203 protein-coding genes, 37 pseudogenes and 1 other annotated feature (1 of these 241 cut by a window edge) are annotated in these 228,551 nt (G+C 61.1%); of the genes and pseudogenes, 121 read left to right on the forward strand and 119 right to left on the reverse strand.

Annotation, left to right across the window (positions count from 1 at the left end; translation table 11 throughout):
- A protein-coding gene (locus KZO24_RS28240; RefSeq protein WP_486488354.1) for a PRC-barrel domain-containing protein crosses the window boundary here: on the reverse strand, positions 1-198 show its 5' portion. It extends 354 nt beyond the left edge of the window; 198 of the gene's 552 nt are visible here — the first part of the coding sequence; the start codon lies at positions 196-198; its stop codon lies beyond the left edge, outside the window.
- Here KZO24_RS28240 and KZO24_RS28245 point away from each other — a divergent pair.
- The 4 genes from KZO24_RS28245 to KZO24_RS28260 all read left to right on the forward strand — a co-directional run bounded on the left by KZO24_RS28245 (position 185) and on the right by KZO24_RS28260 (position 3,316).
- Entirely contained in the window at positions 185-325 is a 141-nt protein-coding gene (locus tag KZO24_RS28245) for a hypothetical protein (protein ID WP_486488463.1), read from the forward strand. The two genes, KZO24_RS28240 and KZO24_RS28245, sit on opposite strands and share 14 nt — an antisense overlap.
- A 644-nt stretch (positions 326-969) precedes the next feature.
- Positions 970-1,278, forward strand: a complete 309-nt coding sequence (locus tag KZO24_RS28250) for a hypothetical protein (protein ID WP_486488355.1) — start codon at positions 970-972, stop codon at positions 1,276-1,278.
- A gap of 71 nt (positions 1,279-1,349) precedes the next feature.
- On the forward strand, positions 1,350-1,817 hold the full coding sequence (locus tag KZO24_RS28255) for a hypothetical protein (RefSeq protein WP_486488356.1): 468 nt from the start codon (positions 1,350-1,352) through the stop codon (positions 1,815-1,817).
- A 1,319-nt stretch (positions 1,818-3,136) separates the two neighbouring features.
- Positions 3,137-3,316: a hypothetical protein gene (locus KZO24_RS28260; protein WP_486488357.1), complete on the forward strand. Its 180-nt coding sequence runs from the start codon at positions 3,137-3,139 to the stop codon at positions 3,314-3,316.
- 86 nt (positions 3,317-3,402) lie between these two features.
- Here KZO24_RS28260 and KZO24_RS28265 read toward each other — a convergent pair whose 3' ends face one another.
- Together KZO24_RS28265 and KZO24_RS28270 are read right to left on the reverse strand one after the other, a co-directional pair.
- Complete coding sequence (locus tag KZO24_RS28265; protein ID WP_486488358.1) at positions 3,403-3,684, reverse strand: hypothetical protein; 282 nt, start codon at positions 3,682-3,684, stop codon at positions 3,403-3,405.
- Between the two features lie 121 nt (positions 3,685-3,805).
- A complete protein-coding gene (locus tag KZO24_RS28270; protein ID WP_486488359.1) occupies positions 3,806-4,144 on the reverse strand; it encodes a hypothetical protein in 339 nt (112 codons plus the stop codon).
- Positions 4,145-4,718: 574 nt separating this feature from the next.
- Between KZO24_RS28270 and tnpA (KZO24_RS28275) the strand changes: the two genes are divergently transcribed.
- Together tnpA (KZO24_RS28275) and KZO24_RS28280 are read left to right on the forward strand one after the other, a co-directional pair.
- The gene (tnpA, locus tag KZO24_RS28275) at positions 4,719-5,138 is read left to right on the forward strand and encodes an IS200/IS605 family transposase (RefSeq protein WP_486488360.1); all 420 of its coding nucleotides are present in this window, start codon (positions 4,719-4,721) and stop codon (positions 5,136-5,138) included.
- Between the two features lie 125 nt (positions 5,139-5,263).
- Positions 5,264-6,280 (forward strand): IS110 family RNA-guided transposase, encoded by a 1,017-nt coding sequence (locus KZO24_RS28280; protein ID WP_486488436.1) that lies wholly within the window; start codon positions 5,264-5,266, stop codon positions 6,278-6,280.
- Between the two features lie 370 nt (positions 6,281-6,650).
- Here KZO24_RS28280 and KZO24_RS28285 read toward each other — a convergent pair whose 3' ends face one another.
- The 3 genes from KZO24_RS28285 to KZO24_RS28295 all read right to left on the reverse strand — a co-directional run bounded on the left by KZO24_RS28285 (position 6,651) and on the right by KZO24_RS28295 (position 7,809).
- Positions 6,651-6,881 (reverse strand): BrnA antitoxin family protein, encoded by a 231-nt coding sequence (locus tag KZO24_RS28285; RefSeq protein ID WP_486488361.1) that lies wholly within the window; start codon positions 6,879-6,881, stop codon positions 6,651-6,653.
- Entirely contained in the window at positions 6,868-7,143 is a 276-nt protein-coding gene (locus KZO24_RS28290) for a BrnT family toxin (protein WP_486488362.1), read from the reverse strand. The genes KZO24_RS28285 and KZO24_RS28290 overlap by 14 nt, the downstream gene beginning before the upstream one ends.
- Positions 7,144-7,221: 78 nt before the next feature.
- The gene (locus KZO24_RS28295) at positions 7,222-7,809 is read right to left on the reverse strand and encodes a recombinase family protein (protein WP_486488363.1); all 588 of its coding nucleotides are present in this window, start codon (positions 7,807-7,809) and stop codon (positions 7,222-7,224) included.
- Between the two features lie 440 nt (positions 7,810-8,249).
- On the opposite strand from KZO24_RS28295, the gene KZO24_RS28300 reads away from it, so the two are divergent.
- From KZO24_RS28300 to KZO24_RS28315, 4 genes are all read left to right on the forward strand, one after another.
- Positions 8,250-9,620, forward strand: a complete 1,371-nt coding sequence (locus tag KZO24_RS28300; RefSeq protein ID WP_330705790.1) for an IS1380 family transposase — start codon at positions 8,250-8,252, stop codon at positions 9,618-9,620.
- Between the two features lie 223 nt (positions 9,621-9,843).
- Positions 9,844-10,083 carry a DUF6894 family protein gene (locus KZO24_RS28305; RefSeq protein WP_486488140.1) on the forward strand — a complete coding sequence of 80 codons (240 nt, stop codon included), beginning with the start codon at positions 9,844-9,846 and terminating at the stop codon, positions 10,081-10,083.
- Positions 10,084-10,231: 148 nt separating this feature from the next.
- Positions 10,232-10,975, forward strand: coding sequence for a Crp/Fnr family transcriptional regulator (locus tag KZO24_RS28310; RefSeq protein ID WP_486488364.1), 744 nt, complete (start codon positions 10,232-10,234; stop codon positions 10,973-10,975).
- Between the two features lie 485 nt (positions 10,976-11,460).
- Positions 11,461-12,631, forward strand: a protein-coding gene (locus tag KZO24_RS28315) for an IS3 family transposase (RefSeq protein ID WP_486488365.1) whose coding sequence is annotated in 2 segments (ribosomal slippage) — positions 11,461-11,714 and positions 11,713-12,631 — 1,173 coding nt in all. Because the reading frame shifts where the segments join, the coding sequence is not laid out codon by codon here.
- A gap of 479 nt (positions 12,632-13,110) precedes the next feature.
- Here KZO24_RS28315 and KZO24_RS28320 read toward each other — a convergent pair.
- Positions 13,111-14,267, reverse strand: a pseudogene (locus KZO24_RS28320) (IS110 family RNA-guided transposase).
- A gap of 331 nt (positions 14,268-14,598) precedes the next feature.
- Between KZO24_RS28320 and KZO24_RS28325 the strand changes: the two are divergent.
- The gene (locus KZO24_RS28325) at positions 14,599-14,937 is read left to right on the forward strand and encodes a nuclear transport factor 2 family protein (RefSeq protein ID WP_486488366.1); all 339 of its coding nucleotides are present in this window, start codon (positions 14,599-14,601) and stop codon (positions 14,935-14,937) included.
- Positions 14,938-14,969: 32 nt separating this feature from the next.
- A pseudogene (locus KZO24_RS28330) lies at positions 14,970-15,934 on the forward strand (IS3 family transposase); the annotation flags it as partial.
- A gap of 174 nt (positions 15,935-16,108) precedes the next feature.
- Here KZO24_RS28330 and KZO24_RS28335 read toward each other — a convergent pair.
- Both KZO24_RS28335 and KZO24_RS28340 read right to left on the reverse strand, forming a co-directional pair.
- Entirely contained in the window at positions 16,109-17,323 is a 1,215-nt protein-coding gene (locus KZO24_RS28335; protein ID WP_486488367.1) for an IS701 family transposase, read from the reverse strand.
- A 79-nt stretch (positions 17,324-17,402) separates the two neighbouring features.
- Positions 17,403-18,342 (reverse strand): IS630 family transposase gene (locus tag KZO24_RS28340; RefSeq protein ID WP_486488368.1). Its coding sequence is split into 2 segments (ribosomal slippage): positions 17,403-18,003 and positions 18,002-18,342, totalling 942 coding nucleotides; the frame shifts between segments, so codons are not numbered across the junction.
- Between the two features lie 93 nt (positions 18,343-18,435).
- Here KZO24_RS28340 and KZO24_RS28345 point away from each other — a divergent pair.
- From KZO24_RS28345 to KZO24_RS28370, 6 genes and pseudogenes are all read left to right on the forward strand, one after another.
- Positions 18,436-18,630, forward strand: a pseudogene (locus KZO24_RS28345) (integrase core domain-containing protein); the annotation flags it as partial.
- 414 nt (positions 18,631-19,044) lie between these two features.
- Positions 19,045-20,076, forward strand: coding sequence for an IS110 family RNA-guided transposase (locus KZO24_RS28350; RefSeq protein ID WP_486488369.1), 1,032 nt, complete (start codon positions 19,045-19,047; stop codon positions 20,074-20,076).
- Positions 20,077-20,477: 401 nt separating this feature from the next.
- A pseudogene (locus KZO24_RS28355) lies at positions 20,478-21,118 on the forward strand (tyrosine-type recombinase/integrase); the annotation flags it as partial.
- A 54-nt stretch (positions 21,119-21,172) separates the two neighbouring features.
- Positions 21,173-22,400 (forward strand): IS3 family transposase gene (locus KZO24_RS28360; protein ID WP_486488370.1). Its coding sequence is split into 2 segments (ribosomal slippage): positions 21,173-21,462 and positions 21,461-22,400, totalling 1,230 coding nucleotides; the frame shifts between segments, so codons are not numbered across the junction.
- Positions 21,454-21,569, forward strand: a sequence feature (AL1L pseudoknot). Its footprint overlaps the gene before it by 116 nt.
- Before the next feature lie 42 nt (positions 22,401-22,442).
- A pseudogene (locus KZO24_RS28365) lies at positions 22,443-22,706 on the forward strand (tyrosine-type recombinase/integrase); the annotation flags it as partial.
- A gap of 3 nt (positions 22,707-22,709) precedes the next feature.
- Positions 22,710-23,876, forward strand: a pseudogene (locus KZO24_RS28370) (IS91 family transposase); the annotation flags it as partial.
- A 673-nt stretch (positions 23,877-24,549) separates the two neighbouring features.
- Here KZO24_RS28370 and KZO24_RS28375 read toward each other — a convergent pair.
- On the reverse strand, positions 24,550-26,172 hold the full coding sequence (locus KZO24_RS28375) for an integrase catalytic domain-containing protein (RefSeq protein WP_486488371.1): 1,623 nt from the start codon (positions 26,170-26,172) through the stop codon (positions 24,550-24,552).
- A gap of 120 nt (positions 26,173-26,292) precedes the next feature.
- Between KZO24_RS28375 and KZO24_RS28380 the strand changes: the two genes are divergently transcribed.
- Positions 26,293-27,017 (forward strand): IS5 family transposase gene (locus tag KZO24_RS28380; RefSeq protein ID WP_486488372.1). Its coding sequence is split into 2 segments (ribosomal slippage): positions 26,293-26,596 and positions 26,596-27,017, totalling 726 coding nucleotides; the frame shifts between segments, so codons are not numbered across the junction.
- A 52-nt stretch (positions 27,018-27,069) separates the two neighbouring features.
- Positions 27,070-27,291 (forward strand): DUF2274 domain-containing protein, encoded by a 222-nt coding sequence (locus KZO24_RS28385; RefSeq protein ID WP_486488373.1) that lies wholly within the window; start codon positions 27,070-27,072, stop codon positions 27,289-27,291.
- A gap of 130 nt (positions 27,292-27,421) precedes the next feature.
- On the opposite strand, the gene KZO24_RS28390 is transcribed toward KZO24_RS28385, so the two are convergent.
- Complete coding sequence (locus tag KZO24_RS28390; RefSeq protein WP_486488374.1) at positions 27,422-28,315, reverse strand: SDR family oxidoreductase; 894 nt, start codon at positions 28,313-28,315, stop codon at positions 27,422-27,424.
- 41 nt (positions 28,316-28,356) lie between these two features.
- Entirely contained in the window at positions 28,357-28,680 is a 324-nt protein-coding gene (locus tag KZO24_RS28395; RefSeq protein ID WP_486488375.1) for a DUF4142 domain-containing protein, read from the reverse strand.
- A 35-nt stretch (positions 28,681-28,715) separates the two neighbouring features.
- On the opposite strand from KZO24_RS28395, the gene KZO24_RS28400 reads away from it, so the two are divergent.
- Complete coding sequence (locus KZO24_RS28400) at positions 28,716-28,943, forward strand: hypothetical protein (protein WP_486488376.1); 228 nt, start codon at positions 28,716-28,718, stop codon at positions 28,941-28,943.
- 123 nt (positions 28,944-29,066) lie between these two features.
- A complete protein-coding gene (locus KZO24_RS28405; RefSeq protein WP_486488377.1) occupies positions 29,067-29,495 on the forward strand; it encodes a DUF3597 family protein in 429 nt (142 codons plus the stop codon).
- Between the two features lie 53 nt (positions 29,496-29,548).
- On the opposite strand, the gene KZO24_RS28410 is transcribed toward KZO24_RS28405, so the two are convergent.
- From KZO24_RS28410 to KZO24_RS28425, 4 genes are all read right to left on the reverse strand, one after another.
- Positions 29,549-29,806 (reverse strand): hypothetical protein, encoded by a 258-nt coding sequence (locus tag KZO24_RS28410; protein WP_486488378.1) that lies wholly within the window; start codon positions 29,804-29,806, stop codon positions 29,549-29,551.
- The gene (locus KZO24_RS28415; protein WP_486488379.1) at positions 29,803-29,979 is read right to left on the reverse strand and encodes a hypothetical protein; all 177 of its coding nucleotides are present in this window, start codon (positions 29,977-29,979) and stop codon (positions 29,803-29,805) included. Before KZO24_RS28415 ends, KZO24_RS28410 begins: the two co-directional genes overlap by 4 nt.
- Before the next feature lie 154 nt (positions 29,980-30,133).
- Complete coding sequence (locus tag KZO24_RS28420; RefSeq protein WP_486488380.1) at positions 30,134-30,352, reverse strand: ankyrin repeat domain-containing protein; 219 nt, start codon at positions 30,350-30,352, stop codon at positions 30,134-30,136.
- A 12-nt stretch (positions 30,353-30,364) separates the two neighbouring features.
- Positions 30,365-31,066, reverse strand: coding sequence for a hypothetical protein (locus KZO24_RS28425; RefSeq protein ID WP_486488381.1), 702 nt, complete (start codon positions 31,064-31,066; stop codon positions 30,365-30,367).
- Positions 31,067-31,109: 43 nt separating this feature from the next.
- Between KZO24_RS28425 and KZO24_RS28430 the strand changes: the two genes are divergently transcribed.
- On the forward strand, positions 31,110-31,562 hold the full coding sequence (locus KZO24_RS28430) for an HWE histidine kinase domain-containing protein (RefSeq protein WP_486488382.1): 453 nt from the start codon (positions 31,110-31,112) through the stop codon (positions 31,560-31,562).
- Positions 31,543-31,716, forward strand: coding sequence for a hypothetical protein (locus KZO24_RS28435; RefSeq protein WP_486488383.1), 174 nt, complete (start codon positions 31,543-31,545; stop codon positions 31,714-31,716). The genes KZO24_RS28430 and KZO24_RS28435 overlap by 20 nt, the downstream gene beginning before the upstream one ends.
- A gap of 55 nt (positions 31,717-31,771) precedes the next feature.
- On the opposite strand, the gene KZO24_RS28440 is transcribed toward KZO24_RS28435, so the two are convergent.
- The 5 genes and pseudogenes from KZO24_RS28440 to KZO24_RS28460 form a co-directional block, all read right to left on the reverse strand.
- Positions 31,772-32,704, reverse strand: coding sequence for a cation diffusion facilitator family transporter (locus KZO24_RS28440; protein ID WP_486488384.1), 933 nt, complete (start codon positions 32,702-32,704; stop codon positions 31,772-31,774).
- A gap of 3 nt (positions 32,705-32,707) precedes the next feature.
- Positions 32,708-35,027, reverse strand: a pseudogene (locus KZO24_RS28445) (membrane-bound PQQ-dependent dehydrogenase, glucose/quinate/shikimate family).
- A gap of 435 nt (positions 35,028-35,462) precedes the next feature.
- Positions 35,463-36,539, reverse strand: a complete 1,077-nt coding sequence (locus tag KZO24_RS28450; protein WP_486488385.1) for a catalase family protein — start codon at positions 36,537-36,539, stop codon at positions 35,463-35,465.
- Between the two features lie 293 nt (positions 36,540-36,832).
- Complete coding sequence (locus KZO24_RS28455) at positions 36,833-38,203, reverse strand: IS1380 family transposase (protein WP_330705790.1); 1,371 nt, start codon at positions 38,201-38,203, stop codon at positions 36,833-36,835.
- Positions 38,204-38,284: 81 nt separating this feature from the next.
- Positions 38,285-38,658 (reverse strand): annotated as a pseudogene (locus KZO24_RS28460) (recombinase family protein); the annotation flags it as partial.
- 286 nt (positions 38,659-38,944) lie between these two features.
- Between KZO24_RS28460 and KZO24_RS28465 the strand changes: the two are divergent.
- From KZO24_RS28465 to KZO24_RS28495, 7 genes and pseudogenes are all read left to right on the forward strand, one after another.
- Complete coding sequence (locus KZO24_RS28465; protein ID WP_486488386.1) at positions 38,945-40,255, forward strand: NtaA/DmoA family FMN-dependent monooxygenase; 1,311 nt, start codon at positions 38,945-38,947, stop codon at positions 40,253-40,255.
- Between the two features lie 32 nt (positions 40,256-40,287).
- Positions 40,288-41,027: pseudogene (locus KZO24_RS28470) on the forward strand (NADPH-dependent F420 reductase).
- A gap of 113 nt (positions 41,028-41,140) precedes the next feature.
- Entirely contained in the window at positions 41,141-41,428 is a 288-nt protein-coding gene (locus KZO24_RS28475) for a Dabb family protein (RefSeq protein ID WP_486488387.1), read from the forward strand.
- Between the two features lie 214 nt (positions 41,429-41,642).
- On the forward strand, positions 41,643-42,038 hold the full coding sequence (locus KZO24_RS28480) for a nuclear transport factor 2 family protein (RefSeq protein WP_486488388.1): 396 nt from the start codon (positions 41,643-41,645) through the stop codon (positions 42,036-42,038).
- Between the two features lie 169 nt (positions 42,039-42,207).
- Positions 42,208-42,969: an SDR family NAD(P)-dependent oxidoreductase gene (locus KZO24_RS28485; RefSeq protein ID WP_486488389.1), complete on the forward strand. Its 762-nt coding sequence runs from the start codon at positions 42,208-42,210 to the stop codon at positions 42,967-42,969.
- Positions 42,970-43,281: 312 nt separating this feature from the next.
- Entirely contained in the window at positions 43,282-44,073 is a 792-nt protein-coding gene (locus tag KZO24_RS28490) for an NADPH-dependent F420 reductase (RefSeq protein ID WP_486488390.1), read from the forward strand.
- Positions 44,074-44,426: 353 nt separating this feature from the next.
- Positions 44,427-45,376, forward strand: a pseudogene (locus KZO24_RS28495) (SDR family NAD(P)-dependent oxidoreductase).
- A 273-nt stretch (positions 45,377-45,649) separates the two neighbouring features.
- Here the strand turns inward: KZO24_RS28495 and KZO24_RS28500 are convergent.
- A complete protein-coding gene (locus KZO24_RS28500; RefSeq protein ID WP_486488437.1) occupies positions 45,650-46,036 on the reverse strand; it encodes a GFA family protein in 387 nt (128 codons plus the stop codon).
- 156 nt (positions 46,037-46,192) lie between these two features.
- Entirely contained in the window at positions 46,193-47,071 is an 879-nt protein-coding gene (locus KZO24_RS28505) for an SDR family oxidoreductase (RefSeq protein ID WP_486488391.1), read from the reverse strand.
- A 114-nt stretch (positions 47,072-47,185) separates the two neighbouring features.
- Here KZO24_RS28505 and KZO24_RS28510 point away from each other — a divergent pair, with 114 nt between their 5' ends.
- Both KZO24_RS28510 and KZO24_RS28515 read left to right on the forward strand, forming a co-directional pair.
- A complete protein-coding gene (locus tag KZO24_RS28510) occupies positions 47,186-47,806 on the forward strand; it encodes a TetR/AcrR family transcriptional regulator (RefSeq protein WP_486488392.1) in 621 nt (206 codons plus the stop codon).
- A 253-nt stretch (positions 47,807-48,059) separates the two neighbouring features.
- Entirely contained in the window at positions 48,060-48,809 is a 750-nt protein-coding gene (locus KZO24_RS28515; protein WP_486488393.1) for an NADPH-dependent F420 reductase, read from the forward strand.
- A 96-nt stretch (positions 48,810-48,905) separates the two neighbouring features.
- Here KZO24_RS28515 and KZO24_RS28520 read toward each other — a convergent pair whose 3' ends face one another.
- A complete protein-coding gene (locus tag KZO24_RS28520) occupies positions 48,906-49,199 on the reverse strand; it encodes a limonene-1,2-epoxide hydrolase family protein (protein WP_486488394.1) in 294 nt (97 codons plus the stop codon).
- A 453-nt stretch (positions 49,200-49,652) separates the two neighbouring features.
- Positions 49,653-50,215: pseudogene (locus tag KZO24_RS28525) on the reverse strand (TetR/AcrR family transcriptional regulator).
- Positions 50,216-50,322: 107 nt separating this feature from the next.
- Here KZO24_RS28525 and KZO24_RS28530 point away from each other — a divergent pair.
- Positions 50,323-51,015 carry a glutathione S-transferase family protein gene (locus tag KZO24_RS28530; RefSeq protein WP_486488395.1) on the forward strand — a complete coding sequence of 231 codons (693 nt, stop codon included), beginning with the start codon at positions 50,323-50,325 and terminating at the stop codon, positions 51,013-51,015.
- Between the two features lie 397 nt (positions 51,016-51,412).
- Here KZO24_RS28530 and KZO24_RS28535 read toward each other — a convergent pair whose 3' ends face one another.
- From KZO24_RS28535 to KZO24_RS28565, 7 genes and pseudogenes are all read right to left on the reverse strand, one after another.
- Positions 51,413-52,276 (reverse strand): NADPH-dependent F420 reductase, encoded by an 864-nt coding sequence (locus tag KZO24_RS28535; protein WP_486488396.1) that lies wholly within the window; start codon positions 52,274-52,276, stop codon positions 51,413-51,415.
- Between the two features lie 33 nt (positions 52,277-52,309).
- The gene (locus KZO24_RS28540; protein WP_486488397.1) at positions 52,310-53,575 is read right to left on the reverse strand and encodes a tannase/feruloyl esterase family alpha/beta hydrolase; all 1,266 of its coding nucleotides are present in this window, start codon (positions 53,573-53,575) and stop codon (positions 52,310-52,312) included.
- On the reverse strand, positions 53,572-54,051 hold the full coding sequence (locus tag KZO24_RS28545; RefSeq protein WP_486488398.1) for a hypothetical protein: 480 nt from the start codon (positions 54,049-54,051) through the stop codon (positions 53,572-53,574). The genes KZO24_RS28540 and KZO24_RS28545 overlap by 4 nt, the downstream gene beginning before the upstream one ends.
- A gap of 157 nt (positions 54,052-54,208) precedes the next feature.
- Positions 54,209-54,958, reverse strand: a complete 750-nt coding sequence (locus KZO24_RS28550) for an SDR family NAD(P)-dependent oxidoreductase (protein ID WP_486488399.1) — start codon at positions 54,956-54,958, stop codon at positions 54,209-54,211.
- Positions 54,959-55,048: 90 nt separating this feature from the next.
- Positions 55,049-55,795: an NADPH-dependent F420 reductase gene (locus tag KZO24_RS28555; protein ID WP_486488400.1), complete on the reverse strand. Its 747-nt coding sequence runs from the start codon at positions 55,793-55,795 to the stop codon at positions 55,049-55,051.
- Positions 55,796-55,865: 70 nt separating this feature from the next.
- Positions 55,866-56,606: an NADPH-dependent F420 reductase gene (locus tag KZO24_RS28560; RefSeq protein ID WP_486488401.1), complete on the reverse strand. Its 741-nt coding sequence runs from the start codon at positions 56,604-56,606 to the stop codon at positions 55,866-55,868.
- 33 nt (positions 56,607-56,639) lie between these two features.
- Positions 56,640-57,961: pseudogene (locus KZO24_RS28565) on the reverse strand (NtaA/DmoA family FMN-dependent monooxygenase).
- Positions 57,962-58,085: 124 nt separating this feature from the next.
- On the opposite strand from KZO24_RS28565, the gene KZO24_RS28570 reads away from it, so the two are divergent.
- Positions 58,086-58,631, forward strand: a complete 546-nt coding sequence (locus KZO24_RS28570) for a TetR/AcrR family transcriptional regulator (protein WP_486488402.1) — start codon at positions 58,086-58,088, stop codon at positions 58,629-58,631.
- A gap of 153 nt (positions 58,632-58,784) precedes the next feature.
- Positions 58,785-59,289: pseudogene (locus KZO24_RS28575) on the forward strand (ATP-binding protein); the annotation flags it as partial.
- A 55-nt stretch (positions 59,290-59,344) separates the two neighbouring features.
- Here KZO24_RS28575 and KZO24_RS28580 read toward each other — a convergent pair.
- From KZO24_RS28580 to KZO24_RS28590, 3 genes and pseudogenes are all read right to left on the reverse strand, one after another.
- Positions 59,345-59,530: pseudogene (locus KZO24_RS28580) on the reverse strand (IS630 family transposase); the annotation flags it as partial.
- 318 nt (positions 59,531-59,848) lie between these two features.
- Positions 59,849-60,970, reverse strand: a pseudogene (locus KZO24_RS28585) (IS110 family RNA-guided transposase).
- 62 nt (positions 60,971-61,032) lie between these two features.
- Positions 61,033-61,299, reverse strand: coding sequence for a helix-turn-helix domain-containing protein (locus tag KZO24_RS28590; RefSeq protein ID WP_486488403.1), 267 nt, complete (start codon positions 61,297-61,299; stop codon positions 61,033-61,035).
- A gap of 650 nt (positions 61,300-61,949) precedes the next feature.
- On the opposite strand from KZO24_RS28590, the gene KZO24_RS28595 reads away from it, so the two are divergent.
- The 7 genes from KZO24_RS28595 (at position 61,950) to KZO24_RS28625 (ending at position 67,553) form a co-directional block, all read left to right on the forward strand.
- On the forward strand, positions 61,950-62,687 hold the full coding sequence (locus KZO24_RS28595; protein WP_486488404.1) for a TonB-dependent receptor: 738 nt from the start codon (positions 61,950-61,952) through the stop codon (positions 62,685-62,687).
- Between the two features lie 68 nt (positions 62,688-62,755).
- Positions 62,756-64,006 (forward strand): TonB-dependent receptor, encoded by a 1,251-nt coding sequence (locus KZO24_RS28600; protein ID WP_486488405.1) that lies wholly within the window; start codon positions 62,756-62,758, stop codon positions 64,004-64,006.
- Positions 64,003-64,170 (forward strand): hypothetical protein, encoded by a 168-nt coding sequence (locus KZO24_RS28605; protein ID WP_486488406.1) that lies wholly within the window; start codon positions 64,003-64,005, stop codon positions 64,168-64,170. The genes KZO24_RS28600 and KZO24_RS28605 overlap by 4 nt, the downstream gene beginning before the upstream one ends.
- Positions 64,171-64,595: 425 nt before the next feature.
- Complete coding sequence (locus KZO24_RS28610) at positions 64,596-65,021, forward strand: transposase (protein WP_081799271.1); 426 nt, start codon at positions 64,596-64,598, stop codon at positions 65,019-65,021.
- Entirely contained in the window at positions 65,018-65,371 is a 354-nt protein-coding gene (gene tnpB / locus KZO24_RS28615) for an IS66 family insertion sequence element accessory protein TnpB (protein ID WP_036531136.1), read from the forward strand. The genes KZO24_RS28610 and tnpB (KZO24_RS28615) overlap by 4 nt, the downstream gene beginning before the upstream one ends.
- A 50-nt stretch (positions 65,372-65,421) precedes the next feature.
- Positions 65,422-66,975: an IS66 family transposase gene (gene tnpC, locus KZO24_RS28620; RefSeq protein WP_486486530.1), complete on the forward strand. Its 1,554-nt coding sequence runs from the start codon at positions 65,422-65,424 to the stop codon at positions 66,973-66,975.
- Positions 66,972-67,553: a UPF0149 family protein gene (locus tag KZO24_RS28625; RefSeq protein WP_486486531.1), complete on the forward strand. Its 582-nt coding sequence runs from the start codon at positions 66,972-66,974 to the stop codon at positions 67,551-67,553. The genes tnpC (KZO24_RS28620) and KZO24_RS28625 overlap by 4 nt, the downstream gene beginning before the upstream one ends.
- Before the next feature lie 462 nt (positions 67,554-68,015).
- On the opposite strand, the gene KZO24_RS28630 is transcribed toward KZO24_RS28625, so the two are convergent.
- Positions 68,016-69,169, reverse strand: a protein-coding gene (locus KZO24_RS28630; RefSeq protein ID WP_486488407.1) for an IS3 family transposase whose coding sequence is annotated in 2 segments (ribosomal slippage) — positions 68,016-68,911 and positions 68,911-69,169 — 1,155 coding nt in all. Because the reading frame shifts where the segments join, the coding sequence is not laid out codon by codon here.
- A gap of 62 nt (positions 69,170-69,231) precedes the next feature.
- Between KZO24_RS28630 and KZO24_RS28635 the strand changes: the two are divergent.
- A pseudogene (locus KZO24_RS28635) lies at positions 69,232-71,246 on the forward strand (recombinase family protein).
- A 24-nt stretch (positions 71,247-71,270) separates the two neighbouring features.
- Here the strand turns inward: KZO24_RS28635 and KZO24_RS28640 are convergent.
- Positions 71,271-71,546: pseudogene (locus tag KZO24_RS28640) on the reverse strand (IS66 family transposase); the annotation flags it as partial.
- Between the two features lies 1 nt (position 71,547).
- Here KZO24_RS28640 and KZO24_RS28645 point away from each other — a divergent pair.
- Positions 71,548-72,018, forward strand: a pseudogene (locus KZO24_RS28645) (isocitrate/isopropylmalate family dehydrogenase); the annotation flags it as partial.
- A gap of 21 nt (positions 72,019-72,039) precedes the next feature.
- Here the strand turns inward: KZO24_RS28645 and KZO24_RS28650 are convergent.
- The 12 genes and pseudogenes from KZO24_RS28650 to KZO24_RS28705 form a co-directional block, all read right to left on the reverse strand.
- Positions 72,040-72,945 (reverse strand): NAD-dependent epimerase/dehydratase family protein, encoded by a 906-nt coding sequence (locus tag KZO24_RS28650; protein ID WP_486488408.1) that lies wholly within the window; start codon positions 72,943-72,945, stop codon positions 72,040-72,042.
- Positions 72,946-73,298: 353 nt separating this feature from the next.
- Complete coding sequence (locus KZO24_RS28655; protein ID WP_486487777.1) at positions 73,299-74,060, reverse strand: SDR family NAD(P)-dependent oxidoreductase; 762 nt, start codon at positions 74,058-74,060, stop codon at positions 73,299-73,301.
- 338 nt (positions 74,061-74,398) lie between these two features.
- Positions 74,399-76,045, reverse strand: coding sequence for a TonB-dependent receptor (locus tag KZO24_RS28660; protein WP_486487778.1), 1,647 nt, complete (start codon positions 76,043-76,045; stop codon positions 74,399-74,401).
- Between the two features lie 149 nt (positions 76,046-76,194).
- Positions 76,195-76,626: pseudogene (locus tag KZO24_RS28665) on the reverse strand (TonB-dependent receptor plug domain-containing protein); the annotation flags it as partial.
- 1,297 nt (positions 76,627-77,923) lie between these two features.
- Positions 77,924-78,863: pseudogene (locus KZO24_RS28670) on the reverse strand (IS3 family transposase); the annotation flags it as partial.
- Positions 78,864-79,073: 210 nt separating this feature from the next.
- On the reverse strand, positions 79,074-79,820 hold the full coding sequence (locus tag KZO24_RS28675; protein ID WP_486487779.1) for an NADPH-dependent F420 reductase: 747 nt from the start codon (positions 79,818-79,820) through the stop codon (positions 79,074-79,076).
- A gap of 67 nt (positions 79,821-79,887) precedes the next feature.
- Entirely contained in the window at positions 79,888-80,418 is a 531-nt protein-coding gene (locus KZO24_RS28680) for an SRPBCC family protein (RefSeq protein ID WP_486487780.1), read from the reverse strand.
- Positions 80,415-81,290, reverse strand: coding sequence for an NmrA/HSCARG family protein (locus KZO24_RS28685; RefSeq protein WP_486487781.1), 876 nt, complete (start codon positions 81,288-81,290; stop codon positions 80,415-80,417). Before KZO24_RS28685 ends, KZO24_RS28680 begins: the two co-directional genes overlap by 4 nt.
- A 40-nt stretch (positions 81,291-81,330) precedes the next feature.
- On the reverse strand, positions 81,331-82,080 hold the full coding sequence (locus KZO24_RS28690; RefSeq protein ID WP_486488438.1) for an SDR family NAD(P)-dependent oxidoreductase: 750 nt from the start codon (positions 82,078-82,080) through the stop codon (positions 81,331-81,333).
- A gap of 48 nt (positions 82,081-82,128) precedes the next feature.
- Entirely contained in the window at positions 82,129-82,518 is a 390-nt protein-coding gene (locus KZO24_RS28695) for a nuclear transport factor 2 family protein (RefSeq protein WP_486487782.1), read from the reverse strand.
- Positions 82,519-82,544: 26 nt separating this feature from the next.
- A complete protein-coding gene (locus tag KZO24_RS28700; protein ID WP_486487783.1) occupies positions 82,545-83,090 on the reverse strand; it encodes a hypothetical protein in 546 nt (181 codons plus the stop codon).
- On the reverse strand, positions 83,087-83,389 hold the full coding sequence (locus KZO24_RS28705; RefSeq protein WP_486487784.1) for a hypothetical protein: 303 nt from the start codon (positions 83,387-83,389) through the stop codon (positions 83,087-83,089). The genes KZO24_RS28700 and KZO24_RS28705 overlap by 4 nt, the downstream gene beginning before the upstream one ends.
- Before the next feature lie 241 nt (positions 83,390-83,630).
- Here KZO24_RS28705 and KZO24_RS28710 point away from each other — a divergent pair, with 241 nt between their 5' ends.
- From KZO24_RS28710 to KZO24_RS28735, 6 genes and pseudogenes are all read left to right on the forward strand, one after another.
- Positions 83,631-84,710, forward strand: coding sequence for an LLM class flavin-dependent oxidoreductase (locus KZO24_RS28710; protein ID WP_486487785.1), 1,080 nt, complete (start codon positions 83,631-83,633; stop codon positions 84,708-84,710).
- 121 nt (positions 84,711-84,831) lie between these two features.
- On the forward strand, positions 84,832-85,806 hold the full coding sequence (locus KZO24_RS28715; protein ID WP_486487786.1) for an SDR family oxidoreductase: 975 nt from the start codon (positions 84,832-84,834) through the stop codon (positions 85,804-85,806).
- 24 nt (positions 85,807-85,830) lie between these two features.
- Positions 85,831-86,742 carry an LLM class flavin-dependent oxidoreductase gene (locus tag KZO24_RS28720; protein ID WP_486487787.1) on the forward strand — a complete coding sequence of 304 codons (912 nt, stop codon included), beginning with the start codon at positions 85,831-85,833 and terminating at the stop codon, positions 86,740-86,742.
- 50 nt (positions 86,743-86,792) lie between these two features.
- Positions 86,793-86,906, forward strand: a complete 114-nt coding sequence (locus KZO24_RS28725) for an EthD domain-containing protein (RefSeq protein WP_486487788.1) — start codon at positions 86,793-86,795, stop codon at positions 86,904-86,906.
- A gap of 127 nt (positions 86,907-87,033) precedes the next feature.
- Positions 87,034-87,552 (forward strand): annotated as a pseudogene (locus KZO24_RS28730) (transposase); the annotation flags it as partial.
- A gap of 174 nt (positions 87,553-87,726) precedes the next feature.
- Positions 87,727-88,080, forward strand: a pseudogene (locus KZO24_RS28735) (ATP-binding protein); the annotation flags it as partial.
- 31 nt (positions 88,081-88,111) lie between these two features.
- Here the strand turns inward: KZO24_RS28735 and KZO24_RS28740 are convergent.
- The 3 genes from KZO24_RS28740 to KZO24_RS28750 all read right to left on the reverse strand — a co-directional run bounded on the left by KZO24_RS28740 (position 88,112) and on the right by KZO24_RS28750 (position 90,349).
- A complete protein-coding gene (locus KZO24_RS28740; RefSeq protein ID WP_486487789.1) occupies positions 88,112-88,327 on the reverse strand; it encodes a helix-turn-helix domain-containing protein in 216 nt (71 codons plus the stop codon).
- A gap of 125 nt (positions 88,328-88,452) precedes the next feature.
- Complete coding sequence (locus KZO24_RS28745) at positions 88,453-90,180, reverse strand: recombinase family protein (RefSeq protein WP_486487790.1); 1,728 nt, start codon at positions 90,178-90,180, stop codon at positions 88,453-88,455.
- On the reverse strand, positions 90,164-90,349 hold the full coding sequence (locus KZO24_RS28750; protein WP_172704968.1) for a hypothetical protein: 186 nt from the start codon (positions 90,347-90,349) through the stop codon (positions 90,164-90,166). The genes KZO24_RS28745 and KZO24_RS28750 overlap by 17 nt, the downstream gene beginning before the upstream one ends.
- A gap of 304 nt (positions 90,350-90,653) precedes the next feature.
- Between KZO24_RS28750 and KZO24_RS28755 the strand changes: the two are divergent.
- The 3 genes and pseudogenes from KZO24_RS28755 to istB all read left to right on the forward strand — a co-directional run.
- Positions 90,654-91,057, forward strand: a pseudogene (locus KZO24_RS28755) (ATP-binding protein); the annotation flags it as partial.
- Between the two features lie 163 nt (positions 91,058-91,220).
- The gene (gene istA / locus KZO24_RS28760) at positions 91,221-92,774 is read left to right on the forward strand and encodes an IS21 family transposase (protein WP_486487791.1); all 1,554 of its coding nucleotides are present in this window, start codon (positions 91,221-91,223) and stop codon (positions 92,772-92,774) included.
- Positions 92,775-92,789: 15 nt separating this feature from the next.
- Positions 92,790-93,566, forward strand: a complete 777-nt coding sequence (gene istB / locus KZO24_RS28765) for an IS21-like element helper ATPase IstB (protein ID WP_486487792.1) — start codon at positions 92,790-92,792, stop codon at positions 93,564-93,566.
- Positions 93,567-93,833: 267 nt separating this feature from the next.
- Here the strand turns inward: istB and tnpC (KZO24_RS28770) are convergent.
- The 4 genes and pseudogenes from tnpC (KZO24_RS28770) to KZO24_RS28785 form a co-directional block, all read right to left on the reverse strand.
- Positions 93,834-95,027 (reverse strand): annotated as a pseudogene (gene tnpC, locus KZO24_RS28770) (IS66 family transposase); the annotation flags it as partial.
- A gap of 41 nt (positions 95,028-95,068) precedes the next feature.
- The gene (tnpB, locus tag KZO24_RS28775; RefSeq protein WP_059150138.1) at positions 95,069-95,422 is read right to left on the reverse strand and encodes an IS66 family insertion sequence element accessory protein TnpB; all 354 of its coding nucleotides are present in this window, start codon (positions 95,420-95,422) and stop codon (positions 95,069-95,071) included.
- Positions 95,406-95,765 (reverse strand): IS66-like element accessory protein TnpA, encoded by a 360-nt coding sequence (gene tnpA / locus KZO24_RS28780; RefSeq protein ID WP_486487793.1) that lies wholly within the window; start codon positions 95,763-95,765, stop codon positions 95,406-95,408. The genes tnpB (KZO24_RS28775) and tnpA (KZO24_RS28780) overlap by 17 nt, the downstream gene beginning before the upstream one ends.
- A gap of 404 nt (positions 95,766-96,169) precedes the next feature.
- Positions 96,170-97,109, reverse strand: a protein-coding gene (locus KZO24_RS28785) for an IS630 family transposase (protein ID WP_486487794.1) whose coding sequence is annotated in 2 segments (ribosomal slippage) — positions 96,170-96,770 and positions 96,769-97,109 — 942 coding nt in all. Because the reading frame shifts where the segments join, the coding sequence is not laid out codon by codon here.
- 167 nt (positions 97,110-97,276) lie between these two features.
- Here KZO24_RS28785 and KZO24_RS28790 point away from each other — a divergent pair.
- Positions 97,277-97,675: a transposase gene (locus tag KZO24_RS28790; RefSeq protein WP_486487795.1), complete on the forward strand. Its 399-nt coding sequence runs from the start codon at positions 97,277-97,279 to the stop codon at positions 97,673-97,675.
- A gap of 128 nt (positions 97,676-97,803) precedes the next feature.
- Here the strand turns inward: KZO24_RS28790 and KZO24_RS28795 are convergent, their stop codons facing one another.
- From KZO24_RS28795 to KZO24_RS28840, 10 genes are all read right to left on the reverse strand, one after another.
- Complete coding sequence (locus KZO24_RS28795; protein ID WP_486487796.1) at positions 97,804-99,186, reverse strand: NAD(P)(+) transhydrogenase (Re/Si-specific) subunit beta; 1,383 nt, start codon at positions 99,184-99,186, stop codon at positions 97,804-97,806.
- Position 99,187: 1 nt separating this feature from the next.
- Positions 99,188-99,478 carry an NAD(P) transhydrogenase subunit alpha part 2 gene (locus KZO24_RS28800; RefSeq protein WP_486487797.1) on the reverse strand — a complete coding sequence of 97 codons (291 nt, stop codon included), beginning with the start codon at positions 99,476-99,478 and terminating at the stop codon, positions 99,188-99,190.
- 28 nt (positions 99,479-99,506) lie between these two features.
- Positions 99,507-100,628, reverse strand: a complete 1,122-nt coding sequence (locus KZO24_RS28805; RefSeq protein ID WP_486487798.1) for an NAD(P) transhydrogenase subunit alpha — start codon at positions 100,626-100,628, stop codon at positions 99,507-99,509.
- Positions 100,629-100,856: 228 nt separating this feature from the next.
- Positions 100,857-101,624, reverse strand: coding sequence for a 2-oxo acid dehydrogenase subunit E2 (locus KZO24_RS28810; protein ID WP_486487799.1), 768 nt, complete (start codon positions 101,622-101,624; stop codon positions 100,857-100,859).
- Positions 101,625-101,706: 82 nt separating this feature from the next.
- Positions 101,707-102,555: an isocitrate lyase/PEP mutase family protein gene (locus KZO24_RS28815; RefSeq protein WP_486487800.1), complete on the reverse strand. Its 849-nt coding sequence runs from the start codon at positions 102,553-102,555 to the stop codon at positions 101,707-101,709.
- An 83-nt stretch (positions 102,556-102,638) separates the two neighbouring features.
- Positions 102,639-103,697, reverse strand: coding sequence for a class I adenylate-forming enzyme family protein (locus tag KZO24_RS28820; protein WP_486487801.1), 1,059 nt, complete (start codon positions 103,695-103,697; stop codon positions 102,639-102,641).
- Positions 103,694-104,254, reverse strand: a complete 561-nt coding sequence (locus KZO24_RS28825; RefSeq protein ID WP_486487802.1) for an AMP-binding protein — start codon at positions 104,252-104,254, stop codon at positions 103,694-103,696. The genes KZO24_RS28820 and KZO24_RS28825 overlap by 4 nt, the downstream gene beginning before the upstream one ends.
- Positions 104,247-104,714 carry a cobalamin B12-binding domain-containing protein gene (locus KZO24_RS28830; RefSeq protein WP_486487803.1) on the reverse strand — a complete coding sequence of 156 codons (468 nt, stop codon included), beginning with the start codon at positions 104,712-104,714 and terminating at the stop codon, positions 104,247-104,249. Before KZO24_RS28830 ends, KZO24_RS28825 begins: the two co-directional genes overlap by 8 nt.
- 1 nt (position 104,715) lies before the next feature.
- Positions 104,716-106,470: a methylmalonyl-CoA mutase family protein gene (locus KZO24_RS28835; protein ID WP_486487804.1), complete on the reverse strand. Its 1,755-nt coding sequence runs from the start codon at positions 106,468-106,470 to the stop codon at positions 104,716-104,718.
- Complete coding sequence (locus KZO24_RS28840) at positions 106,467-107,300, reverse strand: acetoacetate decarboxylase family protein (protein WP_486487805.1); 834 nt, start codon at positions 107,298-107,300, stop codon at positions 106,467-106,469. Before KZO24_RS28840 ends, KZO24_RS28835 begins: the two co-directional genes overlap by 4 nt.
- Positions 107,301-107,401: 101 nt before the next feature.
- On the opposite strand from KZO24_RS28840, the gene KZO24_RS28845 reads away from it, so the two are divergent.
- The 3 genes from KZO24_RS28845 to KZO24_RS28855 all read left to right on the forward strand — a co-directional run bounded on the left by KZO24_RS28845 (position 107,402) and on the right by KZO24_RS28855 (position 110,606).
- Positions 107,402-108,676 carry an acyl-CoA dehydrogenase family protein gene (locus KZO24_RS28845; RefSeq protein ID WP_486487806.1) on the forward strand — a complete coding sequence of 425 codons (1,275 nt, stop codon included), beginning with the start codon at positions 107,402-107,404 and terminating at the stop codon, positions 108,674-108,676.
- 253 nt (positions 108,677-108,929) lie between these two features.
- Positions 108,930-109,814 (forward strand): acyl-CoA dehydrogenase family protein, encoded by an 885-nt coding sequence (locus tag KZO24_RS28850; protein ID WP_486487807.1) that lies wholly within the window; start codon positions 108,930-108,932, stop codon positions 109,812-109,814.
- Between the two features lie 3 nt (positions 109,815-109,817).
- Positions 109,818-110,606: an enoyl-CoA hydratase/isomerase family protein gene (locus tag KZO24_RS28855; protein WP_486487808.1), complete on the forward strand. Its 789-nt coding sequence runs from the start codon at positions 109,818-109,820 to the stop codon at positions 110,604-110,606.
- Here KZO24_RS28855 and KZO24_RS28860 read toward each other — a convergent pair.
- The 7 genes and pseudogenes from KZO24_RS28860 to KZO24_RS28890 form a co-directional block, all read right to left on the reverse strand.
- Positions 110,593-110,991, reverse strand: coding sequence for a Rieske (2Fe-2S) protein (locus KZO24_RS28860; protein WP_486487809.1), 399 nt, complete (start codon positions 110,989-110,991; stop codon positions 110,593-110,595). The genes KZO24_RS28855 and KZO24_RS28860 overlap by 14 nt on opposite strands.
- A 120-nt stretch (positions 110,992-111,111) precedes the next feature.
- Positions 111,112-111,732: pseudogene (locus tag KZO24_RS28865) on the reverse strand (3-oxoacid CoA-transferase subunit B).
- A gap of 20 nt (positions 111,733-111,752) precedes the next feature.
- A complete protein-coding gene (locus KZO24_RS28870; RefSeq protein ID WP_486487810.1) occupies positions 111,753-112,463 on the reverse strand; it encodes a CoA transferase subunit A in 711 nt (236 codons plus the stop codon).
- A gap of 8 nt (positions 112,464-112,471) precedes the next feature.
- Complete coding sequence (locus KZO24_RS28875) at positions 112,472-113,218, reverse strand: glucose 1-dehydrogenase (protein ID WP_486487811.1); 747 nt, start codon at positions 113,216-113,218, stop codon at positions 112,472-112,474.
- Entirely contained in the window at positions 113,215-113,439 is a 225-nt protein-coding gene (locus KZO24_RS28880) for a biotin/lipoyl-containing protein (RefSeq protein WP_486487812.1), read from the reverse strand. The genes KZO24_RS28875 and KZO24_RS28880 overlap by 4 nt, the downstream gene beginning before the upstream one ends.
- Positions 113,440-113,457: 18 nt before the next feature.
- Positions 113,458-114,437: pseudogene (locus KZO24_RS28885) on the reverse strand (alpha-ketoacid dehydrogenase subunit beta).
- A complete protein-coding gene (locus tag KZO24_RS28890; protein WP_486487813.1) occupies positions 114,434-115,462 on the reverse strand; it encodes a thiamine pyrophosphate-dependent dehydrogenase E1 component subunit alpha in 1,029 nt (342 codons plus the stop codon). Before KZO24_RS28890 ends, KZO24_RS28885 begins: the two are co-directional and overlap by 4 nt.
- 278 nt (positions 115,463-115,740) lie before the next feature.
- Between KZO24_RS28890 and KZO24_RS28895 the strand changes: the two genes are divergently transcribed.
- The 3 genes from KZO24_RS28895 (at position 115,741) to cofC (ending at position 118,793) form a co-directional block, all read left to right on the forward strand.
- Entirely contained in the window at positions 115,741-117,135 is a 1,395-nt protein-coding gene (locus KZO24_RS28895; protein ID WP_486487814.1) for an aromatic ring-hydroxylating oxygenase subunit alpha, read from the forward strand.
- A gap of 313 nt (positions 117,136-117,448) precedes the next feature.
- A complete protein-coding gene (npdG, locus tag KZO24_RS28900) occupies positions 117,449-118,099 on the forward strand; it encodes an NADPH-dependent F420 reductase (RefSeq protein ID WP_486487815.1) in 651 nt (216 codons plus the stop codon).
- Between the two features lie 37 nt (positions 118,100-118,136).
- The gene (cofC, locus tag KZO24_RS28905) at positions 118,137-118,793 is read left to right on the forward strand and encodes a 2-phospho-L-lactate guanylyltransferase (RefSeq protein ID WP_486487816.1); all 657 of its coding nucleotides are present in this window, start codon (positions 118,137-118,139) and stop codon (positions 118,791-118,793) included.
- Positions 118,794-119,231: 438 nt separating this feature from the next.
- Here the strand turns inward: cofC and KZO24_RS28910 are convergent, their stop codons facing one another.
- Positions 119,232-120,041, reverse strand: a complete 810-nt coding sequence (locus tag KZO24_RS28910) for a TetR/AcrR family transcriptional regulator (RefSeq protein ID WP_486487817.1) — start codon at positions 120,039-120,041, stop codon at positions 119,232-119,234.
- 284 nt (positions 120,042-120,325) lie between these two features.
- On the opposite strand from KZO24_RS28910, the gene KZO24_RS28915 reads away from it, so the two are divergent.
- The 7 genes from KZO24_RS28915 to cofH all read left to right on the forward strand — a co-directional run bounded on the left by KZO24_RS28915 (position 120,326) and on the right by cofH (position 127,543).
- Positions 120,326-121,267, forward strand: coding sequence for a TauD/TfdA dioxygenase family protein (locus KZO24_RS28915; protein WP_486487818.1), 942 nt, complete (start codon positions 120,326-120,328; stop codon positions 121,265-121,267).
- A 74-nt stretch (positions 121,268-121,341) separates the two neighbouring features.
- Positions 121,342-121,683 carry a DUF4286 family protein gene (locus tag KZO24_RS28920; RefSeq protein WP_486487819.1) on the forward strand — a complete coding sequence of 114 codons (342 nt, stop codon included), beginning with the start codon at positions 121,342-121,344 and terminating at the stop codon, positions 121,681-121,683.
- Between the two features lie 192 nt (positions 121,684-121,875).
- Positions 121,876-123,060 carry an acyl-CoA dehydrogenase family protein gene (locus KZO24_RS28925; protein WP_486487820.1) on the forward strand — a complete coding sequence of 395 codons (1,185 nt, stop codon included), beginning with the start codon at positions 121,876-121,878 and terminating at the stop codon, positions 123,058-123,060.
- Positions 123,057-124,139 (forward strand): phosphotransferase, encoded by a 1,083-nt coding sequence (locus tag KZO24_RS28930; RefSeq protein WP_486487821.1) that lies wholly within the window; start codon positions 123,057-123,059, stop codon positions 124,137-124,139. Before KZO24_RS28925 ends, KZO24_RS28930 begins: the two co-directional genes overlap by 4 nt.
- 352 nt (positions 124,140-124,491) lie before the next feature.
- On the forward strand, positions 124,492-125,055 hold the full coding sequence (locus KZO24_RS28935) for an LLM class oxidoreductase (protein ID WP_486487822.1): 564 nt from the start codon (positions 124,492-124,494) through the stop codon (positions 125,053-125,055).
- Between the two features lie 263 nt (positions 125,056-125,318).
- Positions 125,319-125,819: a hypothetical protein gene (locus KZO24_RS28940; protein ID WP_486487823.1), complete on the forward strand. Its 501-nt coding sequence runs from the start codon at positions 125,319-125,321 to the stop codon at positions 125,817-125,819.
- Complete coding sequence (cofH, locus tag KZO24_RS28945; RefSeq protein WP_486487824.1) at positions 125,816-127,543, forward strand: 5-amino-6-(D-ribitylamino)uracil--L-tyrosine 4-hydroxyphenyl transferase CofH; 1,728 nt, start codon at positions 125,816-125,818, stop codon at positions 127,541-127,543. Before KZO24_RS28940 ends, cofH begins: the two co-directional genes overlap by 4 nt.
- A gap of 525 nt (positions 127,544-128,068) precedes the next feature.
- On the opposite strand, the gene KZO24_RS28950 is transcribed toward cofH, so the two are convergent.
- Complete coding sequence (locus KZO24_RS28950) at positions 128,069-128,371, reverse strand: NAD(P)-binding domain-containing protein (RefSeq protein WP_486488439.1); 303 nt, start codon at positions 128,369-128,371, stop codon at positions 128,069-128,071.
- Positions 128,372-128,565: 194 nt separating this feature from the next.
- Between KZO24_RS28950 and KZO24_RS28955 the strand changes: the two genes are divergently transcribed.
- The 21 genes and pseudogenes from KZO24_RS28955 (at position 128,566) to aac(6') (KZO24_RS29055) (ending at position 157,183) form a co-directional block, all read left to right on the forward strand.
- A complete protein-coding gene (locus KZO24_RS28955) occupies positions 128,566-128,868 on the forward strand; it encodes a putative quinol monooxygenase (protein ID WP_486487825.1) in 303 nt (100 codons plus the stop codon).
- Positions 128,869-129,155: 287 nt separating this feature from the next.
- Positions 129,156-131,198 carry a TonB-dependent receptor gene (locus KZO24_RS28960; RefSeq protein ID WP_486487826.1) on the forward strand — a complete coding sequence of 681 codons (2,043 nt, stop codon included), beginning with the start codon at positions 129,156-129,158 and terminating at the stop codon, positions 131,196-131,198.
- Positions 131,199-131,200: 2 nt separating this feature from the next.
- Complete coding sequence (locus KZO24_RS28965; RefSeq protein ID WP_486487827.1) at positions 131,201-131,443, forward strand: hypothetical protein; 243 nt, start codon at positions 131,201-131,203, stop codon at positions 131,441-131,443.
- 107 nt (positions 131,444-131,550) lie between these two features.
- The gene (locus KZO24_RS28970; protein ID WP_486487828.1) at positions 131,551-132,318 is read left to right on the forward strand and encodes an SDR family NAD(P)-dependent oxidoreductase; all 768 of its coding nucleotides are present in this window, start codon (positions 131,551-131,553) and stop codon (positions 132,316-132,318) included.
- Between the two features lie 412 nt (positions 132,319-132,730).
- Entirely contained in the window at positions 132,731-134,257 is a 1,527-nt protein-coding gene (locus tag KZO24_RS28975) for an acyl-CoA carboxylase subunit beta (protein WP_486487829.1), read from the forward strand.
- Positions 134,258-134,324: 67 nt separating this feature from the next.
- Positions 134,325-135,530 (forward strand): beta-ketothiolase BktB, encoded by a 1,206-nt coding sequence (gene bktB / locus KZO24_RS28980; protein WP_486487830.1) that lies wholly within the window; start codon positions 134,325-134,327, stop codon positions 135,528-135,530.
- Between the two features lie 157 nt (positions 135,531-135,687).
- A complete protein-coding gene (gene scpA, locus KZO24_RS28985) occupies positions 135,688-137,856 on the forward strand; it encodes a methylmalonyl-CoA mutase (RefSeq protein ID WP_486487831.1) in 2,169 nt (722 codons plus the stop codon).
- 219 nt (positions 137,857-138,075) lie between these two features.
- Positions 138,076-140,127: an ATP-binding protein gene (locus tag KZO24_RS28990; RefSeq protein WP_486488440.1), complete on the forward strand. Its 2,052-nt coding sequence runs from the start codon at positions 138,076-138,078 to the stop codon at positions 140,125-140,127.
- A 187-nt stretch (positions 140,128-140,314) separates the two neighbouring features.
- Positions 140,315-141,007: a helix-turn-helix domain-containing protein gene (locus KZO24_RS28995; protein ID WP_486487832.1), complete on the forward strand. Its 693-nt coding sequence runs from the start codon at positions 140,315-140,317 to the stop codon at positions 141,005-141,007.
- 346 nt (positions 141,008-141,353) lie between these two features.
- The gene (gene cofE / locus KZO24_RS29000) at positions 141,354-142,088 is read left to right on the forward strand and encodes a coenzyme F420-0:L-glutamate ligase (RefSeq protein WP_486487833.1); all 735 of its coding nucleotides are present in this window, start codon (positions 141,354-141,356) and stop codon (positions 142,086-142,088) included.
- Positions 142,085-143,038, forward strand: a complete 954-nt coding sequence (gene cofD, locus KZO24_RS29005; protein WP_486487834.1) for a 2-phospho-L-lactate transferase — start codon at positions 142,085-142,087, stop codon at positions 143,036-143,038. Before cofE ends, cofD begins: the two co-directional genes overlap by 4 nt.
- 956 nt (positions 143,039-143,994) lie before the next feature.
- Positions 143,995-145,080 carry an ROK family transcriptional regulator gene (locus tag KZO24_RS29010; RefSeq protein ID WP_486487835.1) on the forward strand — a complete coding sequence of 362 codons (1,086 nt, stop codon included), beginning with the start codon at positions 143,995-143,997 and terminating at the stop codon, positions 145,078-145,080.
- Between the two features lie 735 nt (positions 145,081-145,815).
- The gene (locus KZO24_RS29015; RefSeq protein ID WP_486487836.1) at positions 145,816-148,104 is read left to right on the forward strand and encodes a TonB-dependent receptor domain-containing protein; all 2,289 of its coding nucleotides are present in this window, start codon (positions 145,816-145,818) and stop codon (positions 148,102-148,104) included.
- A complete protein-coding gene (locus tag KZO24_RS29020; protein WP_486488441.1) occupies positions 147,987-148,682 on the forward strand; it encodes a hypothetical protein in 696 nt (231 codons plus the stop codon). Before KZO24_RS29015 ends, KZO24_RS29020 begins: the two co-directional genes overlap by 118 nt.
- 37 nt (positions 148,683-148,719) lie before the next feature.
- On the forward strand, positions 148,720-149,730 hold the full coding sequence (locus KZO24_RS29025) for an ROK family protein (protein WP_486487837.1): 1,011 nt from the start codon (positions 148,720-148,722) through the stop codon (positions 149,728-149,730).
- Positions 149,723-151,074: pseudogene (locus KZO24_RS29030) on the forward strand (sugar porter family MFS transporter). Before KZO24_RS29025 ends, KZO24_RS29030 begins: the two are co-directional and overlap by 8 nt.
- Positions 151,071-152,570, forward strand: a complete 1,500-nt coding sequence (locus KZO24_RS29035; protein WP_486487838.1) for a glycoside hydrolase family 32 protein — start codon at positions 151,071-151,073, stop codon at positions 152,568-152,570. The pseudogene KZO24_RS29030 and the gene KZO24_RS29035 overlap by 4 nt, the downstream one beginning before the upstream one ends.
- 267 nt (positions 152,571-152,837) lie before the next feature.
- Positions 152,838-154,910 carry a GH32 C-terminal domain-containing protein gene (locus tag KZO24_RS29040; protein WP_486487839.1) on the forward strand — a complete coding sequence of 691 codons (2,073 nt, stop codon included), beginning with the start codon at positions 152,838-152,840 and terminating at the stop codon, positions 154,908-154,910.
- A 494-nt stretch (positions 154,911-155,404) separates the two neighbouring features.
- Positions 155,405-155,950 (forward strand): hypothetical protein, encoded by a 546-nt coding sequence (locus KZO24_RS29045; RefSeq protein ID WP_486487840.1) that lies wholly within the window; start codon positions 155,405-155,407, stop codon positions 155,948-155,950.
- A 405-nt stretch (positions 155,951-156,355) separates the two neighbouring features.
- Positions 156,356-156,631, forward strand: coding sequence for an HU family DNA-binding protein (locus KZO24_RS29050; protein WP_486487841.1), 276 nt, complete (start codon positions 156,356-156,358; stop codon positions 156,629-156,631).
- Positions 156,632-156,715: 84 nt separating this feature from the next.
- Entirely contained in the window at positions 156,716-157,183 is a 468-nt protein-coding gene (gene aac(6'), locus KZO24_RS29055) for an aminoglycoside 6'-N-acetyltransferase (protein WP_486488442.1), read from the forward strand.
- A gap of 149 nt (positions 157,184-157,332) precedes the next feature.
- Here aac(6') (KZO24_RS29055) and KZO24_RS29060 read toward each other — a convergent pair whose 3' ends face one another.
- The 3 genes and pseudogenes from KZO24_RS29060 to KZO24_RS29070 form a co-directional block, all read right to left on the reverse strand.
- Entirely contained in the window at positions 157,333-157,461 is a 129-nt protein-coding gene (locus KZO24_RS29060) for a DUF3606 domain-containing protein (RefSeq protein ID WP_486487842.1), read from the reverse strand.
- A 209-nt stretch (positions 157,462-157,670) separates the two neighbouring features.
- A protein-coding gene (locus KZO24_RS29065) for an IS630 family transposase (protein ID WP_486487843.1) occupies positions 157,671-158,742 on the reverse strand; the annotation gives its coding sequence in 2 pieces (ribosomal slippage) (positions 157,671-158,238 and positions 158,237-158,742; 1,074 coding nt in all).
- Positions 158,743-158,815: 73 nt separating this feature from the next.
- Positions 158,816-159,436 (reverse strand): annotated as a pseudogene (locus KZO24_RS29070) (transposase domain-containing protein); the annotation flags it as partial.
- Between the two features lie 87 nt (positions 159,437-159,523).
- Between KZO24_RS29070 and KZO24_RS29075 the strand changes: the two are divergent.
- Complete coding sequence (locus KZO24_RS29075) at positions 159,524-159,952, forward strand: SDR family oxidoreductase (RefSeq protein WP_486487844.1); 429 nt, start codon at positions 159,524-159,526, stop codon at positions 159,950-159,952.
- 419 nt (positions 159,953-160,371) lie between these two features.
- Here the strand turns inward: KZO24_RS29075 and KZO24_RS29080 are convergent, their stop codons facing one another.
- Positions 160,372-161,352 carry an AraC family transcriptional regulator gene (locus KZO24_RS29080; protein ID WP_486487845.1) on the reverse strand — a complete coding sequence of 327 codons (981 nt, stop codon included), beginning with the start codon at positions 161,350-161,352 and terminating at the stop codon, positions 160,372-160,374.
- A gap of 444 nt (positions 161,353-161,796) precedes the next feature.
- Here KZO24_RS29080 and KZO24_RS29085 point away from each other — a divergent pair, with 444 nt between their 5' ends.
- The 7 genes from KZO24_RS29085 (at position 161,797) to KZO24_RS29115 (ending at position 168,124) form a co-directional block, all read left to right on the forward strand.
- Positions 161,797-163,962 carry a TonB-dependent receptor gene (locus tag KZO24_RS29085; protein ID WP_486487846.1) on the forward strand — a complete coding sequence of 722 codons (2,166 nt, stop codon included), beginning with the start codon at positions 161,797-161,799 and terminating at the stop codon, positions 163,960-163,962.
- Between the two features lie 83 nt (positions 163,963-164,045).
- Positions 164,046-164,447 (forward strand): nuclear transport factor 2 family protein, encoded by a 402-nt coding sequence (locus KZO24_RS29090; RefSeq protein WP_486487847.1) that lies wholly within the window; start codon positions 164,046-164,048, stop codon positions 164,445-164,447.
- Positions 164,448-164,644: 197 nt separating this feature from the next.
- Positions 164,645-165,061, forward strand: a complete 417-nt coding sequence (locus KZO24_RS29095; protein ID WP_486487848.1) for a nuclear transport factor 2 family protein — start codon at positions 164,645-164,647, stop codon at positions 165,059-165,061.
- A 48-nt stretch (positions 165,062-165,109) separates the two neighbouring features.
- Complete coding sequence (locus KZO24_RS29100) at positions 165,110-165,520, forward strand: EthD domain-containing protein (RefSeq protein WP_486487849.1); 411 nt, start codon at positions 165,110-165,112, stop codon at positions 165,518-165,520.
- Between the two features lie 83 nt (positions 165,521-165,603).
- Positions 165,604-165,906, forward strand: coding sequence for a putative quinol monooxygenase (locus tag KZO24_RS29105; protein ID WP_486487850.1), 303 nt, complete (start codon positions 165,604-165,606; stop codon positions 165,904-165,906).
- A gap of 94 nt (positions 165,907-166,000) precedes the next feature.
- Complete coding sequence (locus KZO24_RS29110) at positions 166,001-167,134, forward strand: NADH:flavin oxidoreductase (protein ID WP_486487851.1); 1,134 nt, start codon at positions 166,001-166,003, stop codon at positions 167,132-167,134.
- A gap of 84 nt (positions 167,135-167,218) precedes the next feature.
- The gene (locus KZO24_RS29115; RefSeq protein ID WP_486487852.1) at positions 167,219-168,124 is read left to right on the forward strand and encodes an SDR family oxidoreductase; all 906 of its coding nucleotides are present in this window, start codon (positions 167,219-167,221) and stop codon (positions 168,122-168,124) included.
- Positions 168,125-168,138: 14 nt separating this feature from the next.
- On the opposite strand, the pseudogene KZO24_RS29120 reads toward KZO24_RS29115, so the two are convergent.
- From KZO24_RS29120 to KZO24_RS29130, 3 genes and pseudogenes are all read right to left on the reverse strand, one after another.
- A pseudogene (locus tag KZO24_RS29120) lies at positions 168,139-168,312 on the reverse strand (transposase); the annotation flags it as partial.
- 351 nt (positions 168,313-168,663) lie between these two features.
- Positions 168,664-169,498, reverse strand: a pseudogene (locus KZO24_RS29125) (IS5 family transposase).
- Positions 169,499-169,598: 100 nt separating this feature from the next.
- Positions 169,599-169,883, reverse strand: a complete 285-nt coding sequence (locus KZO24_RS29130; RefSeq protein WP_036528601.1) for a hypothetical protein — start codon at positions 169,881-169,883, stop codon at positions 169,599-169,601.
- Positions 169,884-169,988: 105 nt separating this feature from the next.
- On the opposite strand from KZO24_RS29130, the gene KZO24_RS29135 reads away from it, so the two are divergent.
- The 9 genes and pseudogenes from KZO24_RS29135 to KZO24_RS29175 all read left to right on the forward strand — a co-directional run bounded on the left by KZO24_RS29135 (position 169,989) and on the right by KZO24_RS29175 (position 179,433).
- Positions 169,989-171,365, forward strand: a complete 1,377-nt coding sequence (locus tag KZO24_RS29135) for an IS701 family transposase (RefSeq protein ID WP_486487853.1) — start codon at positions 169,989-169,991, stop codon at positions 171,363-171,365.
- 126 nt (positions 171,366-171,491) lie between these two features.
- Complete coding sequence (locus tag KZO24_RS29140; RefSeq protein WP_486487854.1) at positions 171,492-172,295, forward strand: TetR/AcrR family transcriptional regulator; 804 nt, start codon at positions 171,492-171,494, stop codon at positions 172,293-172,295.
- A gap of 371 nt (positions 172,296-172,666) precedes the next feature.
- Positions 172,667-174,595, forward strand: a complete 1,929-nt coding sequence (locus KZO24_RS29145) for a TonB-dependent receptor (RefSeq protein WP_486487855.1) — start codon at positions 172,667-172,669, stop codon at positions 174,593-174,595.
- A 126-nt stretch (positions 174,596-174,721) separates the two neighbouring features.
- Positions 174,722-174,766, forward strand: a pseudogene (locus tag KZO24_RS29150) (hypothetical protein); the annotation flags it as partial.
- A gap of 61 nt (positions 174,767-174,827) precedes the next feature.
- On the forward strand, positions 174,828-175,124 hold the full coding sequence (locus KZO24_RS29155) for a nuclear transport factor 2 family protein (RefSeq protein ID WP_486487856.1): 297 nt from the start codon (positions 174,828-174,830) through the stop codon (positions 175,122-175,124).
- 172 nt (positions 175,125-175,296) lie between these two features.
- Positions 175,297-176,502: an aromatic ring-hydroxylating oxygenase subunit alpha gene (locus KZO24_RS29160; protein WP_486487857.1), complete on the forward strand. Its 1,206-nt coding sequence runs from the start codon at positions 175,297-175,299 to the stop codon at positions 176,500-176,502.
- A 29-nt stretch (positions 176,503-176,531) separates the two neighbouring features.
- Positions 176,532-177,278: an SDR family oxidoreductase gene (locus KZO24_RS29165; protein WP_211151052.1), complete on the forward strand. Its 747-nt coding sequence runs from the start codon at positions 176,532-176,534 to the stop codon at positions 177,276-177,278.
- Between the two features lie 19 nt (positions 177,279-177,297).
- Positions 177,298-177,702, forward strand: coding sequence for a nuclear transport factor 2 family protein (locus KZO24_RS29170; protein WP_211151070.1), 405 nt, complete (start codon positions 177,298-177,300; stop codon positions 177,700-177,702).
- 93 nt (positions 177,703-177,795) lie between these two features.
- Positions 177,796-179,433 carry an FAD-binding protein gene (locus KZO24_RS29175; protein WP_211151051.1) on the forward strand — a complete coding sequence of 546 codons (1,638 nt, stop codon included), beginning with the start codon at positions 177,796-177,798 and terminating at the stop codon, positions 179,431-179,433.
- A 437-nt stretch (positions 179,434-179,870) separates the two neighbouring features.
- On the opposite strand, the gene KZO24_RS29180 is transcribed toward KZO24_RS29175, so the two are convergent.
- A complete protein-coding gene (locus KZO24_RS29180) occupies positions 179,871-180,386 on the reverse strand; it encodes a hypothetical protein (RefSeq protein WP_486487858.1) in 516 nt (171 codons plus the stop codon).
- 7 nt (positions 180,387-180,393) lie between these two features.
- Positions 180,394-180,747, reverse strand: a complete 354-nt coding sequence (locus tag KZO24_RS29185; RefSeq protein ID WP_486487859.1) for a hypothetical protein — start codon at positions 180,745-180,747, stop codon at positions 180,394-180,396.
- Positions 180,748-181,346: 599 nt separating this feature from the next.
- On the opposite strand from KZO24_RS29185, the gene KZO24_RS29190 reads away from it, so the two are divergent.
- The gene (locus KZO24_RS29190; RefSeq protein ID WP_486487860.1) at positions 181,347-182,228 is read left to right on the forward strand and encodes a sensor histidine kinase; all 882 of its coding nucleotides are present in this window, start codon (positions 181,347-181,349) and stop codon (positions 182,226-182,228) included.
- A 480-nt stretch (positions 182,229-182,708) separates the two neighbouring features.
- Positions 182,709-183,647, forward strand: a complete 939-nt coding sequence (locus KZO24_RS29195; protein ID WP_486487861.1) for an IS630 family transposase — start codon at positions 182,709-182,711, stop codon at positions 183,645-183,647.
- Here KZO24_RS29195 and KZO24_RS29200 read toward each other — a convergent pair.
- Genes KZO24_RS29200 through KZO24_RS29225 form a run of 6 tightly spaced genes read right to left on the reverse strand, consistent with a single transcriptional unit; the run spans position 183,632 to position 189,579 of the window.
- On the reverse strand, positions 183,632-184,162 hold the full coding sequence (locus tag KZO24_RS29200; protein ID WP_486487862.1) for a hypothetical protein: 531 nt from the start codon (positions 184,160-184,162) through the stop codon (positions 183,632-183,634). The two genes, KZO24_RS29195 and KZO24_RS29200, sit on opposite strands and share 16 nt — an antisense overlap.
- A gap of 43 nt (positions 184,163-184,205) precedes the next feature.
- Positions 184,206-185,612, reverse strand: a complete 1,407-nt coding sequence (locus KZO24_RS29205; protein WP_486487863.1) for a hypothetical protein — start codon at positions 185,610-185,612, stop codon at positions 184,206-184,208.
- On the reverse strand, positions 185,527-186,594 hold the full coding sequence (locus tag KZO24_RS29210) for a DEAD/DEAH box helicase family protein (RefSeq protein WP_486487864.1): 1,068 nt from the start codon (positions 186,592-186,594) through the stop codon (positions 185,527-185,529). The genes KZO24_RS29205 and KZO24_RS29210 overlap by 86 nt, the downstream gene beginning before the upstream one ends.
- Positions 186,594-188,393, reverse strand: coding sequence for a phospholipase D-like domain-containing protein (locus KZO24_RS29215; RefSeq protein WP_486487865.1), 1,800 nt, complete (start codon positions 188,391-188,393; stop codon positions 186,594-186,596). The genes KZO24_RS29210 and KZO24_RS29215 overlap by 1 nt, the downstream gene beginning before the upstream one ends.
- The gene (locus tag KZO24_RS29220; protein ID WP_486487866.1) at positions 188,390-188,740 is read right to left on the reverse strand and encodes a hypothetical protein; all 351 of its coding nucleotides are present in this window, start codon (positions 188,738-188,740) and stop codon (positions 188,390-188,392) included. Before KZO24_RS29220 ends, KZO24_RS29215 begins: the two co-directional genes overlap by 4 nt.
- On the reverse strand, positions 188,725-189,579 hold the full coding sequence (locus KZO24_RS29225; RefSeq protein ID WP_486487867.1) for a DUF6361 family protein: 855 nt from the start codon (positions 189,577-189,579) through the stop codon (positions 188,725-188,727). The genes KZO24_RS29220 and KZO24_RS29225 overlap by 16 nt, the downstream gene beginning before the upstream one ends.
- Before the next feature lie 325 nt (positions 189,580-189,904).
- Here KZO24_RS29225 and KZO24_RS29230 point away from each other — a divergent pair, with 325 nt between their 5' ends.
- The 8 genes from KZO24_RS29230 (at position 189,905) to KZO24_RS29265 (ending at position 197,222) form a co-directional block, all read left to right on the forward strand.
- Positions 189,905-190,663 carry a DNA sulfur modification protein DndB gene (locus KZO24_RS29230; protein ID WP_486487868.1) on the forward strand — a complete coding sequence of 253 codons (759 nt, stop codon included), beginning with the start codon at positions 189,905-189,907 and terminating at the stop codon, positions 190,661-190,663.
- Between the two features lie 50 nt (positions 190,664-190,713).
- The gene (locus KZO24_RS29235) at positions 190,714-191,427 is read left to right on the forward strand and encodes a hypothetical protein (RefSeq protein WP_486487869.1); all 714 of its coding nucleotides are present in this window, start codon (positions 190,714-190,716) and stop codon (positions 191,425-191,427) included.
- Between the two features lie 175 nt (positions 191,428-191,602).
- Positions 191,603-192,634: a hypothetical protein gene (locus KZO24_RS29240; RefSeq protein WP_486487870.1), complete on the forward strand. Its 1,032-nt coding sequence runs from the start codon at positions 191,603-191,605 to the stop codon at positions 192,632-192,634.
- Positions 192,635-192,692: 58 nt separating this feature from the next.
- Positions 192,693-193,829: a DNA adenine methylase gene (locus KZO24_RS29245; RefSeq protein WP_486487871.1), complete on the forward strand. Its 1,137-nt coding sequence runs from the start codon at positions 192,693-192,695 to the stop codon at positions 193,827-193,829.
- 245 nt (positions 193,830-194,074) lie between these two features.
- Positions 194,075-195,121: a PP2C family protein-serine/threonine phosphatase gene (locus KZO24_RS29250; protein WP_486487872.1), complete on the forward strand. Its 1,047-nt coding sequence runs from the start codon at positions 194,075-194,077 to the stop codon at positions 195,119-195,121.
- A gap of 37 nt (positions 195,122-195,158) precedes the next feature.
- Complete coding sequence (locus tag KZO24_RS29255) at positions 195,159-195,743, forward strand: serine/threonine-protein kinase (protein ID WP_486487873.1); 585 nt, start codon at positions 195,159-195,161, stop codon at positions 195,741-195,743.
- Positions 195,744-195,831: 88 nt separating this feature from the next.
- Complete coding sequence (locus KZO24_RS29260; protein WP_486487874.1) at positions 195,832-196,152, forward strand: hypothetical protein; 321 nt, start codon at positions 195,832-195,834, stop codon at positions 196,150-196,152.
- 59 nt (positions 196,153-196,211) lie between these two features.
- The gene (locus tag KZO24_RS29265; RefSeq protein WP_486487875.1) at positions 196,212-197,222 is read left to right on the forward strand and encodes a serine/threonine-protein kinase; all 1,011 of its coding nucleotides are present in this window, start codon (positions 196,212-196,214) and stop codon (positions 197,220-197,222) included.
- A 435-nt stretch (positions 197,223-197,657) separates the two neighbouring features.
- Here KZO24_RS29265 and KZO24_RS29270 read toward each other — a convergent pair whose 3' ends face one another.
- Complete coding sequence (locus tag KZO24_RS29270) at positions 197,658-198,656, reverse strand: Ros/MucR family transcriptional regulator (RefSeq protein WP_486487876.1); 999 nt, start codon at positions 198,654-198,656, stop codon at positions 197,658-197,660.
- Positions 198,657-198,951: 295 nt separating this feature from the next.
- Between KZO24_RS29270 and KZO24_RS29275 the strand changes: the two genes are divergently transcribed.
- The gene (locus tag KZO24_RS29275; RefSeq protein WP_486487877.1) at positions 198,952-199,332 is read left to right on the forward strand and encodes a DUF6771 family protein; all 381 of its coding nucleotides are present in this window, start codon (positions 198,952-198,954) and stop codon (positions 199,330-199,332) included.
- Between the two features lie 392 nt (positions 199,333-199,724).
- Here KZO24_RS29275 and aac(6') (KZO24_RS29280) read toward each other — a convergent pair.
- The 3 genes and pseudogenes from aac(6') (KZO24_RS29280) to KZO24_RS29290 form a co-directional block, all read right to left on the reverse strand.
- Positions 199,725-200,194: pseudogene (gene aac(6'), locus KZO24_RS29280) on the reverse strand (aminoglycoside 6'-N-acetyltransferase).
- A gap of 87 nt (positions 200,195-200,281) precedes the next feature.
- Positions 200,282-200,557 carry an HU family DNA-binding protein gene (locus KZO24_RS29285; protein ID WP_232493068.1) on the reverse strand — a complete coding sequence of 92 codons (276 nt, stop codon included), beginning with the start codon at positions 200,555-200,557 and terminating at the stop codon, positions 200,282-200,284.
- Positions 200,558-200,816: 259 nt separating this feature from the next.
- Complete coding sequence (locus tag KZO24_RS29290; protein ID WP_486487878.1) at positions 200,817-201,314, reverse strand: hypothetical protein; 498 nt, start codon at positions 201,312-201,314, stop codon at positions 200,817-200,819.
- Positions 201,315-201,689: 375 nt separating this feature from the next.
- On the opposite strand from KZO24_RS29290, the gene KZO24_RS29295 reads away from it, so the two are divergent.
- Positions 201,690-202,112 carry a hypothetical protein gene (locus KZO24_RS29295; RefSeq protein ID WP_486487879.1) on the forward strand — a complete coding sequence of 141 codons (423 nt, stop codon included), beginning with the start codon at positions 201,690-201,692 and terminating at the stop codon, positions 202,110-202,112.
- On the opposite strand, the pseudogene KZO24_RS29300 reads toward KZO24_RS29295, so the two are convergent.
- The 25 genes and pseudogenes from KZO24_RS29300 to KZO24_RS29420 form a co-directional block, all read right to left on the reverse strand.
- Positions 202,109-202,996: pseudogene (locus KZO24_RS29300) on the reverse strand (conjugal transfer protein TraG N-terminal domain-containing protein); the annotation flags it as partial. The gene KZO24_RS29295 and the pseudogene KZO24_RS29300 sit on opposite strands and share 4 nt — an antisense overlap.
- Positions 202,997-203,025: 29 nt before the next feature.
- Entirely contained in the window at positions 203,026-203,607 is a 582-nt protein-coding gene (locus KZO24_RS29305) for a UPF0149 family protein (RefSeq protein ID WP_486486531.1), read from the reverse strand.
- The gene (tnpC, locus tag KZO24_RS29310) at positions 203,604-205,157 is read right to left on the reverse strand and encodes an IS66 family transposase (RefSeq protein WP_486486530.1); all 1,554 of its coding nucleotides are present in this window, start codon (positions 205,155-205,157) and stop codon (positions 203,604-203,606) included. Before tnpC (KZO24_RS29310) ends, KZO24_RS29305 begins: the two co-directional genes overlap by 4 nt.
- 50 nt (positions 205,158-205,207) lie before the next feature.
- Positions 205,208-205,561, reverse strand: a complete 354-nt coding sequence (gene tnpB / locus KZO24_RS29315; protein WP_036531136.1) for an IS66 family insertion sequence element accessory protein TnpB — start codon at positions 205,559-205,561, stop codon at positions 205,208-205,210.
- Entirely contained in the window at positions 205,558-205,983 is a 426-nt protein-coding gene (locus KZO24_RS29320) for a transposase (protein ID WP_081799271.1), read from the reverse strand. The genes tnpB (KZO24_RS29315) and KZO24_RS29320 overlap by 4 nt, the downstream gene beginning before the upstream one ends.
- Before the next feature lie 79 nt (positions 205,984-206,062).
- Positions 206,063-208,969: pseudogene (locus tag KZO24_RS29325) on the reverse strand (conjugal transfer protein TraG N-terminal domain-containing protein); the annotation flags it as partial.
- Between the two features lie 9 nt (positions 208,970-208,978).
- Entirely contained in the window at positions 208,979-210,394 is a 1,416-nt protein-coding gene (locus tag KZO24_RS29330; protein WP_486487880.1) for a conjugal transfer protein TraH, read from the reverse strand.
- Between the two features lie 100 nt (positions 210,395-210,494).
- On the reverse strand, positions 210,495-211,076 hold the full coding sequence (locus KZO24_RS29335) for a hypothetical protein (protein ID WP_486487881.1): 582 nt from the start codon (positions 211,074-211,076) through the stop codon (positions 210,495-210,497).
- On the reverse strand, positions 211,073-211,972 hold the full coding sequence (locus tag KZO24_RS29340) for a conjugal transfer protein TraF (protein ID WP_486488443.1): 900 nt from the start codon (positions 211,970-211,972) through the stop codon (positions 211,073-211,075). The genes KZO24_RS29335 and KZO24_RS29340 overlap by 4 nt, the downstream gene beginning before the upstream one ends.
- A complete protein-coding gene (locus KZO24_RS29345) occupies positions 211,972-212,577 on the reverse strand; it encodes a S26 family signal peptidase (RefSeq protein ID WP_486487882.1) in 606 nt (201 codons plus the stop codon). The genes KZO24_RS29340 and KZO24_RS29345 overlap by 1 nt, the downstream gene beginning before the upstream one ends.
- Entirely contained in the window at positions 212,549-213,538 is a 990-nt protein-coding gene (locus tag KZO24_RS29350; RefSeq protein WP_486487883.1) for a type-F conjugative transfer system pilin assembly protein TrbC, read from the reverse strand. The genes KZO24_RS29345 and KZO24_RS29350 overlap by 29 nt, the downstream gene beginning before the upstream one ends.
- A pseudogene (traN, locus tag KZO24_RS29355) lies at positions 213,450-214,525 on the reverse strand (conjugal transfer protein TraN). Before traN ends, KZO24_RS29350 begins: the two are co-directional and overlap by 89 nt.
- A gap of 41 nt (positions 214,526-214,566) precedes the next feature.
- Positions 214,567-216,423, reverse strand: a complete 1,857-nt coding sequence (locus tag KZO24_RS29360) for a hypothetical protein (protein ID WP_486487884.1) — start codon at positions 216,421-216,423, stop codon at positions 214,567-214,569.
- A gap of 250 nt (positions 216,424-216,673) precedes the next feature.
- On the reverse strand, positions 216,674-217,630 hold the full coding sequence (locus tag KZO24_RS29365) for a TraU family protein (RefSeq protein WP_486488444.1): 957 nt from the start codon (positions 217,628-217,630) through the stop codon (positions 216,674-216,676).
- 53 nt (positions 217,631-217,683) lie between these two features.
- The gene (locus KZO24_RS29370) at positions 217,684-218,253 is read right to left on the reverse strand and encodes a conjugal transfer protein TraW (RefSeq protein WP_486488445.1); all 570 of its coding nucleotides are present in this window, start codon (positions 218,251-218,253) and stop codon (positions 217,684-217,686) included.
- Positions 218,254-218,348: 95 nt separating this feature from the next.
- A complete protein-coding gene (locus KZO24_RS29375) occupies positions 218,349-218,600 on the reverse strand; it encodes a hypothetical protein (RefSeq protein ID WP_486487885.1) in 252 nt (83 codons plus the stop codon).
- Complete coding sequence (locus KZO24_RS29380) at positions 218,597-218,881, reverse strand: hypothetical protein (RefSeq protein WP_486487886.1); 285 nt, start codon at positions 218,879-218,881, stop codon at positions 218,597-218,599. The genes KZO24_RS29375 and KZO24_RS29380 overlap by 4 nt, the downstream gene beginning before the upstream one ends.
- Positions 218,882-218,919: 38 nt before the next feature.
- Positions 218,920-221,480 (reverse strand): annotated as a pseudogene (locus KZO24_RS29385) (TraC family protein).
- Positions 221,477-222,124, reverse strand: coding sequence for a TraV family lipoprotein (locus tag KZO24_RS29390; RefSeq protein ID WP_486487887.1), 648 nt, complete (start codon positions 222,122-222,124; stop codon positions 221,477-221,479). The pseudogene KZO24_RS29385 and the gene KZO24_RS29390 overlap by 4 nt, the downstream one beginning before the upstream one ends.
- A 32-nt stretch (positions 222,125-222,156) precedes the next feature.
- Positions 222,157-223,349: pseudogene (locus KZO24_RS29395) on the reverse strand (TraB/VirB10 family protein).
- 85 nt (positions 223,350-223,434) lie between these two features.
- Entirely contained in the window at positions 223,435-224,160 is a 726-nt protein-coding gene (locus KZO24_RS29400) for a type-F conjugative transfer system secretin TraK (protein WP_486487888.1), read from the reverse strand.
- A gap of 52 nt (positions 224,161-224,212) precedes the next feature.
- Positions 224,213-224,842, reverse strand: a complete 630-nt coding sequence (locus tag KZO24_RS29405) for a TraE/TraK family type IV conjugative transfer system protein (protein WP_486488446.1) — start codon at positions 224,840-224,842, stop codon at positions 224,213-224,215.
- Positions 224,843-224,853: 11 nt separating this feature from the next.
- Positions 224,854-225,120: a type IV conjugative transfer system protein TraL gene (locus tag KZO24_RS29410; protein WP_486487889.1), complete on the reverse strand. Its 267-nt coding sequence runs from the start codon at positions 225,118-225,120 to the stop codon at positions 224,854-224,856.
- A 139-nt stretch (positions 225,121-225,259) separates the two neighbouring features.
- Positions 225,260-225,577 carry a hypothetical protein gene (locus tag KZO24_RS29415; protein WP_232494501.1) on the reverse strand — a complete coding sequence of 106 codons (318 nt, stop codon included), beginning with the start codon at positions 225,575-225,577 and terminating at the stop codon, positions 225,260-225,262.
- Between the two features lie 197 nt (positions 225,578-225,774).
- Positions 225,775-226,629, reverse strand: a complete 855-nt coding sequence (locus KZO24_RS29420) for a DsbC family protein (RefSeq protein ID WP_486487890.1) — start codon at positions 226,627-226,629, stop codon at positions 225,775-225,777.
- A 279-nt stretch (positions 226,630-226,908) separates the two neighbouring features.
- Between KZO24_RS29420 and KZO24_RS29425 the strand changes: the two genes are divergently transcribed.
- The 3 genes from KZO24_RS29425 to KZO24_RS29435 all read left to right on the forward strand — a co-directional run bounded on the left by KZO24_RS29425 (position 226,909) and on the right by KZO24_RS29435 (position 228,531).
- Complete coding sequence (locus tag KZO24_RS29425) at positions 226,909-227,334, forward strand: hypothetical protein (RefSeq protein WP_486487891.1); 426 nt, start codon at positions 226,909-226,911, stop codon at positions 227,332-227,334.
- A 151-nt stretch (positions 227,335-227,485) separates the two neighbouring features.
- Positions 227,486-227,896 carry a helix-turn-helix domain-containing protein gene (locus KZO24_RS29430; RefSeq protein WP_486487892.1) on the forward strand — a complete coding sequence of 137 codons (411 nt, stop codon included), beginning with the start codon at positions 227,486-227,488 and terminating at the stop codon, positions 227,894-227,896.
- 14 nt (positions 227,897-227,910) lie between these two features.
- The gene (locus KZO24_RS29435; protein ID WP_486487893.1) at positions 227,911-228,531 is read left to right on the forward strand and encodes a GntR family transcriptional regulator; all 621 of its coding nucleotides are present in this window, start codon (positions 227,911-227,913) and stop codon (positions 228,529-228,531) included.
- The last annotated feature ends 20 nt before the right edge of the window (positions 228,532-228,551 follow it).

Here is a 228,551-nt window from a genome sequence, read left to right on the forward strand (position 1 = left end):
TGCACGCTGCTTGCCGAGCCAACGCCAGACGCCGATCAGGTTGACCAAAGTCAGAAAGCCGTTGGTAGCAAGAAGATTGGTCTGCTCGGTCGCAAAGCCGACGATCGACCACGCGATCGAACCTACGGTAAAAACGACGAAGCCCCAGCCGGTGACACGCGAACCAAGATTGGCTGCGGTCATCATGGCGGCGATCATCGTTGCAGCGGGCGCGATCCATCCGGCTACGTTTTCCAAGCGGCAACTCCTTCGCCAGATTAAGAATGAGGAACGCGAAGCACCGCGCTTGGTGCCGAAGGAACGACTGATTCCACTGATGAGATGAGCATGTCGCTGATGCGAAGCGGGAGGTTAACCAGATTGCCCCCGCTTCGATCGAAAGACCGTGCCAAGCCGATGCTTAGGACGCTCTCGCACACGAGGCCGACGTGACGACTGCTGCGACATCCTTAAAAGTGAAACTTCATCACATTCGAGGACGAAAAGAGCGAGGGTAATAGTAGCGTCGTTGCCCATCAGTAAGCGCTGCTACGATTTATCTCGCCTGGCGCCGCGATCCTTTCTTCCGGGCTCATCTTGGATCCGCGAGGCCTCATCCGTCACTGTCGGCCCTGTGCCAGGCCCGCCCCAGGCGAGCGGCCTCGCCGATCGGTGGTCGGTTGGTCGCCGAGCAGACCATGGGTGAGGAGATGGTCCAAAGGATGCATCGCGTGTTCGACCTCGCGGAGTTCGCGACTCGCATCATTACCGGGCTCGGCATCGCCTATGGGGAAAGGGAGCCGCGTCGGCTGCGTCGTGGAATGACGGCGCGCCAATCTATGGCAGTCTTAGGCCAAGCACTCGCCACGCCATTTGGTTGCCCGCGATTTCAGCCGAAGAATGGGCGAGGGCGCCGGGGGTTGATCAGAGTGCACCTCGGGAACTTTGCCTGCATCCCAGCGCTCTCAAAAGCTGAAATGGAGTAAACACATGGCCACCACCATCAAAGCATTGTTCCCGGGACGCCGAGAAGTCGAGCTTGCCGTCGAGCACCTGGTTCAGGAATATGGCATAGAGCGCACCGACGTTTTCATTGAACCTGCCGGGAACGAAAACAGCGCTGGCGACGAGCCCGCCGGTGCGGACGTCGCGATCGGAAAAAACGGTGAAACGGCCAGCGTCTCTGGTGCCGCATACGAAGGTCAGCTTGTCGTCTCGGTCGATATGAACGAGGATGAGGGCGAGGCGGTGACCCAGGCGTTCCGTGACGCCGGTGCTGTCGAAGTCGTCAGCGGCTGACCTTCCTCAAAGGGCGTCCCCAGACGCCCGCCTCAGGCGTCGGGCAACCGCTGCGAACGGCGGCGCATCCCATGCTCGCTGAGACGGGGCGTTACACAAATATGGAGCTGCCATTCTCCGGAAGTCGTTATGCCCTTATGATATCGAAACGACCGGGTCTGATCGAGACATGCTCGCAATCTTTGAGGGCAGGCAGTGATGCTTTCGCGAAGTGGCAGGTGAGGCTGCATCCAGAACCGGTGCTGGGCGTTCTCCAACGATCATCCAAGAAATTAGGGGACGTTCTGATGCGAACCAGAGAAAAATTGGCAGACGTAGTCGCCGGTCAACCGGGGCGGCAGCAGCGTAAGCAGTTCGTTCGGTCTCTCAAAGAGACTGCAGTTCGCGCCGTGGTGACGGCGTCCGTTACCTTCGCGGTAGGCTGGGTTCTCAAACGGATGTTCGAAAACACGGTTGCAGACGCGGCGAAAGAGGGGGCGGTGGAGGGCGCACAGCAGGACGCGCGCGAAAAAGATGCAGAAGAGTTGAAAGAAGGCTGAGCACCCACATTTGCCGGTACTGGTGACGCCGCGGAGTGACATTTCCATTCCCGCTACCCAGGATGCCTCATACGTTGCGCGCGGTATCGAAGCGCTTGCGGGTGGCTTTGCACCCGGTGGGATCGCCTGCTGCGCCCTTGGAGAACGCATATGCGCTTATAGCGAGCGACCCCCGAGCTGAGCTGCGCCAGATTGGTTCAGAGAATAAGCGCCATTTTGAGCAGCCAATCGCAACATAAACGCAGCTCAACACTCGGGTGCGAAGGCCTGCAGCGGCCGCCAGCAACTCTCCAAGTGTAGACGCACATATCCGCGAAAGAGGGCTTGCCAAATCTCACTGTACTATCCGACCTGCGTGCCGTTGATTTCAGGTGAGGGCGTTGCTCTCGCCCTGGTTGCCACACCGGCGACCTAACCCGCTTTCTGGGATTGTCACCTCGCGCCGCCCCTCCGCGATTTCAGCTGCCCCGCGCAGGCTCGGGGGAATGACTGCTAAGAAAGCTGCATCTCGTTGAGGGGGCGACATGCGTTGAAGCACTATCGTCGAAACCAAACCACCCTGGCACGCATTTTCCCCACGGAAGCCTTAACAGGAGTACAGCCTTGCCAGATCCCGAGCACACTACGACACATCCGCCGAGCGCACGCCGGAAAGGTAAGGCCGCGATCGTCGTAATTGTCATCGTCATCGCGCTCATTCTGGTCATATTCGTAGGCCGAAATCTTTGGCATGCCACGGAGGTTTCCGACACCCAAAGCACTTCCTCGCCGCCCCCGCCATGGAGCAGTAGTCGTCGAAGTGCACGCGGTGGCCGACGCTGAAAATTCATGCCAAACATCACTGTGGGTTCTCCGCTTCCCTTAGCTAAATGGGATGCCCGTAAGCTCCGAATGTGGCTCTGCTGGGAAAGGCTTCGAGCTGGCTGGCGCGATGACCGCATCGACGATTGGTAGCAGCGCGGCCGCACAGATTGCGATCAGAGCCATAAAGGACCAATGCGATCGAGGCTGAAAACAGATGGAAACGCTTAGGACGACGTTCGATCTCGCTATAACAGCGCTCGCACGCATATCGTCAGCGAGACCGTGGCTTTCGTCGAGAAGAAGGCGTCTGCCGAACGGGCGCAGGCTTGGTTGCAGGAGCAAGCCGATAAGTTGCGAGAGCGAGGCCTTGCCGTTCTGGGGCGCCATATGGTTGATTACCGCCACGCCCGCTGAGGGGCGGCCCCAGGTGATAGGTGAAGCAACATGACGGAAGCCACCTCACTCTCGGAAACCGAACAGGCGCTCGTTCGCGCTGCCGGCGCGGCGCGATCCTGATGATCGCTACCCTCCTCCAGAGCGAAGGTTTGCTGTCCGTTGAGGAGCTGGCCGGTAAGCTAGGAATCTACGGAGCGATAAGTGCTGAAACGAGCAGGGAAGAGGGCCTTATTCTGGCCGCATGGTCTGGTATGCTCTTCGACATGGCGGGTGACCTGCCGAAGTTTCAGAAGCACTGACAGGGTGCAAACCCTAACCGCGGCGTTCGGCATCCAGCGACTGCCCGCCGCCCGCCAGCGTTTAATCGCCGCCGGTCCGCGTACCTTTAGCGATCACCGAGATCCACGTACGCGATCAAAGCGTTCGCACCGTCCTCGATGCGGCAAACTTCTCTTTCTATCGCAAATAGTTCCTGCGCGTAGCTTTCAGCGATGCCGGAGGGAAGCGTCTCATCACGGTCAGGCAGGTCTTCAAGCACCTCGCTGATCGCCGTCCGTATGTCTTCCTCTGCGATACATTTGAGCAATAGGCGCGCAACGTCTCGTAGGGCGAGAAGCGCGCCTTCGGTTAATTCGCGCGACCGATCGTCGCTGCCGTGGGCAGGCACATCTCTTCCAATCTCTTGTTATAGGCGACCATCTAATGCGCAAGCACGCAGCGCGCTGGCATCATAACACGTCCGTTGGAACGGTGAACTTACCTATGTTTGGCGACGGGATCGAGCGAACTCAGCTTCGGCGAAGTCTGCCCAGCAGGCCCGAGTTCCGTGGCCGTGCGTGCTCAACCTCCTCCGCGATCGACGCAAGCTCGTTACGGTAACCTGCGATCCGGTCCGCGCCAGGGCCTGGATCGAGGTCATCAGCCTGCGTTGCCAGCGAGCGCATGAGCTGATCGTAATCCGCAGTCGGCAGCCGACCCAATGCGCGGGCCAGGACATCATGGAGCGCGTAGTGAGCCCCCTCGGCCCGTAGCAGCGCTTTCTCTATTCCTTTAATCTGGTCGTCGTCTTTCCACGACATATTTCCCACGCCTCCGAAGGTGACTCCAAACTGCGAATGCAGCAGCATTGCAGAATCTGAGCTCAGACCAGCGTTAGTCCAGTTAAGTTTCTGATAAATTTATCGCCCGGCGAATACTGCTTCCGCACGCGGAGGGCGCCTGCGCGCTGCTGGAGCAGGGCGCAGGCGCTGTTATGAAGGAGCGGTAGCTGAAAAGCCCCGCTAATTCATGCACGGCGCGCCCGTCAACGCAAAATCAGGTCTGCCTTTCGTCGTTCCGAGGCTAGATACCCGGGGCCGGTCGCCGGGAACTCTTCGCCAGGGCGACGACGGGCTGATTTCTCACGGTGATCCGCATATGCGACGAACCGTTGATCGGTCGGGAACGTGGGGGTGGGAAGCTCCGTTGATCTCGCAAATAGACCAAAACCAGTCGCAAACTTGTGGCCCAGCGACCAGTCCCCCCCCGCGAAGCTGGGCCACTGCTTTCCCCAAATATTTAGAGTCCTCTTTCGGGGAGGAACCCCTCCGACTTCAGTCGGATAGTGGCTTCAGCCACAGACTCGCGTGGTAGCCTGTAACCTCGGGAAAAGCGGAAGCTTCACGCCTTCGGCGGCTTCCGCTTTTCCCGAGGTTACAGGCTATGGCGTATCGGTCCGGTTGTCACACGACATTCCATCATCGCTACCATCTCGTTTGGGCGCCCAAGTATCGGTACAAGGTGCTCATTGGCGATGTGCGTCTGCGGGTTCGCGAGATCATCCGGCAGGTCTGCGCCGAGATGGGCGTGACGATCATCAACGGCGCGCTGTCGAAGGATCACATCCACATGTTCGTCGAAATCCCGCCGCACGTCTCGGTTGCAGACTTCGTGCGTCGGGCAAAAGGGCGCTCGTCACGCAAAATCCAGCAGGAGTTCGAGCACATCCGCAAGCGGTATTGGGGACAGCGCTTCTGGCAACGCGGCTACTTCTCGACCACTTCCGGAAACATCACCGATGACATCATCATGCGATATCTCGACAAACATACCCACAAGGATGGCTTCAGCCCCGCCTCATGATCCTACCGGCGTCAGCCGGTCAGATGGGGTGGTTGCCGCCCTCCCCAGACGGCATCTCAATGTGCCAGGATCGTGGTGTTTGTAGCCACAGAGCGGAAAGGACGGCAACCGTGACGAAGGATACGATGATCGGGGTGGATTTGGCAAAGAATGTCTTTCAGCTGCACGCGGCGTCGATGCGCGGGCAACCACGGTTCTGCAAAAAGCTGTCGCGAGAGAAATTCCGTACTTTCATGGCGGAGCAGCCGCCAGCGGTGGTGGTGATGGAGGCTTGCGGCAGTGCGCACTATTGGGCGCGTGAGATGGTCCGGCTTGGCCATGAGGTGAAGCTGATTGCTGCTCAATATGTGAAACCGTTCGTAAAGCGGCAGAAGAACGATGCGGCGGACGCTGAGGCCATCGTCATCGCGGCACAGCGGCCTGAGATGCGCTTTGTAGAACCCAAGACCGCCGAGCAACAAAGTCGAGCCATCCTGTTTCGGGCCCGCGAACGGCTTGTCCACCAGCGCACCGAATTGATCAACGCGCTTCGAGCCTGCCTTTATGAGTATGGGTATGCGGTTCCGCAGGGATTGCACCAGATCACGCGGATCGCCGAGATAGTGGAAGAGCCAAATAGCGAACTGCCCGGTTTGATGCGCGAGGAGTGTGCAGAACTGCTGGAGCAAATTGCCGAGCAGACGGTGCGTATCAATGCCCGAACTGCTAAGATCAAGGCGCTGGCGGCGGAGGCCGATACGGCGCGGCGTTTGCGGACCATCCCCGGCGTTGGCCCCTTGACCGCGATGGCTGTCGAGGCGTTTGCCCCGCCGATGGAGAACTTCAAGTGCGGTCGTGACTTTGCCGCCTGGCTCGGCCTTGTTCCGCGCCAGTTCTCTTCGGGCGGTAAAGAGCGTCTCGGGCGCATCTCGAAGGCTGGGCAAGCTGATATTCGCAGGCTGCTGATTATCGGTGCGATGTCGCGGCTGAGCCGACTTGGGCAGAGATCAATCCCGGAAGCTTCATGGCTGGCACGCATGGTAGCGCGAAAGCCCCGAATGCTCGTTGCGGTCGCGCTGGCCAACAAGATGGCGCGGACGATCTGGGCATTGATAACGAAAAATGAGGATTATCGAGTTCCGACGCAGGTAACAGGGGCATGAGCGACACGCGACCAGTCCTGCCTGACGCCGGATAATGGGGGAGTAAGAAGGCGACGACCCGAATGGGCAAAATGATCGAACAGATCTGGATCAGGAAAACCAGGTGAATGACGAGAGCGTTGCAGCTCGACGGTTAGATTTGGACCTGATCCGCTGATCACCATACCGGCCAGCGGCTTCCGAATGCCGCAATCAAAGGCCTGACAGAAGACCGCACTCGATCACAAACCCAACGGATCCGAAACTTCTTGCTTCACGGGCGGCAACCACAGAAGTTATTCAGCGAAGTTTTCCTATCCCCCGATGGTAACGAACGTCTCGCGCCTCAGGATGGCGTTGCATCGCGATCCCTTTTCGGGTCGCGAAGCTGCTAGATTTGCCCTGACGCCACGAGCTTACCCAGCAGGGCATTGACGCGCGTTTGCCATCCGGGGCCGCTCCCACGCAAATGCTCGACCGTCTTCGCATCCAAGCGGATTTTCACCTCCACCTTGGGGGTTTCGAGTTTCGGCCGACCGCGCCGGGACGGCTTCATTCCGGCCATGAACGCCCCATCCATCGGCGGATTATCGTCGTGAATCTCAGAATCAAACCTGGCCATAATAGAACCTCGCTTCGTGCTTCTCTGCCGGGCGTAGGCTGATGGCGCGAACCGCGTCGTCATGGGAGCCGTCGGTGAAAACCAGCACGTGCAGGCGATCACCGATCAGCCCTATGGCAACGAAACGGACCTCTCCATAATCGAAGCGGTCATCCTCGCGTTCAAAAGCCGTGTCCCAATCGAACTCTTCCGCAGCCTGCAAGGACAGGCCATGTTTGGCGATATTCCTCTCGTCCTTGGCCGGGTCGAACTCGATCTCCATTCTAATTTTGTACACCCGTTAATTCGGACGCACAACAATTTTTGTGCACTCCGAATAGATCGGCGTACGCGCATCCAATCACACGGCCGCCTTTGGCGCTGCCCGCCCCGTTCGAGCAAGGGTGTCAGCAAGGGTAGACCGGGGCACGTTGAAAGTACGGCTGATCGATGATTTGCTGGCTCCACCTGCAAGGGCTGCGGTGATCTGCTCAAGCTTCTCCGCATCGATCGTGGGCGGACGGCCCCCGCGACGGCCTCGCCGTCTGGCGGCGGCGAGACCTGCCATGATCCGCTCGCGTGTCAGCGCCCGCTCATACTGGGCGAGCGCGCCAAAAAGCGAGAAAAGCAGCTCGCCATGCGGTGTCCCAGTGTCCATCTGCTCGGTAAGCGACCGGAACGATACGCCACGCTCCCTCAGATCGGTTAGGATCGAAAGCAAATGTGGCAAGGAGCGGCCGAGCCGATCCAGTTTCCAAACGACGAGGGTATCGCCCGCCTTCAGATACTCCAGGCAGGCCTTCAGGTTCACGCGATCCTCCCGCGCGCCGGATGCTTTATCGGAAAAGAGATGCCGGCTATCGACGCCGGCTGCGATCAGCGCGTCGCGCTGAAGATCAACCGATTGCCGGTCGTCGGTGGAAGATACGCGCATGTAGCCAATGAGCATGTCGGAAAACCCTTCGTAGCATGTTGTCGGACAGCGCTACTTTCCGGCAGTGTTTTCCGGATTCTACGGGGTTTGTGATCTCCAGTAGTTCATTGGACTTTCTGGCCTTCGCCCGCTAGCGGCTTGAATCGGTTGGAGGTGGCGGCATCGCCTGACGCTTATCGTGTGTTTGCCGCCAGGTCCGCTTACGGGCACCAGGCGAGGCAGATTGTATGACCGGAATTAGGGGTGGAAGCGGACGATCGTCCGGCTGAGCTTAGAGTCATAATTTTGGTGCTATCTAATCCCACGCGTTTTGCTCTATGATCTCACTACCGCTGGCAGAGATTCTAGCCTGTTTTATTCACGTAGGCGGGTGATAGGGTTGGCGGGAGTGGCGTAAGCGATTGCTTTGCAGTAGGAAAATGGGTGTCTAGACCAGTCCTGCAGCGAGGCAATTTATGCCACGGACCACACCCGCCGGGAGCGATGATAGCGCACCGGGATTTTCGTTTCCAGCGGTTGGCGGGAAGAAGATCACAGCCGCGTTCGACGGTGGCCGGCTGACCTCGGACGGCGGCGTTCTGCTGCTGGCGCAAGCCGAGCGAGCGATGGGAATTTGCCGGAGGCTTGCGGCTTGCATCGCTGATCCGCGTGACCCGACGCGGGTGACCCATCGCCTTGATGACATCCTGCGCGCCCGGGTGTTCGCGATCACGTGTGGCTACGAGGATGCTGACGATCTCGACGCCCTGCGCGACGATCCGGGGTTCCGCCTGGCACTGGGCAAGTTGCCGGGATCGGGCGCGGGGCTTGCGAGCCAACCGACGATGAGCCGCTGGGAGAATGCACCGACCACGCGCGAACTGGCCCGGATGATGGCCGCGATGATCGGCGTCTACTGTGCCAGCTATCTGGTCCCACCGGCGGCGGTGACGCTGGACATCGATGACACCTGCGATGTCGTGCACGGCTATCAGCAGCTCTCGTTTTGGAATGGCCATCACGGCGAACGCTGCTTTCTGCCGATCCACGTTTACGACACTGCGACCGGCCGTCCGGTCGCGATGCTGCTGCGCACCGGCAAGACGCCGTCTGGTGCCGAAGGTGCCGGCCACATCCGGCGCCTGGTGCGTCATATCCGCCAGCACTGGCCCGATACCCACATCACTATCCGCGGAGACGGGCACTACGGTCGGCCCGAGATCATGGCGTTCTGCGAGGCGGCCGGGGTCGATTACGTGTTCGGCTTGCCGACCAACGCCGCGCTGCGGGCCGATCCGATCATTGTCGCCGTCGCCGATGCCTGCGCGGTCAAGCGGGCTCAGCGCCAATGCCCGGTCCTGCGCCATTATACCGAGACCCGCTACGGTGCCAAAAGCTGGAAGGGCCAACGCCGCGTCGTCGCCCGGATCGAAGCCAGCACGCTGGGCATGGACATCCGCTATGTCGTCACCTCGCTGACAGAAGGCTCGGCCGAGCATATTTACGACACGCTCTACTGCGCGCGCGGCCAAGCCGAGAACCTGATCAAGCGCCACAAGACCCAGTTGGCCAGCGATCGCACCTCTTGCCGCTCGGCCAATGCCAACCAGATGCGCCTCATCCTGCATACCGCCGCCTACTGGCTGATGTGGCGCATCCAGCAGGCCATCCCCAAGGCCACTGCGCTGGCCGCTGCCGAGTTCGCGACTCTGCGCCTGAGGCTGCTCAAGGTCGCTGCCCGCGTCATCGAGAGCGCCTCGCGTATCCGTGTCGCCTTCGCGTCAGCATGCCCCGACGCCGGCGTGTTCAAAGCCATCGCCACCGGTCTTCGGCCAGCGCCGACATAGCCAGCGCGGCCATGCCGCCGAAACCCGAGCCCTCGTCCCGTCAACCTCGAAAAGCCCATTGCTCCTGACGCGGTGAAAAACACCGGCGCCAGCGCTCGCCCAAGTCACGCCGCCAAACACCGATTGAGCTCGGGACACACCAGAGCGGCGGGCTCGTGAATAACCCGGGCTAGGGTTCCAGTGGCTGAGAGATTCGCCGTGCTCCCCCCGCTGGAGCCGCGCAATGCCCCGATTCTATTTTCACCTCCGAGATCACACTGATTCCGTTATCGATCCCGAAGGCCAAGAGCTTCCCGACCTGCAGGCGGCCGAGCGTGTGGCGCTGGAAGCGGCTCGTGATACCCTTAGTCAGGAAATGAAGGGAGGCTTCCTCGATCTACGGTACCGTATCGAAGTGGAAGATGAAGCCGGAACTGTCATTTACTCATTGCCGTTGAAAGACTCGTTCGCAGTCCGAGAATGACTGTCAATCGACCTCGGTTCCAACACGCTTGGGCCGCGTTGGTCGAAATGGCGCAAAAATAGCCTATGTTAATGTGCCAAAATGCGACATCCTTACGTTTGGCATTTGCGACCGTGAGTTAAGTGTGCTCCCGCCCGCAGGAGGAAGCATGTTTGATTCTGCTCTCGAACTGGTTGTGCGTAAACTTGAAACAAGGGTCGGCTTATCTCCGGATGATCGGCAGGCTATTTTTGCTCTTCCTCATGTTTTAAGAACATATAGCGCCACCGATTATGTCATTAGAGATGGAGAGCCGCCACGCCAACATTGCGACTTCATTCTGGATGGCATCGCTTTTCGACAAAAAATGACTGTGGATGGCTCCCGGCAGATCGTCTCCATTCATTTTAGCGGCGACTTCATCGACCTTCAACATTTATTCCTTAATACTGCCGACCATAATATTGAGGCACTTACAAGTTTGAAGGTGATTGGGATCGAACGGACTGCGTTACAACAATTAACGCTGCAGTACCCTGCGGTGGCGAGAGCCATGTGGATCGAGGCACTGGTCGACTCGTCGATCTACCGGGAATGGGTGATTAATGTCGCACGCCGAGATGCCCGTGGTCGGATCGCCCACCTCATCTGTGAGATCTGGTCCCGCGTGAAAGCTGCTGGGTTTTTAGACACCCGAGGATTTAAACTGCCGCTCACGCAGGTGCAGATTGCAGATGCTGTCGGTTTGACCACGGTCCATGTGAACCGTGTCATCCAGTCGATGAGGTCCGAAAGGCTGATAAGAGACCAGCGTCACGTCGAGCCCCTTAACATGGCGGCTCTGGCTGAGGCCGGCGGCTTCGACCCACGCTACCTTCATCTAGAGCAGCTATCGACTGCAAATATGTCATAACGGAAGTTGCCGACCTGATGTCTTGAGCCAACATCAGATCCTTGCGACGACGTGGTGTCAAATTATAGTATTGGCTGCTTCTCGCTATTTTGAAGGCCCTGTCCTATGCGACTCGGAAATTGGTTCGATCCAAAGCTTGAAGGCGAGCCAAAGATCGACATCGCCGACGACGGTATCGAGAGGTCCAGGCGGGCGATTGAGGCGTCGATGCAGTTGATCCGCAATATTGGAGACACTAGGCGTAGCGCTAACGGTAGCGGCCGACCATCAGTCATCATCAAACGCGACGAGGGGCACAACTAGCACGGTGGCTCTGAGGGCGTGACTGGTTTCCGCAGTGAACGCCGATATCGGACATGGCCGCTTCCAGACGGGACGTCCCACCGTCAAACGGCCGATTTCAGGGGCGGCAAGTGGCCCCTGACGTGACCCCCGGATTTTCCTCCAAGGTTGATTAGAGTCTGGCCTGATGGAAGGACGGACGAATGAAGCGAGCAAGGTTCACAGAAGAGCAGATCATCGGCGTGCTGAAGGAACAGGAGGCTGGCGCGAAGACTGCCGACCTGGCTCGTCGCCACGGGGTATCGGAAGCGACGATCTACAACTGGAAAGCCAAGTATGGCGGTCTGGAGGTTTCGGAGGCCAAGCGATTACGGTCGCTCGAGGACGAGAACGCCAAGCTGAAGCGACTGCTGGCCGAGGCGATGCTGGATAACGCCGGGCTGAAGGATCTTCTCGCAAAAATTGGTAACGCCCGCTGCCAAGCGAGAGGCGGTCGCTCGTCTCCAGGCGGTTCTGGGGATGAGCGAGCGGCGGGCGTGCCGTGTTATCGGCGCTGATCGGAAGAGCATGCGCTACCGGTCACAGCGAGAAGATGACGCTGACCTTCGGTTGAAGCTGCGTGAGCTTGCGCAGCAGCGCCGTCGGTTTGGCTATCGTCGGCTGCACATTCTGCTGCGGCGTGAGGGCGTGGTGATCAACCGGAAGAAGACACAGCGGCTCTATAGCGAGGAGAAGCTGGCGGTCCGACGCAGGCGCAACCGGCGCCGTGCCATCGGCGCACGAGCACCAGCTCCGGTGCTGGCGCTACCAAACCAGCGATGGAGCCTGGACTTCGTCCATGATCAGCTGGCTACAGGACGGCGGTTCCGAGTGCTCAACATCGTCGACGATATAACCCGCGAGTGCCTGCGCGCGGTGCCGGACACGTCGATCTCAGGGCGTCGGGTGGTGCGTGAGCTCACCGAGCTGATCGCCGAGCGCGGTAAGCCTGGGATGATTGTCAGCGACAACGGCACCGAGCTGACCTCGAACGCTGTCCTCGCCTGGTGCGGAGAGGTCGGAGTGGAGTGGCACTATATCGCCCCGGGCAAGCCGATGCAGAATGGTTACGTCGAGAGCTTCAACGGTCGGATGCGCGACGAGCTGCTCAACGAGACCCTGTTCCTGAGCCTCGACCATGCCCGGGTGGTGATCGCCGCTTGGGCAGAGGATTACAACCAGGAGAGGCCGCACTCATCCCTTGGATACGAGACCCCAGCGGCCTTCGCCGCTGAATTGAATAAGCAATGGCCTGCTTCGCTACGCCCTACGGGCTCCGCTGCGCAGGCCATTGCTCAACCCGCGCTCATGCGCAACAAAGCTGCCCGGCTCTAATCCCGACTGGAGGAAACCCGGGGGTCACGTCAGTAGCGAGCCGCATTAAACTGGGTTTCAAACGCACACTGGGGCCGGCAAGATGTGCTTTTTTGGGCCGGCGAGGTCATCCAGAAGGGATTTTATAGGTGGCTCGTGCGCACCTATCTCACCGGCTGCTACCAGGGCGGGTCCGGAATGGCCGCTCACATGACGAGGACGTCGGTCAAGGTTTAACTTGGTGACAGCATTGGTCGTCTCCTTGGCGATCGGATCCAGGCTTTGCCCGTTGCATGACGCGGATCGACGGGTCGACCCATATCCAGCTCACATGCGGTCGCCGTCCGGAACGGCTGCACCATTATCCCGCTTGCGGCGGGCACGGGCTCAGGAAAGCGAGACCAGTCTTTTAGGCGGCATTTGAAGCCAACAGCCATTTCGGTTCGCCTCCTGGATCCACGGAGCTGATCGGGCTCCGGGAATGGTTGGAAGGTGTTGCGTCACGCGGTCTTCATAATGGCTCCTTCGATAACCACACCAGCAGTCGCATACTTCCACAGGGCGACCAGAAGCTTGCGAGCAAGCGCGACGATTGCCGGCTTTTGTGCCGACCACCGTTGTGCTGCACGCGAGCCTGGAACCAACGCGCGAGGGCGGAGTCCGGCTGATAGCGGACCCAGAGCCATGACAGCTCCACCATGGTCGTTCGAAGTCTGGCGTTGCCAGCCTTGGAGACGCCCTGCTCGTATCTGATTGATCCGCTTTGCCAGGGCGTGGGTGCCAGTCCAGCGTAGGCTGCGAGCTGGCGCCGGTTATCAAAGTGGCGAAACAGCCCCTCAGAATAAAGGATTGTCGCGAACTCGGGTCCGATACCTTTAAGGTTGAGGAGCATCACGGCGGGCGTATTGTCCGCCTGTGCAGCGATGAGCAAAGCGCGTTCGTCCTCGACGGCTTTGATCTGTTCGATGATCAGTTCGAGACGATCGAGTTCCCGATCAATCTGCGACCTGACATGAGCCGCAAGAACGCGTCCATCGCCCGTTATGAGGTCTTCGAGCCGCTTGCGCCGGTCTCGACGTAACGGTTCATATCCGGTGACGCCCTGTGTGAAGAGCAAACCTTTGATCCGGTTGGTGTGCTGAGTGCGCTCAGTGATCAGGACCTGGCGCTCGCGGCAGATGCGACGCCGATCTTCCTCCTCGACGCTGGGTGGCCTGACCATCGCGCAGACGCGTGGTTCGCCTCGCTTGTAGGCGAGCAAAGCACGGACCAACGCTTCGCCATCGATCTTGTCCGTCTTCGCACGTCGGCGTCGGCGGGATGTCGCGATCGACGCCGGGTCAACGACATGGCTGTCGATACCTTCTCTCTCCAGGATCCGGTGGATCCAGAAACCATCGAGACCGGCCTCCTGGATGACAATGAAGCCGAACTCCTGTCCGGTTCGCGCCTGCGCCTTCGCACGAAGCTGCGCGAAGCGCTCCATCAACCCGGCAACATCGCCAGCGCGTACAACATGCTTCGACATCCGCTCGCCGGCGCCTGGCGACAAAGACGTGATCAGCCACGTTGATTTAGACAGTTCCATCGAAACGAAGATCGCGCCAAGATCTATACGGATAGCGGCGGGCGCATGGGGTCGATCTGCTGCAAGCATGGTTGCCTCCACGGAGTTAGGGGTCAGCAACCGCACTCTGACAGAGTGTCAGCCGCTATCCACCCTCGCCATGGGATCTTTTAGCGCCTGCCGGGCAGATACCAGACATTCCTACCGTTGCCATGGCATCCTTCCTGCCGGGAAACAGGCGAAAGCCGCCATGTCGCCCGCCGTGTAATTTTCGACAGTGGCGCGCGGCAGATCGCGACCAAGTACTGCCGCTCACTAAGTGCGGTGCGAACGTTTGGATCGGGCGGAAGCAGCCGGACAGCAAGCGCCCCAATAGCGCATGCTCGAACAACCTGATAGGCTTTCTACAGAGGAGAACCATATGCGCGGTCTTGCAGTACTTTGCGCTACGGTCGCAACGCTGGTCACGCCGGCCAAGGCACAGGTGAGCGACGTAGTCCGGACGGAGGTTGTCGAGGCAGAGGAATCTTGGCGACAAGCCCGCATCGACGGCGACGTAGCTTTCCTTGAACGCTTCTATGGGAAAGAGGCGCGGATTCAGGGAATGGACGGCAAGGCTCTCACGCGCGAGGCCGACATAGCAATGTTCAAGACTGGCCAGATCAAGCCTAAGTTTATCACACATGGCCCGCTCGACATCCAGACTTACGGCGATGTCGCGATGGTCAGTGACCTGCCCCCGAAAGGTCCCTCATTCTGATGTAGAGTCTGCTCACGAGAAGGAGCAGACGCATGAGGAAGAGCCGTTTCACCGAGGCGCAGATCATCGGGATGATCAAGGAACAGGAGGCAGGGCTTCCAACGGTCGAGGTTTGCCGGAAGCACGGCCTGAGCACGGCGACCTTTTACAAGCTGAAGGCGAAGTATGGCGGCATGGAGGTTTCCGATACCCATCGGTTGCGGCAATTGGAGGACGAGAACGGCAAGCTGAAGCGGCTCCTGGCCGACAGCATGCTGGACAACGCGATCCTGAAAGACCTGCTGGGAAAAGGCTGACGACGCCGGGCCAGCGGCGCGACGTGGCGCTCGGTGTAATGCGGGACTACCAGGTCTCACAGCGCCGGGCCTGCGTGCTGATTGGCGTCGATCCCAAGACGGTCCGGCGCGAACGCCCGCCGGACCACGAAGCCATTCGCGAAGCCATGCGGGAGATCGCAGGCCAGCGCCGTCGGTTCGGCTATCGCCGGATCGGGGTCATGCTGGAGCGCAAGGGCATGAGCATGAACCACAAGAAGCTCTACCGGCTATATCGGGAAGAAGGCTTGTCGGTGCGCCGACGTCGCGGCCGTAAGCGCGCCCGGGGCAGTCGGACACCGGTGCCGGGAGCACTTCGCCCTGGTGACCGCTGGTCGATGGACTTTGTCTCCGATACGTTTGGCGCGTCGCGCAAGTTCAGGATTCTGGCGATCAACGATGATTGCTGCCGGGAGAACCTGTGCTTGGCCGCGGACACCAGCATCTCGGGGGTTCGGGTGGCGCGCGAACTGGACGCGCTGGTTCGCCTGCATGGGAAACCTGCTTGCATTGTCAGTGATAATGGCACTGAATTTACGAGCCGGGCGATCCTGCAGTGGGCTAGCAAGAACAAGGTCGAGTGGCATTACATCGACCCCGGAAAACCCCAGCAGAATGGCTTCATCGAGAGCTTCAACGGCTCATTGCGCGATGAGCTGCTCAACGAGGAACTGTTTAGTACTACAGTTGCATTTGTAGACGTTTTCTTCGGTGGCAGTAAGCTGCAACAGACTGGTGTATTCGCCGCCATCGGGACCATGCCCAAATTGCGGCGGGATGGGTCTTGGCTGTGAAGAGGAGCTTCGCGATGAGACGCCGGATTTCCGGTGTTGTGAGGATGCCCTGAGGTAAGCGCGTCATGCCGCCCGCCGCTTCGGACTCGTTTTGTCCCGTTTACTTGGGTCGCCGAGTTCGGGTTCGGCACGGATCCAGGCGGTGCGGCGCTGATCGGCAGCGAGCTTGGTGAGGAAGGCGGCAGCGGCCATGACCAGCGTCATGTGGCGATGCCAGCCATGCCAGGAGCGGGCCTCACAATGGTCGAGACCGAGATCATCCTTGGCGCGCAGGAAGCATTCCTCGATGGTCCAGCGCAGGCCCGCTGCTCCGGCCAGTTCCGCGAGCGAAGCCCCTTCGCGCGCATGAGCGAAATAGTAGGCAATCTCGTCGGGGTTCCTGAGGTTGCGGCGGAACAGTAGCCAGCGTTCGAAACCGTGTTGCGTTGTCCAGTTCAATGGCAGGCGTGCCCAGTGATACAGCCGTGGCCCCTTGGCGCCTTCACCCGCCGACAGAGCATGCCAGTCACCCGCTTCGAGTTCCCCTGCCAGATAAGCGGGATCGGTCTGGACGAGGCCCTCTTGCGTGAGGAACCGCAAATGCTGGTTGGAACGCACCGCCAGGACATAGGGCTGGCCGCGATCCTCCAGCATGCGGCGCAACTTGTAATCCGAGCCATAGAGCGCATCGGCCAGCACCCAGGCGCAGGAGATGCCGGTATCCAGGGCTGCGGCGATCATCTCGCGCGCCATGGCCGGCTTGGTGGAGAAGGCAACATCCTCCGGCACGCTCGCCTTTCGGCGACGTTCGCTGTCCCCGGCCCAAGCCTGGGGGAGATAGAGCCGCCGATCGATCAGGGCGTGACCGTAGCGACTGGCATAGCCCAGAAACACGCCGATCTGGCTGTTCTCGATCCGCCCGGCCGTTCCCGAATATTGCCGCGCCACCCCGACCGAATGCGCGCCCTTCTTCACAAACCCCGTCTCGTCCACGACAAGCACGCTATCGTTGTCGCAAAGAGTGGCCATGACGTAATCCTGCACGCGCTCACGCAGCACATCGGCCGACCAGGCGCTCCGGCCGAGCAGCGACTGGATTCGATAGGGTCGATCCAATCCCGCCTCCTCCGCCAGCATCCATCCCGTTTTGCGCTCCACGCCCGAAAGCAGCCCATCGATGAAGGCTCCGGCCGAGGCCCGCGTCTCCGCCCGGCCCAGCGCCGGGGCAAGATGCGCCTTCAACTCTTCAAGCGCTGCCCGCCAATCAACCAGCGTCCCCGCCCACTCCGCAACCGCCATGATCCAATCCTCCGCCGATCACCCGCAGAGAATCAGAAAGTGACTTCAAATGCAACTGTAGTATTAGAGCAGTTTTCGATCATTCTGGTTCATAGCCGCACGATCTGAAGTAGTTGGCGCATTCCTGAGGCTGGAAGATATCGACGAGTTTGCCGATCAAGCTCCACAGGCCGCTGACCGTTCGCTCGCCCGCTTTACGGAGCATGGCCTTCAGGCGGGAGAACGCTTTCTCGATCGGGTTGAAGTCTGGGCTGTAGGGCGGGAGAAAGCGCAGGGTTGCGCCTGCAGCCTCGATGAGCACCTGCACCGATGCGCGCTTGTGGCTCGACAGGTTGTCCATGATGACGACGTCGCCGGGCCGCAGTTCCGGGACGAGGACCTGAGCGACGTAGGCTTCGAACCAGTCACCGTTAATCGGTCCATCGAGCACCATGGGCGCGACCATGCCAGTCATGCGCAGGCCAGCGACGAGAGTGGTGGTTTTGCGGTGGCCGTGCGGGAAGCCCATCCGCAGTCGCTCGCCTTTCGGGCAACGTCCGTGGCTGCGGGTCATATTGGTCGCGGTCCAGGTTTCGTCGATGAAGACCAGGCGCTCCGGTTCGAGATCGAGTTGACCCTCGAACCAGTCCTGACGCTGTTTCAGGACGTCTGGTCGATCTTGCTCTATCGCATGGCCTGTCTTTTTTGCGCGTCAGGCCACGGCGAACAAAAAAGCGATGTAGCCCGGCCACGGAAACGGCCATTCCCTTGTCCGCAAGCGCCAGACGTAGTTCTTCGAGGGTGATGTCCCTGCGCTCCTCCCAAATGGCCAGAATGTCCGCTGCCCGCTCTTCCACCTGCCGCGAGCGCATATCCCCGCCGCGCGGCTTTGGGGCTATGTCACCCGTCTCGCGCTGCTGTGCCCGCCAACGGACCGCCGTTGATGGTGCAACACCGAACCGGGCCGCCGCAGCACGGCAACTCGATCCACTGTCCACCGCTGCCAACAGCCGAGTGCGCAAATCCATCGAAAGAGCCATCCATGCCGGCCTCCTTCACCAGCACGGATTCTGAATCAGAAATCGCGCCCGAAGGGAATCCCAGACCGATTCAGAACGGTCGAAAACCGCTCTAACAGCCTGACTGACGCCCGTCGGAAGCTGGCCATCTGGCGCTACGACTATAACCATGTTCGGCCCCACTCATCGTTGGGAAATCGAACGCCTGCACAAGCGCGTCGGACGTTCGTGCAGGACGATAGCATCACGCCCGACGCGCTTGTGCAGGCGAGCGTGCCGGAATATTCAACCGCAAGACTCTCGTTATGAGCGAGGGACCGCCGGGGGCAGGTCAACTGGTGTCGACCACCTCGGTGGAACGGCGTTTGGCCGCTATGGCGAGATGTTCCTGCGCTTCACCGACGTGCTCGTTAAGCGAGACGGGCGATGGCAGTTGATTGTGCAGCAAGCTACCAGCACAACCGGGTTTTAGCGAAAGCTTTCCACCCCGCTATCGCCATTCCGCCCGGGCGGAGATCGCTCAACTCGCCGAAACCGGACAGGCGGAATTAGGCGACGTGACCATCCTGTCGCCTGTCGACCAGAGCACGAACATGACGTAATCGCGGGAGCGCCGGCCGTTGGCCAGATGCACGGGATTACTGGAAGGTTGGTTGCCCCCCGATAAGATGAAGAACGGGCTCACGATTTTGGATCGGGCCCAGCATCAGACGGAGGACAACCGTGGATCAGCATATAGGACTCGACGTTTCTCTAAAAGACACTTCGATATCAGTTCGTCAGGACGGCAAGCGCGTTTGGCGCGGCAAGTGTGCGTCCGATCCCACACTGCTTGCGGCTGTGATCCGCAAACGCGCGCCGAATGCAAAGCGCGTGGTATTTGAAACCGGTCCGTTGTCGGTTTGGTTTTACCACGCGCTTACTGCGGAGGGTTTGCCCGCGATCTGCATAGACGCCCGTCATGCCAAGGCCGCTCTCGATATGGCTGCCAACAAGACAGATGCGAACGACGCCGACGGCCTGGCCCATCTGGCCGAGGTGGGTTTTTACCGGGAGGTACGCGTTAAAGGCTTCGACAGCATGCTGATGAGGACACTGATCGCTGCCCGACGCCAGCTAATGAAGACGCGGGTGCAAATGTCGAACCAGATACGCGGGCTGATGAAGACGTTTGGGCTCGTTGTACCCAAAGGTGCCGGGAGCGTCTTCGAACGCAATGTTCTCACGCTTCTGGATGGTGAAACCGATTTGGCGCGCATTATTTTCCCGCTGCTTAAAGCCTGGGGCGATATCCGACTTCGCGTGGCGGAGTTAACCAAGCAGCTGGTCGCAATGGCTGGCACGGATCAACGCTGCCGCCTGCTCACCTCTGTGCCTGGTGTAGGCACCGTTACCGCTACGGCTTTTGCAGCAGCAGTGGAGGATTCGATCAACTTCAAGAACTCGCGTGCTGTGGGCGCCTGGGTCGGGTTGACCCCGAAGCGATATCAATCGGGAGAGGTTGACTATGAAGGCCACATCTCGCGTCGCGGCGACGCGAAGTTGCGCACCCTGTTGTACGAGGCGGCATCGGTCATTTTGAACAGGTCGACAGAGACGAACACATTGCGCACTTGGGCCCTGGCGCTGAAGGAGCGGCTTGGTTTCAAACGAGCCGCAGTCGCCCTCGCGCGCAAACTGGCGGTAATCATGCACGCGATGCTGAAGACAGGCGAGCTGTTTGATCCAAATGCTGGAGCCGCCGTGCCGACTTGATAAACGACGGCACACCGTCACCAGCGCATCTAAAGTTCACCGATAGCGTCCTTTGAGGACGCGCCGAGCCGTCCCTGCCGGGGACGCGGCTGAGATCATTCCGCGAAGCGGGAAGCAACTGGCCTTTGGGAGCAGATTGCGTCACGAACATAGGAAGATCTTGCCTACGGAACCCATCCTGCGGCGATCAACTTGCATCGACCGCGTAGACGACCCTGTACCCGGCATACGCATGGCAAAAGTTATGAACGAATGATTTGGCTGGCTTGACAGAGCGGCGATTAGACGACCCGCTCCGCGGGAGGGTCGCTTGGGGTGACGTAGCGTAGTATTTGTAAGGCTTTCGGCGGGTCGGCGTCGCCCGCCGACGGTGGAGTTCCTTCAACGGAGAGGAACTTACCATGGATGCTATCACGACCGCTGCCCCGACCCATTCGCTGCGTGAGCGGATGCTGCAGGACATGACGATGCGTGGCTTCGGGGCGCACACGCAGAACGATTATATCCGACATGTCCGGAACTTCGCCGCGTTTCTCGGCCGCCCCCGGACACGGCCACGGTGGAAGACCTCCGGCGTTTTCAGGTTGACCAGCACGAGCGCGCCGTTGGTCCAGCCACGATCAATGGCGCGGTATCGGCACTGCGGTTCCTCTTCGGGATAACCCTCAGGCGGCCGGAGATGGCCCTAGCGCTGGTCGTCGTGCGCTTCACACCCAAACTGCGGGTGGTTTTGAGCGTCGAGGAGACAGCGCGGCTGCTCGAGGCTGCGCCAGGCATCAAGTACAAGGCGGCCCTCAGCGTGGCCTATGGCGCGGGCCTGCGGGTTTCGGAGGTTGCCCACCTCAAGGTCGATGACATCGACAGCACCCGGATGATCATCCGCGTCGAGCAGGGCAAGGGACGCAAGGACCGCAACGCCATGCTCTCACCGCACCTGCTGGACTTGCTCCGTCAATGGTGGCGCGAAGGCAAGCGGCGCGGAGTGATGCTACCTCATGGCTGGCTGTTCCCCGGCCGCAGCGGCACGGATCCGGTCTCGGCTTGAACCGCCCCGAGATTGCCGGAGGCCCTAACTCCTGAGAGAATAGGGTCCACGATGAGCAAGACGACGAACAAGTTTGCCCCTGAGGTTCGGCAGCGAGCGATCCGCATGGTTTTGGATCATGAGGGCGATTATCCCTCTCGCTGGGCGGCGATCACATCGGTGGCCGGGAAGATCGGGTGTTCCGGACACACGCTGCTGGAATGGGTTAAGAAATCCGAGGTGGACAGCGGCAAGCGCGGTGGCGTGCCGACGGAGACCGCCGAGAAGCTCAAGGCATTGGAGCGTGAAGTCCGCGAACTGCGGCAAGCCAATGAGATCCTGCGCAAGGCGTCGGCATATTTGCCCAGGCGGAGCTCGACCGCCCGTTCAAACGATGATCGCCTTTATCGACGAGCATCGCGATGCCTATGGGGTCGAGCCGATCTGCCGGGTTCTGCCGATCGCCCCATCCACCTATCACGAGCGCCTTGCCAAGCGGCGAGACCCGGCTTTGCAATCCGCTCGCGTCCGGCGGGATAAAGAGCTGAAGCCCGAAGTTCTGCGGGTCTTTGCCGAGAACTTCGGCGTCTACGGTGTGCGCAAAGTATGGCGGCAGATGAAGCGCGAGGGCTTCGATGTTGCACGCTGCACCGTGCAGCGGTTGATGCGAGATCTTGGTCTTCAAGGGGTGATCCGGGGCAAGCCGGTGCGTACCACGATCGCGGACAAGACCGCGCCATGCCCGCTCGATCAGGTCAATCGCCAGTTCCATGCTCCGGCGCCGAACATGCTCTGGGTTTCCGACTTCACGTATGTCGCTACCTGGGCGGGGTTCGTCTACGTCGCCTTCGTGATCGACGTCTACGCCCGTTACATTGTGGGTTGGCGGGTCAGCAGGACAGCACACGCCAGCTTCGTGCTGGATGCGCTGGAGCAGGCTATCCACGACCGACGGCCCGTTCACCGGGGCGGCTTGGTCCATCACAGCGACCGCGGATCACAATACGTGTCCATCAAGTACACTGAACGTCTCGCTGAAGCCGGCATCGAGCCATCTGTCGGCAGCGTCGGCGACAGCTACGACAACGCTTTGGCCGAGACGATCAACGGCCTTTACAAGGCCGAAGTGATCCACCGTCGAGGACCTTGGCGCTCGTTCGAAGCCGTCGAATACGCCACGCTGGAATGGGTCGACTGGTTCAACAACAGGCGCCTGCTGGAGCCGATCGGAAACATTCCGCCGGTCGAAGCCGAGCAACGTTACTACGCTATGCTGGACGACGTCCCGCTAGCTGCCTAATTTAAGAAAACTGGCCTCCGGCAATCTCGGGGCGGTTCAGATCGCCAGTTGCACCGCGTCGTGCAGGAAGCGGCCGAGCGCGCCGAGATCCACAAGCGGGTAAGCCCGCATACACTGCGCCACTCGTTTGCCACTCACCTGCTCGAGCAAGGCGTCGATATCCGGGTCATCCAGGTGCTGCTGGGACACGTGAACATCAACACGACCGGCATCTATACCCAGGTCTCGAGCAAGACGATGCGGGCGGTGGCCAGCCCGCTCGACCAGATCGTTGCCGTGATGGAAGGCAGGGCACCTCCCGGTTGAACCGTGCGCGCCTCACTCGAGGTCGCCGATATCTTCCGGAGCAGCGGGCCCGCCTATCGTGCAGCCCATGCCGGGCATCTCAGCCTCGGCCAGCTCAAGGTCATGACGGCGATCGAGAACTGCCGCACCGCCGCACTGGGCGGTCACGTTGAAGCCTGCGATGATTGCGGGCACTGGCGGATCGCCTACAACTCCTGCCGCAACCGGCACTGTCCCAAGTGCCAAGGCGGCGCCGCGCGCACCTGGCTGGCCGCGCGCGAGGCCGACCTGTTGCCGGTTGGCTACTTCCACGTCGTGTTCACCGTGCCCGCCGAGATCGCGGATATCGCATGGCAGAACAAGGCGGTGGTCTATGATCTGCTGTTCCGCACAGCCGCGGATACCATGCTGACCATCGCCGCCGATCCCAAGCACCTCGACGCGCGGATCGGCATCACCGCCGTGCTGCACACTTGGGGATCGGCACTGACCCACCATCCGCACGTGCACATGATCGTGCCTGGCGGTGGCATCGCGCTCGACGGCACGCGCTGGATCTCGTCGCGCCCCGCATTCCTGTTGCCGGTGCGTGTGCTGGGCGCCTTGTTCCGACGGCTGTTCCTCACTCGCCTGTTGGCATTGTTCGATGCCGGCAAGCTGGTCTTCTTCAGCACCTTGGCTGGCCTCGAGATACGCAAGGCCTTCCTGCGGCATCTCTCGCCGATCCGGAAGAAGCGCTGGGTGGTCTATGCCAAGCCGCCATTCGCCGGGCCGCAGGCGGTGCTGGCCTATCTCTCACGCTACACGCACCGCGTTGCCATCTCGAACCGGCGGCTCCTCGGCTTCGACGAGACCGGCGTGACGTTCCGCTACAAGGACTATCGCCGCCCTGCTGCTGAACGCCAACAGGTCATGACGCTGGCGACCGACGAGTTCATCCGCCGCTTCCTGATCCACGTTCTGCCGCGCGGCTTCCACCGCATCCGGCATTACGGCCTGCTCGCCAGTTCGACCCACAAGGACACCATGGCGCTGGCCCGCAGACTGCTGGGCATTGCTGTACCGGTCGAGGAGCCCGAACCCGACGAACCTCCCGACCATCGCCCGCCATGCCCATGCTGCGGCGGGCACATGACCATCATCGAGGCCTTCGCCCGCTGGTGCCAGCCCCGCGCGCCGCCATCATCGGCATCGCCAATCCGGGGAATGCGCCATGATCCGGCATGGCTCAGGCTGCACGACGGTCACGCCCATGGCGCCATGGCCGATGACCCAGTGCATGCCCATTCCGGAATCAAGCCCAGCGCAAGGCACACCGACCAGCAAAACCACCACCGTCCGCACTCTGACGCCACACAAAGTCACGTTGATCCGGCCAGAACCGACCCTTCCGGATCGGCATCGCTTACCCGTCCAAACCACCCCTAAGCCGCTTTACCCATAGACCAGCGCATGGGGCCCGCGGGTTCCTGCATTGGAGGCTTTCGTACGCAAGCGCCCGAAACCCTTCACAAAATAGGCCGCTCCGTTGACACCAGTTGAAGGTCGGCTCCCACCATTACCGGCCACGCGAGAGTTCGTTAGCTGCGGGATTGGAGTGCGCCATCCGGACCGTCCACTGTTCTGAATTATTGCAGCCAGCTCGATCGTGGACCGGGAGCCCGTCACAGCCGCAGGCGAACCGCTAGGCTCAGGACCCATTGATTGGATAGTCGCGATGTGATTCAGGCTTCGGGAGGAGACTGAGCATGAGCGACTTGTATTGGTTGACGGACGTGCCGCGCGACGATCAGGATGAGAACGCGTGTTGCCTCATGAAGCGATGTTCCCGAGCGGCATAGCCATTGCCTCACGTAAATGCTCCCTACAGGACATCGCCCTCACTGACTATTCCTTGCGCGACTGGGTGCCGCGCAGTGGAGCCGGAGGCGACGCGGAGCGGTACCCAGTCGCGCGGCAACGAAGAGACGGTCTCTGCCCCCGAGGGCCTGCCAGCGGGCCCAGCTGCCGGGTTCAATACCAAGGCACGCGCCTTTTCTGATCGCCACACCTTCAACCGGCGCTGCACAGTCCGCAGCAGACCATCCGGATAATCGCCAGGCTGCTCAACCTGTAGCTTCTCGAGCAACTCCCGACCGGTGCGCCATGGCTCCTCCTCGAACCACGCCTTCAACTGTTCGGTCACCGTGACAAGCGGATCAGGACGGCGGCGCCAACGCTTCTGCGGGGCCTTTGCGGTTGCAGTGGGCCTCGCCTCGCCTTCGTGCCACAAGGTTCGCAGGCTCGTCATGAACGCATCCAGGGTTGGCGGCGAGGGTTCCGATCGGTTCATTACGGCTGCCCCGTCGGCCAGTCGCACCAACTTTTCTTGCGCCGTCCGGATGTCCCGCAGCAGCTGGACCGGATCGAGATCGGCGAACGCCTCACGGAGGCTCCGGCGCGTCTCCTCAGAGGTCCGTGGGTCGGCCAGCAACCGCTGGAACGGCGTCGCGGGAGCATGGTATCGTTTGTAGACCTTGGCGCCCTCACGTTGCTTCTCGGCAAGCTTGAACGATGGCTGGAAGAAGTTCACAAACAGGCGGGCCGCCGTATACAATTCGGCTAAAGCTCTCGTGGCCTCCAGCCCTTCGAACCGGCGATAGCCCGTCAGGCGCCGAACGACGGAACCGTTCTTCTGCTCAACCCAGGCCTGATCATTCTTGCGATAAGGACGGCAGCGGGTGAACGCGATCCCATGAGCCACGCAATAATCGCGCACCGTTTCGTTGATAAATACGCTGTCGTTGTCAGAGTCGAATCCCAACAAGGGGAAGGGCATCAGCCTGCGCAGTTCGGTAAGCACAGCCACCAGCAGCGTCTGTTCGCGCACCAGTAACGGTGCGCATTCAGTCCAGCCCGTCGCGATGTCGGTCAAAGTGAACGTCCAGGCCCAGCTACCTTTCGCTGCCGGTCCGCTGTGCGAGACCAGATCGACCTCCATGTGCCCCGGCGCCGGATCACCCCAGTCGTCAAATGTGCGGATCGGTACGCTGCGCCGGAGCTCGGTTCCAGATACGCCACGCCGCCGCTTCTTCGTCTGGCCTGCCTCCCGTATGGCGCGCAGTGAACGGTCTATAGTCGCCGGGCTCATCTGGAACAGACTGGCCTTGACCTGCGGTGCCAGATCGAGGTGGCCATGACCCTCCATCGCTTCGACAAGGATCGGAATCAGCGGCCTTAGCCGCTTGCCGCATAAACGGTCGCTCGCCTCCCACAACACCACTAGCGCAGTGCGCACAGCCTCATCGTAGATCCTGCGCCCGACACGCCCAGGAGTTCGGTCCAATGCTTCCTGCCGGAGAACCCTCATCGCATGTTTGCGATGGAACCCCGTGACCGCAACGAACTCATCGAGCACCTCGCCCTTACTCGACCGATCGCATGCCCGGTATCGCGCGCCGACCGCCTCGATCAATTCTTTCCGCGTTGCCATGCTCATCTTCCTCATCGTTCCCTCCCGACCGTTGCCGGGAGCATTCTAGATGAGGCAACGGCCTGTCACTCAGGAGCAAAAAGGGTGAGGCAATGCGCCTCTCACCCGGATTGTCGCGCCACAACGGACGAGCAAATGGCGCGGCTGTCGCCCTATTTCCCGAAGAGCCATGGCAAGCCTCGTGTGGACGATCGCCGGGTGCTGAGCGGGATCATCTTCGTCAACCGCAACGGGCTGCGCTGGCGTGATGCGCCGAGGGAATACGGACCCCACAAGACATTGTATAACCGCTGGAAACGTTGGGGTATGATGGGCGTGTTCACCCGGATGATGGAGGGCCTGTCCGCCCAAAGGGCCGAGCCCCAGACCGTTATGATCGATGCGACCTATTTCAAAGCCCACCGCACGGCATCGAGCCTTGGGGTAAAAAAGGGGTCCTGGGACGCCTGATCGGGCGCACCAAGGGCGGCTTGAACACCAAGCTTCACGCCGTCACCGATGCCAACGGCCGCCCTTTAAGCTTCTTTATCACGGCAGGCCAGATCAGCGATTACACCGGCGCGGCCGCTCTGCTCGACGACTTGCCCAAAGCCAAGCGGATGCTGGCAGATCGGGGCTATGACGCCGAATGGTTCAGGGACGCGCTTGAGCAAAAGGGCATCCAGCCCTGCATTCCGGGCCGTAGATCTCGTTCCTTTCCAGTCAAATACGACAAGCGCCGATACAAACGGCGAAACCGGATCGAGATCATGTTCGGCCGTCTGAAGGACTGGCGCCGCGTGGCAACACGCTACGACCGCTGCCCCACGGTGTTCTTCTCTGCCCTCGCTCTGGCGGCCACCGTGCTCTTCTGGCTGTGATCAATGAGTCCTGACCCTACGGCCCTGGGGGGCCACGCGGAAAGAAGCATCCATGCTCAAGGTCGCGAAAGTGCTCGATCGTACTCCTATCAATATGGGTTTAACCTTCACCCCAAATCCCGCGCGGTCACTCGCCAACGATACCGCGATCTACGACCGGACCTATGACGTTAGCGCCGATCAGGCGGATCCTCTGCTTGCGATGCTCGGGGCGTTTCTCGCGAATGAACCGTTCTTCGCGTGGGCACGTAGAGGTCGGAAGTTGGGAGCGTGAGGCGCGGCATCTTGATCGCTCGCTTCAAGTTGACGTTCCAAGGCGGCATCAAGGACGGAATCGAGAGGAAGCCCAGACCGTCCCGGGTGCGCGCGGTCGCTGCGCGGTGTTGCAGCGTCGCGAGCTGCCGTCAGGCGATTCCCGCGCCGCCGGTCACGCCAAAGACTTCGCCGGTGATGTAACTGCCTTCCTGCGAGGCGAGCAAGACATAGACGGGAGCGATCTCCACAGGCTGGCCGGGGCGACCGAACCGGCTGTGCTCGCCGAAGTGGGCCACCTTTTCCTGCGGTTGCCCGCCGCTTGCCTGAAGCACGGTCCAGAACGGCCCCGGTGCGACGACATTGGCGCGAATACCCTTTTCCATCAACTGCTTCGCCAGCGCCTTGGTATAGGCGACGATACCTGCTTTGGTGGTCGCGTAATCGAGCAGGATGTCCGAAGGCTCGTAGGCCTGCACCGAGGCAGTAGTTATGACGGATGCGCCCGCCGGCAAGTGCGGGACGGCCGCCTGCGTGATCCAGTGGAGCGCATAGAGGTTGGTCTTGAGCGTCTTGTCGAAGTCCTGAGAAGTGACCTCGCTGACATCCTCACGAAACTGCTGGCGTCCCGCGTTGATGACGAGGATGTCGATCCCTCCAAGCCCGTCCACTGCTTCGGTTACGAGCTGGCGGCTCCAGCTTTCCTCGCTCACGTCGCCAGGCAAAGCCACCGCCTTGCGCCCTTCGGCCTCAATCAGCGCGATGACCTCGCGTGCGTCCTCCTCCTCGCTAGGAAGATAGGCGATGGCAACGTCCGCGCCTTCGCGCGCATAGGCGATCGCCGCGGCGCGTCCGATGCCGGAATCCCCGCCGGTTACGAGCGCCTTTCGTCCCGTCAGCTTTCCGGCACCGACATAGCTTGTTTCGCCATGATCGGGCCTCGGTTCGAGCTTTCCGGCAATGCCGGGCCTCGGTTGCGGCTGCTCGGGAAATGGCGGCTTAGGGTATTGGCTGCGGGGATCCTGCATCGTGAGCCGGTCGGCCATAATCTCTCCTTTCTTCAAAATGGGCACGTCGAGCGCGAGCGTCACAAGCCCTTGGCCATGTTCAGATGGGCGGTGACGGCAGGAATGAGATCGCTTGCGAATGTCTTGAGCGACGGCTCGTCGCCACCTGCCAAATAGCCCCTCAGGGCATCGAGCGTGGCCTGATGGGCCGCGACCTGTGCCTTGGCGTAGGCCTCGTCGAAAGCTGTGCCGGACTTCGACTTGAGATCGTCAAGCTGCGTCTGTTGCGCCGCGGTGAGGCTCGGGGCAGGGGCGATCGGGGGCGTCGCCTTGGCGGCGGCCGCCGTCAACTTGGCGGTCGACTCCGTGTGGGCCTTCACCATCTGGTCGGCGAAAGTCTTCACCTTGGTGGACCCTGCCTTTTCGGCGGCGAGCTTCGATGATCTCGATCTCGAACATATCGCTGGCCGCAGCCAGGTCGGCGAAGACCTGCCCGGGACTTCCCGACTGCGTCGCAGTCGTCGCATCGACATTGTCCGCAGCCGCGGCCGTTGTCATGTCGGCGGCCGGCTCGGCCTTCTTGCTGTTGCAGGCGGTGAGGCTGACGACGGCAAGGGATGCTGCCAAAAGCGCGCTGTGCTTCATCACGATCTTTGCTCCGCGTTGAATGGTGGGGAATGAAAGTTGAACGAATGGCACTGCCAAAGCGTTCCGATCAACCATCGGCAGACTGGCGCGTTGCAGGGGCTCACATCGCGATATCAGCCGTGCCATTATCGAGGAGAGACGCATGAGCATCTTCGGAAACATCCTGAACAAGATCTTCCACCACGGGCCCGACAAAACGCCCGATCCGAAATCGGGAACGAACGCGCCAAAGGCAGCGCCGACGCCCGCTTCCGCAGCGCCCCCGTCGCCAGCATCTGCGCCTGCGGCGCCCGCCGCAGCGGCGCAGCCCGCCGTTGATGTGGGCGCGGTGCTTGAGGCGATGGCTGCGATGAAGGCTGACCATGGCGGCAATTACCGAACGTCGATCGTCGATCTCCTCAAACTGCTGGACCTCGATTCCAGCCTTGCGGCGCGCAAGGAGCTCGCGCAGGAACTGGGCGTCCATGCCGGGGCGGACGGTGCTGCGGAGCAAAACATCGCCCTGCACCGTGCGGTCATGGACAAGCTGGAAAGCAACGGCGGCATCGTGCCGGATACCCTGCGCGGCTGACCTCGTATGAAACACCGCGGTGGCGGCGCGCCAGACGTGCCGTCGCCGCCCGATCATCGATCCCGCGCGGCGGCGGGATCGTCATCCTCGGTTTTATGGATATCGTCCCGCTGGGTGCCGGCCTGTATGCCCGCACGGCTTGTCGCCGCATCCGCCTCCGCCTCCGCTTCACTGGGTGGGATGGCGCCTGCCCCGGCTCCCGTCTTTCCGTGCGCATTCATTCCTGGATTGGGAAGCCCCTCGCCAAACTCCTCGCGGGCGCTGAGTGCGCGATTTGCTTGGCCGGGCTTGCCGGGTTCTTTTTCTTTCATGCCTGGTCTCCGTTCTGGACAAGGGGCCTCAGAAGCATTGCCACCTCCTCGTTACCCTGCGCCTGCGCCAACGAAGCCGCGTCGTTGCCTGCGACATCCCGCACGGCAAGTTCAGCTCCCGCTTCCAGGAGGAGCGTGACGATCGGGCGGCGGTCGAACAGAGCGGCCATCATCAGCGCCGTCTGTCCTGCCGCATTGCGGTGCTGCGATCTGCCCCGGCTTCCAGAAGCATATGCGCGATTGCACGATGCCCCTTGAAGGCGAGACCCATCAGCGCGCTGCCGCTCCCGGTTGGATCGTCGGGCCCGTCGGGCCGTGCACCGAAGCTCAGGAGCAGGGCGGTGGTGCTCTGTGCCCGTGGTAGCTGGCTAGCACGAGTGGGGAATGGCCCCGCCCGTCGCATGCCTCGATATCTGCACCGGCCTCCAACAGTGCCGGAATGACATCATCGCGGCCAAGCCGGGCGGCCTCGAAAAGCAGCTCCTGGATCTCGCTCGGGAGGAGGCAGTGGCGCCCCGCCATGGCGCCGCTCTTGCGTTTCCGCATCGAACGCAGCCATCACTTGTTCGCTTCCAGAGATCCCTCCGCGTCGAGATCGACCTTCAATTCCTGGTCCCACAGGCGAAGAGCGGAACAGGTATCGAGGAAGCCTTTCGCTGCGACTGCCTTGTCGAGAGCAACCAGGCCCTCGTCGTGGTCTTCGGGAGCGATGCCGGCGCGTTCCATAAGCGGCAGCGCTTGCGGAGTATAGGCGATGAACTTGCCGTGAGCGAAGGCGTCATTGATGAAATCCTTGGCGGTCTTGTCCTGGGCCAGCATCGCTGCGCCGTCGTCGGAGACTACCAGCGCCACCGCGTCATAGAGAGCCGACGGCGCGCCATCGATCTTCTGCTTTCCCTCGATCACTGTGCCGTCGTCGAGCGTGGCGCCCGCGACCTTGGGCGTGACGATCTCGTAAACGGCAGGCAGCTTTTCAACCGCTGACACAAGCGCCCTGACGATCGCCGCCGGCGCCCCGTCGGTGAGGAGGATGCCGAGCTTGCGGCCTGCGAAGCTGTCCGGGGCCTGCTTTATGATGCTCAGCGCATCGGACGGCGCAAGGTCGGTTCGCGTCGGCACCGGCGCCGCGAATGGCTTCGGAAGCTTGGACAGGCCAAGACCGCCCGCGACCACCGTGGCGGGCCTATCGTCGATATTGCGCAAGTGGGAGACGATGCGCTCGCGCAAGTCCACGCGTTCGCACTTGGACAGCTCGAACACCAGTGCATCACCGATGTGCTTCTGTTCGATCGGGGTCTGGCTGATGAAGAACTGGCGCCTGACTGTAATGGTCGGCAAACTTGGCGGAGCGGACCTGTGCCTTGCGGCAAGTCTCCTCGGCCGCGAAGCGCTTGTCGAAATCGGACCGCGGCAAGGGACCATCGATGCATTTGTGTCGGACCTGAGCAGCCGCATCGCCGCGCTGGGCGCCGCGCAGAGCCTTGTGCTGCTCTCGATCGCATCCGAGAAGTCTCAAACGGAAGCATCGCTGGGCGGACTGATCGAGACGGTGCTCGCTCCCTACAGGGACGCCGAGCGGATACGGTTGACCTCCAGCGAGGCCCACGTCGGACCGCGCAGCGTCACGTCGCTCGCCTTGCTGTTTCACGAACTGGCCACCAACGCGGTCAAGTACGGCGACTTGTCGAGGCCTTGGGGGCACGCTTGTCGTGGACCTGGAGGAGGACGCAGATCACGTGACGATCCTCTGGCGTGAGCGGGGCTGGAAACGAGACGAGGAGCGCAAGGGGTTCGGAACGCAGCTCGTGAGCGCTGCCATCCGCGGCCTTGAAGGTTCGATAACCGTGGGCTGGCGCGGCGAGGAACGCCTCGTTGTTATCAGGATCCCGCTGTACGCGATCGCGAGATGAATACTCGTGATGAAGCGGTGAGTGAGCCTCTGCCGTCATGCGCTGTATTCGCCGGTCAGAAGCTTGCCTGCTCGCGCTTTTCCGGTCGGATGTAGATCGAGGTTATCCGGGGCGAGAGTGCTCTCATCTGAGCCTCGATATCCTCGATCAGCGTCTCCGCTTTGCCCATCGGCAGATCGTCGGCAAAATCGGCACTGGCTGCTACGAAAACGGAATCGGGGCCGGTGTGCACAGTCCGTACGTGATTGACCCAGGTGATGTCGGGATCTGCTTCCATCACTGCGCGCAGCGCGGCGATCAGCGTCGGATCGGCTGCCTCACCGATCAAGAGCCCCTTGGATTCTCGAGCCAGGACCACTGCAACCGCGGCAAGAACCAGTCCGATCAGGACCGAAGCCGCGCCATCGATGCGGGGGTCCTCGAAATGTCCGCTGGCCCAGATGCCCAGAGCCGCGATGACAAGGCCGATGAGAGCTGCGCTGTCCTCGAACAGGACTATGAAGCCCGGCGGATCCTTCGACCGTCGCACCGCCTGCCACCAGCTCTGCCCACCGCGCGCCGCGTTGAACTCCCGGGCGGCGATGGCCCACGATGCACCTTCCATCAGGAAGCCGATGCCAAGAACGACGAAGCTCAGTGTCGGATCCGAGATCGGATGCGGGTCGCGGATATGCGCCAGACCTTCGTAAATGGAGATGCCGGCACCGCCCGCGAAGATGAGGATAGCCACGACAAAGGCCCAGAAATAGAGCTCGCGCCCATAGCCGAAGGGATGGGCCGCGTCGGGAGGACGGCGGCCCTGCTTCTGTCCGTAGAGCAGCAGCAACTGGTTGCCGCTGTCGACAAGCGAATGGACGCCTTCTGTCGCCATGGCCGATGAGCCGCCAATCGCCGCCGCCACGAACTTGGCGATGGCGATCCCGATGTTGGCGGCGAGCGCACCGAACAGGACGATGTTATCCCGAAAGTGGCTGGTCTTCGCGGCCATGGTCTATTGGCCAGAAGGCAGGGCATAGGCGATCACCTGATCGCCGATGGGCGTCTCCATGAAATGATGGCCGCCTGGCGCTATAACCAGATACTGTCGGCCATTGACCATGTAGGTCATCGGGGTCGCCTGCCCGCCGGCGGGGAGAACGTCCTTCCACAGAACCTTGCCCGTCTTGAGGTCGATCGCGCGGATCAGGTTGTCGGTCGCCGCGGCGACGAAGATGATGCCGCCGGCGGTCACCACCGAGCCGCCGTTGTTGGGCGTGCCGATCGTCCATGGCAGCATCGAAGGGATGCCGAAAGGACCGTTGGTACGAGCCTCGCCCAAGGGCTTGTCCCAGATCGTCCTGCCCGTTGCCATGTCGATGGCGCGGATGCCGCCGTAGGGGGCTGCTTGCACAGCATGCCCGTCAGCGGCAGCCGCCAGCCGGCGTTCACGTCGATCGCGTAAGGCGTATGGGCCTGAGGATCGCCGGCACCTTCGGCGCCGCCGATCTCTCCGCGTGCCTGATCGCGCGGTGCCCAGCCTTTCCGGTTTGCCTCGGCACGGGGGACAAGACGCACGTAGTTGGGCATGTCGTTGTAATTGGCAATGATCACCCCACGGCGCGGATCGACTGCGATCCCGCCCCAGTCGGTGCCGCCGTTGTAACCGGGATACTCGATAGAGCGACGGTCGCTTTCCGGTGGTGTGAAGAAGCCCTTGTAGCTCGCCTTGCGAAACTGGATGCGGCAGATCATCTGGTCGATCGGCGACATGCCCCACATGTCGCGCTCGGTGAGTTCGGGCATGCGCAGCGTATGCCACAACGACACGCGCTGCGTGGCCGCCCGTTGTTCGGGTTCCACACCACCGCCGGGCGCCTTGATGGTGCCTACAGGGGTGAGGGGGCGACCGCTGCGCCGGTCGAGAACGTAGATGTCGCCCTGCTTGGACGGCAGCACCAGGGCGGGGGTGCCGTTGTAATCCACGAGGCTGGCCTGCGCGCCGAAATCGTAGTCCCACACGTCGTCGCGTACCGCCTGGAACTTCCAGCGGGGCTTGCCGGTGGTGACATCGAGCGCCACGAGCGAAGTCGCGAAGTCGCGCTCCTGCGGGCGGCGAAGGCTGGAGTAATAGTCCGCCGCCGCATTGCCCATCGGCAGGTAGACGAGGCCAAGCTGTTCATCACCGCTGGCGATCGTCCACATGTTGGGGGTGCCGCGCGCCCAACTCTGGCCCTGCGGCGGATAGCCGTTCCAGTCAGGGTGCATCATGTCCCATGCCCAGCGCAGCTTGCCCGTTACGGCATCATAGCCCCGGATTACGCCTGAAGGCGCCCAGCGGTCCTGCCCGTCGAGCACCTGATGCCCGGTGACGACCACGCCGCGCACGATCGTCGGAGGCGAGTTGATCGAGACGTAGCCCGGAGGAGTGCTGCCCATGCCGATCTTGGTATCGACCTCGCCATTGGTCCCGAAGGCCGCGCAGCGCGCTCCGGTTCGCGCGTCGATCGCGAAGAGGCGCGCATCGAGGGTGCCGTAGACGATGCGCTGCGCACACGCTTGCTCCGGCGGGGCACCAGGCACCACGAAATAGCTCACGCCGCGACAGGCGGCTGTATACGGGATCGCCTCATCCGACACTTTGGGGTCGAACTCCCAGCGCCGCTTGCCGGTCGCGGGATCGAGTGCGATCACCCTGTTCTTGGGGGTGCAGACGTAGAGCGTGTTGCCGACCTTGAGCGGGGTATTCTCCCCGCCGTAGGTCTTGGCGATCTCGGGCGACGAGGGCATGTCGCCGGTATGCACCAGCCAGACGCGCTTAAGATCCCTCACATTGTCCGGCGTGATCTGACCGAGCGGCGAGAACCGGCGCGCGGCATCCGTGCCGCCATACGCCGGCCAGTCGTCGCCGACTTGGGCGAGGGAAGGATCGCTCATCTCGAAGCGCAGACCAGGAAGGTCCTCGACCGGGCCGGTATCGGCCATGCGTTCGAAGATCAGACCCGATATCGTCGTCAGCACCAAGGCGGCCGCGCTGGTGCCGAGCGCCAGCTTCCAGCGGTTCGGACGAACGGAAAGAGTGGGCATGACCAGCAGCGTTGCCACCAGCAGCACCAGCGGGGCCACGACGCGCGGAACCAGGGCCCAGTTGTTGGCGCCGACCTCCGCGAAAGCCCAGATCACGGTCAGCACGAAAATTGCGCAATAGAGCCATCCGCCCAGTATGTTGCGCCGGATCAGCAGTACGCCGGAGGCAAGCATGGCCATGCCGGTGAGGACGTAATAGGCCGATCCCCCAGAACTGCGAGCCAGATACCGCCGATCGCAAGAACCATTCCTAGTACGGCTATGATGCCGCCCAGGACGACGGGCGCTATGGGGCGGGGGCCATGCGCTCGAGGTTCGGCGGGTTCATCGATTACACTCCGGAAACATTTGGTTGGGCGTCTGGTGAATGGCTCGGTGCGCCGAATGTTCCTTGGAATGCCGCGACTTGAGGGAGTCGGTTCAGTTTCTTCCCGCCAGATCGGGCCCGATCCCAGACAGTCGCCTTGGCAACGTGCTGGCAAGACTGAGATGAGGCGGCCTAGCCCATGTCCACGAGATGCACAGTACCCTTCCGGCCCGTCATGCTCGGCCAGCATGCGAAGGATGGCCGGAGCCGCGTTGAGCTCACGCTCCACACCCGCCATTCCGTCGAGCGAACCCTACCCTCCGGTGGGGCCGTCATCGCTCCGGGGTTTCGCCGGATCGTACATGCCGGCGCCCTCTTAGACCGTCGGTTCGTGCAGCGGGCAGCCATTGGCGGCCGCCCGGAAGTCGGCGGAATGCCGATAGGCACCGCGCCGCGCCCGGTTGACGCCTCCGAGCGGGCGGTGCGCGGCAAGGCCGGTCCATACCGAGAAGCGCATGTTTTCGTCCACTGTACGTACCCGTTCGGTATCCCAGCTGTCCTGGCGAGGAACATGCAGGCGGGCGACCTCGATGAAAGGCGCGTTGTCCTCTCTCCATTCGACCGAGGCATCTTCGATGGGCTGACAAGCGGCGTCGCGGCGCAATTGTACCTCGAATGCCCATTCGGCGTCGATACCTGCCATGTCTTCGCGCACGGTCTCGCGGATGGCATCAGGATGCCCTCTGGTCTGGATTTTCGTGCCGGCAAGTCGGGCGAGGGCAGGGCTCACAGGTCGCAGTCGGAACTTCGCTACAAATTGACCGTAGCGAAACGGCGTGACGCCGAAATAGGTTTCTCCCAGCGGATCGACCTGTGGCGCACCGCCAAGCCCTGCGAGCGAGGTGCTTTCCAATCCCACCGCGCCTAGTGCCGCATTGATGGTTTGCAGGACCTTGGAAGCCGCGATCTTGGCAGCCTCCGCCCGATCGGTTGTCTTGGCGAGCAGGTTGAGGCTTCGGGCAAACGTCTTCGCATCCGACGCGGTGAAGATCGGGCCATTGACCATGACGAAGTCCTGCGTCGAGCCTTGCGCGTCTTCGAGGCGCTCGCCCGTCACGTCGAGCACTTTGAGCGCCACACCGCGCGGCAGAGCGATGGCATCATCGAGGATGTCGCCGGGATTGGTAGAGATGCGCAGATAGGCCCGATGGCTGCCTGGCGTCGCGAAGAGCCCCTGCGCCAGTTCGGGGCGCAGGTCGGATGCAACAACGAACACACCTTCGAGGATCCCGTGCGCCTTGGCATGGACCGCGCGCACGGCACGACCGTAATGCGCACGGGTAACGTGGAGGATTTCATCGAAGGATGAATTGATGGACTGGAGCGTTTCGCCCTCATCGTCCTGCAAGGTCTCGATGTCCGGAGAATAAGGAAGTGGCGGCGGCGGTGTCATGGACGATGCTCCTTTATCGAGAGTGCGCGCACATCCGCCGTGCGGCTCTGATGACTACGGGAGCGATAACCGCTGGTCGGCGGTTAAGTGCCTGACTCCAAATAATCCGGATAAGATCCTCTAGCCCGGGTTATTCACGAGCCCGCCGCTCTGGTGTGTCCCGAGCTCAATCGGTGTTTGGCGGCGTGACTTGGGCGAGCGCTGGCGCCGGTGTTTTTCACCGCGTCAGGAGCAATGGGCTTTTCGAGGTTGACGGGACGAGGGCTCGGGTTTCGGCGGCATGGCCGCGCTGGCTATGTCGGCGCTGGCCGAAGACCGGTGGCGATGGCTTTGAACACGCCGGCGTCGGGGCATGCTGACGCGAAGGCGACACGGATACGCGAGGCGCTCTCGATGACGCGGGCAGCGACCTTGAGCAGCCTCAGGCGCAGAGTCGCGAACTCGGCAGCGGCCAGCGCAGTGGCCTTGGGGATGGCCTGCTGGATGCGCCACATCAGCCAGTAGGCGGCGGTATGCAGGATGAGGCGCATCTGGTTGGCATTGGCCGAGCGGCAAGAGGTGCGATCGCTGGCCAACTGGGTCTTGTGGCGCTTGATCAGGTTCTCGGCTTGGCCGCGCGCGCAGTAGAGCGTGTCGTAAATATGCTCGGCCGAGCCTTCTGTCAGCGAGGTGACGACATAGCGGATGTCCATGCCCAGCGTGCTGGCTTCGATCCGGGCGACGACGCGGCGTTGGCCCTTCCAGCTTTTGGCACCGTAGCGGGTCTCGGTATAATGGCGCAGGACCGGGCATTGGCGCTGAGCCCGCTTGACCGCGCAGGCATCGGCGACGGCGACAATGATCGGATCGGCCCGCAGCGCGGCGTTGGTCGGCAAGCCGAACACGTAATCGACCCCGGCCGCCTCGCAGAACGCCATGATCTCGGGCCGACCGTAGTGCCCGTCTCCGCGGATAGTGATGTGGGTATCGGGCCAGTGCTGGCGGATATGACGCACCAGGCGCCGGATGTGGCCGGCACCTTCGGCACCAGACGGCGTCTTGCCGGTGCGCAGCAGCATCGCGACCGGACGGCCGGTCGCAGTGTCGTAAACGTGGATCGGCAGAAAGCAGCGTTCGCCGTGATGGCCATTCCAAAACGAGAGCTGCTGATAGCCGTGCACGACATCGCAGGTGTCATCGATGTCCAGCGTCACCGCCGCCGGTGGGACCAGATAGCTGGCACAGTAGACGCCGATCATCGCGGCCATCATCCGGGCCAGTTCGCGCGTGGTCGGTGCATTCTCCCAGCGGCTCATCGTCGGTTGGCTCGCAAGCCCCGCGCCCGATCCCGGCAACTTGCCCAGTGCCAGGCGGAACCCCGGATCGTCGCGCAGGGCGTCGAGATCGTCAGCATCCTCGTAGCCACACGTGATCGCGAACACCCGGGCGCGCAGGATGTCATCAAGGCGATGGGTCACCCGCGTCGGGTCACGCGGATCAGCGATGCAAGCCGCAAGCCTCCGGCAAATTCCCATCGCTCGCTCGGCTTGCGCCAGCAGCAGAACGCCGCCGTCCGAGGTCAGCCGGCCACCGTCGAACGCGGCTGTGATCTTCTTCCCGCCAACCGCTGGAAACGAAAATCCCGGTGCGCTATCATCGCTCCCGGCGGGTGTGGTCCGTGGCATAAATTGCCTCGCTGCAGGACTGGTCTAGACACCCATTTTCCTACTGCAAAGCAATCGCTTACGCCACTCCCGCCAACCCTATCACCCGCCTACGTGAATAAAACAGGCTAGATCGCGCGCGATCCAGTGATAGTTACGTCTCTCTTGAACTAGCGCCAGCACTTTGGGAGCAAGCCGATCAGACTTGCGCCGGTCGCCGGTCTGCCGCCCGAGTTTCCGCCGGCGCGCCCGTGCTGCGGCAGGCCGGAGCGGACCCGCTTGCTAAGCATGTCACGCTCGAACTGCGCGATGCCGGCGAGCATCGTCGGCATCATCCGCCCGTGCGGCGTATCGACCTCGAAGGTCATGCCGCTCATCGCGACGACCGACACGCGCCAGCCCGACAGCCGGTTAAGCGTATCGAGCGGATCCTGGGTCGAACACCCCCAGCGGCTGAGTTCGATAACGAGGATCGCAATGGATATTCAACGACGTTCTCTACCTCTAATTTTTGCGAAAGCGGTACGGGACCCCACACTGAACGCCTGCCTCGCCACCGCAAGAATATGAGCGCGATTGAGCTGCGGATCCCTTCGGGGGAAGCCCGACCAGTTTTTCTGACATGGCGAACTTTCAACCCTTGAACATCGGAGATGCTCTCCGTATCTGAGGAAAAGAAGTGGAGAGTGTCTCCATATAGCGTGCCGCAGCGGATTTAACAGACCGTATCGGCATGGCAACGAGGGCGAAATGACGAAGCAGATGATGATCGGCATGCATCTGGGTAACGGATACGGCAACCTGCCCGGCGCCTGGCGTGCGCCGTCGGTCGATCCCATGAGCTATTCGAGTTTCAATGCGAAGGTGCGGCATGCTCGGGCTGCAGAACGCGGAAAGCTCCAGTTCCTGTTTCTGCCGGATGGTCCCACCCATGTCGGCGACCTCGCGAACGAACCGCCCCACTTTAATCTGGACGTCATGGCCACCCTGGCTGTCGTCGCGCGGGAGACAAAGCGGATCGGCCTCGTCGCCACCGGCTCGACGACGTTCAACGAACCATTCAACCTCGCGCGGCAGTTCAAGGCGCTGGATGTCCTCAGCCATGGGCGGACGGGATGGAACGCCGTCACATCGAGCGGCGAGGATGTCGCGGCAAACTACGGGGTGCGCCTGCCCTCCAGTGCGGATCGGTACGGACGCGCGCATGAGATGGTGCAGCTGGTCCAGGCGCTCTGGGGTAGCTGGGGCCGCGATGCGTGGGTGCACGATAAGGCCACGGGCCGGTTCGCCGACGCCGGACAGGTCGCGCCGATCAACATGGGCGGCACCTATGTCGCCTCGCGGGGGCCGCTATATATCCCGCCATCGGAACAAGGGCAGCCCGTCGTCTTCCACGCCGGCGGCAGTCCGAACGCCCACGCCTTCGCCGGACGCTACGCCAATGCCGTCATCGGCGCGGCGTTCACGATCGATGACGCGCGCGCGCAGCGTGCCGCGTTTCGTGCCGCAGCCGAGCAGGCCGGGCGAAACCCGGACGAGATCAAGTTCTTCGCCGGCCTGATGACGACGATCGCAAGCGACCGGCGCAAGGGCCTTGATCGCCGGATCGGCTTGAGCGAGCGAATATTTCCCCAGCGCGCTGCCTATCTCGCGCAGATGCTGGGCGTGCGACTGGACCTGGCACGGCTCAACGACCCACTGTCGCCGGAACAACTGGCTAAGGCGCGACCGTCGGCTGCCGACCCGCGCTCGCCCCATGCCTTGAAGATTGCCCGCGAAGGCTGGTCACTCCGCGACGTGCTCGCGCACGGCGTCATCGATTACCACCCTGTCATTGTCGGACCGTCGGTGGAGGCCGCCGATCACATGCAGCAATGGTTCGAGGCGGGCGCAGTCGATGGCTTCTGGGTGTCGCCGGATGTCTACGAGGACGGAATAGACGCCTTCGTCGATGGCGTGGTGCCGATCCTCCAGGACCGCGGGCTGTTCCACCGCGACTATGACGGCGCCACCCTGCGCGATCATCTGGGCGCTCCGGTCCAATACGGCATCGATCCGCGCGTCGCGCGATGACCTCAACCAAAACACCAACTGAAGGAAATGACATGAAAATCGGCATCATCGGCGCAGGAAATATCGGCGGCACCATCGCACGAAAGCTGGCGGCCAAGGGGCATTCGATCAAGCTTGCTGGTGCGGACGGCCCGGACGAGATCCGCGAGAAGGCGGCGGCGATCGGCGCTGTCGCGGTCACCCCACAGGACGCTGTCACGGACGTCGACGCGATTATCCTCTCGATCCCGTTCGCAGAGATCCCCAACGTCGCCAGCATCTTCGCAGACGTGTCGAGTGACGTAATCGTGATCGACACCGGCAACTATTATCCTTTCCGCGACGGGAACGTTGCCGAGGTCGATGGCGGCAAGCCGGAAAGCGTCTGGTCGAGTGAGCAACTCGGGCGTCCCGTCATCAAGGCGTTCAATGCGGCGCTCGCCGAGACGCTTGCCAATGGCGGCACGGCGGAAGGGACGACCGGTCGGATCGCAATCCCCGTCGCCGGCGACGATGCGAAGGCCAAGGCGATCGCGCTCGGTCTGGTGAACGAGGCCGGCTTCGACGCGCTGGATGCTGGCGATCTCGCGGGTTCCTGGCGCCAGCAGCCGGGTACGCCCGCCTACTGCACCGAACTGACGTTGCCCGAGCTGAAGATTGCACTGTCTTCTGCGGACAAGGCCCGTTCCCCCTTGATCGTGAGGCACTGATCAAGAGCTTCATGCAGGATAAATCCCCATTAACCCACGAGCAGACCATAGCGCGCAATCGCGAGTTTACCGCTCCGCGATGAGTGTCACGATCCATAGGGAGATGGCAGTTGGCGCCTCCCTACGGATCACTCGCTGACCCCGCAACGCCACGCCTATGCGTGACTGCATTCCCTCAACCATGGGAGACGAAATCATGATCCGCCACATTGTATTGTTTCGCGTCAACAACGGCACTCCAAAGGAGCGACAGCAGGAGGCTTGCGATCGCCTGAAGGCTTTGAAAGACACTACCCCAGGTCTGCGATCGCTCGAAGCAGGGTGTGATATTGGAATCGCGGGCAACTTCGATTTCGGACTTGTGGCGGAATTCGACGATCGCACCGCTCTTGATCAGTTTTCGAACGACGCCGCGCATTTAGAGGTAGCTTACTGGATCCTCGAATTCCGCAAGGACATCGCGATCTTGGACTTTGAAATCTGAAACTAACAGGATCGGGCGGATTAAGACCTGGCATGGGCAAGCTCTGCAAGCCGCCTGCGTCATGCCGATCCTGCGAGCTTCACGATCCCTCTCAAACGTTGGACGGGAGTATCACCGACAGCGTTTTAGGCAGCAGCCGCAATCCGGCACGCGCCAGATAAGAAATCGTGCGGCACCTGCTCTCCAGCGACATCAGCCCAGAAAGGAAATATCTATGAACAACCAATCCCCGAAGAAGCAGGCCGTTCAAAAATACCTGGACGCAGTTGGCAAAGGGGATGCTGAGGCAATCGCTTCTCTTGTCACAGAAGACTACATGCATGAGTTCCTTGGTAGCACCAGTTTCGCAACAAAGAAAAGAAATCTCCTGGAAATCCGAGAGATGCTCAAGACATTCAGGGCGTCGCTTGTCACCGATGGCGAATTTACGATTCATGACATCGCTGAAGAAGGAAACCTCGTCCTGGCGGTCTTCACCGGCAAATGCGAGTTGGTAAGCGGCAAGCGGTTTGATGGTGTCTATGCGGCGAGCTTCCATTTCCGTGGCGACAAGATCATTTCACTGCGGGAATTGATGGATACGAAGCTCGCTGACGCCGTCATGGCCTGAAGCAAGGCAGGCCGGAGGCTAGAAGGTGCCTTGTCACGGTCACGCTTCGTATTTTGTATCGGTGATTGCCTCCGTTTCCGTTGGATACTCAGTTAACCCGGATGCCTGATTCACTCTACGATCTCATTCGCTGACCGTGGTAGCGGTCGCTTAAAAGAGGAACACTCAAATGGTACAAATTCTTGAAGGACGTTCTATACTGGTTACGGGCGGTGGCAGTGGGATCGGTCGTGCTGTCGCATTGCGCAGCGCGGATGCGGGAGCCGCCATTACCGTCACCGACGTGAACGTCGAGGCGGGCACAGGCGTCGCCGACGAGATTCTGCGCAACGGTGGCCAGGCTCAGTTCGTCCGGTTGGACGTCACCGACGAAGCGCAGCACCATGCAGCGGTGGCAGCGGCGGTGAAGGCATTCGGCAAGCTCGACGGCGCCTGCAATGCGGCAGGAAAGCCATTCCAGGGCCGACCGATGCACGAAATCGACCCTGACTTCTGGGAAAGCTCTTATGCCCTCAACCTCCGCAACGTGTTCTACGCTACGCGCGCACAGGTGCCCGCAATGTTGGACGCCGGCAAAGGATCCATCGTCAATGTCGCATCGACTGCGGGTATAGCCGCTTTCCCCAGCGGCGCGGATTATGCCGCCATGAAGGGCGGTATCGTGTCGGCGACACGGGCAGCGGCGCTCGATTATGCCAAGCTTGGCATCCGCGTGAATTCCGTTCTCCCGGGCGCCACCCGTACGCCCATGATGCAAGGACAAATGGATGCGTTCGAAGGGCTTGAAAAGATGATGATGGCGGCGAACCCGATGGGTCGCCTCGCTGAGCCAGATGAAGTTGCCTACGCTGTTCGCTGGCTGCTATCTGACGAGGCGAGCTTCGTGACCGGCACCATGATGATCGTAGACGGCGGCCTGACCGCAGCCTGACGTCCAACGCTTGCGATTATCGGCTCAATGTGTGGATCGGCTTGGAAGTGGGATGGCCCCAGATTTCGGCCAAACATCTGATCGTAAATGAGAGACGATATAGCGTTGAGGCCCTGTTCGGGGTCAAGCAGGCCCCCAACAATTAGCGTCCCTCGCAGTGTATCTCAGATAATTGCGATGCGCGGAGGCGGGCACCACTTCTGTGCCGATCCACACTACTGACCGGCGCCGAACAGCGCTCGCTTACGATCCGGGCGTTCGCCGGGCGCACAGATTCACTATTTAAAACTGTTGAAACAAAGGAATTTTGATATGGAAATAGGCATTATCGGGACCGGCTTGATCGGCACCAATCTTGCGAGGAAATGGGTGGCCGCAGGTCACGCCGTTCGTATCGCCAATGATTTTGACCCCACTGCGCGTGACAATCTTGCGCGAGAGATCGACGCGCAGGCGATGCCGGTTGCGGACATCGTAAAGGACGTCGAGCTGATCGTCGTCACGATCCCGCTCAACGCCATACCCTCGCTGCCCAGCGGCCTGTTTGAAGCCTTGCCCGGTGACGCCATCCTGGTCGATACCTCGAACTACTTCCCGGCGCGCGACAGCACCATTGCCGCCATTGAGGAGGGCATGGTCGAAAGCCAGTGGGTTGAACAGCAGCTCGGGCGGCCGGTCATCAAGGCGTTCAACAATCAATTGGCTTACACACAGGCGCATGAGGGCAAGCCGGCAGGCACGCCGGGCAGGCTCGCCATGTCGGTCTACGGCGAAGATGCGGGAGCCAAAAACACGGTCATCGGCCTGATCGACGACCTCGGCTTTGACGGGATCGACGCGGGTCCGTTGGCAGAATCCTGGCGGCAGCAGCCCGGCACCCCTGCTTATTGCACTGAACTGACCGCACCCGAATTGAGAGCGGCGCTCGACAGGGCCGTCAAGGACAGATCGCCCAAACTGCGGGAACTCTCACACAAACGGCTTGATGCGTTCGGCAACGGCTTTCTTGCGTCCTTGGGGACGGGCGAATACACGCTTGGCTATACCAGCAAGGATGTAGTGCGGGTGTACAGGCAGCTGGAATCGGAACAGATCGGCGAGTGAGGATTGAGCAACCTTCCGTATGTATCGTCGTGTTTGTCCATTTCTGTCGCTCCATAGGTGCGTTATCTCCGTGGAATGCTGAAAATGGGCAGCCAGTGCCGGGGCGTGCCCCGGCACTGGCTGGACGGTCCCGACCCGGATGAATTTCCCTACCTCTGGTTACAACCCGGTGCGCGTTGAAGACGTATTCGTGCAGGAGTCGGAGATCTATGTGATTTTCGATCAGGTGGTTGGCGCGGCGGATAGCGGCTATCATCTCACCCGTAGACGTTCGCTTGTCTCGCGATGGCTTTTGCGATGTGCCAAAAGCTGGAAATTTGGGCCTAGTCGCCGACCTGAAAAAAGGACCAAGAATGAGTGGAGAGCAATTTGGCGAGGGTAGCACGGCGGCGGAAGTTGTCGCTGGACTCGATCTTGCGGGGAAACGGGTGCTGGTTACCGGAGTATCGGCCGGGCTTGGTGTCGAGACAGCGCGCGCGCTGGTGGGACGCGGGGCCGAAGTGATCGGCACCGCCCGCAACTTGGAAAAGGCGCTCAGGGTGACTACCGATATCGCAGGGCCAGGTGACTTAACGCTGGAAGAATGTGACCTCGCTTCGCTCGCCAGCGTTCGCGCCTGTGCGGACCGGCTGCTGGCAGACGGGCGTAAGCTCGACGTGGTGATCGCCAATGCTGGCGTCATGGCGTGCCCTCAGGGCAAGACCGAGGACGGGTTCGAAACCCAGTTCGGCACCAATCACCTTGGCCATTTCGTCCTCGTCAACCGCGTAGCCCCGCTTATTTCGGAAGGCGGACGTGTGGTGGTGCTGGCATCGGCAGGGCATCGTTATTCGGACATCGATCTCGACGACCCAAATTTCGAGCGTACAGAATATGATCCCTTCGTGGCCTATGGCCGCTCGAAGACGGCAAATGCGCTCTATGCCGTCGAGCTCGACCGGCGCCTCAAGAGCCGCGGCGTGAGGGTAGCCTCGGTTCATCCCGGCGGCATCATGACAGAGCTTGCCCGGCACCTCGACCCGGAAAGTATCTCCGCCTTTGCCGCGCGGACCACCAAGGGGCTCGCCCCCGTCAGGATGAAGACCGCCAAGCAAGGCGCCGCGACAAGTCTGTGGGCAGGCTTTGCCGCGCCAGCGGACGAGGTTGGGGGCGCTATTGCGAAGACTGCAGCGTCGCGAAGATTGCCGAGGTCGATCTGACCGAGCGCAAGGGCGTTCGGCCCTATGCGCTCGACAAGGACAAGGCGAAGGCGCTTTGGGCGATGAGCGAGCGGATGGTAGTCGAGCGATTTGATTTACTCTAGCCGTGCACGATGCGCGCCCACGCATTTTCGAGGGCGGAACAGGTCGATGATTACCGTTTGAGCAAATGCGTCGTCGGCATGTGGCAATAGCGGCCTGTCGCGGACAGGATTAAGTACGGGAGAGCTGGTGCGCTTGTGCGGTGGCGGCGGGTGTCGAAAAACCCTCTAGCGGCATTGTCACACAGCCAGCCAGTCCGCCCTAGCTTATCGTGCAAAAGTACCGGATCACGAAAGTTCCAGCCGGCTCCCTCCGCCTGGCAGACGTCGCGGGCGTTACGCGAACTGCGGCAACTCGTCGTTTATATCGTACCACTCGGCTTTCGATACGACGAAATAATGTGCGGTCGGCGGCGCCGGCAGCGGCGTATCGAGCGTCCCCAGCCGCAAGCGCACGACATCTGGCATGGTATCGCGGCGACTGATGATCGACGAGCCGCAGTTTGAACAGAAGACGCGTTGAACGCCTGGCAAAGAATCGAACGCCTTGAGCGCAGCCTCGCCCCCGATGACCACGAAGTCACTGGCCGCCACGGCAGCATTGGTCGCAAATGCGGTCGCGGTCGCTTTGCGACACCGTGAGCAGTGGCAATAGATTGCTGGACCGAGCTCGCCGCGGACTTCGTATTTCACGGTTCCGCAGAGACAACTGCCTTTATGCATAAAAACTCCCGTGGCTGAGGTAACGATCTGCGCATATTCTGGCGGGATGGAATTCGGGAAAGGTTCTGCCGCATTGCTGCCCGCCTGCTTCCTGCCTGATAGCTGATCCAGGCCATACCGCAGGCGGCGCAATCTATCTGACGAACGAAATTGTCGTCAGATCATGGCTTCCATGCCCATCATCTTGAGCAGGTCATTCTGGATGGGCGCTACGGCTTCATTGAGCCGCTCGACGCCAAAGTCCATGCCCTCAGGCATGACGACCGTCCGCAGGGGACGGCGCCCCGTTGCCTGGACGAGCTTTGCAATCGCATCGGCAACAAGTTGTGGTCGGGGCGGATGCGCAGGATCGTGCGACTGGTCCGCATTGGCCTTGATCTGCCCTGGAATCGCGGCAACATCGCCATAAGTGGCCAGCACACCCGCGTCAGAGGGCTGCGGGCTGGACGAAATGAGGTTGCTGGGAAACGGACCCGGCTCGACAATGACAGAGTCGATCCCGAAGCCGGACAATTCATAGCGGTAGGTTTCGGCAAGGGCTTCGAGGGCAAACTTGCTCGCAGAATAGACGCCGAAGAACGGAATGGTAATCCGCCCCATCAGCGAAGTGACCTGGATCAGAAGTCCGCTGCCGGCGGCGCGCATATGCGGCAGGACCGCCCGATCGGTTCGGATCGCACCAAAGAAGTTGACCGCGAACAGCCGTTCGACGTCGGCGATCGTATAGGCCTCGGTCACCCCGATCGGCATCAGTCCTGCGTTGTTGACCAGCACGTCGATGCTGCCGTGCTGCGTGATGACGCCGTCGATGGCCACCTGAACTGACGCGTCATCGGCGACATCCATTTCGACGACCTGCAACGGATTGCCTTGCGCCTGGGCGGTTTCGATCAGTTCGCCGCGGATCTTGCTGTTACGCCCGTCGATGTCGCGCATCGTCGCGACAACAATATGTCCCTGCCTTGCCAGTTCCAGCACCGTGAGCTTCCCAAACCCGCTGCTCGCGCCGGTCACGACCACTACCTTGTTGCTCATTCCAGATCCCGTCATCGTTGGAGATGGCGCACGGGTATACAGGTCTGTCTACTTGAGCAAGAAAAATAGACAGGTCGGTCTGTCCATAGGTGAAAAACGCATTATATGGTAATCATGGAAAACAGCGGCACCCAGCAATTGTCCAATTTCGATGGCCCGGCGCCTGCCGTGTTCCCTCCACGGGAACGCATCCTGAGAACCGCATCAGACCTGTTCTATCGGCACAGCATCCACACGGTCGGGATCGACAGGATCATCGCCGAGAGCGGCGTGGCCAAAATGACGTTTTACAAGCATTTTCCCTCGAAGGCGCGCCTCATCGCCGACTACCTTCGCGGACAGACCGCAGCCTGGCTGCAGATGCTCGCGATCGCGACTGATCGCCCCAGCCTGTCTCCAGTCGAGCGCGTGCTCGCGATATTCGACGCGCTCGATGTAGCGTTCCAGCAACAGCCGTTCCGTGGCTGTCCCTTCGTAAAGGGACTGGCCGAGTTCGGACCGGACGCAGACACGCCCGAGATTAAAGCAACGATCGCCAACTATTTCGGGAGCCTGCATGATCTGGTCAGCACGCTCATCGCGCCCTTGGCTTTGAGCAATCCCGAAAAAGCCGTGCTTCAGATCCTGTCGTTGATCCAGGGTGCGATCGTGATGGCGCAAACGACGTCGGACCAAGGCATAGCCAAAGCCAATCGTGACGCAGCCCGGTTACTCCTGGAAACCGAGGGCGCATGATAAGGACATCGAGCGCGCGGACGAGCCGTATGTCGATCCCATTTAATGTGTTGGATAATAGCGCCATGGCTCATGGAAGAAGCCGGGCTGATGACACGATGCGGTCGCACGGTCGAGGCGCAAGTAATGGGCGTGACTGATCGGACCAAGACGGCATGCCAACTGATGAAGAACCATCTCGACGAACTCCGTCGAGCGCTGGACGCTCTCGCTCACCCGCGGACGGACTGAAAATCAAACAAGGAGACGTAGTATGAAAATCGGTATTCTCGGCACAGGCAACATCGGCAAGACTCTCGTTCAGAAGCTGAGCGCGGCCGGGCATGACGTGAAGGTGGCCAATTCACGCGGACCGGAAACGATCGACGCAGAAACCCTGTCGGCGGGCGCTCGGGCGGTCACCGCAGCGGAGGCCGTCGTCGGCGTCGATGCGCTGATCCTCTCTATCCCGCTCGACCGCATTCCGGGCGTTGCGCCGTTGATAGCCGACGTCGATGCAGAGACCGTCATCATCGACACGTCGAACTATTACCCGGGGCGCGACGGCCAAATCGCGGCTCTGGATAATGGTCAGGTCGAGAGCGAATGGGTCTCGGCGCAGTTGGGCCGGAAGGTTGCAAAGGCGTGGAACTGCATTGGGTCCGGATCGCTGGCAACGAATGGCAAGCCTGCGGGCGATCCCGACCGCCTCGCCATTCCGGTCGCCGCCGATAGCGATCGGGAGCGCGCCGTCGCCATGGCGCTGGTGGAAGACACCGGCCTCGACGCGTTCGATGCCGGCACGCTGGCCGACTCGTGGCGGCAGCAGGCCGGCGCGCCCTGCTACTGCACGGATCTCCGTCGCGACGAGCTGCCGGCGGCGCTTGCGGCGGCCGATGCGGCGCGCTCACCCGCCCGACGCGACCTCTTGATCGCCGTCGTCATGGAGCGCATGTCGGGCGGCACGGCAACCGTTCCGGATCCTGACCATCTCCTCCGCGCAAGCCGCGCGCTGTTCATGTAATATAGCCGATGCCGAGGCGTTCGCCGCGATGGCGCGACGCCTCGGCATCCGCAAACGATCAGTAGCGCTTTACCGGGCTCGACCTCGGCACCGCGCTTATTTGTTAGCACCGGCCAATCCCGCCTGAAATCCAGCGGTGTCGAAATAGTCCGACCAGCGCATGATCTTGCCGTCCAAGTCCAGTTCAAAAATCCCCATCAGCGGAATGGAGGCCAGTAGATTACCCGACGCATCGTACATATAATCGATCCGTTCGGTCAGAACCTTGTCGCCGACAGAGGCAATGGCAAGCAATTCAAACCTCATCGAGGCCATTCCCAAGTTTGCGCCTAGTTGGTTTATCAGCGCAATCGCTTCGTCCACCCCCTCGGTCTTGGCGAGATCCAACATTGTCCCACACGGTCGAGGGAGTAAACCAACGACGGTAAGCAGCCACGATGCCGTCCGTATCCGCGTCCATAGCGGCGATGAATTCACGGACGATGGAAAGTGCATCCTGCATGATATATCTCCTTTATATTCATAACTAAATTGAAAACGGAACTGTAGAAATACGCCTCTGAGTTGGTGATTTTTTCATTTATAGCCGCTGGTTGAACGAGTTGATTACTCGCCCAGACGCTCCAGGTTCTTCGATTCCGCATCGACGGTGTCACGCAGGACGACGAACACTATCTCACGGAACCCGTTCGCATATAATTCGTCGGTTCTCTTATCCATGTTCTCCGGGACCGAAAAATTGGACAGGGGGTCCATGACGACAATATGATCCAGTTCGTCAAAACAGCTGCCCGTCGACGACATCTTTTTCTCAGAGATCCGCCAAGAGGCCGGCCATCAGGTCTAGGAAGGCAAAAGCCCAACGTCACGGAAGTCTTCGATCACCGCGTCGTATAAGGAGATATCTGACCGGCTTCTTGCCAGGAGTTGCGCTCCGGCAATGGCCCCGAAGATAGCCCGTGCCCTTTTTCGCTGTTCTCGATCGGGACGATCGAGGCCGCGGATAGTTGCCTGCCAATCCAAGCCACATTGACGTCGGCGAAGGTTTGCACTTCCTTTTTCACAAGATCCGGCAGGTCGTCATATTCTGCAGCCATGAAACTGCCCATGCACATCCGGTTGTCATTCAAAAGGGCCGCGCGGAATATACCAGGGTATCGCTGCAGACAGGCTAGCGGGTCCGGCGTTTCGTCGGACATGGCCTCCAAAGCAATGGCGGCATCTTCCCAATAGCGCCTCGCTACCGCCGCACCCAGGTCAGCCTTGCTCGCAAAATGATAGTGGATGCTTGCCGATTTGATCCCAACATCTGCGGCTAGGTCCCGAAAGTTCAGGCCACCATAGCCTCGCGCCTGCGCGGTTCGCCTCGCGGCGTCCAGGATCGACTCCTTGGTATTCCTACTCATTTCGAACTCTCGCACTTTGCTGCCTATCAAATGGCAGATAGGCATTGACGCACCTGAGAGCGATAGCCTAAATCATCTATCAACTGGTAGATAGAAGGGATTTTCGTATGCGGATATATGACCGTCAGGCCGGACCACATCCCACTCGAGTACGGATCGTCCTTGCCGAAAAAGGCCTCGATGATCAGGTCGAGTTTGTCAGCGTCGATCTCATTGCTGCCGCGCAGAAGCAGCCCAGCTTCCTGGCGATGAACCCAATCGGGAAGATTCCCGTGCTCGAACTCGACGATGGCACCATCATCTCTGAATCGACGGCCATCACTGAATATCTCGACAATCTGGATGGTAACCCGATCCTGACTGGCACCACGCCTCGTGAGAAGGGTCTCATCCACATGATGCAGCGTCGAGCGGAGATGATGCTGATCGATGCCGTTGACGATTATTTCCATTATGGTACCCCCGGCCTTGGCGCCGCGCTGCGACCGTGGCGGGCGCCCGATTGGACCGGTGCGAAGGAATGGGGCCAGCGGCGCGGCGCATACGCCGTGGCCAGTATGCCCTACTTCAATGATGTGTTGGCGGCGCAGCCGTTCATGACGGGCGAGAAATTTTCGATGCCCGATATAACGCTGTTTGCCGGCCTGATATTTGCCGACATTGTCGGCTTGCCGATCGCTTCCGAACTCACCGCCCTCCATGCATGGCGCAGCAAGGTGGCCGAACGGCCTGGTGTCAAAAATCGCACCGGTCAGACGCCGCTCCCGGAAGATCTGGCCCGCCTCAGTGCCGTGTCATAACAAGGTCTTATCTGTAGGGTGACGCGGATGCGGATTTGCAGGTCGTGTAGCGGATTTGGCTAAGTTCGCGAGTTCCGGGCACTTCACGTTGATGCTGCTGGCCAAAGCTATCGCACCGCGATCGCCATCACGCTCGCGCGACCGATAACATCGCTGTCAAAGATTTCGGACGCACTCTTGACCATCGACCACCAGCCTTTACAGATTCCCGACCGCCTTTTCGGCACGATTAGACAAAGATGGCGATCGGAAAAGCACAGGTATCGGTAAAGATGCACAACGCTCACTTTCTAATTCTTTAGATATCATCGTGGCCGCAGAATGGTGGCCATCGACATCGGTCGTTGCTGTACCGAACGCCAACGTTTTACGAACCATATCAGTTATAGCCTTGGCCTCACTCCGGGATCTGTTCCGATTCCAGTTCCCTGTACACCCGCACGACATCCTTGCTTGTATAGCCGAGCGTGTATTCGCCCGTTCCTAAGGATGCGAGGAAGCCGTCGCCGAACGCATTAAGCCGCTGGTGTGACAGTTCCCGCAGTTTGGGCGATCTGTCCTCGACGGCCCTGCCGAGCGCCGCGCGCAACTCAGGCGCGGTCAGTTCGGTGCAATAGGCCGGGGTACCGGGCTGCTGCCGCCACGATTCTTCCAACGGGCCCGCATCGATCCCGTCGAAGCCGAGATCGTTGATCAGGCCGATGACGGCCTGTTTGGCGCCCGCATCGTCGCCATAGACCGACATGGCGAGCCTGCCCGGTGTGCCTGCCGGCCTGCCTTCATGCGCCTGCGTGTAGGCCAGCTGGTTGTTGAACGCCTTGATGACCGGTCGCCCGAGCTGCTGTTCGACCCATTGGCTTTCGACCATGCCGTCCTCGATGGCGGCGATGGTTCTGTCGCGCGCCGGAAAGTAGTTCGAGGTATCGACCAGAATGGGGTCGCCCGGCAAGCCGTCGAACAAGCCGTCGGGCAGCGAGGGTATGGCGTTGAGCGGGATCGTGACGACGATCACCTCGACATCCTTCACGACAGCCGTGACCGGCATCGTCTGCGCGTCGATCTCTCGCGCAAGGTTGTCACGCGTAGCAGGGTCGAAATCATTGGCGATACGAACGGCGTGACCTGCGGCCGCCCATTTCCGGGCAAGATTGGCTCCAATCAGCCCTGTTCCGATAATTCCGATTTTCATGGCAGTTTCCTTTATTCGAAGTGCAGAATGATGATCTTCCTGTTCGGAGCGACGGGAAGCCGCTGTTTCCAAACAGCCCCGTCGACATTTTAAGAAGATGACCGCTTATCGGCAGACATAACTGCCCGCCTTATTGAGGTCGCCTGCGTTGAAAGTGACCTTGGAAGGGTAGACGCACATGGGCAGGGTCTTCGAAGTCGGCTTGTCGTCGAGCGATTTGAGCACGACGTTGCCGGGCGTGACGCCCTTTTCCACCCAATCCGTCAGCAGAGCATAGATTTCGGCCTTGCGCGGCGCGAGAACCGGCGGATTGGCCGCGGGGTTGCTCGTACCGTTCCGTGAGCCGTGGGCCATCCCGGGGATCAGATAGAAGCGATAGAAGTCATTCACGCCCGAAAGACCGCCCATCTTCGCCAGAACCCGCTCGAAATAGTCGACCGATCCCAGATAGGGCACCAATTCGTCGTTTGTGGCCTGGACATGGATGAGCTTGCCGCCCCGCGCCTTGAAGGCGGTAAGGTCGGGATCGTCGGTGTTGATGTCGCCAAATTGCGGCTGCAGCGCGACGCTGGCGTCGAACGCCTGCGCCAGTTGTTCGTAGCGCATCGATTTCCAGCCATCCGCGCCATTGGCCTTCGCATTGTGGAAGGACGGCCTTGCTACCGTCGGATCCTGCAACGCCAGCGCCAACATGTCGGCAGAGATCGAGAATGGAGCATCTCCCGCCAAAGCGATCAGGCTTGTGCCTCGTGGCAGTCCGAACCACTTGCGCTTGCCCTCCAACGGACCGACCCCGTTATCGATCGCAGGATCCGGCACGCTGCCGTCGGAGGTCATGCCGTACCAGATCTTGTTGATCGCCAGCGCCTGTGTCCGTGTCACGCAGTCGGCGGTGCGGTTGATTCCGCCGTCGGCAGCGCAGAGGACCGCCCGATCCTTCGTCGGATCATAGCGGCAGGTGGCATTGTCGAGAATGAAGCCGAGATGCTTACCGTCGATCAGATCGCAAGCCCCGATCGCCGCGTTGGAGACCAGGTTCAATTGGGCGGGCGTCATATGGCGACCACCCAGATCCCGCTGGATCACGATCTGGGGATAGAGATTGGCGATCAGGAATTTCGACCAGTTGATCCCCGGCACGACCGAGATGATCCCGTCGAAATCCTCCGGATAGCGTTGCGCCTGCTTCAGGCCCTGGCGTCCGCCCGAGGAAAGGCCGTCCCAATAGGTGTATTTCGGCGCCACACCATAATAAGCTTCGGCCAGCGCCTTCGCCAGGACGACCTGCAGATGGATCGCGCGTGACGAGAAGTCGGTCCAGAGCGTCGTGTTGATCGTCCCGTCGGGATTCATGGCGAAGGCGCCATTCATGACACCCCGGTGTGCCCCGTGTCGGTGGTTGCCACGACGGCGCCTTCCTGACCGGCCACGAACGGCGCCGAACTCAGATCGTTCGATATCGTATAGGACGATATCTTTGCCGGGTCGGCTTCTTCAGTGCCTGCCCAGCCGGAGCCGCCGATGGCATGGACGCGGCCGTTCCAGGCATCCTTCGTCGGTAGCCAGACCTCGATACCGATTCCGGCGGAAGTTGATGGCGCGCCTGCCGGGCCGGCATTGCCCGGTCCTACCAACAGCTTCACCAGGCACAGATCGGCCGTCGCGATCGTCGGTGGTGCAGAGGGATCGAAGCGGTTTTCCTCCGGTGTATCCGGAAACCGATCCCCTTTGCTGTACGCCTTGACTAACAGCACCTTGGTGTCGGCATTCGGCTTGAAGCTGGCCGCGATCGAGTTGTCGCAGGTGAGGGGAAGCGGCTTTGCGCGCGTCGCAGCATGCGCCGGCAAAGCGGCCGTGGCGCTCGCCAGAAGCGCCAGTGCGGCAAGGTTAATGCTGGTTCTCATACGTTTCTTTCCAATCCGGGAATAGTATCACCGACGACCTGACTGCCCGCGTCCCGTCATCTTCGCCGCACCGCCGCTGGCAGACATTGCCTGCTCGGCTTCAAACCGCCGTCTGGCCGCCATCGACCGGGACGACCGAGCCAGTCATGTACGACGATGCATCGGACGCGAGGAACAGCATTACCTGTGCGATCTCCTCGGGCTTGCCGACGCGCCCGGCAGGAATGAGGCTGACGGTCTTGTTCACTGCCTCTGGATCCCGGGCGAGATGCTCCAGATAGATCGGGGTCTCTATCCCGCCCGGGCAGATGACGTTGGCGCGGACGCCCTTTCCTGCATATTCGGCGGCGATCACGCGGGTGGTGGCGATGATCGCGCCCTTGGTCGCCGAATAGACGGCGAGGCCTGGCATGCCCACAAGCGCCGTGGCGGACGAGATGTTGACGATGACGCCGCCGCCGTCCCGCACCAGATGCGGCAGCGCGTATTTCATGGAAAGCAACAGGCCCCGGATATTCACCGCGATGACCGCATCGAAATCCTCTTCATGCGCGTCTTCCAGCGATCCTTGCGGGCCGGTGATCCCGGCGACGTTGCACAGGATGTCCAGTTGCCCGAACTTCGTGATTGCCGCGTCGATCATCGCCTGGACATCGTCACTCTTGCTGACGTCCGCCCGGCAAGCCACCGCGCGCTCGCCAAGTTCGGCGGCGAGATCGGCCTCTTTTCCGCTGACATCCGCCAGCACGACGCGGGCTCCCTCCTTGTGAAAGAGCCTCGCCGCTGCCGCAGCGATACCGGAGCCTGCGCCGGTGATGAGGGCGACCTTGCCTTCCAGAATTCCATTCATTCGTTTTGTTCCTTTTCGATCACGCGTGAGGGTGCGGCATCACTGCGCCAGCGTTATCCCGTCGGTCCTGCCGTGCGTCCCCGGAGCCATTCAAACCGCGTACAGAAGCCGAGAAAGCTGGAGGATGAAGTCCCCGCCGGGATTGTGACCGGCTTCGAAGCGCTCGAGGTAAACCTTGGAGGCCAGGTCCGACCGCCTGCGCGAGCGGGCGAGGTCCGCCGATGCCAGCGCATCCGGCAGTTCGGCGAGGGTGACTTCGGTGCAATAGGACGGCGAGCCGGGTTGCTGCCGCCAAGATTCCGCGATCGGACCGGCATCATAGGCGTCGAAGCCGGTGTCCTCGACCAGCGCCATCGTCACGTCGCGGTCGCGCGGCCGATCGGCCGCGATCGGGGCCGCGATGCGATCCGGGTGGCCGGCCGGCCGGCCCTTTTCCGCCAGCGTGACCGAATAGATCGAGTTCCACGCCTTGGCGATTGGCCGGCCGAGTTGCGCTGTTACCCAGACGCTGTCGGCCATCCCGTCCTCGATCTCGGCGATCCTGTCGTCGCGCGCCGGGATATAGTTCGAGGTTTCGATCACGGCCGTTTCGGCGGGAAGGTCGGCGAGCAGCGGCGCGAGCGCGGGGATGCCGATGAAAGGGATCGAAAGGATCAGGACCTCGACGCCGATGACGGCCTCCTCCTTGGTGACCGCTTGGGCACCAGTGGACAGCGCATCGGCATCGACCGTATCCGGTCCGCGCGAATTGGCGACTTTGACCTGATGGCCGGCCGCGGCCAGCTTTCGGGCAATGGTTCTTCCGATGTGGCCGGAGCCAAGAATCCCGATTTTCATGTCTGTTCCTTTCCGTTCAAGATCAGCCGGAGGGAGGCGGTACGCGCGACCTCCGTGCGGCCCCGCAAGGTCAACGTGGAGCCGTGACCTCGCGGTTGCGGGCGACGATCTGTGCGTGGCTGAGCGGGGACTTCTCTTCCATGAAGCTCTTGATAAGCGCGTCGCGATCGACCGGCGCGCGCGCCTTGTCGGCGTCGGACAGCGCATCGTGAAGCTCGGGCAGCGTCAGTTCGGTGCAATAGGCCGGCGTGCCGGGCTGCTGACGCCAGGAGTCTGCGAGACCACCGGCATCCAGCGTGTCAAAGCCGGCCTCGTCGGCCAGTTCGCGCGCAATCGCCTTTGCCTGCGCGTCGTCGCCCGCGACGGGGATCGCGATCCGGCCCTTCGTGCCTGCCTTGGTGCCGCCATTGGCCAGCGTCTCGGCGAGCAGCGCGTTGAACGCCTTGACCACCGGCCGGCCCAGTTGCTCGCTCGACCAGACGCTTTCCGGCTTGCCGCCGTCGACCGCCGCGATGTTCCCGTCACGGAAGGGGTAATAGTTGCCGGTGTCGATTACGACCACGTCGGCCGGGATGTCCGCGAAAATGTCGGCGACCTTGGGGATCTCGGCAAACGGGATCGAGAGGATGACGACATCGACATCCTTGACCGCATCCTGTGCGGCGACCGGGACAGCGCCGATCTCTGCCGCCTTGTCGCGGATGTCGTTAGGTCCCTTCGCGCCAGCCAACTTCACCGCATGGCCGGCGGCCGCCAGCTTTCGTGCGATGGTGCCGCCGATATTTCCTGCGCCGATGATGCCGATCTTCATATCAAATTCCTTCAGTTGGTGTTTTGGTCGAGGTCAGCGCGCGACGCGCGGATCGATGCCGTATTGGACTGGAGCGCCCAGATGATCGCGCAGGGTGGCGCCGTCATAGTCGCGGTGAACAGCCCGCGGTCCTGGAGGATCGGCACCACGCCATCGACGAAGGCGTCTATTCCGTCCTCGTAGACATCCGGCGACACCCAGAAGCCATCGACTGCGCCCGCCTCGAACCATTGCTGCATGTGATCGGCGGCCTCCACCGACGGTCCGACAATGACAGGGTGGTAATCGATGACGCCGTGCGCGAGCACGTCGCGGAGTGACCAGCCTTCGCGGGCAATCTTCAAGGCATGGGGCGAGCGCGGGTCGGCAGCCGACGGTCGCGCCTTAGCCAGTTGTTCCGGCGACAGTGGGTCGTTGAGCCGTGCCAGGTCCAGTCGCACGCCCAGCATCTGCGCGAGATAGGCAGCGCGCTGGGGAAATATTCGCTCGCTCAAGCCGATCCGGCGATCAAGGCCCTTGCGCCGGTCGCTTGCGATCGTCGTCATCAGGCCGGCGAAGAACTTGATCTCGTCCGGGTTTCGCCCGGCCTGCTCGGCTGCGGCACGAAACGCGGCACGCTGCGCGCGCGCGTCATCGATCGTGAACGCCGCGCCGATGACGGCATTGGCGTAGCGTCCGGCGAAGGCGTGGGCGTTCGGACTGCCGCCGGCGTGGAAGACGACGGGCTGCCCCTGTTCCGATGGCGGGATATACAGCGGCCCGCGCGAGGCGACGTACTGGCCGCCCCTGTTGATAGGGGCGACCTGTTCGGGGTGCGCGAACCGGCCAGTGGCCTGATCATGCACCCAGGCATCCTTGCCCCAACTGCCCCAGAGCGCCTGGACCAGCTGCACCGTCTCATGCGCGCGTCCGTACCGATCCGCACTGGACGGCAACCGCACCCCATAATTCGCTGCGATATCCTCGCCGCTCGATGTGACGGCGTTCCATCCCGTCCGCCCATGGCTGAGGACGTCCAGCGCCTTGAATTGCCGCGCGAGGTTGAATGGTTCGTTGAACGTGGTCGATCCGGTGGCGACGAGGCCGATCCGCGTCGTTTCGCGAGCGATAGCGGCCAGGGTGACCATGACGTCGAGGTTGAAGTGGGGCGGCTCGTTCGCGATGTCACCGACATGAGTGGGACCATCCGGCAGAAACAGGAACTGGAGCTTTCCGCGTTCTGCAGCCCGAGCATGCCGCACCTTCGCATTGAAACTCGAATAGCTCATAGGATCGACCGACGATGCACGCCAGGCTCCGGGCAGGTTGCCGTATCCGTTACCCAGATGCATGCCGATGATCATCTGCTTGGTCATTTCGCCCTCGTTGGCTCGCCATTGCAGACTATTAAATCGGCAACGACAAGCTATATGGAGATACTCTCCACTCCTATCCTCAGATACGGAGAGTGTCTCCGATGTTCAAGGGCCGAAATAGCTAATGTCTGAAATGCCTTCTCCGCTACCGCCCCGAAGGGATGCGCAGCTCAATCGCGCTCACATTCTTGCGGTGGCGCGGCATGCGTTTGATAACGACGGTGTCGATGTCTCGATGGACGCCATCGCCAAGCTGGCGGGCGTCGGAGCAGGCACGCTCTACCGCAACTTCCCGAACAAGGATGCGCTGTTAGCTGCGCTGTTGGTTCTTCACTATGAGGGGCTGGATCGGCGTCGCGTGGAGATTGAGGCCAACGAGGAGAGCGCAAGCCGCATTCTCGAACTCTGGATTGAAGCTCTTGGGGATTGGATGCTGGCGTATGAAGGCCTGCCCGAGCCATTGCGAGCAGCATGTCGGGTAGAACTCCCCGCTCACACCGACCTGCGATGCCGTCATCGCGACCACTGGCAGAATTTTGCAAGCTGCACAGGACGAAGGGTTCGCACAGAGAACCGTGACAGGGCGCGACATCTTCCTGGCAGCGCTGGCCGTAGCCTGGGCAAGCGGTGGTGCGGCTGCAAGCAACGACACTCGGAGGGTGCTCCGTGAGCTTTTGAAAAGCGGATGGCTGACACAAGCGCGCATATAAGCGGCAATTGTGAACTGGCTGGGTGTGGCCGCCGAGGTGGCGGGGCGCCAATGATCAGCTCATGAACGAGACGATGCGCCGCGAGAAATACCGTGCGAGCTCCGAGCACAGCCGGCACCGGCAAAAGCCATCTTGCCACCGCGTTGGGGGTCGAAGCGGTGAAGGCCGGCAAGAGCGTATACTTCTTGCCACTGGCTGATCTGATCGGATCGCTCGCCAAAGCCGAACGTGAGGGCACGCTGCGTGAACGGATTCGCTTCTACTGCCGGCCGGCTTTGCTGATCATTGACGAAATCAGCTATCTTCCGTGGTGCCCGATGGCGGCAACCTCTTCTTCCAGCTCGTCAACGCCCGATACGAAAAAAGCGCAATGATCCTCACTTCCAACCGGGGCTTTGCAGAATGGGGGAAATTTTCGGGAGCCCCGTGGTGGCGACGGCGCTCCTGGACCGGCTGCTTCACCACGCGATTGTCGTCCAGATCGTCGGCTCCAGCTATCGCTTACGGCAGCACGCCGACCTCTTGCCCGCCCCTGCTAGCTCATTTGCAGCCGAACCCAAGCGGCGCGGCAGACCGCTAAAGAATGGAGGTGCCGCCTACGAAACTGCCGTCCCGTAAAACCGCAAAGTGGAGAATTTTACGGCGCCACTTCTGGGAAATATTCCAGTGACGTTGACGCCGGGGCGACGTGGTAGGCGATTTCCTCGAGGTGCATGGTCTTCGCCTCGCTGTTACAGCAGGGCATGACGATCCCGGCGGCTTTACCCTCGGCCGGACAGATCGCACCGAAAAGCCATGCGGAGGCGCGCCGCTGATCTTTCGGTGCTGATGGGCGGGTACCGCGCCAAGCCACACGCCGGGTGAGCTTGGTCTGTTGGCTGACAGGGGTCGTCCTTACATGAAGGTTCGATTGTCAAGGCTATGGCGGCATGTCGTTCATCCTGTTGATGCGATACATTCATTGTTCTGCAAGCGAGTTGGGGCGGCACTGTGCGGCAGCCTTGGCTGTGTAACCTTACATGCGGTCGGGTCCGATCTGGAACCCGTAACCATAATGCCTCATGCACGAGGCAAGGCCCCGATCGAACACGACCAACCTGCCACGCGGCAGTCTGGTGTAACCATTGACGAAGACGGTCGTGCTCCTCGCGTCGCCGCGGTTTCCCTGCGGCGATTTCTATGCGGCTCTGAGCGTGCTGCCGACCGGGATTTCTCCGGTCTCGGTGAAGCGCCAGAGCGCGATCAACAACTTGCGCGCCATCGCGACGATCGCGATCCGGCGCGTTCGACCCTGCAGCTTACCGACGCGCTGGCGGAACCAAGCGGAGAGTTCGCTCTCAGGCTGATAACGCAGCCAGAGCCATGCCAACTGCACGAGTGTTTTTCGCGCTCGTGCATTGCCAGCGCGGCCGATGCGCCGGTCTCGATCCATGTCGCCACTCTGATGGGGCATGGGAGCCAAGCCGACATAGCTCGCGAGCTGTTTTCGATTGCCGAATGGACGGTAAAATACTTTACGGGCGAGAACCGCGGCAAAATTGTCGCCGACGCCGTAGATGCTCCGCAATGCGGTAATTTTGGAATTTACTGGATCATTTGGAGCGGTGGCAAGGACTTCATCCCGTTCCGCGTCCAGCTCACGGATCAGGTCGAGGACAAGCCCAAGTCGCCGACGCAACCGGTTGATCTCGGCGGCCAGGCGGGGCGGAAGCTTGCGGCCGTCGCCGGTTTCGAGCGCCGCGAGATCTCGCTCCCAGTTTCGCAATGAGGGGCGTGAACGGATACCTTGGGTCGCGAAAAGCGCCAGCATCCGGTTTTATAGTCGGGTCCGGTCCTGCACAAGATGCTCGCGCTCGCGATGGATGCGTTTGCCGTCCTCCTCATCAGGCGTGGGCACCTGGACCATGCTGCAGATTTGATTATCGCCAGCCAGATAAGCGCCGAGCACACGCAAGAGCCCTTCGGCATCGAGGCGATCGGTCTTCGCCCGCTTCGCTCGTCGGTTCACAAGAATGCTGGTCGGCTCGACAACGTAGGTCGCAATGCCATGCTCAGTCGGCAGTCGATGGATCCAGAACCCATCTCGTCCAGCTTCAAAGCAGCAGGCAACTGGCGCAGTATCTTCGGATGCCCGCTGCTTCGGCCGAAGCCCTTCGAAAAGCGCCAGCAGCGCGGCGGTGTCGCCCGCGCTGATCTGATGCATGCGGCTTTTCTGAGCGCCGGCCGATCGCGTGCCGACGAGCCATACTGAATTGCTCAACTCAAGCGCGACAAGTGTGGTATTGCTTTGGAACGACATGATGCGGCTCCCTGGATTGAGGACGCCGCTATAGTGAACCTTCCTTCACTCGGTGTCCGTGCTCATAGCATCTGCCACCACAACTCTACCGCCGTTCCTCCCGGAAGCCGCCAGCGAATTAAGCCATGCGCCGCCGGTATAGGCCCGGCCTCGACGATTGCCGCGAACCGGCGACGCTGTTCGTCGTTCAGGATCGCTGTACGCTCCGCCGCGTTGCGCGTCGCCAGACCATCGGGGCCGCGTTCGTTGAACCGTAGAATGCAGCCGCGTACGGTCCGCAGCTTGACGCCGGCTACCTTCGCAGCATCACTCCGGCGGCCGTCATTCAAGATCTACGCGACTGCTAATAGACGCCGGACCTGATCGAAATCCTCACCAAGTCGCGCACACTTGCGCGAATCCGCTGGTGTGTAGTCAGTTCAAGCCCCAACCGCAGCCGCTATCGCAAGCCTCCATCTGCCTGCAACATCGAATCAGAGTTACAGCAAATCGGGAAGCCCCGACGTGAGTCAGCCTCGGCGCCCTGTGGTATTTACAGCGGGTCACACAATTTCAAATCATTATTAGTTTTCCTCGTTGCGCAGCAAAATTGTGTCGGATATATTGGTTGCCGAAGCGTCCCAAAAAAGGATGCCGGAGGGGAAGTGAAGGGGAAAGCGTCATGGGGGAGCGGAATTAACGACGAAAACGTCGGCGATAGATTAGAATATGGTGAGCCCCCGACCCGCGCCATTTGCTGGGGAGGCAGATCCGGCCTGTCGTTGACGCGATAAAGGGTAAAGTTAGGGATGGTATGCTCGCGATGCGAAAACGTCGCTAAGAGCCTGTCATGCACGCCTATCCGACGCACGTCGCTTATGCGAGCGTCAATAAAAGGCGAACTCAGATAACAGTGCTGCAATACTACATGCTGTTGAGTCGTCTTTATATTTAACGTAATAGGCGGATATACTATAACAATGTAAAACGGGAGAGTGGGATGACCTATAGTGTTGCAATGTATTCGCGTGTGGTGGCCACATCATCGCTTCTTGCGCTTTGCCTGGCTTCGGAAGCTGCCGCCGCTCAGCCGTCTCCCGTTCCTGCCGGCCCGGAGCAGGCTAGCGCCGCCGGGCTCGAAGAGATTGTGGTGACTGCTCAAAAGCGGGCACAAAGCGCCCAAGATGTCCCGGCGACCATCGCTGCGTTTTCCGAGGAAACCTTGGAGACGAGGCAAATTCGCGGATTAGCGGATCTGATAACACAGGTGCCGTCTCTGCAGGTCGGTAGTACCTTTGGTAGTAACACAATTACTCTGAGAGGCATCAGCACTAATATCACAAGCGGGTTTGAGGATCCATCAATCGCTGTGCATGTGAACGGTGTCTATCAGGCTCGTGCGCGCAGCCTAAGCCTCGCCCTCATGGATCTGGAGCGCGTCGAGGTTCTTTCTGGTCCGCAAGGTACGCTTTACGGGCGCAACGCCACCGGCGGAGTGATCAATTACATTCTGCGCCGTCCGACGAAAGACACGGAAGCAGAAATTACGGCTCGTGTGGGCAATTATGAGAGCTATGCGCTGCAGGGCAGTATTTCCGGCCCGATCAACGATGTGGTGGGCTTCCGCATAGCAGGGTTGTGGGACAACCGGGACGAAGGTTTCGTAAAAAACTTACAGCCGGGTGCTTCAAAATCGAGTTTCGGCGAGAACAAGGTGGCAGGAATCAGGGGGTATTAGCTTTTGAGCCGAGCGACAATCTGACCATCGATGTTGAGGGATCATTTTCCCGGACACGCGGTTCATTCGTGGATACTGCCCTCAACCCATCGACTGATGTCTTTTTCGGGCCGTTGCTAGTTCCTCAATCGTTTCGTCCGCGTACTGTCTACAGTGATGTGGACGCTAAGAACGATTCCAAGCAATATGCCGCGAGCACGACGGTGACGTGGGAAATTAGCAACGCCATTCAGCTTAAATCCATTTCGGCTTATCAAAAATACGATAGTGATATGGTGCTCGAGGGTGATTTTAGCGCATTTCCTGCTCTGGAGGTCCCTGTTCGATACAGAGCGCGGACCTACACACAGGAAATCAATTTGAATGTCACAAGTGTCGGCGGGCGATTGAAGTCGGTGTTCGGTATTTTCTATTTCAACGACAGGGTCTCGCAGTCCACTCAAATAATCAGCGGTGCGTTCACCCCCGATCAGTCTCTTGTAAGTATCTACCGAGCCGACAACGACCAAGACGCACGCTCGTTGGCCTTCTTCACCGACAATGTATTTAGCGTCACCGGCAGCCTGCGCCTGATCGCAGGGCTTCGATACAATATCGATAAAAAGAATGTCTCGCAGACGATTTTGCCAACCTGCAACGATCTTAGGGCGAAGCGCAAAGACACAGCTTGGACGCCGCGGGTTGGAATTCAGTATGACGTTACTGACTCGGTGATGGCCTATGCCACCTATCAGAAGGGGTTCAAAGCCGGCGGCTTTGCCTCGGGCGCGTGCGGCAACGCCTACGATCCCGAGCACGTTGAAGGTGGCGAGGCGGGTCTCAAGACCACATTCGCAGACAACCAAATTCGCCTAAACATCGCAGCGTTCTGGTACGACTATACGAATTTGCAGGTGCAAAGGACGCTGGCTGAAACAATTGGGGGGTTTGCGGTCCAGAACGCTGCTGAATCCCGCATCAAAGGCGTTGAAGGCAACCTAAACGCCCGGATAACAAATCATCTAAGCTTAGATGTTTCAGCGATGATGCAAAGTGGCAAATACACGGATTATAGTAATTGCGATCAACATGCGATCATTGGTGCTTGCACCGCAACGGATCCGCGCCCCGTATCCTCGCAATTGGAGCAACTTAGGGGCAATTGGCTTAACCGCGCTGCACCATACAGTATAAATGTCGGTTTGCAATACGAAGTGCCAGTATCAGGTGGTAACTTGCTGATGCGGGGGAATCCTACTGGAGCGGCAAGCTTCGCTATGACGAGTTCGACACTCCTGCTCTCACTCAGCGCGCATACAATTTCCAGAATGCCTTCGTGACATTCACACCTGATCACGAACGCTATGTGGTGCGTGCCTTCGCGAAGAACATCCGCAACGTCAACACGAAGGCTAGCGGCTTGTATTCAGCTTTCCTCGGTCAAGATCAGGCGGTTTGGAATTTACCCCGTACCTATGGTGCTGAGTTTACCTACCGCTTTTGATGCAGCCAAAGCCAGCATTGGTGTAATGTCCCGAAAACGGGAAACCGATGAGTCGGATGACAGACGAAAGACAGATCGCTCCGTGTGACCAATTCGACTGGACTCCATGCACGCTGCCGCAGCTTAGGCTGCGGCAGCGCCCCATTTGCTGCCGTCTTGCCTGATACGCCTATCACCAAGGCGCACGATGAGTACTCGAGCGGTCGTAAGGGTGGCGCGCCGCTGCCATCACGAAGTGCACACGGCGTCTATGAAATGCGATCTACTCTGTGACGCTTGAGCAGATCGGATGGTTCACGGACCACCCGGATCGCATCGCGATTCTGATTGGCGCTGGTCGCGCTCGGTAACCGCTGCCCCGACCCCACGTATTCTGGTTGGTTTTTGAGGGGTAGATCTGCGCGAGACGTTGAGGAGCTCGAGCAGTGGTTGACGAAATTGATGCGGTGCCAAACGTTGGTTTGACGTGTGCGTCGCACAGTGCAAGTTCGCGTTTGACTGTTAGTTTGGAGCCAGTCCGGCGTCGGCACGAGCGATGGCCGGATGATGAGCGCGATCGTATTCTTGCGGAAAGCTTCACTTCCGGAAAAACGGTAGCGCAGGTTTCGCGGGATAACGGCGTCGGCCTTGGCCTGCTGCATTATTGGCGCCGGCAGGCGCGAGCGGCGGGGACCGTTGAAGAACTACGGCTTGTGCCAGTGACGGTGGTTGGCGAGGAGCACGCGCAAATGCCGGCCGTCCCGGCATCCCCGCCCAGCATGGAATTGGTGGTGCGCGATGTGACAGTTCGTATTTGCGGCGCCGTCGAGGCGGAGCACTTGCGCACCGTTCTGGCGGCGATCCGGGAATGATCCCGATCGATGGAAGCGTGCGGATCTATGTGGCGACGCAGCCCATCGACTTCAGGGCCGGGATCAACCGGCTGATGGGACTGGTGACACATGTTCTGGGCCATGATGCCTGTGCCGGTGATGTGTTTGTCTTCCGCAACAAGGCGGCTGACAAGGTCAAGTTGGTCCGTCATGATGGATCCGGCGCGGTTATGGCGACAAAATGGCTCGACCGTGGGAGGTTCCACTGGCCCCCATTGCAAGGAGGGACGCTTGCCCTGACGGGGGCGCAATGTGTGGCACTTCTATCGGGCCTGGACTGGCGCAGGCTGCCGTTCCAGGAGGAAAGGCGCCCTAAGGTTTTTGGCTGAAATCTGCGGTTTTGAGTGGCGGCACAAGGGTGGTGTGGTATAATCCCGCCATGCCCTCGCGAGCCGATGACCTTCCCGAAGATCTCGAACAGATGGCCGCCCTTGTGCGGGAACTCCGGGCTGAAAACGCTCAACTGCGCTCGCTCCTCAAAGGCATGGCCCAACAAGCATTCGGCAATCGATCGGAACGCGCCAGCGTCATTCTGGGAGATCAGGGGCAACTGGATCTGGGCGATCTTGTGAGCACGCCGACGGTCGCGGCCAATGATGATGAAGCGTCAGAAGACAAGCCTGTGATCAAGCGCCCGCGCGCGAAGCGCGGCATAATGGCGCTGCCCGCCCATCTTGAGCGGGTAGAGCAGGTGATCGATCCGCAGACATTGGATTGCCCTTGCTGCGCAGGCAGGCTCCACAAAATCGGAGAGGATGCCAGTGAGGCCCTCGACTGGGTTCCGGCCATCGTACGCGTCATTCGTACCGTTCGCCCTCGCTATGCCTGCCGCAATTGCCGTGAGGGGGTTATTCAGGCACCAGCGCCCCGGCGTGCGATCCCGGGCTCGATGGTCACCACCTCGACGCTGGCCTGGATGGCCACAGCGCGATTTGCATGGTCAATCCCTCTCAACCGACAGCTTCAGATGCTGGCCGGACAAGGCGCCATCCTCGATCGCGCCCTACCAAGCCGCTGGATGCGCAAGATCGCATGGTGGCTGAGATCTCTGTATGAATTGCAACTCGCGTACATCCACGCGCAATCGCGGATTTTTTGTGACGAGACGCGGATGCCGGTCCTTGAGAAAGGAAGAAAACGAACCCGGATCACGCAGTTCTGGGCACATGCCTGCGATGATGGTCCCTGGTCAGGCCCGGCGCGACCGGCGGTGGCATACATTCACGCGCGCGGCCGCGGGCATGCCGAAGCGCGCCAGCAGCTAGCCGGCTATCGGGGGATCCTCCAAGTCGACGGCTATGGCGCCTACAAGGCGCTGGTCCGCAAGGGGGCGGAAGGGGTCGTGCTGGTCTTTTGCCTTGCCCATGTCCGTCGCAAGTTCGTGGACGCCTACCGTAAATCCCCGTCGCCGGTGGCCGCCGCGATCATCGGCCTGATCGGCGAGGTCTACGCGATCGAGGCCCGGGTGCGCGCCGGCAATGCCGCACATCGGTTAGCGGCCCGCCAGGCGGAAACCTGTAAGGTGATGGCTACGATCAAAACGCAGATCGACGACATGCTGCCCAGGCTGTCACCCAAATCCGATCTGGCAAAGGCGATGCGCTACACCCTCAACCACTGGAAGGGCCTGACGCTATTCTTGGAAGACGGGCGTGTCGAGGTCGATACCAACACCGTCGAGCGTGGGATGAGAAATGTTGCCCAGGGCAGAAAGTCGAGCCTTTTTGCGGGGAGCGAGGAAGGAGCCCGGACCTGGGCGGTGCTTGCCTCGCTTCTCCAGACTGCTCGCCTCAATGGCCTCGATCCCTACACCTGGCTCAACGATGTGCTTGAACGGATCGTGAATGAAGAGGTAATGATCAACGATCTGCACAGCCTGTTGGCATGGAACTGGCGCCCTGCGACTGATCGGCTAGAAGCGCTGGCAGCATGAGCTTCAAACGTCAAACCGCATCCGGCAGAACGCTCTCATTAGAGCAGCTCGAAATCTGGCTCGATACGCTTGATCCGCTGGTCGCCGGTGTCTCCTCGATCGATGGCTTCCTCGCGGCGTTGGCTGCCGGCCCGTCCATCATCAATCCGGACATATGGCTCAAGAGCATCCTGCGCGAACACGTCCAAAGCGCCCGATCGGCGCCCGCACGCCGAACGATCCTCAAGCGCTACAACCAGATCTGCATCGAGCTTGCCGAGTGCCCTGAGGTCTATGCGCCGATCTATATGCGGACCGAGGACGGCGAGGTCCTGCTGGAAGACTTCGCCAATGGCTTCTTCACTGCAATGCATCTGGACATGGACGCATGGAAGCCCTTCGTGTCTGACCGAGAGTTCGGCTTGTCGCTTGCAGCTATCCTTGGCCAAAGCACGATCATCGACGGCACATCATGGATCGACCAACTCCAGGATCCCCTCGCAAATCAGGCTCTTGCAGATACCTGGCGGATGATCCCCCAGATCATCTCCTTCATCCATGACCAGTGTGCCTTTGCAAGAACCCTGACCGTACACTGAAGCCTCTCCACATCCCACGTGGGCTCGAAGCAGCGGTTACCGCGCTCGCGAGCGCGACGTGACAATGACATCGGTCGAGGAGATGGGCGTCGGCGACAATTGTGCTCGGCAGATCGCGTGATCGCAGGCGTTCGGTGAAGGCCCTTCGGCCCTTCAGGTTTGGACTTTGCTTACGGCTGGTCAGGCGGCTTGGGTGTCGGGTTTAAGGTTGGCCTGACGCGCTTCCCAATTCCAGATCTGGACGGCTGTAAGCGCGCATTTCGTAGCACGTTGCTTCCGGAGGCAGTGCAGCCATCATAGTTGACGCTGGACGAGACAGGCCACCGCAACGACGTCGGCGGGTCAGGCGTGTCTTTCGAAGTTGAATGGCAGCAGGTCGTCGATATCGGCGTCGTGAGGTCGCTGGGGCAGTTCAGTGAGGACATGGCGTAGCCATGTGACCTGCCCCCGGCGGTCCCTCGCTCATAACGAGAGTCTTGCGGTTGAATATTCCGGCACGCTCGCCTGCACAAGCGCGTCGGGCGTGATGCTATCGTCCTGCACGAACGTCCGACGCGCTTGTGCAGGCGTTCGATTTCCCAACGATGAGTGGGGCCGAACATGGTTATAGTCGTAGCGCCAGATGGCCAGCTTCCGACGGGCGTCAGCCAGGCTGTTAAACAGTTCCTCGTTGAGCAGCTCATCGCGCAATGAGCCGTTGAAGCTCTCGATGAAGCCATTCTGCTGGGGTTTTCCGGGGTCGATGTAATGCCACTCGACCTTGTTCTTGCTAGCCCACTGCAGGATCGCCCGGCTCGTAAATTCAGTGCCATTATCACTGACAATGCAAGCAGGTTTCCCATGCAGGCGAACCAGCGCGTCCAGTTCGCGCGCCACCCGAACCCCCGAGATGCTGGTGTCCGCGGCCAAGCACAGGTTCTCCCGGCAGCAATCATCGTTGATCGCCAGAATCCTGAACTTGCGCGACGCGCCAAACGTATCGGAGACAAAGTCCATCGACCAGCGGTCACCAGGGCGAAGTGCTCCCGGCACCGGTGTCCGACTGCCCCGGGCGCGCTTACGGCCGCGACGTCGGCGCACCGACAAGCCTTCTTCCCGATATAGCCGGTAGAGCTTCTTGTGGTTCATGCTCATGCCCTTGCGCTCCAGCATGACCCCGATCCGGCGATAGCCGAACCGACGGCGCTGGCCTGCGATCTCCCGCATGGCTTCGCGAATGGCTTCGTGGTCCGGCGGGCGTTCGCGCCGGACCGTCTTGGGATCGACGCCAATCAGCACGCAGGCCCGGCGCTGTGAGACCTGGTAGTCCCGCATTACACCGAGCGCCACGTCGCGCCGCTGGCCCGGCGTCGTCAGCCTTTTCCCAGCAGGTCTTTCAGGATCGCGTTGTCCAGCATGCTGTCGGCCAGGAGCCGCTTCAGCTTGCCGTTCTCGTCCTCCAATTGCCGCAACCGATGGGTATCGGAAACCTCCATGCCGCCATACTTCGCCTTCAGCTTGTAAAAGGTCGCCGTGCTCAGGCCGTGCTTCCGGCAAACCTCGACCGTTGGAAGCCCTGCCTCCTGTTCCTTGATCATCCCGATGATCTGCGCCTCGGTGAAACGGCTCTTCCTCATGCGTCTGCTCCTTCTCGTGAGCAGACTCTACATCAGAATGAGGGACCTTTCGGGGGCAGGTCATCTACGTTCGGCAGTCCACCCCGGGCCAGGTCCAGAACAACCTGGAGAGCCAGCGGCGTCAATATGAACTTGTCGATGTTGCGCGCCGCTGGGGATTCCGTGATGTCGAAGTGATCGACGATGACCTCGGCCGTACCGCCAGTGGCGCTGTCGACCGCCCTGGTTTCGAACGACTGGTGAGCGGCCTGTGCACAGGTATGGTCGGCGCAGTGCTGTGCCTGGACGCATCGCGCCTTTCCCGTAATGGTCGAGACTGGCATCACCTCCTGGAACTATGCGGCCTGGTGGAAGCGCGCGTGATCGATCTCGATGGCGTTTACGATCCTTGTCGACCGAATGATCGCTTGTTGTTGGGCATGAAGGGCAGCATCAGCGAGTTTGAGCTCGGCATTTTGCGAACGCGCATGCTCGACGCGGCGCGCGCCAAAGCACGACGGGGGGAACTGCGCCTCAGTGTTCCGATCGGCTATATCTGGCACCGTGATTATGGTCTGGGGCTTGATCCTGATCTCCGGGTGCAGGAGGCGATCCGCCTTATCTTTTCGCGCTTCCGCGAGCTTGGTAGCGCCCGCCAGGTGCTGATTTCGCTCACCGCGGACAATTTCCATTTCCCCGTCCTTCTGACGGGCGCAAAAGAGTGTCCTTCGATTGGGTGCCGCTTCGCTATCGGAGCGTCATTTCGATCCTGAAGAACCCGTTCTACGCTGGGGCATACGCCTATGGCAAAAGTGAGAAGCGGACAGAGATTGTCGATGGCAGGGCTCGCAAAAGCTACGGCCACGGCAAGCCTTTTGGAACGTGGGAAGTGCTGCTCCAGGATCATCATGAAGGCTACATTGATTGGGGCGAGTTTGAGAGGAACCAGAGCCTTATTGCCGTCAATACCTTTGCAAAGAAGGGCGGCATCAAATCGGGTCGTGGCGGCCAGGCTTTGCTTGCTGGTCTGCTCACCTGTGGCCGATGTGGAAGGCGGTTGTCTGTTTCCTATAGAGGGCGGCCAAGCCATCCCTATTATCAATGCAAAAGTATCAACCAAATGCTGGCCAAACCCCGATGCATGACTTTTGGCGCGTCTCGGATCGACCCTGCTATTGGCAAAGAAATATTGAGCGCCGTAACGCCAATGGCAATCGAGGCCGCAATGGAAGCTGACCGGGTGCATCGGGATAATCTGGAAGAGCGACATCGCATGATGGAGCTGGACTTGCAGCAAGCGCGATACGAGGCGTCTCTTGCTGAACGCCGCTATGCCGCTTGCGACCCTGACAACCGCCTGATCGCTGCTCAACTTGAGAAGAGTTGGGAATCCGCGCTCAGGCGCGTGGAAACTTGTGAAGCTGCTTTGACGCAGGCAAGACAAATCGACGCTGGCATCCCAATCCCCGATTTTGCCGGCATTGCCACTGACTTGGAGGCTGCTTGGAGCGCACCAAACGTCGATACGCGGTGTCGCCAGCAACTCCTGCGCACTCTCGTGACTGATATCGTTGCCGATGTTGACGAAGAGCAACGTGAAGTCATTTTGACGATCCACTGGAAAGGTGGTCAACACTCTCAGCTGCGTATTCGCAAACCGAACCCTGGCGAACATGGCCAGAAAACGCCGGAGGCTGCCCTCGCTGTAATGCGGTCCATGGCCACCCGATGGTCCGACGCCGACATTGCCGCTACTCTGAACCGGATGGGAATGCAGACCGGACAAGGAAAAACGTGGACCGCACGCCGTGTCGGTGCACTGCGCACGGTCCATAAAATCCACGGATACCGATCTGCTGAGAAGAATGGGGAGTGGCTTACGCTGACCGAAGCCGCCAAAAAGCTCGGAGTTACGGCCCATCGCGTCCGTCGACTGATCAAGGAGGGCGTGCTGCCTACCGAACAAGTTGTACCGGATGCGCCGCACCAAATCCGAGCCGCAGACCTGGAAAAGGACGAGGTGACCCAGTTTCCGCGTTACAGAGGCCCGTGTCGCATCAAAATGGAAAACCAAAAGTCCCTGTTTCCGGACGTTTGAAGAGGAGGTGCATAATGAACCAGTCGTTGCAAAAACCCTGATGTCGCGTTCGAGAAGGTTGTTGTCGATCGGCATCCTGCCCTCTTCGACGTAGCGCGTCAGGTATTCCCACTGGTTGAGGGTGTAGGAGACCGCATCGCCAAGCTTGGTGTCGGGCACAACCTTGGGTGCGATGTCATCGAGCCACGCCTTGAGTACATCCAGGACCGGGACGCTATGTTTCTGGCGGAAGCGGCGCATGTAGCTGGCCTGCGTTTCCCCCTCATCGGGTATTTCGTCGCGCGCCTGCCTTTCGATCCGGATATCGATCTCGATGCCATACTGGGATGAGCGGGTCGAGGAGATGGCTGCCAATTATCCAGACGTCCGCTGGGACAAGTATCATATCGACATCCTGGCTGCCCATTTCGTCCTCAACCCGCACCTGTTCGACGTCGTGGTGGCCTCCAACCTATTCGGCGATATCCTTTCCGATCTCGGTCCAGCGTGTACTGGCACGATCGGCATTGCTCCCTCCGCCAACATAAACCCGGATCGGCGTTTCCCATCTCTATTTGAACCGGTTCACGGCTCGGCGCCGGACATAGCCGGGCAGGGCGTTGCGAATCCCATAGGCCAAATTTGGTCGGCGGCGATGATGCTCGACCATCTGGGAGAAAAAGATGGCGCTGACTCGATCGTGGAAGCGATCGAACACACGCTGGCCGACCCTGATTTGCGCACCCCGGACCTTGCGGGCACAGCACAGACTTGCAAGACGGGAGAGGGGTAGCGGCCGCGTTGGGGCAATATGCTACAGGCCCTGATCCGGGTATCGCTGATAGTAACTGACCATCTCCGCGATCCCGGCTTTGACCGAGTAGACCGGCCGAAACCCAAGTTCGTCGATCGCCCTCATGCCCTTTACATTGGGCGGGAAGGCAGAACCGAAAGCCGGTGTCGGGTCCATCTCGATCGCCGCATCGGGTACCACCTCCCGGATAAGGGATACGAACTCGAGTTCGGTGAAAGGCTTCTCCGTGGGAGTATTGAACAGCCAATGCTTTGTTTCGGACGCAAGCGTCGCATCGACACACAATTTCGCCTGGTCTTTATTGTAAATGATCTGCAAGCCGGTCCGCGCCCAGGCCGGGAAGACGGAAGGGCGGCCTACTGCAGCATTATATATAATCCTATTGTAAGTCGCTCCCCAGCTTCCCGTAAGCTTTCCCAGTCCAAACGCAAAGGCAGGCCTGACACATGTTACACTTAACCCTTTCTCTCTATATATAGGTGTTAGAAGCTCACAGTAATATTTGCTGGCTCCGTATGTCGTCGTCGGAGCGACGCGATACGTCTCATCGACCAATTGCCCGTCATAGTCTGGCATCGTGCCGATTGCTCCTATCGAGCTGGTCCAGCAAACATTCTGCAAACCATGCTCGATTGCCAGATCGAAGATGTTGGCGGTGCCCTTGCAGTTTATGTCCAAGGCCAGAATCGGTTGGGATACGGATTCAGGGCCGAGATATGCCGCCAAATGCAAAATGTGCGTTATGCGCTCTCTGCGGATCAGAACCGATAGCTTCTCGCGGTCGAGAATGTCTCCCTCCACCAGATCAACATTCTCAAAAAGATCGAATGGGAGGACTCGATCAATCCGGCGGTCGTAAATAACGACATGGCAGCCTCGCCGGACGAGTTCTGCCGCTGCGTACATGCCAATGTTTCCAGTTCCGCCCGTTACCAAAACCCTCGTCACGTGCTATCTCCTGTGGGCGGGCGGGGCGGCATTTGCGTGCGGCCCGAGGCGAACTCCCCCTCTGGTGCGCGCGCTGGTTCAGATCCAGATCCTGGCCGTCTTCGCATTATTCGCGCCCCCGGCCACCAACTATGCGGTCGACCCGACCCGCATAGCTCGGCTAACACTTGTTAGGAGACGCTAATTCGATGGCGCGCTTGCCGCTGAAGGAAACCCAAGTGCCCCCTCGTCGCCGAGGGCAAGTAGGGCATCGCGGGCTATTCAGTTACATCGGCAGCTCGTGCATCAATCGCCTCGTTTGGCCATGACAACTAGGCTGCGGTGAGACCTCCGTCGACGACCATCGTGGTCCCGGTGACGAAGCTGGCTTCATCCGATAACAGCCAGCGGACTGCATAGGCGATCTCGTCAGGTTCGGCGAAACGCCCCATAGGATTTGCGGCCATCATCATTTCCTCCAGGCCCTCAAATGCATCGATTTGGCCCTGCATCATGGGGGTCCGGGTGGCGCCCGGGAGGACCGCGTTTACCCGGATGCCACGCTTGGCATAGTCGAGCGCTGCCGCTCGAGTGGCAGAAATAATTCCGCCCTTTGCCGCGCAGTAGTCGGCGCCGCCGGGGAAAGCAGCAATGCCGGCGGTCGAAGCGATATTCACAATGGAGCCGTTTCCGGTATCGAGCATTGCTGGGACCTGTGCCCGGGTAGCAAAGAAGACGCTGCGAAGGTTCAGCGCATACACGCTTTCCCAAAACTCCGGATCGATCTCATGCATTGGCCTGCCCTGAAACGGCTTTCCTGCCGCGTTGCAAGAACCATCCAGCTTGCCAAAAGCTTTGACCGCTGCGGCGACAGCCTCATGGTGCTGAGCTTCGTCCGAAACATCCAGCCGAATGAACTGAGCACGCCCGCCGTTGTCGACGATTTCCCTTGTTACTTTCTCGCCGTTTTCAACATTTACATCGCTCACGGTAATTGCTGCGCCGGCCTCTCCGCAGCGCAACGCGACGGCGCGCCCAATACCGCTGGCACCCCCGGTGACCAATATCGACCGTCCTGCGAGAATTTGCGCCATTTCTGTCTTCCTTTCTAAGCGACCCACCATAGTTGATGCAAGATCTGCCCAACGTCTCCTTGGCGGGAAAATTAAGTGCCGGCCAGCGCCACGATCATGCCGTATCTCTGGCAATTTATCGCGGCGGGCGCGCATCCCCATCGAAGGTGACGCGCTCGCTCATTTCTAGTTGTTAGTTTAGCCATAATGCGACCGTAATCTGGGCCGGGGGCGGCGGCCTGCGCGATTAGCATGACCAGTGCGAGCCGACCGCCCGAGTGCCAACGATCGTCGCGCCCATCAGTTAAATTGGGCAAATGACCGAGTTTGGATCGACCAGTATCGGTGAGTTTTCAGATCTAAAATCGATATTCGATGCGTACGCCATAGGTACGAGGCCGGGCCGCATAGTAGTAAAGTCCATAAGGCTGTGTCGTTTGCCTGAAGACTGGGTACTTTTTATCCGTGATATTATTGACGAAGAATCCAAGGCGCAAGTCCGTGTCCGGCGGGCTCACATATCCCGATGCATTAAGGAGGAACAGACCGTTGTCCTCGTCATACCCCAGCGGTCCGCCGGCGCCCGGCTGATAGTTGATTGATGACCTGTAGGTAGCAATCCCGGAAAGCGACGCCTTCCATGATGCAAGCCGAAAATCGTAATTTGCGTTGAACGAACCAGACCATTCGGGCGTTTCGGGAGGTGCAGTGCCAGTGATGTCTAGGACGCACGCAATCAAACCGCCAGTCAAGGGATCGACGCAGTTCAGCAAAGCATTGCGGTACGGCTTGTAGCGCGCATGCTGCCAAGCTGCGGAAACCCCAAGATTGAGCCCATCAAACGGAACGATCTGGCCCTCGAACTCGACGCCATAGTTCTCCATAGCGCCAGCGTTCGAGGTGATAGTGCCGCCCGCGTCCAGATCCAGCGATTGGGTCTGTTGGTTTTTGTTCTTCGCATAAAAAGCCGCGAGATTGAGCTGAACGGTGTTACCGAACAAAGACTGTTTTAGGCCAACTTCGTGGCTGAAGATCTTTTCGGGTTCCAGCGGGTCAGCCGGGCTCGTTATCGGCCCTGGGAAGCCGCCTGCCTTGAAGCCTCGTGTGAAACTGTAATAGGCATTCGTGGACCCGTTTGTCCAAGCCAGAACGAAGCGAGGCGTGAATGCTCGCTGCGAAGTTTTCAATCCGAAGGAGACGCCACCTGGAATCCCGGTGATGGCCTGATTTAGATACGCCACCGCTGTGCGATTTTCATACGTATACCGCCCACCGATCGTGACCTTCAAATCGGGTGTGAGATCATAGTACCCTTCCAGGAAGGCGGCATAGGAGTTTGTCGTGGCTGTGTTATCGAAGCCCGGCGCGGTTTCGGGGTTGAAGTCGTTGCCGAAAGCTGTGCCGAGGAAGACCGGGTTGAAGTAGCCCTTGTCATGGAGGTAGCTTAAGCCAAACAAGTAATTGAATCGGCCTTCGAGCTTCGATGTCAGCTGCAAGTCTTGCGTATATGAAGTTCCTCCAGATTCGGGAACCGCGAATTCCTGGATTTTTAGCGATGTCAAATCCGAGTCGCCGGCGCTGTCTTCCGTTCGCGATTGACGATAGGTCGTGACGCTAGATACGTCGAAGGCGTCCGCATCGAACGTCATTCTCAACGTAGCGCCATAAAACTCGGTTCTTGTCGGGCGTGTTTGCGTATCGCCTTGAGTTTCATAGTAACCGTGGGTAGGCGCCACGGCAGACGGGTCAATCGTGCATGCAAGGCAAGTCGCGTCATTTTTTGCCAGGGCAGTGGCGGCCGGAATACTGTTGCGGTTGTTGTAGTATTCGCCGCCCAGGATAATATCTGCGCCTTCAGGTTGCCAGCGCAATTTTGCCCGAACGCTATACGTGCGGCTGCCCGCAGCATCCCGGCCGGTATCGATATTGCGGATATAGCCGTCATCGTGCTTGTAGCCTGCGGTCGCCCGCAGAGCGAGATCATCCCCAAGCGGTATGTTGACCATCCCCTCAAGCTTGCGGTGGTCGATATTTCCGTATTCCCCCTGACACGACCTTCGAAGTCAGCGGTCGGATCAGCGCTATTGACCAGAACTACGCCGCCGGTCGCGTTACGGCCGTACAGCGTTCCCTGCGGGCCGCGTAGAACCTGAATGCTGCCGATGTCGAAGTTGTCGAGGATTTCGCTAACTGCGATCGTGCGTGTCAGATACGCGCCGTCCTCATATACGGCCACTGGCGATTCTATTCCGACCGAGACGTAATCCGTCCCAATACCGCGGATGTGGGGCGAAAAGAAGCCCGATTTGACACTGAAATTTGCGCCAGGCGTGATAGATGCAATATCGGTAATATTGCTCAAGCCCAGGGCTTGAACCTTGTCGGCATTCACGGCAGTAACCGCGATTGGCGTCCGCTGCAGAGTCTCGCTGCGGCGCGACGCCGTCACAATGATGTCACCAACCTGAGCGCCGCTCGTGGAGGTTGGGGTGTCCACGGCGTTATCCGCTGCTTCCTGTGCATGCGCGCCTGTACTGGCCGCCATTAATGCTATCACGGCAACGGACGTCGAATAGATCGTCTTCATTTTTTCTCCCGCCCAAACTGAATACGCGCCTAGTTTGGTTATAAATACTATATAAAATGAGGTATTATTTATGAAGCTTGTAGAATAAGCTTCTGCTGCATTAATCAAATTGCCTGTTCTTTTGCACAGCGCCTAACGAGGAATCCCGTGGGCCGTACCGAATGAATTCCGACGGCATGGCAAATTGCTCGGGCCTATCGGCTCTCGCAACGCCGGATCAAATTCTAACGCAGCGCTTAATATTATTGATTGGCGAGGGTCGTCTGATTTGTCAAGAGGATCGATGGGATCTGATGGACGGTAGGTCAATGAACCAGCGTTTATCCATGTTTGTGGCCTTCCGGCCACGGGAGAACAGCTAGAGCACCGGTTTTACGAACCTTACTAATTCTAATTGTACTCCCATTTTATCGTGTTTGGTTACAGTGCGGCATCCTCGTGAACGGCAAGCGAATTTCATGTGCCTAATCGCGACTCCCTGGCTTGCGAATCGCCCCGCTCGAGATGGGTCGATCGTCCGTTACCGGTGGAAGTTTGACTCGCATTTTGCAGTTGGCACGCCGCCGGGATTGATCGGATTTCAAGCAGCCGGTGCCGATCAGTCGCGCGTGCAGTACATGATAGGTTTCGAGTGAACGTCGCGGCGTCGCTTGTCCGTAATTGTGTTAAGGAGACAAAATTGGCCGATTTGTGAGGTGGATTTTGTGTCAGGTCAGGAACGCACGCTGTCCTGAAGCGATGCAAACAGGTTCGGCAGCGCTGACCCGACCCGGCGCGTCGCGTGCCCGACGATCTGCTGCAGACCGGTGGGAAATTGCCCAGGCAACTGCGACAGGAAATCGCTGGTCGCGGCGGCGCCATTGTCCTTCGGCCGGTCAGATCGACGGCCAGCGTCTTCTGATATTCGCTCGCCGACACGCTCACGGCCGGCCGGCGTAGCGAGCGGGTCGCGCTCGCCGGCAACCCGGTGCCGCGGACGGCGTGATCCTCCCCGCTCAGGCCCGGCGAACCATCGTGGATGCGGGCCAGTGCCGCATCGAAGGTGAGTGTGGCGGGTAGCGGAGCTTTCTGTGTTTCACCAGCCTCAGGAATGCCTGCGCGGCGATCAGCAAAGCGACGGAACGTCCAGTCCACCTCATGCCGCACGCTGCGAAGGATAGGCAGACGGGGAAGAAAATACCTGCTCGAGCGAGCATTCCTCGGCCCGCAGGAAAGTCTTGGAATGAGCCGACAGGTTCGCCTGATCGACATCGGCTGTTGAAGCGTCCCGGGTTTTCCGGAGGCAGTATGGTTTGGGTCAGGCAACCATATCGAGGGTCTCTATGGCTGCATAGTAGTTTGCCTCGGCCTCGGCAGGAGGAATGTAGCCGATGGGGCCGAAGAGGCGATGGTGGTTGAACCAGTGGACCCAGCGCAGGGTGGCCATTTCGACGGCTGATGCGCTCGGCCAAGAGCGCTGGCGCCAGATCACCTCGGCCTTGTAGAGCCCGTTGATCGTCTCGGCCAATGCGTTGTCATATGAATCGCCGACGCTGCCGACAGAGGGGACGAGGTTGGCCTCGGCAAGGCGCTGGGTATAGGCCAATGGCAAGATATTGAACGCCCCTGTCGCTGTGATGGACCAAGCCATCATCAGGCCCGGGCCTGCGTGCCTGGATTGCCTGCTCCAGAGCGTCCAGCACGAAGCCGGCGGTGGCACTGCTGCTAACCTTCCAGCCCACGATGCGTCGGGCATAGGCGTCGATCACGAAGGCCACGTAGACGAAACCAGCCCACGTGTGGACGTAGGTGAAATAGACCACCCACAAGGCGTTGGGCCGGGCGACGCGAAACTCCCGGTTGACCTTGTCGAGCGGGCATGGCGCTTTGGGATTGCTCACCGTCGTGATCGTCCTCTTTCCGCGACGAACGCCTGCCAGGCCCATGACGCGCATCAAGCGCTCCACGGTGCATTTGGCAACCGCAATGCCCTCGCGTCGCAATTGGTGCCAGACTTTGCGTGAGCCATAGACACCGTAGTTGGCATCGTGGACGCGCTTGATCTGCTCACGCATCGCCTCGTCGCTGCGAGCACGCGCCGGACGCCTGCCGGGATCGGCAAGGCGCGAGGCGTGTTCATGATAGGAGGACGGGGCAATTGCCAGTTCTCGGCAGATTGGCTCGATACCCAGGTCCTCGCGATGAGCGTCGATGAACGACATCATCATTTGCCGTGGCGGTCCGGCCGATCGAGATCGCTCGACAAGTTGCGTACGCTCGTCGGCAAACCGCCCATACCAATCGTCCGCGCGGCAGGAATCAGCTTTGCGGTGCTGAAACCGCGAATGAACCGATCGCGACACCTTTTGCGTCCGCGTTCGAGCATCCTCCCACCGGTCCCCTTATGGGACCAAGCACGAGGCTAGCCCCGATTTATGGAAAGCGACTGCTCTGGGCATGCCAGGCTTTCACATGTATAGCGCGCGGTTCAACCGCACGAGAAACTCGGCGCCGGGATTGATCCCTCGCTCACCCATTCTTTCGGCGACAGCTACCATGGCGAGGTCTCGACGCTTGGACAAGCGCTCGCGCTCGGCCGCTTGCATGGCCAACGGCATCTCCGTGAGACTGAGGTCGGTGCAGTACGCAGGAGCTCCCGGCTGCTGGCGCCACGATTCCGCGAGCGATCCAGTGTCAAACGCATCGAATCCGCTGTCGTCAACCAAAGCCAGGGTGACCTTGCGATCATGGTCGCGATCGGCAGCAACGGGGATGGCGATGCGACCGGCTTGTCCCTTGGCGGCTCCAAGCCTTGCAAACGAGTCAGACCCGATAGCATTCCACGCCTTGGCGATCGGTCGGCCAAGCTGCTCGGCGACCCATTGGCTCTCCACCTGACCAGCTTCGACAGGTCCAATCTTGCCGTCGCGCATGGGATAGTAGTTCGATGTGTCGATAAGGACCACGTCATCGGGAATCTTGGAGATCAGAGGTTTCAGATCAGGGATACGTTCGAACGGTACCGAAACGATGAGTACTTCGACGTCTTCGACAGCCTCTTTGGCGGACACGGCACGCCCGCCATTGGCGAGGACTTGGGGGCTGATCGTCTCGGGACCCCGAGAATTGGCTACTTTCACATGATGTCCGGCTTTGCTCAAGTTCTGCACGAGCGTCTTGCCGATATGACCGGTTCCGAGAATGCCAACTTTCATATCTTTTGTCCTTCGTAAGTCTCGCCGGCTTCAGCCAGGTTGAGCAAAGGGAGGCGCCCTGATGCAATCAGGCTGGCGCTTTGAGCGACTTCTGCTTGGAAAAGTGCTTTTGAAGGCTGAAGGCGATGGCGACGTAGATACCCTGCAGCATGTCACGATAGGTCTCGCCCATATCCGGGGGCACGACATCGAAATTCGACGTAATTGTGATCTGGCACGCGCCGTCGTCGATCTCATCCAAGGCCCAGCTGGCGATATAGTTTCGGATACCCGGTACGAATCCATCCTCGGCGTCATAGAAGAGCCTGTGTGCGACGGGATCTTCTAGAAGCAGGACCTCCCGGTTTTCCATAGGCGCACCTTTCTCGACCGCCGCTTCGCCGCGCGACATAACGCGGGTCCGAGGGACCGCTCCGGGCTCACCTTCCAGCCAGCAGTCCATGAGCTTCATGCCTTCCGAATTGCTGCCGTCATCGAACCAGGCCAAAGTCCCCCAATCTGTGATGAGGGCCCATACCTTCGCGATGTCGGCGTCAATCCGGCCCTGATGGAAACCGGATACGCGATAAACTTGAGCCATGGTCGCCGTTTCCTTCATTTTACTTCTGCATCGCGGAACGCTGGAATGAAAGTGTCCCGCGTCCAATCACGGAAGCTCTTGGTTCCGCCGATCAATGCCGCCAGATTGGCGGGGTTGTCGATGGTTGTACGTGTCCCTAGCCAGTAGAGATCGTCATACCCTTGCGGCCAATCGCGCATGATGTCCTCCAGCGAGATGTACTCCGCCCGGGCGCCGTAGCCTAGCTCTTCACCCAAGATCTTTGCCATGGCGTTGGGGCTGCCGACCTCCGACACAAGGTCGATCTCCGCACCTGCATATCGCTCCGGATCAGCGATGACGGCCACTGCCGCCTTGCCGATGTCGTCGGCGGCGATCAGCCCGTTCTCCTTCTCAGGCGGGATCGGGATCGCGAGCACCAATTCGCCATTCTTCATGACCGGAGCGAAGAACCGCAGCAGGTTCTCCATGAAGAAGCCAGGGCGCACGATGGTAGTGCTCAGGGGCAGTTCGGCCAGCCGCTCTTCGATGGCACGCTTGGAGCCGATACTCAAAACACCGCGCGCGTCGGATACCAGGGCTGACTGCAGGATGAAGTGAGGCGTGCTCACCTCGATGGCGGCATCGACGGCGTTGATACCTTGGACGGCCTGCCCGATGTCCCAGCGGTTGGTCAACGACGGGCCGGTGAAATAAACGGCATCCGCTCCGTCGATGGCTGCGCGGATCGATGCGCGGTCATCCAGGTCGCCCGCCACGGGTTCCGCCCCGAGCGCGCTGGCCTGCTGGGCGGCAAGTGTAGCGGTGTCGCGCATAACCGCCCTTACTTCAAAACCCGCGGCGACGAGGTGGCGCATCGCAGCACCGCCGGAAGTGCCCGTCGCGCCGAACACAGCGACTGTCTTTGCCATCCATATTACCTCTCAACAATACGGTACTTGGTCACATTTGTCATTGTGCGGTGAGACCGCCATCGACCGGCACCGCCGTTCCGGTCATGAAGCTTGCGGCTTCCGATGCCAGGAATGCGAACACGCTGGCGATCTCGGAAGGCTGCGCGCCACGGTTGAGCGGCATACGGGCGATGAACACGTCGGCCGCCTTGCCGATCACCTTGATCGTCTCGGTAACCATCGGCGTCAGCACCACGCCAGGATGGACCGAGTTAACCCGTATCTTGTGCGGAGCGAGTTCCACGGCCGCAGCCTTGGTCATGCCGGTGACGGCGAACTTGGACGCGCAGTAGTCCATGTTATTCGCGGCGCCGACAAGGCCATAGCCCGACGAGTTGTTGACGATCGAGCCGCCGCCTGCGCGGATCATCGAGGCCAGCACATGCTTCATGCCGAGAAACACTCCCTCCTGGTTGATCGCGCAGATCGCGCGATATTCCTCCAGCTTCAGGTCGGCCAGTGACTTCTGATAACCAGGGTGCCCCGCGTTGTTCACGAGCACATTGACCGGACCGAACGCCTTTTCGGTTTCCTTAATCGCTTGCTCCCAATCGGCTGGGTTGGTGACGTTCAAGTGCGAAAAGCGCACCTTGTCGCCCAGTTCGCTCGCCAATGCTTTCCCGGCTTCATCCGAGATGTCGGCGATGGTGACGCTCGCCCCCATCTCCTGAAACATGCGTGCTGCCGCGGCACCCATACCGCTGGCGGCGCCGGTAATGATGGCTACTTTCCCAGTTAGGTCGAACATCATGAATCCTCTCAAACCATTCATTCATGCTATGCGGCGCGGATCCGACTAGGAAAGAGCATATTCGGCGAGCTTTGTGTCCATCAGTTCGCGTAGGTAGAGGATCTTGTCGCCCTCGAACTGGACCGAGATGTAGTATTCGCCGTCAAAGCGCTTTCCGTTATTTAACGAGCAATTGCCGGTGAACGAAGCCAGCACCCAATCGCCTTCTTCGACGATCTCGTGAAATGTGAAAGTCGCTGGACTGACCATCGCTGAGGAGAATCCTTCGAGCATTTCGAGAATCTCGAGCAGCGTCCGCCTCTTGCCGGCCAACTCGGTGGTTCCGACGAACTCGTGGGCGTAGTTATCGGTAACCAGTCTGCTGATCGTTGCGCCATCGCCCCGACCCACCGCATCGATATAGCCGCGCACGGCTAGTTTTCTCGCGCTTTCCATCGTCTTGCCTCCAGGAATAAATTAACTCATGGTTTTATGGTAGTAGCTGCCCCCGGCCCTGTGTCCGCAGCACTGGGCCGCCAGCGCAGCCTGGCGCGCAAGTTGTAAGTGCGACCGAGGCCGTCTTTGTCGCGGGTGGGCAGGTTGCGCAAGAAACCGCCATCGTCCTTCAAGCTGCTGCTGACGTGCAGCACCAAGTCGTCCGCCGGCGGTATCTTGATCATGCCGGTGTTCTGCCCCCGCTCAAAATTCCGGAGTTCGCCGCGCACCCGCGCCCCGAATTTTTCTGTGGGATCGGCGCTGTTGCTAATGACCACCGCGCCAGTGGCATTGCGCCCGTCGAGCATGCGCCGCGGACGCAGAAGCGTTGGGATGGTGCCGATGTCGAAAGTGTCGATGATCTCGTCGAGTGTCAGGGTCGAGGTCGGGTACGCGCCGTCTTCCGAGACAGCGACGGGTGCGCCGGGGCCGACCGAAACGAAACCCGAGCCGATACCGGGGATGTAGGGCGGAAAGAAGCCGGTTCTGGTCATGGAGGCGGCGCCCGGTGTGACCGACGCGATGTCGCTCATTTGGCAGGCCCGAGGTTCTGGGTAACGGCCGCCGTCACCGCGCTCACCGCAATTTGTACGCCCAGCAGGCGCTCGCTGCCGCGCTGCGCCGTGACGACGATCACGCCTGAGTCGGTGATCGCCCGGAGCGCCGCAGGCACGGTGCTGTCGCTGGCGAGGGCTTCTATCGGCTGTGCGACCGATGATGACCCGCTCGCGGGTCCGGAGATGGCCACGTTCGTAACGGGCCGAGCATAGCTGAGAGGAGCCAGCAATATGCCTAGCGTTACCGTTATCGCGCTCGCAACGAACTTGCTCACATCATCCCCTCGGGTCAACGGCACGCAGGAGACACCTGCTTCGGCCAATCCTCTTGCCCGTCTCTTGACGGCACATGGGAGGACACGGGCGATTGCTATCGAGCCCACCGCAGCATTGCAATATAATTCTAATTCCAAGTAGATATTGCCGGGTGGACAAGCATGCTGGGCCGGGATAGAAAATCCGCTGCGGACCCGTGAACAGGACTAGGCGCACCGCCAAGCCGTGTGGAAGCGGTTCATGGCCGTTGCCCGCGAGTCGCCCGCAGGGACAAAATGCAATGGGAGTTGGAAAGTGGTTCAGATTTGGCTGAGATATGATCTGCGGAGCCCCTCGATCGGGATCGGCTCGGTAGCTTTGGCGGCGGCGGCGATTGAACAGGTCGCATGGGCAGACGACAAGGGCTTTCATACTATCCAGTTGCCCGAGCATCACTGTAGCGACGACGACTACAATCCTTCGCCACTAGTTTTGGGTGCGGCCATGGCGAGTCGCACCTCGAGACTTCGCATCCAGCCATCGGCCATCATCTTGCCGCTGCACGATCCGATCCGCATTGCGGAGGACTGCTGCGTGGTCGACATCATCAGCAACGGCCGCCTCGATGTAACTATCGGTCTGGGCTACGTGCCTGATGAGTTCGACATGTTCGGCATTCCGCTTTCCGAGCGTGGGCAGATCCTTGACAAGAAGCTCGCCGCGCTCAAGCAGGGGTTCACCGGCGAGACCTTTGAATACGAAGGCCGCAAGATTAAGGTCACCCCGCCGCCAGTTCAGAAGGGTGGTCCGCGTTTGTTTATCGGCGGAAGCGTAAAGGCTACCGCCCGCCGGGCGGCGCAGTATGGGGACGGCTACTACCCGATGTTCGTAGAGCCCGAGCTTGTCGCGGAATACCGACGGCTCTGCGCTGAGGCCGGCAAGCAACCCGGCCCGATCATTAACGGTGCCGGTCCGAAAGGCATCTACGTGGCGCGCGATCCCGACCGCGCCTGGGCCAAGATCGGTCCGCACGCCTTGCATGAAGCCAATGGCTATGCCGAGTTCGCTGCCAAGTTAGGCCAGCGCACCAGCTTCCGGGCGGCGGAAAACCCCGATGCACTTCGCGCCTCGGGCGATTATCGGGTATTCACGCCGGAGGAGGCCGTCGCCTTCTTCCGTGAGCAGGAGAGCCTGGGGCGGCACGTTACCGTCGCCCCGCTCGTCGCCGGTCTCGATCCGGACGTCGCATGGGAGAGCCTCGAACTGATCGCCAGCGAAGTCATCCCGGTTGTTTCCCAGGATGTAAGCCCGCCTGCCGAGACATCGAGTCCCGCAGCTTGATCTTCATTTGAGCGGAGCCGCGCGGCGCGGTTCCGACTGGGTGTGAATCAGCTTAATCGCTTCGCTGGTAGCGGTTGCTAGAGTCGTCGCTGCCACAGCTGGAGAAGGAGGGAGAGCGCGGATGCAACATGGCCGCACGGTCGCAGTAGCATGCGCTAGCAGCAGAATGGGCCAAGCGGTTGTGCGGCAACTGCTGGCGTCTGGAACATCGGTTCGCGCATTAACAAGAGACGCCGGTCTGTTCGCTTGCGGCGCTGATCGCGATATGAAAGTCGTCGCTGCGGACTTCCCCGACGTCGATGATCTGGCATCCGCGTTCGAGGGTGTGGATGCGGTGTGTAGCGCGTTTCCCTCGCTGGCTGGTGAAAAGAGCCCTGTTTACGCTCAAACCCTGGTAGCGGCTGTAAAACGGGCGACAGTGCCACGCATCATTTACAACTCGATGATTTGGGCGCCGGACGCGGCTTGCGGGCAGCCTTACTACTATGCGGTTTTGTATCTCGAAGACATCGTCGCCGACCCCGAACTGAACGTCACCATATTCCGACCAGTCTTGTTCATGGACAACCTGATCACCAGATTTGCCAAGCCGAGCTTGATGAACAAGGCGCTGTACCGCTACTGCCAACGCCCCGGGATGTTGGCGAACTTGATCGCCATGTCCGATGTGGCCAAGATCATTGATGCTGCTCTCGACAACGGGAAACTGATCGGCTGGCGCAATGCGATCGGCGGACCGGAAACCTTGTCAGTGGAGGATGTGGTTGACACTCTCTCCGACGTTCTCGGTAAGCCAATCACCTACCAATACGAGAATCCGTACGAGTGGGCGGCCCGGGTTCACGGCGAGGTCGGCCTCGAGAACACAATCGCGCGAGAGGCCTACGTCGAGGCGATGGGCCAATTCTACACCTTCAACAATGAGTCCGCCTGGCGCCCCTTCGAGGTGGATATGCAGCCCGTGCTTCAGGAATTGCCGGTGAGGATGCAGACGCTTCGTCAGTGGGCGGCGCACGAGGACTGGCGTTCCGAACACGAGGATCTCGACCCGGATTGGCTCAGTGGCAGCCTGACCCTGTGCCGCGGCGGACCTTGATACAGTAATCGAATGGAGGAAACCATGGGCCACGTAGGCGTCCTTCTAAGCCAGCCGGCCTATGAACTGGCCGGACCGACATTGACCGACTTAGCCCGGTCCATCGAAGCGCTGGGCTACGAAAGTATCTGGCTCCTGGACTCTTTCAGCCGCGATCCCTTCATCGCCGCTTCTTTCATCCTTCATGGCACAACCACGTTGAAGGTGGGCACTGGGATCGTCACGGTCTACGGCCGCGATGCGATGGCGGCAGCGCAGGCGCGGGATACTTTCGCTGAGTACTACCCCGGCCGCTTCCTGATGGGCTTGGGGGCGTCCAACGAGGCGATCGTGCAGATGCGCGGCGGTGAGTGGCTGGCCCCGGTCAAGAAGATGACCTCATACCTCAAAGCCGTAAACGGAGCGGCCCTGGCGCATGCAACGCCCGCGGAACCTGTGCCGCTGCACATCGCGGCCCACGCCCGCGGCCTGCAAAAGCTTGCCGTCGAAGAGGCCAGCGGCATCATCACGTGGGTTCTGCCCGTGCAGAGCGTGAGAGAGGCGAGGGAACAGGTCGGCTCCAATCTTGAGATCACCGCCAATTTCCCATGCATCCTGAACGAGGATCCCGGCGAGGCGAGGCAGGTCGCCCGGACTTTCCTAGCGATGTACATCGGCCTTGCCTACTATCAGTCCGCCTACCTGAAAGTCGGGTTCGAGGCTGGGGACTTCGCTGACGGCGGTAGCGAGCGACTGATTGATGCGATCGTGGCTTGGGGCAGCCCCGAGGGGATTAGGTCTCGCGTCGATGCCTATTTTAAAGCAGGTGCCTCCCGGGTGGTGATCAATCCCATCCGGTCGCCCGGAGATGATGTCGACAATCGACGGCACGACGTGACGCCGGACTGGGCCAGTCTGGAGCGGCTCGCACCTCTGCTAGCGGGCAGTGCGGGCTAAGGCGCACCGACCGGTGCCATCTCACTCTTTGCTATAAGGGAGAGCAGCCGATGAAGAAGCTTATGATGTTCATGAAGCGCAAGCAGGGCATCTCGTTCGAGGAATTCCGCACCCATTATGAGAACGTCCATATTCCAATGGTCGCGGTGTCGCTGGCGGAGTAATCTGCCCCATAAGTGGCGATTGAATATTCCCCACTTCTTTGAGGTCCGGGCTGTCCGGGGCTAGCCCCGGACAGCCCGGACCTCAGCCATATCGTGCATGCTGCTCCTGACCTGGAGTGCTGACGCGATGAAGAAGCTTGGAGATCTGATGATGATCCTCGATTTACATCGCCAAGGATTGAAAGTTGCCGCGATAGCCCGCCAGGCTGGGGTGGATCGCAAAACCGTTCGCAAATACATCGCCAGAGGGCTGGAACCGCCTGCCTATGGGCCGCGCCAGCCACGAGGGCGTGCTATCGACGCACACGTCGACTATCTGCGTGTCCGGCTCGAGGCCTATCCGGGCCTGACCGCGCAGCGCTTGCTGCGTGAAATCGCCGAACGTGGCTACGAGGGCGGCTACAGCATGGTGCGCGACGAGGTTCGTGCTCTGCGCCCGGTTGGGGGTGGTAAAAGATTTGCCGTCCGCTTTGAAACGCAGCCAGGCGAGCAGGCACAAGTCGATTTCGCGCAGTTCCGGGTCAGCTTCAGCGCCGAGCCCGGCGTCGTTCATATCGTCTGGCTGTTCTCGATCGTGCTGGGTTATTCTCGGTTGATCTGGGGGCGCTTCGCTCATCGCCAGACGATGCAAACCGCAGCTCATTGCCTCGCATCCCTTGCTCGATGGGCGGCAACGCTCAACGCTCGCCGGGCATCGGCAGACGACCAATCGCAAACACAGCGCGGCGATCCCTCCAGCTCTTGCCGGCGATCTTGTCGTCTTGCGGTCGCTCGACGTTTATGAAGCCGTTGGCCAACGCCTGGCTACGGGCGGTGTCGCATGAGTTCGCTTCTCCCTGAACCCAGCGCATCGCTGCTCGACCGGATCAAGACCTGCATGGTTGGCCTCAAGATGCCTCGCGCGATCGAGGTCGTCGACACGTGCATCGGAATGCTTGAGCGCGGTGAAATTACCGCTCTGGAAGCTATCGACCAGCTACTCGTCGAAGAGCTTACCTTCCGCGAGAACCGCCGCATCAAAACGGCGCTGATGATGGGCCGGCTCGGGCCGATCAAGACATTGGCGGGATATGACTTCGCCTTCCAGCCCTCCCTCGACAAGATGCGCATCATGGCGCTGGCGGAGCTAAACTTCATTGATCGATGTGAGGTGGTCCATCTGCTGGGCCCGCCCGATCCCACGACATAATACCCACCTCGCTATGTTATTGAAAAGTCATCGTCCTCTGGTCACTTAATTTTGATAGTGGACGCCGCATGCCGCTTTCAGCGTGATGCTTGATGTCTGGACGCTCAATATCGTCCCGCCGGATCACCCAAGGCGCCCCCTTGCAGTACTGCTCAGCGGGCAGACGGCCGGCACGGATCATGCGCAACACGGCCATTGGCCGTACTCCCAGCATCTCGGCGGCTTCCTGCATTGTATGTTCGCCACGCGTGACGCGTTCGCCCGCTTTGTAGACCTCTATCCCATGCTGATTGCGGAAGCTGCAAATGCGTGATTGCGTCCAACCGTTCTGACGCCCCGTGACCTTCCCGAGCCGGTTCAGGAGCGATGCAATATCTCTGTCGGGCAGCTGTCGTGCCAGCGTCCGGATGAGCGGTTCGAGATCGGGGGCGAACTCCAGCGATGATGACCCGCCTTATTCTTCCTGACAGCGAGCGCGGTATGATCGCCACCCTGCCAATGCACCATCATCTTGATCTGGTCGTCATCAATTCGCACGACGATCTCACGCACCACGGCGCGAATGATGCGCTTACGTGTGACACTTGTTGCCTTGGGGTGATTCCACGCTTCGGAGAGATCGGCACCCATACGGAGGATCTCGAGCCGCTCGTTATCATCCGATGCCTCTGGCTTTCTGCTGTCGAGCGCATCCAGCTCGGCCTGGCGCTCATGTACCAAAGCCAGAGCGACATTCCAGCGGCGCTCAAGTTCACCCGCTACGAGCCGGTTGTCGGGATCGACGGCATCATACTGGCGCTGCGCATGGACTGCCTCATAGCGAGCCTGTTCGAGCGCCAGCGTCACTTGCTGCCGCTTCTCGTTGACCTGTTGGTTCGATGCCTTGACCGCTGTAAGCGCCGCTTCGATACCGAGCGGCTGAAGACGTTCGAGAACCTCGGCGCCGATCGCCTGATCGACGCGCAACGAACCGAAACCGATGCATGGGTCGGTTCCATGGTTGATGAGAGCGCCGCGACAGTTGTAGCGACCAGTGTTGCCGTTGCTACCGGAATAGCAAACGTGAAGCTTACGCCCACAATGACCACAGCGCAGGAGTCCACCGAGCAGAAGCTCGCCTTTGCGCAGTGCGCCGCGGGGCATCATGCCCTTGCTTGTGGCGTTATCGGCGATCAAACGCTGGTTCCTCTCGAAATCCGCCCAACTGAGGTAACCCTCATGATGGTCTGGGATCAAGACCTCCCAGTCGGCCCGCTCCCGCCTGAAACCGCGGACGATGCGCTTGCGCCCCTCTTCGATGGTGACACGGCTGCAAGTGCGGCCAAATGTATAAGCGCCGCCATAGATCGGGTTAGTGAGGATGTGGTGAACGGTATTGTAAACAGGCAGCTTCCAGACAATCGATCGTCCTGCCTCACGTGTGTAGCAGATCGCTGGCAGCATGATCCCTTCGTTCCGGAGCGCGAGGTGAACCTGGCGAATGCTCTGCAGCTCGGAAAAGCGTTTGAAGACGAGTGCCAGAGCTTCGCGCACGCGTTGATCGGGATCCATCTCGATGCGATCATGTCGCGACTTCACATAGCCAACCGCGACCGTCAGGAAGAGCTCGCCGCGCCGTGCCTTAGCCTTGAGCGCCTCAAGTGAGCGGGCGCGCAGGATCGAGAGTTCGAGTTCGCTCATCGTTCCCTTCATGCCCAAAAGCATCCGGTCATTGGGATGACGCGGCTCATAGATGCCGTCCTCATCAATGATGATCGTACCGACGAGGCCGCAAAACTCGATCAGCGTGTGCCAATCGCGACCGTTGCGGGCGAGCCGCGACACCTCGATCGCCAGTACCGCGCCGACGCGACCTTCGCAGATAGCGGCCAGAAGCTTCTCGAAGCCAGGCCGGCTGACACCGGAGCCCGAGCGCCCGAGATCGTCATCGATAACGGTGACATCGCTCCAGCCAAGATCGCGGGCACGATCGGCCAAGCCATATTGGCGACGCCGGCTCTCCGAGTTGTTAGCGAGTTGGTCGGCTGTCGACTGGCGCACATAGACATATGCGCCGCGCGCAAAATGCTCAGGCAAAATCTTCATGGTCTGCCTCCTTCACTTGACTCGCTGCTTCCCTCAGCAGGGCCGAAATCAGCGGAAGGAGCCGTTCCTGCGCACCGACGGGAAAGGCTTTTACCGGCACCACGGGAGAGAACAGGTCTAGTTGTCGCGGCTTGCGCGGTTGCCTTTGCTGCATGGTCGTCTCCTCCACGACGCGAGATCGTCGCGGAGCGATTTTAGGCAGTCATCGATCTCACGACGCAGATCGCGAAGGCACGCGAGCGAAAAACGTGGCATCTCCACTATCGCCATGGCCGACGCAGGTTCCTCGGTCATCCATACCGGCACCAGCGCCAGGCTGCCGTCAGATTGGCGCCCGACATAAGCCGCCTCCCCGCAATAACGCTGCCTGCCAACGACAACGATCTTCTCGCGGAAGCGAGGGTGAAACGCATAGCAGACCTGCACCTCGCCACCGCTTCGCTGATATTGGGCATTATGAGCCCCGTTCGACCGGCACCGGCAAAAGCCATCTTGCCACCGCGTTGGGGGTCGAAGCGGTGAAGGCCGGCAAGAGCGTATACTTCTTGCCACTGGCTGATCTGATCGGATCGCTCGCCAAAGCCGAACGTGAAGGCACGCTGCGCGAACGGATTCGCTTCTACTGCCGCCCGGCTTTGCTGATCATTGACGAAATCGGCTATCTTCCCGTGGTGCCCGGTGGCGGCAACCTCTTCTTCCAGCTCGTTAACGCCCGATACGAAAAAAGCGCAATGATCCTCACTTCCAACCGGGGCTTTGCAGAATGGGGGAAATCTTCGGGAGCCCCGTGGTGGCGACGGCGCTCCTGGACCGGCTGCTTCACCACGCGATTGTCGTCCAGATCGTCGGGTCCAGCTATCGCTTACGGCAGCACGCTGCGTGTTTCGGAAAGTCCCGGACAGCGATTCCGGTAAGTCGCGGACAGTGATTTCAGAAAGTCCCGGACAGGCATTTCGTTAAGTCCCGGACAGTTTGTGCGGTTGGTCATTGGGTGCGCCGGTTTGGCATGAACGTCCCCGCAAGCGGAGCTTGGAGGGACCATGCCGAGACGGAAGCAACCGAGACGAGCGGACGTGAAGGACATCAGATCGATATTGCGGCTGACCCATGAGAGTGGGCTCTCGGTGCGCGAAGTGTCGGAGCGGCTTGGGCTAAGCAAGTCGACCGTGTCGACTTACCTGCTGCGGGCGCGTGAGGCGGGGCTAGACAGTTGGCCGATGCCAGATGACGGCGGCGATGACGCTGCGCTGGAGCGCAAACTCTTCCGGCAAATGGGACGGCCGCCGCGGGATACGAGCGAGCCGGACTGGCAACTGGTCTCCCGTGAGATGAAGCGCAAAAGCGTGACGCTGCTGTTGTTGTGGCAGGAATACCGCGAGGCTCATCCCGACGGCTTTGGCTACACGTGGTTCTGTGACAAGTTCGGCGCGCACGAGAAGCGCGCCCACCCGACCTATCGGCATCGGCATGCCGCCGGTGCGGTGATGCAGACTGATTACGCCGGTCAAACGATCCCGTTGATCGACCCCGGCACCGGCGAGATCCACCAAGCACAGCTGTTCGTCGCGGTGCTGGGGGCCTCGAGCTACACCTTTGCGGTGGCGAGCCTGCACCAGCGGCTGCCTGACTGGATTGAGGGCCAGGTCCGGGCGCTGGAGTACTTCGGCGGAGTGCCCGCTTCCATTGTCTGCGACAATCTCAAGGCGGGGGTGGCCAAGGCGCTATGGTTCGAACCGACCCTGACTACGACCTTTGCTGCGATGGCAGAGCATTACGACACGACGGTCCTGCCGACCCGGCCGGCGAAGCCGAGGGATAAGGGGAAGATCGAGGGCGCGGTGCTGATCGCGGAAAGGTGGATCATCGCGCGCTTGCGCAATCGGCAGTTCTTCGACCTGGCGGTGCTCAATGCCGAGATCGGCCACTTGCTCGAAGTTCTCAATGGCAAGACGATGCGTCACGTCGGTCGTTCGCGCCGCGAGCTGTTCGAGGAGATCGAACGCGCGGCGCTCAAGGCGCTGCCGGTTACCCCGTTCGAATACGCTGAATGGAAGAGCGCCAAGGTTCATCCCGATTACCACGTTGCCGTCGACCGCAACTTTTACTCGGTTCCGCATGGTCTGATCGGCCGCAAGGTCGATGTGCGGCTGACCCAGCGGGTGGTTGAGATCTTCCAGGATCACAAACGGGTCGCCAGCCATGTTCGCAGTTCGCAGCGCGGGTTCCACATCACCGTCAACGCCCACATGCCCAAGGCTCACCAGCGTTATGCCGACCGGACGCCGGCATCGCTGATCGAGCGCGCGGCCAGGATGGGCACCAACGTGGCGGTCATGGTCGAGCGCATGATGCGTGATCGGCGCCATCCCGAGCAGGGTTATCGCTCGGCGATGGGCATCCTCTCGCTAGGGCGCGGCTATGGCCATGTCCGTCTCGATGCGGCCTGTGACCGCGCGCTGGCAATCGAGGCCACCACATATGCCTCGGTCCTCTCGATCCTCAAATCCGGGCTGGATCAGGCCAGTCCTGCCCAAGAACCGATCCGGCCAGCTCCATCGCACGGCAACATCCGCGGTGGGGTCTACTATCAGTGAAAGGAAGCGACGATCATGCTGACACACCCCATGTTGGACCAGATGCAGACGCTGGGGCTCGCCGGGATGGCGAGTGCTTACCGTGAACTTGCCGAACAGGCGGGAAGCGAAGGGCTCGCCCGGGACGAATGGCTCGGGCTGATGCTCGATCGGGAGATGGCGATGCGCTGTGACAAGCGGCTCGCCAACCGGCTTGCGGCCGCGCGACTACGATTCAGCGACGCCTGTATCGAGAACATCGACTTCGCCGCGCACCGCAAGCTGGATCGCCGCAGCGTCCTGGCGCTTGCGCAGGGCGACTGGCTCAAGGCGCATGAACATCTAATCATTACAGGGCCAACCGGTACGGGGAAAACCTGGTTGGGGTGTGCGTTCGCCCGTCAGGCAGCCCGGCTCGACTACTCGGTACTCTACGTTCGCATGCCCCGACTGTTCGAAGATCTGGCAATGGCCCGGCTCGACGGCCGCTTCCCGCGCCTGATCGACAAGCTCACCCGCATCCAACTGCTCGTGCTCGACGACTGGGGCAGCCATGGGCTGACCGAGCAGCAGCGCGGCGATCTGCTTGAAATCTTCGAGGAGCGCTACAAGCGTAAATCCACCTTGATTACAGCTCAGTTACCGGTCGCTCAGTGGCACGAAATGATCGGTGCCCCCACGATCGCTGACGCCATCCTCGACCGCTTGGTACACAATGCCCACCGCATAACACTCGAAGGCGACAGCATGCGCAAAACCCGACCCGCGCCCCTCTTGACCGACATAGAGAAAGCCGAAATCATAACCGCCTGAACCACAACAAGGCACCTATGACCAAACTGCGCCGACTGTCCGGGACTTAGCGAAACGCATGTCCGCGATTTTGTGAAACGGCTGTCCAGAACTTCTGAAATACGCAAGCACGCCGACCTTTTGCCCGCCCCTGCCAGCTCAATTGCACCCGAACCAAAGCGGCGCGGCAGACCGCCAAAGAATGGAGGTGCCGCCTACGAAACTGCCGTCCCGTAAAATCGCAAAGTGGGGAATTTTACATCGCCACTTCTGGGGAATATTCCAGTGACGTTGACAGTAGCTGGCCTGCGTTTCCCCCTTATCGGGTATTTCGTCCCGCGCCTGCCTTTCGATCCGGTAGAGCTGGTCGAAGAACTTGAGCGCCTGTGCGGGCGGCCCGCCTTGTTTCTTCCTCGCCTTGAGGGCGTCGGCAAAGCGCCGTCTGGCGTGGGCCATGCATCCCAGATGTGTGGCGCCTTTCAATGTGCGCCAGGCCGTATAGCCGTCACTCATCAGGATACCGCGATAGTCGCCGAGGAAGGCCTGCGGATGTTCCTGCCCGCGACCGGGTTGATAATCGAGCAGCACGACCGGCTGTTCGCTGTCCTCGCTGCTGCGGTAGGCCCACATATACGAGGTGCTGGTAGGAGCCTTGCCCTCTTCCTTCAGCACCTGAACCGTAGTCTCGTCGCCATGAATGACCTCCTGGGACCGGAGCCGCAGCTTCAGGGCGTCAAAGATGCGATGCAGGTGCCTCTCGCTCGAAGCGATCACCCAACGGCCCAGAGCACCACGGCTGACAGGTACCCCTGCGCGCTCGAAGGTTTGCGCCAAACGATACAGCGGTGTGCCATCGACGTATTTATGAACAAGGGCAAAGGCCAGCGTCGAGGCCGTGGCAATGCTGCCCGGCAAGGGCTGTGCGGGCATCGGCGCAATGACGATCGGCGTGGCGATCCCGGTGCGGTCGCAATTGCGGCATGCATATTTGGCGCGGGCATTCTGAAGAACCGTGGCCTTCACCTCGATGTGAAGCTGCTCGGTTACCACTTCCCCCATGCGATGCATTCGTTCGCTGCAGCACGGGCAGACCTTTTGGTCGTCGGCGAGGTCATATTCGACGCGCTGGCGCGGCAGGTCGGCAGGAAGTGGCTTGCGCCCGCGCTTCTTTCCTTCCGGTCTTTTCGCCTCCGGCAATCCCGTGTCGGGAAGATCGGCGGCGACCGACTCATCGACGTCGTCGTGCCCATCGTCGGCATCGTCCTCCAGGGAGGCCTGCTCGGCTTCATTGAAGACACGATCCAGGTGCTTTTCGCTGCGCGGCGCAAAGCGGTGCAACCGCGCCAGCGCCAGTTCCTCCTCAAGCTTCAGGATGCGCCGGGCAAGGGCGTCTCTCTCGGCCGCCAATGCCTCGACCTCAGCGGCTTTCGTCGCCAGAAGCGCCATCAATTCCGCAATAGTGGGGACGCCGCCTCGATCCATCGCAGTCTTGAATCGAAAGCCCGTTCCCGCGTCAACGGCCTTCAACCGACAAACTGATATTGCCGCACCGGATGAGGGACCATCGCGTCAATATCGATCCCGTCGAGCAGCCATCGCAATTGCTCCGCGGTGAGCGCCACCACCGTTTCCGCTCGTTTGGGCCATCGGAACTTGTCCTCCGTCAACGCCTTGAGCACCAATACAAAGCCCGACCGGTCAAAGAACAGCAGCTTCATCCGGGTCCGGCGCCGGTTGCAAAAGGCAAACGCCGCGCGCTCGAACGGATTGAGGCCCATCGACTGCTCGACCAGGATCGCAAGGCTGTTGATCCCACAGCGAAAGTCGATCGGATCCCGGTGGAGATAGACGCGCAGATCTTCAGCGAGCCGGAACATGGCAATGCCCCAGCGCATCGATCATCACCACCAGCAACTGCGCGTCACACCCCTCCAGCGTCAGCGATACGCCATTTGGCATCGACGCCTGCAACCGCACTGACGGTACCAATCCCGCAGACCGGGGCGCGATCCCAGCAGTGTATCGCTCCGCAGGCGCCGGAGACGTCTCCACCCGGATAAACGCCGACGGATCCGGCAACTGCCCCGTGCTCCGCTGCCCGTTCGCACTCTGCCGCTCCTGATACTTCCTGACCCATTTGCGCAGTTGGTTGGCGTTGACACCATGCTCCAGCGCAAGCCTCGCCACCGATATGCCCGGCTCGAGGCACGCCTCGATCAACCGTGCCTTCCCCGCCCGACCATAATAGCGCCGGCCGTTACTCGTCACCCTTACAACCTCGAGCCCATAGGGGCCCATCGGTGCCAACTCCATGTGTCCACCTCTTCCTTGGTGGACACATCCTTCACACCGCGTCACTCAACCGAACAGGTGCGCGGAATTTCGCGCTTACGGTCTACCGAATTGGCTGGAGAGCCGGGGCGATGTGTACATATCGGAGACCGGGAAAGCGATATTTACGAGCTTTATTGCTTGGCTGAAGAGCTCGGTACCAAATTCCTCGTGCGCAGCTGCGTTGACCGCTTGGCGCAAGATGGCAAGACGACCATCGCCCAAGTTATGGAAAGGACGCCGTGCAGCGGGACCCACGAAATCCAATTCCGCAATGCTAGAGCAGTTTTCGATCATTCTGGTTCATAGCCGCACGATCTGAAGTAGTTGGCGCATTCCTGAGGCTGGAAGATATCGCCGAGTTTGCCGATCAAGCTCCACAGGCCGCTGACCGTTCGCTCGCCCGCTTTACGGAGCATGGCCTTCAGGCGGGAGAACGCTTTCTCGATCGGGTTGAAGTCTGGGCTGTAGGGCGGGAGAAAGCGCAGGGTTGCGCCTGCAGCCTCGATGAGCACCTGCACCGATGCGCGCTTGTGGCTCGACAGGTTGTCCATGATGACGACGTCGCCGGGCCGCAGTTCCGGGACGAGGACCTGAGCGACGTAGGCTTCGAACCAGTCACCGTTAATCGGTCCATCGAGCACCATGGGCGCGACCATGCCAGTCATGCGCAGGCCAGCGACGAGAGTGGTGGTTTTGCGGTGGCCGTGCGGGAAGCCCATCCGCAGTCGCTCGCCTTTCGGGCAACGTCCGTGGCTGCGGGTCATATTGGTCGCGGTCCAGGTTTCGTCGATGAAGACCAGGCGCTCCGGTTCGAGATCGAGTTGACCCTCGAACCAGTCCTGACGCTGTTTCAAGACGTCTGGTCGATCTTGCTCTATCGCATGGCCTGTCTTTTTTGCGCGTCAGGCCACGGCGAACAAAAAAGCGATGTAGCCCGGCCACGGAAACGGCCATTCCCTTGTCCGCAAGCGCCAGACGTAGTTCTTCGAGGGTGATGTCCCTGCGCTCCTCCCAAATGGCCAGAATGTCCGCTGCCCGCTCTTCCACCCGCCGCGAGCGCATATCCCCGCCGCGCGGCTTTGGGGCTATGTCACCCGTCTCGCGCTGCTGTGCCCGCCAACGGACCGCCGTTGATGGTGCAACACCGAACCGGGCCGCCGCAGCACGGCAACTCGATCCACTGTCCACCGCTGCCAACAGCCGAGTGCGCAAATCCATCGAAAGAGCCATCCATGCCGGCCTCCTTCACCAGCACGGATTCTGAATCAGAAATCGCGCCCGAAGGGAATCCCAGACCGATTCAGAACGGTCGAAAACCGCTCTAAAGGCAAGGAGCAGCGGGCAACGCTATCAATACGATATGCGACAATGACGGTCCGGCCCCAATCGGAAAACAGATGAAATACATAAACCAAGAGCTTCAGGTCATCCATGCCGAAGAAATCAGTCCGCCGGAAGATCGCGAACGGATTAACTGGAAGCTTATTACAAATTTACCTGTCAAAAACCACGCCGATGCCGTTCATATGCTTGGCTGGTACTCCAAACGCTGGAAGATCGAGACATTCTTCCGAACCCTGAAAACCGGGTGCCGGATCGAAGAACTTCGCCTGACTACGGTCAACCGCTTGGCCAATTGTATCGCCTTGTGCTGCGTCGTTGCCTGGCGCGTGTCGTGGCTGACGATGCTGGCTCGTGAGGCTCGCATCACGACCGAGGATGAGGCGATCTTCGCGGATCGCGCGCTATCGCGGATGACCTTCACGGAGGAATTTGTCCTGCCGGGCATGAGCTGACCGGCCACCTGTCTTTTCGCCTAAAAACAGCCGGCCGGACGCTCACCAGGCAGATTGGCCGCATCAGGTACTCGTTTTTCTAGCGTGGGCATACGCTGTTCCTGGCGGTGGGAAATTGCGTCGGCGATCTAAGGGTCTCCGCTGAGTTCCTTGGCCATCGCCCCGGTCATGTCCTTCGCGTCGCCGAACAGCATCTGGGTGTTGCTGTTGTAGTAGATCGGGTTGTCGATGCCGGCGAAGCCCGCATTCATGCTGCGCTTGATGACGAAGACGGAGCGTGCCTTGTCCGCCTCGATGATCGGCATACCCGCGATGGCACTACTCGGATCGTCGCGAGCGGCCGGGTTCACGGTGTCGTTGGCGCCTATCACCAAAGCTACATCAGTATGCGGCATCTCTGGGTTGATGTCCTCAAGCTCGACCAGCTGCTCATAGGGTACGTTCGCTTCGGCCAGTAGCACGTTCATGTGGCCCGGCATGCGTCCCGCCACCGGGTGGATGGCAAACTTCACGTCCACGTTCTTCCTGGTCAGCGCCTGATAAAGCTCCGCCACCTTGTGCTGCGCTTGGGCGACGGCCATACCGTATCCTGGAATGATGACCACCCGCTCGGCGTTTTCGAGCTGCAGCGCCGCTTCTTCGGCCGATGCGGAACGGACAACCCGATCGTCCTTGGCTCCGGTCGAGCCTGCGACCACCGCGCCAAACCCACCGAACATGACGTTTGCAAAGCTGCGGTTCATGGCCTTGCACATGATCATTGCAAGGATGAAACCTGAAGCACCGTCGAGTGCGCCGGCGACGATCAACAGCTTGTTGCCGAGTGCAAAGCCCATCGCACTCGCCGCAAGCCCCGCGTAGCTGTTAAGAAGCGCGATTACCGTAGGCATGTCGGCACCACCAATTGGGATGACGAGGAGGACGCCGAACAGCAACGCTAACCCTATGAAGACCGGAAACAGCGCGGCCGCTGAAGGCGTAAGCGCGAGGTATGCGCCAAGGCCGACAGTCGCGAATGCGACTAGTCCGTTGAAGATGCGTTGGCCAGCAAATACCACGGGTCGCGCGCCGATCAGCTCCTGCAACTTGGCGAACGCGACGACGGATGCCGTGCAGGTGAGGAAGCCAAGCAACATCTCGAACATGAGTGCCCACATCACGAAGGCACCCGCATTCCCCGGTAAAGCGTGTTTGTAGTATTCGGCCGCGCCAATTAGGCCCACGGCCAGAGCGCCGAACGCGTGACTGATCGCGGTACGCTGCGGGATGGCGGTCATCGGCATCAGGTACGCCATCGGGATGCCGATCCCGGTGCCGATGACCATGGCAATCAGGATAAGGTCGTAGCTGACGACTTCGTGCTGCAACAGGGCGCCGATGATCGCGATCACCATGCCCAGCTCGCCGGCGCGCACACCGCGGCGAGCCGTCGACGGGTGGCTCATCCACATAAGCGCAAGAATGAACAGCACGGAAGCGGCGATCGCCGCATAAGGTACCAAATCGCTCATGTCAGGAGCCCTTGCGCTTGAACATCTTCAGCATGCGGTCGGTGATCAGAAACCCCGACACCAGGTTGATCGTAGCCGCGAGCACGGCGACGAACCCGAGAGTGCGCGCGAGCGGAGTTGCATCCGCCTCTCCGGTGATCGCGATCGCACCGACGATCACGACGGCAGCGATCGCGTTGGTCAGCGACATTAGCGGCGAGTGAAGCAGCGGGGATACCTTCTTGATAAGCTGAAAGCCGACGAAGGCAGCGAGTATGAAGACGAACAGGTAGTCGGCGTAGACAGCGTTCATGACGCTAAATCCCCTCATCATGCTGGCGTCAGCCGAGCAGCCTCTGGTTTACGATCTGACCGCCGCGCGTGAGCCTGATGGCGTCGCCGATCTCGGCGTCTAGCACCGGCCTGCCGCCCTCCTTGTCCCAGAAGGCGGACAGGAAATTGTACAGGTTACGCGCGAATAAGGCCGACGCGTCCGCCGCCATGCTGGCGGCGATGTTCTGCGCGCCGATGATGTGCACGCCGTGGCGCTGTGTGGTCTCGCCGCAGACGACCCCTTCGACATTGCCACCGCTCCCTGCAGCGAGATCGACGATCACCGAACCAGGCCGCATCGTCGCGATCTGTGTATCCGAGATCAGCTGCGGGGCTGGCTGGCCGGGAATCAGGGCGGTCGTGATCACGATATCTTGCTTTGCGAGGTGGCTCGACACGAGCTGAGCCTGCGCACGGCGATAGTCCTCGCTCATCTCCGTGGCGTAGCCGCCCGCGCCTTCGCCCTCGATGCCGGGGACGGCTTCGACGAAGATCGGCTTTGCACCGAGCGACTGGATCTGTTCCCGGGTGGCGGAGCGTACATCCGTCGCCGAGACCTGAGCGCCCAGGCGGCGCGCAGTGGCAATCGCCTGCAGGCCCGCGACACCGACGCCCATAACGAACGCGCGCGCGGCCGAGACAGTGCCGGCCGCGGTCATCATCATGGGAAAGGCGCGTCCGTACGCCGCTGCGGCCAAGATGACGGCTTTGTAGCCCGCAAGGTTCGACTGCGAGGACAGGATGTCCATCGACTGCGCGCGGGTGATCCGGGGCATGAACTCCATTGCCAGCGCCTCAAGGCCAGCTTCGGCGTAGCCGGCGATGCGTTCGCGGTTTGCCAGCGGATTAAGCGCGGCGACGACCCAGGCGCCCGACTTGGCACCCGACAACGATGCGGGGTCCGGTCCTTGCACACCGAGCAGAACGTCTGCGTCCGCCAACACAGAAGACCGATCGGCGATCGAGGCTCCGGCCGAAGTGTACGCATCATCGGCCATGGAGGCGAATAAGCCGGCCGTGCTCTCGATCGCAACCTCTGCACCAAGGGCGACGAACTTCTTGACGGTTTCTGGAGTCGCCGCGACACGCGTTTCTCCAATGGCGCCCTCCTTGAGGACCGCGATCTTCATGATTTCCTCCATCAGGCTCCGAATGCGGCCCCTGGCTGCTGATGCTGAAACGAGTATTGGCACGAAGTGACCGCCGGCCGGCTCACGACTGCGCGGCGAATAATCTAATACAAATTCGAATTCAATGCTCAATGTGCTAGGCGGATAGGTCGTTCATCGACCGATCGAGGTCGCCGAACGTTGGGTGAGTTCTTAACATTCAGCGGGTGCGGGCCTAGCTGCGTCTTGCTAGGCCGCCGCGGGTGCCATCCAAGTCGGGTCTTCCAGCAGAAGCTTGAACTGTTGCAGCCACTGGGCGGCGGTTGCTCCGTCGATCGCCCTGTGATCGCTCGTCAAAGTTACATTGATGATCCTCGCTTCACGGGGGCCAGCGTGACCAGGCAGATACTCTGCAGCAGGGGCTCCAAGAGACAGGATCGCTGCCTGCGGCTGATTGATGATGGCGTCGAACCGACTGACGCCCAACATCCCCAAGTTAGATACAGAGAAAGTGCCACCGAAATATTCTTCCGGTTTGAGACGTTTGCTCCTCGCCCGCTGAACGAGATCCTGCGCCTCACGGGAGATGTCGAGGAGTGATTTGCCCGCCGCGTCGCGAACGATCGGCGTTATAAGTCCGCCATCCATGGCGACGGCAAACGAGACGTCGGCAAAATGATGCGCGATCATGCCGGTTTCGGTAAAGGTCACATTCACTTGCGGACAGCGGGTGAGCGCCTCAGCCGCTGCCTTGATAAAGCAGTCGTTCAGTGACACGCGATGCGCAGGATCGGCGTTCAGACTTTGCCGCATCGCGAGCAAGGCATCGACCTCTATGCGGATGTCTGCAGAGAAGTGAGGAGCCGTATAAAGAGACTCCGTCATGCGCTTGGCGATCAGCTTGCGCACCGCACCATGGGGCGAAAAACGGTAAGAACCGCGCGCGATGCCCCGCATCTCGAGTGACGCGGCGACACTCTCTGGCGTCTGGTCGTTGCTGGTGCTTGCTTGAGTCAAATCCTGCCTCCCCTGAGGTTTGATGGTCTAGTGCGAAGACAAGTACGCGGGCCGAACCTTAGCTGTGCGAAGGAATTTTCCGTCAGGCGAGACCGCTCCACTCATCTGATTGAACTGCGTTGTTGATCATAGACCATGTGGCACCGCCATGAGTGCGCGTGGCATCGTTGCCCGTGTCCCGAAGTTCGTGCATGGCCTCCTGAATTGCTCGGCCTGCGGACCACACCGACAGCACTGGGTACATCAGGTACTTGACGCCGAGAGCACGCGCGCGAGCGAGATCGTCGGCGTCTTTGGCGTCGGTTGGGATGAACATGTGGGCAAGCGCGGCGTTGGTAGCACCCACGATCTGTGGGATTTCCTCGATCTCAAGAAAAGGCACCACGACCAGGTCCGCACCAGCTTCGCCATAGGCCCCCACTCGGTCGATGGCCTCGGACAAGGTCGACGCATCGCGTGCATCGCAGCGCGCCATGATTACCGTATCGGCATCGCGCCGCGCGTCGGTTGCGGCCTTGATGTGTTTGACCATGCGCTCTTGGGTGAGCAATCGCTTCTTGGTACCGGGCAGGTACTTGCCCACCGACAAGTCGAGATCCTCCATCTGCACGCCGCCAAGCCCGGCCTGCTCGACTAGGCGGACGTTCCTGGCAATGTGGAGGGGACTGCCGCCGCCGTCGTCGATGTCGCACATGGCGGCGAGGCCGGTCGCGTCCACCATCTCGCGGTACGTTTCGACCAGCTTGGCGACAGGTACGAGGCCGGCATCCGGTACGCCATAAGCCGATGCGGTGATCGCATAGCTGCCCATGAAGACGGACGCGAACCCAGCTTCACGCGCCAGCTGCGCGCTAAGTCCGTCGTGGACGCCGGGAACTACCATCATTTCTGGCGTTGCCAGCAGGTCGCGCAGTGTCTTGGCGGCGCTCATCGTTTCTCTCCCACAATCCCAATAGTGGCGAGCGGTGCGCCCTCCATTGTTAGGCAGTGCGTACTGGACGGTGCGTGCGGAAGTCAGGCTTGGCTGAGAAGGTCCATGTAGCGAGCCTTCAGTTCGAATTTCTGGACTTTGCCCGAGGTCGTGGTGGGAAATTCATCGACGAACCACCAGTACTTCGGCATTTTGAACTTCGCGATGCGCTCCAGCAGAAAGTCGCGCAACTCACTTTCCTCGGCAACTCGACCCGGCTTTAGCTTGATGGCAACCGCGATCTGCTCACCCCAGTGGGCATCGGGTACGCCAAACACGGCGACGTTCGATATGGCCGAATGGATCAGCAACTGGTCTTCGATCTCGCGCGGGTAGATGTTCTCGCCCCCGCGGATCAGCATGTCCTTGGAGCGCCCGGTGATCGTCAGGTAGCGATCGGCGCGAACCGTACCTAAATCGCCCGTATGGAACCAACCGTCCGGATCGATCGCGTCACGCGTCGCCTGATCGTTTCCGTAGTAGTCCTGTAAAACGCAAGGGCTGCGTAGGCATATCTCGCCGATCGTATCGATGGGCAGCGTCTCTCCGGTTTGAACGTCGGCGATCTTGACCTCGGTCGGCCCGAGCGGCGTACCGACTGTCTGTGTGACATGGTCCACGGTGTCGCCGCGCACTGTCTGGCAGATCATGCCGCTCATTTCTGTCTGACCGAAGAGCATGACGAAGTCGCAGCTGAACTCGCGCTCGATGCGCTCAACCAGTTCAGGCGCAACCGGTGCTCCGCCGCAGGCGAGCACCTTCAGGCTGCTGAGGTCGAGCTCGGGGAGGCTTGGATGCTCCAGCAGCGCAATAGCCATGGTCGGCACCGTGGTCGTCAAGGTAACACGTTCCTCCGCTATCATCTTCAGCATCGTGCCAGGATCGAAGTGAGGCGGGAGGATCATCGTGCCATGGCTCCACAACGCGCCGAGCGATGAGTGGACCGAGCCTCCGGTATGGAACATCGGCACGCAGTTGAGCCAGACCGCGCCGTCGCCCGGATCGAAGCATTCTGTCGCGAACTTGGAACTGTTCACGATGCCGCGATGGCGCATGCGGGCACCCTTGGGCTTGCCGGTCGTGCCCGAGGTGTACTGGATCATGACCGGATCTTCGGGATGCACCTGGGGGAGGGGGTGCCACCGGGAGCAGCCGCCATGAAGTCAGCCCAATCGTCCAGGATCAGGATCTCGCGCAGGTTAGGCAGCGTTTCGCGTACTTTGCTTAGCATCGCCAAGTGGTCGGTGCCGCGGCAGTGTCGGACAGTCACGATACCAACGGCGCCCGAGTTTTCGAGGATGTAGGTGATCTCGTTCTCGCGGCTCGCCGGATTGATCGTCACGAGCACGATCCCGGCGAGCGCGGCGCCGAATTCCACGAACCACCACTCTGGCACATTGTGCGCCCAGATCGCTACGTGGTCTCCCGGCTTGAACAGCGTCAGCAAGCCCCGAGCGGTGCGCTCGGCCCCATCCAGGATGTCAGCGTAAGTCCAGGCGCGTTGATGGCCGGTCGCGGGGTCGGGGCTCTCTTTCAGCGCGACACGGTCGGGAACTGATGCGGCGCATTCCCGCAGCAGGTCACCCAACGTGAAGGAAGAGGGTTCTGCGTCTCGATTAGCAAAGAAGTTCGAGCTCTGCATCGTGACCGCTTTAGACATCGATCTGCTCCTGACGGACGTCATTCTGCTCGCTAACACGCTTGGTAACCCGCTCCTCGGTCACCTTCTTGATGAAGGCGACGATGTCATCAATGTTGGATCCCGGACCAAAAATGCCTTCTATTCCGAGAGCGTTAAGAGCCTCGTGATCGTCTTGGTGGATCAGGCCACCAATCATGAGCGGGATGTCCAGACCTTCGGCCTCCATGGCCTTCACTACGTCGCGGCAATGCTCCACATAGGCGCCCGATGAGAAGCTTATGCCGACGAGGTCGACATCGCCATCCCGTGCTTGCGCAACGAGTTGTTTGACCGTGAGGTGCTCGCCAAAGAAGGAGACGTCGCAGCCATATTCTTCGAGGCGTTTGGACAATGTCCTGATGCCTTTGGTGTGGACGTCGAGCCCTAGCATGCCGAGGCCCACTCGGCCGAGTTCGCGATTGAGGCGCAGATCAGACATATCAGTTCTCAGACAGGCCGAAGGGTGAGGTATAGACATCGAAGGCATCATAGGCATGGCCGAAGCCCTGCCGCAGGGTGCCCCACACTTCGGAGATGGTGGCATCCGCAATAAACGCATCGATCATCGCCGGATAAGGATTTCCGCCTTCGCGGGTGACGCGGTGCAGGTAGGACACAGCTTCCTTGACCTTGGCCATGTCGCGCTGGCCGCGGAACTGCACGAAACGCTGCACGTGATCCTCGATTGAAGCTTTCATTGGCTCGAAACGGGCGAACGGTTTCTCATCAGACTTGGTGAACGAGTTCAGGCCGATGACGAGGCGCTCCTTGTCGTGGAGCTCGCGATCATACTGGACGTTGAACCGGTCCATTTCCGCTTCCATCCACCCGCTGTCGATCGCCTCTACCAGGCCGCGCTTCTCGATCTCGGCAAGGAGCGTCAGCGCTTCCTTCTCGACGGCATCGGTCAGCGCCTCGACATAATAGCTGCCACCTAAAGGATCCGCGACGCGGGCAGCGCCAATCTCGTGCGCCAGAATCTGCTGAGTGCGGAGCGCGAGCTCCTTGGCCTCGGTGGTCGGAATGCAGATCGGCTCGTCGTAAGTGCAGGTCTCGACCGATTGAACGCCGCCGCAAATAGCGGCAAAAGTCTGAAGCGCTGCGCGAGTGATGTTATTGAGCGGCTGCTGATAAACCAGCGACTTGCCGGCAGTGTGGCAGGCGATGCGCAGACGCATGCTGCGCTCGTTGGTGGCGCCAAAGCGTTCCTTCATGGTGCGCGCCCAAATCCGGCGAAGCGCCCGGAACTTGGCAACTTCTTCAAAGAAATCGACATCAGATGTCGAAACCCAGGCCATACGCGGGGCTATGTCGTCGACTGAGGTGCCACGCTTGGCGATGTCCTCGAGGCACGTGTTGACGATAGCCATGCCAACGGCGATCTCGCCGGCCGGGGAGACGCCGCGCTCGCGCACATCGTAAGCCTGCGGCAGACCTAGGGCCCACAGCGGAGTGTTGGCGGCCGAATACTCGAGGCACCCAGCGCTCATCCGCAGGGCCATGTTCGCGGGCACGAGCTTAGTGCCCCAGCCCGAAATCACCTGGTGGAAGTAGTCCGGCATGTGTGAACCGAGCAGCTTGTCTAATGGCTGGCCGCGCTTCTTGTGTACGGCGACGGTCAGCGGGTACACCAGAGAGATCGAGTGCCAGGCCAAGTCAATCTGAGAAAGATCGATGCCTTCCATCAGGCGTTCACAATCGCGCAGGGTCGGTATGGAGACACCCTCAATGCCCACATCGTTGCGGAACAGCGGATGGTCGGGATCGACGGCCCACTTGGTCGGCACGTCATCAACCACGTTCAAGCCCGACGCACCGTTCTCGATCGCACGCTCCAAGCCCTTACGGGTGTCCTCGGGCGCACCGTACCCCACGATCTCGCGCATGCTCCACATCCGCGAGCGATACATCTGTGGAAATGCGCCGCGGGTGAACGGATAGCTCCCGGGCGGCGCTGAGTTGTCCTCGCGAACATCAACGTCCTCTGCCGAATAGTGCGACTTCGTCTCGATATTGCCCCAAGTCTTGGTACGCGAGAGGCCGATCGTCGTCAGCTTCTCGTGCAGCATGCGATCGGCCCCCTCTGCCGAATTGGCCTCTGGTGCCGAAGCGGCGGCCGCATCCGAGGCGCCGCCATCGACGACGGAATCGAGAGATATGCCGACGTCGCCGCCGATGCCTTGCTCGCTCGTCACTGACAAACCCCTGTTTCTACGGGCGCCGCACCGGCGACCGCTAATCTGGTGGTGGCGCGGCGGTCGATCGTGGCGACGCCCCTGCCGTAGAATGCACGCATTTCGCCTTCGGGCTCGATGCTGCGGAGGACTTCGAGCGCCCCGGCCGACATCGGAGCCTCGCGGCGGTCGACGTCGGAAAAGGACAACTGGCCACGACCGGTCGCCGCCTCATGGTAGTTCCAGCGCATTACATTCACCAGGGGATAGTCGATGTCGCTGTTACCCTCAGGGCCAGGGATGTATTTCCATCCGAACGTACGCACTTGCGTGGTACGGGCATTGAGCTTGTCCAAGCTGGTGCCTGTGATAGGCGCAAGCTGCGAGGCCGAGCCTTGCAAGAGGAGGGCATCTTCCTCAAGACAGCGGAACTCATACCCATCGTCGGTATCGTCGCATTTTGGTATGATGCCGAACAGCTTGGGCAAGCCCATGTACTCACGCCCCGAGATCAGCGCGCCGATCTTGTTCACCCACAACACCGGCGCGTATGCTGCAGCGATAACTCGGTCAGGTCCTTCATGGATTGCGCTCACCGTAACTACGATCTCATTGTAGCCCCGACCACCCAAGTAATCGACGCTGTCGTACTGCACATACGCCACCGACAGCACCGGGCTGTCGGGCGCACCGAAGTGGTCGGGCAGCAACGTCTCGGCGGAGGACGCGGAAATGGGGACACTCAGCACAATCGATCGCGCGTTCTCGACAATCGTGTTGTCCGGGATCGGCGAGGGGCCGAACAGTGCGGGCATATCGTAGCGGCGCCCAGCCAAAGGGGAAAAGCCCATGATCCTCCCGTTCCTCGTCGGCGTTCACGGCGCCGCGATAATCATAATTGCAATTAGAATTTACTTGACAGTGCGGCCCCGGTCAAGGGTAGAAATGGGGCATGGCTGAAACGATAACACTTGGGCAGGGGCTTTCGCCTCCCGACGCCGCATCTCCGGAGCCGGTTAAGAACGGCCAATCCCAGCTCTTCGGGCCCGAGCTCGAAGATTTCAGAACATCGGTACGAGCGTTCATTGCTCAGAACCTAGATCCCAAAATTGCGGAACGCACACGCCGCATCTCGTTCTTCGAGAACTGGGAGGATAAGGTCAGCTGGAACAAGAAACTGTACAGCCAGGGCTGGTCAATGCCGGCTTGGCCGGTCGAGTACGGCGGCTGCGGCTGGTCCGCGCTGCAAATCCACATCTTCGAAGAAGAGTGTTTCGCAGCCGATGCACCGCGCGTCCCGTTCATGGGCCGATACTTGGTCGGCCCGGTGATCTACAGTTTCGGCAGCGAGTGGCAGAAGGAGCGCTTTCTGCCGCCGATTCTGGCTGGTACGGAAACCTGGGCACAGGGGTTCTCCGAGCCGAACTCGGGATCCGATCTGACCTCACTCCGCACGCGTGCGGATCTCGATGGCGACGAGTACATCGTCAACGGCCAGAAGATCTGGACTACCGACGGCCACGTCGCCGATTGGGGCTTCTTCCTGGTACGCACCGACACCACCCAGGTTCGCAGCCGTGGACTGTCTTTCATCCTGATCGACTTGCGCAGTCCGGGTGTCACGATTCGGCCCATCCGAACGATTGATGGCCGCCAGCATGTAAACGAGGTGTTCCTCGACAACGTGCGCGTGCCGGTCCGCAACCTGGTCGGTGAGCCAGGGAAAGGTTGGCAATATGCAAATTTCCTGCTGGCACATGAGCGCACGACCAGCGCCGAGATCTACTGGTCCAAGCGCGAACTGATCAAGGCGCGTGACTTGCTGCGCTTGCGCGATTCGCGCTGCGCTCTCGGCGATCAGGCGTTTCGCAATAGACTGGCCCAGTTAGAGATGGTCGCGCTCGCGCTGGAATTCTCGGTGCTACGCGAGCTGTGCGGCGGGGACGGCGTATCCGATCAGGTAGCCGTCGCCTCCAGCCTCAAGGTGCGCGGCGCGCGGCTGCAGCAATGGGTGTCGGAACTGCAGATGGACATCATCGGCATCCGTGCGATCCGCAAGTTCAACGAGGATGAGATCTGTATGCACGATGAAACCGCCTCACCGTTGTGGCCTAATGCCATCGTTGGCAAGACCTCCAGCGCTCTTCTGCTTTGCGGCGCGTCGATCTACGGAGGCTCGGAGGAGATTCAGAAGAACATTATTGCCAAGAAGCTGCTGGGCCTGTGACCATGGAGCAGCTTTCGTTCAAGATGTCGGACGAGCAGGTGATGCTCCTGGAATCGGCCCAACGTTTCGCCCGTGACGTCAATGCGCAGCATCCGGTCGGGGCGGATAACCCCAAGACGAGCCCTTCAGCCGTCAGCGCTGGGGCGCGCTGGCCGAACTGGGTTGGCTGGCGCTTACGACACCCGAAGACGCCGGTGGGATCGGTGGCTCCACAGCCGACTTGGCTGTGCTCATGCGCGGGGTCGGACCCGCCATGTTGCGCGAGCCGCTCATTACCTCGTCCGTGCTGGCAATCACCTTGATCGAACAAGCCGTTCCCCCCACGATCGGCTGTGAGATGATGGAAGCGGCGGCTGGCGGAGAGGTCGTCTTTGCCGTGGCGCACGAGGAGATCGCTAGCTTCAAGCCCGATACCGTGGTCGCCACCGAGACGAACGGGGGTTATGCGTTGTCTGGGACCAGCGTGGCTTGCTGGAATGCGCCGGGCGCCGACGTCTTGCTAGTCATGGCCCGTCACGGCGCAGCCTGCGGCCTGCCTGCGCTTTTCAAAGTCAACGCAGATGCTCCAGGAATCAAGCGCGAAACTTATGAAGTCGTCGATGGGTCATTCGCCGCGGATCTGGTGTTCGACGACGTCCAGGTAGATGCGGACGGCTTGCTTGCCTCGGGTGAGAATTTGCAGACCGCTTTCGTCAAGGCCATAGACAGAGCAACGATTGCGCATGCTGCCAAAATCCTCGGGATCCTGCACAGCATCATCGATCAGACAAGCGCATTCCTTAACACCCGCGAGCAGTTCGGCGGACCGCTGGCGCGCTTTCAGGCTCTCCAACATCGCATCGCCGAAATGTTCGTGCGCTATCAGGACGCGACTGCAGGCCTGGAGTTTGCGGTTCGCGCGTTCGACGACGGCAATGCTGACAACCGACAGATGCTTGTCTCCGCTGCCAAGGTCGTGATCGCGGATGCGGCTCGCTACATCGGCAGTCAGGGTATCCAGTTGCATGGCGCTATCGGCGTCACTGAAGAATACCAGATCGGGCATTTCTACCGCAACATCCTATTCTTCGAGAAAATGTACGGCGATACCGGTTATCATCTGTCGCGTTACGACGCGATCAAGTCGCAGCAAGGTTGAACCATGTCAGATCCCCAGTTTGAGCAGATATCCTTTCGTCGCGATGGCCGCATTGCCTATGCCTCTTTCAACCGGCCTGACGTTCTGAATGCCTTCAGCCGGACGATGGAGCGGGAACTATGCGACCTGCTTTATTTCATCACTCGCGATCCCGACAGCGATGTGCTGGTGATATCGGGCGAGGGCCGTGCCTTCAGCGCCGGTGCTGACTTTGCGTTCATGCAGGAGAATATCGACCATCCTGAGCGTTTCGACATCACTAGCGCGAAGCAGGTCGTGTTCTCAATACTCGACTGTCCCAAGCCGATCATCGCCAAGATCAACGGCGACGCGGTAGGACTTGGTGCTACCATCGCGCTGTTCTGCGACATCAGCTTCGCGGCCGACAGCGCGAAGATCGGGGATCCCCACGTGCGCGCCGGCTATGTGGCGGGTGATGGCGGCGCGGCGATCTGGCCCTATTTGATCGGCTTTGCGCGCGCCAAAGAGTTCTTGTTCACCGGTGACCTCCTTGAAGCGCCGCGCGCCGCCGAGATCGGGCTGATCAACCACAGCGTGCCAGCAGATGAACTCGATGAGCGGGTTGATGCGTTCGCCGCCAAGTTGGCGCGTGGTGCGACCCTCGCGATCTGCTGGACCAAGATGACAGTTAACGTCTCACTCAAACAGATCGCTACCGCGACGCTGGACGCGGGCATGGCTTACGAAGCCATGTCCAACATGACCGAAGATCATCGAGAGGCGGTCATAGCCTTCCAGGAAAAGCGCCGGCCCGTCTTCAAGGGGCGGTGACGTCGAACCCGACCAGCACCTGCTCTTCTTCCACCTGCACTTTGTATGTGACAATAGGGCGGGTTGCTGGAAAACCTCCTGATGCGCCGCTGCGTATATCGAACTGAGCCGAGTGGAAAGGGCAGACAAGCTGGTAACCCACCATTCTGCCGCCAGCGAGCGGCTTGGCCATATGCGAGCATCGGTTCGCGACACAGTAGACCACGCCCCGCACGACCGTGAGCAGGATTTCTTGCCCCTCGACCGTCCGAGCCTTCAGTTCGCCTTGCGTGAGATCCGATAGCCTGCACACAGGTAGGTATGTTATCGCCACACCGGGAACCTTTTTCCTTGTTGTCGGTGCAATAGCCGAGCCACCTGGCGGTGGAAAGCGAGCCGATCGCACAATCGGTGTTGGGCCGCCGCAACGGCATTTGGCCCCACCATCAGCATGAGAAGCGTCGCAGATTGGTCCATGTGACCTATATCCGGTTACCTTGAATCCCGCGTAGGCGGACTGACGCGATTACACGGCTTCCAGGTAGGATGCCTCGGTCAGGGTGCGCAGATGTTCGGCGGCGACGCCTGGCGCCAATTCCACGAGGGTGAACGGCTCTGACCGGTTCGCGCGCTTGAACACGGCCAGGTTAGTGATGATCATGTCGACCACATTGGTGCCGGTCAACGGAAGAGTGCACGCCTTGCGAAACTTCGGCGCTCCCGCCTTGTCCACATGATCCATCAGGACGATGATCTCGCCGCACGCCGGCGACCAGATCCATCGCCCCGCCCGGGCCCTTGATGAGCTTGCCGGGTACCATCCAGTTCGCCAGATCGCCATTCTCGGCCACCTCCATAGCGCCGAGGACCGACAGGTCGATATGGCCGCCTCGGATCATTCCGAAGCTGTCTGCCGAGGAGACGTAGCTCGTGCGATCGAGCTCGGTGATCGTCTGCTTGCCGGCGTTGATGATGTCGGCATCGACCTTGTCTTCGGTCGGGAATGGCCCCAGACCCAAGATCCCGTTCTCTGATTGCAGCGTCACGTCGAGGTCGGGGGGATGAAGTTGGAGACCAGCGTCGGGATGCCAATACCCAGGTTCACGTAGAACCCATCCTTTAGCTCGCTCGCCGCGCGTGCGGCCATCTCTTCGCGGGTCCAACCGGTCACGCGGCGATCTCCTGACGTATCGTACGTTGCTCAATTCGCTTCTCGTTACTGCGCGCCTCGATCAGTCGCTGCACGAAAACGCCAGGTGTGTGTATGCCGTCTGCCTCGAGTTCACCTGCGCCGACCAGGTGTTCCACTTCGGCCACCGTGACTCGGCCACACGTCGCGACCATGGGATTGAAGTTGCGTGCCGATTTGCGGAACACCAGATTTCCGTAAGGATCCGCTTTCCATCCCTTTACTATCGCCAGGTCGGCGACCAGGCCGGTTTCGAGGACGAAAGTCTCGCCATCAAACTGCTTGGTCTCCTTACCCTGAGCGATCATCGTGCCGACGCCCGTGCGGGTGTAGAATCCCGGAATGCCCGCCCCGCCCGCACGCATGCGCTCGGCCAGCGTGCCCTGCGGCGAGAACTCGATCTCGAGCTCGCCGGAGAGGTATTGGCGCTCGAACTCCTTGTTCTCGCCCACATAGGACGAGATCATCTTCCTAATCTGCCGGGTACGTAGCAGCTTGCCAAGTCCGAAGTCGTCGATGCCCGCGTTGTTCGAGATAACAGTCAGGCCTGAGACGCCGCTGTCAACCAACGCCTCGATCAGCGTCTCGGGGATGCCGCACAAGCCAAAGCCGCCAGCAGCGATCGTCATACCGTCGCGCAGGACGCCCTTCAGCGCGGTCGCGGCATCTGAGTAAACCTTCTGTACCATCGCTCTACCTAAAGACTGCTGACCAGATGGCCACCATCTACGGCGATGACCGATCCTGTCATGTATCGTGATGCGTCCGACGCAAGCAGCAGCAAAGCGCCGTCCAGGTCGGACAGCTGGCCCAGGCGCCTTTGCGGGATGCGTTTGATCAGGGCCGCGCCGGGCGCTGACTCAAAGAATTCGTCGTTAAGCTCGGTCTCGATGTAGCCGGGCGCGATTGCGTTCACGCGGATGTCGTGCCGCGCTAGCTCGAGCGCGAGCTGCTTGGTCATCTGGATAAGCGCCGCCTTCGACACCGCATAGGGCGTCACCTGTCCGCCCTGGCGCAGTCCTAGGATCGAGGCGATATTAACGATCGAAGCACCAATCGCTCCGTCACGCGCGCGCCGCGCGACTTCGCACGCCATTGTGAAAGCCCCGGTTAAGTTGGTGTTGAAGATTGAGGCCCAATCTTCTTCGGTCTGTTCCAACACCGGCTTGGTGTTGGTTACGCCAGCATTATTGATCAGAATGCCGACAGGGCCAGCCTCGGCCAGCGCAGCCCGGATCGACGCGCTATCCGTCACGTCGAGCTGCACGGCTTGTCCGCCGATCTCCGCCACCAGCGTGTCCAGCTTCTCCTTGCGACGCGCGCCGACGACCACGTGTGCGCCCGCCGCCGCCAGGACGCGCGCGAAATGGGCACCCAAGCCGCTCGATGCACCTGTGACGAAGGCGCGCTTGCCCGAGAGATCGAGAAGGCGGGCCGCGTTCAAACGATTTCCCCGAGCACGTCGCCTACCTGGTAGGTCTCGCCCGGCTGCGCGACTATCTTCAGAGTTCCGCTGGTCGGCGCCTCGACTTCCTGGACCGACTTGTCGCTTTCCAGCGAGAAGAGCGGCGCGCCTTCTTTCACTTCGCTGCCATCGGCAGCGAGCCATTCGCTCAGAACGCCCTCGGTCATGGAAAAACCGAGCTTGGGCAGTAGAATCTGCATGGCAAAACCTCTTCAGTGTCAGGACAGCGTCGAGCGGATCGCTTCGACAATACGGGCCGCATCAGGTACGTGGGCGGCCTCGAGCGGCTTCGAGAAGGGCACCGCGTTAAAGGACCCGCCCACACGGCGTACCGGCGCAGCGAGTTGGCCGTGCAATTCCTCCGAAATTTCTGCGGCGATCTCCGCGCCTACCCCAAATTTGCGCAGGGCCTCGTGGACAATCACCGCGCGGCCGGTCTTGCGCACGGAAGCGAGCACGGTAGCCGCATCGTAGGGTGCGATCGTACGGAGGTCGATCACTTCGACCGAGACTCCTCTGACTCGAGCTTCTTGGCGGCGGCAAGGGCATGGTTAACCATGAAGCCGTAGCTGATCAAGGTTACGTCAGTGCCTTCGCGGCACACGTTCGCACGGCCCAGCGGAATCAGCCTGCCGCGCTCGGGCGCATCGCCAAGCATGAAGTACGTCGGCAAGCTTTCGATGAAGAGCACTGGGTCCTCGTCGAAGATCGAAGATAGTAGCAAGCCGTAAGCTTCAGCCGGCGACGAGTAGGCGACGACCTTGATGCCAGGCGTGTGGGCGAACCAAGCCTCCAGGTAATCCGAATGCTGACCGCCGTTGCCGACGCCGGCTCCGGTCATCGTGCGGATGACCATCGGCACGTTAGTCTGGCCGCCCGACATGTAGCGCAGCTTCGCGGCATGATTTGTGATCATGTCCATCGCCACGGTAGTAAAATTCATGAGCATGATCTCGGTGACCGGTCGCATGCCAGCAATCGCCGCGCCGATGCCAGCACCGATGATCGCCTGCTCCGAAATCGGCGTCGAGCGCACACGGCTGTCGCCGAACTCGGTGGACAGCCCTTTGGTAACGCCGATGACGCCGCCGCCTTCGGGATCGGCGATGTCCTCGCCAAAGACAATGACGTTTTCATCTTCGGCCATCGCATCGCGCAAAGCCAGGTTGAGCGCTTGCAGCGCATTCATCTTACTCATGTGCGGTCCACCGCCTTCTCGAGGCTTTTGTTGAGGCTTACCTTGGGCTGCACGCCCTCGGCGAATACGTCGCTGACTAGCTCGGAGGCGTCGGGCCAATCGCTGGCCAGGGCGAATTCCTCCGCTTCGGCGACCTCTGCGTCGACGTCGGCCTCGATCGTTGCGAGCTCTTCCTCGCTTGCTGTGCCCTCATCCAACAACTTGGTGCGGAAGATCGGCATTGGATCGACAGAGATCGCCTCGGTCATCTCCTCCTTGGGGATGTAGGACGAATCATCGCCGAGCAAGTGCCCTTCATAGCGGAAGGTGTGGGCCTCGATCAGGGTCGGACCCTTTCCGGCACGGGCCCGTTCGACGGCCTCACCGGCCGCCTGCCACATCGCGACTGGATCGTTCCCGTCGACCGAGATGCCAGCGATGCCGTATCCCGCGGCGCGAGCGGCGACGCTACCGCCGCCAGTGAACTTGGCAAAAGCCGAATGCTCGGAGTAGCGGTTATTCTGGCACAGGAATATTACCGGCAGTTTCCAGACAGAGGCCAAGTTCAGCGCCTCGTGGAAGGCACCGATGTTGGAGGCGCCATCGCCGAAGTTGGCGATCGTCACCCGATGCTCGCCACGCACTTGCGAGGCCAGAGCGAGGCCGGTCGCGATCGGCATGGACGATCCCACCACACCAGTGGTCACCATGACGCCCTTTTCGGGATAGGTGATGTGCATCGGGCCGCCCTTGCCCTTGCAACTGCCAGAAACTCGGCCAGCATATTCGGCCCAGATGATCCTGGAAGGAACGCCCTTTGCGAGTTGGTCGTGGATGCCCCGATAAATGGTACAGATATAGTCATCGTCGTTCAGGTGCGCCGAGAGCGCAGCCGGGATGATCTCCTGGCCGCGGGGAGAGTAGTAGATCAGGTTCATGCGGCCGGCTTTGGCGCTCGCACGGATTCTTTCGTCGTTGCGCTTGATGAGATATGCTTTTCGATAGATCTCGAGGATCGTATCACGGTCCGGCGTCTGTGCCGCCATGCTGCTCAGCTCCCAAATCATCCGCTCCAAGACTCTGTGTCGTCGCGGCTATCGGGACCATATTCTAAGACGAGTTATTTTTTCTGCAAGAGCGATAATGGCGACGGCCTCCACCTCTCTCTCGCTAATATCAGCCTTAGGGCTGCTCCCCTGCAAGGCCTACTCCAGCAAATTTAAAATTCGCGTTAGTTTATCCTTGAGCCCAGGCTGGTCGATCAGTATATTGATCTTTGTAAATGGTGGGCAATCGAAATTAGCCTACCCTGAAGGAGAGAGACGTGACAAGCACAGGTCTGCGGAGGAAGCCGGTTGATCATCGCGAAGGCATAAGGTCGTACGAGAGCGTTCCGGAAGGTTCAGTGCTCGAAAAGGCGCCTTATGTCGATAACGGCACCAGCCTTATCGATCCGCGCCGCTACACCGATCCCGCCGAGGCAGAGCTAGAGTGGGAAAAGATGTGGACCAAGGTTTGGAACCTTGCTGGCGTTGAATCAGATATCCCTAACCCTGGTGACTGGTTCAAGTACGACCTTGGCAAGGAAAGCTTCCTCGTCGTCCGTGGCGACGACGATAAGGTCCGGGCATTTTACAATGTTTGCCCTCATCGCGGCAATCAAATCGCCCGCAACGATTTTGGGACCGCCGGGGATACTTTCAGCTGCGCCTTCCATGGCTGGAAGTTCGCTCGTAACGGCGAGCTTCGCGAGGTCAAAGAGCCCGAGACGTTTCGTCCCGAAGTGCTCGCTTGCGCGACCGGCCTGACCGAAGCACGCTGTGACGTGTGGGCAGGCATTGTTTTCATAAACATGAATGACGACGCTGAACCCCTACTCGATTTCCTGAGTGTACTACCCGACCACCTTGATGCCTATCAACTGCAGAACTATCGCGTGTTCGACGACGTCGAGTATGTATACGATGCGAACTGGAAGACTTCGCTCGACGCTTTTGTCGAATTCTACCACGCTGATCAGATCCATCCGGAACTCGGCGAGGCGATGGAAACCTATTTCTGCCAGTATGACCTGTACCCGAGGGGCGTCAGCCGGATGATCTTGCCCTTGGGGAATTCGCCCGACAAGCTGCCCGACACCGAGACAGTCAACGACGTCCAGAAGACGATGATCCGCCAATGGGAAGGCGATCCCGAAGAGTGGAGCCATCTCAAGGGGCACGAGTATAAGCAGGCCATGGTCGCGGTAAAGCGGCGTTTGGCCGAGAAAGCCGGTTGGACGCATTGCGAAAACCTCAGCGACGATCAAATGGTCGATGATCTGAACTATTTCATTTTCCCGAACGTGACGACCAACACGTACTCGGACGTGAATTACTTCCAGATCTTCCGTCCGCATCCAACTGATCCGATGAAGTGCATCTGGCGTTCGATCACGCTCGTGCCGCCTGCGAAACACCCTGAGTTCCGGCCGCTCGAACTGGCTAGCCTAGGTCAGGGCAACGTCGGTGAAGCAGGTTGGGACCACACTGTGCGGCCGCCGACGCGCCGCGTGACTGATCCGGCGGATACCGGGTTCGTGCTCGAGCAGGATGCGCTACTGGTTCCAGGCGTCCAAAAGGGCATGCAGTCGCGAGCTTTCAAGGGCTACATTTTGAGCGAGCAGGAAAGCCGCATCCGGCACTATCTCGCCGAGTTGGACCGGTACCTGGCGAAGTAAAGATGGCGCGCTGACCGATCGCATGTTCGGACATGACGACCGCTGCATGAAAGCGTGCGGTAATGATCGGTGTTCAGGTCTCGTCCAGGAGACTTGGCGAGGACTGTAAGGTGCGCCTTGAAACTTAGAGTTGGTCGCGCTTTCGGACGAGGCTAATCGCTTCGTCCGGATCTTCCCGCAACTCACCATAGTCGAGTAATCCTATCCGCAGCAATAGAACAACTCACGAGAGCGGGGGCGCGGCGTTGTCGGAAATCGAGAATAGGGCCCGCTGCCGTGAGCACGCGACCCATTCATCCAAGGGAACACCAAGATGGCATCTATCGCAATAATCGGAGGAACGGGCGCTTTGGGCAAGGGCATAGCGCGCCGCCTCGTCAAGGCGGGACATGAAGTGACGATCGGCTCACGCTCTGCGGAGAAGGCCCGATCGACAGCGGGGGAACTCGGTGCTGCTCATTATGCCAGCAACGCCGATGCTGCGCATGCTAAAGACATCGTCATCGTAGCTGTGCCTCACGCGTCACAAGCCGATACACTTAGCCAGATCAAGGATCGTATCGGCAGCGCGATCGTGATCGACACCACCGTCCCACTTGTCCCGCCCAAAGTCATGCGGGTCCAGCTTCCCAGCGTGGGCAGCGCCGCCCAACAAGCGCAGGCGCACTTAGGTGCAAACACGCGACTGGTGACGGCATTCCACAACGTCTCGGCTCATCACCTCGATAGCGACCATGCGATTGAGTGCGACGTACTGGTATTTTCCGACGACATCGATGCGCGCAAGATCGTCGTCGATCTCTGCCAAGGCATGGGTCTTCGCGGGCTTGCTGGCGGTGCCCTTGCGAACTCGGCCGCGGCCGAGGCGCTCACCTCGATATTAATCTATATGAACAAAACCTACAAGGCGGATGGTGCGGGGATCCGATTCACCAACCTCACCGACGCGCCGCTGATCCCGTGAGTCGTGCGTAGTGAGCGCTTCCGAGCAGACCTGTTGGGTGTTGATCCCCATCAAGGCTCCGGGTAACGGGAAGACCCGCCTCGCTGGTGTCCTGGACGACGAGGGGCGCCGCCGGCTTGTCAACTCAATGCTCAGACACGTCGTCGATGTGGCGCTAAAGTGCGAAGTGGTGACGCGAGTGAGCCTTGTCGGGCCTGCGGATCATGGACTGGCGCCGATGGTGGACGTGCTTGACGACACCGTCGGGGAGCTAAACGCGGCGCTTCAAAGCGCCACTAAGGAGCTTCGCGGGGTGTACGAAGGCGTCGAGCGTATGGAGAAAAGTTGTCTCCCCCGCCGTGTTCTTCCCGCGCGATTCGTCATCGTTGCTGCTGATCTGCCGCAGATTAAGGTGTGCGATTTGACGAGCCTGACCCGTGTGCCGCGACGCTCGATTGGCATTGCCCCCGATCGCCACGGTACCGGAACAAATGCACTGTCTCTCCCCGCCGACGAGGCGAAATTTCGGTTCAGCTTTGGTATGAGCAGCTACGCGCTGCATAGCAATGAGGCGCGCCGCCTTAGTTACCGTGTCGAAACATTAATAAGCGACGGACTAGCGAAAGATATCGACGAGGCTGAAGATTTGTCAGAAGCGTACTATCACAAGGTGCGACTAGACGATCCTAAAGGTAGGTCCCCTCGCTATTTTTAAGGCAGCGCCATTTTATACCGCCGAGGATTTGAATCAAGGTTTGTCCGAACGGTCGCCCCAGTATCACTTAAGTTGCCCTTAAAAAAATTATGGACACGGGTCTGGATGCCATGAACCTAGGCGGGATTGCCGACTCCGGGCGGCAGGAACCCCGAGCACCTTGGTAACGGCACCGATCTTACCCGCGATACGTTCCCAGCTGCCATGGAGGCCGCCGAGCGCGAGCGTCTTGCCACATGCCGCGACCTGTTTTTCGCGGCCATCATGGAGCAGATGGGCGGGAATAGTTCAACCAACCTTGACACGGACTGCGGCTCGTCCGCGCACTCTTTCTCTGACTTTTGCTGTCCGACCTACGAGGTGACCGAGACGATATTTGCCAAGACGATAATTCGGTAGCGATGGCGGCGGCTGAGCGACGTGGCACCTGCTCGGCGTTCACTGATCCGCTGGCTGCCCTACGCCGTCGAACAGCATATCGATGATAGCATCGGCGATATCGTCGGTGTCCATATCGCCCCGGGGTGAGTACCAATCTAAAGCGTAGATTGAACTTCCCACGAGTATGAAGCGTAAAATCGTTTGCTGAACGCCAGCTCGGATCTCTCCCGCTTCGACGCCATCCGAAATTAGCTTGCGCCAAAAATTGCCGTAGTCGCGGGGCTTGTTGAGGTGACGAGCCCGAACTTCCGGCGGGACCTGATTAATGATCTTCCAGTAAGCTACGATGAAGTCGTCGCGTAGCAGCATGTGATGTAAGTGAGCGCGATACGCAGTTCGGATCTTGGTCCGATGCGAGGCAGTGGGCGGTAATGAGGCGACTGCCTGCGTCACGATCTCCGCCACTCCGGTGGTGCCCGAGTTCAAGACCTCCTCGACCAGCTCTTCCTTGGAAGCAAAGTGGTAGTACATACTACCTGCATAGGTTCCTGCCTTACGACCAATTTCGCTCAGCGTTGCGCGCGCGTACCCCTTATTTTTGAACACCTTGGCGGCCGCCTCGAGGATAGCTTGGTGCTTCAAGTCCGACTTCTTGCGCCTGCCTCGAGCTGCTGGGGAGCAAGGTTCACCCTCGTTGGGCGGATCAACCACTGCGTCTGGCTCTGCCTGTCCCATGATTGCCTCTGGCTGTACCGATGTCTTGCGAGCCGAGGCCGCGCGCCGACGCTTCTTCGGCGCTATCTCGCCATCGATCTGCCGAGTGGCGATCTCGGTAGATCCTTCATCCTCGTGTTTCGCGTCGACCATTCTACCTACCTTATTCGTGCCTTGCCTAAAAACCCTAACAGTTAGAATTTATCTCGCAACCTGCACATGCCCGGATTTTGCGCGCGGATCGAAAATGGTCTCTCTTTCGGCGCGCCACAGCGCCGCAACAGCGCTGATCGTCTAGGCTCAGCTATTCCGTCCATGGACATTTTCTAAACCTTGTTGCACTTTGACTGTGCCGAGCTTATCATCGGATTGCGCACACCGGGAGCGCTCAACATGCAAGGCGGTGACTTGCTCCGGTCATCATGGAGAGAGATGGGATGAGCGAACAGACTACACCGATGGGACTTAAGGTCTTGCCGCTGACGAGTGTCGGCGTTCGGATCGAAGGCCTAGATTTGGCCCGTCTGGACGATCCAACCCTTCGCACGGAACTTTACGATCTGTGGCTCGAGCACGGTATCATTCTGTTCCGAGGAACCGGCGCCGATCGCGAGCAACATCTGAAGCTGAGCCGGGTCTTCGGCGAACTCGAAGTTCATCCCATCCCGCGCATTCGGGTCCCGGGCCAAGAAGATCTCGTTGAGATACGCGAGGAGGGCGGCTACTACATGATCGAGGGTCAGCTCGTCGGTGGTTTCATCCCTTGGCACCAAGACACATGCTATACGCCGGACATCTGCAAGGGTGCTGTCCTGTACATGGACACACCGGCCGAGAGCGGTGGGCAGACCGGATGGATTGACACTGCCAAGGCCTTCGACGCGTTGCCGCCTGAACTGCGCGAGCGCGCGGAAGGTAAGGAAGTTTCAATGTTCGTGCACAACGCCAAGCCCGATGGCATGCGGTTCGTGCAGCATGAGCGCTCCTTCCGCCGGCCGAAGGCGGATGAGTGGGAAGGTGAGAGCCTCACGATGCCGGTGTTCCCGCCGGTGGTGCACCCGCTGGTCGTTACCCATCCCGAGTCCGGTCGCAAGTCGCTTTCGATCAGCCCATCGAACGTCGAGGCGGTCCTTGGGGTGAGCCGTGACGAAAGCGAGGAGCTGCTGTGGGCGCTCACGCAGCATGTGCTCAAGCCCGCGTTCCGCTACGTTCATCAGTGGGAAAAGGGCGACATGATGCTGTGGGACAACCGCCGCACACTTCACCAGGCCTATGGTTGGCCCGTCGGCGTGCCGCGCAAGGCGTTCCGCACTACCTTGGAAGGGGCGATGCGCTCCGGCCGTTATCTTGAACCCGAAGAATTCAGCCCTCGGCCCTGATTGGCTGTCATCGTCCAAGAAGGCCGGAGCCGTCGCATTCCTGCGCGTCCGGCGAGTTTTGAAAGGTAGCCAGCATGGCAAGATTCAAGTTCATCGTCCTCTCAAACTCAGTTGAGGGTCAGGATGAAGAGTTCAACGATTGGTATAGCAACCAGCACATTCGCGATGTCGTAGAAACGCCCGGCTTCGTGAGGGCAGAGAGGTCCAAGATCTGCCCGACTGACGGGGACGACCGCCGCTATGAATACCTGGCCATTTACGAGATGGACAGCAACAGCGCGGAAGAGGCCGCGGCGACGGTGAAGGAGCTGTTCGAGCGCGGCCGCGGCGGCCAGATGATAATGTCCTCTGCACTGGATACGCAGGACCTTCTTTCGGCCGTGTTCGAGACCATCGAAGGCGCGACCACCCCTTGAATTAAATGCCAGTTTGCCGCCCGCCGTAAGGGGGCGGCAATCTGCCAAACCTTGTCGTCTGCTCACTTCAGGCCCTGCTGAGCGTCCGGCTTCAAGCGGATAGCTCGTCAACGACGGTCGAATGGCGACTTACACAAAGCGGCGCTGCCTAGCATAGGCGCTGTTCTAACTTACCCATTGAGGCGAGACATCATGCACGTCAGTGATCGCGCAAGCAAAATTGCGGCCCAAGTCGAGAGCTTTGTGCGCGAGGTCGTGGTACCTTACGAAAAGGACGGTAGGCGCGACCACCATGACGCGCCCACTGACGAACTCGTCATGGAGATGCGGGAAAAGGCGCGAACAGCCGGCGTCCTGACGCCGCACATTCTTCCCGACGGCGGCCATCTCACCCAACGCGAGACTGCGGTCGTGCTGCAAAAGTCCGGGCTCTCGCCGCTCGGGCCGCTGGCCGTCAACACGAACGCGCCCGACGAAGGAAACATGTACCTGCTCGGGAAGGTCGGGAGTCCCCGGCTTAAGGAGCGCTTCCTCGAGCCACTGGTTGCTGGACGCGCTCGCTCGGCGTTTTTCATGACCGAGCCGGCATCAGAAGGCGGTGCTGGCTCGGACCCGTCGATGATGAAGACGTTGTGCCGCCAGGACGGGAAACATTGGGTCATAAACGGCCGGAAGGCGTTCATCACCGGGGCGCAAGGCGCGAGCGTCGGCATCATCATGGCCAAGTCGGACGAGGGGGCCTGCATGTTCCTGGTCGACTTGCCGAATCCGGCGATCCGCATCGAGCGTATTCCCAACACGATCGACAGCTCGATGCCCGGAGGACACTCAACCGTCGCTATTGAGAACCTACGGGTCCCAGCGGACCAAATGCTCGGCAATGCAGGCGAGGGCTTCAAGTACGCGCAAGTGCGGCTGAGCCCGGCAAGGCTGTCGCACTGCATGCGCTGGCACGGAGCTGCGACCCGGGCGAACGAGATTGCCTCTGCCTATGCCTGCAAGCGTGAGGCGTTTGGCAAGTCTCTTATCGATCACGAGGGCGTCGGCTTCATGTTGGCGGAGAACCTTATCGACCTCAAGCAGTCGGAACTGATGATAGACTGGTGCGCCAGCGTGCTGGACTCAGGGTCGCTCGGCACGGTCGAAAGTTCCATGGCTAAGGTCGCGGTGTCCGAAGCGCTGATGCGCGTCGCCGACCGCTGCGTGCAAGTCATGGGCGGGACGGGGGTCACCCAGGACACCATCGTCGAGCAGGTGTTCCGCGAGATCCGCGCGTTTCGCATCTATGACGGTCCTACAGAGGTTCATAAATGGTCACTGGCCAAGAAGATCAAGCGCGATCACAGGAGCGGCGAAGAGGCGGGCCAGAAAGCATGAACCAGGCGCAGACCACTGGGGCCGAAAGCAACAGCGGCACTACCGCCGTGCGCGAGGCGCATCGCTTCGACGAAGCCGCGCTCGCGCGCTGGATGGAGGCGAACGTGCCTGGCTTTGCCGGTCCGATGACGGTCGAGCAGTTCGCCGGCGGCCAATCCAATCCGACCTATAAGCTCGTCACCCCTCTGCGCGCCTATGTACTGCGCCGCAAGCCGCCCGGCCAGCTCCTCAAGGGCGCCCATGCGATTGATCGCGAGGCCAAAGTGCTGACCGCGCTCGGAACGGCAGGATTTCCGGTGGCGCACATCCATGGCCTATGCACTGACGACGAGGTCATCGGCACTTGGTTCTACGTGATGGACATGGTCGAAGGCCGTATCGTATGGGATGCAACCTTCCCGGACGTATCGCGCGATGAGCGTCCCCGCTACTTCGATGCGATGAACGAGACGATGGCGCGGCTGCACACGCTGGACTATCAGGCGATCGGCTTGGGGGACTATGGGCGGCCGGGCAACTACTTCGAGCGCCAAATCTCCCGCTGGTCGAGGCAATACATTGAGGACACTGAGGCCGGTCGCGATCCTTACATGGATCGCCTGATCGAATGGCTCCCTGCGAACATCCCGGACGGTGACGAGACGCGCACCATCCACGGTGATTTTCGATGCGACAACCTCATCTTCCACCCGACTGAGCCGCGCGTCCTGGCGGTCCTAGATTGGGAATTGTCGACGCTTGGCCACCCACTCGCAGACTTCGCCTATCACGCGATGATGTATCGCATGCCGCCCCACATCGTGGCTGGGCTGGCGGGCGCCGACATTGCTGCGCTCAATATCCCCAGCGAGGTGGAGTACGTGAACGCGTACTGTGCACGCACCGGTCGCAGCGGGATCCCCGACTTCGACTTCTACGTCGCGTTCAACTTCTTCCGCTTCGCCGCGATCTTCCACGGCATCAAAGGCCGGGTGATTCGCGGCACGGCGTCTTCAGCTCAGGCACATGAGCGGGTCAAGGTGCTGCCGGAACTGACCGAACTGGCCTGGCGACAGGCAGTCCGAGCTGGAGCAAGCTAAATTTGGGCAGTGGGGCTGCTGACCAGCTGTGGACGCCCCAAAAGACGCAAGCGGCAATTGGAGGTCAGGCACGTCGCCGAATGCGGCCATCTGTCCGGCCTCTGATGCCGCACCGGCGGCTGCGGGCCAGTATGGGAGTTCGCGGACCGGAACCAACTCACCAAAGCGTGCTCGTGGCACGGTGGTTAGCGCTGGTTCTTCCCGCCCCGTCTCGTCGACTGTTGTGCCATTCGCACTCAAGACGAGCGGATCGGGATGGTTCCGAGTGGAACAACATGCTTCAACGAAGCCAATGGCTTGGTAGGTCCAGACTCGAGATATCCTGAGCTAAGGCAGAGCCGGGCGGAACGCGGTGCCGAGCAGCGACCCGCTGCCGCTGGAAACGTCCAAGCGCAGGGAGCCGCTGGTCTTCCAGGTAGGCGAAGGCGATCAGGGGCTGATCGTCGCTGGGCGTTATGCCCGCGGCGTGTTCGATCCGACTTTCTCCATCGACTATGGGCGTGCTCGACGAAGCGGGTTGCGTGACGTCGCGGGGCCGCAGGCCCTCTATTCGGGCGAGCTCACTGACGATGCGCGGGCTATTCATGATGCACGGGGGCGGTGCAGGCCTGAAAGATTGCCCGCGAAGAGGATCCGGCGTGATGTATTGGCATATGTCGTGACCGACTATGATCCATCTACTGCGGGACCGGCCGAGGTGGCCGGTCATCTGCAGGAGTGGTTCGGGGGTCGCGCGGTGGCCGGGGTCAGGATCCTGTCCGGTGTCTATGATGACCGCGTCAACGCTTTCGTCGATGATGTCATCTCGATCCTTCAGGCCTGCGGCCTGTTCCAAAAGAGGTACGAGGACGAGACGCTTTGCGACCACATAGGGGCACCGCCGAAGTATGGACACGAACCTTGCATCATTTATTGATTCGAGGCGACAGATCTGCCGCGAGCGCGGCATAGCGCCGTGACACGAGTAGAGAGCGGTTACCTCGCCTTGCCAATAATTCAAAGATACATTAGAAATTGGCGTTTAGCGGCTTGCATCGATCGCGGCGGCCGCAACCAGCATTGAAATGGAAGACCATGGCCCCTGCTGACTGTGCATTGATGGACCACCTCCTGTCGGCGCCGTTGCGTGAGTTGCAAGCGGAGGCGCGCCATCGCCGTGCCGCACGGGGGCCGGCGCGGATGACCTATTCGGCCAAGGTCTTCATTCCCTTGACGCGGCTGTGCGCCGACGTGTGTCACTACTGCACCTTCGCGACGACGCCCTCACACCTGGAGGCTCCGTACCTGTCGCTTGAGCAGGTGCTCGACATCGCGCGGCAAGGTGCGGCGGCGGGGTGCAAGGAGGCGCTGTTCACCTTAGGTGATGCGCCTGAACGTCGTTATGCAGTTGCGCGCGACTGGCTCGGCCAGCACGGGTTCGAGCGCACGATCGACTATGTGCGCGCTTGTGCGCAGGTCGTGCTCAAGGAAACCGGGCTGCTCCCGCACATCAACGCCGGGGTGCTGACCGAGGACGACTGGCGCATGCTGCGCCCCGTCATGGCATCGGGCGGGCTGATGCTGGAGAGCACGTCCGAACGCCTGATGGAGAATGGTGCGGCGCACCATGGCTCGCCCGACAAGGACCCTGCGGTCCGGCTTGCCTCCTTGCAGCGGCCGGTATGGCGCGAGTGCCGATGACCAGCGGCATTCTGATCGGCATTGGCGAGACAACGGAAGAACGGATCGAGGCTCTTTTCGCCTTGCGCGACCTGCATGCCGGGCATGGTCAGTTGCAGGAAGTTATCGTGCAGAACTTCTGTCCCAAGCCGGGGACGAAAATGGCCAAAGCGTCCGAGGCCTCTGAAACGGACTTCCTGCGCGTAATTGCCGCGGCGCGCATTGTGCTGCCCGACGCGGTTTCGGTACAGGTACCGCCGAACCTTAACGATGAGCGCTTGGCCGAACTGATCAACTGCGGCATCGATGATTGGGGCGGGATCTCGCCGGTGACGCTCGACCACGTCAATCCCGAAGCGCCTTGGCCCGAGGTTGCGCATCTCGCCGCCATTTGCGCGGACGCGGGGCTTCCACTGGTGGAGCGGCTGACGATCTATCCTCGGTTTCTATCCACCGACGACCGCGAATGGGTGGATGGCGGGATCCGTCCGGCGATGCTCAAGCTGTCGGACAGTGAGGGCTTGGCACGCGACAGCCGCTGGAGCCCGGGCCTTGCCGGCCCGGCACCGGGATCGCCCAAAGAGCCGCTCGGTGCGCGGCACGACGGGCCGGTCGCTTCCCAGCTTCACCGGCTCCTCGATCGGGCGGCTTCGGGAGTGGGACTGTCCGAGGTGGATGTCACCGCGCTGTTCGCCACGCGCGGCGCCGCAGCGCAGGCGGTGGTTGAGGCGGCGGACGCCTTGCGCGCCGAAGTTAATGGGCCGTCGGTGACTTACGTCGTCAACCGCAACATCAATTACACCAACATCTGCACACATACCTGTTCGTTCTGCGCCTTCTCCAAGACCAGCAGCAAAGGCGGCCTGCGCGACAAGCCTTACAATCTCGATCTGGCCGAGATCGCCGGGCGTGCCCGAGAGGCAGTGGAGCGGGGCGCCACCGAAGTCTGCCTGCAGGGCGGGATCCATCCCAGCTACACCGGAGACACGTACCTCGCGATCCTGCGTGCGGTGAAGGCAGAGTGCCCGGACCTGCACGTACATGCCTTCTCGCCGCTGGAGGTAAGCCAGGGCGCGCGTACACTGGCCATGCCGGTGATCGATTACTTACGCCGGCTGAAAGACGCTGGCCTCGGATCGCTGCCGGGCACCGCTGCGGAGATTTTGAGCGACGACATCCGCGCGCAGATCTGCCCGGACAAGTTGACCACACAAGAATGGCTCGATGTAGTCGGCGCGGCGCACACGATCGGGCTGCCGACCACGTCAACGATCATGTTCGGCCATCTCGAACGCCCGGAGCACTGGGCCCGGCACTTGCTCGCACTGCGCCATCAACAAAGTGAGACCGGCGGCTTCACCGAGTTCGTGCCATTGCCCCTCGTGCATATGGAGGCGCCGTTCTACCGCCGCGGCCAGAGCCGCAAGGGCCCGACCTGGCGCGAGGCGGTGATGATGCATGCGGTCGCCCGACTGGCACTGCACGGCTCGATCCCGTCTATCCAGTGCTCGTGGGTGAAGCTGGGCGTCGACGGTGCAGCAGCCGTGCTCGCGGCGGGCGCCAACGACCTTGGGGGTGTACTGATGAACGAGAGCATCAGCCGTGCCGCAGGTGCCAGCCACGGACAGGACGTCAGCGTCGACGACCTGCGTGCAGCAGCAGCTGCTGCCGGTCGTCCGCTCAAGCGCCGCACCACGCTGTACGGCGACCCCAAGGTGCTGGAGCGCGTGCCGCAGCCGACTTGATAGCAAAATTGCTCAAGGGGCGGAATTGCTGCAAGCGTTTCTAAAGGCAGCGGCTACTGGGCGTTGTCGTTCCCATGTCGATCAGCGCGCCGGGGAAGCGTTGGAAGGCTTGCGGCGACGCTTGTCAACGCGCGGCGACTTCGCGATCTCGCGCGATCGCATTTTCATGGCCGGAAACTGCGCACGAGGCGATGAATGCTTGGACCAGCGCATCACGATTTAGCGGCGCGCGTTGTTTGTCCCAAGGCCCCGCGAGCCTTTCAGTTCCTCAAACGTGAGCCCGGTGCAGTAGGCTGGCGTGCCAGCCTGCTGGCGCCACGATCCGGCAAGGTCGCTAGAACCGAGCGCATCGAAGCCGGTTTTGTTTGACCAATCCTTGTGCAATCGCCTTCCCTCGCCGGTCGTGGCCCGCGACCGGATGGCGATGCGGCCAGATGTTCCCTACAGCGATCCGAGCTCCACCAGCGTGTCGGCGGGGATGGCGTTGAAAACCTTTATCACGGGGCGACCAAGCCGCTTGCTGACTCATACGCTTTCGGGTTCGCCATCGTCGACTTCGGGGATTTGTCCCGCCGAAAGGGTAATAGTGGAGGTATCGATCACCACCACATCCGCAGGCACATCAGTGAGCAGCGATGCGGCATCGGGCGTTGTCGCGAACGGGATCGACAGGATGATCACGTCCACATCCTTTTCGGCGCGCGAGGCGCTGACTGGGTCGGCTCCAATTTCCTTCGCCTGATCGCGCCCGGCGTCCGCTCTCCTCGATCCGGCGAGCTTGATGGAATGGCCGGCGGACGAAAGCGTGCGCGCAATCGTCCCACCGATGTCGCCGGTCCGATGATGCCCATTCTCATGATCGTTCCTTTTGGGTCTTTAAGGGTAATGGCAACTGGACCGCCGCAACTATCTAAGGTCTATTAGAAATATGTTGCGCGGTTTTGGCGTGGTAGCTACGCATCGTCAGATGCCGCGATGGCCTGCCGCCAGTCTGGTCACCGAGCCGCACATGGGAGAACGAGATGGGCGAGGGCGTTACGGTCACGGTCGATTACCTCTTCAAGCCAGGTCTTGCGGATGAATTCTGCAAGGTCTTGCCGCGTGTTTTGCCAGATACCGCCCGATCTGCGGGCTTTCGGGATTTTAGAGCAGTGCGTCATGGCTCCGAGCCGGACCGTGTTCTGCTGTTGCAAACCTGGGATGACGAGACTTCCTACAGGGAGTACATCGAATGGCGCACGCAGCGAGGCGATGTGGGGTTGGTCGAACAAATGGTTGTCCATGCGCGCACGGACGTTTGGCCCAACCTTGTTGTCAGTGCCTGACGATCTGGAGTGATCAGGCACGTCCGCGGCCCCGCGATCTGGTGCTTTGATAGTTCTCGCCGTCGCGGAGTGGAGGGCGTTCCTGTCAGACGCCGTTGAAGTGGTGGCTTGTGAGCCATCGACGTAGGGCCCTTCATGTAGGCGCACCCCGATAGGGAATACGACATGGCCCCCCGCTAAGTTCTTGACGCGCTCGGCGCTCCGACGCTATAATTGGTGTTAGAAAATGCCACTGCCTTCGTCGCCTCTGACACGGCTGTGAGTACAAATCGGGCGGGGAAATCACTATGCTTCACGGCAGCTATCGTTTGGCGGCAGGCGTCTCATTTTCAGTGCTGGCTGCGTTGTCCGCATCGACCGCATCGGCGCAGGATCAAGTGCAGGCAGCCGCACTTGTTAGCCCCGAAGTAGGCCCAGCGGCGGACATTCCAGGCGAAATCATCGTTACCGCACAGCGTCGCCCCGAAAGCGCGCAGGATGTTCCGATTGCGGTATCAGCGATCTCCGCCGCGCAGGTCGAGCAGCTCGGCATCCATTCGCTTACCGATATCCAGATACTGACCCCGGGTGCCAGCTTTGGCGATGGCTATACATTCGCGCAACTTTACATCCGCGGGGTTGGGGCGCAAGTTGTCACCCCGGGTCTGGAGAGCCCCGTCGCGGTCTATAGCGAAGGCGTGTATTTGCAGCGCAGTCTGGGAGTAGCCGATCTTCTCGACCAGTATGATCCCGGCAGCATCCAAGTTCTGCGGGGACCACAGGGTACGCTCTATGGACGCAATGCAACGGGCGGCGCGGTGCTTATCGCCTCGGCCGACCCGACTGATCGCCTTGAGGGCGCCGCCTCGGCCGAATACGGACGTTTCGACCATGTGCAACTGGATGCGATGCTCAATCTGCCGATCACCCCGACACTGCGCTTGCGCCTGGCTGGGCGATACCGCGACGAAGACGGCTATGTGCGCAATCGGGCGGATGGCGATCGGCAAGGCGGGCGCAGGGTGAAGGCAGTCCGCGCCAAGCTCGCTTGGGAGCCAACCGACACCGCCGAGTTCCTGCTCACTGCCGAGTATCAGCGCAATCGCCGCGGCGCTGACCTCGAGCAATTGGGCGATGTCGGACCGAGCTGCCTATTATGCGCCAGTGCCGGTATCACCACCACGCCTGGCTTTTACGAGCAGGACGTCAACGGAGGGAATCGCCATCGCGGAGAACTATTTTCGACGAGCCTTCGAGCGCGCGTGGACGTCGGAGCACTGACTGTAACCAGCCTTACCGGCTACCGCTACGACAAGGATGTCGAGGCGACCGACCAAGATTTCACGCCGATCGACGCGTTCACCTTCCGCACGCCTAACACGGGCGGCAAGACCTTCACCCAGGATCTGCAGGTCGCCTCGCAACTGGATGGGCCACTCGACTTCCTAGCTGGCGCCTCGTATCTCCATGACAAGGGGATCTACGCAGTGCAGTTTTCGGGGGCACTGTTCCCCCCGGTGGGCGGCGAACTGCCAACCAGCACCAGCAGGACCACGACCGAGTCCATCTCCGTCTTCGGCGAGGCGTACTATGCCCTCACCGATCAACTCAAGCTGACAGCGGGTGGACGTTACACGTTCGATGACCGGCGCCTTGACGGCGACCTGAACGCCGGTTTTGGCGGGCCACTCGTCTTCAGCCAGAAGTTTGATTACAAGGCATTCACGCCGCGCTTCGTTTTAGCTTGGGACAACGGGCCTACGAACATCTATTACAGCTACTCGCGTGGGTTCAAGTCTGGCGGATTCTTCACTCCAGCACTTGGCCCGGTCGTCGACGTGACTCCCGAGAAGACCTATAGCCACGAACTAGGGGTAAAGTCGCGCGCGCTCGATAATCGACTGCGGATGAGCCTGGCGCTATTTTACTACAAGAACAAGAACCTCCAGACGACCGTGATCGACACTCTCGGTGGCGGCAGCCGGGCCATCAACGCTGGTGCGGTGAGAGGCTACGGCGCGGAGTTCGACGCCCAGTTCACTGCCGCCCAAGGACTGGTCATTGGTGGTTCCGTTAGCTACCTGGACGCCGAATACACCAGCTTCCCAAACGCTTTGGTTAAATGCCTCGACACAGGCCCGCTGGCCAGTCCTGCCCTCTCGCCGCTGTTCGAATGTGCTCAGGATCTTGGCGGAGTACGTCCGCCACACGCGCCGCGTTTCACTCTCGGTGGCTATGCGAACTACGACGTTGAACTGGGCGAATGGACTGCAAATTTCGCCGTGGTGGGACGCTACCAATCGGCGATCAGCTTCTACCCGGGGGCGGGGGCGTGCCAGGACGGGCCGTAGACTTGACCGGGACCGGCCATCTCGCAGGCTCGCCGATCGGCTACGATCGCCAGAGTGGCTATACCATCGTCAACCTTTCAGCTTACGTAAGTCCTCCTGGCGCCCGCACGAGGGTGGGGTTCTATGTCGACAACGCGCTTAATACAAAATACACAAACTTCAAGGTGACGAGCGCACCCTTCGGCATGATCTATGCCGCCGCCAAGCCGATCACGTATGGAGCCCGCGTGTCGTATCGCTTCTAGCTCCCTTAGCGTGAACGCCAGCCACAGTCGCTCGGCGCAGGGCCCTCCTTCGCAGCCTGATGCGCCGCATCTGCAACGTACTGTCTCTAAGCCGAGGAGTGAAAAGCGTGGCGCGCATATTCATTACGGGGTCCTCGACCGGGATCGGCTTGCACACAGCCAAGCAGCTCGCGCGCAAGGGGCACTTAGTCGTTCTTCACGCTCGTAGTGCCGAGCGTGCCGAGGTCGCTATTTCCGCGGTAGCTGGCGCTGGAATGGTCATCGGGGATGCCGCCACGCTTGCGGGCATGAGTTCAATTGCTGAACAGGCGAATGGACTGGGTCCGTTTGATGCTGTGATTCACAATGTCGGCGTAGGCCACGAAGGTCGCGATCGTGCAGTCACCGCCGAAGGCCTGGCGCGCACTTTCGCAGTGAACGTGCTGGCCCCGTACGTCCTCACCGCGAGGATCACGCGGCCGGCGCGGCTGATATACCTTAGCTCCAGTGTACATCCTACCGGCTCAGCAAAGCTCGATGATCCGCAGTGGGAATGTCGGCGCTGGGATGGAGATCAGGCCTACTGTGACAGCAAGATGCTCGACACAATGCTGGCGCTCGCAGTCGCGCGGCATTGGTCCGATGTTCTTTCCAACGCAGTCGACCCGGGGTGGGTGGCCACCCGAATGGGCGGCGAGGGCGCGCCAGACAGTTACGACGAGGGGAGCGATACACAAACGTGGCTTGCTGTCAGCAACGACGCAGCGGCAAAAGTAAGTGGCGGTTACTTCTACCGACGAGCGCAAAGGAGCCCGGCGGCAGCGGCCCGGGACGAGGCCAAGCAGGAGAAGTTGCTTGAATACTGCTACGTGCTTTCGGGTGTCAAACTGCCTTAACGTCTTCTAGCGCTGGTTCGGATTTCGGGACGCGCTATGCTTTGCCGCCTTGCCCGTCGAGCACGAGTTGCTCATCCGCTTTCGATCGCATGAGAGGCCGCACTCTGATCCTAGGTGCCGAATGAGCCGGGTAGTCTGCCCTTTGGTACGCTCTGCCGTGAGAGGACAAGAGTACGGGCGATCGAGTCTTCCGGCACCGAAAGCGCGTGAGGTATCAATGCTACCTCACTCTGCGCGGCAACTGCATCTGTATTTAGAACAGCTGCTTAGCATCGCATTTGTGCTCGTCGTGGGTTTGACGGACTCTTACGGTTGCTTAGATTCTTAAGTGCAGCATGTGCCCGAACAAAATGTTGGACAACGCTGACGCAAGGCTGCAATGCATGTCGTATTAGAACAGCGGTTAGGAAATATGTCAGCCAATATCGCCGAAATGGAGAAGCGCCGGTCGGCCGCCAAGCTGGGCGGCGGGCAGAGGCGCATCGATGCGCAGCACGCCAAGGGCAAGCTCACCGCGCGTGAACGCCTCGACGTTCTGCTCGACGAGGACAGCTTTGAGGAGATGGACCTGTACGTCGAGCATGACTGCGTCGACTTCGGCATGCAGGACCAGAAGATCCCCGGCGACGGCGTGGTCACCGGTTCGGGCACCATCAACGGCCGCCTCGTCTATGTGTTCAGCCAGGACTTCACGGTGTTCGGCGGCTCGCTCTCGGCCCGCCACGCGCAGAAGATCTGCAAGGTGATGGACGCCGCGCTCAAGGTCGGCGCGCCGGTGATCGGCCTCAACGATTCGGGCGGGGCGCGCATCCAGGAAGGCGTCGCCTCGCTGGGCGGTTATGCCGACGTGTTCCAGCGCAACGTCCTCGCCTCGGGCGTGGTGCCGCAGCTTTCCCTCATCATGGGCCCCTGCGCGGGCGGCGCGGTCTATTCGCCCGCGATGACCGACTTCATCTTCATGGTGAAGGACAGCTCGTACATGTTCGTGACCGGCCCCGAGGTGGTCAAGACGGTGACGAACGAGATCGTGACGCAGGAAGAACTGGGCGGCGCGATCACGCACTCCACGAAGACGTCGGTCTCCGACCTCGCGCTCGAGAACGACATCGAGGCGCTGCTTGCGGCGCGCGATTTCTTCGATTTCCTGCCCTCGTCCAACCGCGAAGATGTGCCGGAGCGTCCCTGTGCCGACGCCTGGGACCGTCTGGACCACAGCCTCGACACGATCATCCCGCCATCCGCCAACCAGCCATACGACATGCACGAAGTGCTTCGTAAGACGCTCGACGAGGGCGAGTTCTTCGAATTGCAGCCGCTGCACGCGGGCAACATCCTGATCGGTTTCGGCCGTGTCGAGGGCAAGACCGTGGGCATCGTCGCCAACCAGCCGATGGTGCTGGCGGGCGTGCTCGACATCAACTCGTCCAAGAAGGCCGCGCGCTTCGTGCGTTTCTGCGACGCCTTCAACATCCCGATCGTCACCTTCGTCGACGTGCCCGGCTTCCTGCCCGGCACCGACCAGGAGCACAACGGCATCATCAAGCACGGCGCCAAGCTGCTGTTCGCCTATGCCGAGGCGACCGTGCCCAAAATCACCGTCATCACCCGCAAGGCCTACGGCGGCGCCTACGACGTCATGAGCTCGAAGCACCTGCGCGGCGACCTCAATTATGCCTGGCCCACCGCCGAGATCGCGGTGATGGGTGCCAAGGGCGCGGTGGAGATCATCTTCCGCGGCCAGGACGCGGACGGCATCGCCGCCAAGACCAAGGAATACGAGGACCGCTTCGCCAATCCCTTCGTGGCGGCGAGCCGGGGCTACATCGACGAGGTCATCTACCCGCACTCGACTCGTCGGCGCATCGCCCTTGGCCTGCGCAAGCTGAGCAACAAGGTCCTCGAGAACCCCTGGAAGAAGCACGACAACATCCCGCTCTAGTGAGTGACACACGCGCTCCTCGTTAACCCGAGCGGCGCGATCTGAACCGCGGAGGATAGAACTCATCATGGAAGACATATACATCGTAAGCGGCGTACGTACCGCGGTCGGCGATTTCGGCGGATCGCTCAAGTCGTTGATGCCGGCTGAACTGGGCACCTTGGTGGTCTCCGAAGCGCTTAAGCGTGCGAACGTAGCGCCTGAGGACGTGGAGCACGTTGTGATCGGCCAGGTCATGCCGACCAGCGCACGCGATGGAATGCTCAGCCGTATCATGGCGCTCAATTCGGGTATCCCCTCAAAGGTGCCGGCGCTGACTCTAAATCGCCTGTGCGGCTCCGGCGTGGAAGCGATCATCTCGGCGGCGCGGCTGATGCAATTGGGAGAGGCTTCGGTCACCGTAGCCGGCGGCGCCGAATCGATGTCGAACGTGCCCTATCATGACCACGGCGTGCGCTGGGGCAAGAAAATGGGAGCGAACACGCAGGAGGACGCACTGACACTGGGGTTGTCCGACGGCATCGGCGGCTATCACATGGGCATCACCGCCGAGAACCTCGCAGAGCGCCATCAGGTGACGCGTACCGACATGGACTCGCTTTCAGTCACGAGCCACCAGCGGGCCGCAATGGCGATCGCGGAAGGGCGCTTTAAGGAGCAGATCCTCCCGGTTGAGATCAAGACGCGTAAGAGCGTCACCGTGTTCGACACCGACGAGCACGTAAAGGGAGACACCACCTTGGAAGTGCTCGGCGCCATGCGCACGGCGTTCAAAAAGGATGGCGTGGTCACCGCCGGTAATGCCTCGGGCATCAACGACGGCGCTGCCGCGGTGGTTCTCGCGACCGCCGGCCAAGTCCAGAACCGCGGGCTGACACCGTTTGCCAGAATTGTCGCATGGGGTCACGCGGGCGTTGAGCCCGAGTATATGGGCGAGGGTCCGATTCAGGCCGTGCCAATCGCCCTCCAGCGCGCCGGTCTTAGTCTCGAGCAGATGGATGTGATCGAAAGCAACGAAGCTTTCGCGGCGCAGGCCTGCGCCGTCGCCAAGGTGCTCGGCTTCGACCCGGAGAAGGTCAATCCGAACGGCTCCGGCGTCTCGATCGGCCACCCGGTCGGCGCCACCGGTACCATGCTTACGATCAAGTGCATGTACGAATTGAAGCGCATTGGTGGCCGCTACGGCTTGATCACGATGTGCATTGGCGGTGGTCAGGGCATCGCGATGATTATCGAGAATGTCGCCCACGTCGAACTGGAGCAGGCTGCATGAAGATAGGCGGTCTCAATCATATCGGCGATGCCACGCCCTAGTTCGATGCGTCGATCACGCTGGAAAGGCCACACTGGGGAAACTAAAAGTGAGCGATAAGCCGACGATTGAGACGAGCCTGGGTGAAGACAGCGGCGCAGCGCCAGAGCCGCGGAGGTTGCTTGAATCCTCGTCCAATCCGAGCCTTTGGAAGTGGCGCGCCGCGGCGGACAAGGAGGTCAAGGGCAGGGACCTGACCTGGAACACGCCCGAGGGTATCGCGGTCAAGCCGCTCTACACCGCCGAGGACGTGGCCGTCGATCCGGGCCTGCCCGGCTTCGCGCCCTTCACGCGCGGCGTTCGCGCCTCGATGTACGCGGGCCGTCCCTGGACCATCCGCCAGTACGCCGGCTTCTCCACCGCCGAGGAATCGAACGCCTTCTACCGCCGCAACCTCGCGGCGGGGCAGAAGGGCCTGTCGGTCGCTTTCGACCTCGCGACCCACCGTGGCTACGACAGCGACCATCCGCGCGTCGTCGGTGACGTCGGCAAGGCCGGCGTGGCAATCGACTCGGTCGAGGACATGAAGATCCTGTTCGACGGCATCCCGCTCGACAAGATGTCGGTCTCGATGACCATGAACGGCGCGGTGATCCCGATCCTGGCCTTCTTCATCGTCGCGGGCGAGGAACAGGGCGTTGATCGCAAGCTGCTCGACGGGACCATCCAGAACGACATCCTCAAGGAGTTCATGGTCCGCAATACCTACATCTACCCGCCCGAGCCTTCGATGCGGATCATCTCGGACATCTTCGGCTACACCAGCCGCGAGATGCCCAAGTTCAACTCCATCTCGATTTCCGGCTATCACATGCAGGAAGCTGGCGCGACGCAGGTCCAGGAACTGGCCTTCACCATCGCCGACGGCGCCGAATACGTGAAGTACGGCGTGGCATCGGGCCTCGACATCGACAAGTTCGCGGGCCGCCTCTCGTTCTTCTTCGCCATCGGCATGAACTTCTTCATGGAAATCGCCAAGCTGCGCGCCGCGCGCGTGCTTTGGCACCGGGTGATGACCGAGCTGGGCGCCAAGGACGAGCGCAGCAAGATGCTGCGCACTCACTGCCAGACCTCGGGCGTGTCGCTGCAGGAGCAGGACCCCTACAACAACGTCATCCGCACCACGGTCGAGGCGATGGCCTCGATGCTGGGCGGCACCCAGTCGCTGCACACCAACGCGCTGGACGAGGCGATCGCGCTGCCGACCGACTTCTCGGCGCGCATCGCCCGCAACACCCAGATCATCATCCAGGAGGAGACCGGCATGTGCAATGTCGTCGATCCGCTGGGTGGGTCCTACTATATCGAATCGCTCACCCAGCAGCTCGTCGACGAGGCTTGGGAAATCATCGAGCGCGTCCAGGCCGAAGGCGGCATGGCCAAGGCCGTCGCCGCCGGCTGGCCCAAGGCGATGATCGAGACCGCCGCCGCCGCCCGCCAGGCGCGCGTCGACCGCGGTGACGACGTGATCGTCGGCGTCAACAAGTACCGCCTCGCCACCGAGGACGCGATCGAGACGCTCGACATCGACAATGCCAAGGTCCGCGAAGGCCAGATCGCCCGCATCAACAAGATGAAGGCGGACCGCGACGAGGCCGCATGCCAAGCCGCGCTCAAGGCACTGCGCGACGGCGCTGCGGGCGAATCGAGCATCGAGAACAACCTCCTCGCGCTCGCCGTCGAGGCCGCCCGCGCGCGCGCCACGCTGGGCGAGATTTCCTCGGCGATGGAAGAGAGCTTCGAGCGCTACGGCACCCAGCCGACCCCGGTGAAGGGCGTCTACGGCGCGCCTTACGAAGGCGACAGCCGCTGGCAGCAGGTGCTCGACGGCGTGGCTGCGGTCGAACGCCGCCTTGGCCGCAAACCCAAGCTGCTCGTCGCGAAGATGGGCCAGGACGGCCACGACCGCGGCGCCAACATCATCGCCTCGGCGTTTGGCGACATGGGCTTCGAGGTCGTCTCCGGCCCGCTGTTCCAGACGCCGGATGAGACCGTGGTACTGGCGCTCGACAACGGTGTGGACGTCGTCGGCGCCTCTAGCCTCGCGGCCGGACACAAGACGCTGATCCCCGAACTGATCCAGCAGCTGCGCGATGCCGGCCGCAGCGACATCAAGGTCATCGCCGGCGGCGTCATCCCCGCGAAGGACTACGAATACCTGCGCAGTGCAGGCGTCCAGGGCATCTATGGCCCCGGGTCGAACGTGGTCGAATGCGCAGCCGACGTGCTGCGCCTGCTCGGCCACAACATGCCGCCGCTGGGTTCCGAGCTCCAAGTGGCGAAGTAGGCAAAATGTTTGAAGAACTTCCTGGGGAGGAAGGGTTGGCGGCGGCGCGCTTCTCTAGTGCCGCCGCCAAATACCCCGCCCAATAATGTATCAGAATTTAAATGGACGTATCCGCTCATACGAACTTATTCGCATGCCCTGTTGCCCTTCGGCCGCAACGATCATGCCAACTACGCGTCAGAGGCGCGATCCTAATTGATGTTAATGGCTATTTCCTGACTGCGAAGTCTATCAAGCGCTGGAGCCTCTAGTGTTCAAAAAATCCTGATCGCAAACCGGGGCGAGATCGCCTGCCGTGTCATCAAGACCGCGCGCCGCATGGGCATCCAGACGGTCGCCGTCTATTCCGACGCCGACGCCCGTGCGCCTTTCGTGCAGATGGCCGATGAGGCGGTCCACATCGGCCCGGCTCCCGCCGCGCAGTCGTACCTGATCGCCGACAAGATCATCGCCGCCTGCAAGCAGACCGGCGCCGAAGCGGTCCACCCCGGCTACGGCTTCCTGTCCGAGCGCACCTCATTCGCCGAGGCGCTCGCCGCCGAGGGCATCGAGTTCATCGGACCTCCCGTGAACGCGATTGCGGCGATGGGCGACAAGATCGAGTCCAAGAAGCTCGCCAAGGCGGCCGGCGTCAACGTCGTCCCCGGCTTCGTCGGCGAGATCGAGGATACCGAGCATGCCGTGCGCATCTCGGCCGAGATCGGCTACCCGGTGATGATGAAGGCGTCTGCCGGCGGCGGCGGCAAGGGCATGCGCCTCGCCTACGACGAGAAGGACGTCCGCGAGGGCTTCGAGGCCACCAAGCGCGAGGGCCTGAACTCCTTCGGGGACGACCGCGTCTTCATCGAGAAGTTCATCCTCAACCCGCGCCACATCGAGATCCAGATCCTCGGCGACAAGCACGGCAACATTCTTTACCTGAACGAGCGCGAGTGCTCGATCCAGCGCCGCCACCAGAAGGTGGTCGAGGAAGCGCCGTCGCCCTTCGTCACCGACAAGATGCGCAAGGCCATGGGCGAGCAGTGCGTCGCCCTGTCGCGCGCGGTCGGCTACTACTCGGCCGGCACCGTGGAACTGATCGTCTCGGGCGCCGACCCGACGGGCGAGAGCTTCTACTTCCTCGAGATGAACACCCGCCTGCAGGTGGAGCACCCCGTCACCGAGGCGATCACCGGCATCGACTTGGTCGAGCAGATGATCCGCGTCGCCGCCGGCGAGCCGCTGGCAATGACGCAGGACGACGTGAAGATCGAGGGCTGGGCCATCGAGAACCGCGTTTACGCAGAAGACCCCTATCGCGGCTTCCTGCCCTCCACCGGGCGCCTGTCGCGCTACAACCCGCCGGTCGAAGGCTGGACCGAGGACGAGCAGGGCAACGGCCGCCGCGGCATCGACGGCGTGCGTGTTGATGACGGCGTCTACGAAGGCGGCGAAGTCTCGATGTTCTACGATCCGATGATCGCCAAGCTCATCACCTGGGGCGAGACGCGTGACGAGGCCGCCGACAAGCAGGTCGCCGCGCTCGACGCTTTCGAGATCGAGGGTCTGGGCCACAACATCGATTTCGTCTCGGCCATCATGCAGCACCCGCGCTTCCGCTCGGGCGAGCTGACCACCGGCTTCATCGCCGAGGAATACCCGGACGGCTTCCACGGCGCGCCCGCGTCGGACGACCTCAAGGTCAAGCTCGCCGCCGTCGCCGCTTTCGTCGCCACCGCGCGCGCCGATCGCTCGCGCCGGGTCGAGGGCCAGCTCGGCACCCCGCTCGATCCTCCGGGCGAATGGACCGTCACCATCGACGGCGCGGTGTTCGAGGTCGAACTCGACGAGGACCTGCTGACGGTGAACGGCGAGGAGGTCGAGCTTGAACTCGAATACACGCCGGGCGACCGCTTCGTGGAAGCCGAGGTCGACGGCGAGGAGCTGATCCTCAAGCTGGAAACGACCCGCACCGGCTTCAGGATGACCACGCGCGGCGCCATTCACAAGGTCGAGTGCCTGCCCACGCGCATCGCCGGGCTGACGCAGCACATGATCGAAAAGGTCGCGCCCGATCTCTCGCGCTTCCTGATCTGTCCGATGCCCGGCCTGCTCGTCTCGCTCAACGTCGCCGAGGGTGACAAGGTCGAGGCCGGACAGCCGCTCGCCGTGGTGGAGGCCATGAAGATGGAGAACATCCTGCGCGCCGAAAAGTCGGGCACGGTCAAGACCGTCAACGCCAAGGCCGGCGAGAGCCTGCGCGTCGACGCGATCATCCTCGAAATGGGTTAGCGGGATGTAGACCGACAAGGTCATTTCTAAAGAAGTACGGAAGAGAACAATTACAAATCGAGCCAGAGAGCGACGAACGCAGTACAAATAACGAGATGTAGGGGGATTTCGTGCGCTTTTGGCTAAGTTTAACCAAATTTGAAAGCTATGAGATGGCGCCTTGTATGCGCCAAGCAAGGAAGACGGGATGACACGCGTGAAAGGGAAAGCTGTCTTCAAGACAATTAAGGTGATCGAGCATTTTGCGAGCAATAGCCAAACAGCCTCCGTTATGGAGCTGGTTCGAAAACTCGACATACCACAGTCGACAATGTCAGAAACGCTGAACGTCCTGGTAGACATGGGTATTCTAGCGCGAGATCTCCCTTCTCGCACCTATTCAGCTACCCCGCGATTGGCTGCGTTAGGGCTTGCTTCGCAACCTAAGTACATAGCAAGCGGCATGCTATTCAAACTTATGGAGGACTGCGCGGCGGAACTTGGCACCGCGATAGGCCTTTACGGCATTTGCAACCAGAATGCCCAACTTTATCAACTCGTAAACGGGCCGAACTACTCGGCAAATGAGCCCGGAGGGTTTTGTGCATTGTTGGGCGCACAAACACCGCTGCAGTCCTCCGCAATCGGGTACGTACTAATGGCATCACTTGGCGCGGACCACTATGAAAAGCTACTATGGCGATTGAAGGCAGAAGCCAAGCAAGGCGAAACTTTCATATACAGCGCGCTGTGTGCTGAAGTTAAGAAAGCCGAGGTAGCAGGCTGGGCTATCGGAGATTCCGGCCTCGGCCACAAATGGCGAGCGACCGCAACTTTGCTTCCGCCCACAGTTGGCAAGCACCCCTTGCGATCGCGGCCCTATACCAAGACACGCGGCTAGAATACGCTCAATCCGTCGCGGACATGCTTCGCTCTAAAATCAACGAAGTTTTACCTATCGGGGAAAAATAATGACGCCCTTGCCATGGCATTGCCCGCAAGACAGAGCTCGAGTTTGCTGGCGCCGACAAGACTGACGCGGCACATCAAATGGAACGGACGATGCACGTTGTTGAACAGCGGGAAAATTATATTTGGTGGTTTGACCTTCAACAGCGTAAGCCGCGTCGTAATCCCCGCTTTTTTAGTAAATTGTATGTCGCCCCGTTATATCGAGAATTTGGCATAATGGATCTGTGACAAAATCAAATTTGATCGTTAATGTCCGCGCCCTCGCCGGACTGCCCATGTTCGCCCCCGGAATGTCCATAGCGCAAGCTATTTGCACCGCGCTGGCCGCCAGCGGGGACGCCTTCCGCGACGGCGATATCTGCGTGATCGCGCAGAAGATAGTCTCAAAGAGCGAGGGTCGGACAGTTGAGCTTGCCGATCTCACGCCTGGCGATGCCGCCCGCGATCTCGCCGCGGCCACCGGGCGCGAGCCGGAGATGGCGCAGGCAATCCTCGACGAAAGCGCCGAGATCATGCGCCCACACCCCGCCGCGATCATCGCGCGGCACCGGACCGGTCACGTCCTCGCCAATGCGGGCATCGACGCCAGCAATGTCGAGGGCGGCGACACCGGGACAGTGCTGCTCTGGCCGGTCGATCCCGATGCCTCGGCGCGCGCGATCCGGGCCGATCTGCGCGAGGCGAGCGGGGCCGACGTCGCAGTCGTCATCGCGGATTCTATGGGCCGCGCCTGGCGGATCGGTACGGTCGGCACCGCGATCGGCTGTGCGGGTCTCGCCGTGGTCGAGGACCGGCGGGGCAGGGCGGTCGACCTCTTCGGCCGCACCCTGCAGGCCACCGTGATCGCCATCGCGGACTCGGTCGCGGCGATGGCGGCGCTGGCGATGGGCGAGGGCGACGAGGGGACCCCCGTGGCGCTGGTACGCGGCGCCGGGCGCTGGACCTCGACGGAAGACGGACCGGGCGCGGCGAGCGGCTTGCGCCCGATAGAACAGGACATGTTTCGATGAGCGGAAAGCACGTATTGGCGCTCTCGGGCGGGGTCGGCGGCGCCAAGCTGGCGGCAGGGCTCGCGGCAGTTCTTGCGCCTGAGGACCTGACCGTGGTCGTCAACACCGGCGACGATTTCGAGCACCTCGGCCTGACGATCTGCCCCGATATCGATTCCGTGACCTATGCGCTGGCGGGTCTCAACGACACCGTGCGCGGCTGGGGCGTGAAGGACGAGACGTGGCAGGCGATGGCGATGCTGCGAGGCATCGGCGAGGTGGACTGGTTCAACCTCGGCGACCGCGATATGGGGATGCACATCGCCCGTTCATGGCGGCTACGCGAGGGCGAAACGCTCTCGCAAGTGACCGCCCGGCTGACCCGCAATCTCGGTATCGCGCACGCGATAGTTCCGATGAGCGATGCGCCCCTGCGCACGCAGGTCGAGACGGCTGAGGGGTGGCTCGACTTCCAGCGCTACTTCGTGGCCGAGCAGTGCCGCCCGGTCGCGACAGGGGTGCGTTTCGAGGGATCGCCCGGCGCCGCGATGTCGCCCGCGTTCGCCGCCGCGCTGGCGCGAGAGGATCTGGGCGCGATCGTCGTATGTCCCTCGAATCCGTACCTCAGCGTCGATCCGATCCTCGCTGTCAATGGCGTTCGGGAGGCACTGGCAGCGCGCAAGGTGCCGTTGGTGGCGGTCTCGCCGCTGGTGGGAGGAACCTCGCTCAAGGGCCCGCTCGCCAAGCTGCTGGGCGAACTCGGTAGGCCGGTGAGCAACGCCTCGATCGCCGATCACTACGGCGATCTTCTCGACCATTTGGTCATCGACGAGGCCGACGCGGCCGATGCGGGGGACTTGCAGGCGCGCGGGCTTTGCGTCACCGTTACGGGAACAGTCATGTGCGATGCCGAGGTTCGGGAGCGGCTTGCGCGCTTAGCACTGACCGCAGCCCGTATCGAAACAGGATGACCATGGCTCGCGATGACGACCCATTGATGCCACGCAGCGACGATCCATCATGACGCTTTCGATGGTTCCAGCAGCCGCAGGACCGGTGTCAAGCAGGATCAAATGAAGCTGCTAGCGCTCCTCGGGACAAACCACTTTGACCATCGCCAGCAGCTGCCCGAACCGAACTCAATCGCTACTCAGTTGAACTCAGGCCTTCGTTTTGCCCTGGCCTCTACAAACTGCCGTCTGATCGGCCTGGGATTACGGACATTGCCGGCGCGGGCGATCGCCTCCGGAGCTTTCGTGTGCGCCAAGGCGCCTTCATTACCGCTGGACTTGCCGAGGGTGCCCGTGGCCGGTGCCATTGAGAGGAGGGACACTGGCCACGAGCGCGCGGCAGAGATCTAGCGGTCGCATGTCTCGTTGGACCGCTCCCGCTTTTTGGGATCGCCGACGCTACCGACGACTAAATCTACTGATGTTATTTAGTGTGTCAAGCGGCAATATCAGGCGGCTGCACGGCGCGCGCTGGACGGTGGTTTTGCCGGACCTCACTCCACCGTGGTTTTGGCGATGGTCACCGCACGGCATTTCTTTGACCTGCGGCTATCGAGCATTCCGGGAATGAAAAGGCGGAAAGCCTTATCCGAGCTGTAGGTACATATTCAAATGAGGGGGCGGCCGAGCGTCCATACCCCATGGCGCCACGCAGTCGCATGCAGAAATCCATTTTTAAGCGCTTCGTCAAGGTGTCCTAGGCGCTTCGAAACGCAGGTCTGCAGAGCCTTCATGGGAGACAATGGCTTGCTTTAGGTCGCGAATTTCCTTGCGCTCGCAATGCCCTCGATCGTGACGCCACGTCTCAACTCGGCTACAGCCAAGGGCGCGACACACAGTTGGGCGTCCAGGAGTTGACGATAACGATGTTACTTGGAAGCAACGCTAACGGTGTTCGACGCTATAATGAACGCCTGATGCTCTCGATCATACGTCGCCGGGACGGCGCTTCCAAGGCGGATCTTGCCAAGGCTACCGGCCTGTCTCCTCAGGCGGCCGTGCGGATCGTCGAGGATCTCGAGGCATCCGGATTGCTCGTTCAGTTCGGCAAGCGGAAGGGGGGCATGGGCCAGCCATCCACGATCTACAAGATCAACGGGGATAACGGATATACCGTCGGGGTCGAGATAGGTCGAACGAGGCTCGTGTGCGCGCTGCTGAATTTCAACGGAGATGTCCTCGCCACCCGGAGCAGTCGGGTCAATTTCCCGGACCCGCTAGCGGTCTTGCAGCAGATCCAGGCGTTTTCGGCAGAAGCGCTCGGTGCCATGAGCCCTCAGCAGCAGGCGTCTTTTGTCGGTTTCGGCATCGCGATGCCGTGGTTCATTGGTGAATGGCGCACCGAAATCGGCCTTACGTCTGAGCAAGGACGCGCCTGGGAAAACCCGGACCTGGAGGATTTCTTCAAATCCAACCTAAATGCGCCGGTGATGTTCGAAAATGACGGGAACTCGGCTGCGCTTGCTGAAATGCTCTGCGGCGAGGGCGCCGGCATCGATAACTTTCTCTATTTCCACATCGGCACCTTCGTGGGCGGAGGTTTGGTCCTGCGCGGACAGCTGGAAGAGGGCAGGAACGGCAATGCCGCCGCCCTCGCCTCCATGCCGGTTCCGAAAGGAACCGGTGCAGGGCACGATTTCCTCCTCCATCGTGCATCGCTCTATCAATTCGAGCATGCCGAACGGGCGGACGAGCCGCTCGTGCCCGAGACGTGGCTGAATGAATGTGCCGACGCTCTGGCATTCGCCATACTGGGTGCGAACAGTTTGCTCGATCTGGACGCGATCTTAATCGGAGGCGCACTCGCCGTGCCGGCTCTTGAATCGCTGCTTTCCAAGATCGGCGACCGGATTGAAAACGATTGTCCGCCGGACTTCTTCAAGCCCAGGATCGTACGGGGTCATATGGGTCCCGATGCCGCCGCCATCGGTGCGGGACTGCTGCCGCTGCACGCAACGTACTCGCCCAATCTCAAGTCGCTGTTGAAGAGCAAGAAGCCGTGAGACATCCTGCGCCTCTGCGATGACGCGCGTGCCCTGAGCCGTCAGGTACTTCCACGTCTGCGCATGTTCGGGCTGGAGGTATCGGGCAATCGGTTGGCCGCATGTCCGCGCCTGACGACTTACTATCGTCGTATCCCGTCCAGATCGTAAGCTGGCGCTGGCGCGGTCGTCAATTGCGACTTGGAAACGCAACGATCATGGGGCCGCACGCTAAGCAATGTCGCCGGCCGACGTATCGCCTCGCGATTGCAAGGTGATGCCAAACAGCGGACATGCAGAAACGGTCGTGCTTTCGGTGAACCCCCATCTGGCCGCCACGCCGACCGCCAGATCATTATCCACCCGTTGGCGCTGGACCGCTTCGGCCTTGGAGAACGCCACCGGAGGCGGAGTGTCTGGCAAACTCTTTCAACACCTCCGCCCCGGTGCCTGCCTCCCGAAACGGCATTTCTTGCAATCTGGGTGCGGTGGGCCGCCGATACACATGAGCAAAGCGGCGCAAGGGCGGATCGCCGAACTCCCGTGAAATAAGCATGAAGGTGCGCGTCCCCGGTACTTCGAGCGCGAAGACCTCACGTCTGGTGTTTTCTCGTTGATGGCTGGGGCTACCCAAACGGCTCAAAGTTGTTTGCCGGAGCCGTTACAAACGATTGACAGGACTAAATCACCTTAATAGATGTAGTCATGTTACGCCAAATATGGCGGGTTGAGGCGCTATGCGCGGGGAGAGAGAGCATGAAGGCCAAATCCATTTTCCTGGTATCGTGTTCGGTGATGGTGTTTGTCGCTTGCGGCACGGCGCAGGCGCAAAGCGCTGGCACGGGCGACAACAAAAGTCAGACGGCTTCACCCACGAGGGCTCCCGGCGAGCCCGACATCACATCTTCCGGAGCCCCGGATACCGTTGACGGCGGCGAAATCGTTGTCACGGGCGTTACCGAAGGCACCAAGAAGCTGGATGCGACCTTTTCCATCAACACCATCAGTGCTAATGACATTACGCGTCTGGCGCCGATCAGTACTGCCGATCTTCTGGCGAACATCCCGGGTATCTACACCGAAGGTAGCACCGCCGGCGAAGCTAGCAACAACATCACCGTCCGCGGATTGCCAGTGACAGGCGGCTACCGCTATGCGCCGCAGCTGATTGACGGGCTGCCGGTGTACGAAGAGCCCGAAGTCCCGTTCATGAACAATGACGTGTTCATCCGGACCGATCTCATGACCGACCGCGTCGAAGTGGTGAAAGGCGGTCCAGGCGGCATCCTTTATTCCAACGGCCTGGGCGCGACGGTCAACTATGTGACGCGGGAGGGCACTCAGGAGTTGAAGGGCGGATACAAGCTCGAAGTCGCCGATTACGGATTTGTCCGCAATGATGCATTCATTTCCGGGCCGATCACCAAAAACGCCACGTTTGCGCTCGGCGGTTTCTACCGTTTCTCCAAGGGCATCCGCGATACCGGCTACACAGCCGACAACGGCGGTCAAATTCGAGCGAACCTCGTCTATCGAAGCGACGACGACAGTACTATGCTTCAGGTGCAAGGGCTCTATATCAACGATCGCACCGCCTTTTATCAGAACATTCCCTTCACGGTGCCCCGTGTGGACGGACCCGGAACCGCCGAGAATCCCATCAAACTCGATCAGAAGACGATCGAGCCCCTGGGAATCGACTTTGGAAGCGGTACGTTCGCCTCGAAGTACAATCGCCATTTCACCCAGATCGGCGAATATGGCTCGCGCGACGTCGATTTCGCGGACGGCATCCATCCGGAATTTGGAATCTTTACCCTCAAGGGATCGAAGGAACTGGATTCCGGCTGGAAGTTCTCCGCGGGCCTGCGCTACACCCAGGGCAGCAATGGTTTTAATGGCCTCTTCACGGGCAACGACACATCGACCGCCGCTAACTTCCTGAATGTGCGGTTGCAGAACGATGTCATCAATCCGGCGTATAACGCGGCGCGATCCTGCAACCTGCAGAACGCAAAGCTCGTCGGATACTTCAATCTTCCAGCGAACGCCTGTGCGGCATTCGCCGACATCAGCCAACAGGATTTCATAGACCGCTACGGTAAGTTCTCGCGGGTCACCGCCATCCGGCGCAACGACGGCAGCGAGGTCGCCGGATCCGATTACCTGAACTTCCTCATTCCTTTCATTGCGCGGACCAAGGCAAAAAGCGGATCACTCGATCTGCAGGCCAAGAAATCCCTTGATCTGTTCGGCACGCACCAGCTCACGACCGGCGTCTATGGAGCGCGCTATAACTGGGACGTCAATTTCCAGCAGAGCCTGCTTGTATCCGACGTGGGTCCGGAGCCCCATCTTGTCGACCTCAACGTCGTTGATGCGGCCGGCAATCAGGTCGGGCCATCTCTTACCAGCGGCGGGGCAATCGTCGAAAGCCTCGGCGGCTTCGTCACGAAATCCAAGTCGCGTAATCTCGCCGCTTATTTCCTTGACCACTGGGAGACCCTCGGCGGAAAACTGAAACTCGATTTCGGAGCTCGATACGAAAGCCGCAGGATTAATCTGGTCCGCCGCGACCGCACCGTCATCACCAACTTGACACCTGCGGGAACGGTTGTGGGCTCGACCGGTGACACGACCGCCGATGACGAAGTGGCTCTGCCGGGCGCAGATCGGCTCTTCGCGGGCACTTATGACGCCTTTGGATGGTCCGTCGGCGGCAATTACTCGCTGACGAATGCCTTGGCGGTCTATGGACTGGTATCCACTTCGTTCCGCCTGCCAAGCCTGCAGGACGCAAACGATCTTGGCCTCAGCAACAATGTCATCGTGAACGGCGCGGCCGTCGATGCGGACCCTGTGGAACGGATCCTGCAGTTGGAAGGGGAGTGCGCTACTTCGACACGCAATTCGACGCATCGGTGGCCGTGTTTTACAACAACTTCAAACCGCGCGAATTCGTCAACGTCTACAGGGATTTTGAGGCTGCCACCTGCGCTCCCGCACCCGGAGGCGTCGTCCAAATCAATCAGTGCCCGGAAATAGCTGAACGCTATCGCCGCGGCATTCGTAACTTCGGAACCGAGATCGAGCTTGCCTGGCGTCCGGCCGCGCTAGAAGGTCTCGAACTGCGCGGTAATTTCGTGGTTCAGGACCCCAAGATCCGCGATGCCAACTACACGATCACCCAGGAAGTCAGAGACGCGCAGAACGTTCTTACCGGCTACCGTTTCGTCGACGTGGGTGAGGACGGCCGCAGGCCCCGCCGGCTGCCCACAATCATGGTCAACTTCCGGCCCTCGTTCGACTTCAAGCCGACCACCGGTGTCCCCGTCTCGATCTTCGCCCAGGGGTTCTATTATGGAAAGCGGTACTCGGAATCGACCGATTTCAATGTGACGCAGCTGCAGTCCTACTACATCATCAATGCGGGCGCTGCCGTGGCGATCACCGAGAACATCTTCGCGCAGCTCAACGTGGCCAATCTCACGAACCAGCTCTCATTCACCGAGAGCGATCCGGTGTTCTTCGACCTCTATTCGCCGGATGGCACCCGCAACCGCGGGCTGGGGCGGCCGCTGTTCGGCAGGACCGTGCGGGCCAGCATCAACGTCAATTTCTGAAAATGCCGCGTAGTCGCCCCGAACGGACGGCGTGTCCATGAGCGGCATCGCGTTCTCCAGAAAGGCTCAATTAATGAACCAATCGCGCATGCTGCTTGCCGGGATCGAAGCTGGAGGCACTAAGTTTTTGTGCGGGGTGACTGATATGGACGGCAAGATGATCGCCCAGACCCGGGTACCGACGTCGAATCCCGAGGAGACGCTGGCTGCGGTCGATGATTTCTTCGCCGACGCCGCCAAAGTGAACGGCCCGATAGCAGTCCTGTCGATCGGCAGTTTCGGGCCGCTCTCGCTCCAGGCAACGGCAAAGGACTTCGGCGCCATAACATCGACGCCTAAGCTTGCTTGGGAGAACGTGAACCTCCTGCAGCATTTCGAAAGAACGCTGGGTGTCCCGATGGCTCTAGATACCGACGTCAACTGTGCGGCGGTGGGAGAGCACTTGTTTGGAAGCGGGCGCGGACGAGACACGTTCTGCTACGTGACGGTCGGCACCGGGATCGGCGTCGGGCTCCTTGTCAACGGATCGCCGCACGGCGGAGCCAATCACCCCGAGGCCGGCCACATCCGGCTGCCGCGCGCGCCGGGAGATGACACCTTCTCGGGTATCTGCCCGTACCACGGCGATTGCCTCGAAGGCATGGCGAGCGGGCCCGCGATGCGCAAGCGCTGGGGTGTCCCTGCCGAAGCGCTGCCGGCGGGGCATCCTGGCTGGACGATAGCGGCAGACTACATCGCGGGCCTGTGTGCCACACTGACGTACATCGTCAGGCCCGACCGCATCATTCTGGGCGGAGGGGTCATGGAGCGGGAAGGGATGCATGCCTTGGTACGCCAGGCTCTGGACGCCAAACTCGCGGGATACGACGCCAGCATGCGCGGCGTCGACATGGCCAGTTACGTGGTAGCACCGAGCGCGGGTTCATCCGCCGGACTCGTAGGCGCGCTCGCGCTCGCTTACCGCAAGGTGACCCGACAATGGCCCGCACACTGGCCGGTAGGCGTGCAGAATACATCCACTCCCACCGAAAGCGCCGTCCATGCATGATGCTCATCAACCACAAAGCCGGGTAACCGCAGCCATCATCCTCAGTGCTGCCGGCGCCGCCCTGGGCGGTCTTCTGTTTGGTTTCGACACTGCGGTCATCTCCGGCGCGACGTCCGCACTGCAACAACAGTTCGCGCTTACCGATGCAGCTCTCGGGTTCACTGTTGCCTCCGCGCTCATCGGAACCGTCGTCGGTTCGTTGATCGCAGGCGCTCCTGCGGATCGTTATGGTCGACGCCCCATGCTGTTGATCGTCGCAGCGGCCTATGTCGTATCCTCGCTGGGGTCGGGCCTCGCATCAGCCTGGCTGCCGCTGCTTGCCTTCCGCTTCCTTGGCGGGCTGGCTATCGGCGCCGCTTCGGTTGTCACGCCGATTTATATCGCGGAAGTCTCGCCGGCGGAATTCCGCGGGCGGCTGGTCGCGCTCAACCAGCTGAACATCGTGCTGGGAATCGTTCTGGCGTTTCTGTCCAACTACCTCATCGCTTCCCTCATACCGGCCGAGACAGCTTGGCGCTGGATGTTCGGCATCGTTGCCGCGCCGTCCGCGCTTTTTCTCCTGGTCACGCTCCTGCTTCCTGAAAGCCCGCGCTGGCTGATCGTGAAAAAGAGGGATGACCGGGCCCGGGCCGTCATGACCAGGCTCGGTTTTGCCGATCCGGCCGGCGAAGTCATGCACATGCGGCAAGCTTCTGCCATCGCATCGGGCGCAGCCGCGCCGCGCCTGTTTCAGGCGGCCTATTCGGTACCCGTTGCCTGCGCCATTGCGATCGCGATGTTCAATCAGCTCTCCGGCATCAATGCGCTTCTCTACTATGCCCCGCGCATTTTCGAGCTCGCCGGTGCCGGCGCCGATTCCGCACTTCTGCAGTCGATCGCGGTGGGGGGACCAACGTTGTGTTTACCATCCTTGCGCTGTTCCTGATCGATCGTTTCGGGCGCAAACCCCTGCTTTACGTGGGATCCGTCGTCACGGCAGCCGCGCTGTTCCTCGTCGGTGTCCAGCTCGAGAGCGCTGCAACCGACGGAACATTGGTGCTGGTCGGATTGCTGGGGTTCATCGCAGCGTTCGCCGTCTCGCAGGGTGCGGTCATCTGGGTTTTCATCTCCGAGGTCTTTCCTAGCGCTGTGCGCGGCAAGGGGCAGGCACTAGGAAGCACCACGCACTGGGTCATGGCCGCGGGGATAACCTGGGCGTTTCCAGTATTCGCGGCACGCCTGGGCGGTTGGGTGCTCGCTTTCTTCGGTGCGATGATGCTTGTGCAATTGCTGTGGGTCTGGAAATTCATGCCGGAAACCAATGGCGTCGCCCTCGAAGATATGGATCTGAGGATCGCACATTGAAAAAGGTATTCATGACGGTATTCGCCGCAGCGCTACTCGCATCGGGCGCCAGCGCGCAGGCTCCGGACCCTAAGCCCGGCTTCCATTTTGCGCCGGCTCGCAACTGGATGAACGATCCGAACGGCCTCGTTTACTACGATGGCGAGTATCATCTGTTCTACCAGTACAATCCGTATGGCGATCGGTGGGGACACATGAGCTGGGGCCATGCGGTCAGCCGCGACCTCGTGACCTGGACCGAGTTGCCCGTCGCGTTGCCCGAGACCGACGTTATGGCCTTTTCCGGCAGTGCCGTGATCGACTGGAAGAACACGAGCGGATTGGGGCGGGGCGGTAAGCCGCCTATGCTGGCCTTCTACACCGGCTTCGACCCAAAGACGAAAAACCAGTCTCAATATCTCGCCTACAGCAACGATCGAGGACGCACTTTCACGCCTTACGGCAAGATACTCGATATCGGATCGACCGAGTTTCGCGATCCGAAGGTATTCTGGCACGAGGCCAGCAAGCGCTGGGTCATGCTGACCGTGCGCGCGGTTGAGAACAGGCTCGCGATCTACACCTCCACCGATCTGAAGAAATGGCTGCATGCCAGTGACTTCGGCCCTGCCGGCGCGCGCGGCAAGAATTGGGAGTGCCCGGATATCTTCGAGCTCCCGGTGAGAGGGGGCCGGCCGGGAGAAACCCGCTGGGTTCTCGGCATCAACCTCGGGGACAGCGGCGTGGCCGGCGGATCCGGCGGCCAGTACTTCGTCGGCGATTTCGACGGCGCGAAATTCAAGCCAGATCCTTCTTGGGGAAACGAGCCGCAGTGGATGGACTATGGCGCCGATTTCTATGCGGCGGTGTCCTGGAACGACCTGCCCAAGAGCGATCCGCGCCGGATATGGATTGGCTGGGCCAACGACTGGCGCTACGCCAATGCCATTCCGACATATCCGTCACGCGGCCTAATGTCGCTGCCGCGTACGGTCGAACTCATCAAGACCCCTAGAGGCTATCGCATCGCCCAGGCTCCCGTGCGCGAACTGGAGAAGCTGCGAAAAGCGCACCGATCAGCGGGGAATCTGCCCCTCGGCGCGGAGCCCACGGCATTACCGGTCATGGGCGCCAGAGCGGAAGCTATCTTCGAAATCGATACCCGGTCGGCAGAGCAGGTCATCATCGACCTGACCGATGAGAAGGGGTACCAAACGCTGGTCGGCATGAACCCGGGCGTCAGCGAGGTCTTCGTCGACAGGACCCGGTCTGGGCCGCATTTTCACGATGCTTTCCCCGATCGCCACGTCGCGCCCGTTGACTTTGGTTCCGGGAAAGTCACGCTGCACGTGATCGTCGATCAATCGATAATCGAAGTCTACATCAACGATGGTACCAAAGTGATCACCGATCGCTATTTCCCCGGCGGCACCGACCTGAAATGGTCAGCCACAGCCAGGGGCAGGGCGACGATCCGCAAGCTCGACAGCTGGGAGCTGAACGCGCCTCCTGGTTAATGCGCCGCACGGCGGCTATTTCCCCGAAAAAGCCAAACCCGCCACTGTCAGGAGAGGTCTATGCACCGTGTTGCGAGGACGGGTCTCGGCGTGCTGGCCGCAAGTTGTCTGCTCGGGGGCGCGCCAGGCCAGTCGATCCCGGCCACTGCGGACGCTCGATCCGGGAGGGACGTTGCCCTGAGTTGGACCTTCGATCCGGAGGTTCAGTCCGCCACTGGACAGGGCGGGGCGACCATCCACACCCAGTTCGCTGAACCTGACGAGGTTGTGGGCGTCGAGGGAGCCGCCTGGCGATCGGACGGGTTTTCGAGTTGGATATCCGCGCCGCTGCGGCTTGATGCTCGCTCCGGTTTCACCGTTGCCGGCTGGGTGGCTCTCGAAAGCTATCCCTCGGACCGGGAGGTGCCGACGGACCAGCTGAAACCGGCATCTTTCATGAACCAGGCTGACGCGGGTTCTGGCTTCGATTTGTTCATCGATACATTCGGTAGATGGGGCCTGCGCCTTTCGACCAGTGACGGAGAGCGGACGATCAAGGTCCGGGAGTTTCCACTCATGAGATGGGTCCACATCGCCGCGACCTACGATCCTGCAGCAGGGAGCGCCGCCTTGTATTTAGGCGGCGATCCCGTCGGCACCGTCCAGCTTGGTCGCGGTTCCGCTCTTAATCTGGCGGCCGGCGACTTCCGCATCGGCCGGAGCTGGCGGGATGTGACCTCGGGGCCTTTTCGGCTCAATGGGCTCAACGCTGCCTTTGATGGCATTCTTGTCGTAAGGCGGCCGCTGTCGCCCGTCGAGGTTGCGCGTGAGGCGCACCGCATCGTGCCGCCGCCGGCTTCGCTTTCCCTTGTCGTCCCGGCATCGCGCTTCGCCGGTGATATCCATCGCCCAGTGTACCATGCGATGCCTGCGGCTAACTGGACCAACGAGCCGCACGGCTTGATCCGGAGGGACGGCTGGTGGCACCTATTCTATCAGCGCACTGCCAACGGCCCTTTCAAGACGCAGATGAACTGGGGCCACATGACGAGCCGCAATCTGGTGGATTGGAAACACCTTCCCGACGCACTGCGGCCGACGCTGCAGACAGATCGGTTCGGATACGACATGAAGGGCATCTGGTCCGGAACCGTCGTGGCAGCATCGGACGGAGCCGCTTACGCCTTCTACACTAGCGTCAATCACGCCGCAGGCTATTTCAACCCCGGTATTTCGCTCGCGGTCAGCACGGATCGGGACCTGCGCACCTGGCGAAAGCTGGGACCGCTGATCGATACTGCGGGGCTGCGAGACATGCGCGATCCGTCCGTCTGGTTCGAGGACGGCGAATGGCGGATGCTGGTTGGCGCCGCTATGCCCACAGGGGGCGGGCTTGCCTACTATCGATGCACGGACGTGACGCGGCCGGGGTGCTGGACCAGGCAGCCGCCAATCGCGCCTTTTGCCGAGATGGACGTCGGATCCGAGATCTGGGAAATGCCGGTATTCGAACGGATCGCTCGAGGCCGATACATCCTGCTGGTGAACCCGGTGGGACGAAATGTGAGCAAATATGGCAGTCCGACGACACGCGCCGTGTACTGGATCGGGTCATGGAACGGATCGGAGTTTCGGCCCGACGATGCGGAGCCCAAGAATCTGGACCTTATCCCGGGTCACCTCAGTCCAACGGTGGCGCGCGATGTGCGGGGCAGGTTGGTCGGGATAGGGATCGTCGACGAGCGACGTTCCGCCGCTGCGCAAAAGGCCGCCGGCTGGGCCCATACTTTCAGTCTGCCCCGGGTCTGGAGGCTGCTGGCCGATGGACGTACGCTGGGCCAATCACCGACGCCGGCCGTTGCCGGCTTGCGGCAAGCCCGAGGTGCCATTGATCGTACACTCCGAGATTTCCAGGGAGATCTGCAGGTCGGAGACCTCGGGTCGGCGGTCGAGATACAGGCCGACTTCAATGGAGCGTCGACTGGCGCGCCTTACGGTCTGATCCTAGCCCAGTCGCCTGATCGGTCCGAAGCAATCCGCCTGGTCTACGACCCTCAGCGTCATGTGGTCGTGCTGAACAAGCATACCGCCGAGCGCGAGCACGGAGACGAGGGGCCTCGCGCCATGACAGGCGAATATGACGAACGGGCATTCGGCAAGCCCAAATCTTTCCGCGTCTTCATCGACCATTCGGTGGCCGATGTCTTCATCAATGGCGCCGCTGCATTTTCCTTTCGGCTGTACCCATCCAATCGGCGAAGCTCGGGCTTTGGAATCGTTGCAGCATCGAAAAATAGTGTGCGGGTGAAAGCTTGGACGGTCCGGCCCGGCAAGTTTTCAAACAGCTTGGATTTGCGTTAGAGAATGATCGCCCACCTGGGTGGTGTCGCCCAATGGTCGGAAAGCTGCGTTCTGATTGAGAGCGCACCGGTTCTTATTCCCCATGGCTTCATGAAGCCGCGGCCGACGGAGTGGGCCTGCCACTCTGCGCGTATGCGCCGGGTAGTAAGCGGCGACTTGGTCGCGACCTGGTACGGGTCGAGCGTCCTACAAGCGGGGCGGTTAAGATCGAGGTCGTCCGGGCTGAGCGAAATAGACGATAGTGGGATCATCTTTGTCCGCGCGGGCTGAATGGGGGTCGGTAAATCGCGGTCTTTTATCGCGCGGCCAAAAAACACGAGTGTCACTTTACCCGCCGGTAAAGTGACACTCGTGTTTGTCTACCCCCACGCAGTCAAGGGGAGACCGATTGTGCAACCCCAGCTACTTGGGAATGAAGTGACACGGATGTTTATATTGACAGCAAATTGAGTTGGGGGATTCACAAACGGCCCGCGGTATGCTTGATTCATGCTATGTTCCAGCCCGATCTCTTCACCTCGGCGCCTAAACTGGCTCCAACTGACCTGGAAGCGTCGAGCCCGCTAGACCTGCCTGGAATCCTCGAGCGATTGACCGGCACATGCAAGCGACCGCGCTACAGCTATATGGTTCTCAATCTGATCGTTAAGGCGAGTTCGTCGACCGGTTCAGCGGGCCCATATGTCCAAGTCCATGACACACTGGTTCCGGTCCGGGACTGGCTGTGCGACGCGATGGTGCCTGTATCACAGCGCGATCCCCGGCGGCTTAGCATTGCTGAGCGGGTCCGCGAGGAATTGCTCGAGCGGGGCGTGTTGCCCGCAGACCCTGCGGACGCTGAAAATCTGATTCAGGAAATGGTAGGCGAACGGATCCGCCGCTCTGGTCTCACAAGTGTCAGCCGTGCTGTTTCCGAACTGGTCCGTGCAGGGCTGGTTCGACGTCACTATCAAGGCTACCGCATTGATCATCTGAACCGAGGTGCGCAGCGCCAAGCCGTTTACACGCTAACCGAGGAGGCAAGGAAGGCGCTGGGATGAGCCGCTCATGTCACCGTATCGGCAGGGCCCGCTTGGCACTAACCGAGACCTGCTTTGGAAATCTTGGAAGTGTGTACCTTTACTCCGCACGGCAATCCGAAACGACGAAACCACACCGCATGCAGACCGATCTCGAGGGCATGTCCGCCTTTACCGGGAAGGCTAAAGCCGAGATTGCAGTCTCTCCGGGGCCATTTCGATCGTTGCGGGGAATGTCAGAACGCCAATCGGTCGAGCGCGCCCTCGATAGCCGCTGGTATCGACAGCCTGTGGGCAAACATTGGTTTGATAGCGGAAGACCTGATCTGCGGCCTTGAACCGCCGTGGGTTTGAGCCATGCTGGCGCGGCTCGCCGGATAGCCAGACGCGCGGGCCCACAACGAAACTTCGACAGGACGAACACGAATGAACAACAATGACCTCGCCGACGCCATCGCCTCGGCTCACGACCTGACCAAGGCTGATGCGCGCAAGGTTGTAGACGGCGTGTTCGACGCCATCGCCGAAGCGGCCAGCAAGGGCGAGGAAATCTCGCTCAATGGGTTTGGCAGATTCAAGGTCAAGGACAGCCCGGAACGCGAAGGCCGCAATCCCGCGACCGGCGAGGCCATGACCATCAAGGCATCGAAGAAGCTCGCGTTCACGCCGGCCAAGGCGGTGAAGGACAAGCTGAACGGCTGATCTAAGGCAGTGCGGCGCTCTGGACGTCAGAGCGCCGCAGTGCAAGCTGGTCCGACCCGATGACGATGGAGAGCCTTTGACGTGATGGTTCGGATTGAAGTAGCTGGCGAACACAACCTCGACGACTGGGCCAATCTGCGGGCGGCGCTTTGGCCGGTGGCCGACGCGGCAGACCATCGCGACGATCTTTCGGAGTCGCTGTCTGAGCCAGGCTCACTGTTCGGCTTCCTCGGGCGCAACGCTGCGGGCGAGGCGGTTGGTTTTGCAGAGGCAGCGCTGCGCAGTGATTACGTCAATGGCTGCGACACTAGTCCGGTCGCTTTCCTCGAAGGGCTATATGTCGCCGAGAGCAGCCGCCGGCTCGGCGTCGGCCGGGGCCTGATCGAAGCGGTCGAGGGCTGGGCGCGCAGCATGGGATGCCGTGAACTGGCTTCCGATGCCCTGCTCGAAAACAGCGCTGCCCATGACGTGCACGCCGCGCTCGATTTTGAGGAAACCGAGCGCGTGGTCTACTTCCGCAAGGTGCTGGATGATGCGCCCGTTCTGAGCTGAAGCTCAGGCTGGGCAGGGAGGGCAGGGACATGCCACAAATCATCCGCAGCTTATGACCGGCAAGCCCACAGGTTTATCAATAGGCCGCATGGGGACCTTACCCGGCCTTCTCCGGGGGATAGGCCCTAATCGTGCCGCCGATCGCGCAGTCACTTGCCTTTGAGGTGACGTTCGACTGCATCAGCGCCGTTGCCGACGGCCTTGACGGCAGCCGCCAACTCGTTGCCGCTCACACTGAACTTTTTAGTCCAGTACTCGACCTCATAGTCCTCGCCCATGGCGATGCGCGACGCGTCCTGGGGGCACGTAGCTCCTTGTTGTCCGACATCCGGGTTCTCCTTCGATTCAATGACGGTACAACCAAAAAGCCGGACCGATGGTTTCGCACCGCTAGGGATCAACCGGCACCGTCTGCGCCAGGCCGACTCTCATCAGCGCTGGAACGAGTCTGCGCTGTGGACCATTCTCTTATACCAAACCCCATTAATCAGAACCCATGTGCCCATTTGCGGATGCCGATGGACATGATGCGCCATGGCTGATCGACGAGCTTGTTCCAGGCGAAGCAGCAGTGATCGGCGATATCGTCGTAAGATTTAAAGATGCGGTTCGAGAGCCAGTTGTCGCGCATGAACTGCCAAATGTTTTCGACCGGGTTGAGTTCAGGACATCGTGGCGGCAGCGGCATCAGGGTGATGTTTGGCGGAATGACCAGTTCGGCCGATCCATGCCATCCGGCCTGATCGAGAATGACCACGGCATGTGCGCCCGGCGCGACGTGAAAGGCGATTTCCTCGAGGTGCATCGTCATCGCCTCGCTGTTGCAGGCGGGCATGACGATGCCTGCCGCCTTGCCCTCCAACGGGCAGATCGCTCCGAAGATCCAGGCCGAGGATCGGCGCTGATCTCTTGGGGCGCAAGGCCGGGTGCCGCGCTTGGCCCAGCGCCGGGTCAATTTGGTCTGCTGGCCGATCCGCGCCTCGTCCTGCCACCACAATTCTACGGGCGTTCCTTGGGGCAAGCTTGCAGTGATGCTTGCAAGGCGGGTGGCGAAGTTTTTTAAAATCGGCAATATCGTCAGTCTTTTGGCTGTTGTGACGCGGGCGGGCCGGGAGCTTGCGGTAGCCCAGGGCGCGCATCTCCCGGCTCAGCGATTGCGGGGAAATCGACAGGCCAAACTCGTCCCACACCCATTGCGCCAGATCGACAAGCCGCCAGCGAACCACACCATGCGCGGACGGGATCGGCCCTGCCTCCACCTGCGCGGCCAGAGCCCGGCGCTGCTCATCGCCCAGGATTGAAGGCTTGCCGGGGGCTTTGCGCGATTTGAGCCCGTCAGGGCCTTCGGCGTTGAAGCGGATTACCCAGTCACGCACGATCTGGAGCGTCACACCGCCAATCTTCGCCGCATCACTCCGCCTGCCGCCATCCAGGATCGAGGCCATCGCCAAAAGCCGTCGCACCTGCTGCGCATCATTGCTGCGCCGGGCAAAAGCTCGCAAGTCTGACCCTGAATAACGCTTCGCACAACCAACGACGCCGCCATCACAAGCCTCCATCTGCTCGCGATGGTGAATCAGAAAAATCTGCTCTTGGGAATCCCAATGAGTCAGCCTCAAAGGGATTTGGTATAACAGGTACACCTGCACGCTCGAAGGTTTGCGCCAGACGATAGAGCGGCGTGCCATCCACGTATTTGTGGACAAGGGCAAAGGCCAGCGTCGAGGCCGTGGCAATGCTCCCCGGCAAGGGCTGAGCGGGCATTGGCGCAAGGACGATCGGCGTGGCGACCCCAGTGCGGTCGCAATTGCGGCACGCATATTTGGCGCGGGCGTTCTGCAGGACCGTGGCCTTCACCTCGATGTGAAGCTGCTCGGTTACCACTTCCCCCATGCGATGCAGCCGTTCGCTGCAGCACGGGCAGACCTTCTGGTCGTCGGCGAGGTCATATTCGACGCGCTGGCGTGGCAGGCCGGCAGGAAGTGGCTTGCGCCCGCGCTTCTTCCCTTCTGGTTTTTTCGCCTCCGGCAATCCCGTGTCGGGAAGATCGGCAGCGCCCGGCTCGTCGATATCGTCGTGATCTTCGTCTGCATCGTCCTCAAGGGCGGCGTGCTCGGCTTCATTGAAGACGCGATCCATGTGCTTTTCGCTGCGCGGCGCAAAGCGGTGCAACCGCGCCAGCGCCAGTTCCTCCTCAAGCTTCAGGATGCGCCGGACAAGAGCAGGCGCAAGTGCACGATGCGCTCGGGCCAATCACCATCGTCGTGAAAAATGCTGCCATCACCGGCTATGTCCCCTTTCTCGAGATGACGGACGAGCAGTGGGAGTCCCCTGCACCGCGTGAACCTCACCGGCACCTTCATCGTCACGCAGGTGGTGCTGCCCACGATGATCGACGCGCACTGGGGCCGGATCATCAACATCGCCTCCTCAGCGGCGCAGACGGGTGCCAGGAACATGGCCCACTATGCGTCGTCAAAAGGCGGCATGGTTGCCCTGACCCGTACTCTCGCGGTGGAGTTCGGTCCCAGCGGCATTACCGCTAGCGTGATCCCACCTCGGTTCATAACAGGCACGATCATGTCGGAAGATCTGTTCGCCAACGCGAAGCAGCCGATGTCGCGTGAGCAACTCGCCAACTTAGGCCCGATCTGCCGCGAGGGACGACCCGAGGACATCGCCGGCGCGGTCGCTTGGCTTGCATCCGAAGAGGCAGGCTTCGTAACCGGTCAGGTGGTCGGTGCCAACGGCGGACGGATCATCGCATAGGGCTCGGGTAACAGTGCAGCATTTTTGAACGTCCAGCGCTGCTGAGCTGTCGATCTCCCTGCGGCTTTATCGCTAAACTGCAAGCTTTGAGGGGCAACATCGGATCAGGTCCAACCGGAGTAGAGTGCGCCAAGCACCACTCCACGGCTGTCCGGTTGTGGCGCAAACGTTCGTTCCTAATGACGCAATGACTAGCACTGCCGTATACGTTGCAGGCACTGACCTCGCAACAGCCGACTGGCACGGCAAGATGCAGAGCCTCATTGAGAATGTCGGGTTCGGCTCGGTTCCAGGCCGGCTTTCCTCACAGGTCTGGCGCAGATCAAAATTTCGACGTTCGCACGTCTCGACGGACCGCCTGCGGCGTGGGTTGCAGCACAATGCGGAAGTGAGCGTCCTCGTGATCGAGACAAGTGGCGCTATCCTGAAGTGGTACCGCCCTCAGGTTGAAGCGTGACGGGTTCGCGCATACGCCTGACTTTGGGAGAACATCCGTATTTCGCGTGGTAGACAGTGCTGAAGTGAGAAGCGCTCTGGAAACCACAACGTGCCGCGATCTCTGCAATACTAAGAACATCATAGCGCGATTCAGCCAGCCAAGTGTCGGCCAGTGCCAGACGCTTGGCCCACAGATAGTCGGAAAAACCCAGCTGCGCCTCTTTCATAAGATAATACAGGTAGCGGCGGGAGACTTTACACGCGTTGGCCACCTGATCGGCCGTAAGACCCGGCTGGACGAAGTTGGCGTCGATGTAGCGCAGCGCTCGCCGCAGATGCGGAGCCATCATTTCCTCCCCGCAAGTCTGTTGCGGCACCTGTTCGCGCGCGACGGTCAACAGCGCGTTCAGCCCCGCTTGCCCCAGTTCAGCCGCCGACGATGGCGCGATCGAGTCTCCTTCCGTGCTGATCATCTCCAACAAACCGCTGGCGGTGCGCGCCAGCGCTGAGGCAATTGAGAAGGAGCGCCCGCACGCCTGATGGTCTTTCGTAAAATGCTGGTAGAACATGTGTGCCGGCACTAGCAGATTCAGGATCGAACATTCCTTCTGGTCGTCCGCCGACGTGCTGTGGCAAAACGGCTCGTCGCCGGACGTGATGACGAAGCTTCCCTGGTCGACTTTCAGGTCGCGCGTGGCGGCCTGGGTCACGCATATGCTGCCCTGCAGCGGCAATCCGATGGCGAACGAGTTTGAGCGCCGCTCCCGTATGTGACCCAGCGTACGACGCACGCGCATTCCCGGACCATGAACGCGCACCACCCCCAAGCCTCCGGCCTCGACATACCGGATGTCGACTCGGCTGTGCGGATCACCTTGCAAATTGGTGTCCGATCGAAAGAAATGCGCCTCAACCAGCCGATTGATGTCGGCCTTACGATGCGTAGCCTCATAGGCTGACATCCATTCTCTCCATCTCACCTGAGTTGTTTGTCCCAGTAGAGGTGAAGCTAACACCAGATCTGCGGCAATGGCAACTACCTGCGCCGATCTACGCGCGGCAAGTCAGCGCGTCCGCTTTACGATCAGATGCGACGCAGTCCCTGGTACTGTTCAATCGTATGAGGGCACGTCGTCCGTCGCCAGAGTGCACAACATCAATGTGCGCTGGCATCCCATGACATCGGCGCGATAGAGACCATCGGGTCGAAACCGGCGGGCGCAAGCCAGGACAAGCCGAGCCGACAACGAGAGGATGACGAACCGGACCTGACGCGTCCGCACAGCGGCGGCAGGGCCATATCCTGCACGCCATGGCGCCGACGCGCTGAGCATCGCGGGCCGGAGCACAGGTGAGCCAGTCCCGGTTCGACAAAGCAAAAAAATAGAAACAATTAGGAGGGATTGATGCTTGGACGAAATATTTGCTTCCTGCTTGCCGCAGGGCTGGGCAGCAGCCCGGCGCTGGCGCAGGATGGCCCTCTGCGCCCAGGGGCGCAGCCTTCGGGCGCCACGACCGGCGCCGCCGACAATCAGGTCGGCATAGAGGATATCGTCGTCACCGCGCAGCGCCGCTCGGAGAGCCTGACCGACGTACCGATCTCCGTCACGGCGCTGTCGGGAGATGCTCTGGCGTCTTCGGGCATAAGCAACACTGTCCAGCTTCAGGCCGTGACCCCGGGCTTGGTCATGCAGCGGTTCGGCGGCTTCGTTCAGCCCTCGATCCGGGGCATCAGCACGGGCGCTAACGGTCCCGGCGTGGAAGCCAACGTCGCGATGTATATCGATGGCGTCTACCAGCCCAACCAATCCGCGAACACGATCGAGCTGCCTGATGTGGAGCGCGTGGAAGTCCTAAAGGGCCCGCAGGGCACGCTTTCGGGGCGGAACGCCTCAGGCGGCGCGATACAGATCTTCACGCGTGAGCCAAGCTACACAGCGACCGGCGACTTTTCCGCGAGCTATGGACGGTTCGACAACTTGCAGGTCAAAGGCTTCGTGTCCGCGCCGCTGGTGGCAGACAAGATCGCCATCTCGCTATCGGGTCTCTACGAGAACATGGATGGCTGGAACAACGATCTGCTTAATGGCGGGAAGATCGGCAAGGTCCAGTCTCGCCTGATACGCGGCAAGCTGTTGTTGGAACCGACCGACCGGCTCAGATTGGTATTCACGGGGCAGTACACCAAATTCCGCGACGACAGCCAGTTCGCCTACAGCGCGCTCAACGGCAACACAGCCGGAGCCAATCCCGCCTTCGCCGCAAATGGTCCCATCGCCACGAAGCCTTACGACGTCTCGATTGACTTTACACCACGTATCAAGAACAAGAACATCACCGGGTCCCTTCGCGCTAGCTACGATATCGATGATATCGGGACCATCTCGACGATCACAGCCTACCAGCACAACAAGAACATGCTGTCAGCGGATGGCGACGCCAGTCCGACATTGATCATCGGCTTCATCCCGAAAATCCCAGACAAAAACTTCATGCAGGAACTGAACTTTGCATCGGAAAAGTTCGGCGCAATCAGTTTCGTGTCCGGATTGTTCTACTACGACGACAAGACCGGCCACAACCCCATCCTAGGCTTCTTTCCCAGCCCAACGGTCAGCTACGCCCGGGTGCGGACGAAAGCTTTTGCGGCCTATACCGAGGCCAATATCCAGTTCACCGAACGCTTGAGCGCGATTGTCGGCGCTCGCTACTCGCACGAGCGCAGATCGGTTCGATACGCCCGTAGCGAAGAGGGCCTGGACGCCGCCGTCCAGTACAGCAAGAGCTACAACTCGGTAACGCCGCGCATGTCGCTGCGCTACGAAATCGAGCCGCGGACCAGCATCTACGCAACGTATAGCCAAGGCTTCAAGAGCGGCGTCTACAATGCCAACGCAGAGGAAACGATGCCGGTCAAACCGGAGAAGGTCAAGTCATACGAACTCGGAATCAAGACCAACCAGGGTAATAACAGCTTAAACCTCGCCGGCTTCTATATCGATTACACCAATCTCCAAGTGTCGATCAACCGCGGGGGCTTCGATACGCTTGACAACGCCGGCGCCACGCGAAACTATGGTGCCGAACTCGAAGGGCAAGTGCGACTCTCTTCGGACTTCACCGTCGCTGGCGGCGTCGCGTGGCTCCATGCGCGGTACCGCAACTACCCCAATGCCACGATCATCGTTCCCGTGCCCGGAGGCGGCAATACCGCGGTACCGAACGTCGATCTAAGCGGCCGTCAGTTGCTGCGCTCGCCCAACTTCACCTTCAACCTCAATCCCAGCTACTCGCATGAGTTCGCCTTCGGCAAGGTCGAGGCTTCAAGCAGCTTCTACTACACCGCATCCTATCCGTTGGAGCAAAGTGGCCGCGTGCGTCAGAAAAGCTATCCGCAGGTCAATGCGCAGATCAACGTCTTTCCGGGAAGCTCCGGCATTCGGCTGGGCGTCTGGGGCAAGAACCTGACCAACGAGAAGATCATCTCCAGTTCGCTGGTTCTCGCCGGTGGTGACCTTGCGGCCTACAGTCCTCCGCGGACTTACGGAGTTTCAGCTGGTTTCTCCTTCTGAGGAAGGCTGACCGCGTCACTTATTGACACCGATAAAAACCGCTTGAACCATCACAGGTTAGTTTACTACACGGGAGATAATTCGTGAGCGCCATTGAATTAGTCAAGCAGGTCTATGCCGCAGTGGCAGCATACGATCTTGAAACCTTAAAGGGTCTGTTGCATCCCGAAGTCGTCGTGGTTGAGGCCGCTGGCCTGCCTTACGCGGGTCACTACGAGGGTCCGGACGGCTTCGTGCACCTGCTCAAGGTTCTCAACGACGCCTGGGACCATTTTCACTGCAGTGACTTCGAATACCTTTCGGGAGAGGACGCGGTCATGGCGGTATTCCGCTTTCAGGCCATCTCACGTCGGACCGGCAAGAAGATCGACATGCGGATTGCCGAACTCTGGCGCGTTCGCGACGGCAAGGTGTCGTTCCTTGAGCCGTTCTACTTCGACACGCATCACACATGCGGAGTGCTAGGCACGCTCGAGGCCGCATGACCAGAGTGGCAGGCGATCGTGCACTTCGATGCAAGACCGTCGCCACTCAACCGGCTCGGACAATCGTCACCGAAAATGGGTGCTGCAGATGTTCAGGATGATGTTGCTGTTGAAGCGCAAGCCCGATCTCAGTCGAGAGGATTTCATCCGCTATTACGAGGAGTGCCACGCCCCAGCCGGCAATCTAGGAGCGAACGATGAATATAGAAGATAAGATCGCCATCCATGATCTTTGCCACCGCTACGCCATATACATCGATACCTATCAGGTCGATGAGTGGGTGTCGCTGTTCACACCCGACGTAATCTTCGACGAACGTGAATTCGACTTCGGACTTCACGAAGGGCACGAGGCGGTGCGCGCCTATGGCCATGTTTTGCGGCAAACCACGCGTCACATGTCGCACATCATGTCGAACCATCTGGTGGAGGGTCTGTCCCAGGATGATGCCAAGGGCACGGCCATGGGGTTGATCGAGGCGATGACCATCGACGGCACTCGCACGCGCTATCTGGTGTTCTACGAGGACCGGTACCGCAAGTCGGACGGCGCCTGGAAGATCCACCGCCGCACCCTGCGCAAGAGCTTCGAGCCTGAAGTTCTGCCAAGTTGAAGCATCGCAGTGTGCTGCTGCACCAGCATGATAAATAAGGCGATTACGATGATTAAGGTCGTTCTCCTCCTCCGGCGCAAGCCCGGTATGACGATGGAAGAATTCATCGACTATTACGAAAACAATCATGCGCCTTTGTGCATGAAGCTTTATCCAGGATTGTTCGCGGATTATCGGCGAAGCTATATCCTGCCCGATGGCATGTATAGCGCCGCCCACGTCGGCGCTGCCGCGCCTGTGCCCGAGTTCGACGTCATTTCGGAACTGTGGTTCAGAACCCAAGAGGATTACGAGCGCATGCAGGCAGGTTTCGCGGACCCACAGATAGGCCCTCGGCTGCGAGCGGATGAGATAAACTTGTTCGATACCCGCCCTGAGGCCATGATCCTGATGAGGGTTGAAGAGCATTCGTCCCGACCGATCGACACTTCACTAGCGGCAGTCGCTGACCTCGATTAGGTCTTCGTTGGCCGCCGCGGGCGGTCGGCACCGGCAGCACGACGGTATTGGCCCAGTAGCGATACGATAAGATGGAGAGAAGCGTGGATGAAGGCGTGACGATTACGGTCGACTATCTGTTCAAGCCAGGCCTCGCGGATGGCTTCTGCACGAACTTGCCCAAAGTTCTTCGCAACACGGCGCAATTCGCCGGATTTCGGAACCTGAAGGCCGTCCGCCATGGGTCGGATCCCAATCGTGTACTTTTGGTCGAGATCTGGGACGATGAACCATCTTATCGACAGTACATCGCCTGGCGCACCGAGCGCGGAGATGTCGCCAAGGTGGAGGAGTTGACCGTCCACGCACATACCGGCGTCTGGCCCAACTTCATCGCCAGGATTTGATCCAGCCGCGCGAGATCACACTTATGCGGACCACGCGGCCACGTACTAGGCGCTGTTCTACCTTACGCACTTTTAGACGGGAACTCGATTGACGATGGAACACTCTGCCAGAAATGCGATCCTTTTCGATCCGTTCAAGATCGGCGGCCTTGAACTGCCCAACCGGATCGTCATGGCCCCGATGACGCGCTCGTTCTCTCCCGGAGGTATTCCGGGCCAGAACGTGGCCGACTACTATCGCCGGCGAGCGGAAGGCGGCGTCGGCCTGATCGTCACCGAGGGCACTTGGATACCCCATTGGAGCGCCACAAACGATCCCAATGTGCCCGACTTCCACGGCGAGGAAGCTCTTGCCGGCTGGAAGCATGTGGCGGACGAAGTTCATGCTGCCGGAGGACGCATCGTACCGCAGCTGTGGCACGTCGGCCAGGTGACAAAACCCGGCCAAGCCGATGATGCCGCTGCGCAACCGTCGCCCCAGATCGGCCCCTCGGGAATGGTCGGTTCGATGGGCAAGCCGGTGCAGCAAGTCGGCAGCCCCGCTACGCAGCGAGACATCGACGAAGTCAGCGAAGCGTTCGTGGTGGCAGCTGAGTCGGCGCAACGCATCGGCTTCGACGGCGTCGAGATCCATGCGGCGCATGGCTATCTGCTCGATCAGTTCTTTTGGAACGCCACCAACTTGCGCGAGGATCGCTACGGCGGTCGCGAGCTTGCCGAAAGGGCCCGGCTTGCCGTCGACATCGTTCGCGAGATGCGCCGCCGGGTCGGCCCGGACTTTCCCATCATCATGCGAATTTCACAGTGGAAGCAGCAGGACTATGGCGTTCGCCTCGCCGATACGCCCGAGCAGCTGGAAGCCTTCGTGGCGCCGCTGGCCGAAGCGGGTGTCGACAGCTTCCATTGCTCGCAGCGTCGCTTCTGGGAGACGGAGTTCGGCACGCAGCTCAATCTTGCCGGCTGGGTCAAGAAGCTGACGGGAAAGCCGACGATTACAGTGGGATCAATTACGCTTCAGCAGGAGTTCGTCGCGACGTTCGCCGGCGAGACCAGCCAGTCGGAGTCGAACCTCTACAAGCTTTGCGAGATGATCGAGCGTGGCGACTTTGACCTCGTCGCGGTGGGTCGGGCGCTCATCGTCGATCCCGATTGGGCGCAGAAGGTTCGCCGCGGTGCCGAACACGAACTGCGGCCGTTCTCGGCCGAAGTGCTTGCTCGCCTGGAGTGAGCGGCACCCTGGCCGTCGCGTACTGCAAGCAGAAGAGGATCTGAGATGCCCAGGACATATGCGGTAACCTGCGCCAGCAGCAGGATGGGGCAAGCGCTCGTTCGCGAGTTGGCGAGCGCAGGCCATTCGGTGCGTGCCCTCACGCGCCACGCCGGCGTGTTCCCACGAGACGAGTTCCCTGGCGTTACACTTGTCGACGGGGACTTGACGGATATCGGATTGCTTGCTGCCGCCTTTGCCGGGGTGGACGCTATCTGCAGTGCCATTCCGTCGCTGGCGGGCGAGAACTCGCTATCATACGCGCACAACTTGGTCGAGGCAGCGAAGCAGGCGGGTGTGCGCCGCTTGGTGCACAACTCCATGATGTGGGTACCTGACGCTCCTTGCGGTCAGCCGTTCTACGATGCGGTCCTGAGCGTCGAAGACGCGATCGCGCAGCCAGGTCTGGACGTGACCATCTTCCGCCCCGTCCTGTTCATGGACAATCTGCTGACCAACTACGCCAAGCCGAATCTGGTGCAGCACGGCATCTATCGTTACTGCCAGAGACCCGGCATGCTGGCGACCTGGATCGCGATGGAAGACGTGGCCCAGTTCGTCGCCGCGGCCCTGTCGCGGGATGATCTGATCGGACAGCGCATAATCATCGGCGGGCCCGAAACGATCCCGGTCGAGCAGGTGGTGCAAACGCTAACCACTGTTCTTGGCAAACCGATCACCTACCAGTACGAAGATCCTTACGATTGGGGCGAGCGGGTTCACGGCGAAGTGCTGCACGGAACGGTCATGACGCGTGCGGCCTACAGAAAAGCCATGGGCGACTTCTACACTTTCAACAATCACTCGGATTACCGCCCGTTCGAGCTGGATATGGCGCCTGTGCTTTCCGAGTTGCCGGTCCGGATGTCCACGATTGGCGAATGGGCGAAGCGGCAGGATTGGTCGCTGGCGGTGCAAGGCACTTCGCCGATAGGATCGATCACAGCTTGATAAAGATCTGCCATATCATGCCCTGATGGTCTGCCGCGGGCTGCCATAGGCTGGATGCTCTTGCGATCGCCTGGCCCGATCAAACCGGCGATATAGGCAGGGCACATTCGACGCCGGGTCTTGTTGCCCAGACCTTCCAGATACGGCGCAAGCCACCGCTCAAGATCTGCCTGCCAGTCCTCGTCCATCGCCAGCCTCCGTCAAAGCTGGCTCCTCATGAATCACGCAATCGACGTCATGGGAATCCCAAAAATCATACTTCTGCCAAAGTAGTGCTAATATCGCTATGGGCCTGCGATCTGTTGACCATTAAAAGCACCCCTTATTCCGCCGCCTGGTATCGAAAAACCAACCTGACATTCAGTGACGCCATCGGAGCTGCCCGTCTCCAACTCTGGGTCGGCGACATTAATCAACACTCCCCGCCGCACCCAGAACCGAACTATATTCCCACAACCCGCCTAAAACGTATGGCTCAGGCACTATGCTTCGCTACCTGATCGTACAAAGTCGAGCTTAGTGCCTGACTCAGAAGTTTCTCAAGCGTAGCAATACCTTGCAGTTCTGCGGGTGAGCATGCGGATGGAGGCTATCGTTATCCATGCCGTGGAGGATTCTGATGGTAGTTTCCCAATCCTTGGCGAGGCGGCGGCATCGGCCAAGCCATGCGAAGGTGCGTTCGACGACCCACCGCCGCGGGAGAACCTGGAAGCCCTTCGCCTTGTCCGAACGCTTTATGATCTCGATCGTCCAAGCCCCTGATCCGGCAAGGGCAGTACGGAGCTTGTTGCCGGCATAGCCCCCATCGGCAAAAACATGCCGCAGCCACGGGAAGCGTTTCCGCACGGCCTTTAGGACATCGACGGCACCGTCGCGGTCCTGGATGTCGGCGGTGTGGACGAGGATAAAGATGAGAAAGCCGCAGGTGTCGGTCAGGATATGCCGCTTGCGGCCCTTGATCTTCTTGCCCGCGTCATACCCGCAAGGGCCGCCGCTTTCGGTGGTTTTCACTGACAGGCTGTCGATCACACCGGCGCTCGGCGAGGCTTCGCGCCCTTCGATCTCGCGCAGGTTCAACACCAGCATCGTGTTCATGGCCTCGAGCAAACCGGTGTTGCGCCAAGCGTAGAAATAGCGCTGCACAGTCGAGACCGGTGGAAAGCATTTGGGCAGAAGCCGCCAAGCTCAGCCGCTGGCTGCTATGTAAAGCAAGGCATTCACTACTTCGCGCATATCTGTCGTCCGACGACGACCTCCGCGCTTGGCTGGCGGGATGAACGGTGCCGCCAATTCCCACTCCCGGTCCGTCATATCGCTGGAATAGCGCAATCCTTTCCGGCTATGCTCCTGCCGGGCAATACCAGTCCATGTCATTGATCACTCCATCTCTCGCAGGACGGACTGAATCACAACATACTGGTATTGCTCAACAACTTTTGGGGCAGGCTCTTAGCTCGACTTTGTACGTTTTTGGTCAGGTCCAGGTCCAGAAGATGCTGTTTTCAGCAACGTGGTCGAGTGCTTGATCGAGGGGCAAGACGCATCCGCCCATATCATCGATATTTTCCCATTTTCGCTGGTGTGACCAGTAGCCGAGCCTGACTTCGTCACGCGTGCCGACAGGCTTGAGGCGGGCGATCGGTGCCTCGGTTGCCAGCAGATAGAGATGGTAAGCGCCTTTGTTCTCATACCATCCGACGCCGCCGCCGTTGGCCGCGTCGAACGTTTCGATGCGCAGAATGATTTCCTCGTCTTTCATGGTGCATCCATTGCCGCCGTCAGGTCACAGCATATCCGAGTCATCTCACCGCATGGCAACAGCCTAAGCGTTGCAACGTGCTTCAGTCAGGACTCGAAGCATGGGATGTTGGACCAGAACAAGGCCGTGATCGGCGATCCCGTCCCCCAGATCCTGCGCCAATGGCTGCAGGCATGGCGTCCCTGCTTTACGGCTCCCAGTTGGGAGCATGTACTTGTTCTTGTGATGGGGGGCGTGCTGGCCACGGGCAAACGGACCGTCACGTCTTGCCTGCGCGTGACCGGCCGGGGCGATGCTGCCAACTTTGCAACCTATCACCAGATCCTCAACCGCGCCCGCTGGAGCTCCCGTGCCGTTGCCAGGCGTTTACTGGGCATTGTGGTCGAACGGCTCGTGCCCGATGGTCCTGTGGTCATCGGTATGGACGACACCATTGAGCGGCGATGGGGGCGCCGGATCACCGCACGGGGTATCTACCGCGACCCGGTCCGCTCCAGTCACGGCCATTTCGTCAAAGCTAGCGGACTGCGCTGGCTCAGTTTTATGGTGCTCACCCCGGTGTCATGGACCCGCCTGATCAAAGCGCTGCCAGTCTTGACGTTGCTCGCTCCTTCGGAACGATCGAACCGTCAACGCGGCTGTCGTCATAAATTGCTGACGGACTGGGCGCGGCAGGGCGCGCTACAGCTGTCTCGCTGGCTGCCGGGTCGGCGGATCATCTTCATTGGCGACAGCAGCTTTGCTGTCCACGAACTGGCACATGCAATTGTCCGCCGGGCCACACTCATCAGCCGACTGCGGCTCGATGCCAACTTGTTTGCACAGCCTGCGGGGCGAACGGCACGCACGATGGGGCGCCCCGCACAGAAAGGGCGAGCATTACCAAAACTCAAGACCCTGCTCGCCAACCCGGCGACACGCTGGACCAGCATTCTCGTCTCTGCCTGGTATGGCCATGCGGGCGGCAAGACGCTCGAGATCACATCTGACATCGCCCTATGGTACAGGCCCGGCACCCCGGTCTTGCCGGTCCGCTGGGTCCTGGTTCGCGATCCTGACGCAAAGCGCGACCCGCAGGCCTTCTTCAGTACCGACATCACCCTCGAGCCCGCCGAGATAATCGCCCTCTACGTCCGCCGATGGCAGATCGAGGTCACCTTTGCAGAAACCCGCGCTCACCTTGGTGTCGAAACACAGCGCCAGTGGACCGACAAAGCCATAGCGCGAACCACGCCGGCGCTGCTGGGTCTCTACAGCCTAATATCGCTATGGGCCTGCGATCTGTTGACCATTAAAAGCACCCCTTATTCCGCCGCCTGGTATCGAAAAACCAACCTGACATTCAGTGACGCCATCGGAGCTGCCCGTCTCCAACTCGGGGTCGGCGACATTAATCAACACTCCCCGCCGCACCCAGAACCGAACTATATTCCCACAACCCGCCTAAAACGTATGGCTCAGGCACTATGCTTCGCTACCTGATCGTACAAAGTCGAGCTAAGCTTTTCCGTTCCCGACTGTTGTCAGTTCGCTTTCTGAAACTTCGATGTTCAAGACGGGCCGATTCTGCTGGTTCCGACGACGGTAGTTTCGGAAACTATAGCTGTCTTGCTAGCAGGCCCGTATGCTCGTTATCAGAGCGTAATGACTGCCGCCATTTCCTCCGCCCCCGTCATCGGACGCGCATCCGGTCGGACCAAATCCCTGACCTCGAAGGGGCAGCGCACCCGTTCGGCGATCCTCGACGCGGCCGAGCGCCAGTTCGCCGAACGCGGATCTGACGGCGTTTCGTTGCGCCAGATCATGGAAGAGGCCGGTGTCCAGATGGGACAGGTGCAATACTACTTCCCAGCCAAGGAGGACGTGATCGTCTCGGTCCTCGAACGTCGGCTCTCGGAAGTGACGGCAGCCTATCGTGCTTCGGTTGAGAGCCTGGAGGCGCGCGGGAAAGTGGAACCTGTCGGGCTGCGCGCGGTGATCGCTGCGGTCCTGCTGGTGTCGCGCACCTGGCTGGCCTCCGGCGATGCCAGCCGGCACCGGTACCTCAGGATGCTGGGCCTTGCGACGATGAGCTTCAGCCAGCCGGACTACGTGCGCAGCCATGGCGAAGCCTTCCGTCCTCTCAACGAGCGCATCATTGCGATGCTGCTGCAACTGTTTCCGGAGCAGGCTCCCGGCCGCGTGCTTTCGGCCTACCACCTGATCGAGGCCAATCTCCTGTCGGTCTACGTCAACCTCGACGCCCTCTTCGCCCGGCGCGGCGAAGAGCGAAGCGAGGCGGCGGTCCATCGCTACTACGATGAACTTGAAGGATTCCTTTACGGCGGCTGCCTGGAACTCCTCGGCGAAGGGCGTGAGACCCCTAGCCATTTCGGCAGTGTCCCCTCTCAAAAAATAGTGCGATTGCACTAAACACGAAATCGGACCGAGTTTCGCACGAGCGAAACCGTTGAGCCGGATCGTATCGAGGGAGAGGATTATGAGTGGAAGTCGCGCAGGCGCGCGTGCCGTTTTCCTTGCGTCCGCATCGTTTGCCATCGTGGCAGCGTCCGGGGCCAACGCCCAGGAAAAGCCCATGGATCAGTCAGGCGATGGCGGCGGTATCGAGGAGATCGTGGTCACGGCGCAGAAGACGTCGGAGAGCCTTCAGCGTGTTCCCATCGCAGTCACTGCGGTAAGCGGCATCGCTCTGGAACGGGCGCAGATCAAGGACATCCAGGGGCTCGCCAATTCGATTCCCAACGTCCAGATCAATTCGTTCTCGAACTCTCCGGATCTCGGCAGTGTTCACCATTCGCGGCGTCGGCGTGAACGATGCCGATCCCTACGTCGGCACGACCGTCTCAGTGGTGGTCGACGGCGTTCCTGTCGGCGTCAACACCGGCGCGCTGCTATCGCTCTTCGACATCGAGCGGGTGGAAATCCTGCGCGGTCCGCAGGGCACCCTGTTTGGTGCCAATACCACGGGCGGGGTCGTCAACGTGGTGACCAAGCAGCCCACCGGCAAGTTCGGCGGAGAGGCGCAGGTCGTGTACGGCAACTATAACCGGCTGGATATCAACGCCGCGCTCAACTTCCCGATCACGGAAGGGCTCGCAGGTAAGATCAGCGTTCTGCATACCGGTTCGGACGGCTTCTTCCGGGCCTATTCCGATGGACACCGGCTCGGCAAGCGGGACATGACCTCGCTGCGCGGTTACCTGAAGTACACGGCGGGCGATTATGACGCCACGCTGATCGGCGAATACGACCGCACCCGCAACGGATCCCAGACCGGCGTGATGATCGCGGGTCCGGGCGATTTGTTCTACGACCCGGTCGAAACCGGTTCCGGGTTCAACTTCCGCCGCGGACAGAGCAACGACCAGCCCGACTACAACAACCGCGACACGTACAGCGTCACGCTGACCCAGAACCTGACAACCGGGATCGGCGATCTCGTCTCTATCAGCAGCTATCGCAAGTACGACAACGACCTCTACAGCGACGACGATGCGCAGACCGCCGTGCTGCTGCAGACCCACCGTGTTTCCGACCAGCGCCAGTTCTCGCAGGAACTGCGGCTGCACGCTGACCTGACGGATTCGATCAAGATGATCGTCGGCGGGTTCTACTTCGACCAGGAGTACGACCTTCGGCAAAGCACCAAGCTTGACGGATTCATGCAGGGGCTGGGCCAGCCGCAGCGCCAGCATCAGAAAAACTGGTCGATTTCCGGCTTCGCGCAGCTCTACGCCCAGCTGACCGACGCACTCCGCCTTCAGGGCGGCATCCGCTACTCGCACGAGAAGACGACGGCGCTTTCGTCCACCGCCAACAGCTTCACCACCACGCCAGGCGGCTTCGCCTCATTCGACGACCCGATCATCCCCGGCAGCCTGATCGTGGCGACCGGATCGAAGGCCTGGAACAACGTCGGCTACAAGATCGGGCTGGACTGGCAGGCCACGGATACGGTGCTGGCGTACGGCTATTATGCGCGCGGTTTCAAGTCGGGCGGCTTCACCGGGCGCATCGCGGTGGCGCAGGACATCGGACCGTTCGACCCGGAGCACCTCGACACCTTCGAGGTGGGCATCAAGGCGGACCTGTTCGACCGGCACCTGCGCCTGAACCTTGCGGCGTTCTACAACGACTACAAGGACATGCAGGTCACCCAGAACCTGACTTACCTGGACGGCAAGAACTCCGCCGCGATCCGCAACGCTGGCGGTGCCAAGACCAAGGGCTTCGAACTGGAGGCTACGGTCATTCCGGTAGAAGGCGTGACGCTGAACGGCGCGATCGCCTATCTCGATGCCTACTACACCAAGTATGACACATTCGTGCTCGATGCCGCGGGCAATACGGTGCCGGTGAGTTATGCCGGAAATCGGCTGATGAACGCGCCGAAGTGGAATGCTTCGGCAGGTATCACCGTCACTCGGCCACTGGGCGGGGGCGAGGTTACCGCGACCGGGCAGTACACGTACACCAGTAGCAAGTACACGGCGTTCACGGACCGGCCGACCGAACTGGTCACGCCGGTAAATCTTGTGAATGCCACGCTGTCATGGTCGCCCGAGAGCGAACAGTGGTCGATCGGCATCTGGGGGCGCAATCTCTTCAACGAGAAGTATTACGGCCAGAAGCTGACTCTGCTGGGCATCGGCACGCTCGCTTCGCTCGGCAACCCCCGCGAATACGGAGTGGACTTCAAGGTACGCTGGTGAAGGCGCTGGGGCCGGCCGCACGCCCCCATTCCCTCGCGGCGGTCGGCCTTTTCATTTCTTGGACAAATCAGGATGACCAACATGACTACAATGCCGATGGAAGTTCGCACAGCCCTCCAGGACCTGATGACCGCCTACTGCTACGCGGTCGACAAGCTGGACGACATCGACGAGCTGCTCAACCTCTTCACCGACGACGCTGTGCTCGATTTCAGCCGCATCGGCCTGCCTGATGAATGGACGCGCGGAGATCCAGCGCTTCTTCGACGGCGTCTTCGCCGACATGACCCATCACGCGCACTATATCTCCAACTTCCGCCCCGTGGTTTGGGACGGCACGACCGCCGCGATGACCGCTTACGTCACCGGCCTTGGCCATTCGAAGGACGGCAACACGGTGGATGTGAAGGTCCAGTACACCTTCGAGGCGGCCGCTCAGCTGGACGGCACCTGGAAGTGCCATCGCTATTCGATGTTCGCGATGATGCCGCTGCCGGGATCGCTTGCCGAGATCCACGGCGAGCGCTGAGCGCTACCCAACCCTTCATCACTCAATCTGCGAGAGGTACCATGGCCACCACCGCTGAAGCCCCCCTTCCTATCCCACTCATCCGGACGCGCAGCCGCCCGCCGCACGCGGCGATGCCATTACTGGCGATCGGTACTGGTCGAAGGACTTCGCCGAACGCGAATGGGAGCACATGTGGAAGAAGGTCTGGCACCTTGGCGGGCGCGTCTCGCAGTTCGAGGAAGCGGGCGATTTCGTCGTCCATGAGTTCAAGCATGAATCGGTCATGATGGTGCGGCAGGAAGACGGCGCCCTCCGTGCCTTCTTCAACGTATGCATGCACCGCGGCAACCGTCTTGTAAATGTGTCCGAAGGCGGCGTGAACGGCAGCTTCGCGTGCCCCTATCACGGCTGGAAGTGGGGCATCGACGGCAAGCTGGACTGGGTACAGGACCCGGAAGATTTTGCACAGGGCGACCCTTGCGGCAAGCTCAGACTCGAGGAGCTGCGCTGCGAGACCTGGGGCGGATTCGTGTTCTGGACCTTCGACCCGCAGGCGAAACCGCTGCTCGACTACCTCGACCCCATTCCCACGCTGTTCGCCAATCGCGACCTTGAGAACTACACCCGTGTGGTGTGGCGCACGCTGCGGGTGAACACCAACTGGAAGTTCGCATCGGACAACTTCAACGAGGCCTACCACATCCCGGTCGTCCATCCGCAGTTCCAGCCGATGATCGATGATCACTACTCGACCTCGATCTTCGAGATGTACCCCAACGGACATAATCGCATGATCGAGAAGCTGCAGCCGTCCAGTCGCTATCCCGACGCGCAGCAGGTCAAGCCGTTGTGGGCGCAGGTCCTGCGCGAATGGGACCTCGACCCGGTGGACTTCGAGGGGCGCGCTCAGGAAGGTCGCGTCGCTCTCCAGCAGGCCCGCCGCACGCTGGGGCCGAAACGCGGCTACGCCTATTTCGATGCGCTGACGGATGATGAACTGACCGACCAGATGCACCACACCTGCTTCCCGAACCTGACGCTGACCGCCACGGTTGAAGGTCTCCATGTCTTTCGGACCGAGCCCGACGCGGATGATCCCAACTGGTCGACCTTCGACTACTGGTATCTCGTGCCAAAGGTGGAGGGGCAAAACGAAGCGGCAACGCTCTACGGCATGCGCCCCGTCGTCGAAGCCGAACAGGAATCCGGCGACTTCGGCGAATATCGCACCACCATCGCCCAGGGTGACTTCCTCGAACAGGATCTCTCGCTTGCGGTCACGCAGCAGAAGGGCCTGCGTTCGATGGCGTTCGAGGACTGCTACCTTGCCGGGCAGGAAATGCGGGTGCGGCGCTTTCACGAAGTGATCAACGACTATCTGGAGGGCCGGCGCTGAGCGCCGGTCACGAACGGGAGAATACTGACATGGGGCGAGTAGCAGGGAAGGTAGCGCTGGTCACGGGCGGCGCGTCGGGACTGGGGCTGGAAGACGCCCGCTTCCTGGCGCGCGAAGGCGCCAGCGTGGTGATCACCGACGTGCAGGACGAACAGGGTGAGAAACTTGCCGCAGAGCTGCCCGACGCTCTGTACCTCAGCCACGACGTGCGCGACGAACAGCGGTGGCAAGAGGTCGTCGAGCGGACGATAGCGCATTTCGGCCGGCTCGATGTGCTGGTCAACAACGCTGGCCTCGTGCGCTTTGCCTCGGTGGAGGACTTGTCCTATGCCGATTACAAGCTGCAGGTGGAAGTGATGCTGGACGGCACGTTCCTGGGTTGTCGGGCAGCGATCCCCGCCATCGCACGGAGCGGTGGCGGCTCCATCGTCAACATGGCTTCGATCGGCGGGATGAAGGGCATCTCCACGATCCCCGCCTATGCCGCCGCCAAGGGCGGCATCATCTCCATGACCCGATCGATCGCGGTGCACTGTCAGGAACAGGCCTATCGCATTCGCTGCAACTCGATCGCGCCGGGCGGCATCGCCACGCCCATGACAGCGCAGGCGGTGGCCGCCCTCGATGCCGACGATCCCGGTCTCAAGCAGAACCGCGATCACGGCATGGGCGTACCGGCGGACGTCGCGAACCTGGTCCTGTTCCTCGCCTCCGATGAATCGCGTCACATCACCGGGACCAACATGGTCATCGACAACGGTGAAACCATCAACTGACAGGTGAATGACTATGACGATGACAGCCGAAGACATGATCGATTTCGTGGACCGCCTCTATGCCGCCACCGGGGCGGGGGACTGGGAGACCGCGTCGGACATGCTGACCGAGGACTTCGTCGCGCGCGAGGCGGACGGACTGCCGATGGCGGGGGAATATCGCGGCAGGGACGGGCTTCGTGAGCTCTATGCCCGCGTCATGGGCCTGTGCGACGTCGCGGCGCTGGACCGAGTGGAGACAACCGCCGGCAAGGACCACGCCGTGACGATCCTGTCGCTGCGCTTTGCCGACCCCGCCCTTGCTCCTGCGGGGATCTGCGAGATGTTCCGTTTCCGTGACGGCAAGTGCTGCGAGATCAAGCCGTTCTATTTCGATCCCGCATCGTTCATCGCCGCCGCAGATGCCAAGGCCGCATCGGCCTGATTCATTTCGACGGTAGTTGTGCCCACAGGCAGCGTGTGAGCGCCCGCAAAAATAACCGCAGGCCCCGCCCCTGCGTCGAGGAGTGCCCGGAGGATGACCATCAGCAACACCAACTTCGTTGTCGTGGGAAGCGGCGCAGCCGGTCTCGTCGGCGCGATCACGGCGCATCGTGCCGGACTTCGTCCGATCATTATCGAGAAGGCCGATGTTTGGGGCGGCACCACTGCCACCTCGGGTGGCGTGCTGTGGGTGCCGAACAATCACCTCATGGCGGACGGCAAGGACGATACGCCCGAGGCGGCACGGCAATATGTTCTTTCTCTGATCGGCGAGGACGCCGACGATCGCGCAATCAAGAAGGCCGAGGCGTTCCTCGCCCATGTCGGGCCAATGGCCGAATTTCTCGCCGAAGAGGGGGTGGCATGGAAAGTTAACAGGGACCATCCGGACTATTATCCGGACGTGCCGGGAAGCAGTCGCGGCAGGACGCTGGAATCCGAGGTCATCGACGGCAAGGCACTTGGCCAACGCTTCGATACGATGCGCATGCATGACCTCGACATGCCGGCCATCGACAGCGAAGGGCTGGCAAGCCTTACGCGGGCGTGGCGCGGACCGGGCCTGCTGCTGAACGCCGCGAAGGTGGCGCTGTCGCACAAGGTGAGCACCCTGCTCGGCCGCAAGCCGCTTGGCCTCGGACGGGCGCTGGTGGCATCTCTCATGGCCCTCGTGGACCGGCTCGGCATCCCGGTGCACCTGTCGACAGGACTGGTGGATCTCGTGGTAGAGAATGGCGCGGTGGTCGGTGTGATCGTTGAACACGATGGCGCACGCAGCCGGATGGAGGCGCCCGCTGGCGTCCTTCTCGCAGCCGGTGGTTTTTCGCGCAATGCCGCGTTGCGCAAGGAACTGCAGGGCGCGGAGCGAAGCTGGCCGAACGCCATTCCCGAAGATCAGGGCGATGCCCTGCAGGCGGCCCGAGCGGTTGGCGCCGCCACGGAACTGCTGGAGGGTCGCTGGTGGATGCCCTCCATCCAGGTGTCTCCCGCCCAGATGGGTCTTGCGCTTGGCCTGCGAGCGCTGCCGGGGAGCATGATCGTCGATGCTCGGGGACGGCGATACATGAACGAGGCCGCCAATTACATGACCGCTGGACGCACGATGTTCGACCACGGCGCGGCCGATGAAAGGCACTGGCTCGTCATGGATGACCGTTTCCTGCGCCGCTACATTTTCGCCGAACTTTCGAACAAGGTGGTCCGCAAGCGCATGATGGATTACGGCTTCCTGTTACGAGCCGGCACCGTCGAGGAGCTGGCGCGGCAATGCGGGATGGATCCTGCGATCCTGCACGGCCAGGTCAAGCGCTTCAATGGCTTTGCCGCTACGGGCGAGGACCTCGATTTCCATCGCGGCGCTTCGGAATACGATCGCCACTGGGCTGATCCGGATCAGCGTCCTAACCCCAGCCTTGGCCGAATCGACAAGGGGCCGTTCTGGGCGGCCTTGATCAGACCTGGCGATCTCGGCTCCAACGGCGGCATCAAGACAAACGACCTTGGGCAAGTCCTCGCGCACGAGGATCGCCCGATCCACGGGTTGTACGCTGCCGGAAACAGTGCCGGTTCGCCATTCCGATATACCTACCCCGGAGCAGGGGCGACTATCGCGGCGGCCGGCACCTTCGCCTTCATCGCGGCCCGGCACGCGGCTTCAAGGAGCACGAACTAAACCGTCGTTAGTGCACACTGAACTGGATGTGACTTCGCCGGAACGCATGAGTCCGGCTTGGAAACGGTTTCCTACCTCTATGTCGCGGACCGCCCCGCTTCCCACTCTGACTGCGCGCAGTCGCGGAGCCCGGTAGCGATATGGCGATGGAGCCACGATAGCTGGGATGAGTGACGATGTAAGGCGCGTCGACTTCAACAGCGCGAATGATGGCTTGGCCGCGATCCTTTCTACTCCGACCCGTTGTCGCCATTCAGGCGCCGATTTCCGCCCCCTTGGAGCGGACCGTCGGCTTTCCTTTGCCACACTTGGAAGGCCGGCCGCAAGCCGACTGTCAATTACGGACACCCAACTCTAGTGCAGCTAGCTTTCAATGAGGCGGATGATCAGGCGTCTCCTAACCCGTTCAGTCGTTCAGATTATCAATTTAAAGGTTATTATGGAGCCGCGGCCAACACATCCCGCGCCGCAGTGTCGATTGGCGCCGCCGCCGCCATCACTTTCTGGCGATTGATGTCGAACACGGCAGTATGATGTCCATCGGCATTGAAAATCCGTAGTTCGTTCTCAACCGTTTTGCCGTGGGTGGTAAGCACTTCGTCCAACACTTTAAGTGTGCGCCAAAACTTGAGGTTCTTCACCTTCGTATCGGCGCGAACGAAATGATACATGTCGAGCCCGGTTCTGAGCGCGGTCTGCATACTTAGCGATTGGGCATAATGCTCAAATTTCGTCGCGTCATCAGGAAGACCCGCGCTTATTGCGGCTGCTGCCTGCTGCATGGCTGTAACGACTTCAGTGATACGATTTATATCCTCAACGTCTAATGCTTCGCGGTTCTTCCTCTCGATGTGCAGCGTTCCGAGTATCGTTCCGACAACTGCAAAGACGGTTGCTCCTGCCTGCAGCCAATCGCCTGCAGATATTCCGAGAAAAGCCGGTTCAAATGCCATCGAACAGCTAGCTCCACTCGTCGAGCCAGGGGAGCGGCTGAGGTGAAATCACGAAAGTTGTGCCGTTATTGTCTTGCTTCCACGCAAACGCGTAATCGAAGTTTGTCTCGCCCGGCAGGAAAAACACGCGGGGCTTAGCATACGACTTCCAGTCGCCTTCCCAACCAACCTCCGATGCCATTTCTTTTGCCATCTCGAAATGCTTCATAAAATCAGGAAGCATTCGTGGCTCGTATTCCGGCGCTCCATGCAGGTCGAGAACCGCATCGTCAGCAGCGAAGCGCTTCGCCATTTCCTCCACCGTCGGCAGATATTCCCAGTGCCAGTCAATCGGCGGAAGGCCATAAGCTTTCCAAGGCATTGCGTGCTCCATAGCAAACTTAATACAAGGTTGTCACGGTCTTCCATAGGAGGCAACTCGCTCACGCGCGGCATCCCCAACGATACCCTTACATGCCGCTGCAGCAGTTGGCCGAGATCATTCGCGGAGGGATACGGCCTCGGGTTAGTCTTTGCGGCCTTTGCTTGATCGTGGAATAGGGAGAATATCCATCCCGCTCAGGTATCGCCCTGTGCAAAAGGGCGTTACGCCGAAATGAAAATCCCGAGGTTTGTTCAATTTATGTTGCTTCATATCCAGCATTCGACGTGCGAAAAAACGTGCCTGGGCGGCGTCTCATCATTTAATTCACCCGCTGCCAGCTCATTGATGGTTAGAGGCGCGGCATGGATGTGAAACCGAAAAAGGTCGCTCGCGCTGGACGCGGCGGTGCCGACTTCACTAAGGCCACACGCAATAGCCTTGCGCGCGAGGCGGCCAATTGCTGCGCATTCCCAGGCTGCCTGATCCCTTGCTTCGGCCCTTCGCATGAGTCACCAGGCTCGGTGTCGGATACCGGGATCGGCTGTCACATCGTCGCCGCTGCGGACGGTCCCGCTGCCCGGCGAGTGGATCCTACGATGTCCGACGATGTTCGTCGATCGCCAGAAAATGGAATTTGGTGCTGCACACATCACGGCAAGTTGATCGACGCTGACGACGCGACCTACACTGTGGAGGCGCTTAGCGCGTGGAAGGCGTTGGCGATCCGCCGCGCGCAGCTGTCCCAGATGCTGGCCCGACCGGCCGTGCTCAGCAATGATGACCCTGATCTCAACGCTCTCGCGCCGATGGGACTCGAAGTCCGGAAACTCACCGGCTCGCGCGCAAAAATCCGTGAGCTGTTCGTCGAGTCCGGGGCATTTCTGTCTTGGGGTGACGATGTCGCGACAGCAGCACGCGACTTGGTAATCGAAATAGTTAGCAACGCACTACGGCATGGCGAAGCTACAGCCGCGACCATAACCGTGGAGGCTCGGCGCTTTGTAGTACAAGACGACGGGGCAAAATTCGATTGCCGCGCCTTACCAGAGCGCGCCGACGGGGATGGCGGAGCAGCAGCCGTCCGCGAGATTGAGCAACGCTTATCCGGGCGGCTGCTTATAAATCATCAGTACGGCCCCACTGGTAACCGAACGACAATAGCGGCCGTCAAATCTCGGGTGGATCTCATGATGTTGACCCACTGCTTCGTCGACGCCGAGATCGTTTCATGGGGCAACAGATCGAGCACTTCAGAGCTCAATCGTGTTGCGGATTGCGATTTAGTTTTTATCCTTCCTCCAGAAGGGGTTACTTACAGTGACCGCGGAGATATCTTGAGGACCTGTGCTGCGGTAGCAGCACTCGGCAAACGTCCAGTCATCGTTATGCCGACAGATACGTCGCAGGGAGTAGCTAGGATGATAAAGGGATTCATGCAGCAATTTGGGGACTACGATCTCGATCGAGGTCTCAGATAACGAATCACAGTTCCATCGGCCAGAAGTCTTGGATCTCCTCGATCTCCGCCGCATCGAAGTTGATTGCATGCGGGACACATGTGAAGACGTTTCCTTCAGGCGCTTCTAAGATGCTAATGGCAGGCAAATTGGGTCGGTAACTTTCATGGGTCAAAGGTGCACTAGTTGCGGTTTGGTGAACAATGGCGGCAGCTGCCCGCACTTGTCCATCCACTGAGCAGGTCATCACGACCTTTCCGATCGTTCAGCCACCGATTTTCCGTCCGCAGCAGCTCTCTGTCCGCTTTCTTATACTGGAGTCTAAGGATTGGCCGGGAACGGAACGCGGTGAACGATGAGCGGACCATCGCTAACCGCGAAATCCGCACAAACCACTCCTGGTCATTTAGAGCGGTTTTCGACCGTTCTGAATCGGCCTGGGATTCCCTTCGGGCGCGATTTCTGATTCAGGATCTGTGCTGGTGAAGGAGGCCAGCATAGATGGCTCTTTCGATGGATTTGCGCACTCGGCTGTTGGCAGCGGTGGACAGTGGATCGAGTTGCCGTGCTGCGGCGGCCCGGTTCGGTGTTGCACCATCAACGGCGGTCCGCTGGCGGGCACAGCAGCGCGAGACGGGTGACATAGCCCCAAAGCCGCGCGGCGGGGATATGCGCTCACGGCGGATGGAAGAGCGGGCAGCGGACATTCTGGCCATTTGGGAGGAGCGCAGGGACATCACCCTTGAGGAACTGCGTCTGGCGCTTGCGGACAAGGGCATGGCCGTTTCCGTGGCCGGGCTACATCGCTTTTTTGTTCGCCGTGGCCTGACGCGCAAAAAGACAGGCCATGCGATAGAGCAAGATCGACCAGACGTCCTGAAACAGCGTCAGGACTGGTTCGAGGGTCAACTCGATCTCGAACCGGAGCGCCTGGTCTTCATCGACGAAACCTGGACCGCGACCAATATGACCCGCAGCCACGGACGTTGCCCGAAAGGCGAGCGACTGCGGATGGGCTTCCCGCACGGCCACCGCAAAACCACCACCCTGGTCGCCGGCCTGCGCATGACTGGCATGGTCGCACCCATGGTGCTCGATGGGCCGATCAACGGCGACTGGTTCGAAGCCTATGTCGCTCAGGTCCTTCTCCCCGAACTGCGACCCGGCGACGTCGTCATCATGGACAACCTGTCGAGCCATAAGCGCGCATCGGTACAGGTGCTCATCGAGGCTGCAGGCGCAACCCTGCGCTTTCTCCCGCCCTACAGCCCAGACTTCAACCCGATCGAGAAAGCGTTCTCCCGCCTGAAGGCCATGCTCCGTAAAGCGGGCGAGCGAACGGTCAGCGGCCTGTGGAGCTTGATCGGCAAACTCGTCGATATCTTCCAGCCTCAGGAATGCGCCAACTACTTCAGATCGTGTGGCTATGAACCAGAATGATCGAAAACCGCTCTAGCGTCGACCGAAACCCGCGAGATCGCGGAGAGGTCGATCGCGAGTTCCCGTCCTCCGTTCTCGTCCGCCCCGACGCGGCGGAGCATCGCGATGAAGGCGTCGGGATCTGGCTGCCCCAGCGCTAGCCGGTAGTAGAGCAGGTCTTCGAGCATGCGATCGCGTCGGGCGGCACGGTGGCTAAACCGCCAGTCGAAGCTGACGCTGGTTGGACGGCCTTCGGCCGGAAGCCACCATCGCTCGAGTCCCGTGCGGTCGCTATCCACCCTCCTGGCCAGCGAGATCAGCTCACCGAACGGGCTCGTGCCGCGCGCGGCCGCGAGCGAGGGCGTGCCGTGCTCCCGGGCAAGTGAGCGACGAACCGCGAGGCTCCCGTATCGCGCGATGCGCCCCTCGCGCTGCTCGAAGTCGACCGGGTCCCCCGGCAGGTCCCAGTGGACGATCCGGCCGCACCACAGGTGGAAGTCTAGCCCCTCCTGGCCTATCGAAGTCGTGCAAAGCATGTGCGGCCAGAAGGGTGAGTTGAACGCGCGACGCAGGGTGTCGCTACGCAGGCGCTTGCCGCCCTTCCTCCCTCCCCGGCTCTGCTCCCCCAGCGAATGGGGTCACTGCCTGCACAGGCACGCGGTGGTTGGTCCTGCCCCGCCGGAACCGGACCAAGCCCGGACGGTCAAGCAGGCTCGCCGACAACTGCTCGACGATCTCGATCCCCTCGGCGTCGCCAAGCCTAGAGAGCAGGCACATTTGCTCATCCAGTACAGCCTCAAAGCCGCCCTTCAGCATTGCATCGGTGAGCGCATCGGGATAGCGCTTCCGCTTCGAGGACGACTGGATGAGCTCTGCGAAGGCACGATGGCCGAGATAGGGCCGAAGGCTCTCCCATGAGAACGCGAAGGCCCGCTGGCGGTCGCGGGGCCGGTCCTGCGGCACCTCGTGGCGCACTAGGCATCGCGCCAGAATCGAGCCGGGCGATGACAAAAGGTGGTCGCTGAGCGCCACAAGCTCGGCAGGCGATATCCGGTTGATCTTGGGCAGGCTGGACCAGTTCTTGGCCTTTTCGCCCCTGCTGGCTTTGGCGGCGAGCGAGGACACGCGCTGGTACGTGATCCCGTTTATCTCGCGCTCGATCCCGGCCGCCACTATCCAAGTCGGGCGCTTCTCCGTTCCGTCGAGGCGGATCCGCCGGGCCCGCAAATAAACCTCGAGTTGACGGCGGGCATCCGCCCGTACGCTCCCGAGCGTCGTACCCCCGACCTTCTGCGGTTCGATTGCGAGTGGTAGATTGGGCCAAGGCATGAAGAGCCCGACCAGCGCGCCGGTCTCGCTGCCGCCAGGCCGCAGAAGGGGAACGGGCGCCTTCTCCTTCGGCTTGCGCAGTCCGCCGGACAGGTTGATGGCCAGAAGCGCCGAGATGGCGGTCGGCGCGCCGCGCCACCTGCTGAACAGGAGGGTCTTGCCGGGTAGCAGCCGCCTGCCGGACCATGGGCCCTCAAGCCGCCACCAGGCCACGGTCGGCGGCTGCCACGGCAGCGACAGGTGGGCCTGATCTCCGACTAGTTGGACGAGATGGCGCAGCTGGGGGTGGGCCAGGCCGCCCTTGCCGCTTCCGGCCTCTATCGGGGCGGGATTGGCGGCCTTGAAGGACTTCCAGACTTTGTAGCCGTGCATCGTCTGCGCCGGATATGGGATTGAAGTCCAAATCGCCGGCGCCCAGCCGGCGAACTCCGGTCCGGCGGTCTCGGCGAAGTGCTTGAACACGACAAGGTCCTGGGTCTCGACCGATACCTGCTGGTTCACGCGGTCGAACAGGTCGTCCTTGTGCACCAGGGCGCGTTCAGTCCGCGCCATCAATGGGCGGAGGAGCGCCTCAAGTCTCTCCTTGGCGGCGAGCACCGACGCCCGGATCGACTCCCGCGTGCCTGTCGTCTGCAGGGCCCGGTGGTAGTCGCGCATCGCGTCCTCGACCGCGTCGCGGCGGCCATCGTCGTCGGCGAGGAAGCCGGCCAGGGTCGATAAGCGACCGGTAGTGGTCGACAGCGTGGATCTCGTCGCCGCCGAGGCGTCGCAGACGGTAGGGTGTGGCCGACAGCAGCAGCACTGCCGGCCGCTCGTCACCGCCGAGGAGCGCGTCCACCAAGAGGCGGTGGATACGCGCCCGCTCCTGCTTGAGTGGTAAGTTCGACGTCTCGGCCTTAGGGATGATGAGGTCCGCGTATCTGTGGAACTCGTCAAGGACGACGAGATCTGGCTTCACCGTCCTGAGACGCAGCGCCGCCAGCGCGAGGACCGATCGGAAGCGGCCGACGAACTCAACGACGTCGACGTCGTCCCGCTCAAGCCACTTGATCGCCGCCTTCTCGACGCTCCCGGATTGGCAGTCGAAGACGTCTCGCATCGCCCGCTCGATCCCGACGCGGGTGAAGCCCGTCAGGTCACCACGGTCGGCGAGCAGGCGCCGTCCGCCGGCCGCGCGTTCCTTGTCGAGCCGCTTGACGACCGCCAGCAGAGCTGGGAACCGATCTAGCGCCGAGCGGATGAGCTCGCGCTCCGCCTTCCGGCCAGTCCTGGGGCCTGGCTTCCATCCGGGCAGACTCGTCTCCGGGGTGAAAGTGAACACCCGGAAGCCGTTCCCCTCGGTGGGCAGCCAGCCCGGGACCAGCGCGAGGCGGTCGCCGCCGGGATCGTATTCGTCGGGCTTGATCTCGGTGAGCGAGACGAACTTCGGCCGGTTCTGTCCGGCTATCTCGAGGCTCGGGCAAAGATACATCACGTTAAGCCGCTTGCGTCCCGTCTGCAGCCGCTGGGCGATCGTGCGGGCGATGACGGTCTTCCCGAGGCCGACCTCGTCCGCCACCAGGAAGCGCCGTGGGCCTTCGGCCTTGAGGACCTCGCTAGCCACTGCGACGGTGTGGTGCTGGAAGGGTGCGAGCTCCATTAGGCGCCTCCATGGACGGCGTCGTGGACGGCCTGCAGGAAAGGCTGGACCTCTAACAGGTCGGCGAGCGCCGCGCGCCGCTCCTCCTCGTCGGTCAGTTCCTCGAATGTCTCGCGGAAGGAGTCGAGCATCGCCATCATGCTGGCCGTGCGTCGCTCGAAGCCCCGGGGATCGCGCGCCCATGCCGACAGCATCGTTTCCAAAGTGAACATCTCAGGGATGCGACAGGTCTCGCCGTCACGGCTCTGCGGCGGTCCGTCGGACCACCGCTCGCCGGCAGTGCCGTCGAGGCCGTCGAGCTGCGACCTGAGCCAGTCCCGAAACCTGCTGGCCCCTACGTATCTGGCGAGAAGCGCCAGGTCGCGCCGGTCATGATCGAGACCCGAGACCGGCAGTGAGAGCACCCAGGACCGCTGCATCGACGGATCCGTCAGGCTCGTCGCGCGGAACGAGATGAGAGAGGTCTGCTCGCTTGGCACCACGCTGTCGCGCAGAAGCTGGACGCTCCGCATGCCGGTCTCGATCCGGACCCAGGCGTCGGGTTCGAGGAACGGCGCGACCTCGAACCGCGCTGACGCGAGCGCGGCGTCTGCGCCGTCGCCAATGGTGAGCGCCAGGCCGCGGTCCCCGTATTCGAGGCCAAGTTCGCACTCGAGCAGGAGGGCAATCCGCTCGTCGAGCTGCCGCTGGCTTTCCTCGCGCTCGGCGAGCTCCTCGTCCACCCGTGACGAGTCGAACTCGAAGCCGGACTGCACGAAGCGGTGCAGCGAGCTAGCCAGACCGGTGTCCGTGATGTCGAGGATGGCGACCGCCTCGGCATTAGGGCCGAGCAGTCCGCGCTTCGTGAGGTTCGCGCTGCCTAGCATGATAGCCGACCGCTTCCCCTTCGTTGCAGCGATAAGCTTGGCGTGAACGCCTGCGGGCGGCTGCTCGGTGAACTCTGCCGTCATGTCTTCTGTTTGGTGCTCGACCGAGACGGTGGTCTCCGGCTCGGGCGCCGATCCCGTCCGGAAATCCATCCCGGATAGTGGCGCGCATCCGCTGGCCGACACGTCGCTGGTCAGCAGGGTTACCCGCGACGGCCCATCACGCAACACCTCTCGCAACCCCGTCCTGTCAATGAAGGGGCTGACCGCGCTGACCATATCCGCCCGGTCCAGCAGCGGCGCGGGGATGAAGGGCAGGTTGCCGCCCGGCCTGCGCCACAGTAGGTGCCGAACGGCTATGCCAGCGGGAGCCAGCCATCGCGCGGCGCGAAGCTCTTGAAGCTCGGCCGCGGTGAACGCGCCCTCAACGAGGAGGCCTTGCGCCAGTTTGGCGATATCTGGGACCGGACGCGCTGCCTTGTCGCGGGAGGAGACTAGAAGCAGGCCGGCGTCGAGGTCGCGCGAGCCGGTCAGGTTGCGACTACCGATCCAGAAGCGCCACTGAACCGGATCGCCGTCGTATCGGACGAGTGCCACCTTCGGATGCCAGCTTTGACGTCGTTCGTTTGCGGGGATCGCCTCCACCATCGTGTCCAGCAGCGGCAAGATCGACCGGTGTGCTCGCGGCGCGACGATCCGCCCCACTTGGTGAAGGACGCGGAGCCGCCCGCGCACGCCGTCGAAGGCCTTCACCAGGCCGAGCGGCGAGTTCTCGAATTCGGCCTCGCCATCACCGCCTAGGGCCAGGACAAGTCCGAGCAGCGCGACGAGGTCGAGCGAGTAGGTCGCGACGACGGCTCGCGAGACGGACTGCCCAACGTCCGGCCGGAGAGCGCCGAAAACGGATACACGGTTGTTGGGGTCGAAACTCATCCCGCTGCTCCGACCCGCATGATCATCTCCCGAACGACGGGCCACCTATAGTCAAGTGGGGTCGCGACGCCCTTGCGCCATTCCGCCCTCCGCTTGGCGTTTAGCAAGTAGGCACGCTCCCGCTTGAGTTCGCGCTCGCGGGTCTCGAGCGCTCGGGCGATGCCATCCAGCGCGCCGGCGGAGCGGATCCATTCGAGCACCTCCTCCACGAACCGCGTCAGGTTGCCATCCATGCGGGTCGCCGCTCGCAGGGCGCCGAGGTCGGTCTCCAGTGCGGCCTCGCGGTGCTTGGCAACGAGCTTGGGCAACGCGTCGGCGTGAAGCCGTTCGCCTACATCGAAGTCCACGTTGCGCTTCGCCTCGACGAGTGCGGCGTATGCCGCGCGCGCGATGCATGCAACCGATGCCGCCCTCCGGGCCAGCGCAAGCAGCTCCCGCTCGTCGGGGAGGCCACGTCCCGCACCTTCCGCGACCAGAGTGATTCCGTGGATACGCCGGCTTCGGCGAGGCGGCTGAGCAGCGGACGGGTCCCGCCTGGTCCGGCGTGCCGCCACTTTCGACGGATGTAGTCCGCCTCCACGTCGCGGAGCTCAAAGTCGAGGGGGCCGGATTTGCGCCTCCAGCCATCAGGCGCACGGGGGATGTCGTTGAAGAGGTCGGCGACCGACGTGTTGAACACGTCGCTGTCGTCCCTCAATAGGAGCCTAGGCCAGGCGGCCTGCAACTGGGATTCCGTCGGGGCTTCGCAGAGGCCCGCGACGGGGCCCGCGATCTGCCACGAACGCAGTGCCGTCCAGTAGATCGTGCTAGCGCGGACGACCGGGCGCTCCTTCGCCTGATACTTCATCCAGCCCGAGATGCCGGAGTTCTGAAGCTGCGGGACGCCCTCCATGAGGCGAAGTGAGTAACGGCGCTCAACCTCGAACAGCCTTTCCCGGTCGAAGCCACCCCCGCCGCTCTCGGCGAGCAACTCCTGATAGGTCCAGGCGACGAAGAACACATAGCGCAGTTGCTGATGCTGGACCGAGGTACCTGGGAAAAAACGGTCGGCGAAGGCGAAATGGATAGGGGCAAAGCCGAGCTCGTCGCGTGTCCCGTCCGACGACAGCTTGGCCAGGAAGCGGTGGGCCGCGTCTCGATCAGCCTCCGATAGCATGAACCATCCGATGGTGGGATAGATGGTCATCGGATCTCCTACGCTGGGGCGGCAAACTAGGCCCGTCTGCGCATCATTCCCTTATAGATCAAGAGTTCGTGTCATTGCATTGGAATTGAGGCCCCGAATAAGCCCATCAACCTGTTTGAACCGATCTGCCCGAAAGCTAGGCGCATCTAAGTCCATTCTTTTCAAACGGTTGTGGCTGATCTATTGGCCGTGCTGAATTTGATGGAAGGCACCGCGGCGTCGAAACAGGCGGTGGCGGGGTAAGCAGAGCGAGGTTATGTGATTGTCCGTTTTAACGTGATTGAAAGGCGGCCACTTCCATGCAATCTGTGCACTGGGGGTATTTATGGCAGGTAAAGTTCAGGCGATCCGGTTCAAGCAGTGGTTGCCAGAATGGGACGATTTTGACTTTGATTCGGCCCAACATCGGCGCAAGCCCGACGATCACATCCTTCTCTTTTCTATGCCTGCCGTGCAGTTACGGGCGCTTAGCGGCGTTTATCGCAGAATGCGGGACGAAAATGGCGGAGAAGGCCTTCAGCGCCTTCATGATCCGAAGCGTTCGAACGCCATCCGCGACTTTGTCCGGTTTGGTCACCCGTACAGCAGTTTGCCCGCCGCCGCTCGTAATAATGAATCCGCTGCCATGCGGAAACCTGGTTGGCTTCCGACAGCGATCGTTGTCAACATTCTGACCGAGAAAGACGAACGGCGCGGTCGTAAAGTCGCACCGTCCGATCTCGTCGATCTCAAAGTTGACGATGCCAACCGAGCGGAGCTGACCCTTCCGTATGATGACCGGCTCAAGCTGTGGACTCCGCAGGATCTCGAACCCTTTGAAGTGATTGACGGTCAGCATCGCCTGTGGGCGTTTGACGAGGCCCTCAAGGACGGAACCCTGCCAGGTGACTTCGAACTACCCGTTGTCGCCTTTACCGGCCTTGACGTAGGCTGGCAGGCCTACCTCTTCTGGTCGATCAATGTGTCGCCGAAGCGAATTAATCCGAGCCACGCTTTCGATCTTTTCCCCTACTACGATCGGCCGAATGGCTTGAGACGCTGTCAGACCTCAGAATCTACCGTCAGGCTCGCGCGCAAGAGCTGACGGAAATCCTGTACAATCAGCCAGAAAGTCCGTTCTACAATCGGATTAATATGCTTGGCGAATCCTCGAAGACCGCCCCTCCAGGAGCAAAGGTCACGCAGGCAGGCTGGGTTCAGGCCATCACGACGAGCTTTCTGTCAACCGGCAGCGGCAGATCAGCCAAAGGGCTGTTTGCTGCAGATATCAGTGCGAGCCAAGGCCCATTACCATGGTCGCGGCCGCAACAGGCGGCATTCCTCATCCTGGTATGGACGCATATCCGTGACGCGATCACGGCGTCGGAGCCCGACTGGGCACGATCGCTTGCACAGCCCGATGGGCAGGGGAGCCTCGATAACTCACTCGATGCATCGTTCACCGGCAACCGCACTATGCTCAACCAGGAGCAGGGTGTCCGGGGCATCCTGACTGTCGCAAATGAGATCTTCTACGGTCTGGCCCAGATCGACCAGTCGTCGTTCGACCTGGAGACCACGATCTTGGCCGGCACGGCCACCACGGCGGATGACGTCACAGTGGCTATCAATGAACTGGGCGGTTCCACGCTTGCAGCCTCAATCGAAGAGTTCGCTCAGCGCATCGTCGAGTTCGACTGGAGATCCGCCGATGCTCCCGGGCTCAGCGATGCCGACCAATTGGTGAAGCGCGCGTTTCGAGGCAGCAGCGGGTATGTCGCGCTGAGAAAACAGCTGTTTAGCCTGCTATCGACCGGTGGCGGGGCCATCGCGGACGTTGCCAGCGAGTCCTTGAAGCGGTTCGACTGAGATGGCGTTTCAACCTCTTGGTGCGAGCGATAGGTCAGCGGTAGCAAAGGCAGACCATCGCATCATTCAGGCCCAACTCGCTGTCTTGGGCAGTCATGGGGTGCCGCCTTGGCTGCGACCTGAAAATTCACGGCAGGACGGAAGCATACCGCGAAACCCCGCCGCGTTTGCCGACGTGACAAAAGAGGACCTCGTCGAGATTCTTGCCATTCGCGGCCCCTTGCACGCATTGGACGGTTGGTCCTACGTGGGCCGCGCGCTGAACGCACTCATCGCCGGCGATGGTCACGCGGCGAGACACCTTGCCTACTACGGGGAACTGCGCGGGGCCCTCTCGCTGCTGGCCAGTTCGGGAATTGGGATCTTCAATAGCCAAAACGTCTGCATCGATGCGAACTGCGAAGTGCTGCCGTTGTCTAGCCGCGGCACCCATGACATGTGCTGGCCCACGATCGTCGAATGGGCGCAGTGTAGCGGAAGCGTCGATCGACTGATCTCGCCGGTCATGCTTGCAGGCTCGTCCATGCTCGGCCCATTCAGAGAGTTCTTTCCAGGCGAAACCTCATCGATCGCAGCCTATCTCATGGAAGAGTGGGGGTTCGATCTGCAGCAAGGTGCGGACGATCAGGCGGAGAGAAACTGGTCCAGTTATCAACCCACCGCGCTCTTGCCGCAGCAGACCACGCCGATAGACGATGCAGCGTTCCTGCGCATGTTCTGGGAAACGCTTCGTCCTGGCGCGGTAGGCCTGGAACGGCACCTGTTCCGGATACTTCTGGAAGCAGAGGCCCGGTCCAACGGGGACGCCGTGCCGGATTTCTCGATTCGGCACCCCCGGCTTCACGAGGGACTTCAAGGTGTAATCCCCGTGGCGTTCCTGACGCGCGAGGAGGAGCCGCACGACCATCCATTCCTATGCCATGCGGCAAAAGGAATTCGCCGGCACATCCCTATTCGATGCTCTGCCGGGCAGCCCTGTTGCTTAAATTCGCTACGGGCATGGCCGAAGCCAATCTCCAGGCAGCCGGTATACACCCCACCCAGCACTTTGAAGAGTGGTGGCGTGGGTTTGGCCTTCGACACGGATTGTGGTCTCCGCGGGCCGAGCCGGCTTTGCCGGAAGAGCTATGGGCCGACATCGACGTCGCGCTGGAAGACATTGAGGCCGCGCCTGCCGCGCATCGACATGGTTGGACCCTTGCGCTAGGGGGCAGCGCATTTCGCGTCTGTGAAACAGAACGCGCGGCGCTCTGGGGTTTGTTTAGATGAAATATATGGGCTCCAAGCGAGCCATGCTCGGCAACGGATTGGGCGATGCCCTAAGCCGGGCAGTATCTGACGCAAATCGCGTTTTCGACCTATTCACAGGCTCGGGAGCTGTGGCATGGCATGTCGCTCAACGCTTCGACAAGGAAGTGATCGCCGGCGACTTGCAATTGTATTCGACCGTCCTGGCAGGGGCCGTGATTGAACGCACCCAAGCTGTGGAAAGCCTGAAATGGGCAGATAACTGGTTTGGGCGAGCCCGCGATGTGCTTGCCTCCAATACCTGGTGGAACGCGCTGCAGGCGCATCAGGCCAAGCTTGCAACAACCGGTGCAGCCGAGTCAGCCGAGGAAGCGCAAACCTTCAAGCTAGGTGAGCAGTTTCCCATAAGCAGCGCTTATGGCGGCTACTACTTCTCCGCCTGGCAGTCGGCCTGGATCGATGCGCTACGTCAAACGCTCCCCTCCCAAAAGGCGCACCGCACTCTTGCTCTGGCTGCGTTGATCCAGGCAGCGAGCCGTTGCGCGGCATCGCCGGGACACACGGCTCAGCCCTTCAAACCCAATGAAACCGCAGGTCCCTATCTTCTCGAGGCGTGGCGTAAGGACCTGCCCACCATAGTGGCGGAACGCATCAAGGACATCGGGCCGCGGCACGCCATGAAAAAGGGGAAGGCGCATTGCCTCGATGCGGCAGAACTGGCCAAATCGGCCAGGCGTGGCGATCTCGCGTTCCTCGACCCACCGTATTCCGGCGTCCACTACAGCCGCTTCTACCACGTTCTGGAAAGTGTCGCACAAGGCGTGGTCGGGCCTGTAGAAGGGGTGGGGCGATACCCCCACCAGGATCAGCGCCCAAGTTCGGATTTCAGCATGAGCTCGCGATCGCGAGCGGCCTTCGATCAGCTCCTGGCAACCCTTGCCGAGCGAAAGGCCAGCGTGATCATTACCTTCCCGGCAGGGCAAGCCTCGAACGGTCTTGCAGGTGATGATGTCAAAGCCTTGGCAGCAAGCCATTTCAGCATAGAAGAGGAAAAGGTGTCCTCTCGCTTTTCCACGCTGGGCGGCGACATGAAGCATCGGGCTGCGCGAAAGGATGCATTCGAGCTCATTCTGAAGCTCTCCACCCAGAACTGACATCTGAGCTCTCCTCGCGTCTAATCTCCTCGTGAGTTCCTCGCGGTCGCGCCGACCGCCGACCGTTTCCTCACCGCTATTTCCAGCAACGATGCCGTGGTCAGGGCGGTAAACACGCCACTCTAGCCCCCCCGGGGGCGGGACGGGTGTGATATCCGGTTATCGCTCAAAGGGGAGCTGGGCAATGCGAGCGGGTCCACGTTTTGTCTCTCGACACCGTAGCTCGAGCAGACCAAACTGGCGCCATGATGCAGCACCTGCTTATTCAATGGCTACAGAGGCCTACACTCGAACGTGACACGAACTACGTGGTCCAGTTCGGGTCGCTTCTTTCATCAGATCGGGGCGCGGTCCGTAAGCAGAACCAGGATCGGGCGCTTGCGTTCGAATGCCCACCCTCGCGCGGCGCGGTGTCAGGATCGCACGTTTACATTCTCGCCGACGGGATGGGCGGCATGCGCGAGGGAGATGTATGCGCCTCTACAGCGGTCGCAGCGTTCGCCGCTTCGCTGCTCGAAAATGCCGATAACTCGATCGAGGCCGCGCTCAGAACGGCGGCTCAAAGGGCAAATCGCGCGGTATGCGAATTTGCCGGTGGCTCAGGAGGCAGCACGCTCTCGGCCCTCGTCATTGATCGTCACGGCAAGGGTCATGCTCTGAATTGTGGGGACAGCCGTATCTATGCGGTCGCTCCAGGACACGGAGCAACCAGACTCACGATCGACGACAACCTCTCGGAGCGCGTGGGCGGCAGCGGCCGCGAACTGGTCCGATTTGTCGGGATGCAGGAAGGGTTCGATTGCGACCTGATCACGGTGAGCGCGGGTCAGCAGCGTTTGGTGCTTACCTCGGACGGCGTGCATTTCGTCGCGCCGGACGCCTTCGACGCCCTTGCGCGACACGCACCGACCATCCGTAACTTCGTGGAGCGGGTGACCGCGCTCGCCCGCTGGAGTGGCAGTCCGGACAACGCCACAATCATCGCCGTTGACCTCGAAAATCGTCCCGCGCCATCCAACCCGGCCGAAGGTATGCTCCTGTTCCAGGATGCCTTCTCATCCGTTTATTTCCCGATGAACGTATCCGTCGAGGAGCGGGTGCGCCCGGATCCTGAACCGGCGACGCCGGCGACGGCTCGCGCGACCACTCCAGCCCCAGGTAAGCAAAGCCAACCGGCCCCGCGAAAGAAAAACAAAAAGCAGGCTGGGAACAGGGCAAGCAGCCCGCCGGTCAAGTTCGAGATTTCTGCAGGTCTTCCCTTGAACACGCCGGAATCCGATGAGCATCGCTAATCGTTATCAGCCAATCGGACCGGTAGGAAGCGGGGGCATGGGAGACGTCATCCAGTGCACCGATGCGCATCTGGATCGGCCAGTCGTCATCAAGACCCTCCAGCCCGGTGTTGACCATGGCCGTCTTCTGGACGAGCAAAAGGCGCTCCTCAAGCTGCGATCCAAACATGTGGTCCAGCTGTACGACATCGTGGATGTGTCGGCCGTGGGCGCGAAAGGTCTGGTGCTCGAATATATATCGGGGCATGATCTTGAAATTGGTGCACACCCCGTCGGCTATGATTATCTTCGCGTCTTATGGCAGATCGCATGCGGGATAAGGGACATCCATCGCGCCCATGTCATCCATCGCGATCTGAAGCCCGGAAATATCCGGGTCGATGCAGAAGGCGTGGTCAAGATATTCGACTTTGGCTTGGCCCGCTCGATCGGATTTGATGACAAGACCCGCAGCGTTATCGGAACGCCTGTATTCATGGCCCCGGAGCTTTGGGGACAGTCCACAATCAGCTTCAGCTCAGCGATCGATGTCTATGCCTTTGGCGTAATTGCGATAGCGCTGGTGCACGACAGCGTGCCGTCGGCTCTCGCGTCGCACCCCCCGCTCGCTGCCAAGGCGTGAGTTTGACACACTTTTTGCCGGTCTGTCGCAGGAACTCGCAAGCTGCCTGTTTGCCTGTCTCGCGAGCGATCCCGCCGGGCGCCCGTCCATGGAGGCGGTGACCGCGATGCTGGAGAGGCATGTGCTCAATGGACGGCACCGCGCGATCGCGGTCATCAATCGCGACGCCAAGCGCCTGGATACTGCGAACCGATCTATCTCAATGACAGTCTCGGCGGGCGACAGCCTCGGGATCCAGTACGATGGTTTGCAATTCGCGGTTAGTTCCGCCGCCGGTAACGTCTTTGTCAATAACGGCGCGGTTAAACCCGGCACGATCATACCGGGTTGTTGCGTCATCACCTTTGGGGTTGGCAGTAATAGAACCTTTGTCACTTTCGATATCTCCAATCCGGAGGTGATGGCGTGACTCCCGGGACGTTAGTTGCAGGACGGTATAAGATCATCGGGCACGCTGGTCGCGGCGGCATGCAGGACGTGTATCGCGCCCAGGACCTCGTCCTTGGCATGGATGTCGCCCTGAAGACGCCGCAACCCGGACAAGCCGATCGCCGGTTCAAGCAGAGCGCAATCCTGGCGGCCCGGGTCAATCACTACAACGTCGCCAAGACGTTCGATTACTTTGAAGAGAATGGTCTTGCGTATCTGGTTGAAGAGTTTGTCGACGGGGAGACGCTCGAGAGCAAGATAAGGCGCTATGGCATCCTTGATCCCTATCTCGGGGCCCTTGTCCTTCACCATCTGTCAAAGGGCGTTGCGGCCTCCCATCATGCAGGTGTCGCTCACCGCGACCTCAAGCCGAGCAACGTGATGACGGAAAGCGGGATCAATATTCGCACGCTGAAAGTCACGGACTTTGGAATTGCAACTTTGACCGACGACTTCTTTGAGGAGGCGGTACAGAACGGAGATTTGACGCTGTCCACCTCGGGGACGATCCGAGGCGCGCTTCCCTACATGGCGCCCGAGATGATGTTTCGTCAGCCCGGCGACCGCCCGGGCAAGCAGGCGGACATCTGGTCAATCGGGGCAATGATGTTCCGCCTCCTGACAGGCGAATATCCCTTTGGTATCAACTTTGAGGCCGCAGTAAACGTAAGGAACCAGACGCGAAAGGACTGGCCGGCATTCATGACCGTGAAAGCCCAATTCCGGCCGCTTGCGAGTGAGCTCCAGGAGATTATTGAGAGCTGCCTTCAATATCAGCCTGACCAGCGACCGAGTGCGGACGACCTTGTCCGAATATGTAGTGGCCTGTGTTACTCCACAGCTGAGCGAATAGAGTGCACCGTGTCAGAGCTCATTCAAGGCGGCTACAGCGGCATCCTAACTTCACCATCAGGCAAGTTCTTCTTTAGCATGAAAAGCGTTTACGGCCCCAAGCGGCCGAATGAGGAGGAGCATAATCGGGTAAGTGTCTCCCGCTACCCGGGAACTCCCAGAGAAAGAGCCCATCCGGTCGTCGTCGTCACTGCGTAATACATCCAGCCTAACGCAGGCAAAGGTGGAAACGTGCCCGGCGTTAATTGCCACTTCTCAGTGTCAATCAAAATCTCGTCTTTCCGTATCCCAATACGGTCGATATCGAATGGCAGCTGATAGAAACAACGATATGATCGATGAGCGGCCGGAGTAGGCGCTTGTCGGCTAAAAAATCTGGCGAGTTGCACGCTGGGAGCGTCAGCTTTCGTTAGTCCGATGCTCGAAACCGGAAGGAGCAGAATGTCCCAACCTCGGACCGTGCTGAATTAGCGCCAATCATCATCGACCGAAAAATAACTCACCAGCCACCGGCTTCAGCAACAATTATTTTCGGGCCGCTTTCTCGACGCGGAAATGCTCGCAAACCGCTCAGCTTACATTCCTAAGTCAGTAAGGGCAGGGGACCGTTCGACGCCGGCCCCCGCTCTGCAATTACACGCCGTTACGACCGCCCTTCGTGGGCGTAGCGGCTTTCGGTGTGCGTGCCATGCGTTTCGCACGCGGCGGCTTCCCCTCGGACTTGTCGGCTGTTTTGTCGGGGGCGGCAGGGGACGTCGTGGCTACCACCCCGTCCTTTGATTCCGTTTCCTGCCGGTTGAAAAGTCCGAGCTTGCCACGCCGCTTGGGAGCGGGCTTCGGGCTTTCAGCCGGCGCATCGGATGGCTTGACCTCGCTAACCGTCTGCGCGGCTTCAAGCTTGCCAGCGCCAGACTTCCTTGCCGCAGGAACCTTGGCTGACCGCGTGACGCCCTTGGGCTTTGCCGAGGCCTTTTTCTTCGGTGCAACTACTTCGAGATTCTTTTCAGGCTCGTTCGACGCCGCCTTAACAGCGGCGCCGGGATCCGCGATGGCTTCCTTCGGTGGAACCTTCCGTGGCTTGCGAGCGGAAGTCCGCTTGACCTTCAGCGGAGCTGCAGCTGGTGGCGGTGCTTTCGCCACTTCTGCGTCCGGCATTTGTGCATCGACCACAGATTGCCGGGGAGTTTGCGATGCCGATGCGCTTGCCTTGGGCTCCGCTACCGCGGAATTCCGATTGCCCAGGCCGATCTTCTTGGCGATCTCACGACGCTGGGCAGCGAAGCCAGGTGCAACCATCGGATAGGTCGCCGGCAGGTTGTAGCGTTCCCGGTACTGCTCGGGGGTGAGCCCGTGGGTAGTCAGATGGCGCTTGAGGGCCTTGTAACGCTTCCCATCGATCAGGCTGATGATGTAGTCATCCGATGCAAGGCTTTTACGCACCGATACCGCAGGCTCATAGGTCGGTGCTTCAGGCTCCGCCGATGTTGACGCTGTATCCTCGGTGAGAGCAGCGCGCGTCGAGCGAATAAGGCCGGCGAGATCATCAGCGCCGACGGTGTTGTTGCCAAGATATGCACTCAGAAGCTGTACGGTCAGAGCGGCGATATCGGAATTGGGTTCGGTATCAGGCATCGATATTGCCCCTCTCGATATTACTGGCGCCTAAGAGCGCTTATGCCCCTATGGCAATGCTTGATGCATTGCCGCGATTACGGCATTTTTCAAGTGCGTTCATTGTCCTGGGACCATCGATTGAGAGCGGATTGCCCCATTACGGGCCAGGAACGGCGCCGCACACAAGCGGGCCTCTCGAAGATACGCTTGAACATCGAAGTCCCTCGAGTTCTTCACCCCCTGTTGGTCAGCGCATCCCACTACCCAATGCCGGTGCATCTTCGGCTCGGTGTTGCAAAACTCGGGACACCCCATGCAGCAGTTGCGCTGGCCGTCAAACCGATCATCGCCCATATCGGTGATGCCTTTCAGGCATCCTCTCCCAAACTTTATGGCCGGCGTTCGCGCCGGCTTTTCCTTTCCCGCGGGTTTTGTAGCCAGGGACGGAAGCACTGTCGGTCCGATGCCTGCACCGCCCACATTGCTGGACAGCCTGGGATTGTTAGGTCATAGGCCCGGCATGACACAGGATCTTACGCCCGTCATCCGTCACGTTCTCGAGCGAGCGCCGCAATGGGTGCGGCGCGACCTTGATGCCAAGGATCCAGCGATCCGCGCTCGGGCGGAAGATACCTTGGCTGCGATGATCGGCAGTGCCTTGCAGGATAATGAAACGGACCCGAACCAGGCCTGATTTCGATCACTTGCCAAACGTGCGGCGCCCGATCGGCATCGACCGGGCACTGCCTAACGCCCGACCCTGTTTGCTGTATTTCTCGCAGCGGCAGCCGGCTTGCTTATATCGGGTTCTGTCCCTCAATGCGTGCTGCGGCATACATGCAAAGGTAGCTTGGAATCGAAAGCATCACGGCCAGGGTAAGGAACGGCAGGGCGAGAACAAATCTCAACGTCGGGCTCATGGCAACCTCTCCGCGTCTATAGATGAGGTTTCAACGGACGGTGGCCCAAACGGTGCCCGCACTGTGAATTCCGCTGTGAAGCTGCCAGCGATGGCCTGTTGATAAACCTGAGAATATCTGACGGATAAACCCGGTATCGGGTGTGGAAGGTCCACCGTGCAGCGACTCAACTCAAGCGTGGCGCCGAATCGAGAACCTTGCGAAAGAACACCACCCGCTCGGTCTCCTCGAAATCCAGCGCCGCATGCATGGCGTGGGAGACCGTGTTTTCCATAAGGGCATCGGAAGCCAGTTCAGTGCACCCCATGCGTCGCGCCCATGCTTCAACTGCTTCGACGAGCCCTCGACCTATGCCCTGCCGGCGACGCTCCTCCACAACATACAGCCCTTCCAGGAACGCGACGGGGAGGTTTCGCATCCGTTGACGTAATCGACCCGCAAGGCAGCTTCGGCAAAGCCGACCAGAGTGCCCCGCGGATCACGGGCCAGAAAACCGACGATGGGTGGCTGCTCGCCCATCAAGGCAACCAGGTCGTCACGGTGCTCCGCCGTCGAACCATCCGGCCAGAGCGCGGCGCGCAGATCAGCCCATTCATCAAGATCGGCGGCGCCCGCCAATGCGATGTGCACGATCATCTCCGCTCGTCCTCCCCAGGCATCTAGGGAAATCATGTTGCGGCTTGCGGCGCCGGCTGTCCGCGCAGCGCCGCATGCCCTTTCAGGTCAGGCGTTGAGCTTGTCCTTCACGCCCTTGGCGGCCGTGAAACCGAGCTTCTTCGACGCCTTGATAGTCATAGCCTCGCCCGTGGCGGGGTTGCGGCCCTCACGCTCCGGGCTGTCCTTGACCTTGAACTTGCCGAAACCGTTGAGCGAGATTTCCTCGCCCTTCGCCGCCGCGTTGCCAATGGCGTCGAAGACGGCATCGACGATCTTGCGGGCATCGGTCTTGGCGATGCCGTGATCGGCGGCGATAACGTCTGCGAGATCGCTGTTGTTCATGAGAAGTTCGTCCTGTCGATGTCTGTGTTGGCGCCGCCGGTTCATTGTTCGCGACCCTGCGACGTGCGTGCACCATGGCGCAACCCAATGAGCGATCAAGGCGTGCTCTGATCCTCAAGCTTCCCAGAGGGCACTTTGTCCACAGCCTGGCATCTGGACGGAGAGATCAGGGAGCTCGACGGTGCTTGACTTAGCGTCTAGCGCGACTGCGGCCAAAATCAGCGCCGGGCAACGCTAGCGTATTGATTTGCGGTAATATTCACACGTCTGCTCGGTCGCCAGCTTTAAATTTCAATGTCTCGCCTGCGGAATCGATCAGGAATACAACATTCTCGAATATCTTCCTCGAATTCATTACGGAAAGAACGCGTGCCTGACCAAAATTGCGGTCGACAATATGGTAGCGCGAAAGCTCCGGGAGTAAGCCCGCAAATTCCGGAGTTGGCGGCGGCATTCCGCACGATAAGGCTATCGCCATTGCGCCTTCGAGGTTGCGACCAATATGGGAATCAATCCAATCGCCGGAATGGCCGGAATTGAGCAGCACAGCTTTCAGTAAGAATTGTAACGCGTGAGCTGCATTCTTGATCACTTGCGAAGGGCGCTGGTCAACCAGGCATAGCCCTGCAAAATTGATAAATTCCGAAGCGCGAGAATAGGTTTCCGCAGCCAAAACTCGGTCATGATTGGAAGAGCCGAGCAGCCCGAGGCAATTATCGTCGGGCGGCAGGTTGCCAGTAACTGGGTCATGCATCACGCGAACCTCCTCTGCGCATCCTGCGAAGACGATCCGAGAGTGAGAGGAAGGATGCGTGCTTTCCCGAAACTCCCGCGCGCTAGGCACGGGAGTCACCGGGGCTGGTAAGATGAACAATCGAACATCCGCCGCCGCTTTTACCCGCGAGGGCTGGACATATGCGACAGCACCCCGAAAACTGTGAGTTTTCAGAGGCAATCGATTGTTCGGGATTACCAGTCCCGGCGCTGCCCTTTGCGCAACGCGGCGAGACCATAGCAGAATCTTTCATCAGAACAAATGGGGACATTGCAACGGCGCGGCTATTCGCAATCAGTCGATATCGCGTGGCCCAAAAACACAAACATGATACATTGATTGAGAAAGGACCGCGAAATGGATACCGCCGGCGCTAGTCACGACACGAAGAGAGGACAAGGTTATCCGCACGCGAGGAAATGGATTTGGCGCCCTTGGTACGCAAAACTCTGGTGGTCTGCCATTCCTTGCTGGTGGCTCGGTATGGCCGGCGCTGCCCACCTTGAGGGTTTGGGACGGTTTTATAGTAGTGCCTTAGCTGGCTTTATGAATGTGTTCTTCTTTCCACCTGTCGTATTTATGCTGCTCGGCGTAGGCTTTTTTCGCGAATGGGTTAATCGCCTATTTAAGGACGAAGAAGTGAATTGGGCACCAAATCCGCGTTCAGATTTTATGGACGACGACTGCGGGCTGGGTAATCCAACGGATCCGCGGTCTGGCCCGCTTTGGATCGGAAACAATCTCGATCCACATAGCCCAAACTACGTCGGCCCGCGCTAGTCTTTAGGAGCGGCGACGTCAGTGTTGCGACCGTCGCTCGGACTACCTTGAATGTCGGTAGAGAACACCCCTTTTGAAAGTACTGAATTCTGTTCCAGAGAGGTAAATGGGCCGGTCACATCAAAGGTCGCACGACCGTTCGCGGCATCCTTGACGTATCGAGTCCGAATACCTTCGCTTCCCATTATTCGCTCAGAGAGATTCTCCGAGAACGCGGAAGCCGGGTCCGGCGAATGGCTAGCGGCTCGCTGCGACGCATTGATAGCGTCTCGTATATCGTAGTTCATGATATCTAGTGTAGCTTGGGCGCTTTCGGAAACAGTTCCGACATCTCGACTTTCAAAACCAAGTTTTGCACCAATGCCACCGGCAGACTTGCGACCGGCGCGTACAGGTCCGCTGTTTGGTTGCCGGCGCGTGGCGCCTCTATCAGACGGTTCGATGTCCGATGTCGCTACGCTGGAGTTTACCCCGAGGCTGATGTTTGTGCCGATGGTGTTCTGATCCTGCGCAGTTCGCGTTAGATTCCTTACCCACCCGGTTTGCGACATGATGGCCTGAACGTCGCGCTGGAGGGTATCTGCAACTTGGGGCTTGAGACGCCATTCCCCCTTGCGGTCCATTTCGAAGCCGCCGCGCAGCCAATTGGCCAGCATCTCCTGGCCTTCCTTGCCGCCGCCCATGAAATGCTCGATCGTGTCGGGACCAGCCTGTTTGCCAGCCTCGAACCGGGTGCTCGTGTCGCTGCGCGCCGATTTGCTGAAGGCGGTGCCGCTGGAAACGAGCAGATCGTTATGCGCAAAGCTGAAGCGTGCATTGCCGCCATTGGCAATCGCACCAAGCTGGCTTTCGTTGATGAGGCCAGCCTTCCACGTAACCGCTGCTTCGAGCCCACGTGGGATGTGGAGAGGCTTCAGTGTACGGTCAGGGTTCTTGCAAAGGCACACTGGTCATGGATGAAGGAGATGATCTGGGGGATCATCCGCCAGGTATCTGCAAGAGCCTGATTTGCGAGGGGATCCTGGAGTTGGTCGATCCATGATGTGCCGTCGATGATCGTGCTTTGGCCAAGGATAGCTGCAAGCGACAAGCCGAACTCTCGGTCAGACACGAAGGGCTTCCATGCGTCCATGTCCAGATGCATTGCAGTGAAGAAGCCATTGGCGAAGTCTTCCAGCAGGACCTCGCCGTCCTCGGTCCGCATATAGATCGGCGCATAGACCTCAGGGCACTCGGCAAGCTCGATGCAGATCTGGTTGTAGCGCTTGAGGATCGTTCGGCGTGCGGGCGCCGATCGGGCGCTTTGGACGTGTTCGCGCAGGATGCTCTTGAGCCATATGTCCGGATTGATGATGGACGGGCCGGCAGCCAACGCCGCGAGGAAGCCATCGATCGAGGAGACACCGGCGACCAGCGGATCAAGCGTATCGAGCCAGATTTCGAGCTGCTCTAATGAGAGCGTTCTGCCGGATGCGGTTTGACGTTTGAAGCTCATGCTGCCAGCGCTTCTAGCCGATCAGTCGCAGGGCGCCAGTTCCATGCCAACAGGCTGTGCAGATCGTTGATCATTACCTCTTCATTCACGATCCGTTCAAGCACATCGTTGAGCCAGGTGTAGGGATCGAGGCCATTGAGGCGAGCAGTCTGGAGAAGCGAGGCAAGCACCGCCCAGGTCCGGGCTCCTTCCTCGCTCCCCGCAAAAAGGCTCGACTTTCTGCCCTGGGCAACATTTCTCATCCCACGCTCGACGGTGTTGGTATCGACCTCGACACGCCCGTCTTCCAAGAATAGCGTCAGGCCCTTCCAGTGGTTGAGGGTGTAGCGCATCGCCTTTGCCAGATCGGATTTGGGTGACAGCCTGGGCAGCATGTCGTCGATCTGCGTTTTGATCGTAGCCATCACCTTACAGGTTTCCGCCTGGCGGGCCGCTAACCGATGTGCGGCATTGCCGGCGCGCACCCGGGCCTCGATCGCGTAGACCTCGCCGATCAGGCCGATGATCGCGGCGGCCACCGGCGACGGGGATTTACGGTAGGCGTCCACGAACTTGCGACGGACATGGGCAAGGCAAAAGACCAGCACGACCCCTTCCGCCCCCTTGCGGACCAGCGCCTTGTAGGCGCCATAGCCGTCGACTTGGAGGATCCCCCGATAGCCGGCTAGCTGCTGGCGCGCTTCGGCATGCCCGCGGCCGCGCGCGTGAATGTATGCCACCGCCGGTCGCGCCGGGCCTGACCAGGGACCATCATCGCAGGCATGTGCCCAGAACTGCGTGATCCGGGTTCGTTTTCTTCCTTTCTCAAGGACCGGCATCCGCGTCTCGTCACAAAAAATCCGCGATTGCGCGTGGATGTACGCGAGTTGCAATTCATACAGAGATCTCAGCCACCATGCGATCTTGCGCATCCAGCGGCTTGGTAGGGCGCGATCGAGGATGGCGCCTTGTCCGGCCAGCATCTGAAGCTGTCGGTTGAGAGGGATTGACCATGCAAATCGCGCTGTGGCCATCCAGGCCAGCGTCGAGGTGGTGACCATCGAGCCCGGGATCGCACGCCGGGGCGCTGGTGCCTGAATAACCCCCTCACGGCAATTGCGGCAGGCATAGCGAGGGCGAACGGTACGAATGACGCGTACGATGGCCGGAACCCAGTCGAGGGCCTCACTGGCATCCTCTCCGATTTTGTGGAGCCTGCCTGCGCAGCAAGGGCAATCCAATGTCTGCGGATCGATCACCTGCTCTACCCGCTCAAGATGGGCGGGCAGCGCCATTATGCCGCGCTTCGCGCGCGGGCGCTTGATCACAGGCTTGTCTTCTGACGCTTCATCATCATTGGCCGCGACCGTCGGCGTGCTCACAAGATCGCCCAGATCCAGTTGCCCCTGATCTCCCAGAATGACGCTGGCGCGTTCCGATCGATTGCCGAATGCTTGTTGGGCCATGCCTTTGAGGAGCGAGCGCAGTTGAGCGTTTTCAGCCCGGAGTTCCCGCACAAGGGCGGCCATCTGTTCGAGATCTTCGGGAAGGTCATCGGCTCGCGAGGGCATGGCGGGATTATACCACACCACCCTTGTGCCGCCACTCAAAACCGCAGATTTCAGCCAAAAACCTTAGGGCGCCTTTCCTCCTGGAACGGCAGCCTGCGCCAGTCCAGGCCCGATAGAAGTGCCACACATTGCGCCCCCGTCAGGGCAAGCGTCCCTCCTTGCAATGGGGGCCAGTGGAACCTCCCACGGTCGAGCCATTTTGTCGCCATAACCGCGCCGGATCCATCATGACGGACCAACTTGACCTTGTCAGCCGCCTTGTTGCGGAAGACAAACACATCACCGGCACAGGCATCATGGCCCAGAACATGTGTCACCAGTCCCATCAGCCGGTTGATCCCGGCCCTGAAGTCGATGGGCTGCGTCGCCACATAGATCCGCACGCTTCCATCGATCGGGATCATTCCCGGATCGCCGCCAGAACGGTGCGCAAGTGCTCCGCCTCGACGGCGCCGCAAATACGAACTGTCACATCGCGCACCACCAATTCCATGCTGGGCGGGGATGCCGGGACGGCCGGCATTTGCGCGTGCTCCTCGCCAACCACCGTCACTGGCACAAGCCGTAGTTCTTCAACGGTCCCCGCCGCTCGCGCCTGCCGGCGCCAATAATGCAGCAGGCCAAGGCCGACGCCGTTATCCCGCGAAACCTGCGCTACCGTTTTTCCGGAAGTGAAGCTTTCCGCAAGAATACGATCGCGCTCATCATCCGGCCATCGCTCGTGCCGACGCCGGACTGGCTCCAAACTAACAGTCAAACGCGAACTTGCACTGTGCGACGCACACGTCAAACCAACGTTTGGCACCGCATCAATTTCGTCAACCACTGCTCGAGCTCCTCAACGTCTCGCGCAGATCTACCCTCAAAAACCAACCAGAATACGTGGGGTCGGGGCAGCGGTTACCCTTCCACATGGCTGCCGCCGTTTGCGGGGTCAGGTTGAGGCTGAGGTCGCCGTTCTGGTCCATCGCGATCTGGCGCCTGCTGAGATCGATGCCATTGTCGGCCAGCAGACGCTGCATGCGGGTCAGCCGCTCGCGATCGACGATGGACGTCAAACGCTCGTTCCGCGCTCGGTCGGCGATGCCGTCCGCGCCGCCCTCTGCCATGTCTACCTGATTGACCGCAGTGCGCGTCAGCGCCTGAATGAAGCTGTCGAGGCGCGCTGCCTCGCGGGTCGACACGCCCGCCGCTGCCGCACCTTGCTCAAAGCCGAAATTCTCCGACTGCCGCCGCTGCTCGCCGATGCGGGCGGCGGCGCGGGTTCCCGAGGTGCCGACCTCGCGCTGGGCGTCGAGTTTGCCGGAGCGTTCCGCGAAATCGTATCCCGCCGCCTCTCGTGTCCGGCCGTAGACACTCGTACCCTCCCTGCCTGCTTCGGCGGTGGCGCCATCCGCAGTGCCGACCTGGACTGCGGTGTTGTAGCGCTCCAGTGCTGCGAGCACCTGGGCCTCATTCCGCCCTGTCGACCGTGCCAGCTGCGAGATCGCCGTGCTGCGCGCCTCGCCCGAAAGCGCGTTAATGAAGCCGATCCGGCGCGATGTCTCGTCTACGGACAGGCCCAGCATTCCGGCCGCCTGGCGCTGCCCCTGGTTGCCGCCGGTTCGCCAGCCTTGTTCGGTTGCAACGTTCGCGCGTTCCACGTCGGCGACATTTGCACCCGCATAATCGCGACGCCCCTCCATGGTGCCTACCTGTACCTGGGCTGACGTAAGATCATTCGCCAGCATCTGCTCCTGCTGCCATGCGTTCGCGATCAGCTTTGCATAAGTCGGATTGGCCTGAGCTTCCGCGATGACCCCCGAAGCCTTGAGCGTAGCGTCTGCAGGCGAATACCCCGCTCTTTCGAAGTGACGGGTGGCCGCCTGCTTCATCATGTCATAGGCCCGGTTGTCACCAAAAGCCCGCCACTGGACAAGGTTCTGGCTGAACGCCGCAAATGCCTTCTCACCGGCTGCTCCCGGCCCGAAGTAGCCAGTACCAAGCTCGCGCAGCGCGTCCTTTTCGGCGAACTGGTGAATTGCACCCGTCACGGCATTCGCCTGGACCGCCCGCGCGACCGCCGGGTCGGTTAGATCACGGCCGCCGAGGGCAGGGGCGAGATTGCCGAGCTGACGCGCGCCTTCGATGCCGCCAAGGGCAATAGCCGTCGTGCCGGGTGGGGCAGGGCGTTCCCCCAGAATGTGCGCCGCCTCGCCGAACGCGCGATTGCTGCTGAAACCGGACCGCTCACCAAAGTCCCCGAAACTTGAGGCAGCAGAAGCGCGCGCGCGAGTCCCCATCGCCGATGCCTGGGCCTCCAGCGCCGATGCCTGCCCCTCGGCGGTTCCCATCGCCGAGGCGGCCGCCGTTCCCTGGCTCGCGATCCCCAGCGAGCCCGACGTAAAGGCGGTGAACATGTTGCCGCTGAAACGAAAGACGGTGAAGACGAAGGCGCCCGCCAGCCCGGCGGCGGCCGTTCTGAAGCTGCCGAAGATCGCGAGGGCCTTCATCGCAGCGGACGGGGCAAGGAACCAGGCATTCGCCGCGACTGCGTTCGAGCGCAGCTCCTCAAGCGTCGCCAGAGCGCGGCCGAGCGTGAGCTGGTAAATCCCGGCATCGATTACACCCCACAGCGCCACGAACACGAACATTCCCAGTGCAAAGCTTGCGACCCGCAGGTTAATCGGCGTCAGGATGAAAAGCAGGGCGACCGGGATCATGAACAGCATGATGCCGAAGACCGTCGCGCGGATTGTCGGCATCCACTCGTTCGCGACCGACATCGTCGCAAGGCCGCTGGAGATAACCGCCCGGTTCGCCATGACCCGGGCCGCGCTTGCCGGGGAGTCCTCGAAGAGGACATCGCCGATGCTGTTGCCCAGCAGGATGTGCGTCATCAAGCCTTGCGCCGAGAGCGGGCGGTCCAGCATCATCTGGCCCATTTCCCCGAGCTGCTGACGGCACCGCGCGAGTTGCTGCACGTTCTCGAGATCGTAACCGGTGCGCGCGCAGACCTGCCTGGAATAGCCGTCGAACAGCGCCGGATCGCTGAGCCTTTCCGAGATGTGCGCCCAGGCCTCGGTGCAGCTGACCGTCGTGCCACCCTTGTCGGTCTCTGAATAGACCGTCGAGAATGTCGCCGGGCCGGCCATTGCCGCGAAGGCGGCGGGAAGGTCGCTTGCGCTTCGCAGCAGCTTGTCATCGTCGATGTCGTAGGCCGGCGAGACCCGGGCGACCGGATAGCACTGCCGGATATAGTCCTTGATCGTGCTGTCGAGAAACACATCCGTCATCGGACCTCGCGGCGACACCGCGTTCAGGAAAAGATCGAAGCTGTGCCCACCCGCGCCCAACTCGATCCTGGCACGGGGATCGAGGGTATTGTCGTCGATCGTCTCGACCAGCGCCCGCTCCATCATGTTGGTCGCCCCAGCCACCAGAACCAGAAGGTTGGGCACATCGCCAACCGGCTGATAGGCATTGCGCACCCGGTCGTAGACGTGAACGGTCCCGGTGGTCGCAATGAGACCGACAAACAGCCCGACGCCGATGAGGATCTGGAAGCCGAAGGCGACGATGCCCATTCCGGTGCCGCGTACGCTCGCGATGATCGCGCCAAGGCCGATTCCGACCGTCGCCACGATCATGACCAGCGTCTCGTATCGGGGATCGCCAAAGATCATCGAGACGAGGCGAAACGCGTCCACGGTCTCGGCAAAGCCGTCGTAAGTGTGAAAGCTGGCATCGACGGCCCGGGCGGGTGAGCTGAGCGCGAGAAGCGGGGCGGCAAGAAGCGAGAGGGTGGGAAGTGCTTTGAGCCGGGCGCGCATGGTTTTTCCCTACTGGGTGCGGGCGGCAGCGCCCGCGGCATTGCGCGCGTCGTGGTCGCGATCGCGCAGCAGCCCGGCATAGCTCGCCGACAGATTGGCCTGGTCAAGCGCCGCCATGTAGCTTTGGCGCATCTGCGCCCGCTGGCGCAGAACCTCGTCGCGCAGGGCGCCAAGCTGCTCGATACCCCTCGACAATATGCGCGTCTGGCACACATTGGCGTTGTTGCCATCCGCCGAACCCGCCACCGCCGCGCCCCGCTCGGCATTGGTGAGGGTGAAGTCGATCGTGCGCGTGAGGTCGTTCAGCATCTGATAGGCCAGCGTCAGCGCAACCAGTTCGTCGGTATCGGCAATCACCGAATCCGCAACGCCCTGGCGGACGCCCCACTCCAGCATCCGGTAGACGGGCAGCGTGCGGACATTGGCCACGAACTGGCGTTCTTCGGTTGTGAGAGCGGTGCGGCTGCGGATTTTCGTCGCTATCGACAGCATCCGCTCGCGGGCCAGCACGAGAGCGCCCCGGCCCGAACCGTCCCTTGCGCAATCCGCTCCGGTGGGCGGCAGGTTCAGGGCCCGGCGCTGAACCCTTCCGGTCAGGAAATCCTGCGCGCTTTCAGTGTCCTGGCCGGCGCATTGCGGGATCGCGGTAAACAGGGGCACCTTGTCCCCGTCATCCCAGCGCATGTAGATGTCGCCCACCCGCGCCCGCATCACTCCCGCCCAGTCCGCCGCGCCGACGCGCGAGGCCGCGTGCGCCAGCAGCGAGCCTGTACGAAAGATGTCCCGGACTTCGGCCGGGCAATTGGCGAGTGCTTCCTTCAAGTCTTCGGTGGGATTGTTGTTGTTCGCCTCGATCTTCTCGCGGCTCTGCTGATAGCTCTTGGCAAAACCCTGCTTTACCGAGCGATATCCCGTCATCTCCTCGATGATCCCGGACATGGAATCGTCGCCTCTGGCGATCTGGACCATCCGGTTGGCAAGCCGACAGTCGTTCACTTGTATGGAATTGAGAAAATTGGTCGCCGCTTCCATCTTCGAGATGATATTGCCCATTTTCTCATCGAGGGTTTCAAGAAGATACTGGAAGGCGACTGCCGGGGCCGCCTGGAGAATGCTTTCAAGCTTCTGGACAAGGTAGTCGGGATCGAGAAACGACATTCCTCCCAGAAACATGTCGATGCCGCCGCAACCCGCGCGAACCTTGGGCAGGCTCACCGACATCAGATAGTCGTTGTGCACATCGACCCGTCCCGACATGCCGCCGGCCGTCACATACCCCCGGGTCTGATCCTCGAAGCTTCCAGGCGACGTGTACGTGACACTGTCAAACCACGACTCTGCCCAGCTCTGGGCGTGCGCCGTTGGTGCGAATGCCGCGGCCAGCACGATCGAGGCTACCTGGAGATAGCGGATCGACCTCTTCATGATATCGTCTCCTTGGCTGTGCCGACTGGCTGACGGGATGCGATGCTCTCGGCGGTGCTGCTTGAGGGTCGGGACTGGCGCGACCGAAGGGCAGGGCGAGCTATTTTGGCCGTGCGGCAGGCGCCTGGGGCAGGCCCACGATGCCGGTGAACTTCGCCATGGCCCGGACTCCGACGGCTGGCCTGACGCCGCTCAGCATCTTTGCCGCGAGATAGAGATTGCGAGCGAGATTGGGCGTATGGTCGGTACCGATCGCGACGGGGATCAGCCGGCCCGGGTCATCGACAGGACGGACCCAGGCGACTGGGTGGCCCACCCACGGCAATCCGAGGCGCCCGGAGCGCAGCAGCGCGTCCTCTTTGCCGATCGTGCGCACCCGCCAGCCATATCGCGCGCCCAATGCCGAGAGCTTCTGCCACAAGTCCCCGCAGGGGATGCAGCCTGGAGCAGTTGTCATCTCGACGACGAATGCCTGGCCGTGGCCCCTCAAGGTTGCGTCAAAGTCATCCGGAAAGTCGCGGGTTACGGGGACCCGCTCCAGCCAGGATCGCATCGCGCGCGCATCTGCCACCTGATGGATTGCGGCGCGCTGTGCATCCTGCCGGCTTGCGGGCTTCGCGTACGCTGTTGGGGTAAGGGGGAGGAGGGTCGGCAGGGCGAGCAGGATCGGCAGCCGCTTCATGGCGCAAGATCCGCGCTTTCAGCGACAGGATCGCCTCCCAGGGCCGCCGGGTCGCTTGCCGAGACAGGACCATTGGCCAGCGCATCGAAGAAACCGCCTTCTTCTCCCGCCCCGGTCAGGAACTGTTCGGGCCGGATATCGCCGCGCAGCAGGCGCACTGCCTGATAGGCCGTTTGCGCGAGCGCAGGGTAGGCTTCCACGCCCGAAGCGATGATCATCCGCTGCGCGCTGCCCCGACGGATCACCATGGTTGTCGGCGTGATCTCGACCCCGAACCGCTCCTTCACGTCGGGCCGTCTGTCGAGATCCACGAGCGTGACCTGCCAGCCCATGTCCTCCTGGAAGCGCTGGACGATCGGCCATTGCACCCGGCAGTAACCGCAGCTCGTTCGGGAAAACATCACCAGCGCGAATTCACCGGCATTCGCGCGCAGGTAGGATCGGCGCTGCGCATCCTTTTGCGCCCCAAGCTGGGAGCGGGCATCACCGACCATGGGGTTCGCCGACCTGGAATTGAGTTCGGGGTGTTGCAGCATGGCAAGCTGGGTGACGCCGGCGAAGGCTCTCGCCTTGCGGCGCGCAAAGTCCTGCAGGCGCCAGAAATCCGCGACCGCATCGACCGTAAGCACGGTCGCTGCATAATCGCGTTGCTGCGCGATCAGGTCGCGGATCCGGGGCGGCGTCCAGGTCGCCAGCTGATCCATGGGCGGGATATGCGGGCGTTCGATGGCCGGATCGTCCCGATCGACCTCGGTGTCAGCCGGTGGCACCTCGTACCACCAGTATCCGTGCCGCGCGCCCGGCGCCGAGGTCTGCTGCGCCGCGAGCGCGCCCGGTGTGCAGAGCAGGACGAGGGCGAGCACCTTGCTGACCGGAAAGAGAGGTTGCCGCCGGATCACAGTATGCGCTCCATGGGGGTCAGGTTGGAGATCGGAAGGAGCCCAAGATAGCGGCTGTCAAAGCCGCGCGGATGGGTCGAGCCGACATAAGCCATGCCCGGGGGGATTACCCCGCTCCATCTCATATGTTCGAGTTTCAGGCCGCTGCGCGCCATGGGCAGGCTGACCCCCAGCAGCACTCCGTTGCAGAAGTAGTGGCCGTCCATGGTCCCGGGGGTGAGAGCGGAGGGCCTCTCCGTCATCGTGAGCCGGTCGCCGGGCAGGCACAGCGCGTGCTTGGTGACCTTGACGGCCCTGGGCCCCGCCACGGGATGACGAAGCGTGAACATCACATAGTCGCCGCGCCTGATCGGCCCGGGACTCATGCGAACCGCGAACGCGTCGATCGAGGGCGTCATGACCAGGTGTATCTGCGGCATGACGAGAGCCGCGAACAGGGCGCTGGGAAGCGCGACCAGCAGGACGAGGATGAACCGGCCCGGGCGTGCAGACTGTTGGCCGTCGGCGGCGCCCAGAGCGCTCGCGGACTGGCGCGGCAGCCGGACAAGCGCGATCCAGGCAGCGGACAGGGTGCTAGCGAATACCAAGTAGAGCCTGAGCACCGCGCACCTCCTCCTTGCCGCCAAGACGGGCATATTCCTCCAGAAGTCCGCTGAGCGCGGCGTCGCCGTAGACGATGTGCGATGCGCGCAAGCTGTCGTCGTCGCGCTCGCAATAGGTCTGCGCAGGATCACCCGGGATCATCGCGAGTGCCGGCACCCGGGTAACCCCGTGCTGGCGAAACACGATCGGGTCGACGACCAGCTGGACATCGCGCATGCGGCAGGCCGGACCCTCGCAGCCCGGATCGAACCGCAGGATCTCGGCCGAGAGCTTCGCCATCGGCCCCATCTTCCTGAGACCGCCCGGCACCCCGCGCAGTGCCATGACACCCTGCGCCCGCTCGAGCTGCGCGGCATAGCTGCGCAGGGTCGCCAGCGGTATCGACGACGAGACGAAGACTACCGGAACCCATCGCCGGTCGGTGCCGACGGGGTGGGCGGGATCGGCGCTTGAAAGGGCCTCCTCCTCCGATGGCTCCAGTCCGAGCGCGACGCGCAGGGCCCTGGCCTGTCGTTCGCGCTCTGCGGCAAGGCTGGCCGCACCTTGCGCGTGCGCTGCCTGCGCCCGTGTTTCGATGTTTTTCGGGACGGGTCGGCTGCGCAGCCCGTCGAAAGCCCGGCGCTCTGCGTCCGGATCGCCGCCTTTGGGAAGAACAGGGTGAGGCAGGTCTCCCGCCTCGTTCCTGGTGTTCGCGATCGCGCTCTCCAGTCTTTCGAGGGAAGCCTGCCCCTGATCCGAGATGGACTGCCGTGCGCCGCTGCTCGCAGGCGCCGGCGTGGCAGGTTGGGGTTGGGCGGGTTGGGCGGGCTGGGCGAGGCAGGGCACCGTGATCATCTGCGCTGCCAGCAGCGCAGCCCAGATCGCAACGGCGCTAGGGATTGACGGCATCGACGTAGGCATTGACGCGGTCCTCCATGTCGGTCTGGATCTCGGCCTGGGCGCGGGCCTCGATGTCGGCATAATATTCGGCGAGATCGATCCTGCTGAAATCGAGCGCCTGGAATTCCTCAGGGCTGAAGCCCCGGCACATCGGTTTTTGGGCGTGCCCCAGGGGTCGGCGTTGAAAGCCTTGAGCTGGGGCCGGCCCTGTTCCTGGATGATGCGGCCGAGCCGGGTATTGAAGCAGCAATGGCCGCGTGCCTTTTGCAGGCATACGCCCAGCACGCTCGCGGTGCAGTAACTGCCCACCTCGTGGCACATGCCCGAAGAGCGCAGCAGCGCGGTCTCCATGTCCTGCTGGTCGCATCCCGAAAGCAGCAGATCCATCATGAAATTGATCGCCAGGCTGACCGCGATCGATGTCGGGTCGATCCCGACGACCAGCGCATTGGCACCCGCACTGGCGGCCTGACCCGCTGTCGCCCCCGCCTTGAAGGCCGCATACGCCGCCTTCATTCCGGTAAACACGCCCTTGGCGACCGCGATCTTCGTACCGATCGAGGAGATCGACGAGCCCATCCCGTCCTTGACGATCTTCCCCTTGTCCTTGCAGCAGTTCGACAAGCTCGTCGACAGACCCGCAGGCCGGCATCGCATGCCGCGGCCGGAGAAGATCTCGATCTTTCCCAGGCAATTGCCCGCGGCGTCCATGCCGCCGTTCGCCTCCGTTCCCGGATCATCGATGGCTGGCTCCTCGATGATCGGGTTTGCGGCAAGATCGATGCAGGCGTTGGGGGAGCAGGCGGGAGCTCCGCCCGCTTCCTTCTCGTGGCAGGCGAACTGCGGGCCGGCCGGACAGCTAAATGTCCCGGCCGCATCACGCTCGCACGCGACTTCGTGAATAGGGCACAGACCTTCACCGTCGCTCGTCGCGGTGCAACTTGCCTGCTCGCCGGGGTCGGCGGCATCGCCGTTACCGTTCAGGTCGACTGCGCAGATCCGTTGCGCATGGGCCGGCGTGGTAGCGAGCGAGAGGAAGATCGAGGCTCCGATCAGGAGCCTTCTCACGGGCCTGAAGCCGGGGCGGGAGCCTGCGGTGAACGACGCCGTCACGGTGCAACCCCGGTGCAGACCATATCAGCACCGGCAAGGCGCAGCGTCTGCATCATCGCGGCCGCTTCGGGAAAATCGTCGAGGCACCCGCATGGCGAAACCAGCTCTTCGCCGGGCCCCATCGGGCAGTGGTTATCGGCGCTGCACGCATGGTAGAAGGTGTCGTAGCCGGTCGGGAGATTTTGCCTCGCGGCCACCACGCCATCGGGTGCCACCGCGTCGTTTGCTCTTGGGGCGCGTGTCTTGCACACCGGCTCGCACTGAGCGACCGAACCTCGATCGGGGAGTCGGAAGCTTCTGGTCGAGGTTGCATATGTCCCGTCGGCTCGCCTGATCCGGTCGCCAAGCATGACCTCTGTCGAATGATCGATGATATAGGCGCCGCGGCTCGTGTCGAGCCGGGCCAGAGTTTCGAGGGTACAGCGGTAGGTCCGATCCTTCTGGAAGAAGTCTCTCGTTATCTCGCCGGGACACGACGTGCCTCCAACAAGCCGCGTCTGCGGCAGCGGCTTCAGGCCGGTCGCGATGCCATTGATCCAGGTCTGCACGCCGTCCACCAGTTCGCCTTCAAGCCTGCAGGCCGGATCGGTGGCGATCGGCGTGCAGCCGTCGACCAGGTGCTCGTCGGTGCTGCAGCTGTCATCGACCTCGACGTGAATCTGCGCGAACGCCTCGCCCTCATTGGCCACGGCTGCCCGCAGCCAGATCTCGTGATCTCCGGCAGACAGATAAGGGCGCAGGTCCAGCGCGGGGTAGGAATGGAAGGTTGTCTTCAATTCGCACTTGCCGGGCGGTAGGCCGAGCGACGACCAGGGCGTGGGGCCCGATCCGACAAGGTCGCCATCGATCCTCACCTGGGCCCAGTCGTCGGCGTAGAAATGGGTGAGCCTGGCATTCAGGATCCTGTCCGGCTCGCTGACCCGCAAGGTCATGCGAAAATCGACAAGCGAGCAGGACCCGCCGCTCAGGCTGTTGTCGGCAGGCGAGCCCATCAGGAAATCGAACGTGCTCCCGCTGCGCATCGTCGCGTAGCCGCCAGCCGTCCTCGAAATAACCTCCTCTGGCCGCGGCTTGAGGACGGTGATCCGCCGTTCGATCCTGCAGTGGCGTGCGGTGAGGGCGGTCCCCGTACCGATCGCGGAACCCTTGAGTGCCTGGAACACCGAACTGCTGCTGGAAGCCGCATAGGCATCGGCCGCGATCAGCGTGGGGTTTGCGCGATATGTGGACTGCGGCAAGGCGGCACTGGAAGCGCAGGTCGTCGATTGCGCGCCGACATAGCGAATGACGGGACCGTCGATCACCGCTTCCGCGACGCCGAAGCGCGGATCTGCCGTCGTCAGCGCGCCGATGACCCCGCCCCCGATGTCGCGCAGAACCGCAGGCAGGTTCGACCAGGCGAGGTTGGCCCCGCAACTGGCATTGATGCAGTAGCACCCCGCGAGCGCGGACATGTCGACATTCTCGAGGGCCGGCGTCGCCGCCCGATCGATGGTCCATCTGAAGGAGGAGCAATGCTGCCAGGTGCCAGGCGAGCAGGACAGAACGCCGTTGGCACAGATACCCGAGATCGGGGTGGGCACCTGGAAAGTCCGGTCGAGTGTCCCGTCCAGGTCGGTGTCGCGCGCGATCACGACTTGTCGCAGATCGCCGGTAGCGCCGGGCTGGACCATCACTTCCAGCAAGGTCGCGGTCCTGCTGCAGGCAAGGTTGGGCGTGAAGCTGTGGCTGTTATCGACCGTCGCAATCGCCTCGCCCGCGAGCCCCGGCGTCACATAGTTTTTGCGCAGGGCTTCGCTGTCGCTTGACTTCGCGCGCGTGGCGGCCGCAGCGGCGCGCGCCCTGTCTTCCATTGTCTGCGCCTGCACCGGAACGGTTTCGCATGCCGCCAGGACCACCGACGCGATGGAGCAAGCCAGGAGCGTTGTGTGCCTGAGCCCGCAGGCGGGTTCACGCTTCTTTGAGCAGGGTGGAGCGACGCCGCCCGGGGGCGGGGCGGCGCCGCTCCTTTCTCGCGCGGCAACCACCGGCCCTGTGGGCCTTGGCGGACAGACCTCGGGTGATGGCGGGTGCCTTGCGCGAAAACGGGGTGAACGAGGCTGTTCATGGCACCGGCATCCCGGCGCAGCAGATGACCTTCTCGAACAGCATGAACTGGGCATTGTCCTTGCCAGGCGCGTGCTTGGCGGACGACCACAGGGCGCCGGGGCGCCCGATGTTGACGCACTTGCCGCCCTTGACCGGCTCCATGATCTGGAGCTTGTACCGCGACTTGGTCCAGACGGGCTGGGGGACGAACGAGCATCCATCGGCCGAACTCACCGTCAGCGCGCCCATCCGGCCCATCATGAAGACGCCGCGCGCCGCTAGCCCGGCCCAGGCCTCGACGCTGTCATCGAAGTGGATGTCGCCCGCGATCGGGTAGGTCGCGCCCCACGAGCCCATGCACCAGAACAAGGGGTCGATGACCTTGCCCGCAGCCGCCGCGGCGCTGTCGGCCATGCAGGCAAGGCCCGCGGCCGGGTTGCCGAACAGGATCCCCTCGGGCTGAATGATCGCGCCAAGCGTTCCCGATTGCCAGGTCGGCAGAACCTCGGTGATCATCGCGACGTCGAACCCGTCGTTTTCCAGACAGGGAAGATCGGTGAACATGTCGAGCATCGCCCAGACCGGCGCGATGTAGTAATGCATCTGGGCGAATATCTTGCGGGTGTTGGTGCCATCCGCGATCGACGACTGGCTTCCCTGCAACATGCCGCCGGTCTTCATCAGATCGGTCCCCAGCGCCATCATGCATCCGGGCTCGGTCACGATGTCGATCATCCGGTTGGGAGACCAGTACGAGACCTTCACGCCGAACCACACCTCGATCCCCTTGCGGCAGGCGCAAAGCGGCCTGGACGCGGACTGGGCATCGAGTTCCTTGTCGAGCTTGTCATAGCTGCCGACCCGCACGCCGCCGATCGTGATTGGGAAAATGCAGGTCCACCGCACTTTGGTGATCGGGTTGAACACCGTCCCGGCCTCGCATCTGGAAGCCCGTGCCTCACCAGGCAGCATCAGGGCGAAAGCAAGGGTGAGCACCGACAGGCTCAGGAGAAGGAGGCGCGGCTTCATGGACTTGTATCCTTGGGAAGCGTCCTGCTCCCTGGCCCGTATTCGGTAAGGACAAGGCGGGCGCCCTGCTGCTGGACGATGACGGGTGCCACCTTCAGGCCCAGTCTTTCCTTCACCCGCTCCTCGAGAATGTAGATCGCCCGCCCGGTCTTCTCGGTCAGAGCGATGGCATCGGGGTTCTGCCGGGCATCCGCGCTCAGCAGTATGAAGTCGGAAGGCCGCGCGGTTGCCAGCGCCCAGGCGAGATCGCGCGCGTGGACGACGAACAGGCGCTGGGGCAGCTTCACATAAGTCAGCGGGTTGAACGTGAAGCCCTTGGGGTAAAGCGTCCTGCCGTCGGGAAGCGTGATGTCGAAGTCCAGCGTATAGAAGGGCACGACACTGCGGACCCTGTCGACAGTGGCCGCACCGAGAGGCGCGGACTGCAACGCTCCCCATTTCGAACGGGGGCCGAATGCCTGGCCCAGGTCGGCGGGCAGGGTGGCTGCCTTCGCCTCGATTTCCGCCAGCGCATCGGGCTCCGCGATCGCCCAGGTGCGGCCGATGGTGCTCGTAGTGGCCGCCATTGTGGTCCGGGCGTGGACATCGGGAAACAGCGATGTGGCGAGCGCCGCCACACCCAGCCAGGATACCCGGCGTGCGAGTTTGAGGAGGTCGATGCTCATCGCGGGGTCTTTCCGGCATCCTGGACCGCGTTTCGGCCGGTGTCCCTGCGAGGTTCGGGGATTCCGACAAGGGCGGCCAGAAAGGCGAGCGCGGCGAGCGTGGTCAGGAACCAGATGAGGTTGCCGGTGGCGGCGTCGAGATCGGGGCTCAGGAGGAGAAGCGCGCTCTGGGTGAGCAGCATGAGAAACCCGCTCACAGTGAGGCGAACCGAGCAGGCCGCTGGTCTGGAAGAGAGCAGCCCGCTCATCGCGGCGTTCGCCTGCGAATGCGGCGCAGCGCTTTCGTTGCCGTCGCCGACAGGCCGACCAGCAGCAGCCCGGTGACTAGGCAGGATCCCGCGATCAGCACCGATGCGCGGGCGACCATCCTGAACGGCTGCTCGAGAACGAGCCCGGCGACGAGCACCAGCAGGCCCATTATCACCGTCTCGATCGCGATGAGGCGCATGCGCCAGTGAAAGGATTCCGCCTCGAAGCGCTCGGCAAGGCGAGCCTCGACGAGGCGCTCGATCATGTCGTCGTCGGGCATTTGTGGGGTCGATCGGTCCGGATAGTGCTCGTGCGTGATCATCGTTCGTGCCGCCCCGCTGAGGCGGGTACCCTGGCGAAGGCCGTACCTGCGTCGGGGCTTGGGCCCGTACCTGTGCCCAGGATCGTCGAGGGATCGATGCCGGCGAGCCGGCAGACCGCCTCGAGCGGCGAAAGACCCTGGCGCATCAGGGCCTCGAACGCCGCGACCTCATCGGGGGCCGAAGTGTTGATCCAGTATGAGAATGGATCGACCACGAGGCGCGCGATGCCGAGGCCCAGCGGGGAATCGATGAAGACCTCGCTGTAATGGGGCTTGGAGTTGCGGACCGATTTGAGCAGGTCGAGCACGAAGCCGGAATAGTCGAGGATCTTGTTGTCGACGGCCCGCCCGTACGTCGAGCCCTGGAGCAGGAAGCGGGTCGCCGCATTCTCGAGGATAACCTGGCCGGTACCGCCAAACAGCGTCAGATCGTTCATCGATTGCAGCACGATGCCAAAGGAACCGCGATACTTGCGGGCGCGGCGATAGCCCTGGCCGAACGCTTCCGCGAGCCTCGACAAGTCCTGTCCGTCGGCTCGGGTCATGAACTGGGCTGCCTCGTCGCACAGAACGAAGCGCGGTCGGTCGCGCGCCGACAGATACAGTTCCTGCGTGACCGCGTTCACCACCACCATGACGATGACGTTGAACAGATCGGGCATCGATTTCAGCCGTTCGAGTTCGAGCACGACGAACTCGTCAGACCGGATGTCGAGTGTCGATGGCCCGTTGAAGTAGTGGCCATACGCGCCGTCGGACCCGAAATCGCGCAAGTTGAAGGCGAGTTCGCGCGCGGTCGGAACGAGGTGCGAAACCTTGTCGAGATCGCTGCGCACCTGCTCCGGATAGGTCCCCAGCCATTCGCGAACCGCGTCGATACCGCGTTCCGCGCGGTCCGTATCGATCGTCCACTGCACCGCGGACTTGAGCAGGTTCCACTCGGATGTACTGACGCCCTTGCGCGTTGACGCATTCGCCATCTCGGCGACGATCGCGACCGCCATGGTGATCGCCGACTGCTTGTCGTCGCCGTCGAGCGCCAGCCCCATGTCGAAGGGATTGAGCACCAGATGCTCTTCGCCGATATCGATGTACCGGCCCGAGCACAGCGTGCACAGCTTCCGGTAGCTCCCGCCAATGTCGATCACGCGGATCAGGGCGCCCGAAGCGTAATACTGCTGGCACAGGTTGTTGAGAAGGAAGCTCTTGCCCGCGCCGCTTTCGGCCGAAACGATGAAGTTGTAGTTGTTGATCCGGGGATCGAACAGGTCGAGCGTGATCAGCTGGCCCTTGCGGCCAGTATAAAGCAGGGCGGGGCGTCCGCCGCCGCGAAAGTCGGTCTGGATGGGTGCCATCAGCACTGCGGCCTTGACTGGCATACGAAAATCCCTTTCGAGCAGGCGCAGGGTCGTGCGATCGGGATACAGCCCGAACGGCAGGCTCAGCACCAGCAGCGTTGGGTTGAGATAGCTCTCCTCCTGCATCGAGAAGGGCAGGGGCTCGCCCTCCCAGAGCCGCTTGGCCCGCGCGGCGAGGTCGCGGGCATGGGCGCGGTCGCGCCCGAACACCCACAGCGTCGGGATGACCCGCACGAACTTGCTGTTGCCCGCCTCGTCAAGGATCCAGCCGATTTCCTCGATCTGCTTGCCCACCTCGACCGCGAAGCTGCCCGCCGCCTTCTGTGCGGAAAGGATCTGCGCGCGCTTGTGGATCTCGAACTGCGAATGGTCGAACAGCACATTGAGCGTGTACAGAAACGGGCCCCCGATCTGGTCGCTGTCTTCCGAGGCTCCCCGCATGCCGCCCGTCAGACGGTTGGCCCGCTCGGCGGTGATGCGCCGCGCCGGCGCCTTGGGTGTCAGGCATCGCGCGACCTGATTGCCCAGGAACACTTCCGCGCCCTCGAAGACGAGATCCGGGCCGGCATCGATGATCTGCCTGGCGATCGGAGGAGCCCCGGTCGTGGTACCGTCGGTAAAGACCCCGGGGCCTGCGCTGCGACGCCGTTGAAGATGCGCCGGTAGAAGGAAACCATCTCCTCGGGCGGCAGCCTGCGGATCCCGAGCTTGGACAGCTGTTCTTCGACCTGCCGTCTCAGGTCCTCGCCGAGCGGCCGCCTGGTCTTGATCGACAGGAGCGTGCGGAAATTGCGCACCGGAATGCCGTGAAGTGCCTCGAGCCCGTGCCTGCCGGCGCTGAGATAGGCATGGGCATGGCGCGCCGAGGCCTGGATCAGCGGGTCCTCGCGCGTCCTCATATCGAGAAAGGCATCGAGCGCATCGTCGATGAGCGGATCGGCGAACGTGTGAAGTTGCAGCACCGTACCATCCGGAAACTGGATGTTGAACAGCCCCAGCAATGCGCCCTGGACATGGGCGAACATGTAGGCCGTGGGTGTCAGTTCCCAGGCGTGCCCCCAGCTGTCATCGATACACAGGAACGCTTCGCTCTGCGCCTCCCATGCCACGAGCGGCAGATAGTCGGAAAAGCTGTCCCGGCGCACGGCGCTGCGCAGCCGCGAAAAGGTCAGCGCGCTGTTGTTGCTCGCGGCGCTCATGGACGTTCCTCCGTTGCAGGCAGGGAAAGCCGACCGGGTGCCATGGAGGTTGGGCGAGAAAAGGAAGCCTCATCGACGCTGCGCCCGCTGGCGCCACGCTCGCTGGTCTGCCCGAGAACCGGGCCGCCGGCGCGGCGACCCGGCGTTTCCACGAGCGTGTCGCCGATGACCCACGCAGGGGTATCGAGCACCGAGTATACATAGCGCGGCATGTAGAGCCGGTCCGGGCGCTGCCTGTCGGCGTAGGGAAGAATAAGCGTACGAACCGTTCGGGCGGGCTGCAGCATCGGGGAGGCCGGCGTCTCGATGAGACTTCGCAGTTCGCGATAGACGCTGTCCTTGTAGCTGCTGAATGCATCGTCGCGACCGGTCGGGCCTGAACGGCGCGTCTGTCCTGATGGTGCCCGGCGAGCAGCGGCGCGGGCGTTGGTCACGGCAGGGTCCGTTTTCGACGGGATGTCCGCAACGGCATCGGCATAGGCCTTGTCGGGATGAATGCACTGCCCGTGATCATCGTTCTTGCAGGAGAACGTCTCGGGATAGGGGGACATCATCGAGCCAAGGCTCGCGCATCCCCCGGCAGGCAGCACCAAGGCAGCACCGAGCAGAGCCGGCAAGACGCGGCAACGCGGCAGGATTGCCATAACAGGACCTCCTTGGTGAGATGGCCGGGGCATCAGAACCTGGCCTCGAGGGATGGTTTGATTTCGAGGGCGAGGCCCTCCTGGATCACGACGACCACATCCTTCGCCGCGCCGACCTCGACGACCGGGCCGGCCTGGCGCGCGAGATCGAGGTAGAAGTCTGTGAGCTTGTCGGAGGAGCGTGACAGACCGCCGGCAATTCCCGCTTTCGCGGCGTCAGCAGCATCGAGCGAACGCACGCTGCCGAGCGCCGAAGTCGAAAGGTTGCCGAAAGTGCCTTCGACGGTTTGCGAGATGCCGGTGATCGTGCCGGCAATGAACGAGCGCGCAAGTGTCGCTCCGGCACGCGTGACGACTTTGCCCGAGAGGCCCTTCTTGCCATCCGCATCGACGAAGAAGCCCTTTATGGCCTGATCGACGACAGCATGCTCATCGAAGTCCACGCAGGACAGCGAGACCAGCTGGACTTCCACCCGTTCCTTCGCAAGGCTGCCGGTCGCGTTGCCGATGACAAAGCATCCGGCAAGGTTTGCCTTCACGTCATTGGGCAGCACCGCCGGTGCCTGAACGCGGGCAATGATCGGCTCGGGATTACTGGTCGCGTCCCGGCTCGCCAGCGCGTCGACCCCGGTCAGAAGCCGGGCCTTCATGAAACCAGGCGGCAAATATATCGTCCGCCTGCCTTTTTTGACGTGGCTGTGCCGCCTGCTCCTCCTGTCGAACTGGCCGTATTGACCGCCGCGCCGATGGCGCCGACCTGCCTTTCGGTGGGCGGAGCCGGCGGAGCGGGCGGCGCGGTTGGCGCCATCGGCGGTGCCGGGATCTCGTCCTGGCCGATCGCCGCGTCGGCGGGTGCAGGCGGAAAGGCCGGGATATCACCCGGCAGCGCCGGTGGCAGGTCGTCACCGGTTGCACTCGTTGCGCCGTCGCTGGTGCCGCGCGGTACAATCTTGCCTTCCTCGATGGCACTGACCCTGTCGCCCAGCAGCGTCTGACCGTCGAGAACCTTCTGCAGGTCTCCGCGCAGCTTGAGTTCCAGGCTGTCGCCGCGAAGCCCCGCCCCCATGTCGAGGTTGGTCGCCTGCGCAGGTTTGGGCGCTGTCTCCTTGCTGCTTCTGCTGGCGGTGTAGAGACCCACGCCCACCACCGCGATCGCCGAAATGACGCCAAGCTGTTTGAGGCGCAGTCTGTGATCCGACGACAGTCGGCGCCAGCGGGCTTTCATGTCGAGAAGGGGGAACGGCCCTCGAAAGCGGTCTCCTGCGTCGACGCCGTGCCCGCCGTGGTGTTTGGCTTGTCCGTCGGTTGCGTCATGACTGCACGCTCCGGCGCACGACAATGAGCCTCGCGGCCTCGCCGGGTAGCAGCGTCAGGCGATCGAGCGTCAACGCGAAGATGTCCTCGCCCAGCGCTACGTCCAGAAAGTCGCGCTCATCGAGCGTCATGGCAGCGGCGGCGCGCACGAGATATTCGCTCACGGAAATGCCGGCACCTTCCACCTCCAGCCGGCGGCGCTCGGCGAGCGTCGCATCCGCCAGGCCGGGAAGGACGAGGCTATCGCGCGATGGTGCCGCTTCGGAAAAGGAGGCCGGGACGCGGTCCTGAAGGACCGCAAGCGCGACGCCAACGGCGCGTTCCTCTCCGGACATCGCGCCCATCAGCACATCGTTGGCGCGGGCGCGCTGCAAGCGGCCCGGGACCAGATTGACCGTCTGCGCGGGGATATCCGACGGCTCTGCGTAGAGCGGATAGATCGCCCCGTTGCACGAGACGAAGAACTCTGTGGGGCTGGTGACATAGGTTCGGGTCTTGAAAGACGCGTCATCGGTCTCGAGCACCAGGAACTTGATCCAGGCATCCGAACCGCCGCGTTCGACCGCGAGGCCCTTCTCGGCCGAGAACTTGACCTCCTCGATCTCCCCGCCGACGCAGACGACATGATTGATGTCGCGATTGGAAAGCTGGATGCGGCTCGTCTGGTCAGGCAAGGCCATGATCACTTGCCCGATCGCGGGGGTACCGCTCGCCAGCGCCATGACGAGGGAGCCGGCCAGGCAGGCGCCGCGCCCGCAGGACATCGCCGTCCCTTTACCGAACATCTGCATCGAAGTTCTCCTCCTGGAGTGCCGTCAGCCAGAAGCGGCCGTTCTCAAGGGCGTAGCGAATGCGCAGGTTGCCCCGGAATTTGCGTATGACGCCGCCGATCACGCGCACTTTCTCGATCGGCACGAGGATCTCGGTGCCCGATCGGGTTACAGGCTGGTCGGAGCGAATGTAGGTCGCGATCGAAAGCGTAGGGTTTCCGCGCAGCTCGTCGAGCAGCCGGTTCAGGCTGTCGCGCACCTCGTTATAGGCGCTGGGATGGACGATCCGCAGCAACTCCTGGAACTGGCGGTCGGCCGAATAGGCAGAATAAGTTCCAGCCAGTCCTACGACGTTGAACGTGATCGAGCGCAGATAGCCTTCCGAAGGGCGATTGCCGGTGATGAACAAGTCGCCATCGGCGCCGAACGGCACGATGACCGTGCGGGCATTCTGGTTCGAGGTGTAGATCAGCGTTGCAAGCACCGCCGTGATGCCGAAAAGACCCGCGACCGCGATCTTGAGCAGGCGGTTCTCCTCGAAGAGGTTGGCCGAGCCCTGCAGGTAGCGGTGGAGGTGCCACGTGGGCCGGATATCGCCGACGAGGTCGCTTGCCGGCTTTCTTCGCAGGAACATCGCCATCGGGCCTACTCGTAGAAGCGGGTCTGCGTCGGACCCGGATAATTGCGGAAGCGGGCAAGACCCCAGCGCCAGGCCAGATGCGGGATGAAACCGCGCGGCTTGCTGCGCTTCCAGGGAATGAACAGGAGAAGGACGCCGATGAGGAGCCATCCGATGATCCCGCCGACGATGACCGCAACGAATATCGTGGCCATGACGACGATGAATTCCTGACTGTCGAACCAGAGGATCTGGACCGGCCGGTGCAGGAACTGGGGCAGGCGTTCATCCACGTCCTTCTCCCTTGCTTCGCCACGCAGCTGGGAGTGCGTGGGGTTTACGAAAGGCGCCAGTCGCCTCCCGTCTCGTGGAGCAGCTGCCGACGAAGGCGGAAGCTGCCCGATCCTCGGATCACGCCTTCAGATCACGCCCTCAGACAACGAGGCCGAAAGTCTGGAGAATGGAGTCCGCCTTGATCAGGCAGACCGCCGCGACGATCGTGGGGATGCCGATCATGATGTTGGAAAAGAGGCGCGAGACGCCGAACAGGAAGGCTGCGACGCCGCCAACGAAGCCCAGCGGACCCTTCACCCCCTGGTTCACAACGATGTCGTATATGTCGTAGCCGAGATCGCCGACCGAGGGTGCCGCGAACGCATGGGCCATACCGGCTCCGGCGAACGCGGCCAGGATGAAAAGGATCGCCGCATCTGCCGTGCGGAACGCCTTTCCTCGAAGCAAAGTCACCATAACGAGTTCCCTTCTTATGCGGAGCCGTCGCGACTTTTCGGGTATCTGGCCCATGGACCGGTCAGGGCGCTGGGCGTTCCCGGCCGACAAGTGCGCTCGACGGCCCCTGAAGGCACGCACTAGACGGCAGCTTCGTTATTGACGGCGGAAGTGCGTGCCAGCGGGGCCGCAGGCTGCCAGATCCGGCAGCGATCGGCTCACGGCCCGGCAAGGGAAGCACTGGCGTGCCCTGCAAGGTACTCCTCGAGCTCGCCTTGCTGGAAACCGCTGATCTGCCGTCCCTCGATGAAGAGCGTGGGTGTTCCGGTGACCCCGACCTTTCGCACGGTGTCGGCGTCCTCGGCGACTTTTCTGGCGCCCGCTGGACACTTGAGCAGCTCGGCCGGTTCTACGCCGTGGTAAAGTGCGCTGAAAGCAGCTGCCGGATCGGGTGAACACACGATATGCTCGGCTTTCGCGGCCGCCTGGGGATGAATCGCGCTCACAAAGAAGATGTGGCGCTGCACCACCTTCCCTTCGGCCGCCTTCGCTGCCCAGAACCGGTCGAGGGCACGGCAATACGGACAATCCGGATCGGTGAACTCGATGACTTTGGGCGCGTCTGGCGGCCCGATGACCAGGGCACTTTGCGTGTCGATGGCGGCGAGGCGCTTCCTCGCGATCGCATCCTGCGCCAGAGCGGTCACGTTGATACCGTTCTTGTCGTAGACTGCCGCGAACAGGATATGCTCGCTCTGGGGAGCGAAATAGAGCATCCTGCCACCCGCGACCGCCTGGTAGATCGGCCCCTTTACCGGCGCGGGAGCGAAATCCTCGAACACCAGGTTGGTAAAGGTCTGTCGAAGCTGGCGTTGCGCCGCATCGACTGCCGCTTCCAGTTCTGAACCCTGACCTTGTAAGGTTGCGGCGCCGTCTTGCGCTCGCAACTCCTGGGCAGGAAGGGGGTGGCCGCCAGTGCGGCAATCAGCGCGGTGTGGTACAGGGATCCTGCTGACATGGGCGGAAGGTTCCTCGATGTGTCTGGCTTTGAACCGCAAGGTTGAAACCATCATTCGAACGCTACCTGGCGTGTCGGCCGTTTTAGCGTCCGCTTCGATGTGATCCCGGGGTGACGGGAAGGGGTTGGCGCCGCAACCATCGGGGCAGAAGATTTCCGTAACGGGGTAATGGGCTGCCGCAAGTCGGCATTTGTGTTCCGAGTTGCGGAATTACCGGTCCGATTTCTTCTTCTATTCGTGGGGCCCGAGCGTTGGCTTAAACTTGCCGGAGCATCGCGCCTGCAGACCGTGATTCGGCAAGACACCCCTGTAATTGTGAAATGGAGAGAGGCGGTGGAGAAGGTCCGATCACGCGCTTACAAACTTCAACTTTCCCCTTCCGGAATGCGTCTGTTCCTGCAATGCCATTGTCGACTGTGCCATGCGGCGGGCGATTTTCTGCCGTACGGCACGACGCTTCTCGTCGCCGTCACCCTGCTTCATCAAAGCACACCCGAAATCGCCGCGCAGGAATTGCTGTCGCCTGAAATCGCGCGCCATGGAGGACGCATGGTTCGGTTCGTGGGCACATCCCCTGCGCTGGCCGTAATGGTCCAAGATATTGCAGTGACGGTTGAAAAATCGGGACTTGTTCACCCAGCGCCAGCCGTCTGGAGGATCTTTCTCGCAGCGCTGGGTCGGATGGAAACCGCGACTGACCAGGACCTCGTGCGAACATTGAGATCGAGTGGAGCTTTGCCAAATCGTGAAGGAAGATAGTCCCGCCACCGGGAGTATTTTTCGAGGTGCTGGAAAGTACAGTCGCACTTGCGGGACCTGTTGTTCCTTGACCCAAGGTTTTTGTGCAACAGTCTCGTTCGCACAGGGCGATGTGTTTGTGTTTTAGAGCCGCTGACAGGGAGACCTGCAGATGACGCTGCACGCAACGCAAGCAAGTGATGGTGACATACTGAACTCGATCAAACTCATTTCCGGAAAGTTGATCGAGCGGCGCCGACGCCGCGATCACATCTCGCAACGCGAGCTGGCGGTGAAAATCGGCCGCAGCGATAGATGGGTTCGCGAAATCGAGGGAGGGCTTCCGGCTTCCGCGCTTGATGATCATATCCGCTGCGCCCGCGCGCTGCAGATGACTACCATACACCTTTTCCTCCCCTTGATCGCGATGGAGCATGAAATGGACCTTCCGCAGGAACTGCTGATGCAGGACGATTTGTGGGACCTTCAATGCGAAATGCTCGAAGCGGTGGCGCGCCATCAGGAATCCGCAGCCGTGCGCCATTCAACGCGCAGCGGGCGAGCCGCAATCCGCCAGCGTTAACCCGAGCCAGTCCAATGTCTCCTGAACCGGTCGCCGCGGAACGCGCCTACAGGCTTCTCAAGTCCGACATTCTTGGCGGTCGCTTCTTTCCTGGATCTCCCATCATCGAAAGGCAGGTCGCCTTGGAGTATGGCATGTCCATCTCGCCCCTGCGCGACGCCGCCCACCGGCTCGTCGGGGAGCGGATGGTCGAGATCTTACAATCGGGTGGATATCGGGTGCCGAGTTTGACGGCTCCGGCACTGCAGGAATTGTATGCGTGGCACGGTCAACTTGTCCGTTTGGTCCTCAAGGGTTCCTCTCGTTCAGATCCGCTGTTGGCGATGCCGAACCTGTCGATCAATCCCGGTCGGCCGGTGGCTTCTGTCGCTACGGCAATTTTCCGTTCGCTCGCAGATTTCGCCCGGAACAGGGAACTTGGCCGCGCCCTCACAGGCGCTAATGATAGACTCGCTGCAACGCGGATATTCGAAGCCAGGGCGCTGAGACAAGTCGATGAAGAACTCGCGGGCGTCGAGAATGCGATTTATGAGTCCAGTTCGGACCGGGTCGCTGTCCTGCGGGCATATCATCGACGACGTATCCGAGGCGCAGACAAGATCACCATGATCGCAAATGAAGCAGCAAGCCATTGATTTTGCGCGATTTCTCCCTG

The organism is Novosphingobium sp. NFX11 (assembly GCF_057376415.1).

What these genes read in the sequence shown, in the direction of transcription:
- KZO24_RS28940 (WP_486487823.1), top strand. Translation starts at nt 125,319, where the DNA reads ATGACCTATTCGGCCAAGGTCTTCATTCCCTTGACGCGGCTGTGCGCC.
- KZO24_RS28890 (WP_486487813.1), bottom strand. Translation starts at nt 115,462, where the DNA reads ATGGCGGCACAGACGCCGGACCGTGATACGATCCTCGAGATCTATCGA.
- KZO24_RS29230 (WP_486487868.1), top strand. Translation starts at nt 189,905, where the DNA reads ATGGCAGGTAAAGTTCAGGCGATCCGGTTCAAGCAGTGGTTGCCAGAA.
- KZO24_RS28455 (WP_330705790.1), bottom strand. Translation starts at nt 38,203, where the DNA reads ATGCCACGGACCACACCCGCCGGGAGCGATGATAGCGCACCGGGATTT.
- KZO24_RS28430 (WP_486488382.1), top strand. Translation starts at nt 31,110, where the DNA reads ATGAAGAACTGGCGCCTGACTGTAATGGTCGGCAAACTTGGCGGAGCG.
- KZO24_RS29330 (WP_486487880.1), bottom strand. Translation starts at nt 210,394, where the DNA reads ATGAAGAGGTCGATCCGCTATCTCCAGGTAGCCTCGATCGTGCTGGCC.
- KZO24_RS28690 (WP_486488438.1), bottom strand. Translation starts at nt 82,080, where the DNA reads ATGTTCGACCTAACTGGGAAAGTAGCCATCATTACCGGCGCCGCCAGC.
- KZO24_RS28715 (WP_486487786.1), top strand. Translation starts at nt 84,832, where the DNA reads ATGCAACATGGCCGCACGGTCGCAGTAGCATGCGCTAGCAGCAGAATG.
- KZO24_RS28805 (WP_486487798.1), bottom strand. Translation starts at nt 100,628, where the DNA reads ATGAAGATCGCGGTCCTCAAGGAGGGCGCCATTGGAGAAACGCGTGTC.
- cofD (WP_486487834.1), top strand. Translation starts at nt 142,085, where the DNA reads ATGAGCGGAAAGCACGTATTGGCGCTCTCGGGCGGGGTCGGCGGCGCC.
- KZO24_RS28335 (WP_486488367.1), bottom strand. Translation starts at nt 17,323, where the DNA reads ATGGCGGTTGCGGAGTGGGCGGGGACGCTGGTTGATTGGCGGGCAGCG.
- KZO24_RS28465 (WP_486488386.1), top strand. Translation starts at nt 38,945, where the DNA reads ATGATGATCGGCATGCATCTGGGTAACGGATACGGCAACCTGCCCGGC.
- KZO24_RS28550 (WP_486488399.1), bottom strand. Translation starts at nt 54,958, where the DNA reads ATGAATGGAATTCTGGAAGGCAAGGTCGCCCTCATCACCGGCGCAGGC.
- KZO24_RS29155 (WP_486487856.1), top strand. Translation starts at nt 174,828, where the DNA reads ATGAATGGACGCGCGGAGATCCAGCGCTTCTTCGACGGCGTCTTCGCC.
- KZO24_RS28745 (WP_486487790.1), bottom strand. Translation starts at nt 90,180, where the DNA reads ATGAAGATTTTGCCTGAGCATTTTGCGCGCGGCGCATATGTCTATGTG.
- KZO24_RS29360 (WP_486487884.1), bottom strand. Translation starts at nt 216,423, where the DNA reads ATGGAAGACAGGGCGCGCGCCGCTGCGGCCGCCACGCGCGCGAAGTCA.
- KZO24_RS28880 (WP_486487812.1), bottom strand. Translation starts at nt 113,439, where the DNA reads ATGCAGATTCTACTGCCCAAGCTCGGTTTTTCCATGACCGAGGGCGTT.
- KZO24_RS29210 (WP_486487864.1), bottom strand. Translation starts at nt 186,594, where the DNA reads ATGGAGCTCGCACCCTTCCAGCACCACACCGTCGCAGTGGCTAGCGAG.
- KZO24_RS28650 (WP_486488408.1), bottom strand. Translation starts at nt 72,945, where the DNA reads ATGTACGCAGCGGCAGAACTCGTCCGGCGAGGCTGCCATGTCGTTATT.
- KZO24_RS28910 (WP_486487817.1), bottom strand. Translation starts at nt 120,041, where the DNA reads ATGGTCGACGCGAAACACGAGGATGAAGGATCTACCGAGATCGCCACT.
- KZO24_RS28450 (WP_486488385.1), bottom strand. Translation starts at nt 36,539, where the DNA reads ATGACACCGCCGCCGCCACTTCCTTATTCTCCGGACATCGAGACCTTG.
- KZO24_RS29130 (WP_036528601.1), bottom strand. Translation starts at nt 169,883, where the DNA reads ATGAAAGACGAGGAAATCATTCTGCGCATCGAAACGTTCGACGCGGCC.
- KZO24_RS28475 (WP_486488387.1), top strand. Translation starts at nt 41,141, where the DNA reads ATGATCCGCCACATTGTATTGTTTCGCGTCAACAACGGCACTCCAAAG.
- istB (WP_486487792.1), top strand. Translation starts at nt 92,790, where the DNA reads ATGCTGACACACCCCATGTTGGACCAGATGCAGACGCTGGGGCTCGCC.
- KZO24_RS29085 (WP_486487846.1), top strand. Translation starts at nt 161,797, where the DNA reads ATGCTTGGACGAAATATTTGCTTCCTGCTTGCCGCAGGGCTGGGCAGC.
- KZO24_RS28305 (WP_486488140.1), top strand. Translation starts at nt 9,844, where the DNA reads ATGCCCCGATTCTATTTTCACCTCCGAGATCACACTGATTCCGTTATC.
- KZO24_RS29050 (WP_486487841.1), top strand. Translation starts at nt 156,356, where the DNA reads ATGAACAACAATGACCTCGCCGACGCCATCGCCTCGGCTCACGACCTG.
- KZO24_RS29365 (WP_486488444.1), bottom strand. Translation starts at nt 217,630, where the DNA reads ATGCTGCCTGGTGAGGCACGGGCTTCCAGATGCGAGGCCGGGACGGTG.
- KZO24_RS28915 (WP_486487818.1), top strand. Translation starts at nt 120,326, where the DNA reads ATGAGCGAACAGACTACACCGATGGGACTTAAGGTCTTGCCGCTGACG.
- KZO24_RS28740 (WP_486487789.1), bottom strand. Translation starts at nt 88,327, where the DNA reads ATGCAGGAAGCCGCCGAGATGCTGGGAGTACGGCCAATGGCCGTGTTG.
- KZO24_RS28710 (WP_486487785.1), top strand. Translation starts at nt 83,631, where the DNA reads ATGGCCGTTGCCCGCGAGTCGCCCGCAGGGACAAAATGCAATGGGAGT.
- KZO24_RS28675 (WP_486487779.1), bottom strand. Translation starts at nt 79,820, where the DNA reads ATGAAAGTTGGCATTCTCGGAACCGGTCATATCGGCAAGACGCTCGTG.
- KZO24_RS29225 (WP_486487867.1), bottom strand. Translation starts at nt 189,579, where the DNA reads ATGACCATCTATCCCACCATCGGATGGTTCATGCTATCGGAGGCTGAT.
- KZO24_RS28440 (WP_486488384.1), bottom strand. Translation starts at nt 32,704, where the DNA reads ATGGCCGCGAAGACCAGCCACTTTCGGGATAACATCGTCCTGTTCGGT.
- KZO24_RS28490 (WP_486488390.1), top strand. Translation starts at nt 43,282, where the DNA reads ATGGAAATAGGCATTATCGGGACCGGCTTGATCGGCACCAATCTTGCG.
- KZO24_RS28960 (WP_486487826.1), top strand. Translation starts at nt 129,156, where the DNA reads ATGCTTCACGGCAGCTATCGTTTGGCGGCAGGCGTCTCATTTTCAGTG.
- tnpC (WP_486486530.1), top strand. Translation starts at nt 65,422, where the DNA reads ATGCCCTCGCGAGCCGATGACCTTCCCGAAGATCTCGAACAGATGGCC.
- istA (WP_486487791.1), top strand. Translation starts at nt 91,221, where the DNA reads ATGCCGAGACGGAAGCAACCGAGACGAGCGGACGTGAAGGACATCAGA.
- KZO24_RS28975 (WP_486487829.1), top strand. Translation starts at nt 132,731, where the DNA reads ATGTCAGCCAATATCGCCGAAATGGAGAAGCGCCGGTCGGCCGCCAAG.
- KZO24_RS28260 (WP_486488357.1), top strand. Translation starts at nt 3,137, where the DNA reads ATGATCGCTACCCTCCTCCAGAGCGAAGGTTTGCTGTCCGTTGAGGAG.
- KZO24_RS29380 (WP_486487886.1), bottom strand. Translation starts at nt 218,881, where the DNA reads ATGCCCGACGACGACATGATCGAGCGCCTCGTCGAGGCTCGCCTTGCC.
- KZO24_RS29435 (WP_486487893.1), top strand. Translation starts at nt 227,911, where the DNA reads ATGTCTCCTGAACCGGTCGCCGCGGAACGCGCCTACAGGCTTCTCAAG.
- KZO24_RS29375 (WP_486487885.1), bottom strand. Translation starts at nt 218,600, where the DNA reads ATGAGCGGGCTGCTCTCTTCCAGACCAGCGGCCTGCTCGGTTCGCCTC.
- KZO24_RS28790 (WP_486487795.1), top strand. Translation starts at nt 97,277, where the DNA reads ATGAAATACATAAACCAAGAGCTTCAGGTCATCCATGCCGAAGAAATC.
- KZO24_RS28655 (WP_486487777.1), bottom strand. Translation starts at nt 74,060, where the DNA reads ATGGCGCAAATTCTCGCAGGACGGTCGATATTGGTCACCGGGGGTGCC.
- KZO24_RS28400 (WP_486488376.1), top strand. Translation starts at nt 28,716, where the DNA reads ATGATCTCGATCTCGAACATATCGCTGGCCGCAGCCAGGTCGGCGAAG.
- KZO24_RS29400 (WP_486487888.1), bottom strand. Translation starts at nt 224,160, where the DNA reads ATGGCGCTGGCGAGCGGTACCCCCGCGATCGGGCAAGTGATCATGGCC.
- tnpA (WP_486488360.1), top strand. Translation starts at nt 4,719, where the DNA reads ATGGCGTATCGGTCCGGTTGTCACACGACATTCCATCATCGCTACCAT.
- KZO24_RS29025 (WP_486487837.1), top strand. Translation starts at nt 148,720, where the DNA reads ATGAGCGGCATCGCGTTCTCCAGAAAGGCTCAATTAATGAACCAATCG.
- KZO24_RS29415 (WP_232494501.1), bottom strand. Translation starts at nt 225,577, where the DNA reads ATGGTGACTTTGCTTCGAGGAAAGGCGTTCCGCACGGCAGATGCGGCG.
- KZO24_RS29165 (WP_211151052.1), top strand. Translation starts at nt 176,532, where the DNA reads ATGGGGCGAGTAGCAGGGAAGGTAGCGCTGGTCACGGGCGGCGCGTCG.
- KZO24_RS28830 (WP_486487803.1), bottom strand. Translation starts at nt 104,714, where the DNA reads ATGTCTGATCTGCGCCTCAATCGCGAACTCGGCCGAGTGGGCCTCGGC.
- KZO24_RS29260 (WP_486487874.1), top strand. Translation starts at nt 195,832, where the DNA reads ATGGAGGCGGTGACCGCGATGCTGGAGAGGCATGTGCTCAATGGACGG.
- KZO24_RS28375 (WP_486488371.1), bottom strand. Translation starts at nt 26,172, where the DNA reads ATGAGGAAGATGAGCATGGCAACGCGGAAAGAATTGATCGAGGCGGTC.
- KZO24_RS28390 (WP_486488374.1), bottom strand. Translation starts at nt 28,315, where the DNA reads ATGGCCGACCGGCTCACGATGCAGGATCCCCGCAGCCAATACCCTAAG.
- KZO24_RS28850 (WP_486487807.1), top strand. Translation starts at nt 108,930, where the DNA reads ATGTTGCGCGAGCCGCTCATTACCTCGTCCGTGCTGGCAATCACCTTG.
- KZO24_RS29235 (WP_486487869.1), top strand. Translation starts at nt 190,714, where the DNA reads ATGCTTGGCGAATCCTCGAAGACCGCCCCTCCAGGAGCAAAGGTCACG.
- KZO24_RS28325 (WP_486488366.1), top strand. Translation starts at nt 14,599, where the DNA reads ATGCGCGGTCTTGCAGTACTTTGCGCTACGGTCGCAACGCTGGTCACG.
- KZO24_RS28800 (WP_486487797.1), bottom strand. Translation starts at nt 99,478, where the DNA reads ATGAACGCTGTCTACGCCGACTACCTGTTCGTCTTCATACTCGCTGCC.
- KZO24_RS28720 (WP_486487787.1), top strand. Translation starts at nt 85,831, where the DNA reads ATGGGCCACGTAGGCGTCCTTCTAAGCCAGCCGGCCTATGAACTGGCC.
- KZO24_RS28560 (WP_486488401.1), bottom strand. Translation starts at nt 56,606, where the DNA reads ATGAAGATCGGCATCATCGGCGCAGGAAATATCGGCGGCACCATCGCA.
- KZO24_RS28480 (WP_486488388.1), top strand. Translation starts at nt 41,643, where the DNA reads ATGAACAACCAATCCCCGAAGAAGCAGGCCGTTCAAAAATACCTGGAC.
- KZO24_RS29370 (WP_486488445.1), bottom strand. Translation starts at nt 218,253, where the DNA reads ATGGCGGCCACTACGAGCACCATCGGCCGCACCTGGGCGATCGCGGAG.
- KZO24_RS29205 (WP_486487863.1), bottom strand. Translation starts at nt 185,612, where the DNA reads ATGCGCGACTACCACCGGGCCCTGCAGACGACAGGCACGCGGGAGTCG.
- KZO24_RS29420 (WP_486487890.1), bottom strand. Translation starts at nt 226,629, where the DNA reads ATGATGGTTTCAACCTTGCGGTTCAAAGCCAGACACATCGAGGAACCT.
- tnpB (WP_059150138.1), bottom strand. Translation starts at nt 95,422, where the DNA reads ATGTTCCGGCTCGCTGAAGATCTGCGCGTCTATCTCCACCGGGATCCG.
- cofE (WP_486487833.1), top strand. Translation starts at nt 141,354, where the DNA reads ATGTTCGCCCCCGGAATGTCCATAGCGCAAGCTATTTGCACCGCGCTG.
- KZO24_RS28385 (WP_486488373.1), top strand. Translation starts at nt 27,070, where the DNA reads ATGCTCAAGGTCGCGAAAGTGCTCGATCGTACTCCTATCAATATGGGT.
- KZO24_RS28245 (WP_486488463.1), top strand. Translation starts at nt 185, where the DNA reads ATGGCGGCGATCATCGTTGCAGCGGGCGCGATCCATCCGGCTACGTTT.
- KZO24_RS29180 (WP_486487858.1), bottom strand. Translation starts at nt 180,386, where the DNA reads ATGGCATTTGAACCGGCTTTTCTCGGAATATCTGCAGGCGATTGGCTG.
- KZO24_RS28955 (WP_486487825.1), top strand. Translation starts at nt 128,566, where the DNA reads ATGGGCGAGGGCGTTACGGTCACGGTCGATTACCTCTTCAAGCCAGGT.
- KZO24_RS28570 (WP_486488402.1), top strand. Translation starts at nt 58,086, where the DNA reads ATGTCTGAAATGCCTTCTCCGCTACCGCCCCGAAGGGATGCGCAGCTC.
- tnpB (WP_036531136.1), top strand. Translation starts at nt 65,018, where the DNA reads ATGATCCCGATCGATGGAAGCGTGCGGATCTATGTGGCGACGCAGCCC.
- KZO24_RS28855 (WP_486487808.1), top strand. Translation starts at nt 109,818, where the DNA reads ATGTCAGATCCCCAGTTTGAGCAGATATCCTTTCGTCGCGATGGCCGC.
- KZO24_RS29115 (WP_486487852.1), top strand. Translation starts at nt 167,219, where the DNA reads ATGGGGCAAGCGCTCGTTCGCGAGTTGGCGAGCGCAGGCCATTCGGTG.
- KZO24_RS28700 (WP_486487783.1), bottom strand. Translation starts at nt 83,090, where the DNA reads ATGAGCGACATCGCGTCGGTCACACCGGGCGCCGCCTCCATGACCAGA.
- KZO24_RS28795 (WP_486487796.1), bottom strand. Translation starts at nt 99,186, where the DNA reads ATGAGCGATTTGGTACCTTATGCGGCGATCGCCGCTTCCGTGCTGTTC.
- KZO24_RS28310 (WP_486488364.1), top strand. Translation starts at nt 10,232, where the DNA reads ATGTTTGATTCTGCTCTCGAACTGGTTGTGCGTAAACTTGAAACAAGG.
- KZO24_RS29200 (WP_486487862.1), bottom strand. Translation starts at nt 184,162, where the DNA reads ATGCTTTGCACGACTTCGATAGGCCAGGAGGGGCTAGACTTCCACCTG.
- KZO24_RS29405 (WP_486488446.1), bottom strand. Translation starts at nt 224,842, where the DNA reads ATGTTCCTGCGAAGAAAGCCGGCAAGCGACCTCGTCGGCGATATCCGG.
- KZO24_RS28415 (WP_486488379.1), bottom strand. Translation starts at nt 29,979, where the DNA reads ATGATGGCCGCTCTGTTCGACCGCCGCCCGATCGTCACGCTCCTCCTG.
- KZO24_RS28685 (WP_486487781.1), bottom strand. Translation starts at nt 81,290, where the DNA reads ATGGCAAAGACAGTCGCTGTGTTCGGCGCGACGGGCACTTCCGGCGGT.
- KZO24_RS29270 (WP_486487876.1), bottom strand. Translation starts at nt 198,656, where the DNA reads ATGCCTGATACCGAACCCAATTCCGATATCGCCGCTCTGACCGTACAG.
- KZO24_RS28920 (WP_486487819.1), top strand. Translation starts at nt 121,342, where the DNA reads ATGGCAAGATTCAAGTTCATCGTCCTCTCAAACTCAGTTGAGGGTCAG.
- KZO24_RS28295 (WP_486488363.1), bottom strand. Translation starts at nt 7,809, where the DNA reads ATGCTCATTGGCTACATGCGCGTATCTTCCACCGACGACCGGCAATCG.
- KZO24_RS28250 (WP_486488355.1), top strand. Translation starts at nt 970, where the DNA reads ATGGCCACCACCATCAAAGCATTGTTCCCGGGACGCCGAGAAGTCGAG.
- KZO24_RS28825 (WP_486487802.1), bottom strand. Translation starts at nt 104,254, where the DNA reads ATGTCTAAAGCGGTCACGATGCAGAGCTCGAACTTCTTTGCTAATCGA.
- KZO24_RS29430 (WP_486487892.1), top strand. Translation starts at nt 227,486, where the DNA reads ATGACGCTGCACGCAACGCAAGCAAGTGATGGTGACATACTGAACTCG.
- KZO24_RS29095 (WP_486487848.1), top strand. Translation starts at nt 164,645, where the DNA reads ATGAATATAGAAGATAAGATCGCCATCCATGATCTTTGCCACCGCTAC.
- KZO24_RS29275 (WP_486487877.1), top strand. Translation starts at nt 198,952, where the DNA reads ATGCAGCAGTTGCGCTGGCCGTCAAACCGATCATCGCCCATATCGGTG.
- KZO24_RS28840 (WP_486487805.1), bottom strand. Translation starts at nt 107,300, where the DNA reads ATGGGCTTTTCCCCTTTGGCTGGGCGCCGCTACGATATGCCCGCACTG.
- KZO24_RS29195 (WP_486487861.1), top strand. Translation starts at nt 182,709, where the DNA reads ATGGCTCTTTCGATGGATTTGCGCACTCGGCTGTTGGCAGCGGTGGAC.
- KZO24_RS28405 (WP_486488377.1), top strand. Translation starts at nt 29,067, where the DNA reads ATGAGCATCTTCGGAAACATCCTGAACAAGATCTTCCACCACGGGCCC.
- KZO24_RS29100 (WP_486487849.1), top strand. Translation starts at nt 165,110, where the DNA reads ATGATTAAGGTCGTTCTCCTCCTCCGGCGCAAGCCCGGTATGACGATG.
- KZO24_RS29110 (WP_486487851.1), top strand. Translation starts at nt 166,001, where the DNA reads ATGGAACACTCTGCCAGAAATGCGATCCTTTTCGATCCGTTCAAGATC.
- KZO24_RS28505 (WP_486488391.1), bottom strand. Translation starts at nt 47,071, where the DNA reads ATGAGCAACAAGGTAGTGGTCGTGACCGGCGCGAGCAGCGGGTTTGGG.
- KZO24_RS29015 (WP_486487836.1), top strand. Translation starts at nt 145,816, where the DNA reads ATGAAGGCCAAATCCATTTTCCTGGTATCGTGTTCGGTGATGGTGTTT.
- KZO24_RS28510 (WP_486488392.1), top strand. Translation starts at nt 47,186, where the DNA reads ATGGAAAACAGCGGCACCCAGCAATTGTCCAATTTCGATGGCCCGGCG.
- cofH (WP_486487824.1), top strand. Translation starts at nt 125,816, where the DNA reads ATGACCAGCGGCATTCTGATCGGCATTGGCGAGACAACGGAAGAACGG.
- KZO24_RS29160 (WP_486487857.1), top strand. Translation starts at nt 175,297, where the DNA reads ATGTGGAAGAAGGTCTGGCACCTTGGCGGGCGCGTCTCGCAGTTCGAG.
- KZO24_RS29175 (WP_211151051.1), top strand. Translation starts at nt 177,796, where the DNA reads ATGACCATCAGCAACACCAACTTCGTTGTCGTGGGAAGCGGCGCAGCC.
- KZO24_RS28695 (WP_486487782.1), bottom strand. Translation starts at nt 82,518, where the DNA reads ATGGAAAGCGCGAGAAAACTAGCCGTGCGCGGCTATATCGATGCGGTG.
- KZO24_RS29190 (WP_486487860.1), top strand. Translation starts at nt 181,347, where the DNA reads ATGTCCGACGATGTTCGTCGATCGCCAGAAAATGGAATTTGGTGCTGC.
- KZO24_RS28530 (WP_486488395.1), top strand. Translation starts at nt 50,323, where the DNA reads ATGCGGATATATGACCGTCAGGCCGGACCACATCCCACTCGAGTACGG.
- KZO24_RS28290 (WP_486488362.1), bottom strand. Translation starts at nt 7,143, where the DNA reads ATGGAGATCGAGTTCGACCCGGCCAAGGACGAGAGGAATATCGCCAAA.
- KZO24_RS29215 (WP_486487865.1), bottom strand. Translation starts at nt 188,393, where the DNA reads ATGAGTTTCGACCCCAACAACCGTGTATCCGTTTTCGGCGCTCTCCGG.
- KZO24_RS29295 (WP_486487879.1), top strand. Translation starts at nt 201,690, where the DNA reads ATGGATACCGCCGGCGCTAGTCACGACACGAAGAGAGGACAAGGTTAT.
- KZO24_RS28925 (WP_486487820.1), top strand. Translation starts at nt 121,876, where the DNA reads ATGCACGTCAGTGATCGCGCAAGCAAAATTGCGGCCCAAGTCGAGAGC.
- tnpB (WP_036531136.1), bottom strand. Translation starts at nt 205,561, where the DNA reads ATGATCCCGATCGATGGAAGCGTGCGGATCTATGTGGCGACGCAGCCC.
- KZO24_RS29185 (WP_486487859.1), bottom strand. Translation starts at nt 180,747, where the DNA reads ATGCCTTGGAAAGCTTATGGCCTTCCGCCGATTGACTGGCACTGGGAA.
- KZO24_RS28820 (WP_486487801.1), bottom strand. Translation starts at nt 103,697, where the DNA reads ATGATCCAGTACACCTCGGGCACGACCGGCAAGCCCAAGGGTGCCCGC.
- KZO24_RS28555 (WP_486488400.1), bottom strand. Translation starts at nt 55,795, where the DNA reads ATGAAAATCGGGATTCTTGGCTCCGGCCACATCGGAAGAACCATTGCC.
- KZO24_RS28420 (WP_486488380.1), bottom strand. Translation starts at nt 30,352, where the DNA reads ATGCGGAAACGCAAGAGCGGCGCCATGGCGGGGCGCCACTGCCTCCTC.
- KZO24_RS29250 (WP_486487872.1), top strand. Translation starts at nt 194,075, where the DNA reads ATGATGCAGCACCTGCTTATTCAATGGCTACAGAGGCCTACACTCGAA.
- KZO24_RS28485 (WP_486488389.1), top strand. Translation starts at nt 42,208, where the DNA reads ATGGTACAAATTCTTGAAGGACGTTCTATACTGGTTACGGGCGGTGGC.
- KZO24_RS28815 (WP_486487800.1), bottom strand. Translation starts at nt 102,555, where the DNA reads ATGAGCGCCGCCAAGACACTGCGCGACCTGCTGGCAACGCCAGAAATG.
- KZO24_RS28660 (WP_486487778.1), bottom strand. Translation starts at nt 76,045, where the DNA reads ATGGTCAACATACCGCTTGGGGATGATCTCGCTCTGCGGGCGACCGCA.
- KZO24_RS29265 (WP_486487875.1), top strand. Translation starts at nt 196,212, where the DNA reads ATGCAGGACGTGTATCGCGCCCAGGACCTCGTCCTTGGCATGGATGTC.
- KZO24_RS28410 (WP_486488378.1), bottom strand. Translation starts at nt 29,806, where the DNA reads ATGAAAGAAAAAGAACCCGGCAAGCCCGGCCAAGCAAATCGCGCACTC.
- KZO24_RS28725 (WP_486487788.1), top strand. Translation starts at nt 86,793, where the DNA reads ATGAAGAAGCTTATGATGTTCATGAAGCGCAAGCAGGGCATCTCGTTC.
- KZO24_RS28930 (WP_486487821.1), top strand. Translation starts at nt 123,057, where the DNA reads ATGAACCAGGCGCAGACCACTGGGGCCGAAAGCAACAGCGGCACTACC.
- KZO24_RS28285 (WP_486488361.1), bottom strand. Translation starts at nt 6,881, where the DNA reads ATGGCCAGGTTTGATTCTGAGATTCACGACGATAATCCGCCGATGGAT.
- tnpC (WP_486486530.1), bottom strand. Translation starts at nt 205,157, where the DNA reads ATGCCCTCGCGAGCCGATGACCTTCCCGAAGATCTCGAACAGATGGCC.
- KZO24_RS29245 (WP_486487871.1), top strand. Translation starts at nt 192,693, where the DNA reads ATGAAATATATGGGCTCCAAGCGAGCCATGCTCGGCAACGGATTGGGC.
- KZO24_RS28270 (WP_486488359.1), bottom strand. Translation starts at nt 4,144, where the DNA reads ATGCTGCTGCATTCGCAGTTTGGAGTCACCTTCGGAGGCGTGGGAAAT.
- KZO24_RS29255 (WP_486487873.1), top strand. Translation starts at nt 195,159, where the DNA reads ATGGGAGACGTCATCCAGTGCACCGATGCGCATCTGGATCGGCCAGTC.
- KZO24_RS28300 (WP_330705790.1), top strand. Translation starts at nt 8,250, where the DNA reads ATGCCACGGACCACACCCGCCGGGAGCGATGATAGCGCACCGGGATTT.
- KZO24_RS28280 (WP_486488436.1), top strand. Translation starts at nt 5,264, where the DNA reads ATGATCGGGGTGGATTTGGCAAAGAATGTCTTTCAGCTGCACGCGGCG.
- KZO24_RS28540 (WP_486488397.1), bottom strand. Translation starts at nt 53,575, where the DNA reads ATGAATGGCGCCTTCGCCATGAATCCCGACGGGACGATCAACACGACG.
- bktB (WP_486487830.1), top strand. Translation starts at nt 134,325, where the DNA reads ATGGAAGACATATACATCGTAAGCGGCGTACGTACCGCGGTCGGCGAT.
- KZO24_RS28255 (WP_486488356.1), top strand. Translation starts at nt 1,350, where the DNA reads ATGCTCGCTGAGACGGGGCGTTACACAAATATGGAGCTGCCATTCTCC.
- KZO24_RS29305 (WP_486486531.1), bottom strand. Translation starts at nt 203,607, where the DNA reads ATGAGCTTCAAACGTCAAACCGCATCCGGCAGAACGCTCTCATTAGAG.
- KZO24_RS28625 (WP_486486531.1), top strand. Translation starts at nt 66,972, where the DNA reads ATGAGCTTCAAACGTCAAACCGCATCCGGCAGAACGCTCTCATTAGAG.
- npdG (WP_486487815.1), top strand. Translation starts at nt 117,449, where the DNA reads ATGGCATCTATCGCAATAATCGGAGGAACGGGCGCTTTGGGCAAGGGC.
- KZO24_RS28595 (WP_486488404.1), top strand. Translation starts at nt 61,950, where the DNA reads ATGACCTATAGTGTTGCAATGTATTCGCGTGTGGTGGCCACATCATCG.
- KZO24_RS28520 (WP_486488394.1), bottom strand. Translation starts at nt 49,199, where the DNA reads ATGTTGGATCTCGCCAAGACCGAGGGGGTGGACGAAGCGATTGCGCTG.
- KZO24_RS28515 (WP_486488393.1), top strand. Translation starts at nt 48,060, where the DNA reads ATGAAAATCGGTATTCTCGGCACAGGCAACATCGGCAAGACTCTCGTT.
- KZO24_RS29135 (WP_486487853.1), top strand. Translation starts at nt 169,989, where the DNA reads ATGTTGGACCAGAACAAGGCCGTGATCGGCGATCCCGTCCCCCAGATC.
- KZO24_RS29390 (WP_486487887.1), bottom strand. Translation starts at nt 222,124, where the DNA reads ATGGCAATCCTGCCGCGTTGCCGCGTCTTGCCGGCTCTGCTCGGTGCT.
- KZO24_RS29350 (WP_486487883.1), bottom strand. Translation starts at nt 213,538, where the DNA reads ATGCCGACATCGAGGCCCGCGCCCAGGCCGAGATCCAGACCGACATGG.
- KZO24_RS28845 (WP_486487806.1), top strand. Translation starts at nt 107,402, where the DNA reads ATGGCTGAAACGATAACACTTGGGCAGGGGCTTTCGCCTCCCGACGCC.
- KZO24_RS29060 (WP_486487842.1), bottom strand. Translation starts at nt 157,461, where the DNA reads ATGGGCGAGGACTATGAGGTCGAGTACTGGACTAAAAAGTTCAGTGTG.
- KZO24_RS28680 (WP_486487780.1), bottom strand. Translation starts at nt 80,418, where the DNA reads ATGAAGGAAACGGCGACCATGGCTCAAGTTTATCGCGTATCCGGTTTC.
- KZO24_RS29285 (WP_232493068.1), bottom strand. Translation starts at nt 200,557, where the DNA reads ATGAACAACAGCGATCTCGCAGACGTTATCGCCGCCGATCACGGCATC.
- KZO24_RS28500 (WP_486488437.1), bottom strand. Translation starts at nt 46,036, where the DNA reads ATGCATAAAGGCAGTTGTCTCTGCGGAACCGTGAAATACGAAGTCCGC.
- KZO24_RS29170 (WP_211151070.1), top strand. Translation starts at nt 177,298, where the DNA reads ATGACAGCCGAAGACATGATCGATTTCGTGGACCGCCTCTATGCCGCC.
- KZO24_RS28870 (WP_486487810.1), bottom strand. Translation starts at nt 112,463, where the DNA reads ATGGTACAGAAGGTTTACTCAGATGCCGCGACCGCGCTGAAGGGCGTC.
- KZO24_RS29045 (WP_486487840.1), top strand. Translation starts at nt 155,405, where the DNA reads ATGTTCCAGCCCGATCTCTTCACCTCGGCGCCTAAACTGGCTCCAACT.
- KZO24_RS28995 (WP_486487832.1), top strand. Translation starts at nt 140,315, where the DNA reads ATGACACGCGTGAAAGGGAAAGCTGTCTTCAAGACAATTAAGGTGATC.
- KZO24_RS29010 (WP_486487835.1), top strand. Translation starts at nt 143,995, where the DNA reads ATGCTCTCGATCATACGTCGCCGGGACGGCGCTTCCAAGGCGGATCTT.
- KZO24_RS29080 (WP_486487845.1), bottom strand. Translation starts at nt 161,352, where the DNA reads ATGTCAGCCTATGAGGCTACGCATCGTAAGGCCGACATCAATCGGCTG.
- KZO24_RS29335 (WP_486487881.1), bottom strand. Translation starts at nt 211,076, where the DNA reads ATGAAGCGGCTGCCGATCCTGCTCGCCCTGCCGACCCTCCTCCCCCTT.